Consider the following 230,686-nt stretch of genomic DNA (forward strand, 5'->3'; position numbering starts at 1 on the left):
AATAATCATCATAATTATAGTGCCAATTACGTTGAATAAAGCAATGATTACAATCAATGTAAAAATTAAATAAGAAACGAAATTCTCGGTATTAATTACTTTATAAAAAACCTCGTTTAATTGCTCTTTGGTTTGCACTCTAAAAGTTGTTCCTAATTCATTTTGAAGTTCTTCTGCAACAGCATCCGCATTTAAGGAATCTACTAATTTTAATTCTAAACCTGTAATTTGGTTTTCAGTAAACTTTAATAAATCTTTTGCTTGCTCTAAATTTACAAATACATATTTGCTTTCAAAATCTTCTGTACCAACATATAAGCCAATAATTTGAACATCTGTTTTGTAAAATGCGTTGTTAGGGTTGATAAAACCTGTGCCTGGCTTTGGCACTAAAATGGATAAGGGCTCTCCAAAACTTCTAATTCCTAAAGATAATTTTGCTGCAATAGTTCTGCCAATTACTGCTGTATTTGTGAACTCATTATCGAGCCAATTACCAATTTCTAAAGCTGAATCTATATTCGTTATTTCAGCATAATTATCTTCAACTCCTTTAATGTAAGCTATTTCATTCTTATCATTATGTTCTAAAAAAACACGTTCTTCAATAATTTTAGAACTTGCTTTTACCTCCTGATTTTTTGTTATAATTTGATAAACATCATCAGTAAGTATAAAAGATTTTCCTCTTACAGATGTAATTTTGATATCAGGATCTGAAGCATCTAATAAACTATAACTAAAGGTTCTTAAACCAGAAAAGCCAGATAAGATTATAAATAAGGCTAAAGAGCCTACAATAACTCCAAAAGAAGCAATAATGGTAATAATGTTGATAGCATTATTGCTTGTTTTAGTAAATAAATATCTTTTGGCTATGTAGAGTGAGAAATTCAATAAAGTAAATTGAATTTATATTTTTTTACGTTTTGGTAACACATCAGGATTTTTGATTGGGTTTTCATCCTGTCCGTTTAAAGATTTGTCAATTTCTTCTAAATAATCTAAGGTATCATCACCAAAAAACAATAATTCTGGCATTCTACGCAATTGATTTTTAGTTCTTCTTGCCATTTCATAACGAATTGTAGCTGTGTTAGATTGCACACCTTTTACAATTTCGGCTCTTTTATCTGAAGGAAAAATGCTTAAATATACTTTTGCAACTCCCAAATCTGAAGTAACATGTACTTTAGAAACAGAAATTAAAACTCCCTTCATACCATCTTGTGCCGCTTTTTGCAACACATCTACCAAGTCTTTTTGCAGAACTCCTGCAATTTTTCTTTGTCTGTTTGTTTCTTCCATGCCGCAAATTTACGATAATTTTAGAGAGTGTAAATTTTATTTTTTATGGCATACATCACCAAACCTACTCTATTTTTTACATTTAATTTTGTAAATAAAGTATCTCTGTAGCCATCTATAGTTTTTGGACTCAAATTCATTTCATTTGCAATTTCTTTGTATGTATACTCAGTGCAAGCAAGTTTCATAAACTGAATTTCTTTATCTCTAAAAATTATTTCTTCTTCAATATCACCTGTTACCGATTTTACAAGTAAGTTTGTAACATTTTTAGTATGATAAAAACCATTTTCTACAATTTCTATCAATGCTTTTTCTAAGATAGCTTTCTCTGTATCTTTTAACAAGTAGCCAATTGCGCCAGCTTTTAACATTTTTAGCACTGTTTTGTCATCATCTTCTACAGAAAGCGCCATAACGTTTACTGTTGGGTGTTTTTTTTGAATCCAAGCTGTGGTTTCGATGCCATTCATAATTGGCATATTAATATCCATTAAAACAACCTCTGGAATATTTGTTGAACTGGTAAATTTTTCAACCAATTCTTGACCATTTTTGCAAGTATATAACACCTCAAATTTATCAAAAATATTCACCATTGTTTGTATTGCTTGAGATAGCAATGTGTGATCATCAACAATAACTACTGAATGTTTTATCATAATTTATAATTAATTTCTAGTGTTGTTCCGTTATTTTTTGCTGATGTAAATAAAGCATCAGCACCAATTAATTTAGCTCTATGTTTAATATTTATCAACCCAATACCTTCTTTTTTATCATCGCATAAAAAACCGACACCATTGTCTTTGACTACAATTTTTAAGTGTGTTTCTGAATACTCTAAAACAACATTAAGCTCTGATGCCTTTGAGTGTTTAATTGTATTAGAGAAAAACTCTTGTAAAATTCGAAAAATAATAATGGTTGCTTTTTTGTCAATTTCTACTTCACTGCCTGTAATCGTTAAATTTGATTTTATAAATTCTAAACGATTAAAACGATCTACTTCTAGTTGTACAGCCTCTTTTAAATTGATGTTATTGATAGCTTCAGGATTAATTAATTTTGATAAAGCACGTACTTCATTTAATCCTTTTGAGATGGTTTCAGAAACTTCTTTAATATTTTCTTGGGTAGTATTTTGTAACTGGATTTTTGCTAAAGTTAAAAGTTGTCCAATATTATCATGCAATTCCCAACTTATGTTTCTAAGCGTTTCTTCTCTTATTTCAATTTGAGTTTCTGCGATTTCTTTCTCAAATTCTTCTTTAGCTAATTTTTGTTGTTTAAGTAATTCGTTTTTTCTTTTCTGGAAAATGGTAAATAATAATACAATTCCTATAGTTACAAATAATATTATTATTGTAAATATGATGATGATGATTTCTGTATTGGTTTTATCCATATTAAACTAATTATAAATATAAGGTGCATTATGATAACTACCGAAGCTAAAAGCGTAAAAAGTAACCTATCATATAAACCAAATAAATATTGTAATGAGAAAAAAGGAACACTGGCAAGATAATAAATTAAAAAACCAACTGTTAACCAAAAAGGTAACACCTTTTTATAATTCATTATTTTACTAGAATTTAATAATTTTTGTAAATATAAAAACATGAAAGGTACTACAAAAAAAGGTAAAATTATTACTGTATATTTTTGAAGTACAACATATTTAAAACTTATAAAGTAAATTATGTAATAAATTATAGAAAGAGCTATTATAATTTTTTTCGATTTTACATTAGTATTTAAAAAATAGTATATACCTATTAAAGATGAAAATTCAAAGAACGTATAAATGTTGTAAATCCAGTAATTATTACCACCACTTAAAAGCATTCCAAGTGCTTCAAATAAAACAGCAAATACTAAAAAAGCTATAAAAAAATAGTAATAAGTTTTTTTATATTTAGGTAAATATATAAGACTTAAAATAATGCTTAAAATTTCAACAACAAAAACGATATCTCCAAATTCTAAATCATTCATTTTTTTAATGGTATGGAGGTACTATTTGCATTCTATTCGCAGATGAGCTTTCTAAATCTTGCACAGTTGTTGAAAATGATAAGAAACCACTTTTTTGTACATTCTTTTCTCTAACTTGTTCTAAAAATTGAGCTATTTCTACAGGTTTTCCTTTTTCTGAATACAAAGGCTCAAATGCAACATCTACTTTACCATTAATATTAGTAGTGGGTGTAAATATTAATGTATTTTTATTTTGGTATTTTTCTATTTTATAATTTTTTGGATATTGTGTTGGGTATATTCTAAAACCTGTTACAGGAATATCCTTTTCTTTAGAGATTTTTTCTATGTAGGCTATATATTGTTTTAAATCATCAATATGATACCAATTATATTCTGTAGATATAGAATCCTTTCCACCAGATTCTTTGTTTATATATTTATTCAACTCTTTTCTTGAACCTTGGTCATAAGCATCCATCATATCAGCCATTTCTTTATAAGTAATTATTTGAGATGGTTTATCATTATTTGGATAACAAGATTCACCATTATCCTCTGTATGATTACATTTAGTAGTACAAGAATAAGATATTAAAAATAATGCTGATAAAAAGGATAGTTTGGTTAATCGTAGTTTCATTTTAAAAACTTTTAATTTTGTAAAGACTAAAGTACAATATAATTACCTAACCTATAAAACAACATAAAGAAAAGGGTGTTTTTCCCCTTTAATTTTAGGGTTTTATACTTGTAATTAATTAAACAAACAATTGCATCTTTGGGGTAAGAAAAAAGGAAAAATCTCGAAAGGGGAAATTGCTAAAAAACATCTTTATAAGTAAAGGTGTTTTTTTATTTTACATAAATAGTTAACGAACCACCAGTTAAAAAAAAATCTCAAAACAAATAATTGTTTTGAGATTTTTAAATTTTATAAGAATATTCAGATAATTTAATCCGCTAAAATAATCGCTTTGTTATCTTTTAATTCTAAAGTTCCTGAATTTATTGCTAATGTTAAAACGTTATTATCATCACTATGAGGTATAAATTTACCTTTCAACTTATCCAACTCTAAGTGTTGTTGAGAATGCACATGAACTTTAACAACGCCTTCTCTTAAAATAGAAACAATTGGTGCGTGATTATTTAACATCTGAAAATCCCCATCAATTCCTGGAACTGTAATAGAATCTACTTCAGATGAAAACAAAATAGCCTCTGGCGATACAATTTCTAAAAACATATTTTTTTAGTTTTTAGTTGTTAGTTATGAGTTGTTAGTAAAAACTACCAACTTTCTAACTGTCAACTTATATTAAGCTTCTGCTAACATTTTTTCTCCTGCATCAATTGCATCTTGAATTGATCCTCTCAAGTTAAATGCAGCTTCAGGATATTTATCTAACTCACCATCCATAATCATATTAAAGCCTTTAATTGTATCTTTAATATCTACTAAAACACCAGGTATACCCGTAAATTGCTCAGCAACATGGAAAGGTTGAGATAAGAAACGTTGTACACGTCTTGCTCTATGAACTACTAGTTTATCTTCTTCAGATAATTCTTCCATACCTAAAATTGCAATAATATCTTGTAATTCTTTATAACGTTGTAAAATTTCTTTTACAGCTGTTGCAGTATTATAATGCTCTGCTCCTAATATTTCAGCAGATAAAATTCTTGAAGTAGAATCTAAAGGATCTACTGCAGGATAAATACCTAACTCAGCAATTTTACGAGACAATACTGTTGTTGCATCTAAGTGCGCAAACGTAGTTGCTGGTGCTGGATCCGTTAAATCATCTGCAGGTACATAAACTGCTTGTACAGATGTAATAGAACCTTTTTTAGTAGATGTAATACGTTCTTGCATTGCACCCATTTCTGTTGCTAATGTTGGTTGATAACCTACTGCAGAAGGCATACGTCCTAAAAGTGCAGAAACTTCTGAACCTGCTTGTGTAAATCTAAAGATATTATCAACGAAGAAAAGTACATCTTTTCCTTGTGCTTCTCCTGCTCCATCCCTAAAATATTCAGCAATTGTTAAACCTGATAAGGCAACTCTTGCTCTTGCTCCAGGTGGCTCATTCATTTGTCCAAAAACAAATGTTGCTTTAGAAGCTCTCATTCCAGGTTTATCAACTTTAGATAAATCCCATCCTCCTTCTTCCATAGAATGCATAAAATCATCACCATATTTGATAATTCCAGATTCTAACATTTCACGAAGTAAATCATTTCCTTCACGAGTTCTTTCTCCAACACCTGCAAAAACAGATAATCCACCATGTCCTTTTGCGATGTTGTTAATCAACTCTTGAATAAGAACTGTTTTTCCAACTCCTGCTCCACCAAATAAACCAATTTTACCTCCTTTTGCATAAGGCTCAATTAAATCGATTACTTTAATTCCTGTAAATAATACTTCAGTAGATACTGATAAATCTTCAAACTTTGGTGCTAATCTATGAATTGGCAAACCATCTTTACCTTCTTTACTTAAATTTCCAAGACCATCAATGGCATCTCCAGTAACATTAAATAGACGCCCATAAATATCGTTTCCTATTGGCATTTGAATTGGACTTCCAGTAGCGTAAACTTTTGTTCCTCTACTCAATCCATCAGTTGCATCCATAGAAATAGTTCTAACAGTATCTTCACCAATGTGTTGTTGTACTTCTAAAACTAAGATTGAACCATCTGCTTTTTTTATCTCTAAAGAATCATAAATTTTAGGAAGTTCATTATTTTCAGTATTGAATTCAACATCAATAACTGGCCCAATTATTTGAGAAACTTTACCTGTGGTTGTAGACATTTTGTATCTAATTAAATTATTGTTAATAATAGGAAATAACACTCTTATTTTGAAGGTGCAAAGTTACTTTTTTAGATTGGATTTAAAAAACATTCTTTACAAAAAAAACTCTGCTCAAATTGAGCAGAGTTTTCTATAATTTAAGTGTTGTAAAACTATTCGTTTAATTTTATAACAACTCTTCTATTTTCAGCTCTTCCTTCAGCAGTAGCGTTTGTTGATGCAGGGTTACTTTCTCCATAACCAACTGCTTCTAATTTGCTAGCATCCATACCTTTGTTAACTAAATAAGTTTTTACAGATTCTGCTCTTCTTTCAGATAAATACTTGTTATATCCAGCATCACCAATACTATCTGTATATCCTTCGATTACATATATTATGTTTTCTGTAGAGTTAATTAACTCATAAACCTTATCTAACTTTTCAGCAGCAGCTTTTTTAACAACAGCTTTATCAAAATCAAATAAAACACCTTTTGTATATGCAGCTAACATTGCTAATTTATCAGCCATTGTGTCTTCAGGACATCCTGAATTAGATGCTGGACCAGCTTCGTTGATACATTTATCATCTTTATCTAATACTCCATCACCATCTGTATCTGGCCAAGGACATCCATTATTTGCAGCTGGACCTGAAGTAGAAGGACATTTATCGTCTTTATCTACAACTCCATCTCCATCTGTATCTGGACAACCTTTATTTGCTTTTGTTCCTTTTTCATTAGGACACATATCATCTTTATCAGCAATTCCATCTCCATCTGAGTCTGGACAACCATTCATAGCAGCTAAACCTGCAGTGTAAGGACAAGCATCGTCAGAATCTTTAATTCCATCATTATCTGCATCTGGACATCCATTAAACTCAACTAAACCAGCTTCGTTTGGACACTCATCATTTTTATCATAAACACCATCACCATCTGTATCTTTTCCTCCAAACTGTACAACTAAACCTAAAGAAGTTTGATAATGTGCTCTAACTTTGTCAGAAAAACCCTTTAAGGTACCCGTTTGAAAAGTTAAACCCAAATTATCATTAAACCAAGCGTTAAAACCTAAACCTCCGTTAATCATTCCTTCTCCACTAGAATCCATAGATGCATAAGCACCACCTAAATAAACAAAAGGATCAAACCAACCTGTTTCACCAACTAGTCTATTTACATCATACTTCACATTAGCTCCTACATTGTAATATAAAAAATCTGAATCACCATCAGTCACAACATGATCAATCTTACTAAAAGACCCTGCTAATTGCAAAGTGAACCCTTTATCTAAATATTTTTCTGCTGATATTCTAGATATCGTGGGTACAAAATTCCAATCACTATTCCCTAGTAAATCTTTAACCTGATCGCTAAAATCATTACCATTGTAGAAATCTATAATATTTACTCCAAAACTAGCAGCCCAAGGGTTGTTTTCATCCTGTGCGTTCACGCTGTTAACCGCTACAAACGCAAATAAAGCTATCACAGCTATTTTTAATCGTTTCATTATCAAATTTTTAAATTAAAAGTTCGTTATTGTAATACGCAAAAGTAAAGTCTTCTTTTGTATTAACAAAGACAAATCTACGAAATATTCACATAATAACAAGTTTTTATCAATTCTAAATTACTTTTAACTCCTTTCCTACTTCAATAAATGCAGAAATTGCCTTATCTAAATGCTCTTTTGTATGTGCTGCAGACAATTGTACTCTAATCCTTGCTTTTCCTTTTGGCACTACAGGAAAAAAGAAACCAATGACATAAATTCCTTTTTCTAATAATTTATTTGCCATTGTTTGCGATAATTTTGCATCATATAACATCACAGGAACTATAGCTGCATCTGCTCCAACCAAATCGAAACCTGCTTTTTCCATCTCTGCTCTAAAATAATTGGTATTCCATTCTAGCTGATCTCTTAAAGTGGTGTCATCAGCAATTAAATCAAAAACTTTTAAAGAAGCACCTACAATTGTTGGCGCTAATGAATTTGAAAACAAATAAGGTCTAGAACGTTGGCGTAAAATTTCAATAATTTCTTTTTTACCAGTTGTATATCCACCCATTGCTCCACCAAGAGCTTTCCCTAAAGTTCCTGTAACAATATCAACTCTATCCATTACATTCTTTAGCTCTACAGTTCCTCTTCCTGTTTTACCAATAAAACCTGTAGCATGGCATTCATCAACCATTACTAAAGCATCATATTTATCTGCTAAATCACAAATCTCATCTAATTTAGCGACAATTCCATCCATAGAAAAAACACCATCAGTAACAATTAATTTAAAACGATGGTTATTTTTATTAGCTTCAATTAATTGTTCTTCAAGAGAGGCCATATCATTATTATTATATCTGTAACGTCCTGCTTTGCACAAACGAACTCCATCAATAATAGAAGCATGATTTAGACTATCAGAAATTATAGCATCATCTTTTGTTAATAAAGGCTCAAAAATTCCTCCATTGGCATCAAAACAAGCAGCATATAAAATAGTATCGTCTGTTGTATAAAATTCTGCAATTTTTTGTTCTAATTGCTTATGAATATCTTGTGTTCCGCAAATAAAACGAACTGAAGACATTCCAAATCCATGAGAATCTAAGGTGTCTTTTGCAGCTTGAATTACTTCTGGATGATTAGACAATCCTAAATAATTATTGGCACAAAAGTTTATAACTTCTTCTCCTGTTGAGATTTTTATAACTGCATCTTGAGACGATGTTATAATTCTTTCAGATTTATATAAACCATCATCTTTAATTTCTTGAAGTTCTTTTGTTAAGGTATCTTTAATTTTTCCGTACATTTTTTATCGATTTAAGAAACACAAAGTTACAAAGTTTAATTTTTCTGATTATACTTCAACAACATCTATTTCTTGATTTATATAAATTAATATTTTTTTGATCACTTTAAAATCCATCGATTTTAAAACTTTTTCGTATCTTAAAAGTTGCTGATGATGCTCATTTGAAGGATTTCCTGTTTTGTAATCCATAATTACAACTTCATTATCATCATTAAAAACCAATCTATCAGGAATTAAAATCTGGTTATCTACATCTACAATTTCTCTTTCATTGTATATAATAACCTTTTCAGAGAAATACGTTTTTAATTTTTGATGATGTACAACTGCACCAATCTTGTCTTTTATTTCTTTAGATTGCTCTAAATTCATAAAACCTTGTTGATGAAATTGGTCAACAACTTTATTAATATTATTTTTTGTGATAATTTTTGATAAAATTTCATGAATTAAATTTCCGAAATTAATAGCTTCTCCTTGACTTGTATCCCATAATTTCGATGCACCAGCCAATAAAACCACATTGTGTTCTTGCCAAGGTGTAGATATAAATTTCTCATGAATTTCTGCGACTGATTTTAGTTCTTTTCTTTCACTTACTCTTTTATTATCGCCAAAAGAATATGCTAATTCATCATCATTCCAAAGATTTAATTGTTTTAAATAATTAATAAAAACACCCGAATAAAAATTGGTGTTTTCATCTCCTTTGGATGAGATTTTCTTTTCTGTAATAACATGTAACTGCTCTACAGCTCTTGTTAAGGAAACATATAATAAATTAAAATTATCTAATTCCATTTCTTCTCTTTGCTGATTATAAATCTGCAAACCCCTATTATTTATATGACTTAATTCCTTATTATAAGGCAACAAAAATTCTTTGAAATTATCATAATTTTCTGGCAATTCATTTACCCAAACTTTTGGATTTATTTGTCGATAAATATCAACATCACAAGGAAAAATTACCACAGGAAACTCTAAACCTTTCGATTTATGAATCGTCATAATTTGAACTGCATTTGCACTTTCTGGAGCAACAATACTTAAACTATTCTTTTTGAGTTCCCAAAAATCTAAAAAGTCGCTAACATCAATATTTTTTCTTTGTTTTTCTAAAACTACGTCTAAAAAAAACTGAACATAAGCGTCAGAAGAATTCACCAAATTGAAACCCCTCACAATTTCTTCAATTTTTTCATAAAAGGGAATTTGATGAAAAGTTTCAATCTCAAAAGAAATTCCGTAACTTTTTAAAGCTTCAAAAATTGATTTATTATCTGATTTGGCAAACTCATTCAAAAAAACATGTTTGGGTTTTTCAATTTGTAAATGTTGATGTAAAAAATATAACATTTCAAAACGAGTTTCCTCATCATTCGGATTTTGTAAAACTTTCAGAACATCAACAATAAAACAAACTTTTGGACTGTTTTGCAACAATAAAGTTTCTGATGAAATAATATCAATTCCGTTTTCTGATAGGTAATTGGCAATCGCAACTCCATCTGCTCTTTTTCTTGTTAAAATACATATTTCTCCTAAAGAAAATTCGTTTTTTAATTCGTGTATTTTCTCTAAAACTTTCATCGGATATTTTACTTTCTCATCTTCCTTTTCTTCTTCCTTATCTAAAAATGATAGCGAAACAAAGCCTCCTTTTTTAGCATTTTCTAATTGCGTATTTCCATCTAAAAATAAATTTTTATAAGACTCATTTTCAATGAAATTTGCAGTGTGTTTAAAAAACGAATTATTAAAGTTGATGACCTCAGAAAAACTCCTAAAGTTAGTTTCTAAATTTCTAATTTCTTTAGGAATTGCAAAAGGGTTTTCTTGGCTAGAACCTAACTCAATAAACTGTTCTGCTTTTCCTCCTCTCCATCTATAAATTGCCTGTTTTCCATCGCCAACCAACAACAAATTACTACTTTCTTGCGCTAAAGCATTATCAATTAAAGGAATTAAATTTTGCCATTGCAACATAGAAGTATCTTGCATTTCATCAATAAAATAATGCTGAAAACGTTGCCCAATTCTCTCGTAAATAAAAGGCGCTGGTTGCTCTTTGATGTTATCAGAAATAAGTTGATTAAACTCAGCATTTAATCTAATATTATTTTCTTCTTTTATGGTTTCTAATTCAATATTGATATTATTTAAAACCGCTAATGGAATAATGTTTTTCAAGGTTAATTTATTCATCAAAAACTGACTGTAAATCGTTTTAGATTTTTCAAATAAATTGATAATTTCTGGCACAATACTTTCGATACTTTGCGCAACTAAATCTGTCGTAGTTTTTGTGTAGTATTGATGATTATCAATCGCTTTTTGAATGGTTTCGCTTCTTGTTAAATACGAAAAATTGAATCCTTTTAAATGGACATCTGTAAAGAATTTAGGAATCGTTCCTCGCATAAAATCCTTATGCTCCAAATCGTGACTCGCAATTAAACCCAAACAATCTTCACCAACTTTTTTAAACTCGGTTTTTAGTTCCTTTTGATGTATAAAAAGTTTCGATTTTAAACTCGTAAAATCCTCTAAACTCTTTTTTGATAATTCTCTAAAATGCTTAATATCATCTTCATTTAAAAGAATTCTAGCAAAATCATTTAAATCTCTAGAAATATCCCAAGATTTGTCATCATCAGTTTTATCTAAGGAATAATCGATGAGTAATTTTGTTAGTTTTTTATCGGTTCCGATTTTAGATATTAAAACATCCACAGCTTCATTTAAAAGTGAAATTGCGTCCATTTCAACTTCAAAATTGAGTGACAATCCTAAATCGTGTGCAAAACTTTTAATGATTTTATGGGTAAAACTATCAATTGTAGTAATTGAAAAAGCTGAATAATTTTGTAAAATAGCATTTAAAATCTTCTTACTTCTTTGCTGAATTACCTCTTTATCAAGACCAGCTTCTTTAATAATTAAAGACAATAAATCATTTTCTTTTTCATCAGCAAAATCTTCTAAATTAGCAAGCACTCGCTCTTTCATTTCACCAGCAGCTTTGTTGGTAAACGTAATTGCTAAAACTTTCTGAAACGTAAAAACATCATTAGAACTTAGTAAAACTTTTAGGTATTCTTTTACTAATGTGAAGGTTTTTCCACTTCCTGCAGAAGCATTGTAAACTTGAAAAGTTGATTGTTGTTGCAAAGCGTTATTTTTAAGACACGAATTGCACGAATTTACACAAATAAAATAAAAGTTTTGACACAGATTTCACAGATTTTCACTGATAGAGATGAAAAAAATATTACGCAGAGTTGCACAGAGTTTTTTCGCAGAGATTCACAGAGAAAAAGAAAATCTACAGAATTTCTCTTGAATTTATACTGACAAGAATTTTATAGATTTTCACTGATAATAACCAAAAATTAAAATAACTGATAAGAAAAATAAACACAAACTAAGTAACACAAGAGTGTTTCTTCCCTTTGGGAAGATTAAGATGGGCCTTTACCCAAGTCCAACATCCAAAGACATCATTACAATAAAACCACCAATAAAACCAAGAGTGGCAATATCTGTATATTTATCTCTTTGTGTTTCTGGAATTACCTCCTCTACCACCACAAAAATCATTGCACCAGCAGCAAACGCCAAAGCATAAGGTAAAATTGGTGTAAAAAATGACACTGCAAGCGCTCCTAAAACTGCTGCAACCGGCTCTACAATAGCCGATAATTGTCCATACCAAAAACTTTTAAACCTGCTAATTCCTTGTCTTCTTAAAGGCATTGCAACAGCAAAACCTTCAGGAAAATTCTGAATTCCAATTCCAATTGCTAAAGAAATTGCAGCAATAATCATTTCTGTTTGCTCAACGCCCACCAATGTTGATGCTGCTCCAAAAAGCACACCAACTGCCAAACCTTCTGGAATGTTATGCAAAGTAATTGCCAAAACTAACAATGTAGATCTATGTAATTCTGTTTTTACACCTTCTGCTTCATTTTTTTCGAAATTGATGTGTAAATGAGGTAATATTTTATCCATTCCAAACAATGATAATGCTCCTAAAGCAAAACCAATTGCTGCAGGTATTACTTTTACAAAACCTTCTCCAGGACTGTTTTCAATTGCTGGCGATAACAAACTCCAAAAACTTGCAGCAACCATTACACCTCCAGTAAAACCAAGCATTCCATCTAAAACGGCTCTGTTTAATTTTTTGAAAAAGAATACTAATGCAGCTCCTAAAGCTGTCAATCCCCACGTAAAAAGTGAGGCATATAATGCAGCCCAAATAGGGTTTTCTTTAGCAAAATCTACTAATTGATCGAATGTACTCATAACTTTTTTATGTATAAATTATTGGCAATTTTATTTGAGATTGATAGTTTTTTTCCATCAATTTCTATGGATAACGAGTCATCAAAATCTTCTTTTTCTAATACTGTAATTTGTTTTCCTAAAGTGATGCCCTTTTTATCTAAGAATTGTAAGAATTCAGAGGAGGAATCATCAACACCCACACAAACTCCTGTTTCATTTTTTGATAAAGTTGATAAAAGCGTTTTATCAATTTTACTTAAATTTCCATCTTTATCTGGAATTGGATCTCCATGAGGATCGTGTGTTGGGAACCCTAAAAGTGCATCTAACTGATTGATTAACTTTTGCGATTTTATATGCTCTAATTGTTCTGCAACTTCATGCACTTCATCCCAAGAGAAATTTAATTTTTGCACTAAAAAAACCTCCCAAAGCCTATGTTTTCTAACAATATTTGCAGCAGTTTTTTTTCCTAAATCCGTTAACGTTACTCCTTGATATTTTTTATAAAGCACTACTTTTTTATCAGATAATTTTTTAACCATATCTGTAACCGATGATGCTTTTGTTGCTAAACTTTTTGCAATGGCATTGGTACTGATTCCTTTTTTAGAATCGGCTTCTAAATGATAAATTGCTTTTAAATAATTTTCTTCAGAAAGTGTAAACATTCAACTAAATTTTGACAAGACAAATATATACTTTTTATTTATATAAAATAATTTTTAGCCTTGTCTAAATATTTAATTATATTTGTCAAAATTTTAATTGAAGAAATGAAAGTTAAAAATCTATTATTCGTTTTATTTTTTGCTGTAATTTACAATACATCATCACAAAATGCTTCTATTTACGGAGTTGTAACCTCTAAAGGAGATAAGATTCCTTACGTTTTTGTGTATGTAAAAGATGGTACAGAAGGAACAAGTACTGATAAAAATGGGAGTTTCAAATTACAAGTTCCATCCAATAAAGAGTTAATTATAGAAGTAAGTTCTCAAGGATTTCGAAAAATATCGAAAAACATCAACCTAAAAGAAAACGAGAATAGAGAACTAAATTTCGATTTAGTTGAAGATATGTTGGGTTTAGAGGAAGTTGTCATTAGCGCAACAAGAAATAGAGTTGAAAAAAGAAATACGCCTGTTATTGTATCGTCCATAAAACCAAGATTGTTAAACGCAACTCAATCTATTTCTTTAGCAGATGGTTTAAATTTTGCGCCTGGAGTTCGTGTGGAAAATAACTGCCAAAATTGTGGTTTTACACAAGTACGATTAAATGGTTTAGAAGGTGGCTACACTCAGGTTTTACTGAATAGCAGACCTGTTTTTTCGTCGTTAATTGGTGTGTATGGTTTAGAGCAAATCCCAACAAATATTATTGATAGAATTGAGGTTGTTAGAAGTGGTGGTTCTGCTTTATTTGGCTCAAATGCGATTGCAGGAACTGTAAATATCATTACCAAAGATCCTATTTTAAACACTTGGGAAATTGGTTCAAACTTGGCAATTATCGATGGAAAAGCAACAGATAAAGTATTGACTTTTAACAGTTCTGTTGTTGCAAATGATTTAAACAGCGGTTTTACCTTATTTGGAAATTATAGAAATAGAGAAAGTTTAGATGTGGATGGAGATGGTTTTACAGAATTGGTGGAGTTAAAAAACAATACAGTTGGTGCAAAAGCATTTGTAAAACCAAATGAGTTAAGCAAAATCTCTATCAATTTAAACGCAATTCAAGAATATAGAAGAGGTGGAGATCAATTAAATTTAGCACCACAATTTACAAATATTACAGAAGAATTGAATCACGATACTTTTATTGGAGGAGCAGAATATGAATTAAATAGCAAAGATTATTCGAAGAAATATCAAATTTACACTTCAGTTTCTAGCACAGATAGGGATAGTTATTATGGAGGTTTGGGCGGTTCTTTTACAAAACAAGACAGTATTACAGCCAACAACGCCTTTGGAACTACTACAGATTTGGCTTGGGTAAATGGCTTTCAATTCACAAAAAATTTTAAAAACGATGTATTAACAGTTGGTGCAGAACACAATCATACAGCTACAGAAGATGTAATTCTTGGCTATAACAGATTGATAGATCAAACTGTAAATTCCATTGGAACCTATGCACAATATGAGTGGAAACCAAGTGAAAAATTTACGGCACTTTTGGGAGCAAGATTGGATAATGTTGATGTTGATGGCGATTATACTATTGGAAATATCAATAGAAATATTTCATTGAATCAAACTGCATTATCTCCAAGATTAACGGTTTCTTATTTGTTTACAGAAGCTTTAAAGTTTAGAGGTGGTTATGCAAGAGGTTTTAGAGCACCACAAGCTTTTAACGAAGATTTGCACATTTCTAGTGTTGGTGGAGAACCTCAATTTGTAATTCTTTCTGATGATTTAAATACAGAATATTCCAATGCGTTTACTGGATCTTTTAACTATTCTAAAACCAAAAATTTATTACAAATGGATTTTTTGGTAGAAGGTTTTTATACGCTTTTAGAAAATCCTTTTACCTTAATTAGTACAGGAAATGTGCTACCAAATGGTTCTATTTTAGAGGAAGTTAGAAATGGAGCTGGTGCAAAAGTGTATGGAACAAATTTTGAAGCTGGGATTTCTCCTAGTCCAAAATGGCAATTTCAATTGGGTGGAACCTATCAAAAAGCAAAGTATGATGAACCTCAAGTAATTTTTGAAACAGATGGAACTGTTGGAGAAACAGACATTGCTGTTGATGAATTTACAAGAACACCTAATTTTTACGGCTATTTTAATACAGCATTTATCCCTTCTAAAAAATTTAATATTGATGTTACAGGAACCTATACTGGAAGTATGATTGTACCTTTAGTTGTGAGCGATACCGGTTTTTTACAGTTAAACGAAACAGAATCTTTCTTTGATTTGAATCTAAAACTAGAATCTCATATCGATTTGTCTGATGATTTTATGATTACGTTTTCTGGTGGTGTAAAAAATATTTTTAATAGTTTTCAAGATGATTTTGATACGGGTCCAACAAGAGATTCTGATTATGTGTATGGACCAGCAACACCAAGAACTATTTTCTTTGGGATAAAATTTGGAAAGTTGCATTAATATGAAAACATCAATTTATATACTTTTTTTTATTAGTTTTTTTGTCTTTGCTGATGAAATAAAAGCCCAAAACCAAGAAATTAATTGGATTACTTTTGAGCAGTTAGAAGATTCTTTAGCTATAAAACCTAAAAAAGTTTTCATTAATTTTTATGCTGATTGGTGTGCATATTGTAAAAAAATGGAGGAAGCTGCTTTTAAAAATAACGAAGTAATTGCTGCACTAAACAACAATTTTTATGCTGTAAAAATGAATGCTGAGTCTAAAGATTCCATAAATTTTGGAGGCAAAGTTTTTACAAATAAAGAAATCAATAAGAAAAGAAATCCTACTCACGAAATTCCATTATTGTTAGGTAATAGAAAAAACAAAGAATTTACTTTGCCATTAACTTTAATTTTAAACGAAGATTTTACTGTAATCAGTAGACATTTTGAGTATATATCACCCAAAAAAATGATTGCAATTTTAGATACAGTTAAATAAAATAAGAATTCCTATCAATCCCAAAGACGGCTTCTACTTTGAGATCCAGAACCAAATCTGTAAGCAATTCCTATAGTAGTTTGAATGTGAGAAACCATCGCTGTTGCATCTTCAGAGACATATTTGTAAGTAAGTTGCCCAATAAAACCAAATTTTGGACTAACCCAAAGTGCACCACCTCCTAAAACATTTAAGCTTAAAGCATTATCACCTGATGAAACTGTAGAAGCTCCACCAATATAACTTGCTCCAACACCAATGTAAGGCACAATCATAGCATCGCTTCTAAAAGGGTTGAATCGAATAGCGCCATCTAAAGAAGTATACTCAAATTTATTATTTATAACTCCTTCTATATTACCAAGAACATTAAACGTAAGTGCTACATCAAAAGAAAAACTTTCCGATAATTTCCCAGAAAAATTAAATCTTGGAAATTGCGCATTATAACGTTGTCCTATTTTTGATGCACTTTCTTCATTAAATAAAGTGGAAGAAAGACTCACACCAAATGTAAATTTATCTACACTAGTTTGAGCATTCATAGTTTTAGCAAATAAAACAACTATCGCAAAAAGCAGTACTAAATTTTTCATGTTTATTATTTTATACTATGAATAACAAATTTTTAGTAAAAATATTACTTTATTAAATAATTAAGAAGATTAAATATTTTTTTTTGTCAAAGAAAACTACATTTGTAAAAATTTTTTACTTTGACTACACAGAATATTGTAAATCAATATCAAAAATCTGCGTTAGTTTCGCAGTTAAATCTATTCTTAAAAGAAGAAAAAAACCGTTTTCAAATATCGAATTTGGTGGGTTCTTCATTGTCTTTTGTAATTTCAGAAACATTTAAAAAAACAGATAAACCTTACCTTTTAATTTTTAATGATAAAGAAGAAGCTGCTTATTATCTAAATGATTTAGAGCAACTTTTGGGCGATAAAAATGTACTATTTTATCCTGCATCTTACAAAAGACCTTATCAAATAGAAGAAACTGATAATGCCAATGTTTTGTTACGATCTGAGGTTTTAAACAGAATAAATTCAAGAAAAAAACCAGCTATAATTGTTACGTATCCAACTGCCTTATTTGAGAAAGTTGTTACTAAAAAAGAACTTGAAAAAAATACGTTAAAAATTGCTGTTGGCGAGAGCTTATCGTTAGATTTTGTAAACGAAGTTTTATTCGAATATAAATTTAAACGTGTAGATTTTGTTACAGAACCTGGAGATTTTTCTGTAAGAGGTGGAATTATAGATGTTTTTTCTTTTTCGAATGATGAACCTTTTCGAATCGAATTTTTTGGTGATGAAATTGATAGTATCAGAACTTTTGATGTAGAAACACAATTATCAACAGAAAAGTTGAAAAAAGTTTCGATTATGCCCAATGTTGAAAACAAAACATTGCAGGAAAAGAGAGAAAGTTTTTTAAAATACATCTCTTCAAAAACAATCATCTTTAGTAAGAATATCGATTTAATGCTTGGAAATTTAGATAAATTTTTCCAAAAAGCAGAAATCGCATTTAATGATGTATCCAAAGAAATAAAACACGCACAACCTAGCGAATTATTTTGCGATGGTGAGTTTATAAAAAATCAGCTACAAGAATTTAGCTTAGTTGATTTTGGAAATAATAATACAAAGATGCTGAAACAAGTTCAGCATGAAAAAATAGAATTTAATACCATTCCTCAACCTTCTTTTAACAAACAATTTCCGCTGTTAATTGATAATTTAGAGGAATATACAAAAGCAGGTTTTACCAATTATATATTCTGCGCAAACGAACAACAAGCCAAACGTTTTCATGATATTTTTGATGATTCTGATAAAGAAGTTCACTATGAAACGATTGTTTTTCCTTTGTATCAAGGTTTTGTAGATGTTGATCAAAAAATAGTTTGTTATTCAGATCATCAAATTTTTGAACGTTATCATAAATTTAGATTGAAAAATGGTTATGCTAAAAAGCAAGCCATTACGCTTCAAGAATTAAACAAATTAGAAATTGGTGATTATGTAACACACATGGATCATGGAATTGGGAAATTTGGTGGTTTGCAAAAAATTGATGTTCAAGGTAAAAAGCAAGAAGCTATTAAATTGGTTTATGGAGAACGTGATATTTTATATGTAAGCATTCACTCGCTTCATAAAATTTCTAAGTTTAATGGAAAGGATGGAAAAGCACCAAAAATCTACAAATTAGGTTCTGGAGCTTGGAAAAAAATCAAACAAAAAACCAAAGCCAGAGTTAAACATATTGCGTTTAATTTAATTCAATTATATGCAAAAAGAAAGCTCGAAAAAGGGTTTGCTTTTGGACCAGATACACACATTCAGCATGAGTTGGAAGGTAGTTTTATGTATGAAGATACACCAGATCAATTTACAGCGACTCAAGATGTAAAAAATGATATGGAAAAAGAACAACCTATGGACAGATTGGTTTGTGGCGATGTTGGTTTTGGAAAAACAGAGGTTGCTGTAAGAGCTGCTTTTAAAGCTGTTGATAATGGAAAACAAGTCGCAATTTTAGTACCGACAACCATTTTGGCGTTTCAACATTATCAAACTTTTACAGAACGATTGAAAGATTTTCCTATTAAAATTGATTATTTAAACAGATTTAGAACTGCAAAACAAAAAACGGAAGCCATTAATGGCGTAAATGACGGTTCTGTAGATATTATTATTGGTACACATCAACTAACAAATAAAAAATTACAGTTTAAAGATTTAGGATTGTTGATTATTGATGAAGAACAAAAATTTGGTGTTGCTGTAAAAGATAAATTAAAAACGTTAAAAGAAAATGTTGATACGTTAACCTTAACTGCAACTCCAATTCCTAGAACTTTGCAATTTAGTTTAATGGCTGCCAGAGATTTATCTGTCATTAAAACACCTCCACCAAACAGACATCCTATAGAAAGTAACGTGATTCGTTTTTCTGAAGATGTAATTCGTGATGCAATTTCTTATGAAATATCAAGAAGAGGGCAAGTTTTCTTTATTCATAATAGAATTGAAAACATCAAAGAAGTTGCTGGTTTGTTGCAAAGATTGGTCCCATCAGCAAAAATAGCAGTTGGTCATGGACAAATGGAAGGCAAAAAACTGGAAAGTTTAATGCTAGGTTTTATGAATAATGATTTTGATGTTTTAGTATCTACAACTATCATTGAAAGTGGTTTAGATGTGCCAAATGCCAACACAATTTTTGTTAATAATGCCAATAATTTTGGTTTGAGTGATTTGCATCAAATGCGTGGAAGAGTTGGTAGAAGTAATAAAAAAGCGTTTTGTTATTTTATAACGCCTCCTTATCATATGATGACAGATGATGCCAGAAAACGTATTGAAGCTTTAGTGTTATTTTCTGATTTAGGAAGTGGAATAAATATTGCCATGAAAGATTTAGAAATTCGTGGAGCTGGAGATTTATTAGGTGGTGAACAAAGTGGTTTTATCAACGATATTGGCTTTGATACCTATCAAAAGATATTGCAAGAAGCCATTGAAGAATTGAAAGAAAATGAGTTTGCAGAACTATATCCTGAAGATACATCGAAACCTAAAGAATATGTAAAAGAAGTAACAATTGATACTGATTTTGAAATTCTTTTTCCTGACGATTATGTAAACTCTATCACAGAAAGATTGGCTTTATATACCAAATTAGGAAATTTAGAAAAGGAAACTGAATTACAAACTTTCGAAACTGAAATTATTGACAGATTTGGAGAAATACCAACTCAAGTTGAAGATTTATTAGATTCTGTAAGGATAAAATGGTTGGCAAAAGAATTAGGTTTAGAGAAAATCATTTTAAAACAAAAACGTATGATTGGCTATTTTGTATCCAATCAACAAAGTGATTTTTACCAAACTGAAGCTTTTTCTAGAATGCTAAAATATGTACAACAGAATTCTAAGAGTTGTGTAATGAAAGAGAAAGAAACTAAAAACGGTTTGCGTTTGCTAATCACTTTTATTAGGATTGATTCTGTAAAAACTGCTTTAGGAGTTTTACAGAAAGTATAAGTTTTTAATAACTATCAACACAACAAAACCCACAATATTGTCATTTCGTATTCTATGACTTTACCAAATATATTTTGATTTATTTACGCAGCATATTTTAATACATCTACATAAGGAGTTTGTCTTTTTATAGTAGCAAAAATTCGTGATAATAGTTTATTTCTTATGATGTTAATTGTGCTCATTTTATTTTTTCCTTGTTCGAGTCTTCTATGGTAAAATATTTTCATTTCTGGGTTATTTTGTATTGCTGATTTTGCACACATATCAAAGAGGCTTTTTATTTTTTTGTTAGCAAGATTACTCACTTTAGTTCTTCCTCTAATACTTGTTCCAGAGGTATTAGGGAAAGGTGCAATTCCACAATAAGAAGCAAACTTTCTCCAAGAAGCAAACTTTGTAAATCCGTTTGTTGTTACAATCATAAATAAAGCTGTCTGACTACCCACTCCTTTGATACTCACAATTAGTTTACATTGTTTTTTAAGTTGTTCATTAGCCTTAATTATTACGTTCATTTCAGCCTCAATATTCTTAATTTGTTTGGTAAAATATTTTATCATTTTCTCTTGGGTTTCTATAAGAAGTTGATTCTCTTTTCTAGTATAAATTCTTTTTTGTTCTTTAAGTGTTGCTTTATAACCAGCATTTTGTTTTACTAGCCTTTCTCTTAATGTTAATAAGCGTTTTAGTTGATGAATGTTTTTTGATGGAAGTTTATAAGGTTTAATTTCATCTCTTAATCGATACCCATAAAGTGCTATTTTTGTGGCATCTACTTTATCATCTTTTCCTCTAGAAATACCAAGGGATTTCTTTATTTCTAAACCTGGAATTAGTGCAAAATAAAAGTTATTTATATCAAAAAATAATGAGATTTCTTCAGAATAAATACCTGTATGTTCTAAAACAAATAAAGTTTGCTCTTTAGAAATTGGGTTGTTTTTTTCGACCCATTTTACAAGTGCTTTAAATCCTTTTGAGTTGTTTTCAAATGATTGATAACACTGGTTACTGTGAATACGGACATCAAAAGTTAATTTGCTAATGTCAATACCAATAGTTTGTTTAATTTTCATAATTTTGTTTTGTGTTAGTAAAAGATGATTACGTTGACTAAAACCTTTAAAAGGGCGAAGCTGAAATTCTATTTGGTCCTTTGTAATCGGTAATAAAAGAATGGAGACTAATACGAAGTATAGATCTTATTAATCTGGACTTTTGACAAGTTCACTCCATTCTTTTTCATTAAAAAAGTAACAATTCTTTAGTGTTCTAAATATATGAATTAAATGCAATAATTATACTTTGCTAATCTAAAGGACTTTAGGAGAAATCTCATAATAGTGATAACTCAAAACCGCTAAACTTTATGTGATTTCTCCTTTTAGTCGAAATGACAAAACTGTACTTTACTAATTACAATCGCATAAATATGATAATATCAAAAAATCTTTAATGCAAAACTCCCATTCAAAAAATATTGCTGTTTTACTTTTAGGAACACTTTTTATAAGTACTTCTGGAGTTTTAGGAAAATATATTGCGCTTGCTCCAGAACTTATTATTTTATGTAGAGCTTTTTTAGCAGGAATATTTATTTATATTTTCTGTAAAATCACAAAAGTAGATTTAAAGATAAAATCTAAAAAAGATGCCATTTCTTTTTTGATTAGTGGCTTTTTAATGGGTGCACATTGGGTTACGTATTTCTATGCCCTAAAACTGGCTAATGTTGCTTTGGGAATGTTATCCATTTTTACATATCCAATAATAACAGCTTTTTTAGAACCTCTTTTTACAAAACAAAAATTAAATAGTATTCATGTTTTGTTAGCAGTTTTAGTGTTTTTTGGTATTTTTATTTTGATTCCAGAATTTTCTTTTGAAAATGATGATTTTAAAGGAATTTTACTCGGAATTCTGTCTGCACTTTTTTTTGCCCTAAGAAATTTAGTTGTAAAAAAGCAAGTTAAAAATTACAATGGTAGCATGTTAATGTTCTATCAAATGATTGTAGTTACTGTTTTTTTGATTCCTATTTTGTTTTACAGTGATTTTACGAATGTGTATAGCCAAATTCCGTTTTTAATTTTAGTGGCGCTTTTAACCACTGCAATTGGGCATACAATGTTAGTAAACTCGCTAAAGCATTTTTCTGCTGCAACTGCAAGTATTATTAGTAGTGTGCAGCCAATTTTTGGAATTATAATTGCTTATATTTTTATCAACGAAATACCAAGTCCAAACACTTTTATTGGAGGAAGTTTAGTTTTATTAACTGTAGTTATTGAGAGTTTTAGAAGTAAAAAATAAGTTACTCCACTTGACTTTTCACCCAATTTGGTAAAGGAATAAAATTACTATTCTCCCAAAAATCATCACTAAAATTACTTGTTATTATTGTACTTTTTTGAACGTTTAAATTAGTAAATTCTAAATCAGAATCTTCAATATCAAGATAATTATATAACGTAATTCTATAATTAGTATTTGGTATAGATGCTCCATAACGTCCATGAAATTCTTCTGATTTCTTTAAATATCATTTGTCATTTTCTCTTTTAAAAGTAATGTCTTTATAAATTTTATTATTTCGTTTTCTTGTTACTTTCCTTACAATCGCAAAATCTTTCATATCAATATAGATTTCGCCTTTTTGATCAAAATTATCATTCTCAGTATTGAATGAAATAACATAGCAATTTCTATCTAAAATAGCTGATCTTCCAACAGATTTATATTCATAAATCCTTTTTCCTTTGTTCTTTAGATAATCTTCTCTGTATTTGTAAATATTATCAATATACATTTTTGTCATAGAAATTAAACGATGTTCTTTTGATTGTTTTTTAGCATCACTCCCAAAAAACTTTACACGTGCTTTGTCAATATTATACTTTGTTAAATGTGACTTACTTTGTTTTATTTTACCTGAATATTCTTCTAAAGAAATTAGTGTACTATCTTTATCTACAAAGTTTACAATTCTGTTGTAAAAACTATAGTATACAGGCTCTACAAAATGATTTTTCTTAAAATTATCAAATGTTTTGGTTAAAATTTCATCTACAGAAAGTGTTTTTGTGTTGATGATTACTTCATTTAAAAGCTCTGTTTTTGGCTTCATTTTGATGACTAAATTATGAATATCATTTATTGATATTTTTATAGTCTGTTTATCATAACCAATACATGAAATCTGTATTTCATCACTTTTAGTAACTATTAAATAAAAATTTCCATCGGTATTTGTAATAGTTCCTTCACCTAAATTGGTTGAATATATATGAACGTTGGCAATTCCTTTGCTTGAAATAGCATCAATTATTTTTCCAGAAATTACTTTTTTCTGCCCAAAACTATTGCTCAATGTAATCAGAAACAATAAAAAAACTAAAAAATAATTCTTTGTCATATTTTATTTTTTTTCAAAAATACCTTTTTAAAATTTCAAGAAAAAGTAAATTCCCTTTAACAAAAATTTAACTTTGGCATCTTCTTTGATTTTAGTTTGTAAAACTTTTAAGTATGAACTCAAAATTAAAAATTACCATTCCTAAACCTTGTCACGAAAATTGGAATGCAATGTTACCCAAAGAGAAAGGTAGATTTTGCGGTTCTTGCTCAAAAACAGTAGTTGACTTCACAAAAAAATCTCCATTAGAAATAAAACAATATTTAACAGAGAAAAAGCACGAAAGGATTTGTGGGCATTTTTATAAAAAGCAATTGGATAGTATTGTTATTGAAATTCCTCAAACTACCTTTCAGCAGCAATTATCTTTTCAAAAAATATTTTTGCTCGCTTTATTTTTTGTGATGGGAACTACACTTTTTAGTTGCCAGTATAATAATGGACAAAAACAGAAAATTGAAAATGTTGTTTTGATTGATACATTAAAAAAAGTTGAACATAAAATTGATTCCATCAAAAATCTAATCAGCAAAGATTCCTTACTTATTAAAAATGATAAAATTACTCATACAGTAATTAACGAAACTGGAGTTGTATTATGTGAACCTAAAAATGATACTGAAATAAAAATAACAGAAACTATAGGTGAAATTGCGTTGGAAAGTGAAAAAGACACACTTTATAAGAATAACGTGAATGAAATATTAACTATTGAAGGAGATATTGATTATGAAGAAATTGAGGAAGAATTAGTTTTTGGAATGATTATAGAACAACCTCCTAGATTTAAAGAAGCAAAAAAATTATCAAAAGAAGAAGTAAAAAAAGATTTTGATGAAAGAATGAAAAACTTTATAGAAAATAATTTTGACATTTCTTGGACAAAAAATCTTGGTTTATCAGAAGGAAAACATAGGTTATTTACTCAATTTTATATTGATGAAAATGGAAATGTTATTGATATAAAAGTAAGAGCTCCACATATAAAAATAAAAAAAGAGGTTACTAAAATGATTCAAAAATTGCCTCAATTTATTCCTGGTGAACAGCGAGGAAAAGCTATAAAGACAAAATATAATTTACCAATTACTTTTATTATTGATTAAAAAAACTTTGCAATTATGCATAAAAAAACTGCTTCAAAAACGAAGCAGTTTAAACTACATAATGATATACCCCCAACATCATTATTTAAGTCAAAAATATATTAATATCAACTAAAAAATGTGCTCTTTTAAGATTATGATGTGCCTTTTCAAGGGAAAAAAAATGTTATAAATTATTTTTAATTTCTTCCTTTTTCATTAGGATACAACTCTGGTAACGCATCACTTTGAAAATAAGCTTTTGTATCAATATTCATAGCAGTAATTTTACCTTTAAATGCTGCTCCTGTATCTACATTCCAAATATTAATGGCATTCATAGGTGTAATTTCGCCATAATTAGTTGTTGGTGTGTGCCCAATGTAAATTTCACTATAATGTTGTAATCTTTTTGGATAGCTTACACTGCTTTTTTCGATCTTATGATCCATAGCCAAAGCCATTTCCCATAAAGTTCTATCAGTACAAAATTTATGAGGATACGTTTCTCTTTCCACACCATGCATAGATGTAAAACCTGCGTGTAAAAACAACCTGTTTTCGGCATCTAAATGATACATTTTCATGTTTTCGAAAAACGTTAAATGCTCATTTTTTTCATCAACTGTAAAGCCTTCATAACTATCTATCGTTTCTTTACCTCCATGCATGTACCAAGTTGGATTTACATCAGATTGATCTTTTAGCCAATTTTCGCACCAAACATCATGATTTCCTTTGATAAAAATACAGTTTATTTTTTCTGAAAAATTGATTAAAAAATCGATTACTTGCGCAGATTCGCTCCAACCATCTACATAATCTCCCATAAAAATAAGGGTATCTTTTTCTGTAATTTCAAGTTGATTTAAAACCTGTAATAAGGCTTTTAAACCTCCATGAATATCACCAATAATAAAAGTTCTCATTTTTATTTATTTTTTACAAAGCTACTCATTTAGAGTTATAGAAATAATAGAGAATCTGCAAAAATGACCTTTAAAATAAAAGAGAATGATAATCGTAAGGATAATTACCTGGCTATAAAAGAAGTTTGTATTACTGAGCCTACCCAATTTTCATCACTTATACCAAATAATGCAAATTTATAAGTAGCATCTGTAATTAAATTTGCTGGAGTTACCGTATGAATTTTGCCTGTTATATTAGCTTCATTATAATATTGAAACGTTTTTTCAGTAGTAAACGTACCTGATAAAAATGTGTTACTATTGGTTGATACAGCTTGAAAATAATTTGTAGTATTCTCAAAAGCAATATTTGTCCAATTAAAAACGGGCATTAAGGGCGCTGTTTCTATAATTTCTATTTCTGTAGAATATTCTGTAGCTTTAAAGTTGTTTTGGGTTTTTATGGGTTCAGAAATATGCAATTTACCCTCGGTAAAATAAGTTACCAAACACCAAACTTCGTCTGAGGAATTATGTGTAAAACGCCTTAATTTAGAACCAAAAACTGTAGCCTCTGGTAAACTTCTTCTCTTATAATTACTAAAATTAGTTTGGTCTACACTTATATTATCAGTTTCGTAATAACGATAATCAAAAGCACCAGTAATAGAATTAAAATAAATATAGGTTTGTTCTCTATTTCCGTTTGCAGAACTTGCAAAAGCAATCAAAGTATCTAACGTTTTATCTGAATTTTCAGCAACATATTCTGCTAGATTTTTTGGTATAAATTGCTCTTCAATAATTAAATTTACCCAATTATCTTCGCTGATGCCCATCATTGTAAAATTATACACTTCATCTTCTACCAAAGATTCTGGAGTTGTTAAATTTATGGTTGATTCAAAACTACTTTCATCATAATATTGAAAAAATGTATCCGTTGTAAAAGTGCCTGATTTGAAATCATTTGCCTCATCAGATATTACTTGAAAATACTGAACGTTTTCATCAATTGCACCATCTTCCCAAGTAAAATTTGGCTCCACATTCGTTTTATATTTGATGCTAACATCATTTGAATATTCTGTAGTTTTTGAAACATTTTTTAAAAGAATTGGATCTGAAATATAAAGTTTACCTTCTTTAATATAAGTTACTAAACACCACGTTTCTGTTGCTCCAGATCTTGAAAAGCGTTGTAATTTTCCTCCAAAAACAGCTTCAGTTGCTAAACTTTGTCTTCTATAATTGTTATAATCGGTTTTATCTGCAGAGGTATCATTAGTTTGATAATATCGAATATCTGTAGCACCAATTTCTGGATAATAATAAATATACGTTAAGGCTGTATTGCCCTCTGCATTTGCTGCAAACGCAATTAAAGTATCTGTTTCTCTCCCTGAGTTTTCATCTAAATATCCTTGTAGATTCCTTGCTACAGTTGTATCTGAGTCTTCTGAGCAAGAAAAAAACAAAAGCGAAAAACAAACAAAAGTGAGGAGATATTTTAATTTCATAAAAAAAATTACATTTTAAAAGTCATAATGGGCAAGGAAGCATGATTTGAAATATCCTCTGAAATACTACCTGAAAAAACATGAGACAAGCCTTTTCTACCATGAGTAATTAGTGTAATTAAATCTGCACCAATAACATTAGAAAAATTTAAAACACCTTCTTCAATAGATCTTGCACACACAAAGTTAACGTTTATTAAACGATCTATATTACCTTCTGCTTTCATTAAAAACTTATTGGCTAAAGCATCCATTTCTGGGGTGGTTTTAAATTTATCGTTTGGTAAATTCACATATAAAAGATGTTTTCTAACATTTAAAAAATCTAAAGAGGTTAGCATTTTTTTAAACGCATCTACAGATTCTTCAGAGAAATCTGTAGCATATACAATATCTGCAAAATCTATATCTTTTAATTCATTTTTTAGCACCATTACTGGTATATCTGAATATCTAATTACCTTTTCTGTATTAGAACCTGTAAAAAATTCTTTTAAACCACTTGCTCCATGAGATCCCATAATTACTAAATCTGCATCTACTTCTTTAGCTATGTTATTTATTTCGCTAAACACTTTATAGTGTTTTACAATTGGTACAACTTTAATATCTTTTAAGTAGTCTTTTTGCAAAAATTCTTTGAATCTTTTTTCTGCTAATTTTAAAAAGAAAATTGCTTTTTCTTGAGTATATTCAGCACTTTGAGATAAACTTACTTCTTGCAAATCTAACATGTGCAAAGCATAAATAGTCACTTCTGTTTTTTTTGATAATAGTACTGCAGCTTTTAAAGCATATTCTGAAAATTCTGAGAAATCTATAGGTACAATTATTTTTTTCATGGTGTTCTATTTTTTTATAGTTAATACACAAATTTAAGCGACTTTTACCTTATATGACAAGACTTTTATCATATTTTAAATAAAACTTATTGTTTATATAATTGGTGTAGTAAAGTTTCTGCGGGTTTATTTTGAGGTGTAAATCTGTTGTCGTTTTTGCCACCAACTCTTTCATGAGCATGAAACCATTTCCAAATAAAACCTCCAGCAAACCAATCTTCGTTCCAAAATTGATTATATATGGCTTGCAAAGCATCTGCTTGTGCTTGTAAATTTAAATTTCCTTCTACTCTATTAGCATCCCAAGGTTTTTTACCTGTAAAATCGATGCTTCTATATCCAAATTCTGTAAACATAACAGGTTTGTTATATTTTTTCTGAATTCTTATAATTTCTTCTTTATGAGGTTTCCAACCCATTTCAAAATCTTGAACAGTTGGCGATTTTTTATCACTCAAAGGAAAATACGCATCAATACCAATAAAATCTAATTGTCCCCAAAAAGGAATACGTTTAAACTCGTCCCAATTTGCAGCGTATGTTAATTTACCGTTATAAACTTCTTTAATTTCTTTGATTAATTCTTGCCAATACATGGGTCTATTCATTACAAATTCTTCTAGTTCTGTACCAATGCAAAGTATCTCTGCATTTAATTCTGTTGCAGCTTTTGCATAGGTTAAAATATAATCTCTGTAAGAGTTTTCTAAAAGAATCCAATTTTCTTCAGTAGTTGGTTTTAAATCTCCAGTAAAACCACCTCTTCTTAGCCATAAGTGCGGTTTTACCATAATTTTTACATCAACTTTTTGAAATTCTTTAGCATATTGTAATAATCCGTTTTTGGTTTCGCCAAACCATTCTCTATTTGTATTGAATTCGATTTTAGGAATGTCAATATTTCTGATAAAACTGTAAGGCATCAAAGCAACATAATTGCTATTTGTTTTTAAAGCTGGGTTTATATGTTTAGCATCAATGGTATCTCTTGAAGCTACAAAGCTTAATCCGTTTATTTTTTTCACTTGACTATTGCAAGCGAATTGCAAGAATATCAATAGTAAAAAAGGGAGTTTATATGTTTTCATAAATCACCCGAAAAATAGTTCTTTTTATTAAAACAACGCTCTTAAACCCATGTTAAAAATTGGGTGTAAACTGGTATTATTTTCGCATTCAAATGTACCACGCAAAACCTTTAAGTTTAATACTGTTGTAGTTTGATGTTTTAATTAAAAATAAATCAGTTTATTTTAACAACCCTATTTATATCAATTCTAAACTATCAGTAACTTTTAAGTTCTTAACTTTCGCTTCGACTTAAAGTAAACAATCAATTCGCTAATTATGGAGCATATCGTTATTATTGGTAATGGAATTTCTGGTGTTACCCTTGCAAGACACATCAGAAAAAATTCTGATAAACAAATTACAATTGTCTCTGCAGAAACTAAATACTTCTTTTCCAGAACTGCACTCATGTATATTTATATGGGACATATGAAATTTGAACACACACAACCTTACGAAAATTGGTTTTGGGATAAGAATAATATCAACCTAAAAGAAGGCTATGTTTCTAGTATTAATGTTGATAAAAAAACACTAAATTTTAAAGATAATTCTTCACTTTCTTTTGATAAATTAATAATTGCCACTGGTTCTAAACCCAATAAGTTTGGTTGGCCAGGACAAGATTTAGAGGGAGTTATGGGCATGTATCATAAGCAAGATTTAGAGAATTTAGAGAAACACGCACCAAATAATGCCATTTGCAAAAGAGCTGTAATTGTTGGTGGTGGTTTAATAGGAATTGAATTGGCAGAAATGTTAAGAAGCAGAAAAATTCCTGTTACTTTTTTAGTGCGTGAAGATAGTTTTTGGAACGGCGTTTTGCCTGCTCAAGAATCTGAAATGATTAATAAACACATCAAAGAGCATCACATAGATTTGCGTTTATCAACCAATTTAAAAGAAATTAAAAGTGATGAAAATGGCCATGTAAAATCGATCATTATTGAAGAAACTGGAGAGGAAATCTTTTGTAACGTAGTTGGTTTAACAGCTGGAGTAACTCCAAATATCGACTTTTTAAAAGATTCTGGCATCGAAACTAAAAAAGGGGTTTTAGTCAATCGATTTTTAGAAACTAATATAAAAGATATTTATGCAATTGGCGATTGTGCAGAGCAACATGAAGCCATTGGACAACGTAGAAATATTGAAGCTGTTTGGTATACAGGAAGAATGATGGGCGAAGTTTTAGCACAAACTATTTGTGGTAATAAAATGGAGTACAATCCTGGACATTGGTTTAATTCTGCCAAATTTTTAGACATTGAATACCAAACCTATGGTTGGGTTTTTAGCGAAAGAAATAAACAAGAAAATGAAGCTTATTTTCAATGGAAACATCCTCAAGAAAATATTTGTATTACTATTTCTTATGATAGAAATTCGCATCAATTTTTAGGAATCAACACCTTTGGTATGAGAATGCGTCATGAAATTTTTGACAAATGGCTGACAGAAAATCAAAAAATAGAGCACGTTTTAGAATATTTAAAAGACGCCAATTTTGATCCTGAATTTTACAATTTGTATGAAAAAGATATTATAGCAAAATTCAATCAAGAAAATAACACAGATATTCAGGTTAAAAAGAAAAGTTGGAAACGAATTTTCTCTAAAGTTTAAATAAATCAACCTGCAAGGTTTTTAAAACCTTGTAGGTTTATAAAGTACAATAACAATTAAATACCTACAAGGTCTTTGAGACCTTGCAGGAAATAAAAAAACTCAATGAAATTTATAAAATATACAGGTTTAGTAGTCTTTTTAATAGGATTAACCATTTTTACAGCATCTGTTTTTACAGGTAATTTTAGTTTTACAGAAAAAGAATTAGACACTTTTATTCAAGAAAAAGGATATAAAAGTGAAATTATAAAAGAAGAATTATCAAAAGCAATTGTTACTGATGAAAATTTAAACATTTTTGAGTTTTCTGAACGAGTAAGAAGTGCTGTAGCAACAAACAACAAGCATTATAATGATTTAATTGCAAAATATAATAAAGAGAAAAAATGGGATAAAAAAGGGGCTCAATATCAATATAGAATTGATGGAAAACCGCACACCATCAGTTTTCAAATCGCCAAAAAAGCAGGAAGTGGTTTTGTAAAAGAAAATGCTGGTTTCATGTGGTTTTTAACTTTTGGGTTAGGCATATTTGGAGCATTAATGTTCATGCTACCAAACTTGGTATTGTTAGGAAAACCAGGCATAAAAAACGACGGTATTTACCATAAAGCATCTACCAACAGAGGCTGGATTGCTTGGTTGGTTTTAGTGTATTTAGTTGTATTTTACCTTGTGTTATATTTTATGGCAGATTATGTTGTAAACTGGACCTTTATTCTAGATCCTATTAGCAAAGCTTTAAATGGTGGTGAAGCATCTCAATGGTTTGTTTACGGATTTTTATATTGTACAATTATGGTAACAATGGCTGTAAGAATGTACATAAAATACAGGCATAATAAATATCAAATTATAAGAACTACCTCTGTTTTATTTTTCCAAATTGTATTTGCTTTTTTAATTCCAGAAATTATGACAAGCTTAAATCAGCCTGGTTATGATTTTAAAAATGCCTTTCCTTTAGATTATGATTTTTTCTTTGAATGGAATTTAAAAACTTTAACTGAAAGTGGTTCTATTGGACTTTTTATTTTGGTTTGGGGAATCGTTTTAACCTTGGTAATTGTGCCAGTAATGGTTTATTTCTTCGGAAAACGTTGGTATTGTTCTTGGGTGTGTGGTTGTGGAGGTTTGGCAGAAACTTTAGGAGATCCTTACAGACAACATTCAGATAAAAGCCTAAATGCGTGGAAGTTAGAAAGATGGTTAATACATTCTGTGTTGGTTTTTTCTCTAGTGATGACACTCGTTACTTTGTATTGTTACTTCTCTGGAGCACAATCTTTGCTCGGAATTAAAACCCAATGGGTAAAAGATACGTATAGTTTCTTGATAGGTGCTTGGTTCGCTGGAGTTATTGGAACAGGTTTCTACCCAATTTTTGGAAACAGAGTTTGGTGCAGATTTGGTTGTCCTTTAGCAGCGTATTTAGGAATGGTTCAACGTTTCAAATCAAGATTTAGAATTACCACAAATGGTGGCCAATGCATTTCTTGTGGAAATTGTTCTACGTATTGTGAAATGGGAATTGATGTAAGAGCCTACGCACAAAAAGGAGAAAACATTATACGTTCTAGTTGTGTGGGTTGTGGAGTTTGTTCTGCAGTTTGCCCAAGAGGTGTTTTAAAGTTAGAAAACGGCCCTGAAGATGGAAGAATAAATCCAACAGAAATCTTACTAGGAAATGATGTTGACTTAATGAATTTAATTAATAAGAAATAGTATTCTGCAAAACAGTTTTTAGTTTGCAGTCTCAATTTTCTGTAAACTATAATCTGTATGTATAAAATGAATAACTTAAAATCCGTTATTTCTCAAAACAAAAAAAACTTTGCGCCTTTGCGTATTTGTAAGAATATTATTTTAATAGGAATATTATTGCTTTCAATAAATTCTTTCGCTCAAAAAACGTATCAAAAAGAATATTATGATTCTGGGCAAATGAAAGAAGAAGGTTGGCTTTTAGATGATAAAAAAGTTGATTACTGGAAGTTTTATTTCAAAAATGGAAATTTAAAGCAAGAAGGTAGCTATAAAAAAGGTCAAAAAGTAAAATATTGGTACTTTTACACCGAAAATGCCATCAAAGAAAAAGAAGGTCATTTTAAAAAAGGTATTAAAGAAGATTGGTGGTTATTTTATAATGAAAATGGAATTATAAGTTATAAATGCCAACTAGAAAATAATCAGAAAAACGGATATTGTTTGGTTTATAAAGAAGAAGAAATAATAAAGGCCTCAAAATTTAAAGAAGGTAAAAAAATAAAAGAATGGACAAGTTTATCCTCTTTTAAAAAAGAAAACAACATATTTGATTTAAGATAGATGAAGCCAATTATAAAAGTTATTATTCCTGCTTATAATGAGCAAGATTCTATTGCTAATGTTGTTAAAGATATTCCCAATATTGTAGATGAAATAATTGTAATAAGCAACAACTCTACTGATTATACAGAGATTAATGCAAAAAAAGCTGGTGCAACTGTTTTATCTGAAACAAGAAAAGGCTATGGTTATGCTTGTTTAAAGGGAATGGATTACATATCTAAACTTAAAACCAAACCAGATATTATCGTTTTTTTAGATGGCGATTATTCTGATTATCCAGAACAATTAACTGAAATAGTTTCACCGATTATCAATCAAAATATCGATTTTGTAGTTGGTGCAAGAGTAAAAGAATTACGCGAAAATGGTGCTATGACTCCTCAACAAGTTTTTGGTAATTGGCTGGCAACTTTTTTAATGAAACTGTTTTTTGGAGCAAAATTCTCCGATTTAGGACCCTTTAGAGCTATTAAATATGATAAATTATTAGCTTTAAACATGGAGGACAAAACCTATGGTTGGACAGTAGAAATGCAGTTAAAGGTGTTAAAGCAAAAAATGACTTACAAAGAAATCCCTGTAAAATATAGAAACAGAATAGGGGTCTCAAAAGTTTCAGGTACAGTAAAAGGTACTATATTTGCAGGAGGAAAAATTTTAGGTTGGATTTTTAAATATAGTTTTAAATAATGATTTTAGAGTATATTGTAATATTTATTTATACGTTCTGTTTGGTGCTAATTTTTATCTATGCACTTGCACAGTTAAACTTGCTTATCAATTATTTGAAGTATAGAAATAAAGAAGATAATGCTCCTAAATTAGACTTTAACAACCCAAATGAAATTCCTTTTGTAACCATACAACTACCCGTTTTTAATGAGTTGTATGTAATGAAACGTTTGCTAAAAAACATTGCAAAAATAGAGTATCCTAAAGATAAAATAGAGTTTCAAGTTTTAGATGATTCTACTGATGAATCTGTAGAAATAACTGCAAAGCATGTTAAAAAACTTCAAGAAAAGGGAATTAACATTGAACATATTAGAAGAACAAACAGACAAGGTTTTAAAGCTGGTGCTTTAAAAGAAGGTTTAAAAACTGCTAAAGGTGAATTTATCGCCATTTTTGATGCTGATTTTTTACCAAAAACAGATTGGTTGTTGCAGACAGTTCCTTATTTTAAAGATGAAAAAATTGGCGTTGTTCAAACAAGATGGAGTCATATCAACAGAAATTATTCTACACTAACTAGAATTCAAGCTTTTATGTTAGATGCGCATTTTACGCTAGAACAAGTAGGTAGAAATAGCAAAGGCCATTTTATAAATTTTAATGGAACTGCTGGTATTTGGCGAAAAGAATGTATTTATGATGCTGGCAATTGGCAAGGAGATACACTTACAGAAGACATTGATTTAAGTTATAGAGCCCAATTAAAAAACTGGAAATTTAAGTATTTAGAAAAAGTTGAAACTCCTGCAGAACTTCCCGTAATTATTAGTGCAGCAAGATCGCAACAATTTAGATGGAATAAAGGTGGTGCAGAAAATTTCCAGAAAATGGTAAAACGTATTATTACCAATAAAAACGCCTCTATAAAAACTAAAATCCACGGACTTTTACACTTGCTAAACAGCTCTATGTTTATCTGTATTTTTTTAGTTGCTGTGTTGAGTATTCCAATGTTATACATCAAAAATGAATATGCGCATTTAAAAAATTATTTTTATGTAATGAGCTTTTTTGTAGCTAGTTCTTTGATCTTTTTTGTGTGTTATTGGCACATGTATAAAAATATTTATGGTGGTGGTTTTGTTAGATTCTTTAGATATATTGGTGCCTTTTTTACATTTTTCTCTGTTGCCATGGGCTTTTCGCTACACAATACAATTGCAGTTTTAGAAGGGCATATTGGTAAAAAAAGTGAATTTGTAAGAACTCCAAAATTTAATATTAAAACCATTAAAGATGGTTGGAAAAACAATAAATACATTAAAAAGAAACCCTCTGTTCATGTAATTTTAGAAGGGCTTTTAGCCATTTATTTCGTTTTTGGAATGTATAGCGCATTTATAGTGGGTGATCAAGGAGGAGATTTTGGATTGTTCCCTTTCCATTTTATGCTTTTTATTGGATTTGCTTATGTCTTTTTTAAGTCAATTTTCTCTAAAGCTTAATGCCTTTTTTTAGCAAATACAAAAACATACTACTAATTTTTAGTAGCATTATTTTGTATGTTTTCTTTGCTTATTTTTTAGAAAGAACAGAATTTAACATTCTTGTTTCTCTGTGGTTTCTGCTTTTTGCTTGTTTTTATCTATTGATGCAAAACAACGAAATATCATTTAAAACCCTCGTAATAATTGCAGTACTTTTTAGGTTGGTATTCTTCTTTGCAACCCCAAACTTATCCCAAGATTTTTATAGATTTATTTGGGATGGACGCCTACTTTTTGAAGGTTTAAATCCGTATGTAACCTTGCCAGAAAATATTGTACAACAAAACAGTTTCCCAATTGCAGATGCAGAAGAATTGTATGCAGGAATGGGCGAATTAAATGGAAGTCATTATACAAATTACCCACCTTTAAATCAGCTTTGTTTTTTTATTGCAGCGTTGTTTGCTAGCAAAAGTATTTTTGGTTCTGTAATTGTTTTAAGGTTGATCATTATTTTAGCCGATATTGGAATTCTGTATTTTGGAAAAAAACTTTTAGAAAAGCTCAATCTACCCAACAAAAACATTTTCTGGTATATTTTAAATCCTTTTATCATTATAGAAATGACAGGGAATTTGCATTTTGAACCTGTAATGCTATTCTTCTTTATGTTTGGAATGTATAAATTATACCAACAAAAATGGATATTAGCAGCAATTTTAATCGGCTGTTCTATTTCCGTAAAATTGATTCCTTTATTATTTTTACCCTTATTTTTTCAATGGTTTGTTTGTGAAAAAAATCCTCGAAAAGACCAACTTATGTCTGTTCAAGCGCAGTTGAAAACTCGTAATATATTACGATTAACATCATTTTATCTAATAACAATTCTAACTTTTATCATTTTATTTTTGCCATTTTTGTCATCAACATTAATAGCAAACTACTCAAAATCAGTTGGATTATGGTTTGGTAAATTTGAGTTTAATGCAAGTTTCTATTATATTTTTAGAGAAATTGGTTATTTGTTTAGAGGTTATAATGAAATTGCTATTATTGGTAAAATCACTCCAATTTTAACCATTTTAATATTGATGATATTAACGTTTTTCAGAAAAAACACATCACTAAAACAACTATTTACAGCAATGCTTTTCGCGCTTTGTTTTTATTATTTTACAGCAACTACTGTGCATCCATGGTATTTAGCAACTCCGATAATTTTATCGGTTTTTACAAAATATAAATTCCCAATTGTTTGGAGTTTGGTTATCATATTAAGCTATCAAGCATACGCAAATACTCCTTGGCAAGAAAATTTATGGTTTGTAGCTCTTGAATATATAGTTGTATTTTCTTACATTTTTTATGAAATACGAAGGTTTCGTAGAAAAAAATTGATAAATTAATACTTTCACAAATTTTAACGGTGTATAATTTTATATCTTCGTAATTAAATTTTTTTTAGATGAAGAAACTAACCATAAAAGATATTGCCAAACATTTTAATGTTTCTATTTCCACAGTTTCTAAAGCTTTAAATGATAGCTATGAAATTAGTGAAGCTACCAAGGACAAAATTCAGAAATACGCTAAAGAGAACAATTACAAACCTAACTTTAATGCGTTAAGTTTAAAAAATAGAAGCACAAAAACAATTGGTGTTATTATGCCAACAATGCTCAATTACTTTTTTGCACAAGTATTTAAAGGGATAGAAAAAACAGCATTAGAAAAAGGCTACAAAGTAATTACGTGCATTTCCAACCAATCTCATGATAAGGAAGTAGAAATTATTGAAATGCTTTCGAATGGAAGTATCGATGGCTTTTTATTATCGATGGCAAAAGAAACCGAACTAAATAACAAGCACGATCATTTTAAAGAATCTATCGAAAACGGAACGCCTATTGTAATGTTTGATAGGGTTGCAAAATCTATTGAATGTGATAAAGTTGTAACAGATGATTTAAACTCAGCTGCAACCACTGTGGAATTTTTATATAAAAAAGGACATAAAAAAATTGCATTTATCTCTACCATTAGCGATTTACATATTGGAGAACAACGCCTTTTAGGCTACAAAAAAGGTTTAGAAAAAGTAGGTTTACCTTTTGATGAAAGTTTGGTTTTAAATATTTTAGAAAGAGATTATAAAAAATATGTAAAACAAGTAAAACCTTTTGTAAAAGAAACAGAAATAGATGCTGTAATTACAACTGGCGAATCTGTGGCAGTTTCTACCATGAAAGCCATTAAAAAAAGTGGCAAAAAAATACCTAAAGATGTTGCTGTAATTGCGTTTTCTAATGGAATTTTATCAAGACATTCCAGTCCAAAAATGACAACTATTAGTCAACATGGAGAACAAATGGGAGCAACTGCTGCAGAAATTTTGATTGATAAATTAAAAAATAAAAATACTGATATCGTTACTAAAGTTATTAAAACAGATATTGTAATTAGAGATTCTACAAGAGCATAAAATGGATTTATCAAAAATAAAATTAGTAGTTTCTGATATGGATGGTACTTTGCTAAACTCCAATCACCAAGTTAGCAATCAATTCTTCGACATTTTTAAAAAACTACAGCAAAAAAACATTCTATTTTGTGCAGCAAGTGGCAGACAGCACAACAGCATTGTTGAACGATTAGATAAAATTAAAGACGAAATTTATGTAATTGCAGAAAATGGTGGTGTAGCAAAAAAAGGTGAAGAAATTTTACTTTCTAACTTTTTAAATGCTGATAAAATTTTAAAAATATTGCCAATTTTAAGAGAAATAAATGGTGCAAACATCGTTTTATGTTGTGATGATGCAGCATATATTGAAAGTAAAGATGCACGTTTTATCGATTTATTTCAAGAATATTATGCAAGCTTTGAAGTTGTTGATGACTTAATGGAAATTGCAGAAAAAATTCCTGTTTATAAAGTTGCCGTTTTTCATTATGAATCTTCAGAAGAGTTTATACATCCTAAAATAAAACACTTAGAAAACGAAATTCTATTAAAAGTTTCAGGGCAAAATTGGTTGGATATTTCCGATGAAAAATCTAACAAAGGTATTGCTTTGAATTATCTTCAAAACTTACTGAACATTACCAAAGAACAAACCATAGTTTTTGGCGATTATCATAATGATATAGAAATGATGCAACAAGCTGGATTTAGTTTTGCAATGAAAAATGCGCATAAAGACATTACAGCTTTGGCAGATTTTTCTACTGAAAGTAATGATAATTTTGGTGTTGAACGAGTTTTGGAAAAACTGATTGCTTCTTTGTAATTACATTTTCTTACACTGAGATTCACAGAGTTTCTCTTGATTTCTTTTAAAGAGATTCGCAGAGGGTTTTGTTAGTTAATTACTTCAATTTTAAGTTTTTAAACTTATCTCAAAACAATTCCCACATAGTTTGTCTTGCTGGAAGCATCTCACACAAGAATGTGAACTGTGTGTGAGATTTCTACGAAATTATAAAGTGTGAGGAAAAGTTATAATACCTTTTAATCATCATAAGAAACTGTACTTTGTCTTTCCCTGTTTACATGCAATTTGGTTACATCTGGTCTTGAATAATGGCCAACAACATCAAAGTTTTGTCTTTCTTCTAAAACTCGATTAAAATCTAACGTTTCTATAAGTAAACCTTCTTTGTTGATGACTGGTTCAATAAGCCATTCGCCATCTGGACCTGCAATGCAAGAACCTCCGTTTGCTAAAATTTCTGGAGCATCTTTTACAATTTTATCATAATGAGGAGCATCAAGTGGAAAATCTGATTTTTGCATCAAACTAGAAACAGAAATCACAAAAGAACGCGATTCTCTTGCAATAAAACGTGTAATGTCTTTGGTGTTATGATCTGATCCTGGCCAAACTGCAATATGTAAATCTTCACCCAAACCATACAAAGCTGTTCTTGGTAAAGGCATCCAATTTTCCCAACAATTTAAACCTCCAACTGTAAATTCTTTTAGCGGATGCACCTGCAAACCATTTCCATCTCCTGGAGCCCAAGTTAAACGTTCATCAAAAGTAGGTTGTAATTTTCGATGGACAGATTTTATATCTCCTTCTTCGTTAATATAAACCAAACTTGCGTAGATACTATGTCCTCCTCTATTTTGAGCACGTTCCATAATTCCTAAATAAATAGCAATTTTATGTTCTTTTGCTAGTTTACAAACGGAATCTAATTCACCTTTTTCAATGGTAATCGAATTTCTGATATAATGTGCATGAATTTCTTTCTGAGTTGATGAATTCCATTCAGCACCATTTGTTAAGGCAATCCAAAAAGGATAACCAGGTAATAATGCTTCTCCAAAAACAATGAGTTCACAGTTTTCTTTTGAAGCATCTAAAATTGATTTTTCAATTTTTTTTATGGTTTTTTCTTTGTTTAACCAAACTGGAGATATTTGTGCTAATGCTACTTTAAGTAGGTTATTTTTCATAAGTTTAAATATTTATTTTTTACTATTTGTGTAAAATTATTACACAAAGTCGCACAGAGTTTTTCACAGAGATTCGCGGAGTTTTTATATCAATCATCTATTTCCAAAAATTTTGGAGGTGGTGGAATATCTGAAAATTCTGTATCTAAAGGCAAACTCAACATAATAGATAAATCAATGCTTTCCTTATTTTCAATATTAGAATCTTCAAAATTTTTTATAATTTCTAATAACATTTTTTTTAATTTTTTACCTTCTTCATTTCTTCTCAAAACAATTTTAATAAATGCATAATTTGGTGAAGTTGAAAAATGTTCTATTCTACTATTATTCTCATAATGAAGTTTAAAATACTTCTGCATATCAGATTTAGGAAATCTTTTATCTAAAATATAAATACTATCATTATTAATTTCTAAACCATTTCTCTCTTTTATGAAACCTCCACTATAAGTAAAAGGACTTATTTTAATTTCTTTATTTTTATCTAAAAGCGTAATGTAAAGTCTTTCTTTTTTAAATATCTTATTAGAAACAGTATCAATTATTTCTTCAAAATTTAAATCATCAATACTAATTTCTTGAGGATTATTTTCATCAAAAAAACTTTTTGATGGATAATAATAAACCTCATTTTTACATGAAGAGAAAACCAATAATAAAATAAAAAGTTTTTTCATGTCAACTTAAATATTACTCTGTGCATCTCTGTGTTTTCTCTGTGAATCTTCGTGTAAAACTATTACACAGAGTCGCACAGAGTTTTTTCACAGAGGGAAAATTTATATTTCAATAGCAACCACCAAACCTTCGTTACTTCTTACGTTAAAAACAGTTTCATCATCAAAAATTAAATATTGACCTTTAATTCCAACCAACTTTCCAGTAAAATTTGGTGTTTTTATCAAATTTAAACTTTTTGGTTTTGCAGGATATTTATGCACAGGAAAATTCAAATTCGTTTCTGAATTGTTTTCTATGAAATACTGTCTGGCTTCATCAGGAATGTATTGTTTTAATTTCTCTCTCCATTCCACCAAATTTTCGTCCTCAATATCATTTTTTAGCATCTTTCGCCAATTGGTTTTATCACCAACGTGCTCTTTTAAGGCAACTTCTGTAATTCCTGCTAAATATCTATTAGGCACTTCCACAATTTCTATAGCTTCGTGTGCTCCTTGATCTATCCATCTTGTTGGTACTTGTCCTTTTCTGGTAACTCCAACTTTTACGTTGCTAGAATTTGCCAAATACACAATGTGTGGTTTTAATTGTACCGATTTTTCATAGTCTAAATCTCGATCTTCAATCCCTAAATGTGCTTGGCTTAATTCAGGTCTCATAATCCAATCTGCTGCATTTGGAATCTCAAAAAAACAAGATTTACAAAAACCTTGTCTGTAAATTTCTTTTTCTAAATGACAATTTAAACATTCGTATTTTATAAAACTGATGGATATTTCCTTGTTCAGTAACTGATTCAAGTTTAAAAAATCAGTTTTCATATCTAAATAATACTGAATTTCATCGGCATTTTCAGTTTTCATTTTTTTTAAAACTCCTTGATATTGCATAAATAAATTTTTGTTATTTTTAGCCTTCAACAAATTTACAAAAAAACCGAACTTAATTTATGGCTTTCCCCATAGTAAATTCTATCATTTCTTGGTTTCTTAAAAAACGAATTCATCAAATTGAGTTGTTTTTAAAATATCCAATAGATGTTCAAAATGAACTTTTATTAAAATTGGTTTCTTCTTCAAAAAGAACCGAATTTGGTATGGAGCATAATTTTTCGTCGATTAAAACCTATGAGGATTTTGCAAAATTAGTGCCAATTCAAAAATATGAAAGCATTGAGCCATTAATTGAACGTTGCAGAAAAGGTGAACAGAATTTATTTTGGCATACCAACATAAAATGGTTTGCAAAAAGTAGTGGCACTACCAATGCAAAAAGTAAATTTATTCCTGTAAGTGATGAAGCTTTAGAGTATTGCCACATGAAAGCTGGCAAAGATATGTTGTGTTTATACATTAATAATAATGAAGAAACACAGCTTTTTACGGGTAAAAGTTTGCGTTTAGGAGGCAGTTCAGATATTTATGAAGACAACAGTTCTTACTTTGGAGATTTGTCTGCAATTATAACAGAAAACCTACCTTTTTGGGCAGATTATAGTTCTGCTCCAAGCCAAGAAGTTGCTTTATTATCTGAATGGGAAACCAAAATGGAAGCCATTATTGATGAAACCATCAACGAAAATATTACAAGTTTAGTTGGTGTACCAAGTTGGATGTTGGTGCTGCTAAATAGAGTTTTAGAAAGAACAGGAAAAAACAATATTTTAGAAGTCTGGCCAAATCTGGAGGTATATTTTCATGGAGGAGTTAATTTTAATCCTTACAGAGAACAATACAAAAAACTAATTCCGAAAAAGAATTTTCAGTATTATGAAATTTACAATGCTTCTGAAGGTTTTTTTGCAATTCAAGATAACAACGGATCAAAAGAATTATTGTTGATGTTAGATTATGGAATTTTCTATGAATTTATTCCGATGTCTGATTATAATGGTGAAAACTCGAAAACAATTCCTTTATCCGAAGTTAAAAAAGAAATTGATTACGCTTTAATTATTACTACAAATGGAGGTTTATGGCGTTATTTAATTGGAGATACCATCAGATTTACAAGTTTAGAACCTTATAGAATTAAAATAACTGGCAGAACAAGACATTATATTAATGTTTTTGGTGAAGAATTAAATATCGAAAATGTAGAAGATGCCCTAAAAATGGCAACTGAAAAAACAAATTCTTTAATTATTGATTATACTGTTGGTCCTATTTTTATGGAAGATAAAAAAAGTGGTGGACATGAGTGGATTATCGAGTTTAGTAAAAAACCTGAAAATATGGATTATTTTACAGAACTTTTAGACAATGCTTTAAAGGCCATAAATTCAGATTATGAAGCAAAACGTTATAATTCTATGACCTTGGCAATGCCTAAAATTCATGTGGCTAAAGACGGTTTATTTTATGACTGGTTAAAGAAAAAAGACAAATTAGGTGGACAACATAAAGTACCAAGATTATCTAATTCTAGAGCTTTTGTTGAAGAATTGTTATCATTATAAACTACTCTTTTGCACAACTTTCACAATAGGTTTTTCTTAAATACTCGTTCTCTAATAATTGAAAAGTTACCCCATCATTTAAAGAAGCATTAAAAATTTTACAAAATCTTTCTTGATTCATATTAATAGCATTTAACATCATGGTTCTGTAATTGTTAGATGCCACATTGTATTGATTGGTAATTGTTAAGTTTAAATAGTAAAACAACAAATCTTCATCCACAGTAATTGTTCTAACTTTTTCATCTAACAAATCAATAGCATCATCTTTATTAGCATAATAATTTAAAAACTGTGCCAAACTTAAATAATCAAAGTTCGATAAATTAAAATTTTCATAAGTATCCACAATAAAATCTATTGATTCATCTTTAGCATCATAATTTTTTGCAATCATATTCTTTTTTGCTTTCACAATATGAAAGTTGACAAACATTCTGTCAATTAAATTAGCCTTAATACCTATTTTTTTAAGTTGATAAATATCTTTTTTAAAATCTGCAATGGTTATTTTTTCCCAATTATTCTCCCAAATAACGAACCGTAAAACCACCAAATTATACTTTATTTTTATGTTTTTTGGATCTAGTTGCTCTAATTTTTTAAGTTCGTCAAAAGCTATTTTAGCATAACTAATATTCAACAAATACTTAAACATGCTATTTTTATTTAAAACAGGAACAAACTTTAATTGCTTAGGTACATTTAGTTGTTGTAATTTTTCTGGCGAGTTTTCTTCTTTTAATTTCTCAAAAATTGAGTTTTGCACAATTAACGCTTCTTCAATATTTTCTTTCAGTATAAAATCATTAAAAACAGTAATTAATTTACTGGTTGTCATTTCTTTGTACTTATCCTTTTTCTCTAAATCTAAAGTGATGACTGCTTTTCTATGGTTTTTTAAATAGATTTCTAATTCATTAGAAACTGCACCTACTACTTTCTGTTTGATTTCTTTTTTAGAGAGTTCTTTTAAATTTTTATACTTGCTTTTGCTGATGTCATTCAAAAACTCTACCCAATTTTCGGCAGATGAAATTTCTGTTTCAATATCTGGTTTTTGAAAAGATTGCATCGATTTTGCAATACTTTCTGCACGTAATTTCTGTAGTTCTAAATTTCTTTCTAAACTCCCTTCAATAGATGAATACGCTTTGATATTTATTTTTTTGATATTAAAATCTGTCAACTTTAAAGAATCATAAACAGGTTTTATATCTTCAGGTAAATAAGCAGCTTTGTTTTTTTGAAACGGAATTACAAATTTTAGTTTTTTATATTTTGTAACAAATTTATCTTTTGTGGTTGTTATTTCTTTTGATTTATAGGTAAGCGAATCTAAATAAACACCCATATCTAACAAATCCCAAGGATAGGATTCTAAATTATAAATTCTTTGATATCTACAAAGTACTTTATTATTTAAAAACAGGATATTAAACTCTAATTCTTCGTTTTCTAAATTTGCAGGAACTGTACCAACAAAAGTTTTAAATCTATTTCCTAAAGTTGGTTTAAAACCTCTAACCAATTGTTTTGCATAAACAGGCTGTAAAATTGTACCTCTAATTTGAGAATCTTCTATAATAGAATCACATTTATATCTAGTTTTCGAAACTACATCTATAGCAATTCCATCTCCAGCTTTTTTGAATAAATTAATTCCCCAATTTTTATCAGTAATTTGAAAATACAGTTTATTACCTTCTCTTAAAATAGAGTAACCAATTTCTTTTGGAGTATTTTTAAAATATGCATTAAAATAACCGCAATTAGCATCTGTGTTCGAATTTTGACTAAAACGAATATCATAAAAATTTTGTGCGGTTAAATTTGATGTAACAATAAAAGTAAGTACAATAAGGAGGAATATTTTTTTCATAGCTTTGATTGGATTATCAGAAATCGATAATTTCAAAAATACTAAAAAATTCCAGTTATAAAAAACTAAACCTTTCGCTCAACAACATAATCAATCATTTGTAAAAGCGAGGTTTTATAAGGAGATTCTGGGTAATTATTTAAAATGGCTAATGCTTTACTTTTGTAGTCATTCATTTGCGAAATGGTGTATTCAATTCCCCCGTTATTTTTTACGAAAGCAATTACTTCTTTTACTCTAACCTTGTCTTTATTGTATTTTTTGATTGAGTTGATAATCCAAGCTTTATCTTTTTTTGAACAGTTATTTAACGTATAAATTAAAGGCAAGGTCATTTTTTGCTCTTTGATATCAATTCCTGTAGGTTTCCCTATTTTTTCATCAGAATAATCAAACAAATCATCCTTAATTTGAAAAGCGATCCCAATATATTCGCCAAACTTTCGCATTTGTTGCACAGTGTCTTGATTAGCGCCCACTGAAGCTGCACCAATGCCACAACAAGCTGCAATTAAAGTAGCTGTTTTTTGTCTGATAATATCAAAATAAACGTCTTCAGTAATGTCTAATTTTCTAGCTTTTTCAATTTGGAGTAATTCACCTTCGCTCATTTCACGAACTGCAATTGAAATTAGCTTTAGCAAATCAAAATCTTCATTATCTATGGATAAAAGCAATCCTTTAGAGAGTAAAAAATCGCCCACTAAAACAGCAATTTTATTTTTCCATAAAGCATTTAGAGAGAAAAAACCACGTCTTCTGTTAGAATCATCTACAACATCATCATGTACTAAAGTTGCTGTATGAATTAATTCTACAACAGAGGCTCCTCTGTAAGTTCGCTCATCAAAACCACCATTAGAAACCATTTTTGCAACCAAAAACACAAACATTGGGCGCATTTGTTTTCCTTTTCTACGAACAATATAATAGGTAATTCTATTTAAAAGTGGCACTTTAGACAACATAGAATCCTTGAACTTTTTCTCAAAGAGTTCCATTTCATTTTTAATGGGAAGTTTTATAAGTTCTACTGGTTTCATTTAAGTTGAAGTAGTTACAGTATTTCTCGTAAAAGTACAAAATTTAAGGTTTATTATGAGTTGAAGTGTAGGTTAATAAAAACAAAAAATATGGATAAAAATTATTCTATAATAACAACTCCAGGTTTTATATCAATATCTAAAAAAGATTCCGCTTTTGGTATAAGACTTACTAAAGAGTTATATCTGGCATCTATGCCATTCAAAACTATTAAAGTTATAGAATATTTTTCTATATTTTGCTGATAACTAAAATTTTTATCTAAAGTGAGCAAAACTTTTAATCCTTTAGAGTGCATTTGTTTTAATAAATCTCCATTTTTTATTCCAGACCAACCCATTTCTGGAACTGTTAAAACTTCAAAATTCTCACTAAATCTGTATTTTAATTTTTTTGGTAAGTTTTCGTCAAGCAGCAGTTTCATTCTTGTCTAAAATATAAGATGCAGATAATTCCAAAATTTTTTTTGCAGCAACTTTTTTGACTGTTGGATAGTTTTCTAAAAAATCTTGTAAGTTTTCTCCTCCTTGCAAATAATCAAATAAAATTTTAACTGGAACACGTGTACTTTTAAAAACAGGAGTTCCTCCTAAAATATCGTCAGAAGTCGTAACATATTTATGTAGAATGTTTTTTGTTTCCATTTTAGTACTTTTTATAAATATACAAAAATTTCTTTAAATTTAAAATTCAATAAACCTAACTTTTATTCGCTAATTGCCCACAAGCAGCATCAATGTCTTTACCTCTGCTTCTCCTAACATTTATAGTAATATCGTTCATTTCTAAATTAGAAATATAGCTATTAATTGCAGCTGAACTTGCTTGTTGAAACTCGCCATCATCAATAGGATTGTATTCAATTAAATTAACTTTACAAGGCACAGCTTTGCAAAAATCAACCAATGCTTTTATGTCTTCTTTTTTATCATTGATGCCTTCCCAAACAATATATTCGTACGTAATTGCACGTTTGGTTTTTTCGTACCAATACTCTAAAGATTCTTTTAAATCTGCTAAAGGAAATGTGCTATTAAAAGGCATAATTGAGGTTCTAACTTCATCAATTGCAGAGTGTAAAGAAACTGCTAAATTGAACTTCACCTCTTCATCTGCCATCATTTTTATCATTTTTGGCACACCAGAAGTAGAAACTGTTATTCTTTTAGACGACATTCCTAAACCTTCAGGAGATGTAATCATCTCAATAGATTTCAAAACATTTTTGTAGTTCATTAAAGGCTCACCCATTCCCATAAAAACAATGTTTGTTAAAGGGTGATTATGATACAATCTACTCTGTTTATCAATCACAACAACTTGATCGTAAATTTCATCAGGATTTAGATTACGCATTCTTTTTAAACGAGCAGTTGCACAAAACTTACAATCTAAACTACAACCAACTTGACTAGAAACACAAGCTGTTGTTCTTTTTTTTGTGGGAATTAAAACAGATTCTACAATTAAACCATCATGTAATTTGATGCCGTTTTTTATGGTACCATCTTCACTTCTTTGCATAGAATCAACTTTTATATGATTAATTACAAAGTTGTTCTCTAACATTTCTCTGGTTTGTTTAGAAATGTTGGTCATATCTTCAAAAGTATGTAAAGATTTGCTCCAAAGCCATTCATATACTTGATTTCCGCGAAATGCTTTATCGCCATTTTCTACAAAAAAATCTCGCAATTGCTCTTTAGTTAAGGCTCTTATGTCTTTCTTTTTAATCAAGTTTTCTAGTTTTTAAAATAGATATGCAAAAATACGTATATAATTTTAGCTTATAACTATTGTTATTAAATTGGCTTGCGTTAGCGATTGAAACCTTTCGACTTCGCTCAAAATAAATTCTAAACGCGACTTGGTCCTGAATTTCTTCAGGATAAAGAAACGCCCAAAAACAAAAAAACTGACAATTCTAAATCGCCAGTTTTTAATAGTATTTTAAACTTATAATCTTTTTAGATAATTAAAAGTGCATCTCCATATGTAGAGAATTTATAGCCTTCTTTAATCGCTAATTTGTATGCTTCCATTAAAAAATCGTATCCTGCAAATGCTGCTCCTTGCATCATTAAGGTAGATTTTGGTGGATGAAAATTCGTAATCATTGCATTTGCAATGCTAAAATCGTAAGGAGGAAAAATAAATTTATTCGTCCAACCTTCATAAGCATTTAACTCTTGTTTAGAAGAAACTGAAGATTCTACAGTTCTCATAACTGTGGTACCAACTGCACAAATTCTTCTTTTTTCTTTTTTTGCTTTGTTAATTTTATCTGCAGTTGCTGCAGGAATACTAACTTGCTCAGAATCCATTTTGTGTTTCGATAAATCTTCTACTTCCACAGAACTAAAAGTACCCAAACCAATATGCAGTGTCATTTCAGCAAAATCAATTCCTTTAATTTCTAAACGTTTTAATAAATGTTTAGAAAAGTGTAAACCAGCTGCAGGAGCTGCAACAGCACCTTCATTTTTTGCATAAATTGTTTGGTAACGCTCTTCATCTGAAGCCTCCACTTCTCTATTTATTGATCTTGGCAAAGGAGTTTCGCCCAATTCTAGTAATTTTTCTCTAAAAGCTTCGTAACTTCCATCAAACAAAAAACGTAATGTTCTTCCTCTTGATGTTGTATTATCGATAACTTCTGCAACTAAACTATCATCATCACCAAAAAATAATTTGTTTCCAATTCTAATTTTCCTTGCTGGGTCTACTAAAACATCCCATAATCTATTTTCTGCATTTAGTTCTCTTAATAAGAAAACCTCAATTCTTGCACCTGTTTTTTCTTTGTTACCATACATTCTTGCAGGAAAAACCTTGGTGTTGTTCAACATCATAACATCACCTTCATCAAAATAATCAATAAGGTCTTTAAACGTTTTATGCTCAATTGTTTGGTCTTTTCTATTCAATACCATTAAACGAGATTCATCTCTATGTTCTGGAGGATAAACTGCTAACAATTCTTCTGGTAATTCAAAATCAAATTGTGATAATTTCATATAAATAATTTGCTTTAAAAATGCAAAGATACGATATGCGAATAGGCGTTGTCAAGTGTTTGACTATTTATCTTTTAACTTCTTTTTGTTGGATGCCAATTTGCTGCATATCGTCCCAAAATTTTTGATACGATTTTGTAACAACTTCTGCATTTAATATTTTAACAGGAACCTTTAAAGCCAAAGGCGCAAAAGCCATTGCCATTCTATGATCATTGTAGGTTTTTATAGCAATATTTTGGTTAATCTTGGTTGATTTTTCCAAATGTAAACTTTCATTTGTCACAGATATTTTTGCTCCTAATTTTGTTAATTCGTCTTCTAAGGCAACTAATCTGTCTGTTTCTTTTATTTTTAAGGTATGCAAACCAGCTAAATTACAAGCAATACCCTCAGAAAAACAAGTAACTGCAATAGTTTGTGCAATATCTGGAGCGTTTTTTAAATCGATTTCTAAAACTTCCTTATTACTTTCTTTTTCTTTTTTCAGCGTGATAAAATTATCACCAAAAGTGGTTGTTACTCCAAAATGCTGGTAAATTTCTGACAAACAAGAATCGCCTTGTAAACTTTCTTTTTTGTACGCTGATAATTGAATTGTTGAACCAATTTCTGCGGATGCAACAATTGAATAAAAATAACTTGCAGAACTCCAATCAGATTCTACAACAACAGTTTGTTTTGCGATGTTTTTCTTCGGATGAACTTTGATGAAATTCCCTTCAAAAGTATTTTCAATTCCTAATTGCGTTAACAAACTCAATGTCATCTTAATATAAGGAACAGACGTTATTTTTCCAACCAATTCAATTTCTAGTCCGTTTTGTAATTTTGATGCAATTAATAATAAAGAAGAAATATATTGGCTACTAACATTTCCATTAATTTGAACTTTATCTTTTGTAATTTTTGCTCCCTTAATTCTTATTGGTGGATATCCTTCTTTATCTTCATAGGTAATTTCTGCACCTAAATCACTCAACGCATTTACCAAAATTTCAATAGGTCTGTTTTGCATTCTTTCAGAACCTGTCAACACAGTTTCTCTAACTTCGTTTACAGCAAAATAACTTGTTAAAAAACGCATTGCTGTTCCTGCATGCCCAATATCTACAAGTACTTCTTTGGTTGATAAAGCATGTTGCATGTGTACAGAATCATCAGAATCTGATAAATTATCAATGGTAATTTCTGGAAACAGTTTTTGCAAAATCAATAATCTATTAGATTCACTTTTAGAACCAGAAATTGTTATTTCTTGATTTATTTTTTTATCGGCTAAAACATTTAACAATATGTCCATTCTAAAAATTGATTTTTAATTCTTACTTTTAAACTCTAAAACTATAACTAATCCTTATGAAAAAATATCTTTTTCTGGCTTTTTGCTTTTTCTTATCTGCAAATGCCAAAGTTAATGCACAAAAAAAAGCTACCCAAGTTTCTGACGAATATTTTAGCGAAGTAAAATACAGAAATATTGGTCCTTTTAGAGGTGGAAGATCTGCAGCAGTTACAGGCGTAAACAACAAAGCAAACTTATTTTATATGGGTGCCACTGGTGGTGGAGTTTGGAAAACTACAGATGCTGGTAATACTTGGCAAAATATTTCTGACGGATTTTTTGGTGGTTCAGTAGGTGCAGTTGCAGTTGCAGAATCTGACAATAATGTAATTTATGTTGGAATGGGCGAAAAAACCGTTCGTGGAAATGTTTCTTCTGGTGATGGAATTTGGAAATCTGAAAACGCAGGAAAAACCTGGAAACATATGGGTTTAAAAAATTCAAGACACATTCCAAGAATGCGTATTCACCCAAAAAATGCAGATATTGTATTTGCAGGAGTTATGGGAGATTTATACAAACCAACCCAAGAAAGAGGTGTTTATAAAACGATTGATGGTGGAGAAACTTGGAGAAAAGTACTGTTTTCTGATGAAAACTCTGGAGTTGTCGATTTAATTATCGACCCAAATAATCCTAGAATTTTATATGCCACAACTTGGGATGTAAGAAGAACTCCTTACAGTTTATCTTCTGGAGGAAAAGGTTCTGCACTTTGGAAAAGTACTGACGAAGGTGAAACTTGGACGAATATTTCTACCAATAAAGGATTACCAAGTGGTATTTGGGGAATTGCTGGAGTTACAGTTTCGCCAGTAAATTCGGATATTGTGTATGCTTTAATCGAAAATGATAAAGGTGGCGTTTACAAATCTACAGATGCAGGAAAAACTTGGAGCTTAATAAATTCTGAACGTAAATTACGCCAAAGAGCTTGGTATTACACACGTTTGTATGCAGATACGCAAGATGAAGATATTTTATACGTATTAAATGTGCGTTACCACAAATCTACAGATGGTGGAAGAAGTTACAAGACTTACAATGCACCTCATGGAGATCATCATGATTTATGGATTGCTCCAGAAGACAATCAAAGAATGATTATTGGTGATGATGGAGGAGCGCAAGTTTCTTTTGATGCTGGTGAAAACTGGAGTACCTATATGAATCAACCAACTTCACAATTTTATAGAGTTACCACAGATAATCATTTTCCTTACCGAATTTTAGCAGCGCAACAAGATAATTCTACTGTAAGAATTTCGCACAGAAATGATGGTAGATTTATAACAGAATCTGATTGGAGCTCAACTGCTGGTGGAGAAAGTGCCCATATTGCAGTAGATCCTTTAAATGATGACATTGTTTACGGAGGAAGTTATGGTGGTTTACTAACAAGAGTAAATCATAAAACCAACGAAACTCGAGCTATAAATGTTTGGCCAGATGACCCAATGGGTCATGGAGCTGAAGATTTTAAATACAGATTTCAATGGAATTTCCCAATTTTCTTTTCACCAAATAACAAAAAACGCTTGTACGCTGCTTCTAATCATTTGCATATTACAGAAGATGAAGGACAATCTTGGAAATTAATCAGTCCAGATTTAACAAGAAACGATCCTGAAACATTAAAATCTTCTGGAGGGCCAATTACACAAGATAATACTGGTGTAGAATATTATGGAACTATTTTCGCGGCTACAGAATCTGCTTTAGAACCTGGTTTAATTTATACAGGTTCAGATGATGGTTTGGTACACGTTTCTAAAAATAATGGTGAAAATTGGGAAAACATCACTCCTAAAAAAATGCCAGAATGGATGATGATCAACTGTATTGAAGTGAGTCCTTTTGATAAAGGAAGCGCTTATATTGTAGGTACAAAATACAAATCTGGAGATTACAAACCTTACATCTATAAAACTGATAATTATGGAAAATCTTGGGATTTAATCGTTGAAGGAATTGAAGGTGAAAGTTTTACAAGAGCTTTAAGAGCAGATCCAAAACGTAAAGGTTTGTTATATGCAGGAACTGAAAAAGGAATGTATGTTTCTTTTGATGATGGAAAAAACTGGGAATCTTTTCAGCAAAATCTACCAATTGTGCCTATCACAGATTTAGCCATTAAAGACGATAATTTAATTGTGGCAACGCAAGGAAGATCGCTTTGGGTTATTGACGATTTAACACCTTTACATCAATTAAATTCATCAACATTAAAAAAAGAAGTTGTTTTATACAAACCAAAAGATGCATATAATTTATCTGGTGGAAATGGACGAACTTCTAGAACTGCAGGAACCAATCATGCAGGTGGTGTTGCTGTAAATTATTTCATCAAAAATGCCAATGAAAAAGACACAATTTCACTTTCTTTTTACGATTTGAATGATAATTTAATTAAGAAATTTTCAACAAAACCTAATAAAGAGAAAGAAGAAAGTACTTTAAAAGTTGAAGATGGAAATAATATTTTCAACTGGAACATGATGTATGATGGAGCAGAATCTGTTGATGGAATGATTTTGTGGTGGGCTTCTTTAAACGGACCAATGGCTTTGCCTGGAACTTATAAAGTGGAATTGGCTGTAAATGATGCAAAGCAAACTCAAAACTTTACAATCATTAACAACCCAAGTTCTGAAGTTACAGAAGCTGAAATGAAAGCACAGTTTGATTTCATCAACGACATCAACAAGAAAATGACGGAAATTCACAAAGGATTAAAAAATGTGAAGAAAGTTAGAAGTCAAGTTGGATTGTTAAAGAAGTCAATTACCAATAAAAAGAAACATAAAGAACTCATCGATTTTGCTGATAAATTAGTAAAAGATTTAACAAAAATCGAAGAAACTTTATATCAAACAAAGTCTAAAAGTGGGCAAGATCCTTTAAATTATCCAATTCGTTTAAATAACAAATTGGCGCATTTAAACTCTTTAACAAGAGTTGGAAACTACGCTCCTACTCAACAGGCAATCGATTTTAAAAATGAAATTACAAAAGAAATTGATGCAGAATTAGTAAAATTAAATGCACTTTTTACAAATGGCGTAAAAGAATTAAATCAAAAAGTAAAAGATAGTAATATCGATTTGATTCAGTTGGATTAAAAGAAAATAAACACATAAAAAAAAGATGTCACATTGAGCTTGTTGAAATATAACAAAAGGTCTTCAACAAGCTCAGACTGACATTTGTTTGATACATTGTTATTTGATAATGAGTAAATAACTTAGTGTTCCTAAAATACAATTGAAATTCACAAGGTCACATTGAGCTTGTCGAAATGCAAATAAATATCTTTGAAAAGGTCAGACTAAAATTCGTTAGGTTCATTATTATTTGAAAATTAGAAAATAATATAGTATTCCAAAACCCAAATAAAACTCAAAAGATCATAATAAGTTTGTCGAAATGCAACAAAAGGTCTTCGACAAGCTCAGACTGACATTCGTTTGATACATTGTTATTTGATAATCGGTAAATAACTTAGTGTTCCTAAAACTCAATTAAAACCTCAAAAGGTCACATTGAGCTTGTCGAAATGCATGCAAAAATCTTCGACAAGCTCAAACAGACATTCATTATATAAATTGTCTTTAGAATTAATTTAAAAAAAATAGTTGTAATTATAATTTATCAAACTAAAATATTCAAAATTTCATCAATTTAAAAATTAAAAAATGAGAGCTTATTATGTTTACATTTTGCTCTGTTCTGATAATTCATTTTACACAGGAATGACCAATGATTTAGAGCGAAGAATGATAGAACACAAATCTGGAAAAAGTAAAGATTCTTATACTGGCTCTAGATTACCATTAGAACTAAAATGGTATTTGGAATGTTCAGATCCCAGAGATGCAATTCAATACGAAAAGAAAATAAAAGGTTGGTCTAGAAGAAAAAAACAAGCTTTAATTGATGAAAATTGGGATGATTTAGTTAAGTTTTCTAAAAATTATACAGAAAATTTTGGATCAAGAATGTAGTAGAAAGATCTTCGACAAGCTCAGACTGACATTCGTTAAATATATTGTTATTTGATAATAAGTAAATAACTTAGTATTCCTAAAATCCGGTTGAAATTCACAAGGTTACATTGAGCTTGTCGAAATGCACTCAAATGTTTTTGACAAACTATAATTGACATTTCTAAATTCTTTGCTATTTGAAAATCAGAAAATAATATAGTTCTCCAAAATTCAAATAAAACTCAAAAGATCATAATAAGTTTGTCGAAATACAACAAAAGGTCTTCGTCAAGCTCAGACTGACATTCGTTTGATACATTGTTATTTGATAATCGGTAAATAACTTAGTGTTCCTAAAACTCAATTAAAAATTCAAAAGGTCACATTGAACTTGTCGAAATGGAATAACGTAATCCTTCTATAATTCAAGGTTTCATTAGTTTTTACGAATCCTACTTCATATTCTTATTTGTAATATAAACACCGTAAATAAAACTAATAACTACTTTAATTCCCCAAAAAGATTTCCATTTCCCATCATTAAAATTAGCTTCAGAAACTGTTGCAAATTCTCCTGCAAATATTTCTCGCCAACTATTCATAAATAATGAAATTAGAGTAACTATAATAAAAAAGGGAATGGCTACTTTAAAAAAGTTTCTCCAAAATTCTGGTTGTTTTATTTTTTCTGTAAACTTCATTTATTTTAGTTTTTGGTTATTATGATGACGATTATGATCACGTTTTGTTTTGATGTCTAATTTTTTCTCGAAAGCATCTTGTAAATTAATTCCTGTTTGATTTGCCAAACATAAAACCACAAAAACTACATCTGCTAATTCTTCACCTAAATCTTTATTCTTATCAGATTCTTTTTCACTTTGCTCTCCATAACGTCTTGCAATAATTCTGGCAACTTCGCCAACTTCCTCCGTTAATTGAGCCATATTTGTAAGCTCGTTAAAATAACGAACTCCGTGATTTTTTATCCAATCGTCTACTTGTTGTTGTGCGTTTTGTATGTTCATTTTTTATGATTAAAAATTCATAGAAATTCCAAAAGTTCTTGGAGTTACTTGCAAATCCCAAACTACTTTTTTCTGTTTTTTTACGGAGTTGTATTTTTCAGCGTATTTGGTGTCTAAAAATTTATCTATTGCTTCAACAATAAAAATACTAATTGCTGTAGAAAATAAAACATCTGAAACCCAATGAAAACGATCTATAATTCTACTTAAACCAGGAATAGAACCTACTGTATACAAACCCGCTTTTATCCAAGGATTATCAAATTGTTTTGCAATAGCGTACGCATTTGTAAAACCTAACATTACATGACCAGAAGGAAAAGAATCGTAGTTAAAAACCCTGTCTATATGAAAAGGATCAAATTTACCTTTTCCAACATCTATTCTTGGTCTTGCTCTACCAATAATTCTTTTTGAAACTTGTTGTAATAAACCAGCAGCAGATGCAGATGAAATTAACAAAACACCTGTTCTTCTTAATTTTGGATCATCTATAAACAAACCTGTTAAGTAAACAGCTCCAGTAATCATGTAATTGTTGTTTGGACTTCCAATATCATTTCCATAATCTACCAACCAACGAGGCACATCTCCACTCCAACCTTTTGCCCAATTATCTATATGATCATCGACTGTGTAAAGTGCTGCTGTACCTACAGCAACATATCCAAAATTTGCGAATTGTTTTTTTTGCCAATGCAAAGGTCTTGTATAAGCATAGCCCATTCCTCCAGCCATATTTCCTAAATCGTATGTAAATTTTTGCCAAAAATTTCTGTTGGAGTCTAAATTGAAAGCGATTTTTTCAGTTTGCGAAAAACTTGAGTGTACACAAAAAGTGAATAAAAAAACAACAAATACTTTTTTCATCGAATAAAATTGAAGCTTCAAAGATAAAGTTTCTAAAATAATTTGGTTTGATTCAAACTATTATTTCTTTTTAGGTAGAAAACTCGTTTTAATTGATTTCAACTTTTGAAAGCATATGAAATTAAAAGTTCTTTAAATACTGTATTAAATAAATTATATTTACAAGATAAAAAGTTACACAAAAAACATCTTATCCCTTTAAATTTAAGGAATAAACATAATAAAAGTTGTTATATAAGGAGTTAGCTACAATTTAAGAAAAATGAAAACCATTACAATTTTATTATTCACGTTATTTTCTAATTTATTGATTTCTCAAAATCTCATTAAAAAGGAAATCCTAAACGATGAAAACTCGAAACTAGTTGGAATGAAAGAGTTTAAAGAGAAAATAAAAAACAGAAATTATGTTTATAGCTTAATTGAAAATGATACTGCCTATATAGGAAAAATATCTTTTAGAGAATCAATTGGCAAAATAACTCCTGACTTAAGACTTTCGCTGATTAAGTATTTGGGAGAAATTACTAAATTAAAAGTAGATTCTACTAAAAATATTGTTATAAACTTTTTCTATAACCCAAAAGTTAAACCTAAAGGCTCATGTATTGATTATTATACTTCTGACAGAAAATATATAAGATATTTTAAAAAAAATGAAACCAGTATACAGTTTTTCATTACCGAAAAAAATTATGATTATGATAAAAAACATGTATTTGAAGACAAAGATGATTTTTTAAGACAATTACTTTTTAAATATGATTTTGGCTGTGGAAATTATATAATAATTAAAAATAATGGTGCAATTTTAAGAAGATTCGGAGAGTATCGACAAGATGAAATAAGAATAAAACTTAAAGAACTGTAGCTAACTTCAGAATATAACTAGGCACTTTCAGAATTAAATAAACACTTGTTTATCAGTTAAATAAGTTGTATTTTAGATAAACCAAACCCCGTAAATAGGCAAAAAGCCTAAAAAACGGGGTTTTTCTTTTTTACAAATATGAAAATACGAAGAATTTCTGACTTCCAGTACTCTTTTTCTTTTTTATCCTCTACAGAGGAATTAGAAAAATTCAAAGCACGTTTTTTAATGTCTGATTTAGGTAAAATTTACAGTGCAATTCCTTGGAAAAATTTAGTCAAATCATTTAAAATTACAGAAGCTATCAAAGGACCAGACTGTATTTTTAGCCCTCAAGGAAAATTAGGTTTAATGTTTTTAAAACATTATGCTTGTTGTTCTGATAAGCGTTTGATTGAGCAGTTGAATTCCAATTATAATTATCAGTTTTTTTGTGGTATTTATTTAGGATTTGATACCCTTGAAAACTATAAAATAGTGAGTCAAATACGTTGCGAATTAGCTGCTGATTTAAACATTAGTTCAACAGAAAAAATACTATTTAATTATTGGAGTAAATATATTGATGAACAAGAAAAAGCAACAACAGATGCCACTTGTTATGAGAGTGAAGTTCGCTATCCAACAGATCAAAAACTATTGAAAGAATCTGTTGACTGGTGCTATAAACAAATGAAGATAATTTGTAAATCTTTAGGTGTAAAACTTCCTAGAACCAAATACTTGAAATGGTCAAAAAGATATGTTGGTTATAGTAAAATGCGAAGAAAAACAACAAAGAAAAGAACCTCCATAACAAGAGCTTTTTTAAAACTATTACGCAAATTATTAGCGGAGATTAAAACTCTTGAAAAACAACATTATTTTACAATGCCAAATCGTTTTTATAAAACACTAAATACAGTAAAAAAAATATTCTCACAACAGTATTTACTGTTTGAGAAAGGAGAAAAACCAAAGAATAGAATCGTAAGCATAAGCAAAGATTACTTACGTCCAATAGTGAGAGGAAAAGAGATAAAAAAAGTAGAATTTGGGGCAAAAGTAAACAAACTTCAAATTGATGGAATTAACTTTATACAGAAAATAAGTTTTGATAACTTTAATGAAGGGACACAATTTAAAAATACAGTTTATAAGGCACAAGGATTAACCAATAGGAAAATTAAAATACTTGGTGCAGATGCTATTTATGCAACGAATAAGAACAGAGTTTTTGCAACTTCAAACCATATACAAACAGACTTCAAACCTAAAGGAAGACCTTCAAAGCATCATAAAGAGCAAAAAAAGCTCAAAAAAATGATTACCAAAGAAAGAGCTTCTAGATTAGAGGGGGGTTTTGGTAAAGAAAAGGAACATTATCATCTAAAAAAGATAAAAGCGAAAACCAAACCAACAGAAATACTTTGGATATTCTTTGGTATTCATACTGCAAATTGCCTTGAAATTGGCAGAAGAATGCAAAATCAAATTTTACAAAAAGTAGCCTAAATTTTTAAAATAAAAATTAAAAACACAGGATAACTATGCAATAAGGTTACTGCGAAACATAAAAAAGGTATATAAATTAAAAAAGTGATAGAAAATTATAATTTTCTATCACTTTTTTAAAATAATTTTCAAAAAATTAAACTACTTCTGAAAGTGCCTAACTAATAGAATTTAAAGGATTTCCAACAGTTAAGATACTAACTATTTAGTTAAAAATCAATCTAAAAAATCAACAACCTCCTTATAAAAATCTTTAGGGTTTTCTGCATGCAACCAATGACCCGCTTTTTTAATTTCTACAATTTTATTGTTGGGAAAATGAGTGTCGATTATAAAATGTTCTGAAGGAATTATATAATCAGATTTTTCTCCTTTTAAAAATAAAGTCTCTTTTGTAAAGGTTGTATTTTGTGGCAAAGGTTTGCCAACTTCTGGGTTATTTTCTGTGAGCGATTTTAAATTAAAACGATAATCTAAAACTCCCTTCTCTTTCCAATAGACATTTTTTAGTAAAAACTGACGCACACCAAGCTCAGGAATTAATTCAGCAACTTTATCGTCTACCAAACTTCTAGAATTTTGAACCGAAAAATCTACCGAATTTAAGCCTGCTAAAATTGCATTATGATGTGGTGCATATTCTTTAGGTGAAATATCTACAATAATTAATTTATCAACCAAATCAGGATATTTTACAGCAAATAACATCGCTGTTTTTCCTCCCATAGAATGCCCAATCAAATACATACTTTCTAATTGATGATGTTGAATATATGTATGTAAATCATCAACCAAAAGCTCATAATTAAATTCATCTGCATGAAAACTTCGCCCATGATTTCTTTGATCTATTAAATGAACTTGGTAATTTTCTGCAAACTGATTTCCTAGCGTTTTCCAATTATCACTCGAACCAAAATAACCATGTAAAATTAATAAGGGTTTACCTTTACCAGAAATTATAGAATGTAAGATGTTGTTTTCTTTCATGTTTTGTTTTTTACGCAGAGAATCACAGAGTTTTCTTTTGTACTCTTAATTTGAGTTTCACAGAGGAATTTTGAAAACTAACATCATTTTTTACTTAAAAACAAAACTTTAAACTATCTTTAAATTAAATGATGAAGTTGTATATTAAACACTGACTGCCAACTGCTACTGCAAACTGCAAACTATTTTAACCTATGCAAATACATTTTAACCACATTCTCTAATCCTAAATATAAGCTTTCAGCAATTAAAGCATGGCCAATTGAAACTTCTGCTAAATTAGGTATGTTTTCTTTAAAAAATTGGATATTTTCCAGACTTAAATCATGACCAGCATTAATTCCCAAACCTAATTTGTGTGCTAAAATTGCAGCTTCAGTATAAGGTTTTACGGCGCTTTTGTTTCCTTTACCAAACTCGCTTGCAAAATGTTCTGTGTATAATTCAATTCTGTCTGTTCCTGTTTTTGCAGCAGCTTCAATTAATTTTGAATCTGTATCAATAAAAATTGATGTTCTAATATTATTTCTTTGAAATTCTTGAATTACTTCTTGTAAAAAAGATTGATGTTCAATCGTATTCCAACCAGCATTTGACGTAATTGCATCTACAGCATCTGGCACTAAAGTTACTTGCGTTGGTTTAGTTTCTAACACCAAATCCATAAAAGATTTAATAGGATTTCCTTCAATATTAAACTCGGTTCTTACTGTGTTTTTTAAATCGCGAGCATCTTGATATCTAATATGTCTTTCATCTGGTCTTGGGTGAATGGTAATTCCTTGCCCTCCAAAATCTTCAATATCGTGAGCAACTTTTAATAAATTTGGCACATTTCCACCTCTAGAATTTCTTAAAGTTGCAATTTTATTAATATTTACGCTTAACTTTGTCATCATTTAAAATTAAATTAGGCTAAACTGATAAATTTCAGACATCAATTTTAAGAATAGAAAAATATAAATATCATTCAAAAATAAGTGTCTTCAGTTTTAATTTTTAACCTAAAATTAGGCATCAAAGATAACCCATTTAATCATTTTATCCTATATTCGTAAAGAATGAACATAAACGATTACATACTCGAAGAGATTAAAGCGCTAAAACTAAACGACACTGTAAAAGGTGCCCAAAGCTTGTTTAAAAATTACCCAATTACTCATTTTCCTGTTATAGAAGATGATAAATTGTTAGGTTCTTTTGCAGAAGACGACTTGCAAACCATTGACAATAAAGAAGATGAGTTAGTGAGTTATGCGCATTTATTAAATTCTTTTTTTGCTGATGAAAAAGCAACTGTTTTAGAATTGTTAAAGATTTTTGCAGATAATGATACGAATGTAATTCCTGTTTTAAACAAAGACCGAAATTATATTGGGTATTATGATTTGCGTGATGTTTTAGATGTTTTTTCTACAAGTCCTTTTTTAATTGAAGAAAGTGAAACTTTAATCATCGAAAAATTAGAGGAAGACTACTCTATGAGTGAAGTTACACAAATTGTAGAAAGCAATGGAGGCAAATTATTGGGCTTATATATTTCCGAAAGAAATGAAGGTGCTGCACAAATAACCTTAAAAATTGTATCCGAAGAAATAAACGAAATTATGCACACGTTTAGGCGTTATGATTACAAAGTAATTTCCACGCACGAAAATGATATTTATTTAGAGGATTTAAAAAACAGATCTGAATACTTGCAGAAATACTTAGAGATGTAACTGAGAAGTTAAAAGTTGGAAGTTTGAAGTTGGAAGTTTGAAGTTTGAAGTTTGAAGTTGGAAGTTGGAAGTTAAATAATAAAAGAATAGTTTGAAAAAAGTTGCAATTTACGGTCAGTCTTATTCAATTTCTGCAGAGAAAGAAATGCAGATTTTACTAGAAGTTTTGAATGAAAATAATATTGTGAGTTTTATTGAGCATAAATTTTACGATTTATTAGTAGAAGGCAATATACTAGATAAAAAATACCCAACATTTTCTCATTTTTCAGACTTAAACGATTCTTTTGATGCCATGTTTACCCTTGGTGGAGATGGAACAATTTTAAGAGCTGTAACCTATATTAGAGATCTAAACATTCCCATTTTAGGAATTAATACTGGTAGATTAGGTTTTTTAGCAACCATCAACAAAAAAACCATTACAGAGAGCATCAATTTAATATTAAATGGCGAATTTTCCATTCAAAAAAGAACGTTACTCTCTGTTAAAACATCACCTGAAACAGCTGCTTTTGAAGAATTAAATTTTGCTTTAAACGAAGTTACCATCGCAAGAAAAAACACCACTTCTATGATTGGTGTAAAAACCAGTTTAAATAATGAGTACTTAACCAACTATTGGGCAGATGGGTTAATTATTGCAACACCAACAGGCTCTACAGGCTATTCTTTAAGTTGTAATGGTCCAGTAATTTCGCCAAATTCTGAAAATTTTATAATTACACCTATTGCACCTCATAATTTGAATGCAAGACCCATGGTTATTTCTGATAAAACTTCCATTCAATTAACGGTAGACTCTAGAGAAAAAGATTTTTTAATTTCTTTAGACTCCAGAATTACAACCGTACCAAAAAACACACAAGTTTTTATAGAAAAAGCGGCATTTACCATTCAGAGTATTATACCTAAAAACCAATCTTTTTTGCAAACGTTACGCACCAAGTTATTATGGGGAGAAGATACAAGAAACGAAACCAACCTTTAACGTTTACATTACAATAAAACCCTTAATTAGTTGTTATTCAAAAAAGACTGAATATTAACTTTAAAAAGCAAATTGAAATACCTATATTTGCTCGCTATTTTTTAGGATGAAAAAAAGTATATTATTATTGATTTTTGTTTGCTTTTCTAATGTTTTATTAGGGCAAGTTTATGAAATAGGTGTTTTTGCTGGAGGCTCCAATTTTGTTGGAGATGTTGGCAGAACCAACTATATATATCCAAACGAAATTGCTGGTGCAGTATTTTTTAAATACAATCACAATCCTAGAATAGCATTTAGAGCAACATACAGTTATTTACCTTTTTCTGGTGATGATTTAGATGCAGATACAGATTTTAAAAACGATAGAGGAATCAAATTTACAAATACAATACACGAATTGGCAATAGGTTTAGAATATAATTTTTACGACTATGATTTATCTACACCAGGTAAAACATGGACACCTTATATAACTTTAGATCTGGCAGCTTATAATTACGAATATGTAGTTGCAGAACCACAACCTAACCAATTTTTGTATGATACTAAAAACTCATTTACAATACCTTTTGGTGTTGGTTTTAAATCGAAACTAATTGGGCCACTTGCGTTTGCTGTTGAAACTAAGTTTCGCTATTCTTTAAATGACGATTTAGATTACACTACAGAAACAATCCCTGAATTAAATTTTGGTGGTAATAATAACGACTGGTATGTGTTTACAGGTATATCTTTAATATACACTTTTGGTAGACCTGCTTGTTACACAACTGGATTTTAATCTATGGATAAAAAACTACAAATCGACTTGCTAAAAACGCCAAAACATGTTGCCATTATTATGGATGGTAATGGACGTTGGGCAAAAGGCAAAGGAATGAGTAGGATTTTTGGTCATAGAAATGCCTTAACTGCTGTAAGAGAATCTGTAAAAGCAGCCTCTCAAGTAAATGTAGAAGCAATTACTTTATACGCCTTTTCTACCGAAAATTGGAACAGACCCAAATTAGAAGTAGATGCTTTAATGAGCCTTTTAATAAACTCATTAAAGAAAGAATTACCAGAATTTATGAAAGAAGGAGTAAAAGTAAACTCCATTGGTTCTATAGAATCACTTCCTAAAAAAGCACAAAAAGTTTTAAATGATGTTATTCTTGAAACAAAAAACAATACAGAAATTGTATTAACTTTTGCTTTAAGCTATGGATCAAGAGAAGAAATTGTTAATGCAATCAAAAACATATCTAAAAAAGTTGTTAATAAAGAACTTGATTTAGAAAAAATAGATGAAAATACTATAAATAACCATTTATATACATTTAATTTGCCCGATGTTGATTTAATGATTAGAACTAGTGGAGAGCAACGCATTAGTAATTTTCTATTATGGCAAATGGCATATGCCGAATTATATTTTACAGATGTACTTTGGCCAGATTTTAGACAAGAACATTTCTATGATGCCATCATAGATTATCAGAATAGAGAAAGACGATTTGGAAAAACTAGCGAACAACTTACAGAGTAAACTATACATGAAATTATTTTCTGCAACATTAGTGCTTTTTGCACTATTTTTTACTTATAGTGCCCATGCACAAACTGAAAAAGATTCTCTTTCTACAGCTTCTTTTCAAAAAGATAAAGAATACATTTTAGGAGGAATTTCTGTAACTGGTTTAAAAAAATTTAGTGAAGAAACCGTAAAAGTATTTACAGGTTTAAGAAATGGACAAGTCATTAAACTACCAGGTGATAAACTAACAAGTGCCATTAAAAAATTATACGAAAGCAAGCAGTTTAGCAATGTAGATGTATATTTAGCAAGGTTAGATGGCAATACTGTATATCTTCAGTTTGATGTGCAAGAACTACCACAATTAAACACTATTGATATTGTTGGAATCAGAAAATCGAAAGCAAAAGATCTTTTAAAAGAGGCAGATTTAAAAGTTGGTGCCATGGTTACTGATAACTTAAAAGTAACTACTAAAAATTATTTTACTAAAAAATATACAGACAAAGGTTTCTTAAAAACAAAAGTTAATTTAGATATTCAAAAAGATACATCTGATATTAACACTGTGAATATGAAAGTTTTTATTGATAAAGGATCCAAGATAAAAATTAAATACATTTTTTTTAACGGTAACAAAGCCTTTACAAACAAAAGGCTTAGAAAAGCAATGAAAAACACCAAAGAGAAAATGCTTGGTCGTTTTTGGAAAGCATCAAAATATATAGAAGAAGACTATCAAGAAGATTTAGAAAATATTATCAAAGAATACAGTAGAGAGGGTTATAGAGATGCACGAATTTTAAGCGAAGGTATTTCTTGGAATGATGATAACACCATCAATATAAACATCGATTTAGAAGAAGGTAAACAATATAGGTTCTCTGAAATATTATTTGTTGGTAATAAAGAATATACTGATGAACAATTAAGCAGCATTTTAAGAATTGATAAAGGTGATGTTTATAATGGAGAAGTTTTAAAAGAACGTGTAAAAGGCGATGGTTCACCAACTTCAGAAGATTTATCAACTATGTATCAAGATAGTGGATTTTTATTCTCGCAAGTAAATGCTGTAGAAACAAAAGTAGAAAATGATTCAATTACAGTAGAAATTAGAATTAGAGAAGATGAAAAAGCTAGAATTAGAAAAGTAACTGTTTCTGGAAACGATAAAACAAATGACCATGTTATTTTTAGAGAATTACGTGTAAAACCAGGAGATTTATTTAGTAGAAGTAATATTATTAGATCTATTAGAGAAATTGGTCAATTAGGATTCTTTGACCCAAATGTATCTCCAGATGTTATTCCTGATTATCAAAACAAAACAGCAGACATCGATTTTACAGTAATCGAAAAAGGTGGTAGCCAAATAGAATTACAAGGTGGTTATGGTGGAGGTGCCTTTATTGGTACTTTAGGGTTGTCTTTTAACAACTTTTCTATAAGAAATCTTTTTAACAAAGAAGCATATGCTCCATTACCAATGGGAGATGGTCAAAACCTAGCACTTCGTTTGCAAACAAGTAGAACATTTAGTACCTATAGTTTTTCTTTTACAGAACCTTGGTTAGGAGGCAAAACACCACAATCGTTATCATTTTCTATCTATTCATCAAATCAATATCAACTTAACCCACAAACTTTTGATGTTGATAGAAGTAGAAGTTTAGGAATTGTTGGAGCATCTATTGGTTTAGGAAAACGTTTACAATGGCCAGACGATTTTTTCCAATTATCTCAAACAGTAAGTTACCAAAGTTTTAAACTAAATAATTATGGTTTTAATGTTGGTGGAAATATTTTAAGTAATGGTACTTTAAATAACCTATCATATAATGCAACTCTTTCAAGAAACTCTGCAGGACCAAGTTTAATTTTCCCAACATATGGATCGGAATTTTCTATCGGAGTTAAAGCAACGTTTCCTTATTCTTTAGTAAATAATAAAGATTATACTATTCCAGATGGATTATCAGAAGCCGAAACAAGTGCTGCAATTGCTGATAAATATAAATGGTTAGAATATTATAAATTAAGTGCTAAAGGAAAATGGTACACAGCATTTACAGATAAATTGGTATTAATGACAAATGCTGAAATGGGATATTTAGGTTTTTATAATGATGCTGTTGGTTTATCACCATTTGAAAGATACTTTGTTGGTGGAGATGGAATTGCCGTTTTTCAATTAGATGGTAGAGAAGTTATTGGTTTAAGAGGATATGAAAACAACAGATTATCGCCTTTAGAAGGTGGTTCTATCTATAATAAATTTCAATTAGAACTTAGATATTCTATTACAGATGCTCCTTCTGCATCGATTTATACATTAGGTTTTTTAGAAGCTGGTAATTCTTATGACAATTTTGAGACATTTAATCCGTTTGAATTAAAACGTTCAGCTGGAGTTGGTGTTAGAATATTTATGCCTGCTTTTGGTTTATTAGGGATTGATTTTGCTCACGGTTTTGATCCTTTACCTGGTTTTACAGAAAAGTCTGGCTGGCAAACACATTTTATTATCGGAAGACAATTCTAGAAAAACTGTACATTTGTAATGTCGAAAGTTTTTTTGGCACGGTTTTTTCTAAATACATTATACAAATGAAAAATTTATTTTTATTCATAGTTCTTTTATTTACGGTTTCAACTTCTTGGTCGCAAAGAGGTCAAATTATTGCTTATATAGATATGGAGTATATTCTAGAAAATGTTCCTGAATATATACAAGCACAAAATACCTTAGACGCTAAAGTTGCTAAATGGAGAAAAAATTTAGATGAACAAGCACGGTTTATTGAAGTATTAAAATCTGATTTAGCAAATGAAAAAGCAATTTTAACAAAAGATTTAATTGAAGAAAAAGAAGAAGAAATTACAATTAAACAAGAGGAATTAAGAAGATTAGAATCTTTGTATTTTGGACCTGATGGAGATTTATTTTTGGTTAGAAAACAATTGGTAAAACCAATACAAGACCAAGTTTATAATGCAATTCAAAGTATTGCCGCTAGAAAAAAATATGATTTTGTTTTTGAAAAATCAAGTGATTTAGTCATGCTTTATTCAAATAAAAAATACGATATTAGCGACCTTGTTTTATCGACCATAGACAGAACAAGGTTAATAGGAGAAAAGAAGGAAGCACAAGAAGAAAGAAGAAAACAAAATAATAGTGCATCAACAAAAGAACTATCTGAAGAACAAAAAGAATTAATAGCCAAAAAAACAGCTGATAAAGAAGCCCAGATAGAAGAAAGCAAAAACAGACAAATAGAAGCTGTTAAAAAGAAGGTTGCAGCGCAAGAAGCTAAAAAAAAGGAATTAGAAGATAAAAAGAAAGCTCGCTTAAAACAACGAGAAGAACAAAGAAAAATTCTAAGAGAAAAAAGAGCAGCTGCACAGAAAAAGAAAGAAGAAGAGCAAAAGAAGAAAGAAAAAAAACAAGAAGAAGATAATTAATATAAAAGTCAAGAATAATAATTAAATTAAAACAAGAATGAAAAATTTTAAAACGTTACTATTAATTGCTGTATTTACTTTAGGTTTAGGTGGTGTTGCAAATGCACAAAAGATGGGTCATATAGACTTTGAAAAGCTAGTAGCTGAAATGCCGCAAACAAAAAAATTAAAGCAAGATATTGAAAAGTTAGGTAAAACTTACCAAGAGGAAGTTGAAGGGATGGCAAAAAAATTAGATGCCAAAATGAAAAAATACCAAGCTGAACAAAATGCTCAAACAAAAGAAATTAACGAAATTAGAGCACAAGAAGTGCAACAAGAAAATGCAAGATATGAGCAGTTAAGACAAACTGCGTATCAAGACATGCAAAAGAAGCAAGCAGAAGGTTTAGAGCCTATTATAGAAACTGCTCAAAAAGCAATTGATGAAGTTGCTACTTCTAAAGGTATCTTATATGTATTAGATTCTTCTATGGGTAAAGGTTTATTAGTAAGCAAAGGAGAAAACCTTTTTGCAGCTGTAAAAGCTAAATTAGGATTCTAAAAAAAACATTTAAAATGTATTTTAAAACCTACTTTTTTAAGTAGGTTTTTTTATTTTTACAAGTATATGAAATCAACTAATTTTCCTATTGGTATTTTTGATTCTGGTATTGGTGGTACTTCTATTTGGAAAGAAATTACAACACTTTTACCAAATGAGCATACCATATATCTTTCTGATAGTAAAAATGCGCCTTATGGAGAAAAAAGCAAACAAGAAATTATTGATTTATCTGTAAAAAATACAGAATTTTTATTAGCCCAAAATTGCAAACTTATTGTTGTGGCTTGTAATACTGCAACCACAAATGCTATTCAATATTTAAGAGAAAAATATAACGTTCCTTTTATAGGCATTGAACCTGCTATAAAACCAGCTTCCTTAAAAACTAAAACCAATAAAATTGGTATTTTAGCCACTAAAGGAACTTTAAATAGTGCGTTATTTGAAAAGACTTCTAGTACAATCAACAAACAAATAATTGTCAAAGAAACTATTGGAACTGGCTTGGTTGAACTCATAGAAGAGGGTCAAATAAATTCTGACAAAATGAAAAGCTTGCTTTCCTTATATATCAATCCTTTGTTAAACGAAGGTGTAGATTGTTTGGTTTTAGGGTGCACACATTATCCCTATTTAATTCCACAAATAAGAGAACTTGTTGGTAATAAGATAGAAATTATAGATTCTGGTCAAGCAGTTGCTAAACAAACAAAAGTAGTTTTAGAAAAAAATTTACTCTTAAAAACTGATACTAAAAAGGGCAAACATCAATTTTACATCAATAAAAATAAAGATGTTTTAGCCATGATGATTTCAGAAAAAAGTGATTTTATAAGTATTGATGAAAAAGAGTTTTAAAAACCTCCAAAAGCAGCATTAATATTAGGACAAGCAGCAGCTCTAGGCTCTTTAGTAAATAAATTGATTCCAACAGTTACTTGATGAAAACCAGTTGTTGTTAAAACGGTTTCATTCATTTGATTTGTATACGTGTAAGAAAACAATAAGTTTTGGTAATTTAAACCAATAATTGGCGATATAAATTGTGCGTTTTCAATTGCATTTGCATCAAAACCTCTTCTGTAAGACAAAGCTGCCCATAGTTGAGATTTAGATAAATTTTTGTAAGCTTTTATGTTAAAATCTGCAATTCTTTGTCCTGTTCCTTCTCTAAATTGTAGCATTAAAGAGGGTTCAAATTGAATTGGTAAATCTTCCCCAAAATAGTAACCTGCAGAAAATATATAGTTTCTTAAATCTAAAGGTTCTTGAACATTTAAATTATTTTTTGCTGTAAGTAATAAATTTTTAACGGTAAAATACGATGAAAAACCACCTAAATGATAAGCCATACTAAAATCTGCATTATAATAGCTGGTACTTTCTACTATAGATGCAACAGCAGCATCTCCAGTAAAAGTTCTTTGATCCGATTGATTTTGAACAAACGTAAATGCCAAACCAAATGAAAGTTGGTTAAAAACTCTACCATCACTCATTTGTAAATGATACGCATAACTACCTTGAATTCCTTTTTGTGAATGAAATCCGTTTTTATCATTAAACAACACAAATCCAAAACCTGCATTAGAATATTCGTTAAATTTTGAATGAAAACTTAACGTTTGTAAAGCTGGTGCATTCGGAATTCCTGCCCATTGTTGTCTTGCTGTAAAACGCAGTTTACTAGAGTTACCAATACCTGCTGCAGAAGGATGTACTAAATAAACATTGTCAGAAAGATAATCTTGATAAATTGGTAATGTTTCTTGAGAAATACCTTTTAATGAAAAAAGAAATAGAAAAAGTAAAGAAATCCTAGAGTACAATAACTTCATTAAAAATAAATTAATTTTAGATTTCAAATATATTGATTTAAAAAGAATAATTTCTTTTTAACTGAAAGTTTTAACACAATAAAAAACGATTAATTTACTGTTTTGGTATGTAATATTTTAATTTTCAATTTTTAGAAAAATCACATAAAACGGAAAATCATTTATATATTAATCGATAAAGATTACTTTTACTTTATTTGATTATATTGCATAATCTTAAAAGAATAAAGTTTTTAAACAAAAATAAAATGATTGTAATTCATAAAAGCTTACTTTTTATCTGATGAAACTATTATAAATAGCAACATGAAACTTTTAACCTCCCCCACCAAAATGAAATTTAGAAATAAAATAGCTTTTATTAGTGTTTTTCTTGTTTTTAGTTTTCTTTTTAACCTTTATGCTACTAAAATTAATTTTTCTTTTTTAGATATTTTTTTAGCGCCAACTGCAACTATAAGTTCAACTACAAATAATGGTTGTGCAGATGTGGAAAAAGATATTATTTTCACAGCCTCTGGAGGTAGTGCTCCATATACTTTTACCTATCAAATAAATGATGGTTCAGCAACAACCATACAATCAACAAATGGAGATATAGCAACACTACAATATTCAAACCCAGCTGTTGGAAATTATACATTTAAATTAACTAAAGTTGTTGATGCAACTGGTGCTCAAACAAATTTAAATCAAGAAATAATAATTACAATAAATCCATTACCAACAGCAGATTTTACTTTTAATGATAGCGCTTGTGCTGGAGAAACTGTTCAATTTAATGCAACTGAAACTGGTGCTGCTCCTTTTACTTACAGTTGGGATTTTGCAGACGGAACTATATCAACATTAAAAAACCCAACACATGTTTTTGAGGGTATTTTAGGTTGTGATACCAATAATTATGATGTAAAATTAGTAGTTACTGATGCAAATGGTTGCTCTACTACAAGAATTCAAAGAGTTACTATAAAGCAAAAACCAGATATTGAATTTATAGATGCCAATTTTAATGGTTTTAGTAACTGTGGAAATGCATCTGCTTCAAATCCAGATTTTACAATTGATGTTGCTAATAATTCTAACTCTACTTGTATTGATTCGTTTTTTATTGATTGGGGAGATGGAAATGTAGAAAATAATGCAACTTTTCCTATTTCTTATAATTACACGAGTATTGGTGTTTTTAATATGAAAATTAAAGCTACTGGAACTAATGGATGTATCAATGAAGTTTCTTATCAAATTAAAAATGTTAGTAATCCTGCAGGTGGTATTGCAAGTCCAGGAAATACAAGTAATTTATGTTTAGGAGAATCTGAATTGACTTTTCCAATAACAAATTGGGAACAAAATTCACCTGACACCAATTATACTTTAAATTTTGGTGATGGTTCTCCTTTAGAAACGTATACACAAGCAGATATTCAAAATAACAATAGAATTACGCATAATTATTTAAAAGGAAGCTGTAATGAAATAAATGGAGAATTTATTGCTACTTTATCCATACAAAATGCGTGTTCTACTACAGTATCAACAATTAATAACATCACAGTTTTAGAACCATCAATAGCCTCTTTTCAAACAGAGGATATAAATTGTATTAATGAGAGTATCCTTTTTACAAACACATCTATTATTGGTGATAATGTAGATTGTACCAAAGCTGCAAATTTTAAATGGGATTTTGGTGATGGAACAATTATAGACGATATTAGTACAGATGAAGCAACTAGCCAATCTCATATTTATACTAGTCCAGGAAAATATACTGTTTCTTTATCAATAATAAGTAAATGTGGCACAGATGTTTTTACCAAAGAAATTTGTATCGATCCAGAAATTACACCAACATTTTCTGTAAATACAGATGAGGGCTGTATTCCTTTAAATATAACTACCACAAACACCACAGACGAAAGTCAGTTATGTAGCACACCAACTTATCTTTGGGCAGTTACGTATGCAGCAGATAATTGTGGAACAGCAGAAGGTTTTACGTTTACAAACGGAACTAATGAAAACTCAGAAAACCCAGAATTTATTTTTACAAATCCTGGAAAATACGAACTCTTAAAAACAACAACCACAAGTTGTGGAGAGCAAACAGTTTCTAAAATTATCGATGTTAAAAAACCACCAACTGTAACCATAAATCCTATTGATGATTTTTGTGGACCAACAACTATAAATCCTACTGCAAACGTAGAAAATTGCACTGCTGATACAAGTAATATTACTTACAATTGGACTTTTGTTGGGGGAACTCCTGCAAATTCAACTTCTTTAAATCCTGGAGATATTTTGTACACAAATCCTGGAACATATGAAGTTACTTTAGAGGTTACAAGCGAATGTGGCGTATCTAACACAGCAACACAAACCTTTGAAATTTTCGAAAAACCAATTCTTACGAATACTGAGGTAACACAAGAAATTTGTTCTAATCAAACTACATCAGAAATTATAATAACTTCTAATAACGCAACTGCAAGTTATGCTTGGGTTGCAAATGCTAGCGCAAATATTACTGGTTTTATAGCCAATGGAAATTCAAATATAATTCCTGCTCAAACATTAGTTAATAGCGGAAATACACCTGAACAAATAATTTATACTGCAACTGCAACATCTGGAGTTTGTGAAAGTGATCCACTTGAATTTGTAATAACTGTAAATCCTTCTCCAGAAATTTCTAAACAACCAATTTCTTCTGTTGTTTGCTTAGGTGGAAATGAAACTTTTTTAGAAGTGGAATATATTAAAGGAACAGGAACTCCAAGTTATCAATGGTATTCAAATACTGTTAATGCAAATTCTGGAGGAACAGAAATTACAGGAGAAACAACAGCTTCTTACGATGCTCCAACAACGAGTTTAGGAGAAACGTTTTATTATGTTGAGATTTCTTTTGCTACTGGTGGATGCTCATTTATAGTATCTAACACAGCAAGCGTAGACGTTCAACCTCAAATAACCGTAGATAATGTTGCTGCTCCACAAACTATTTGTGTAGATGGAACTGCCAATGAATTAGAAGTCTCTTTTTCTGGTGGAACAGGAAATGCTTCTTACCAATGGTTTTCGAATACTACCAATTCAAATACGGGTGGAACAGCAATTGCTGATGCTACAAATAATACATTTACTCCAAACGAATTTACAACTGCTGGAACTTTTTATTATTATGCAGAAATTTCTTTGGATGGAAATGGTTGTACCTCTGCTTTGAGTGATGTTTTTGAAATAATTGTACTTCCTGACCCTATTATTGATAGTCAACCAATTGTTTCTCAAGAATTGTGTCAAAGTGTAATTCCTACTGATTTATCTGTTTCAGCTTCTGGTGGTTCAGCTTCTGCTAAAACCTATCAATGGTTTATCAATAGTACAAATTCTACAAATGGTGGCACTGCAATTAACGGCGCAAATGCTAATACGTATACTCCAGTAACTACAAATGTTGGCACTTTTTATTATTATGTAGTGGTTTATCAACCTGAATCTGGTTGTGCAGTAACAAGTAATATTTCTGAGTTGATCATTAATGACGCTCCAAATATTACAACACAACCCATTTCTTCTGAAATTTGTTTAGATGGAACTGCAACACCTTTAATAGTTGAATATCAAAATGGAACAGGAACTCCAAATTACAAATGGTTTTCGAATACAACTAATGCAAATTCTGGTGGAACAGAAATTACAGGAGAAACAACAGCCTCTTACACTCCACCAACTTCTACTGTTGGGGAAACTTTTTATTATGTAGAAATTTCTTTTGCTACTGGTGGTTGTTCACTTATTATCTCTGAAACAGCAAGTGTAAACGTGCAACCTCAAATAACAGTAAATCCAATAACACCTGCACAAACTATTTGTATAGATGGAACAGCAAATGAATTAGAAGTTTCATTTTCTGGTGGAACAGGAAATGCTACTTACAAGTGGTTTTCGAATACTACAAATTCAAATACTGGAGGAACAGCAATTGCTAGTGCAACTAACAACACATTTACGCCAAATGCTTTTACAACAGCAGGTACTTTTTACTTTTATGCAGAAATTTCTTTGGATGGAAATGGATGTTCGTCTGCACTTAGTGATGTTTTTGAAATAAATGTAATTCCTGACCCCATTATTGACAGTCAACCAATTGTAGCACAAGAATTATGTAAAAATGCAACTCCTGATGATTTATCTGTTACAGTATCTGGAGGAACAACTTCTGCTAAAACGTATCAATGGTTTATCAATACTACAAATGCTACAACTGGTGGAACTTTAATAAATGCTGCAAATGCTGCTATGTATACTCCAGAAACATCAACTGTTGGTACTTTTTATTATTATGCAATTGTTTCTCAAACAGAATCTGGTTGTAGTGTTACAAGTGATATTTCATCATTAAAAATAAATGAAGCACCAAGTTTTACAACACAACCAACTTCCTACGAAATTTGTTTAAATGAACCTGCAACAACGCTACAAGTTGCTTATCAAAATGGAACAGGTACTCCAACTTATCAATGGTTTTCGAATAATGTTGATGCAAATTCTGGTGGAAATCCAATTGTGGGAGCAACAACAGCTTCTTACACTCCACCAACAAATGTTCTTGGAGAAACTTTTTATTATGCAGAAATTTCTTTTTCTTCTGGTGGATGTTCAAAAATTATATCAAACACAGCAAGTGTTTCTGTTAATGAAATTCCTGTAATTAGTGATGCAGCCATTACAATTTATAGTGAAGCTACTTTTGTTTTTGATCCAACTACTGTTGTAGGAAATGTAGTTCCTGCTGATACAAAATATTCGTGGTCAGCTCCTACTTTTAGTCCTTCAGGTTCAATACTTGGAGCATCAGCAGCAAATTTACAAGATGTAATAAGCCAAACTTTAACAAATACTGGCACAACTCCAATAGTTGTAACCTATGTAATTACGCCAGCAACGTCAAAATGTATTGGAGAAACTTTTGTGGTAGAGGTTACTGTAAACCCAAGCATCAACTCAAATGCTGTGGTTACAAATATTAGTTGTTTTGAAGCTAATGATGGAAGTATTGCTACCAATATTGATGGAGGAATTCCCTTTACAACTGGCAATCCGTATTTAATTTCTTGGAGTGGACCCAATGGATTTACATCCACAGAAACAACCATTACAAATTTAGTCATTGGCACCTATACTTTAAGAATTGAGGATTCCACAGGTTTTATTAAAATTGAAGAATTTGTTGTGACTCAGCCTAATCTTTTATCAATTGTAAAAAATACAGAAAGAAATATTTCTTGTTTTCAAGGAAATGATGGAACTTTAGAAGTAACCATTTCTGGCGGAACTGCTCCTTATATTTACAATTGGACAACTACTAATGGAAGTGGAATTGTACCAAACCAAAAGAATCAAAATACATTAACAGCAGGAAGTTATGCTTTGGAAGTAGTAGACCAAAATAACTGTAAAATTGCAACTAATTTTGTGCTTACCCAACCAGATGGATTGATGGTAAACGCAAATCCTACCCAAGAAATTTTATGTTTTGGTGATGCTGCTGGTGAAATTGAAATAAATGTTTCTGGAGGAACACCTGTTGAAATTTCTCCTGGCGTTTTCGATTATTTATACAGTTGGTCAGGACCAAATGGCTTTGTAAGTGCTTCAAAAAACATTAGTAATTTAATTTCAGGAACATACACAGTAAACGTTACAGATAATTTAGGATGTACAACAAGCACAGATGTTGTGGTTAATCAAGCAACAGAAATTAAAATTGATGTTGCCAAAATTGATGTTACGTGTTATGGAAAAGCAGATGGTTCAATCGACTTAACTGTAACAGGTGGTAAAGAACCTTATCAAATTTCTTGGAGCAATTTTGGAAACGGATTATCACAATCTAACTTAACAGCAGATACCTACACAGCAACCATTACAGATGCTAATAACTGTGTAAAACAAACAACTATTACAATTGAACAACCTATATTTTTTATAGATCCTGTTGTAAAACCAATTTCTTGTAATGGCGAAAGTGATGCTTCCATAGATTTAAATTTAATTGGTGGAGTTGCACCTATTTTAGTAACTTGGAGTGATGATGCAAATGCAGGAGTGCAAAGAAATAATTTGGCAGCTGGTACATATACAGTTACAATTTTAGATAGTGACACAAATCAATGTCCTATTGAGGAAACTTTTATCATTACAAATCCACCAGCAATTGCAGTTTCTACAACTGTTATAAATGCCGAAGATTGTGACATTGCCAATAGTGGCAGTATCAATTTAGAGGTTTCTGGAGGAACTGCTCCCTATACCTTTTTATGGAACACAAATGCAACAACCGAAGATTTAAATAACATTCCACAAGGAGATTATGCTGTAACGATTACTGATGCAAATGGCTGTAGTTTAGATAAACAATTTACTATATTTAGACAAGAACCTTTAAACATTACTTTTACAGAAACTACACTTACAGATTGCGATTTAAAAACCGTTAACAAACAAACCAAAGCTAATGTAACTGGTGGTTATTTGCCATATACCTACACTTGGTCTGCAGGAAATGTTTCTGCAACCGATAATAGTATTATGATTACTGACCAAATTGGTGCGTACTCTTTAACAATAACAGATGATAAAGGCTGTACAAGAACTGAATCTTTTTCAATTGATGTAACAACTCTTGGAGATACAGATTTTAATTATAGTGCTTTTGCTCTTTCAACCTACGATTTTTTATCCATAGAAGATCCTATACAATTTACCAATCTTACCACTGGAGATTACACCAATTTAAAATGGGATTTTGGTGATGGAAGCCCAACAAGCAACGAAGAAAACCCTGTGCATACGTATGATGAAGTTGGTACTTTTACAGTTGCTTTAACAGCCGTATTTACTGCTGGTTGTGTAGAAACTTTTACACGAATTGTAGAGATTACAGAAGGGTATAAATTGGTAAATCCAACTGCATTTACACCTAATGGAGATGGCTACAATGAAACCATAAGACCTTCTCACAGAGGTTTTACAGCTTTAAATATGGTTATTTACGATACTTGGGGAACCACAATTTATACTGAAGAAGGTTTAGATTTAAAAGGTTGGAATGGTTTTGCAGGCGAAAAACCTGCTGAAAATGGCAACTATGTAATGCTTGTAAAAGGCATCACCTTTTTTGGAAAAGAAGTTATAATAAGTTCACCTGTAACACTTTTAAAATAAGATGAAGAAAATCCTCCTTACATTTCTCGTTTTTTTGGGGTTGCAAACGCAAGCACAAGATGTCCTTTTTTCGCAAAACTTTTTAGTACCAGAAACTATAAACACTTCTTTTACAGGAGCAATAAGAGCAACAAAAATTGGTTCCATACACAGATCTCAATGGAGAAATGCAGCTTTTAAAACAAATTCTAGTTTTATGTATTTTGATACTTGGTTTGAAGGTTTTAAAACAGGCTTAGGTGTTTCTTTTTTAAACCAAACAGAAACTGCATCTAGTTACAGTTTTAATCAAATAAACTTAAATTATGCTATGGCTTTTCAGCTGAGTGATACTTGGTTTTTTAGACCTAGTATTTCTGCTGGTTTTGGAATGAAGAATTACGGATTCCAAAATATTTTATTAGAAGATCAAATAAACCTAAACAATAACATCATCAATACAAGTTCTTTAGATCCTCTTTTATTAGCTACTCAAAGAAATTTTTTCGATTTTAGTTCTTCTATTCTTTTTAATAATGATGATTCCTGGATTGGGTTAACCGTAAAACATTTAAACAAACCCAATATTTCTTTAACCGAAAATGGCAATATTCCTTTGGATATTTTCTGGTCTGTACACACTAAATATTACCTTCCTTTTTTAGAGGGAACAAGAACTTGGTTTGCTAGTAAAAGCAAGTTTTATGTACTGGGTAATTTTATGATGCAAGGAGATGTAAACAGATTTGATATTGGCTTTCAATACATTTTTGAAGATCAATTTTCCTTGGGAATTACTGCTGCTACATCACCCATAAAAACCGATGATAATAGTCCACTCATAAACTCTGTAAGCACATTTGCAGGAATTAGATGGCAAGGTTTTAGATTTGGGTATTCTTACGATTTTAACACAACAGAACTCATTAATACAGGAGGAATTCACGAATTCTCAGTAGCCTACGATTTTAGCCTAAATATTAGAGCTTTAAATAGATATAAATGTGTTTCTTATTTTTAGATTGATGATTTAATTTTATTAAATTATTTTTTTTTATTTTTCAATCAAATCTGCTGGTAGTTTATTTTCGAAAATGTATTCATTTTTTGCTTCAGGAATCTGATTATTATGAATAATCAAATTTAAATTATTCTCGAAATATAAATTAACTCCAAAACTAAAATCAATATTTTTAATCCAAACTAATTCTTTCCATTTTATTACTTTTTTTCCTATATACTTTTCAAATTCAGGAAAATAAAACGAAGTCTGTTTTAAGTGATAATTGAATTCTTTATCTTTATAAGAATTCTTTAATTCAGAATAGTTTTCTATTATTTGAATTGTTGTTATTTCATCATTTGAGATAATACTAATCCATTCTTCAAATTTAAGATAACTAACATTAATCATTTCAACCAACTCTCCATTTAGAATAAATGACTGTATCTTACCATTTTCTAATGTTTTACCAATTACAGAATCTAATACTTTCTTTCCATTCATAGTATTATTAAATTAAAATGAAAGCTTCAAAAATTAAATCTATAATTTAATCTTCTTTTACTAAAAAGATTCAAGTTTTTCAATTACCTCTAAATAAAAAAATCTACTCAATCTTCAAAGTTTTTGCAATAGCTTCTAACTCAAAAAGAAAAGCTCTTTTATTTACAGAAGGTGCATACGTAAAACCTTCTACGATTACCAATCTGTTATTTTTTTTGTCGATAACTGTGTAGTTTAAAAAAGGACCCGCCATAAAATCGTTTTTAACTTCCCATTTTCCTCTGGTTTCATAGGCTTTTTTACCATCAATAATGGCATCAAAAGTAAAAGGAGTATACGCTTCTTCAGTAATCATGTGCATGGTTTCTGGGTCAGAACCAGGAATATATTTTTTACCAATACTATTTCTAACAGCAACAATGCTGTCTGAAACTTGACTTTCATCTACCAAAGGAACAGAATATACTAAAATATTATTACTACCAGATTTAGCTATGCCACTCGTTAAATGATTACGTAACCATAAAAATTCTCCTGTATCATCAACTGTTTTAAATTTATCTGGAATTAAAAGTGAAAGTCCTAAATTTTCTAACGTTTTGTAGTTTGCGTTTTTATCTATTTGATCTTTAAAAATATTTTGAGTAAAAGTAATATCTGAATCTAAAAAGATTCTTCTAATTTCTTGTTTGCGTTCTTGAAGAATCTTTATAATACCTGCATCATCTTTGGCTTGCACATACACAACTGTTTGTGGTTTGGCATAAATATTTTTTCTAACCGAAAAGTTTTCTTGTTCTCCTTCAGTAATAATTAAAATATTTCTACTTCCTTTCATCATAGAACTAAAGCCATTTGGAGCCACTTGCGAAACCGATAAAATTGTTTCTGGCTGAGGCAATCCTACCATTAATTCCCCAAAAGAATTTCTAATTTCTTGGCCAATATCTCCTGTCCAATCGCTCATTTTTACAACGACCATTACTTTATTGATTTTACCAATAGACGTTCTTAAAATCTTTTTATCATTTCCTACACAAGAGGCTAATAAAAATGCAATCGTTAGTATTGAAAGTAATTTTTTCATGAGTTTAGTTTTCATTATTATAAGTTAGGTTATCTACTTTTAACACACCAAATATTATTCCATTTTTTTAAATTTCTACTTAAAAAACATCAAATCTTTAAAAATTTTTTATTTGAGTATATTTTGATGAAAAATAGAGATCTTCATCAACTTAAAAAGTTAGGATTTAAACAGATTTTATTAAAAATATAAACTCAAGATATCAATTTAAAAATCTAAATTTAATCAATATTGATTTAGAAAAACATTTATTGCAATCTTTTTGGGTAAATGTACAGTCTTTGCCCTATTTTCAAATTACTTGTTTTCAAGCCATTCCAACGTTTAATATCGCTAACTCTCACTCCAAATTTATCAGCAATTTTACCAAGATAATCACCACCTTTAACTTTGTAACGAATTCGTTTATCCATTTCAAAATATTTAGGTAGCGGTTTTTCTCTTTTGGCATCATCTGCATCAGCTAAAGCATATAATTCAGCTTCTTTGTCTAAAAATTCTGTAATTTTATTACTTGGCAATCTTAAAGCATAATTTCTTTCTTTTATAAAAGGAATAATATCTAATTTATAAGCTGGATTTAAATCCGTTAAAACCTCTTGATCTACGCCAATAGTTTCTGAAATTTGATCGAAGGTAATAGTTCTTTTTACACGAATTGTATCTGTTTGAAAATCGAACATTTTAGGGAGGTCTGAATAAATATTGTGCTCATTTGCATATTCAAAAATATACATTGTTGCATAAAAAGCAGGCACATAACCAGCTGTTTCTGTAGGTAAATAAGGTCTTATATTCCAATAATTGGTAAAACCTCCTGAACGTTTTATGGCTTTTGAAACGTTTCCTGGTCCAGAATTATAAGCTGCCAAAGCCAAATCCCAATCACCAAAAATGGTAAATAATTGGCTTAAATATTTACAAGCTGCAATGGTTGCTTTTACAGGATCATGTCTTTCATCTACATAAGAACTTACTTTTAAATCGAACTGTTTTCCTGTTCCATACATAAATTGCCACAAACCAGCTGCACCAACCCAAGATTTTGCTCTAGGTTTTAAAGCCGATTCCACAATGGCTAAATATTTCATTTCCAAAGGAATATCATATTGATCTAAATACTGCTCAAACATCGGAAAATAGTATTTTGCTTTTGCCATTAAAGCAGGATAATATTTTGATCGATACAATAAATAACTATTTATTACTTTCTCTAAAGCTGGGTTATAGGCTAAATTAAAAGGTGTTTTTTCATTTAAAGCTGCTAATCTTATTTTTAATAAATCAGATGTTACTGCTTGTTTAAAATTACCTGCAATATCTTTATCGTTAATTACATATTCTAACGTATCTAATAATGCCGAATTGAATTTTTGATCTACCAACAAACTATCAATCACTCTTAAATCATCATCCGAAAAAAATAAATCCTTTGGCGATTTTATAATAGAATCTGTTGCAATAACTTCAGCATCCTTTTTTTTAATTGGTACACTATCTTTTTGAGCATAACTAAATAATGAAATACTAACTACTAAAACACTTAAAATTTGTTTCATAAAAATGCTAAAAATCTAATTCTAATGCAATTGGACAATGATCTGAATGTTTTGCTTCTGATAAAATATAAGCTCTTGAAATTTTTTCTTTTAAAGGTGATGAAACCATCGCATAATCCAATCGCCAGCCTTTGTTATTGGCCCTTGCATTTGCTCTGTAACTCCACCAAGAAAATTGTTGCACCTCTTGATTTAGATATCGAAAACTGTCTATAAATCCGTTATTGATAAAATCGCCAATCCAGGTTCTTTCTTCTGGTAAAAACCCAGAAACACCTTTCATTTTTGGGTTATGAATATCAATTTCTTCATGACAAATATTGTAATCGCCACAAATAACCAAATTCGGAATTTCTTGTTTTAAAGTATTGATGTACTCTTGAAATTCATCCATATAATTGAATTTATACCCCAATCTTGCAGCATTTGTGCCAGAAGGAAGGTATAAACTCATTACAGAAACTTCATCAAAATCTACTCGTAAATTTCTACCTTCAAAATCCATCGATTCAATTCCTGTTCCATATTCTATATGATTTGGTTTTTCTTTACAAAAAATAGCTACTGAAGAATAGCCTTTTTTCTGTGCCGAAAACCAATAGTGATAAGGATAACCAGCGTTTTCGAATTCTGATAAATCTAATTGCTCTTTGTGTGCTTTGGTTTCTTGAATGCAAATTACATCTGGATTTGCAGCTTGCAACCAATCTAAAAAGCCCTTTTTTAAAGCAGCTCTAATTCCGTTTACATTGTATGATATTATTTTCATTGGCCCCTTTTAAATTCCCCAAAGGGAAAAATACTCTTGTGTTAATTATTTTTGTTTTTTACTTTCAAGAAATTACTCTAAAATTATTGGTTTCTTCAAAAACACCCAAGTAATTTGTGTTTTTTCTCCTGTTTCTGTTATTAATTTCTTTTTTCTTGGGGATAAAATAATTGCCAAAAAAGAAGAAATACTTGTTCTAAAAAGTATATGATCTACACTTAGAAAAAAATCAAAAATGAAAATAAAAAAAATAGTTAATATAAAAATAACCAGATAAGGTTTGTTTGCTAAGTATTGCATGCTTAAATTCTATACTTTTTTATCGATTACCTTTTTAAAAAATAACCATTTAATTTGTTCTTCTTCTCCATGTTGTTTTTCAACTATTTTAACTTTTGGTGATAAAACAAACGCTAAAGTAACAGCAATAGTTGTGCTAATTACCATATTCTCAACTTTAAAGCCTTTTTCAATTATCAGCAAAAAAACAACAACTAATAAAGGAGTAATTAACCAATATGTTTTTTTAAATAGTTTCATTTTTTTTTAAATTTTGAGTAAGAAAAGTCCTTTCCTTTGGAAAGGATTTAGGATAGGATCATTTCAGGAATTTCTCCATTTACGATCAAAGTTCCTTCAGTAGCATTTTGAATTTCCTCAACAGAAACTCCTGGTGCTCTTTCTAACAAATGAAACGCGTTATCTTTTACCTCTAAAACTGCTAAATTGGTAACTACTTTTGTAACACAACCTACTCCTGTTAAAGGCAAAGAACATTGTTTTAAAATTTTAGATTCGCCTCTTTTATTAGTGTGCATCATAGCCACAATTATATTTTCTGCAGATGCTACTAAATCCATTGCTCCACCCATTCCTTTTACCATTTTACCTGGAATTTTCCAGTTGGCAATATCGCCATTTTGAGAAACTTCCATAGCTCCTAAAATAGTTAAGTGAACGTGTTTACCACGAATCATGGCAAAACTCATAGAAGAATCAAAAAAGCTTGCTCCAGGCATTGTTGTAATAGTCTGTTTACCAGCATTTATAATATCTGCATCTTCTTCGCCATCAAAAGGAAAAGGGCCCATTCCTAAAACGCCATTTTCAGATTGAAACTCAACTTCTATGTCATCTCTTACATAATTTGCCACCAAAGTTGGAATACCTATTCCTAGATTTACATAAAATCCATTTTGAACTTCTTGTGCAATTCTTTTTGCGATTCCGTTTTTATCTAAAGCCATAATATTAATTTGATGATTTAGTAATTTTAAAATTTGATAATGCTAATATTGTAAAATTAATTGATTTGAAAATTGGTTAATTTGGTAATTCAAATAATTTCAAATTATTTTTTCGCTCTTACAGTTCTCTGTTCAATTCTCTTTTCATAATTCTTTCCTTGAAAAATTCTTTGCACAAAAATTCCTGGAATATGAATATGATTAGGATCTAACTCACCAACTTCTACCAATTCTTCTACTTCAACTACCGTAATTGTTGCAGCACCACACATATTTGGATTAAAGTTTCTTGAAGTCCCTTTAAAAATTAAATTTCCTGCAGCATCACCTTTCCAAGCTTTTACAAAGGCAAAATCAGCTTTAAAAGCAGGTTCTAAAACATACATTTTTCCATCAAAATCTCTTGTTTCTTTACCTTCTGCTACTTCAGTTCCAAAACCTGCAGGTGTATAAAAAGCAGGAAAACCAGCTTGTGCAGCTCTACATTTTTCTGCCAAAGTTCCTTGTGGCGTTAATTCTACTTCTAATTCTCCTGATAACATTTGGCGTTCAAACTCATCGTTTTCACCAACATAAGAAGAAATCATTTTTTTGATTTGCTTGTTTTGTAATAACAACCCTAAACCAAAATCATCTACACCAGCATTGTTAGATATACAAGTAACATCTCTAACATCTAATTTTACCAGTTCTGAAATTGCATTTTCAGGAATACCACACAAACCAAAACCACCTAGCATAAAAGTCATCCCATTTTGAACTCCTTTTAAAGCATCTTGAACGTTGTTTACTTTTTTATTTATCATTAGAATTATATTTTATTTGTAAATAGATTTAATCTGAAATAACCCATAAAATTAATTATAGGAAGTGATTAAACATTTATTTTATTAAAAATCGGTGTCTAAAGAGGTTCCAATATTTGTATCCTCTGGTTTTTCATCACAATTTATGTTGATTGATAAATTTTCTGGTTTTTCAAAATCTTCTTTACTAATATTTAAAGATTTATCTTCATAACATTTTTGCATAAATAATGCCCAAGTTGGTAAAGCCATAGTTGCTCCTTGTCCCTTTGCAATTCCTGCAAAATGTGTTGCTCTGTCTTCTCCACCAGTCCAAACTCCTGTTGCTAAATTGGGTACAATCCCCATAAACCAACCATCAGATTGGTTTTGTGTTGTTCCTGTTTTACCAGCAATGGCATTTTCAAACTTATAAGGGAAACCTGTTACAGCTCCTCCACCCGATGTCCAATTTGAACGCAAACGAATTCCTGAACCCGATTTTGTAACACCTTCTAATAAATTTAAAATCACATAGGCAGATTCTTCACTTAAAACTTCTTGTGTTTTTGGTACAAAATCTTTTAAAACAGTTCCGTTTTTATCTTCAATTCTTGTTATAATCATTGGTTTTACGCGCAAACCTTTATTAGCAAACGTACTGTAAGCACTTACCATTTCATACAAAGATAAATCTACTGCACCAAGTGCTATGGATGGGTTTGCTTGAATCTCGGTTTCAATTCCTGCTGCTTTTGCCAAACGAACCACATTTTCTGGACCAACTTCATCAATTAATCTAGCAGACATTGTATTTACAGAACCAGCTAAACCATCTTTTAAGGTTAACATTCCTCCATATTCTTGATTTGAATTTTCTGGAGTCCAAGGTTCTGGAATGCCATATTTGCCAACTGGAATTGTATACGGTGTGTTTGGTAACATATCACAAGGCGAACGTCTTAACTGATTAATGGCAGTTGCATACACAAAGGGTTTAAAAGTAGAACCTACTTGTCTTTTTTGTTGTGCAACAGCATCATATTTAAAATGTTTGTTATTAATACCACCTACCCAAGCTTTTATATGGCCTGTTTGTGGTTCTATGGATAACAATCCTGAACGTAAAAAATGTTTATAATATTTAATAGAATCGTTTGGAGACATAATAGTGTCTTTATCTCCTTTCCAAGAAAAGACTTTCATTTTAGTTTTCGTCTTAAAAATTTTATCTATTTCTTTGGAAGATTTACCTGCAATTTTTAAACGTTTATAGCGCTCTGAATTCTTTTTTGCTCTGTCTAAAATACCTTCTGTAAGTTCTTTATCAATATCATAAAAAGGAGCAGTTCTATTATTTTCTTGCTCTTTAAAAAAGTAAGATTGTAAGTTTGCCATGTGTTCTGAAACAGCTTCCTCTGCATATTTTTGCATTCTAGAATCTATTGTTACATATATTTTTAAACCATCACTAAATATATTGTACTCTTCACCATTTGGTTTTGGATTATTTTGCACCCATTTACGCATTACTTTTTGCAAGTGTGTTCTAAAATACGTAGCATACCCTTCATCATGACTTTCTGGTGTATAATTAAGATCTAAAGGTAATTGTTGTAAATTAATTTTTTCACTTTCAGTAATGTAGTTGTTTTTTGTCATTTGTAGTAAAACAACATTTCTTCTTTGTTTTACCAATTCTTCTCTTCTTAAAGGATTAAAATAAGAAGAGTTTTTTAACATCCCAACCAACATTGCAGATTCTTGAATTTCTAATTCTTTAGGTTCTTTCCCAAAATAAATTCTTGCTGCAGAACGAATACCCACTGCTTGATTCAAAAAATCGTATTTATTTAAATACATGGCAATAATTTCTTGCTTTGTATATTGCTTTTCTAATTTAGTGGCTACTACCCATTCTTTTACCTTTTGCAGAACTCTTTCCAGTTTATTAGTAGAACGTTCTCCTGTAAATAACATTTTAGCTAACTGTTGAGTTATTGTACTTGCACCTCCACTTCCAGGTTTAATAACAGCTCTAGCTGTTCCTCTATAATCGATGCCAGAATGTTCGTAAAAACGCTCGTCTTCTGTTGCTACCAATGCACTTACCAAATTGTCTGGCAACTCACTAAATTTAATTGGAGTTCTATTTTCTGTTGCATATTTACCAATAGTAACACCATCTGCAGAAATAACTTCGGTAGCTAAATTGGTCTGTGGATTTTCTAATTCTTCAAAAGTTGGTAAAGCTCCTAAACCACCTACTGAACCCGCAAAAAATAATCCTACAAAAAATAACAATCCTCCTAAAACGATTGCCCAGAACCAAATGATATATTTCTTAAAACTTGTTGTTGCTTTTGTTTCCATAATAAAATTTCTTCTCAACAGTATTGAGATTTTTTAATTTGATTTCCTTTATATATGTTGATAATGCATCAGTAAAAGGAAAATTACTCTACTTTTTCGATACTAAAACCAACATCTTGCACTCCTTCTAAAATTGGCATTGCTTTTACTTCGCCATTTTTACGCATTGCATGTTGTATGTTAAAAATATACTTTCCTGATTTTGGAAAAACCTTTTCTTCTTTATAAAATAACTTATTCTCTTTGATGTCTGTAAAACCTTTTCCTAGATAATTACCAGCATTATCTGCCATTTCATATTGCAGCGTATCTATAATTTTATCTCCATTAGGGAAATTTAAGGATGTAATTACATATAAATTACTGTATGCGTATTCTTTATTATTTCTAATATTGATAAACAGATTTTTTGGTGAAATAGTATCTTTTATATCAAACTCAAAAGAAACATTTTGATGCGCTTCCCAATTTCCATTTGGTATTGATTCGTATGCTGTAAAAGTGATTTTATCATTACAAGACACAAAAAACAGCACTGCAATTAAAAAAAATAAATGCTTATTTTTCTTGAGGGCTTTCTCCATTTTTAGGCTTGTTATTATTTCTGTTTTTATTATTTCTTCTGGGTTTATTTGGTTTTGAGCCTTCAGCTTTTGGCTGATTTGGTTCATTTGAATTTTTTGGTTTATTTGGTTTCCTATCAGTTTTTGGTCTCGGTTTTCTTTTTGGTTTATTATTTGCTTTTGGCTTATTTACATTACCTTCTGCTTTTGGTTTCTGATTCGGATTCCTTTTCGGTCTTCTTTTTTGTGGTTGGCTTTGTGTATTTTCTTTTGAAGAGTTAGCAGTAGCTACAGCCGTTTTTTTATTTCTTTTATTCCTATTATTTCTTCTTTTACTATTTTTGGGTGTATCAAAACGTGTTAAACTATCTTGCCCAACTGCATCTTCAAAATCTACCTTTTGGGGAATTTCTATTTCAGATTCATATTCTTCTAACGGAATAGATTTCTCGTTATTTTTATTTAATTCGATTATTTCTTGAACTTGATCTAACGTTAATTGAAACCACTTAAAACGCTCTTCTTTATACGTGTACCAAAGATGCTTTTTAAAAATATCCATCTTTACAAAAACGGCATCTCCTTTTTCTGTTTTTAAAACAACATCTTGTTTTGGAAACGCTTTTAAAGCATCTAAATAGGTATCTAATTCAAAATTTAAGCAGCATTTAAGCTTGCCACATTGTCCTGCTAACTTTAACGGATTTAAAGATAATTGTTGATAACGAGCAGCAGATGTGCTTACTTTCCTAAAATCTGTTAACCAAGTAGAACAGCACAATTCTCTTCCACAAGAACCAACTCCACCTAATCTTGCAGCTTCTTGCCTAGCACCTACTTGTTTCATTTCTACACGAATTGAAAAAGCACCTGCTAAATCTCTAATTAACTGTCTAAAATCTACTCTAGAATCTGCTGTGTAATAAAAAGTGGCTTTATTTCCATCTCCTTGATATTCCACATCAGAGAGTTTCATTTGCAAGCCTAATTTGCCTAAAATTTCTCTTCCTTTTCTCTGAGTTTCTTCTTCTTTGGCTCTGGCAGCTTGCCAAATATCGATATCTCTTTGGTTTGCTTTTCTGTAAATTTTCTTTACATCCTCATGATCTTCGGTAATTTTGCGTTTTTTCATTTGCACTTTTACCAATTCTCCTGCTAAAGAAATTGTACCAATATCATGCCCAGGAGAACCTTCTACAGCAATAATATCGCCCATTATTAAGGGTAAATTATCTACATTTTTAAAAAAATGTTTTCTTCCGTTTTTAAAACGTACTTCAAAAATATTGAATCTCTCTTGTCCACTTGGTAAACTCATATTAGAAAGCCAATCGAAAACAGCTAGTTTTTCGCTTCCACTTCCACAGGTTCCTGATCCACAGTTACCATTACTTTTACAACCTTTTGGTACGCCATTTTCTGTTGTACCACAACTTCCACATGCCATTTTAAGTATATATTTTTATCCGTTTTTAATTGATAACAATTTGTAATTATTGTAGATGCTACAAAAAAATTGCTAACTATTTTAAAAACGTATGATTTATAATTTGATTATCAAGCTGATACAAAATCACAACTTAATTTTCACTAATTCGTAAATATACGTATTCTTTAAGAATGAAAAAATAGGTAAAAGAAAGTAATCTGAAACTAGTTTTTCATTTTTTGATACTTCAAATCTAGTTTAAAAGCTTGTTTCATGATTCTTGTTTTTAGAATTTGATAGGATTGAATTAGAATTCGTAAAACATTTAAGTTTTTAGCAAAAAAAGAGGTCGTCTAAAAAGCATTTTTTAGGCGATTTTTATTTTGTTAATTTTTTCTTGCGATTTTTTAAGAATGATTTAAAAAATACTCAGATTTAAAAAAAGTATAGTTTTTCTAAATAGTTAAACTGTACTTTTTTAAGTTATGTGCCATTGCAATTAACCCTATTTCAACATTTACTTTACGGGTTCCTCTTAGCATAAATCGTTTAAAGTTCATGTTTTGTTTGATATTTCCAAAAACAGCTTCTACATCCCAACAGCGTTGTTTTCGCTTTGCAATGCCTTGTTCAGAGTTGAGTAATATTTTAGCTTTTGATTTTAATCGTATTAAATTATAATTCCTTTCTATAACTCGATTTGTTTTTGATTTATGACATAGTGTTCTTAAAGGGCAACCTTTACAGTTTTGTGCTTGGTATCTGTGTATTTCTTGGATAAATCCGTTCTTAGTATTTCTTTTATAAGTATCTATAAGTTTCATTTCTTGTCCTATAGGACAGTAATAAAGATCTTTCTCTCTATTATAATGTAATTCATTAGGATGGAAAGGATTTGTTTTTCCTCTTTTTTTATCTAATTGCTCTTTATGGAAGTAATTGTATTTTACAAAAGCGGTAATTTCTTTATCTTCTAAATCTGTATAATTTTCTTCACTTCCATAGCCTGCATCTGCTGTGAGCGTCTCTGGAGTTTGGTCATAATTTTCGATATGATTGTTAAGGTGTTCTTTTAAAGTAGTGGTGTCTGCTGTGGTTTGTGCTAAAGTGTAATTGGTAAGGTATTGATTGTTGGTAGAGGCTTGTATATTATAGGCAGGTTTGAGTTGTCCATTTTGCATATGATCATCTTTCATTCGCATAAAAGTAGCGTCATTATCAGTTTTACTATAACTATTTCTACCCTGTAAAATAGCTTCTTGTTTTTCATATTTCGCTAAATTAGCTGGCCAGTTTTTCTTGGCATAATTCAGCTTCTGCTTTACTTTTTTATCAATTACTTTGCCTTGTAAAACTTCATTTATTTTATCAATTGTAGCTTCAACTTGCTCCGCATTTATCTGCTCAAAATCTGGTGTATTGGGTATATGTTGTTCCTCTTTGTAAACCTTCTCTACATAAGACCAAAGCTCTTTCAACTGTTTTTCAATGCGAGTTTTACTGGTTTTAATAGATTTACCCCAAACAAAAGTATAGCGATTTGCATTGGCTTCTATTTTAGTACCATCTACAAAAATATCTTTTAAACTGATAACTCCTTGCTCAACAAGCAGTAAAACTACTTGATGGAATATGGGCTTGAAATGTTCTTGAAGTCTTTTACCTCTAAAATCATTAATTGTGTTATGATCAGGTTTGTTTTGTCCACTTAACCACATAAAATGGATGTTCTCTGATAAAGCTTGTTCTATTTTTCTTGAAGAATATAAATTACGTAAATAAGCATAAATTAATATTTTTAGCAACATTCTTGGGTGATAGCTTGAGGTGCCTCCACCTTTATAACTCTCTTCTAATTTACTAATATCTACATGGTCTATAATCGTATTAACAATACGAACTGGATGATTCTTTGGAACTAAATCATCATAACTGGGAGGTAAAAGACTCAACTGATCTTGAGTGTAAGTCTTAAAAACAACTTTTCTGCTCATTCTTAAAAATACGAAATTCTTTAAAAATTTGCAAAAAAAAAGACTGCCTTTTCAGACAGCCTCTTTTAAATTGAATTAAACTTTACGCTTTAATTCTTACTACTCCTTTTTCAATTATTTTTTAATTTTTAATGATTCTTTTATTAATTGCACCTTTATCTGTAGAAATTTTTATAAAATAAATTCCTGCTGATAAGTCTTCAACATTTAAAATTGTGTTTTTGGTAACCTTTAATTTTTTACCAATTGCGTTAAAAATTTCTACTTTATTTAACACTAAACCATTAGACAAATTAATTTCTACAAAAGTACTCACTGGATTAGGGTAAACTGCAATATTTACATTTAAGAAATCTTCTATAGAAAGTGCTTTACAAGATAAATTATAGGTCGCTGTTTCATCTTTTATCCATTTTGTATTTCCTATTGCATTTTCTACATTGTCAACTTCAATACAAGTTAAGTTTGGATTTCCAGAAACATCTAAATCAACTATTCTATCATTGTTTCCGTTCTTTAAAATTAATACCGTTAATCTATTATTACTAGCATCAATTTCTGTAATGTTAACAACTTCAGAAATATCAATTTCTTCAATTAAATTATTAGCAACAATTAGTTTTTTAACATTATTTTTACTTCTGTTAATTTCTCTTTTTTCGCCAGTTGCTTTCGACTGAACCAATACTGAATTTGCTTTTAATAAAGAACTAATATCGGTAATGATATTTCCAGAAATGTCTATTACTTCTGCATTTGTAAACGCCTCTAAACCTTTTACGTTAGAAATATTTTTTCCTTTTAAATCTAAAATACCTGTAAAAGCTTGAGCTTCTTCGTAAGTAACTTTTCCATCACCATCATTATCTAAACCAGAAGTAGTATTTAAGGCAGTATCTAACTCTTCGTCTTCAGTATACACAGTCCATTCAGCATTACAATCTGTATTGTAATTAGCAGTTGCGTCTTTTGCAATCCAAGTTGAGTTTGAAAAATCAACATCATCAACAGCAATACAAGCTAAATCAGGATTTTCTGTAATATCAAAAGTAGTTATCAAACTATTTGTACCATTTCTTAAAAACACTCTTTCCATTTTATTGTTATTTAAAAGTAATGTAGTAAGATTTACATTTTGATTGATATCAAAATTGATGATATTGTTAAAACTTGCATCTAAATATTCTAATTTGGTATTTTTAGTTACATCTAAACCTGTTAAACTGTTGTTTTTGAGATACAATTGCTTTAAGTTGATGTTTCTTGAAATATTTACCGAAGTAAAGTCATTATCCATTAAACCTAAATGTTCTAGATTTACAAGATTTGCAAGGTTTAGTGTTGTCAATTCATTAAAATCAACCGTTAAAACTTTTAGATTTGTAGTTTTTGATACATCAATTGTTATTAATTGATTTGCACCAACACCTAAAGTAGTTAAAGCAATGTTGTTTGTAACATTTACACTTGTAAGTTGGTTGTTATCCGCTTCAACATGTGTTAATTTTAGGTTTTTAGAAAAATCTAAAGTTTTAATTGTATTGGCTCTACAGTAGAGTTTTTCTAAATTTAAGAAATCTTCAATACCTGTTAAATCTGATATATTCTTATTTGAAACATCCAATTCAGTTATACCTAAAATATCAGCTGTTTTTACTTGACCGTTAATTATACCATCAGTATCATAACCTTGATCTATTAAAGATTGCTCAAAATTATTATTTGGAACAAGAGTTATAGCTGGATTTACCACTAAAGCATATACCAATTCTTGACTACAACCATTCGCATCTACAATAATGATATTATAAACTACAGTATTGCTATTAGTTAGAAAATCATTTAAAAACTGTTGATTGACATTGTTTTCATTTGCAGTAAATATTGGCCATGTGCTACTATCTGCAGGATCTACGCCTTCTGTTGTTGCACTTGAGAAAAAGTTTCCTATAAATGCACCTCTTGTTGTAAAAGTTACTGTGTAAGGAGCTGTACCTGAAACAATATCAAAATTGTTCATCGTAACTGCTTCTCCATTAAATGTCAATTCTGTTGGGTTTAAAGTGCCTACTTCTAAAGAACCTTCCACTAATGGACAACTATCATCAACATCTAAAACACCATCATTGTCATCATCCTCATCACAAACATCTCCTTGTCCATCTCCATCTGTATCTAACTGATCTGTATTGGCAGTCTCTATACAATTGTCAACATCATCATTGATCCCATCTCCATCTGTGTCTGGTGCATTTCCTGGATTTACCACTAAAGCATATACCAATTCTTGACTACAACCATTCGCATCTACAATAATGATATTATAAACTACAGTATTGCTATTAGTTAGAAAATCATTTAAAAACTGTTGATTGACATTGTTTTCATTTGCAGTAAATGTTGGCCATGTGCTACTATCTGCAGGATCTACGCCTTCTGTTGTTGCACTTGAGAAAAAGTTTCCTATAAATGCACCTCTTGTTGTAAAAGTTACTGTGTAAGGAGCTGTACCTGAAACAATATCAAAATTGTTCATCGTAACTGCTTCTCCATTAAATGTCAATTCTGTTGGGTTTAAAGTGCCTACTTCTAAAGAACCTTCCACTAATGGACAACTATCATCAACATCTAAAACACCATCATTGTCATCATCCTCATCACAAACATCTCCTTGTCCATCTCCATCTGTATCTAACTGATCTGTATTGGCAGTCTCTATACAATTGTCAACATCATCATTGATCCCATCTCCATCTGTGTCTGGTGCATTTCCTGGATTTACCACTAAAGCATATACCAATTCTTGACTACAACCATTCGCATCTACAATAATGATATTATAAACTACAGTATTGCTATTAGTTAGAAAATCATTTAAAAACTGTTGATTGACATTGTTTTCATTTGCAGTAAATATTGGCCATGTGCTACTATCTGCAGGATCTACGCCTTCTGTTGTTGCACTTGAGAAAAAGTTTCCTATAAATGCACCTCTTGTTGTAAAAGTTACTGTGTAAGGAGCTGTACCTGAAACAATATCAAAATTGTTCATCGTAACTGCTTCTCCATTAAATGTCAATTCTGTTGGGTTTAAAGTGCCTACTTCTAAAGAACCTTCCACTAATGGACAACTATCATCAACATCTAAAACACCATCATTGTCATCATCCTCATCACAAACATCTCCTTGTCCATCTCCATCTGTATCTAACTGATCTGTATTGGCAGTCTCTATACAATTGTCAACATCATCATTGATCCCATCTCCATCTGTGTCTACTGGTGTCGCTGAACAAGAACCCCAAACAGGCTTATTAGCTTCTTCTAAAACAGAATTTGTTGAAAAACTGTCTGGTTCAGTTGTAATATTAGTAACACACCAACCACTTAAATTTTGATTAAAAGCAGTTGCGTCACGAAATATTCCTGCCATGTCAGTAACACTAGACACATCCCAAGAACTGATATCTTGATTAAAAGTAGACGCAGAGAAAAACATAAACCTCATGTTAGTTACGCTAGAAACATCCCAAGAACTTATATCTTGATTAAAGCTAGTCGTTAATCCAAACATAACACTCATATCTGTAACGCTAGAAACATCCCAAGTGCCTATATTTTGATCAAAAGCGCTTGCTTTTTGAAACATATAACTCATGTTAGTAACATTGGATACATTCCAACCACCTATATTTTGATTAAAAGCGCTTGCTTCATTAAACATATAACTCATGTTAGTAACATTGGACACATTCCAAGAACTTATATCTTGGTTGAAAGCAGATGCATATTGAAACATTCCAAACATGTTAGTAACACCAGATACGTCCCAAGAATTTAAATTTTGATTGAAAGTAGAAGCACCAAAAAATATGTTTTGCATATTAGTAACACTAGATATATTCCAAGAACCTATATTTTGATTAAAAACAGGTGCAAATTGAAACATACCGCCCATATTGGTAACATTGGATACATTCCAAGAACCTATATCTTGGTTAAAAGCAGATGCTTCATAAAACATATTATTCATATTAGTAACATTAGAAACATCCCAAGAACCTATATCTTGGTTAAAAGCAGTTGCACGAAACATCCCATTCATAACACTTACACTAGAAACGTCCCAACCACTAATATCCCCATTAAATACAGTTGCACCTAAAAACATTCTGTACATATTAGTGACATTTGAAACGTTCCATTCATTTAGATCTTGGTTAAACGAAGTGGCATTTCGAAACATCCATTCCATAGTAGTAACATTGGAAACATCCCAAGCACTAATATCATCATTGAAATTGGTCTTATCTTCAAACAAATAAGACATATTTGTAACAGCACTCACATCCCAATTACTGATGTTACCATATGTTGTAGTTGCAACTGTTGGGTCTGCTACCCACTCATTTACTGCTGTTTGAATATTGGCTTGTGTTATTGTTGTTTGCGCTTTTAGTGTATGAACCGCAAGAAATAAGGTAAAAAAAACGAATAAAAAAGTAGTTTTAATCTTCATTTGTAAATTTTTTATAGTAAGTTTTAAAAATAACAAGGGTATTTAAGGTCTTTAAAAAAATGTTATGAAACCCTACTTTTTTGTTCTGAAGTAAAATGTTTAAATTAAAAAAACTCCTAAAGAAGTTTTTTTGAAGTAAGTATTATAAAATTATAGAACCTACATAAACTCTTTTAGGTTTTCGCTATAATTTTTTGACAATTTAAGTTTCTTATCAGCAATAATTACTTTTGAGGATTCTATTTTATTTATAAAAGCTGGGTTAATAGCAGTACCCCTACTAATTTGAATTAGTGATTTTTCTGGTAATAATTTTAAAAAAGAGGTTAAGGAACATCTAATTATAGTTTCGTATGTTTTAAACCTCAATTTTATATAGACGTGTTCCGCTTCTACATATAACAATTCTGACAAATGAATATTATAAGAACTATTACCAATATTTACGAGTATTTGTTTAGTTTCTTTCGTTTTTTCACTATTAAAAATAATATCTAAAGTAGTTAACAAAGTGGCTTCATTGATAGGTTTATTAATATAACCTGATGGTGATAAATTTTTAATTTTCTCTAGTGTAGTTTTGTCATTGTAAGAGGTTATAAATAAAAAAGGAATACGATAATTAATGTTTAAATATTCAGCCAAATCCAAGCCTGTTTTATTACCAGACAACGTAATATCTATTAAAACTAAATCTACAGCAGCTGTTTTTAAAATAGCCTCTGCACTACTATAATTTATAGCTATTCCTGCACACTCGAAACCATGTTTAATAAGTGCCATTTTTATTTGAGAAGCTATTAAAATTTCATCTTCTACGATTAAAATATGCTTTTTATTTTCTGACATAATTTTTATTGAAAATTCTATTTCTTTTTTAGTTTAATGATGTAAGATGACCCTTTTCTATCTAAACTACCTTCTAACTGTGTTACCATACTTTTAATGATAAATAGCCCCAAACTTGTTGTATTTTCTTTTACTTTAAAAGATTCTCCAGAGTCTGAAAATAAAATAGTAATCCATTCATTCTTTGAGCTAATTTGAACATCAATCTTTAATATTCCATTAATTTTTGCGTGCTCTAAGCTGTTACTTATTAGCTCATTCATTAAAATACCTATAGGCAATGCAGTATCGATACCTACATCAATCTTATCAACTTTTTGATGGTAACTAATTTTTTTGGGTGATAATTGAATTAAGGAATTAGATATTTTATTTAAATACTCTTTTAAGTTATAAAACTTACCCTCAATATTATCCTCAGAATAAATAAACTGCTCATGTGCAATAGCTATAGTAGAAATTCTGTTTTCTAAATTATGAAACTTTTCTAAATAAAATGTATCATTTATTTCTTGGACTTGAAATTTTATAAGACTTATAATTAAAGAAAGGTTATTTTTTACTCTATGGTTTAATTCTTTTAATAAAACTTTCTTCTCTTCTAAATTCTTTGTAAGCGTGTTATTTTTCGTAAAAATATCTTTATTCTTTCGTGTTATTTTTCTATTTTGAATGAAAATAATCGTCAGTAACATTAAAATACCAAATAAAATAGAAATTAGAAATAAATTATTATTTTTTGTTTCTTCAAGCTTTTCATTTGCCTCGAAAATTGCACTGTTTTTAGTTTCAATTTGGTTATTAAAGTTTATCTCAGCTACTCTTAAATTTTGTTTTTCCATGTTCATCTCTATCTCCACTTCATGAAATTTTTTAAAGTAAAACAACGCAGAATCATTTTGATTCAAGTTTTCAAAAAAACTAGATTTTTGCCTAAAAACAACCGTTTTTAAATATAAGTCATTAACATCGGAAACTAATGCTAGTGAAGAGTCTAAATATTTTTTAGCTACTTCAATATTTTTATTTTGCTGATAAGAGTTCACTAAACCATTATACATCAAAATCATAGAACGTTGATCATTTAAAAGCTTAAGGTCTTGTATAGAAGCTTTCATAAACTCCATTCTTTTTTCAAATTGATTACGAGGTACTAAAAAGCCTTGTAGCATTTTACCAATTGAACTTACATCATAATATTTGTTTTTATCACCAAATGTTGCTGCTTTAACCGCGTAAAATTTTGCCAGACTATCGCTTTTTTCTACAGGTTTAAAAATTCGATAATAGGAAGATTTTCTATACAGGTATTTACCATAATGCCTATCTTTTTTCCTTAATTTATAAATAGAATCTAGTATATCAAGTTCATTAAGTGTTTCTTTAGGCAAGTTAGAAACCTCAAAAACAAGTGCTCTTACTACACGTAATCTTACCTCTGCTCTTTGACTAAAACTAGTATTAGAAAAAAATACTTCATCAGAAATTTCTAACGCTTTTGGAAAAGCTGCTATTTGACAAAAAGCTTCTCCTTTTAATGATTTCAGCTCACTTATTTCATGTTCAGATAGTTTAGAGTTTAATAACAAGCTATCTACTTGTTTAATAATAGTAGAACTGTTAAATATTAAAATATCCTTATCTAATTTTTGATATAAATTCTCAAAATTTTGTGAGCATACCAAAAAACTAAAACCGAAAAGTATAGCAGTAAATAGTCTTTTTTTTACACACATCTTTCTTATCTAAAAAGGATTTTTAAATTATTTTTTTTGCTAGAATAGACAAAAAAAAAATAAAATAAAGAAATTTGTTGTGAAAACTTGATATTTGTTCTCAAAAGTTTATTTTCAAAGAACTAAATTACTTTTAAGATTTTAAAATAGCACTTATATCCTTTTTAAAAATTTGATGGCTAATTATTTCTCTTAATTCTTTTTATTCATCAAAAGACATTTGAAATATTTCTTGACAATCTGTAGAACAGGTATTTTTTCATTTTTTTATGAATATGTATTACATTTAAAAAAGAAGAAATAAACTACGTTTGCACAATGGATATGTTATTAAAAAAAATTACACATTAATACTAGTTGGAAAACCTAATGATCTGAAATTTTTTCTGCTTTTAAATAGTTGAAAACAAAGTTTTTACCTGTAATAATTTATTATAAGATTGAAAAATTAATTATAAAACAACCTTTTATCAGCTTTTTAAAAATAAACAAATCCTTCTTTATAAAAAACAAAAGAGGCTGTCTGAAAAGGCAGTCTTTTTTTTTGCAAATTTTTAAAGAATTTCGTATTTTTAAGAATGAGCAGAAAAGTTGTTTTTAAGACTTACACTCAAGATCAGTTGAGTCTTTTACCTCCCAGTTATGATGATTTAGTTCCAAAGAATCATCCAGTTCGTATTGTTAATACGATTATAGACCATGTAGATATTAGTAAATTAGAAGAGAGTTATAAAGGTGGAGGCACCTCAAGCTATCACCCAAGAATGTTGCTAAAAATATTAATTTATGCTTATTTACGTAATTTATATTCTTCAAGAAAAATAGAACAAGCTTTATCAGAGAACATCCATTTTATGTGGTTAAGTGGACAAAACAAACCTGATCATAACACAATTAATGATTTTAGAGGTAAAAGACTTCAAGAACATTTCAAGCCCATATTCCATCAAGTAGTTTTACTGCTTGTTGAGCAAGGAGTTATCAGTTTAAAAGATATTTTTGTAGATGGTACTAAAATAGAAGCCAATGCAAATCGCTATACTTTTGTTTGGGGTAAATCTATTAAAACCAGTAAAACTCGCATTGAAAAACAGTTGAAAGAGCTTTGGTCTTATGTAGAGAAGGTTTACAAAGAGGAACAACATATACCCAATACACCAGATTTTGAGCAGATAAATGCGGAGCAAGTTGAAGCTACAATTGATAAAATAAATGAAGTTTTACAAGGCAAAGTAATTGATAAAAAAGTAAAGCAGAAGCTGAATTATGCCAAGAAAAACTGGCCAGCTAATTTAGCGAAATATGAAAAACAAGAAGCTATTTTACAGGGTAGAAATAGTTATAGTAAAACTGATAATGACGCTACTTTTATGCGAATGAAAGATGATCATATGCAAAATGGACAACTCAAACCTGCCTATAATATACAAGCCTCTACCAACAATCAATACCTTACCAATTACACTTTAGCACAAACCACAGCAGACACCACTACTTTAAAAGAACACCTTAACAATCATATCGAAAATTATGACCAAACTCCAGAGACGCTCACAGCAGATGCAGGCTATGGAAGTGAAGAAAATTATACAGATTTAGAAGATAAAGAAATTACCGCTTTTGTAAAATACAATTACTTCCATAAAGAGCAATTAGATAAAAAAAGAGGAAAAACAAATCCTTTCCATCCTAATGAATTACATTATAATAGAGAGAAAGATCTTTATTACTGTCCTATAGGACAAGAAATGAAACTTATAGATACTTATAAAAGAAATACTAAGAACGGATTTATCCAAGAAATACACAGATACCAAGCACAAAACTGTAAAGGTTGCCCTTTAAGAACACTATGTCATAAATCAAAAACAAATCGAGTTATAGAAAGGAATTATAATTTAATACGATTAAAATCAAAAGCTAAAATATTACTCAACTCTGAACAAGGCATTGCAAAGCGAAAACAACGCTGTTGGGATGTAGAAGCTGTTTTTGGAAATATCAAACAAAACATGAACTTTAAACGATTTATGCTAAGAGGAACACGTAAAGTAAATGTTGAAATAGGGCTAATTGCAATGGCACATAACTTAAAAAAGTACAGTTTAACTATTTAGAAAAACTATACTTTTTTTAAATCTGAGTATTTTTTAAATCATTCTTAAAAAATCGCAAGAAAAAATTAACAAAATAAAAAATCGCCTAAAAAATGCTTTTTAGACGACCTCTTCATATATAAATAATTTATTTGACTAAAAATTATATCCTGTCCAAGAAAATACAGTTTTATCTGCACCTCCAGTGGTTCCTGCTGTTAAGCTAATAGTTGCACCACCAACAGTTGTGTTTTTCACATCAGTAATATCTAAACCGTTTGCTGTATTTGCAGTTGCAGTAATTGAAGTTCCTTCTGTAGAGTCTGATTTACTGTCTTGTAAATCGATAACATCACCAAATTTTGCTCCAGAACCTAATGCTAAATATGCGTTTGTAATGGTAGCTGTTGCATCTCTTCTAATTTTAATTCCATCAGACATTTCTACACCATCAGCATTGTTTATAATTGTTACACCATTTACTGTAAAGTTAGATTCGTTGATGTCTGAAGGCGAATTACCATCTAAATTCCCATCAGCTTCAATTCCTCTTGGGTCAGAAGTTACTGCTGTATAACCATTTTCTCTAATCCCATATAAATTTGTACACGTTCCTGTGTAACCCTGAGAAAAATCGAACATATCATCTTTAGCATTTACCACTAAAATATTTGATGCGTTTACAGTACCTCCAAAAAACTCAATTCCATCATCATCTCCATTTAAAATAGCAATGTTACTTATTGTTGTTCCTGTGCCAACTCCGTTTAAAGTTAAACCATTATGTTCTGCTTCATCATCAATTCTTGCTCCAGTAAACTCCATAATTACATAGTTTAAAATTCCTGAATTATCAGCAGTATCAGCACCACCAAATAAAATTGAATTTTTAACTTCTGTAGCTGCATTGCTTTCTGAACCAGCTTGTCTACTTAAAGGTGCTTTTCCGTTTAAAATAATACCTCCCCAATCTCCAGCTTTAGGAACTACTGCACTCGATGTAAATTTAATTGGATTTGCTGCAGTACCATCTGCAATAATTTTACCTCCTCTTTCTACCAAAATATAAACATCAGTTCCACCAGCTAAAGCATTAATAGTTGTACCAGCTTCTATAGTTAAAGTTGCACCTTCTTTTACTAAAAGTGCTCCTGTTAAATTGTGTGCAATTCCTGAATTTAGTGTCAAATCTGATGTTAAATTTCCTGCTAAATTTTGTGCAGTTACTTCACCACCAATTACAGTTGTATTATCATCATCACTTAAAGAACAACTTGTAAATACGAACGCAGCAATTGTTACGATTGATAAAATTGATTTTTTCATTTTTTCTTTTAATTTGTTTAAATTATTTTTAGTTTAATTTTGTTTTACAAAGTTGGGCAAACAAAGTGGATCGTGTTTTAACTAAATTTTAAAGAATTGTTACTAAAATTAATGAAATTTAGAAACTATAAGAAAACCCTAAACTTAAATTAACACCTCTTTTATAATTTCTTAACACTACATCTTCTCCCCCATTAAAACCAGCTCTTGTTAATTGAAAATCAGGATTTAATAAATTAGTTGCTTTTAGTTTTATACTATAATGATTGCTAAAATCGTAAGAAGAAACCAAATCTAGTGTTGGTATTCCTTTTTCTAACACGTTCTCAAAACCTCTTGTACCAATAGAATATACTCTTTCACTGAAATAGTTAAAAACCACAGAAGATATAAAAGTATTATCGTTATATTTTTTGTTGATAGAAATATCTGCATTTAATAAAAATGGAGTTGCGCCTTCCAAACTACTTGTTGTATTTGTAAATTGTGCAATAGAAGTTTGATCTAAATCTACATTCGATATTAAAATTGATGAGTTTAAACCACCCAAAATTTTCATGTCTTTATCTTCAATTTCATAGATGCTTTTTCTAGCTTCAATCTCTAAACCGTACACACTTGCATTCCCAACATTTAAGTAGGTTAAGGTATTTCCACCAGAAGGAATTTCTGTTCTTGCAATAGAGTTTTGTATATTTTTATAAAAACCTGTAAGCGTAATTAATTCTGATGATGATAAATAATATTCATATTTAGCATCAAAATTATAATTGTCTGATGGTTTTAAATCTGGATTACCTTGAGATGAAAAACTTATATCTTGATATTTAAAAGGTGCAGTTTCCTTAAATTGAGGAAATGTATAAGATTGACTTCCTGCAATTCTAAAAATGCTATTCTCGTTAAAATTATATTTGATATTAAAACTTGGCAAAACATACGTTCTATCTAAAGTAGAAGCGCCATCTACAGCAGATTGTGCAATGTTTGTGTTATAGGTAACTCTTTGCTGAATTTTTTCTAATCTTGCACCTACAGAAGCTATAATATTATCATTAAATTGATATACTAAATTACTAAAAGCTCCAAAAATTTGTCTTTTACCTCTATACGTAAAAGGTACAAAAGCTGCAGGATTACTTGCATTACCTCTACCTGTTTCTAATTCAAAAATATTGGTATCAATTGAGTTTTGATTAAAAATTGCATCAGGGTTTTCTATAACTATAGGAACTCTGCTCGAAAAATCGTGATTAAAAATAGTTGCAGAAAATAAACGTTCTGTATATCTATAATCACCACCAAATTCTAACACACTAATATCATCTTCGTTTTCTTTTAATTTGTATTCAAACTTCCCTTTTGCTGCATAATCATTTTCTTCTAACTTAGAGAAATAACGTTCGTTTTCTCCAGCAGAACTTGTTTGCGGACTGTAAAAATCGTCTCTTAAAAGGTATTTATTAGTTCGTCTGTCAGGTTCGTTTCCTCTAATAAAATTTAAAGAACCTTTAGCTTCAAAATTTAATCTTTCAGTAAATTCATAATTTGCAATCAATTGATTTACGTACAACTCATTATTATTGGTTTGTTGTCTTCTTTGAAACTCCAAATCTCCATCTTGTTCAGGATTATTAAATCCTAAATAATCTCCAATAGATTGTTTGTTATTATGAATAAACAAATGGTTGTAAGCTATAGAATGCCCTTCATCAAACTTATACTCTAAATTCGCCATTAAAATTTGCGAAACATTATACTCGTATTTGGTAAAATCTTGATCTTGAAAAATTTCTCCAGAACTTGTAGTTTGTTTGATATTACCATCTAAATAATTGAAACTACCATCAAAACCACCAACAATAAAGAAACTAAAAGTATCATCTTTAATGTTGTATTTTTTTCCACCAGCAAAAGAAAAACTATTGTTCAATTGAAAGTTTTGACTTTCTGGTTTCCAAGAATTACTGAATGTATATTGTGTTAAATCATTTACAGGAATCCCTAAACTTTGCGTTCCGAATTTGTTAGTACCATCAATGGTTAAAAAATCTTTAGAAACTGTTTGTGTGTTTGCACCTAAAGAAGCACTTATATCTAAAACACTACTTTTTACCAATTCTTTTGATACAATATCGATATTTGCTCCACCAACATCTCCATATAAATCGGATGTAAAAACTTTATTAATTCCTATATTTTTGATAATACTTGTATCAAAAAAATCTAAGGATATATTTTTGTATTCTGGGTCTTCAGAAGGTAAAGGCAAACCGTTTAAAGTAGTTGAATTATACCTGTCTCCTAAGCCTCTAACAATTACATTTTTTGAACCTTTAGAAACTCCAGCCGTTTTTGTAACAGCACCTTCTGCATCAGAGACTCCCTTAATAGAAAGTTCTTGAGCACCAATAGATGTTTTTATAGAAACAGCTTTCTTTTGCTCTAAAATTAATGCTGATGCTTTTTCTTTACTAGTAGTTGCAGTAATTATAATATCATCTAAAGCAACACCTTCTTCTGCAGACATTAATTGGTTTATGGTAACAGTTTGCCCAGCACTTATGGTAAAAGGTTTTTCTACAGCCTTGTATCCTAAAAAACTAAACACAACAATGTGGCTTCCTGCAGGAACTTTTAAAGAGTAATTACCATCAAAATCTGACGTAGTTCCGATTTTTGTACCTTTAATAATAATGTTTGCAAAAGGCAATGGTTCATTATTGGTTTCTTTATCCGTTAACAACCCTTTTAATGTTCCTTTATCTTGCGCTACTAAAAACTGACTTAAAACTAATAAAGTAATAAATAAAATTTTCTTCATTTTAAAACGTAATTTTTACTTTGCAAATGTATTTCCACCTCTGTAAAGTGAACGTTAGTTCTAAATTATGCTTGAGTTACAGAAACATTAACTAAAGGTTAAATCGGAAAATATTGTTAACCTTTTTTTAATTTTAAGCAAACATTAAATTCAACTTATAATCGCATTTTTGGAACATCTTTAAAGATAAACGTCATCATAACTTTTAGTTTTTGTCGACTTATTTATGTGACTATACTGCCTTTGGCCAAGGCAGTTTTTTTAATTAATATTAACTTAACATTAACATGCTATTTTTTTTAGTTCTTTGCAGCGACAAAAACTAAAAAAATGATTTCGAAAATACTGCGTAAGGCATTAATTATAATGTTCTTATGCGCACTTTCTAACACAAATGCCCAAGAGTATAAAGCAGGTAAATTTGGTAAAGGATTATTTTATTTAGAAGGAGAAGATAAATCTTGGACCATGAAAATTGGCCTTCGTTTTCAAACGCTACTTATAAATGATTGGGATGCAACCAATGGAATCTCCAACTCAGAATCTTCTATGCTTATTAGGCGATCTCGTTTAAAGTTTGATGGGTATGCATTCTCTCCAAAATTAGTTTATAAACTAGAATTAGGTTTATCTAATAGAGATCAATCTGGTGCTTCACAATACACAAGCGGCTCTCCAAGATATATTATGGATGCTGTTGTTAAATGGAACTTTTCTGGCGATTTTGTTTTATGGTTTGGGCAAACCAAATTGCCTGGAAATAGAGAACGTGTTATTTCTTCAGGAGATTTACAAATGGTAGATCGTTCTTTACTAAACAGTCGTTTTAATATTGATAGAGATATTGGTATTCAACTAAGACACAAAACAAAACTTTCCAGTAAATTTTTAATGAAAGAAATTTTTTCGATTTCTCAAGGAGAAGGAAGAAATGTTACTATTGGAAACGAAGGTGGTTATCAATTTACAGGAAGAGTTGAACTTTTTCCATTTGGTAATTTTTCTTCAAAAGGAGATTATAAAGGAAGTGATTTACAATTTGAAAAGAATCCTAAACTTTCATTTGCTTTTGGGTACGACTTAAATATGGATGCTGTTAGAACAAGAAGTAACCAAGGTTCTTATATGAATACTGACAAAGGTCTTTACTCAACAGATATTTCTACAGTTTTTATTGATGCCATGTATAAATACAAAGGTTTTTCTTTGATGGCAGAATACGCAAATAGAAATGCAGATGATGCTTTTGCAAAAAATTCTGATGGAAGTTTAACTGGTGATATTGTACAAGTAGGAAATGGCTTAAATTTGCAATCTGGTTATTTGCTTTCTAAAACGTTGGAAGTTTCTGCACGTTATACAAATATATCTTTGGATAAAGATATTACTGGAAAAGGAGCAGAAAATCAATATACTTTGGGTGTATCAAAATATATAGTTGGGCATAAATTAAAAGTTCAAACAGATGTAAGCTATACAGACATTGGTTTTAATGAAAATAATTTAATGTATAGATTACAATTAGACATACATTTTTAACGCAATTAATATAACGTAAACATAACATTGACAATTTATGGTCTTTGTAAATTTGCAAAACTAAATTTAAAATAAAAAATGGGAGATCCATATATCTTAATGCTAATAGCATTAACTGTTTTAGCAATTATTGACCTAGTTGTAGGTGTAAGTAATGATGCTGTAAACTTCTTAAATTCTGCAATTGGCTCTAAAGCAATACCAGTAAAAAAAATATTAATTATTGCTAGTATTGGTGTTTTTGTAGGTTCTGTTACATCTAGTGGAATGATGGAAGTTGCTCGTAAAGGAATCTTTGTACCTGGTGAATTCTACTTTAATGAAATCATGTATATTTTTATGGCTGTAATGATTACAGACATATTATTATTAGATGTTTTCAATTCTTTAGGAATGCCAACTTCTACAACAGTCTCTATTGTTTTTGAACTTTTAGGAGCTGCTGTTGCTATGGCTTTAATTAAAATTTACACGACAGATAATGGAGAAACCTTTGTAAATTTAGGAAAGTATATCAATACAGAAACAGCTACTTTTATTATTTTTGGTATACTACTCTCTGTAATTGTGGCCTTTTCGATTGGTGCAATTGTTCAATTTATTTCTAGATTAATTTATTCGTTTCATATTGAAAACAGACCTAGTTATATTAATGCGCTTTTTGGAGGTTTTGCTATAACAGCAATTACTTATTTTATTGTGATAAAAGGCTTAAAAGGAACACCTTTTAAAGATAATATAGATGGTTATATTAATGGAAATATTTGGTTAATTCTAATTGGTGGCTTTGTTATTTGGTCTATAATTTCGCAATTATTAATCTCTGTTTTCAAAGTAAATATTTTAAAATTAATTATTGGTATTGGTACTTTTTCTCTGGCATTAGCCTTTGCAGGAAATGATTTGGTAAACTTTATTGGTGTACCAATTGCTGCTTGGGATTCTTATACTGCTTGGCAAAACTCTGGGCAAGCTGCAACAGAATTTTCTATGGCAGTTTTAGATAAAAAAGTATCTGCTAACTTTATTTATTTATTAATTGCTGGTGCAGTTATGGTGGTTACAATTTGGACTTCTAAAAAAGCCAAAACTGTTATTGAAACCGGTATTAATTTATCTAGACAAGGAGAAGGACATGAAAGATTTCAACCAAACACATTATCTAGATTGGTGGTAAGAGCTGCAATGGGTATTAATGTAGGAATAAGTGCTATAGTTCCTAAAAAAACATTAGCCTTTGTAGATTCTAAATTTCAAAAACCTGTTATAGAATTGTCTAAAGACAAAACTTATGAAATGCCTGCTTTCGATTTAATTAGAGCATCTATCAACTTAATTGTTGCAGGAATTTTAATTTCTGTAGGTACATCTTTAAAATTACCTTTATCTACAACATACGTAACTTTTATGGTAGCAATGGGTACTTCTTTAGCAGATAGGGCTTGGGGAAGAGAAAGTGCTGTGTATAGAGTTGCTGGTGTTTTAAATGTAATTGGTGGTTGGTTTATGACTGCTTTAGTGGCTTTTGTTGCTGCAGCTATTGTAGCATACCTTATAAATTTAGGAGGTATTGTAATGGTTGGAATTCTTTTATTACTTGTTTTTGGTTTAATTGCAAGGAACTCAGTTAATCTTACCAAAAAAACAAAAGAAGTTAAAAAACAAGAATATATAGAAAGAGCTGAATTAATTACCATTAATGGTGTTATTGAAGAAAGTGCAGATCATATTTCTGGAGTTATTAATCGTGTAAATAAATTATATACTCATGTTGTAAATGATTTAGCGAATCACGATTTAAATAAATTACGTAAAACAGATAAACACGTTGGTAAACTAAATGACGAAATTGATGGTTTAAAAGATGGTGTTTTTTATTTTATTAAATCTTTAGATGAAACTTCTGTTCAAGGAAGTAGATTTTATATAATGGTTTTAGGATACTTACAAGATGTTGCTCAGTCTATTAGTTATATTTCTAGAGCAAGTTATAAACATGTAAACAACAACCATAAAAACCTAAAAAAAGGACAGATAAAAGATTTAAAAAGTATTGATATTGAATTATCAGAACTATTAACAAAGGAAGCTGAAATATTTGAAAACAGAGATTTAGATGATTTAAATGATCTTCTTATCCAAAAAAACGAGCTTCTTAAAAATGTTTCTGAATCTATAGAAAAACAAGTTGCAAGAATTAGAACTGATGAAACTAGTCCTAAAAACACAACACTATACTTTAGTATTTTACTGGAAACAAAAGACTTAATTTCTGCACTAATAAACTTATTGCAGACGTATGAAGAGTTTCATTTAACTACAAAACAATCAAAATAAGAAAAAGAGTATTTTCTTATAATTTTAAATATTAAAAGCCAGTAAATTCATTTTTACTGGCTTTTTTATTTAAAACCAAAAGCCTAAATTAAATAACCAGAAACCGTCTTTTGTATCTGGAGACCATGTGTATTTTATCTCTAAAGGACCTAATAAACTATTGTAGCTATAACCAACTGCATAACCAGATTTTATATTATCAAAAAACTCTAAATTTTTAAAAACATTGTCTTCTAAACGTGCATAATTTGCAATAAAACTTGCATAATGCTTATCGTAAAAACGATATCTTAGATTAAATTCTGATTTTATAAAAGAATTATCAGAAAGTTCAGCAAAATTATAGCCATATAAAGAAACAAAAGTGTTGATAAAGTTTTGATTATAACTCCCTAAATAAAAGTCAAAAACATTAGATGTAGGATTGTTTAAAGTAAAACCTGCTTCGTTGGTGTTTTGAAACGTTAATCTCTCAAAAAAAGTAGTTGCAAAACCCAAAGTACCTTTTGCTTGTGCAAACCTTTTAAAGTCGTTGTTAAAATTTGAAGAATTTAAATACCATTTCATATTTAAATCTGCAAAATATCCTGTAGTTGCAAAATATCTTTTATCATAAGTATCTAACTTTAAATAGCCAAAAACGCTATAATAATTACTATTGTCTATGATTGTTTCATTGCCATTATTGTTAAAAGTTTCGGTTTTTGCTTTTAAATATTTATGTTCTAAACCTAGCCCTAGTGCGAATTTTCTACTAAACGTAGTTTGAAAAAACAATTGATTTGTAATATCTGTATAATTTAAATTAATAGTGCTTACAATAGGAATGTTTGTATTTGCTAAATTAAACTTTGCATTGTCTCTAAAATGATTATACCTAGATCTAAAGCCATAACTCACATAAAAACCATTATCTACAAAATAGTTTAAATTATACCTTATATTATCTCCTAGAACAACATCTAAAGAGAGTAAATCATTGTTGGCTATTACATTCTTTCGGCTGTATTTTGCCAAAACTCCTGATTTATATAAAAGATCATAATGCGCTCCTAGTTTTAATGTAGCGTTTTCTTTAGATTCTTTTAATAAAAAATCTACTATATAACTACCATCTGCTTTTTCTATAAAGTTATACTCTATTCTATCATAATTTCTAGTTGCAGAAAGTAACCCTATTTTTTTTGTAATATCTTTTCTAGATAAACTATCCCCTTCTTTTATATTCAATTTTCCTAGTACATAAGCCCTAGTATAATTCTCTGAACCATAAATTTCTATATTAGAAATTAATAATTTTTCATCAATATAATCAATAACCTTTCTTTTCCTTTTTACAGTTTGTTTCTTTGCAATTTCTTTAAAAACCTCTTTAAACTTTAAAGCTTCAATAGTACCTTTTTCTAAAATATCAACCTTTTTATCAAAATCTACTACTGAATATTGAAATATATCTGGATGTATATACACATCTAACTTTTTTATTTCTTCATCTGATTTGCTATACATTTGATAGCTCATAATCTGATTTAAAAGCGCCACAGCAGAATTAATTTTGTCTTTTTCAAATAACTCTCCTTCAACATCTACTCCAATTACAATATCTATCCCTTTATCCTTCATTACGCTTACAGGAAAATTGTTTGCAATACCTCCATCCACTAAGAGTTTACCATCAATTTCAACAGGATTTAATAGCGATGGAAAAGATCCACTAGCTCTTAATGCTAATGGCAAAGAACCTGTCTCCAAAATTACAGGCGCTCCATTTTCTACATCTGTTGCAATACAAAAAAAAGGAACGGGTAATTTTGAAAAATCTAAATCGCCATCTGCTGCATCAAGTAATTGCAATAATAAATTTAGTACATTTTGCCCTCTAGAAATTGCTCTTGGCAAACCTATTGTACCTCCATCTGCAGGTAGTGTAATTACTGTATTTTCACCAAATTCTTTTTCAAAAAAAGTTTCTGAACTTCTTGGTAATTTATCTCTAATAAGCATTTGAAAATCGGTGTCGAGTATAATTTTTTCTATCTGTAAAGCAGAGTAACCTGCTGCATACATACCACCAATGATAGCGCCCATACTTGTGCCACCAATATAATCTAAATGAATACCAGCTTTGTCTATTTCTTTTAAAACAGCTATATGTGCAAAGCCTTTTGCACCACCTCCACTTAAAACCAAACCAACTTTGGGTTGCTTTTGTTGTGCAAACAAAAACAAAGGAATTACATAAATTAGAAGAAATAGTTTATTTTTCATTTTCTTTTTTTGGGTGATAAAACTGATGAATTTTCATAGCTCTTGCGTTGCCAACTTCTGCTTTAATTTCATCGAAAGAAGCTTCTTTAACACGTTTTGCCGATTTAAATTTACGCAATAAAGTTGTAATAGTCTGTTTCCCAACGTTTGGAATTTCTTCCAACTCACTTTGTATGGCACTTTTGCTACGTTTATTTCTGTGAAACGTAATTCCAAATCTGTGTGCTTCGTTTCTTAAAAACTGGGTAATTTTTAAAGTTTCAGATTTTTTATTTAAATACAAAGGAATAGGATCATCTGGATAATAAATTTCTTCCAAACGTTTAGCAATACCAATAATGGCAATTTTACCTCGCAAACCTAAATCTTCTAAAGCTTTTACACCAGATGATAATTGTCCTTTTCCACCATCCACAATAATTAATTGTGGCAAAGATTCGCCTTCTGCCAACAAACGCTTATATCTTCTAAACACTACTTCTTCCATCGATGCAAAATCATCTGGCCCAACAACAGTTTTAATATTATAATGCCTGTATTCTTTTTTACTTGGTTTCCCATCTCTAAAAACCACACAAGCAGCAACAGGATTTGTGCCTTGAATATTCGAGTTATCGAAACATTCTATGTGTCTTGGTTCTTCTTTTAAACGCAAATCTTTTTTCATTTGCGCCATAATTCTTTTTACATGTCTGTCTGGATCCACAATTTTCATTTGCTTAAATTGCTCCATTCTAGAGTATTTTGCATTTCTTTCAGACAATTCTACAATGCGTCTTTTATCACCCAAAACAGGAACTGTAACTTTTACATTTTCACCGATATTTACTTTAAAAGGAACGTAAATTTCTGGTGATTGCGAATTAAAACGTTGGCGAATTTCAACAATAAAAAGCTCTAAAAGTTCTTTATCAGATTCATCTAACTTTTTCTTAATTTCTGTGGTGTGAGATTGTATAATAGAACCGTTAGAAATTTTCAGAAAATTTGCATAACCATGCGTATCCTCAGAAATAATAGAAAAAACATCTACATTATTTATAGACGGATTTACAATGGTACTTTTTGCTTGATAATTTCCTAATCTGTCTAATTTTTCTTTAATTTTTTGGGCTTCTTCAAACTCCATATTTTCAGCAAACGTCATCATCATTTGTTTAAATTTATCAAGACTTTCTTTAAAATTACCTTTAATGATATTTCTAATTTCTTTGATAGATTCGTTATAATGAGCCTCAGTTTCTAAACCCTCGCAAGCGCCTTTACAATTTTTTAAATGATATTCTAAACACACTTTATATTTACCCTCATTCACATTTTGATGACTTAAATCGTAATTACAAGTTCTTAAAGAATAGAGTTCCTTAATTAAATCTAACAACACACGAACTGTTCTTACAGAAGTATAAGGTCCAAAATATTCTGAGCCATCTTTGATTACTCTTCTCGTTAAAAAAACTCTCGGAAAACGTTCTTTTTTAATGCAAAGCCAAGGATAACTTTTATCGTCTTTCAACAATACATTATATTTTGGCTTGTATTTTTTTATGAGATTATTTTCTAATAAAAGTGCATCAGTTTCTGTATTTACAACAATATGTTTTATGCGTACAATATTCTTAACCAATACTCTAGTTTTACCATTATCGTGTGTTTTGGTAAAATAAGACGTTACTCTTTTCTTTAAATTTTTAGCCTTACCTACATAGATTATTTTATCATCTTTATCAAAATATTGATAAACTCCTGGTTCTTTAGGTAAGGTTTGTAATTGAAGTTCTAAGGATGCAGACATACTCAAAAATAGGGAATTTAAAGTGATAAATTAATCTAATTGGTTCTCAAATTCTGTTAAAAAGTTCGAATTTGTTTTATTTACAACTTCCCAACCATAAATGGCTGATAATTGATAAATCTTTGAAATTTCTTCAAAAAAACGTGTTTTTGCCTCCGATTTTAGATTAGACAGTTCAACAGTTTGTTTAATTTTTTCGATGCTTTTTTCGTTTATTTTATTTAACTCATTTTTAGAAAATGTATTAAACTGACTTTGTTGCAAATCGAAATATTTTACATCGGGTGCAATTGTAATGTCTTCTTTTGGGAGTTTGTTTATATAAATTTTCCTAGCTAAAGAATCTACCTGAATTTCTAATTTTGATAAATCGTACCCAACCTCAACTTTTGCATTTACAGTAACAATGGCTTTTTTATCAAAGGAAACATAGTCGTAAAAATATTTTTTTGAATCTGTGTAATTGTATACTTCAGAGAAATTTCCGCTAGAAACCACCAATTTACTCATGTTTTCTATGGAATTTAAAACCACTCTAATTTCTTCTTTTTGTTGATGAGAATCGTCTTTTTTATACCAAAATTTGGCAATCAAAAAACCGACTAGAAAAACCAATATATATCTTGAAATGCGCATTTTTTTTATTTTTTTAACTTATGATGTTTGAATACAAACAGCCCAGTAGCTTTTTATCATACAAGTTAACCTATTTTTATGTATTCTAATAAAATTAAGATTTAAAAATTTTATGTTAGATATCTGTAACTTTTCTTATCATTTTGCTACTCATATAATAAAGACTTAAAAAATGCTTGGTGCTGGAATAGCTGTTCAATCGATGATTACAACCTTGAAAAATAATTCAAGGAAAAAACCACGTAAAAAGTTTTTTAATCGAGAAAACAGATTGGACATTAGAAAAAGAAAAAATTTAATTTATTCAAAAGAAAAGGAACTTTCTCAAAAAGCAAGATTAAATATTCAAAAGAAAATAAAAGGTCAGCGAAAAAAAGAAAAAATTGTTAATTTTATTATTATCATAATTGCTATTATCTTAGCAATAATACTATATCCCATTATAGCTGCACCTTTCTTAAACGTTTTATAAAACAAGAATCCTCATTAATTACAATGAGGATTCTTATTTGAAATATATTTGTCCACTATAAATTACATTCTCTGCAACCAAGTTTTTACAGACACTGCTGCATTTATAATATCTTTTAAATCTGCAATAGCAACACGTTCTTGCTCCATAGAATCTCTATGTCTTATAGTTACGCATTTATCTGTTAAAGAATCATGATCTACAGTAATACAAAATGGAGTTCCTGCTGCATCTTGTCTTCTATAACGTTTCCCAACTGCATCTTTTTCGTCATAAAAAACATTGAAATCCCATTGTAAGTCTTCCATAATTTCTTTGGCAACTTCTGGCAAACCATCCTTTTTTACCAAAGGAAAAATGGCTGCTTTGTAAGGTGCTAAAACTGCTGGTAATTTTAAAACGGTTCTTGTACTTCCATTTTCTAACTCTTCATCAACCAAAGAATTAGAGAAAACCGCCAAAAACATTCTGTCTAAACCAATAGAAGTTTCTACAACATAAGGTGTGTAACTTTTATTTTCTTCATGATCAAAATATTGTAATTTTTTTCCTGAATGTTCTTCGTGTGCTTTTAAATCGAAATCAGTTCTTGAGTGAATTCCTTCTAATTCTTTAAAACCAAAAGGGAAATTAAACTCAATATCTGCTGCTGCATCTGCATAATGTGCTAGTTTATCATGGTCATGAAAACGATAATTTTCTGCACCCATTCCTAAACTTAAATGCCATTTCATTCTGGTTTCTTTCCAGTTTTCATACCATTCTTTTTGCGTTCCTGGTTTTACAAAATATTGCATTTCCATTTGTTCAAACTCACGCATTCTAAAAATAAATTGTCTTGCAACAATTTCATTTCTAAAGGCTTTACCTGTTTGTGCAATTCCAAAAGGAATTTTCATTCGCCCAGTTTTTTGTACGTTTAAAAAGTTCACAAAAATACCTTGCGCAGTTTCTGGTCGTAAATAAACTTGCGTAGAATTTTCTGCTGATGCCCCAATTTTTGTTCCGAACATTAAGTTGAATTGCTTCACTTCTGTCCAGTTTCTTGAACCTGTTAAAGGATCTGCAATTTCTAATTCTTCAATCAATAATTTAACATCATCTAAATCTTCATTCGATAAAGATTTGCCCATTCTTGCTAAAATCGACTTTATTTTTTCTTGATACCCAACAACTCTTCCATTAGTTGCTAAAAATTCTTCTTTATCAAAAGCATCTCCAAAACGTTTTGCAGCTTTGTCTACTTCCTTATTTATTTTGCCTTCAATTTTTGCACAATAATCTTCTATTAAAACATCAGCTCTGTAACGTTTTTTAGAGTCTTTGTTATCAATTAAAGGATCGTTAAAAGCATCTACATGTCCAGAAGCTTTCCAAGTAGTTGGGTGCATTAAAATTGCAGCATCAATACCCACAATGTTTTCGTGCATTTGCACCATTGCTTTCCACCAATAATCTCTAATATTTTTCTTTAGCTCAACTCCATTTTGAGCATAATCGTAAACCGCACTTAAACCGTCATAAATTTCAGAAGACTGAAACACATAACCATATTCTTTTGCGTGCGATAAAACTTTTTTAAATTGATCTTCTTGTTTTGCCATAATGAGCGCAAATATACACGTTTACAGAAGTTTTTCAACAAAAAAATTACTCGACTTTTTTACAATGATAAATAAATGCTGGTGGAATATTTAAAGGCTCAAACTCTAATAAAATAGCTTCTTTAAATACTTTCTTCAATTTTTTATAGTACGTTAAACTGTATTGATATTGTATAAAGGTTCCGTTATTTTTTAGAATATTATATGATTTTTGCAGAATTTCATCCGAAACTTCATCAGGAATAATGGTAAGTGGCAAACTAGAGATAATATAAGGAACTTTAGTGATGTTAAGTTTTGCTAATTCTTCTTCAATTTTTTCTGCTGAAGCTTTTAAAACAATTAGTTGTGGATGTTTTATTTTTTTTAGTTGATGATAAAAATTATCATTAATCTCAAAGCAAATTAGTCTTGCATTTGGTGCTAAACTCTCTAAAATATAGTTGGTAATTGCGCCATTTCCTGGCCCTAATTCTAGGATAACCTCAGCTTTTTGAAAATCGATTTTACGTAACATTTTTTTCGACAAAAATCTTGAACTTGGTGCAACTGTGCCCAACGTTTTAATGTTTTTTACAGCTTCTTTAAAAAAATTTATTCTATTAGACAATCGATTTTTGTTGTTTATTACTTATATTTCTGAAAAATGTTCTGTAAAGATGCCACTTTTAAAAGACTTATTCCATCTTTTTTATCCTAAATTGTGTGTTGTTTGTGATGCAGCTTTAATTGAAAACGAAAATGTACTTTGCACACTTTGCAGACACGATTTACCACTCACTAACTTCCAAGACTTTACAAGCAATAAAGTAACACAAACTTTTTATGGAAAAGTTTTAATTGAAAAAGGTTTTGCCTTATTATTTTACAGAAAAAAAGGAAGCACTTTACAATTAATTCACGATTTAAAATACAAAGGCAATGAAGAAATTAGTGTTTTCTTTGGCAATTGGCTAGGAGAAATGCTTGCAGAAAATGAAGAATTTAAGAAGGTCGATTGTATAATTCCTGTGCCTTTGCATCCCAAAAAAATGCGAGAAAGAGGCTATAATCAAGTTACAAAATTTGGCAAACAACTAAGTTTTTACTTAAAAAAACCTTTTATTAGTAACGAACTTGTTAGGATTTCATCAACCAAAACGCAAACGTTTAAATCTCGTTTTGAACGTTTTAATCATTTGGACACTAAATTTCATTTAAAAAATCCAGCGAAATTTAACAACAAACATATTTTACTAATTGACGATGTAATTACAACAGGTGCAACTTTAGAGGCGTGTGCAAAAGAGTTCTTAAAAGCAGAAAATTGTAAGATAAGTATTTTAACAATGGCATATACTGAGTGAATTTTATGATTTTAAATTCGAAAAATAATCGTTAATTTGTGTAAAATTTACTTTGTGAAAATAGTTTTCAGATTTCTTTTTTTGTTGATATCATTCGTTTTTATAACCAATTGTGCTAGAACTGGCAGACCAGATGGTGGTCCAAAAGATGAAAGTGCACCTTTGTTTGTGGTTGCAAAACCAGCAAATGAAACCATCAACTTTAATAAAAAAGAAATTATCATAGAATTTGATGAATTTATTAAGCTAAAAGATGTTAATAAACAGTTGGTAGTTTCGCCACCAATGAAAAATCCTCCTATAATTACACCTCAAGGAACTGCAAGTAAAAACATTAAAATTGAAATTATAGATACTTTAAAATCAAATACAACCTATATTTTTAATTTTGGAAATGCTGTAGAAGATAATAACGAAAGTAATATTTTAGAGAACTTTAAATATGTTTTTTCAACAGGAACTTATATTGATTCTTTAAAAACTTCAGGAACTGTAAAAGATGCTATTTTACAAGAAAACCCTAAAGATGTAAGCGTTTTATTATACAGATTAGATAGTTCTTTTAACGATTCTATCATCTACAAACAAAAACCAAATTACGTTACTAATAATATAGATACTGTTGGTTTTCAATTTACAAATCTTAGAAAAGGAAAGTATTTATTGTTGGCTTTACAAGAAAGTATAAGAGATTATATTTTTGATTCTACAACCGATAAAATTGGTTTTTATACAGATACAATTCAACTACCAAGAGATAGTATTTTAACAAAACCTATTATATTATTTAAGGAAAACCAGCCTTATCAATTTGCAAGAGGTAAAGAAATTACCAAAGGTAAAATTGAATTTGGTTTTGAGGGGGATGGAAAAGATTTGCAGATAAATTTGTTATCTGATGTTCCAAAAGACTTTAAAAGTGTCTCGAAATTTATGGTTGATAAAGACACCTTAAATTATTGGTTTACGCCTTTTGAAGCAGATTCTTTAAATTTTACGGTTGCCAACAGAGAGTTTTTAGATACGTTAACCGTAAAATTAAGAAAAAACAAGTTAGATTCTCTAGTGTTAAATGCTTCTTCCAAAAATGTTTTACAATTAAGAGATACTTTTTACATAGAGAGTAACAACCCAATTGTAAAAATTGATACTACTAAAATTAATTTAATTGATAAAGATACAATCGCTGTAAATTACAGCACGTTGGTTTCTAGTAAAGAGAATAAAATAGGTTTTATTTTTGAAAAGCAACCCAAAGAAAAATATCGTTTTAAAGCCTATCCTGCTGCTTTTGAAGATATTTTTGGCATTCAAAACGATACACTTAGTTATAATTTTAGCACCAAACAAATTGATGATTATGCAAGAATTACATTAAATGTAAATAATGTAAATTCTAAAAATTTAATTATCGAATTATTATCTGGAAACAAACAAGATGAATTGATAGAACGTACATTTATTTCCACATCTACCAAAATTGTGTTTGATTTATTAGAACCTAAAAAATATACAGTAAGAGCTATTATTGATGAAAACAAAAACAATAAATGGGATACTGGAAATTATCTTAAAAAGCAATTGGCTGAAAGAATTATTTACAATCAAACCATTAACAAATTAGATATCAGAGCCAACTTTTTCTTGGAAGAAAATTTTACAGTTGAATAAAACTTCCGAAATAAAGACCTGACAGGTTTCAAAAACCTGTCAGGTCTGGAAAATTTTATTGATTATAAACTCAAAGCTTGCTCTAAATCTGCCAAGATATCTTCTATATCTTCAATCCCAACACTTAATCTTATTAAATTATCTGTAATTCCGATTTTTAAACGTTCTTGCTCTGGAATTGATGCATGGCTCATAGTTACAGGGTGATTCACCAAACTTTCAACACCTCCTAAAGATTCTGCCAACGTAAACAATTTTGTGTTCTCTAAGAATTTAAAAGTTGCTACTTTGTTGTCATCTTTTAGTTTAAAAGAAACCATTCCTCCAAAATCTTTCATCTGTTTTTTGGCAATTTTATGACTTGGATGCTTTTCTAAACCAGGAAAATAAACAGTACCAACTTTTGGATGATTTTCTAAAAACTCAGCAACTGCTTTGCCATTTTCACAGTGTCTTTGCATTCTAACATGTAAGGTTTTGATACCTCTTAAAGCTAAAAAAGAATCCATTGGACCAGCAATTGCACCAGCTGCAAATTGTATAAAATGGATTTCTTTTGCCAGCTTTTCTTCATTTACCATTAAAGCTCCCATAATTAAATCTGAATGACCTCCCAAATATTTTGTGGCAGAATGCATTACAATATCTGCTCCTAAATCTAAAGGTTTTTGTAAATATGGAGTGGCGAAAGTATTATCTACAGCTATTAAAATATTGCTGTTTTCATTTTTAACTGCTGATGAAATTTCTTGAATATCTGCAATTTTCATCAGTGGATTTGTTGGAGTTTCAATCCAGATTAATTTTGTTTTTTGAGTGATTGCTTTGGTTACATTTTCAACTGAATCCATGTCTACATAAGAAAATTCCAAACCATATTTTTGAAATAATTGCGTAAACATTCTGTAGGTTCCTCCATACAAATCGTCTCCAGCAATAATTTCGTCTCCAGGTTTCAGTAATCTTAACACACAATCTATGGCAGCCATTCCAGAGGCAAAAGCAAAACCATGTGTACCATTTTCTAAGGATGCCAAACTGTTTTCTAACGCTGTTCTTGTTGGGTTTGCTCCTCTTGCATAGCCATACCCTTTATGTTGACCAGGACTGAATTGTGCAAAAGTAGAGGTTTGAAAAATTGGTGGCATTACAGCTCCTGTTGCTTCTTCTGGTTGTTGACCTCCGTGAATTGTTTTAGTGTTGAATTTCATTTTTTAAAATTTTCTTGCTGTTCTAATTCTCCAAAAGTTAGCAAACAAGTTTAGCCCAGATTGAAGCATCTGTTTGAGCTCTTTTTTGCCTTTTTCAGGCAAAAAAAGCGAGTGCTGAAAGCTGGAAATAGCTTCAAACCTTTCGTCTGCGCTCAAGATGACAATTATAGAAACTTTTTGATAGATCTTACAATGCCATAATGAATGCCTTCATGGAAATTATTGAACGGAATTGCAACATCCATAGACGTTAAAATAACACCTGTACTTGTTGTATATTCTGTATAATTCTCGAAAATACCAGCTTCATAATCTTCTTGTAAAGTATCTGGAAAGCCCATTAACAAATCTTTTACTTCTTCAAATTCTTCTTCTGTAAAGTTTTTTGTTGGTTCAGTTCCTTTTTTATAATTGTCAATTAAATCGTCTGGACACAAACAATTTAAACCAGAAAATTTATAATGCAACAATTGTTGTGTAACTACTACATGTGCTACATTCCAAGCAATATTATTCTTGAATCCTGTCGGAATTTTGTGTATTTGCTCTAAAGTTAATCCTTCTAATTCGTTTAAAAGTAGTGCTCTAGATTTTCTTAAAATATCAAATTGTATGTTCATTTTTTTATCTGTAATTTTGATGTGTAAATATAATCGATAAAAATGAAGAAAGTATATTTTTTGCAAACTTGTGATACCTGCAAACGAATTTTAAAGGAAGTAAACACAGAGGGTTTTGAAAAACGTGAAATTAAGTCAAACCCAATTTCTGAAAAAGAATTGGCTGAAATGTATGCGCTTTCTGAAAGTTACGAAGCCTTGTTTAACAAACGTGCAAGATTGTATACTTCTTTGGGTTTAAAGGATAAAAACTTGTCTGAAAGTGATTATAAGAAATATCTTTTAGAAGAATATACGTTTTTAAAACGTCCCGTTTTTTTGGTTGATGGTGAAATATTTATTGGAAACAGTAAAAAAGTTATAGAAAAATTAAAAGAAATGCCCCTTTAATTCCCCAAAGGGGAAAACTCTTGTGAAAAATTAAAGTTGCTTTTATTGTTTTTAGTTCTTTTACTTTAATCTGAGGTAATATTTACTTTAGAGTTGCTCATTATTTTTGCGAGTTCGTCTTTAGTAATATTGGTTTTTAAACCAAATAAGACCAATTGATCTTCATCACTATTGGCTTGAAGTACAATTTCTTTGATCATATCGTTTTCTTCTAAAATATAAAAAGAAGCTCTACTTTTATCGCTTTTTACACGAGCCATTGTTTTTAAATTGTTTTTTCTGATGTACTTTTTAAAATCTTTTGATACTGATGAATCCTCGTTATTAAAGACCATTAATTTAAAATCGCCCGACTTTTTTAGTAGTTTTTTAAAATCGTCATTATCATCATCACTTAAAAAAGAACCAGCAAAAGATGCTGATAAATTCATTGAAAAAGCAGATTGTTCTTGATGATTATCGTAAAAGTTTTTGAAGGTAGTTTGTTGTGCAAAAGCACTTAAAGTTAAAAATAAAGATAAAATTGTTGTGAATAGTTTCATAATACTTGGTTTTCTTTTAAGACGAGAACCAAGTTGTTTTGTTACAATATGTTTCTTTTTCACTAAAAACTCATTGTTAATCCTAGATTGGCACCTTTTATTGTAAAATTAAAAGATGGATTAAAACGATATGCGTTTGAGGTAACTTCTGCATTGTATAATTCAACAGCATTTTTAGCTTTTTTATTAAAGCCTTCAATAATTGGAATTGTAATTGCTATTAGAGCCACACCAGCTCCAGCTAAAATCCATTCTGGATCTCCACCACCAATTGCAGTTCCTATAGGAAAACCAATTAATCCTCCTCCAGCAGTTCCTAAAACCATTGCCCAAGTTTGGTTCGTTTTTGCAGATGTTATTAAATCTAATGCTTCTTCATTGTCTTTCATAATTTCTTGCATTTGACTAACATTTACGGTTTTTCCACTTTGTGTAAATTGATAACCTCCCCAAACTTTTTTCATTTCAATTTTTTGTGCATTTATTGAAATTGAAGTGAACATAAATACTGTAATAATTGCTACAATTTTTCTCATTTTTAATTTATTTTAATTTGATTTATATACTTTAATTAAACTCTCAGCTTCTTTTTTTGCACTACAAAAATTCAAAAAATATCAGTTAATTTTTAAAGTTTCTAGCTAAATCTCTTCTTCCATGTAAAACTCTAACAATTCTAATATTGCTTTCAAAAATTCTGTAAAAAATTGTATGTTCTTGCTCTGTAATTGAAAATAAACCTTTTTTTATTTGATTTCTTTGTCGACCTATTTCTGGTTGTAATACTAAATTCTCGAATAAGTTTTCTAAATGAGTAAGATAAAATATAGCTTGTTCATATCCATAGGTAATTTCTGTATGTTCAAAAATTTCTTCTAAATCAAAATCTGCTTTTTTTGATAATTTATAAGAAAGTAATTTCATGAAGTTTAGTAAAATTAATGTTTCTTTTTACTTTTAATAATATCAGAAACAGACCTTTTACTTGGAGCTCCAGACCAACCTTTTTCAATTTCAATCCTTAAATCTTGTATTACTTTTTCTCTGTATATACTGTGTAATCTCAAAGCATCTCTAATAACTTCGCTATTATTCTGATACTCTCCAGTTTCTACTTGTTTGGAAATATAATCTTCTTGCTTTTTTGTAAAACTAACATTCATAAAAATAAATTTTAAGCTAAATTAACAAAAATATCTATATTTAGCAAATATGGATATTTTAACCCTTATAAATCTCCATCAAACTCTCAGCTTCTTTTTTTGCGCTCCAATTTTGTAGAATTTCTTGTCTTGCTTGTTGGCCTAAATGTGGTATTTCTCCTTGAATAGATTTCGATAAAAGTGTTTCTAATTCAGTAACATTACCAGCTTCAAATAAATAACCGTTTTTAGCATGTGTAATAATTTCCGAATGAACACCCACATTTTTTGTGGCAATTACAGAACATTCGCAACTCATAGCTTCTGCAGTAACCAAAGAAAAACCTTCGGAAAAACTTGGTGCCACCACAATTTTTGCTGCTTGGTAATAAGAAATAATATCTCTTGTTTCCTTCACAAAATAAACTTGATTTTCTAATTGATGTTTTTTAACAATCGCTTTTAATTCCTCCGAAAATTCTGGTTTGTCTATTTTACCAACCAAAACTAAAGCCCAGTTTTTATGTTCTTTTAGAACTTTGGCTGCCTCTAACAACACAAGTTGCCCTTTTTGTTTTCTTATTCTGCCAGCATTTAAAATGATATTCTTTTGGGAAATTTTTGGTAACTTTTTAGTGGGATTTGGTACAAATTCGTGCACCTTAACTCCATGCCCAACAATCGTGTTTTCAATGCCTAAATTATGGCTCATGCTTTTGATAAGCGTAATTACTTTGTCTGCTTTTTTTAGTAAAAACAGCGTTAATTTTGATGGTTTTGTTTCTGCATGTCTTGTGGCAACAAGCAAAAATTTTGCTCCTAAAAGTCGATAAACAAGCATCCTCAAAATCTCATTATTTCGATGACAATGCACCACTTTCTTTACATCCGAAGAAAATAATATTTTTTTTAATTTTGATTTGGTTATTTGATTTCCATCAATATTAGAGCCATAAACATAAGTTTCAAATTCCTCAACAAAAAAAGGAAGCACGTTTTCTATGCTTCTTGTAACGCCTGTTTTGCGTTTGTGAAAATGAGTATGGATTAAGATTGGTTTCAAATATTAGGTGTAATTGTTAAATTGTCTATTTGTGTAAATGCCTGAAACTGTTTAAGTATGTGTAATTGTGGAACTGTTGAACTGTGTAAAAGTCTGGACTTTTATAAAACTAATCTTTTTAATTTTAACGTTACTTCAATTACACGATTAAACGTTTCAACATTTACAAAATTTTTTTAAGCGAATTTACGCTCAATAATTTCCATAAAACGAGTTTCTAATTCTTCTTTTTCAGACCAATTATAATCTGGTTTTACCATAGAATTGATGAACTTTTTTGCTTCATCAGCAGATTTTAAAGTATTTAATTGAGAAATTACTCTGTTATAATCTTCTTGATTGCCATTAAAAAGGTTTTTTACAAATGCAATTCTATCATTCAAACCAATTTGAATATTACCTGAAAATCGATCATTTAATGATTTTGAGGGAGCTTTTTCAAACAAATCTGCCATAAAATCTACAGAAACGATGTCCTGTAATTCTTCCTCTAAAGACATTGTTTTTCTTACTTCAACATTTACAACATCACTTACTAAAGGAATATCTTCCTGAGTAGTAGGGATAATAATTTCAGTGGTTTCTTCTACTTTAATTTCAGGCACTTCCTCTAATTTTTCTTCTTCCACAGATTTTGGTGGAATTTCTTTGGAAAACATAATCTCCTCCAACTCATCAAAAGGTTGTTCTATAACTTCTTCTGGTTTCGCTTTTTCTTGATTTTTATTTTCTGGTTCAGGTTTATGAGTAGCTACAAGATCATTTTCTACATTAATTTCTTGCTCAACCTCCACTTTTTCAACTTCTTTTAATGCTTCTTCTAAATTATAAACAACTTTTTCCCTTGCTAATTTTTCTGCTTTAGCTTCTTTTTTTGCAGCGAATGCTTTTTCAACGGTTTCTAATAATTCGGTTTTTGTTTCCTTTAAGCCAGGTGTTGCGTTTACGTATTCTTCCACAAATGCTAAAACAGCTAATTTTTCATAAATTTCTTTAGATTTCTGCTTTAATAAAAACACATTGTCTTTATTTTTCATCTGTAAAATACTATGTGCTAAACTAATTAAGTCTGCTTCTAACTTTTTGTGCATAAGTTGTACCTTGAAATTAAATTATACTACTAATTATTTATAAATTTGTAAACGTTGAAAATTACAAAAATTTACAATATTATAACGCTTAAAATTACAAAATGTTTCTTGAAAATACAGTAAATCATACAGAACAATTTGGTTGGATAGAAGTAATTTGTGGTTCTATGTTTTCTGGAAAAACAGAGGAATTAATTAGGCGTTTAAAGCGTGCGCAATTTGCAAAACAAAGTGTAGAAATTTTTAAACCTGCTGTAGATACACGCTATGATGATGAGGAAGTTGTATCTCATAATGATAATAGAATTCGCTCAACTCCTGTTCCTGTTTCTTCAAATATTCGTTTGTTAGCAACCAACGTAGATGTTGTTGGTATTGATGAAGCACAGTTTTTTGATGATGAAATTGTGGCTGTTTGTAACGATTTAGCAAACAGAGGAATTCGTGTAATTGTGGCTGGTTTAGATATGGATTTTAAAGGAAATCCTTTTGGCCCAATGCCTGCTTTAATGGCAACTGCAGAATATGTTACCAAAGTGCATGCTGTTTGCACGCACACAGGTAATTTAGCGCATTATAGTTTTAGAAAAGCGCAAAATGATAAGTTGGTTATGTTAGGTGAAACCCAAGAATATGAGCCTTTAAGCAGAGCTGCTTATTATAAAGCGAATAAAAAAAAGCAAGAAGAAATTGCTTTGGCTAAAAAGAATAGTGAATCTAATTTAGATTCTAAACAAGGCTCAGCTGATGCGCAAATAAATTTAAAAATAGAGTAAAATAAATAAACTAAAAGATACTGAATCAAGTTCAGCTAATACTGAAATAAATTCAGCATAACATATGAATAACCACGTAACTGTTTTAGAAATTGATGGCAATGCTTTAGTCCATAACATAAATTATTTTAAGCAAAAATTAAATTCTGAAACCAAAATTTTAGCGGTGGTTAAAGCTTTTGGTTATGGTTCTGATGGTGTAAAAGTTGCTGAATTTTTGCAAGATAAAGTAGATTATTTTGCAGTTGCTTACACACATGAGGGCATTGCCATTCGTGAAGCAAATATTGATACACCAATTTTAGTTTTGCATCCTCATATTCAGAATTTACAAGATATTGTAAATTATAGATTAGAACCGAATTTATATAATTTTCAAATTTTCAATGCTTTTTTAGAATTAGCAGATAAAGCTCCTTTAATGAATTATCCGATTCATTTAAAATTTAATACTGGTTTAAACAGATTGGGTTTTTGGCATACAGATATTCCTAAAATAATTTCAGAATTAAAGAAAACTAGTCATATTAAAGTACAATCTATTTTTTCTCATTTAGCTGCCAGTGAAGATTTGGAAGAACAAGAATTCACTATAAATCAACTAAATAATTTTGCCTATGTTGCTCAACAATTTTACAAACATTTAAATTACGAGCCAATGTTGCATATTTTAAATACTTCTGGTGTTGTAAATTTTGCGCAAGCACAATTTGATATGGTTAGAATTGGTATAGGAATGTATGGGTTTGGAAATGAACCAAAAGAAACAGCTCAACTAAAAAACACACACAATTTAAAATCGATTATTTCTCAAATTCATCATATTCAACCAGGAGAAACAGTGGGTTACAATAGAGCTTTTGTGGCTAAAAAAGCAAGTAAATCCGCTACAATTCCTGTGGGTCATGCAGATGGGTTATCTAGAAAATTAGGAAATAAAAAAGGCTATGTGCTCATCAACAATCAAAAAGCAAAAATTATTGGTAATGTTTGTATGGATATGATTATGGTTGATATCACCAAAGTTGATTGTAAGGAAGGTGATGAAGTAATTGTCTTCAATAGCCAAGAAATGATACAACACATCACAGACGTTTCAGAAACTATTGTATATGAAACTTTAACAGGTATTTCTCCACGTGTTAAAAAAGTGTTAAAGACTTAAATAATTTTTACTATTTTAGCAATCTAACAATCAAATAAACAAACATATTATGGGAATGCTTAAAGAATTTAAAGCCTTTGCAATGAAGGGAAACCTTATAGACATAGCAGTAGGTTTTGTAATGGGTGCTGCTTTTAAACAAGTAGTTACGTCGTTTACTGGAGGAATCGTTTCTCCTTTAATTGGTTTAATATTTGAAGCCGATTTTAAAAAATTAAAATGGATAGTTAAAGAAGGTACGTTAAATGATGCTGGAGAAACTGTTGGGCAAGTTGCTGTTTTGTATGGTGATTTTTTAACAAACGTTATCGATTTTATAATTGTTGCTTTTGTGATGTTTATGATCGTAAAAGGTGTAAATGCAACTAAAAAGAAAGAAGAACCAAAACCAGCAGCTCCAAAAGGACCAACACAAGAAGAATTATTAGAACAAATTAGAGATTTATTAGCGAAACAAAAGTAATCGCTTAAATTTTAATATTACAATTCATAAAACTCAAGCTATTTGCTTGAGTTTTTTTATACCCAACATTCAACAATTACAAACTTCAAAAGTTCAAAAATTACACAATTTTCCCCTTTTCAGAAAAAATTTCAAAAACAATGTAACCTTTTTGTAAATTGATGGTTTTAACAATAGAAACCAACCAAACCATTCTTGAAACATTTAACTGACGAAGAAATAATGTTAGCTATTGCAACTGGAAAATTAGAATTGATGACGATTCTTTTTGAAAGATATCAAGTGCGTATTTATAATTTTTTTAGAAAAATGACCCAGAATAAAATGGTTAGTGAAGATTTAACCCAAGATGTTTTTATTAAAGTGATAAAATATAGAGCGTCTTATAATCAAGGGAATTTTGCAGCTTGGATTTACACAATTGCCAGAAATATTTTTTCTAGTCATTATCAAACAACAAAAAAAGAACGAACTATACTTATTGATGATAATAAATTAGAATCTAATGAGAATTCAATTTCTGAGAGCCAACAAGAAGAATTAGATCATTTACAAAAAGCATTGCAAAAATTATCAAATTCAGACAGAGAGTTGATTGTAATGCATCGCTTTCAAGAGATAAAATATCAGCAAATTGCACAAATAATTGGTAGTACAGAAAATGCTGTAAAAGTAAAAGTGCATAGAGCATTAAAGAAATTAAAAGAAATCTATTTTCAAAAAGAAATATGATGAAATGTAAAGAAATAGCAAATAAATTAACTGAATATTTAGATAATTGTTTATCAGAAGTTGAAAATTCTGAAATTGAACATCATCTAAAAAGTTGCATAAATTGTCAACAAGAATTAGTTGAATTAAAGTCTTTTTTATCAATTTTAGAAAATGATAAAATGGAAATACCTTCCAATAATTTAAAAGTAAATTTCGATAAAATATTAGCAGAAGAAATTGCTAAAAAAGGACCAAAAGTAATTCCATTAAAATCAAAAACAGATTGGAAAACTTTTATAAAAGTAGCTGCAAGTATTTTAATAGTATTTAGTGCTTTTTTGTTAGGAAAATATCAACCAGAAAAATTATCATCAAAAGAAAAAAATACAGCAGAAGTGTTAACTTTATTAGAGGATAGTTCCGCAAGCAAACGAATTTTAGCAGTTACAAATGCAGAGGAATTTACCAATAAAGACACTAAAATTATTGAAGCATTAATTAATCGATTATTTTTTGATAAAAACACAAACGTACGCTTAGCTGCAGCAGAAGCGTTGTCTAAATTTTCATCAGAAACCTTGGTAAGAGATGCTTTAATTAAAAGCTTGGAAACCGATAATAATACAACAGTTCAAATAGAATTGATTATTATTTTATCGAAAATTCAAGAAAAAAGAGCCATTAAACCCATGGAAAAAATGCTCGAAAACGAGGAAACTCCTCAATATGTAAAACAACAATTACAATTAAATTTATCAACATTATTATAAAAAGATGCTGCACTAAATACAGCACAAAGAAAATTATGAAAAATATATATATCTTATTACTATTTGCTAGTTCAGCTTTCGTTGCGCAAAAAAAGGACTTTAAATATTCTTTATCTGGTGTTCAAAAAGTAGTTTTACTATCAGATACAACTATAAAGTTAGAAGTTGGGAGTTCACAAGAATTAGTTATTTCAGACATTGATAAAAACTCCAAAAAAGACAATGTGCATTGGTTAATTCAAAATGAAAGAGATGCAAAAGTAAAATCAAAAGAAGATAAAAGAAAAGGATTAACAGCAATTTATCCTGGAGGAAAAGACGACACAGATGGTTTTGGATTTTCAATTTTAAAAGAAGGCACAACTTTATATGTTTCTGATTTAAAGTCTTATTTACAAAGAGGTGGATTGAGTTTTAAACTACCAAAAAACATCAATATTTCTGTTGATGCTGGCAATTTAGGCTCTATTTATATGGAAGGTTTTACAGGCGAAGTAGAAGCTGAAACAAATACAGGTAGCATAGAGATGAAAAACGTTACAGGTCCAATAACTGCAAATACAAGTGTAGGTAAAATTGACATCGATTTTGATAAAGTTAGCCAAAAATCGCCAATTACAATTAGCAGTTCTGTTTCTGAAATTGATATTGCAATTCCTGCAAATACAGATGCAGATTTAGAGTTAAAAACGCAAGGAACTGTCTACACAAATTTCGATTTTAAAATGCCAGAAAAAAAAGGAATGCCAAATGTTAGTGGTAGAAAAAGTATTATATCTAAACTAAATAATGGTGGTGTAAAAATTTACATAAAATCTTCTATGGGTAATATTTATTTGAGAAAAAAGTAATTTTTATTTAGGTAAAATAGCGTTTGTCATTTCGATTTTAGGAGAAATCTCAAAAGAACCTAACACAAAATTTGGTTTTCTAAAGCCAGAATTCAACAATAATTCACACAATTTAAATATTTTAAAAATGAAAAGTTTAATCTTATTCATAGGCTTGTTATTGTCTTTTAACAACCTAAATGCACAGAAAAAAGTTACCGAAAATACATCATCAAAAGGTATTGAAAATGTTTCTGTTCACTTAAAATTCGCCAATAACATCATTATTAAAAATTGGAACAAAGATGAGATTTCTTTAGAAGCCAGTGTAAATTTAGATGATAATGAACATAATGATTATTTTTATTTAAAAACTGATAAAATTGGCAGAACTTATAAAGTAACTTCAGAATATGGAGATTATTTTAAAAAATACAGAAGTTATTATACTACAAATTCTGATGATAAAAATGGGGAAAATATAAATATAAATTACCAAGAAAGTAATAGTCATATTGTAAATTATGTAATTTATGTTCCAGAAAATATGCAGTTGAAAATCAAAAGTATTTCTGGTAATGTTGTAGCTGAAACTTATAATGGAGTTTTAAAGTTAGATTTAATAAGTGGTAATATCACAGTAAAAAAACACTCAAAAGATATGCACTTAAAAACAATTAGTGGAGATATTGACATTTATGTTGCTGACGCAAAACTAGAGGCAAAAACCTTAATTGGAGCCGTTTATTCCGATTTAGAAATCGATTTTAAAAAAAATAGAAAAACAGGTTTTGGTTCTAAAATAGTGACAACAATTGATAAAGGAACAGCTTCTTTAAAATTAGATACCATTAGTGGTGATATTTATTTACGCAAAATTTAAAACACTATTTGAATTAGTCTTTTTAAACAGTCATTCTCTAAATAGAATGGCTGTTTTTAAATTAAATAAGTATTATTTAACTTCTATATAAATCAGAAAAAATCTAGTTATTGTATCTTTGAATCTTATTAAAAATTGAGAATTATGCAAGACAATAAGATGCTGAATTATATAGAAAATGTTTTAAAAAACATGCCAAAAGATTGGCTAAACTTAACAACTCATAGATTAGATATTTATAACGAAGAATTGGCTAAAACTGATTTTTTAAATCAGTTTGAAGAATTATTTAAAGACAATAATTCAGACATTACTGCACTAAAAAATTTACCAACTGCTTACGATTATATTCGTTTAGGACATCCTTTATCTTGTGTTTTAGAATGGGCTATTGCCAATTTAAATAATACAAAAGCTGAAAATGTAATTAGTTTTTCGGCTAAAACGACTCCTATTTTAGCTATTTTGAGAACAAATTTATTAAAAAATAAAAAAGCTCAAATTTTATATACTGATGAAATAACTAGTTTTTTTGATGCAAAAATCATCAGAGAAATTTATGGCTACAATTTTGAAATGAAGAAAATTGATAACGCAAATAGCGTTTCTGAATTTGATGGAACTACTGTTTTTATCTCATCAACAAAAAATATTTTTTCTTTTGATATCCATACAAATATTGATTTCTACATCAATTTAGATACAACTTTAGGAAGTATTTTATGCATCAATGGAAAAGAAAATGAAAATTATATTTCCGATATTCAACATGTAAGAAGAAGAGAAACCATTGCAATGACGCCTTCTAATTCTTTAGTTGCTTTGCAATCTTTGGTTAAAAATGATGCTTTTAAGACTCCAAAAATTGATGTTTTAAACAACAAAAAAATTGTTCTAGAATCGATCAAAGAAATTACAGGAACAAACATAAATCCTTTGGTTGCTTCCAGTGGTTTATCTATTCAGTATGCAATTATGATGGGTTTAATTCATGATGCTCAAGAAAACTATCCAGAAAAAGCAATCAAATTTATTGTGCCACCAAATTGTTATGGAGGTACAAATGATCAAGCAAGACGTGTTGCAGATTGTCTTAAAAATGTGGAAATTGTAGATTTACCTGTGGATGGAAATAACGAAATGGTTCAAAGTATTGAAACTGTTTTAACAAAATTGGCAACTGAAGATGCTGTGCCTTTTATTATTGCAGAAATCCCTACAAACCCAAGAGTTGAAGTGCCAAATTTAATCGATTTAAAAAATGCTTTAAGCAAAAAACGCTTTACAGAAAAAGGAGAAAAAGCGATAGAACCTGTTTTTATTTTAGATCAAACTTTTTGTCCTAATGTTCATTTTTTAGGTGAAGGAGAAATTTTATCAGAGGTTAAAACAATCTCTTACGCAAGTGGTTCTAAGTTTCCAAGTGGAGGAAAATGTACTGCTGGTTATTGTGTTGGGAATGATAAAACCACAAGTTTAATGGAAAAAATTGACATCCATTTACAACTTTGTGACAATGAAGCTACCCATCATCAAATGGAAATATTGGCTGAGCAATTACCATCTATGAACCAAAGAATTGCAGATGCTTATAAAAACACACGCGAATTTGTAAACTTTATTCAAGAAAAATTACCAGAAGCAAAAATTAATTTTGTTTCAGAAAAATTGGCTAATCAGAGTTTTACGCCTTCTGTTTTTTCTTTAGATTTACCAACAAAAGGTAATACTGATGCTGAAAGAGAAACGTATAAAAGAGCGTTGAACTTAAAGTTAATCAACTTAATGATTACCAAAATTCCTAACGAAAGTAAGTTTTGTGTAAGTTATGGTCAATTAAAAGGTTGTTATTGGACAATTCCTGCAACCTCAACACAAGGAACTACAAAAGAAGGTGATAAAGATTATATTGTAAGAACTTCGGTTTCTGGTGATTTGGATTTAGAAAAGCACAAACAAGTTTTCTTAGAGTTTGTAAACAGTATTTAAACTCTTAAAATACTTTGGAATAATTTGTTAAAGGATTTTAAAATCTACTTAACAAATTATTCCAAAATCTTCAAAAAATCTTCAAAAGCCACATAATAAGGTTGATTTTTGAATATAGGATTTTCCACACTTTCTGCATTGGCAATTCCTACGCCTGCAAACCAAACTTTAGCATTTTGTTTTTTTGCATGATTTTTAAAAGTTTCCATCCAAATTGTATCATATTCATTTGGATTTTGAATGTTATTAGAAACTTTTACCAATACAAAAATGGTTGGCTCGCCTTTTTTAAACAAAACAAATTGCGGATGTCTTTTTAACTGGCTATTTATAGCTTGGAATTCATACCCCATTTTTTCGAGCTTCTCTCCTACTATATTCATCCCTAAATTATGCAATTCTTGTGCTGTTAAAATCTGCATTACTACTTCTTATTTCGTTTGTTATAATTTTTATCTCCTCTTGTTTTAGGCTTCTTATATTTCTTAGCAATTTCTCTTCTATAAGAACCTCCTAAATTTACTTTACTATTTTTTTCACTCTTTTCATGAAAAGCAGCTCCAGGCACATATTCTACTTTGGTTCTGTTTCTAGATTGTTCATGATCTTCTTTTGGGCGCTCATCTTCAGTTAACAACTTTGAAACCTCTACATCTTCTGGTAATTCCAAAACTGGAATTTTATAATCCATTAAAGTTTCAATTTGTGCTTTAGAATCTTGCTCTTTTTCTGTAGATAATAAAATTGTTTTTCCAACTTTTTCTGCACGACCAGTTCTACCAATTCTATGCATATAATTTTCAGGAAAATCTGGCGTATCAAAATTAATAACATGACTTACATTATCAAAATCTAAACCTCGAGCCATGACATCTGTTGCTAATAAAATTCTGTTTTTACCTTCATCAAACTGTTTTATAGATCGTATTCTGTAATTCTGAGTTTTGTTAGAGTGTATTACACACATTTCATCGTTAAAAACTTCTTCTAATTGCTTAAATAAATAATCTGCAGTCCTTTTAAAACCAACAAAGATCAATACTTTATTATACGTTTCTTTATCACTTAAAAGATGATGCAACAAGTTTACTTTCGTAAAAAAGTTAGGAATATTATAAGAAACTTGCTCAATATTATCTAATGGAGTTCCACTAACAGCCACAGAAATTTTCTCTGGATTTTTAAAAAAATCATCAATTAAAAAAGCTACATCTTCAGTCATAGTTGCAGAAAACAAAACATTTTGTCTTCTTTCTGGTAAAATATCAAAAATGTTCATCAACTGAAAACGAAAACCTAAATCTAGCATCACATCTACTTCATCAATCACCAATTTTTGAATTGATTTTAACTTCAAAGCATTGCTTAAACCTAAATCGTATAAACGTCCAGGAGTTGCTACTATAATATCTTGCCCTTGTAAAATTGCTTGTTTTTGAGTGTTGATATTAGCTCCTCCATAAACTCCCAAAACACGAACATTTATGTATTTTGATAGTTTTTCTATCTCATCTACAACCTGTAAAACTAATTCACGAGTTGGTACTAAAACCAAAACTCTTGGATGTTTTTGTTTAGAAAACTTTAAATCGCGTAAAATTGGCAACATATACGCAAAAGTTTTTCCTGTTCCTGTTTGCGCAATTCCTACAACATCTTTACCAGATCTAACCACAGAAAAAGCTTGCTCTTGAATAGGTGTTGGGTTTTCGAATCCCAAATCGTCAATAGCATATTGCAGTTGATTTGATAAATCTAAATCTTTAAAAGTCATTCTCTAAATTTTATGCAAAGATACGTAAAGTTTCAAGTTCAAGGTTTAAAGTTCGCAGTTCAAAGTTTAGCGTTCAGAAACCTAATTTTATAAAGTATTTAGTAGTTTTGCAAGCAGAAAATAATCCTATTTAATGATTACAGATACTCACACTCATTTATATTCAGAACAATTTGATAATGATAGAAAAACGATGATTCAACGTGCAAAAGAAGCTGGTGTTTCTCGCTTTTTTATTCCTGCAATCGATTCTAGTTACACAGAAAGCATGCTTTCTTTAGAAAAAGAAAACCCTAATGATGTTTTTTTGATGATGGGTTTGCATCCAACATCCGTTAAAGAAAATTACAAAGAAGAATTGGCGCACGTAAAAGAATGGATAGACAAAAGAGATTTCTTTGCCATTGGCGAAATTGGTATCGACTTATATTGGGATAAAAGTTTTCTGCGGCAACAACAAGAATCTTTTAGAACACAAATTCAATGGGCAAAAGAAAAAAGGTTACCTATCGTTATTCATTGTAGAGATGCATTTGATGAGATTTTCGAAGTTTTAGAAACCGAAAAAAGCGACGATTTAAGAGGGATTTTCCATTGTTTTACTGGTACTTTAGCACAAGCAAAACAAGCTATTTCTTATAATATGAAATTAGGAATTGGTGGAGTTGCCACTTTTAAAAATGGTAAAATCGATCAGTTTTTGAATGAAATTGATATTAAAAACATTGTTTTAGAAACAGATGCACCTTATTTAGCGCCAACACCTTTTAGAGGAAAAAGAAACGAATCTTCTTACATTACCAAAGTAATTGATAAATTGGTAGATATTTACGAGCTGTCTTTTGATGAAATTGCCGATATTACTACTCAAAATTCTAAAGACGTTTTTAATATTTAATCTGATGAAAAAACATTTTTTATTGATAATTTTATTCGCCTGTTCTTTTTCAATAAATTCTCAAGAATATAGAAAATTTTGGGAAGATGGCAAATTAACTTGGGAGGATTTCCAAGGGAAGCCCAATCAAAATAACCCAACATATCTTGCGTATGTTTTAATGTATCAAACAGATAAAAAAGTAATTAATGATATTACTTACTTTGGAGTTTTTTCTGATGCCTATATTGATAAATCTTTATCTTATGTTCATAATAATTTGAAAGATGAACATCATTTAAATTATAATCAAGTAATTTTTAATATTGTTGAAATACACAAAAGAAAATTGCAAAAAAGAATTTATACTATAGATAATATTTTTAATATAAATTCCCTTTTTAGCGATACTAAAAATCAGTTAGAAGGTGAAATTCTTAATTTTCAAGAAGAAGGGAGTTATGGAATTCAGAAAGATGTAACAGAAAAATGGCTTTTAAAAACAACACAACTATTAGCAAGCACCAATATTTTTGAAATACCAGATTACAGAAAAAGTAATTGGACTTATGGTTTATATGGTGGTGTAGATTTTGGTGTTTATGGTAATGAATACAGTGAAATTTTCAACAATACAATTGCACTTTCTTTAGGTTTTGAATTCTCTTATAAAAAAGTCTTTATGGGATTAAATATGAACATTACCAACAGCAAATTAAATAAAGACTTAGTTGATGATACTTTAATAATTCCTAAAGGAGAAAAAAGTACAATAAGTGTATTGAATGGCTATTTTGGGTATCCTGTTTATGAATCAAAAAAGTTTAGAATTTTACCTTTTGTAGGTTATGGAGTTCAGCTTTTTGGAGAAGCAGGAGATCAAGATGATAAGCAAGAAATCTCAGCAGGTGCCTCAATATTTGGTTTAAATTTTGATTTTAAAAGTAAAAAAACCGTCAATTTTACACCAACTATTTTTGATTTAAGAGAAGAAGGTAACAGTTATTTTAGAGCTAGAATTTTTGTTAGTAACTCTAATTTCAATCCCAATTTAAAGGGATACAGCATAAATATTGGATTATTTTACGGAATTGAGGGTAGACTTTTATCAATAAAATAATTTGAAAACTCAAACCACATATCAAAAAACACCTATAGGAATCGCAAAAATTGTTGGCGATTTTAACGGAATTCAATCTGTTTCTGTTATAGATGATGGTACAATTTCTGAAAACGATTTAAAAGCATCAGTTCCTGAATGTTTGCAAGAATGTGTTGTACAATTAGATGAATATTTTAAAGGTAAAAGAGCTAGTTTTAATTTGACTGTAAATCCAAAAGGAACTCCATTTCAACTAAAAGTTTGGAAATCTTTATTAAAAATCAAATACGGAAAAACAACCAATTATTTAGCACAAAGCAAATCTTTAGGCGATGTAAAAGCCATAAGAGCTGTAGCAACTGCCAATGGTAAAAACCCACTTTGGATTGTAATTCCTTGTCATAGAGTAATTGGTTCTGATGGTTCTTTAACAGGTTATGCAGGTGGTATTTGGCGAAAACAATGGTTGCTAAATCATGAAAATCCTACAAAACAACAATCGCTGTTCTAAAAATAAAAGCCAGGAATTCACGAATTCTCTTTTTCAAATTCTATAATTTTATTTTACTAATGAAAAACCAACGGTTTTTTAAAATTTGTGAAATTATTTAAGAGTGATAATAAAATATTTAAAAAATTCGTGAATTCGTGGCGAAAAAATCAGTTTTTATAAAACAATATATAAGTTTGCTTTATTTAAAAAACGTTTCAAATATTAAAAAACATATTTTTACGTTCAGTACATATTGTATTATATGTTTAAAAAATATCTTTTTTTCGCATTGATTTTTGTTGGATTTTCTATCCAATCGCAAACAATATCTACAGATTTTAGAAAACGAACTATTGATGTAAAAAAAGATACGATTCAATTAGATTCTGTTGCCATAAATCCACAGAAATTTAAAATTTTAGATCGTTTAGAAAAAACAATTCCTGCTTTAGAGTATCAAATAGATTTTAGCAACGCTGTTTTAATTATAAACTCAAAAAAATATCCAAAAATTTTTATTGAATATTTTAGAATTCCAGATTTTTTAACCAAAGTTTACAGCCCTTTTGATGATAAATTAATTCTACAAAATAATACAAATCAAGGGCAATTATACAGTTTAACCACTAATAAAAAAGCAACCGATTTAAAGCTTTTTGATGGCTTACAAACCAGAGGTTTTATTACTAGAGGAATTACATCTGGTAACAATCAAAATGCAGTTACAAATTCGGCTTTAGATTTAGAAATTTCTGGTAAACTATCTCAAAACGTAACCTTAAGAGCCAATATTTTCGATACCAATATTCCCATTCAAGATAATGGAGTTTCGCAAAATTTAACAGATTTTGATCGAATTTTTATTGAAATGTTTACCGATAATTGGCGCGTAAAAGCAGGAGATTTATCACTTAAAAATACAGAAACGTTCTTTTTACCTTTTCAAAAACAAGTTTCTGGTTTAGAGGTTGAAGCAGATATAAACAACGATTTAAAAGTTGCTGCATCTGGAGCAATTGTAAGAGGTAAATTCAATAATTTTAAATTTGTGGGTGTAGAAGGCAATCAAGGTCCTTACAAACTTTTTGGCGCAAATAACGAAGCTGTAATTTTAATTATTGAAGGTAGTGAAAATGTCTATGTAAATGGTATTAAAATTAAAGCTGGCGAAAACGAAGATTATACTGTGGATTATAATTTGGGCGAAATAAGATTCAACACCACATTTCCTATTACAAACGATATGAGAATTACTGTGGAATTCCAATATGCAGAAAGAAATTACACACGTTTTGTTACGTATAATAAAACCGAATATGAAAACGATAAATTTAACATTGCAGGTTATTTTTACTCAGAAAATGATGCTAAAAATCAACCTTTACAACAAAGTTTATCAACAGAACAGCAACAAATCTTGGCAAATGCTGGCAACAATGTAGATGCTATGGTTTCTGAAAGTGCTTTTTTAGATGCGTTTAATGAAAACAAAATTTTATACAAAAAAGTAATAACTGGCAATGAAGAAGTTTTTGAATATTCCACCAATCCAGATGATGAATTATTTACAGTAACCTTTACAAATGTTGGCGCAAATAATGGTGACTATAGCATTAAAGAAACCATTGCAATTGGAACTATTTTTGAATTTGTTGGCGAAAATTTAGGAGAATACAACCCAATTGTACGTTTAATTGCACCCACAAAATCGCAATTTTTTGTGGTAAAATCTGGTTACAATCCTTCAGAAAAAACGAATATGAATACAGAAGTTGCCATTAGTAATATCGATACTAATTTATTTTCGGAAATTGATAATGAAGATAATAAAGCACTTGCTATAAAAGTTGGTTTAGAACAGGTTTTAATTGATAAAAAGTGGAAACTCTCAACAAACATTAACCACGAATATGCACACAAAAATTTTAGAAGTTTGCAACGTTGGGAATCTGTAGAATTTAATAGAGATTGGAATATTTTAACTAACAATGCCACCAAAAATTACTTTCAAACAGGCTTGAACTTAACCAATAAAAAAGGCGATTTTGTAACCTATCAATTTAATAATTTAACCTACGATAATAGTTTTAAAGGTATAAAACACGAACTAAAATCGAGAATAAACGCTCATAAAACTTCCTTTTTTTTAGATGGAAGTTTCCTTTCAAATTCGTCTAATTTAGAAAATAATTCTTTTTTTAGAGCCATAGCAAAAGCCGAACATTCCTTAAAAAAATCTTGGTTTGGTGCACGTATAAATTTTGAAACCAATTTAAGAGAAAATGTAAATACCAATGAATTTATCAATACAAGTCATCGATTTAAAGATTATGAAGCATATGTTGGTATTGGAGATTCTACAGAAATTTTTGCGAAAATTGGTTTTAATTACAGAAATAACGATAGTATAAAACAAAACCATTTTACGGAAATTAACAACCGAAAAACGTTTTATATCAATAGTAAACTCATTAAAAATAAAAACACGAATTTAAGTGTGTTTGCAAATTACAGAATCACAAAAAATAATTTTACAACCGATGAAAAAGCATTGAACTCAAGAGTGGTTTTTAATCAGAAATTGTTTGATAATTTTATCAATTTAGGAACCGTCTACGAAACATCATCAGGAAATGTTGCCAGACAAGATTTTGTATATGTACAAACAGAACCTGGTTTGGGTTTTTATACGTGGATTGATTATAATAACGATGGTGTAAAAGATTTTAACGAGTTTGAAATTGCACTTTTTCAAGATCAAGCAAATTATTTACGATTGCCAAGACCAAACTTGCGTTTTATTGCCACTCAACGTGCAAAATGGAGTCAATCCATAACTATAAATCCTAGAAAATTTAGCAAAGAAAAAGGGTTTAAAAAATTCATTTCTCACTTTTATAATCAAAGTTTTTTATCCGTAGAAAATGAGCAAGAAAGAACTGCGAATTCGTTTCAATTAAATCCTTTTGATTTTAATGAAAACTCTTTAATTGCTTTGAATTTAAACATCAGAAACAGCTTGTATTACAATAAAGATTTGCAAAAAAATAGTGTAACTTTCACGTATGGAAACTCACAATTAAAACAACAATATTTTATTGGTAATCAAGAAAATAACATCGAATTACATCAACTGGAATATGCGCATAAATTTGCTGATTTTTGGTTGATAGATGTATTAGCAAAAACCGCTACAAACAGTTTAGAAACAGAAAATTTTATCAATCGAAATTTTGAAATTGATGCCAATGAAATCAATCCAAAAATAAGTTTTTTATACAATGAAAATAATCGCTTTTCGGCTTTTTATCACTTTAAAAAGAAAGAAAACCAATTGGAAGATTTTGAGGTTTTGAATCAACAAAAATTTGGTGTTGAATATTTTTACATCAGCAAAGCTAAAAACCAAATTTCTGCAAATGTAAATGTGTTTTTAAATGATTTTACTGGCGATACAAACACACCAGTTGCCTACCAAATGTTAGAAGGTTTACAAGCAGGACAAAATTACACATGGAATTTGCTTTTTAACCGAAAAATAAACTCCTTTTTAAACTTAAATTTGAGTTATTTAGGTAGAAAAAGCGAAAACTCAAGAGCAATTCATACAGGAAGTGTACAGTTGAGAGCTAGTTTTTAATGGTTATAAATTAACTTTCGAACCTAAATTAATCAAAAAAAAGTACTTACTTTGTAAGAGAATGATGAAAATTATTGCAATTTTAATATCTAACCTGATTCTTATTCAGAGCTTAAACATTAATTTAGAGTCTTTTGCTAAATTAAAGGTGTTGTTAGAGCATGCGCAATTTCATCAAGAAAAATATGGAGATAATTTATTTGAATTTCTCTATGAACATTATGGAGATGAAGATTTGTTAACCGCAAATAATCATGATGAACATGAAGATTTACCTTTTAAAGAAAGCTCACAAAATTTTAATCATTTAATTTCTGTTTTTGATTTTAAAATAGATGTTTTTGAACTCAAAAAAAATATTATTTTAAACTTAAAACCAACTTTTTTCTACAAAGATTCCTATTCCTTTTTTGAAAAACCAACTGTTTTTCAACCACCAAAATATTCATAGTTTTTTTTAGATAGTTATTCTTGTTGCATCAACAAGGACTTTATTATGTATAAAATATTTATGAATTATGTTAGAAAACATTATAAAATTCAGCTTAAAAAATAAGCTGCTTATTTTTCTATTTACAGCATTTTTAAGTGGTTTTGGTGTATACTCAATTACCCATATTTCTGTTGGTGCTGTGCCAGATATTACCAACAATCAAGTACAAGTAATTACGACTTCTCGTAATTTATCTACACAAGATGTGGAACAATTTATAACGTATCCTGTTGAACTTGAAATGGCGAATTTACCAGGAGTTACAGAAATCAGATCAGTTTCCAAGTTCGGTTTATCTGTAGTTACTATTGTTTTTGAGGATGATTTAGGCACCTATTTACCAAGACAATTAATTGCCGAGAAAATTAAATCTGCTTCAGAAAAAATTCCAGAAGGTTTTGGCACTCCAGAAATGGGGCCAATCACAACAGGTTTAGGCGAAATTTATCAATATATTTTAGACGTAAAACCTAGTTTTAAAGATCAATATTCGGTTACTAAATTAAGAACCATTCAAGATTGGATTGTAAAAAGACAGCTTTCAGGCATTCCTGGAGTGGTTGAAGTAAATACTTGGGGAGGTTTTTTAAAGCAATATGAAGTTGCCATAAATCCAAGCAAATTAAATGCAATGAATATTTCTGTCTCCAAAATTTATGAGGCGTTAGAAAAAAATAATAGCATTGCAGGAGGTGGTTATATTGAGAAAACAAACCAAGCTTTTTTTATTAGAGGAGAAGGTTTGATAAAAAGTTTAGAAGATATTGGCAACATCATCGTCCAAAATAATGGCACACCAATTTATATAAAAGATATTGCAAAAGTTGGTTTTGGCAGTGCAACTCGTTTTGGAGCCATTACAGGAAATGGTGAAGGCGAAAAAGTACTTGGCCAGATTATGATGCTGAAAGATGGCGATTCCAAAACCATTATAAATGCTGTAAAAGAAAGAGTTGCTTCCATTCAAAAAACGTTGCCTGAAGGTGTTTTTATCAACGGATTTTTAGAAAGAAGCGAATTAATTGACAAAACAACTTACACAATTTCAGAAAACTTACTTATAGGATCACTTATTGTAATTTTTATTGTGGTTTTATTATTGGGTAATATTCGCTCTGGATTAGTAGTTGCTTCTGTAATTCCTTTAAGTTTATTATTTGCCATTTCTTTGATGAGCATTTTTAATATTGATGCCAATTTAATGAGTTTGGGAGCCATCGATTTTGGGATTATAATTGATGGAGCTGTTATTATTGTAGAATATATTACGTTTACCATTATTGCCAAAAGTGATGATTTACAGCTTTTAGAAAAATCTACAAAACAAGAACAAATTGATTCAATTACACTAAAAAGTGCATCAAAAATGATGAATTCTGCCATTTTTGGGCAATTAATTATCTTACTAATATTTATTCCGATTTTAACTTTAGAAGGTGTTGAAGGCAAAATGTTTAAACCAATGGCGCTTACCTTTAGCTTTGCTTTAATTGGTGCAATGTTACTTTGTTTAACCTATGTTCCTGTAGTTTCTTCGTTATTTTTAAAGCCAAAAAAACCGAGTAAAAACAATATTTCAATAAAAATAATGAATTTTTTGAATCGTTTTTATGCGCCAATTATCAACTGGTCTTTGCATCATAAAAAAATAGTTGTTGGTTTTGCAAGTTTGCTTTTAATTTCAAGTATTTGGATGTTTAGCAAAATGGGTGGTGAATTTGTGCCAACTTTAGATGAAGGAGATTTTGTAATTCAGCCAGTTTTAAAAACGGGAACATCCCTTGGAAAAACCATCAAAATTACTACTAAAATTGAACAGATTTTATTAGATAATTTTCCAGAAGTAGACCAAGTTGTTACTAGAATTGGTGCAGCAGAGGTTCCTACAGACCCAATGTCTATGGAAGAAAGTGATGTAATTATAAAATTGAAACCTAAAGATACGTGGACATCAGCAGAAAGCAAAGATGAATTAGCTGACAAATTTAAAGAAGCATTGGCTATAATTCCAGAAATGGAAGTGGAATTTACACAACCCATAGAAATGCGTTTTAACGAGTTAATTACTGGAGTTAGAGCAGATATTGCCATTAAAATATTTGGAGAAGATTTAGCTGTTTTAGCAGAAAAAGGAGACCAATTAAAAAATTTAATTCAGAATGTAGAAGGTGCTTCAGACATTGTTGTGGAAAAAGTAGAAGGTTTGCCACAGATGAGCATCAACTATAACAGAAATAAAATTGCACGTTATAATTTAAATATTGCCGATGTAAATGAACTGATTTCTATGGGGTTTGCTGGTAAAATTATCGGGAATGTTTTTGAAGGCGAAAAACGTTTTGATTTGGCAATTCGTTTAGATGAAAGTAGCAGAAAAGACATTGCTAGTTTGCAAAATCTATTTGTAGACACACCAAATGGAACTAAAATTCCTTTAAGTGAATTGGCTGAAATTAGCTACACAACTGGACCTGCACAAATTTCTAGAGATGATACAAAACGTAGAATTGTAGTCGGAATTAATGTAAGAAACAGAGATTTACAATCGGTTGTGAATGAAATTCAAACTATTGTTGATGTAAATTTAAAACTTCCAGTAGGTTATACTATAACGTATGGAGGTCAGTTTGAAAATTTACAAAGTGCAAAATCACGTTTATTAATTGTAGTTCCAATTGCATTAGCATTGATATTTTTATTGCTCTATTTTGCGTTTGGTTCTGTAAAAGAAGCGTTGTTGGTGTATGTTGTAATTCCACTTTCTGCAGTTGGTGGCGTTTATTTATTGTGGCTTAGAGATTTGCCTTTTAGCATTTCTGCTGGTGTTGGTTTTATTGCCCTTTTTGGGATTGCAGTTTTAAACGGAATCGTTTTAATTGAGCATTTTAAAGAACTCAAAAAAGAAGGTTTTAACAACATTGAAGAGCTTATAAAGAAAGGAACAAAAGAGCGTTTGCGTCCTGTAATTTTAACAGCAACTGCTGCTGCTTTAGGTTTTTTACCCATGGCAATTTCTACAAATGCTGGTGCAGAAGTCCAGCGTCCTTTAGCAACAGTTGTTATTGGTGGTTTAATTACTGCAACCTTATTAACCTTAATTGTTTTACCAGTTTTATATGCTTGGTTTGAAGAAAAAAAGAATCTTAAAATGAATAAAAAAGCTCTTTTAACAATTGTTGGTTTCTTGTTTGTGTTACAAAGTAATGCACAAACAAAACTAAATTTGGAACAAACTTTGGGATTGGCAATTAAAAATAATACCGATTTAAAAGCGGCTAATTTAAAGATTGATAAAAGCAATGCACTTGTTAAAAATGCTTTTACGTTTGATAAAACGAATATTTATTATAGTTATGATGAAAATAATTTAGCCTTAAACAACCAACCTTTGCGTGTTTTTGGAATTGCACAAGATTTTAAATTTCCGACAGTTTATTTTGCTGATAAAAATGTATATCAAACAAAAGTAACTTTAGAAGAAAGTACATACAATATTAAATATCAACAACTAAAAAAAGAAGTTTCAAGTAACTATTATCAATTAGTGTATGCTAAAAACAAGGCCAAAACCTATGGTTTTTTAGATGGTTTGTACCAAGATTTTTCTAAAAAAGCAGTGCGTAGATTTGAGCTGGGTGAAACTAATTATTTAGAAATGATTACAGCAAAATCGAAACAAAAACAATTAGAAACACTCTATAAACAAGCTTTGCAAGAAGTTATTTTATCCGAAGAAAAACTAAAGGCTGTTGTACAAGTAGAAAGTCTGGAGATTGTTGATGAAAATGTATCCGTTTTAGAAATTCAAACCATTGCAACAAATAATAATGATGGTTTGCAATATTTTGAAAACGCCAAAAATTACGAAGAAGCACTTTATAAATTAGAGAAACAAAGTTTGTTGCCAGATATTAGTCTGGAATATTTTCAAGGCACGAACGATTTGTTAAACAACAACTTAACTGGTTTTCAAATTGGTTTAAAAATTCCGTTATTATTTTCTGGAAATTCATCAAAAATAAAAGCCTCAAAAATTTCTAAAAGTATTGCAGAAGCTGAGGAACAAAACTATAAATTGGTTTTAGAAGCGAAATATAAATCGCTTTTGGCAACTTTAAATCAATATAAAGAAAGCATCAATTACTATAATAATGAAGGTGAAAACCTAAAAAATGAAATTATAAAAACTGCCAATAGAACGTTTAAAGAAGGCGAAATCGACTTTTTTCAATATCTACAAAGTATTGAAACTGCTAAAGAAATAGAACTTTCTTATTTGGAAGATTTAAACACCTATAACCAAACAATTATCAACATTAACTACTTAACTTTAAATCCTTTTTAAAGATGAAAAATATAGCACTACTTTTAATATCAGTTTTATTTTTTGCTTGCGGAAATCAAGAAAAAAAGATAGAAACTGTTTCAGAAACAACAGAAAACAGTAATTTAATTACCATTAGCAAACAACAATTTGAAAGCGAAAAAATGGCTTTTGGTGAGCTCGTAGAACATCAATTTTATAATACTATAAAAACAACAGGCATAATTGATGTTCCACCAGAAAACAGAGCAAGTGTAAGTACTTTTATGGGGGGTTATGTAACTAAAATTCCACTTTTAATTGGCGATAAAGTAAAAAAAGGACAAATAGTTGCAACTTTACAAAACCCAGAATTTGTAGAAATTCAGCAAGATTATTTAGAGATTTCAGCACAATTGAGCTATTTAAAAAATGAATTTGAAAGACAGAAAACACTATATAATGAACAAATAACTTCCGAAAAAAATTACTTAAAAGCCGAAAGTAGTTACAAAAGTAATTTAGCAACATATAATGGTTTGCGTAAAAAATTACAAATGATGCATCTAAATCCAAATACAATTGAAAAGGGTGAAATTTCATCAACTATAAACTTATATGCACCCATAAACGGATTTGTAACCAAAGTAAATGTGAGCAATGGTTCTTACATTTCTTCCGCAAATGAAGTACTAGAAATTATAAATACGGAGCATATTCATTTGGAATTAAATGTTTTTGAAAAAGATATTTTAAAGATTAAAAAAGAGCAAAAAATAGAATTCAAAATTCCAGAAGCATCTACAAAAAGCTTTGAAGCTGAAGTTTATTTAGTGGGTACTTTTGTAAATAATGACAGAACTATAAAAGTGCATGGACACATAAATCATAAAGAGCAAACAAATTTTATAACAGGAATGTTTATTGATGCATCAATAATTTATAGCGAAAATAAAGAAATTTCATTACCAAAAAGTGCTGTTTTAAAAAATGAAAATAATGCGTTTGTATTTGTTTTAAATGATGAAAATAAAGATGCTTATGTTTTTGAAAAGATAAAAATTACAACTCAATTAGAAGATGAAAATTTTGTTCAAATTGAAAATCATCAATCTTTACAGAATAAAAAAATACTTACAGAAGGACTTTCTATGTTTTAAATCATTTATTTAGATAGATAATTAACGCAACCTTTTCTATTTTTTATCATCTATAAAATGTACTATTGTAATCTTATAAAAAAGAAAACCTAAAAATATTGGTACGTTCTTTGATAAGTTAATTAACTTAAAATTAAAAAAAATCAACCATGAAAAAAATTACATTACTTATTTTATTATTTGCTTCAACATTTGCAATTGCTCAAGAAAAAGAAGAAGAAAAGGATCCACAGGATATCAATAAAAATCACGAGATTAAGATTAATGCGTTTAACTTAATTGCATTTTCTTCTATAGATCTGTCTTATGAAAGGTTACTAAATTCAGAATCTTCAGCTGGTGTTGCTGTATTTTACAATTTTTCAGAATATGGAAATGATGATGTTGGTTTTCCTAAAAAATTCTCTATAACTCCATATTATAGATGGTTTTTTTCTGAAAATTCTTATGCTAGAGGTTTTTTTATTGAAGGTTTTGGTATGTTGAATACGTATCAAGATATTGAATACTTTTTTAATGATACCGAAAATATAAAAACTGAAACTTCCTTTGCTTTGGGTATTTCTGCTGGTGGAAAATTTGCTACTAAATCAGGATTTACAACAGAAGTGTATTTAGGAATTGGAAGAAACCTTACCAATAGTAATAATGATGAAGACTTTTTTCAAAATGAAATTATTGGAAGATTTGGTATTTCTTTAGGTTATAGATTTTAAGTTGCTAACTTAAAAAGTTATATTTTTGAATAAAAAATCATGAAAAAACTACTGTTACTTTCCGCGCTTTTTATAAGCTCTTTTACTTTTTCTCAAAAAGAAATAAAGTTAGATATTGCTGATGCACTTGTGATTAGAAGTTTAGAGTTTTCTTACGAACAATATATAAATACCGAATCTTCTTTTGGTGTTTCTGCACTTTTTAATTTAGCAAAACAAGACGTAGATTTTAGATATAATGAGAATGTAATGATTACTCCTTATTATCGTCATTATTTTACAACAGATTATACTTGGAACTTTTTTGGAGAAGGTTTTTTGGGAATAAATTCTGGAAAAGATTTAAATGTAGACACCTCTTTAACTACTACTTACACAAATTACACAGATGCTGCTTTAGGTGTTGCTGCTGGTTTAAAATATGTTGCAAATGGTGGTTTAACTATTGATGCGTATGCAGGAATTGGAAGAAATTTATTTGGTTCTAATTCACCTACTTTAGTACCAAGAATTGGCGTAAATGTTGGCTGGAGATTGTAATATTCAACTATTTTTTGGAAGTATTCACATAAAATACTATCAAAAAAAATAACAAAAATGGACGTAGAAAACATCATAAAAGAATTAAACTTTAAAGCCATTAGGAGTTCTGGTGCTGGAGGACAACATGTAAATAAAACCTCGTCTAAAATAGAATTAACGTTCGATTTAGAAAACTCAAATTCTTTATCTGATGATGAAAAAACACTGCTAAAAACCAAACTTTCATCAAAATTAACCAATGAAAATGTGTTGATTTTGTTTTGTGAAGAAACACGCTCTCAACATAGAAACAAAGATTTGGCAATTAAACGTTTTTTAGGGTTGATAAAAACAAACTTAATTAGACCAAAAAAAAGAAAGAAAACAAAACCAAGCAAAGGTGTTATAAAAAAACGCCTTGAAACCAAACAAAGAACTTCGGTTAAAAAAGCGTTACGTAAAAGACCAAAATTAGACTAAAAAAAAGTCGAGTAATTTAACTTAAAAGTTATAGTTACTCGACTTTATATTTTTAGTATTTATAAAACTTCTAAAAAGCTTCAGCAATATTTACGTAGAAATTTCCATCAGATTCGTTTCCTGCTCCATAATCAAAACGAATATTTAATTTTTCCTTTTTATCTAGCATAAAACGCAATCCTACTCCATAATTTAATTTTAAATCATTTAAACTTAAATCTGTAGATTTATTAAAAGCATCTCCTGCTCCAACAAAAGCAACAAAACCAAATCTACTATCTTTAAAGGTTTTTCTGTATTCTACTTGCGCTGCTAATAAATTTTCTTCAATATATCTTCCTTCAATATAACCACGCATCATTTGTTCGTTTCCAAAAAGAGCTAATTCAGCTAAAGGCACATCTCCATTTGCAAAATGACCAATGGCTTGAAATGCCAAAACATCATCATTTTTTTGTGAAATTTTCATGTAATGACGTAAATCAAATCGTGTTAAATCAAAATCATGTGTTCCTCCTAAAGAAGTATTGTAAAAACCTTTTGTAAGTTCAAAATACCAACCTTTAGATGCATTTAAAATATTATCTCTACTATCATATAAAAGCGCTAACTCAACTCCAGTAGACGTTGAGCCATCAAAACCTGTTGGCATGTTTACATCTAATAAACCATCTTCTTCAATGGTGGTATCATAAACTGTATTGTATCTAAAACCTCCTCCTAAAAACAAATAACGCGTAAAGGCCTGTTTTAAAAGAATTGGTTCTATTAAAAATTGATAGGTATCGTAAATTTCTTCATTGGTATCTGGTGAGTTTTGTCCTATTCCATAATACAATCTTGGGTAATTTTGAAAAATGATATTACCTGAAATTACCCATTTTTCTTGATTGGTAAAAATCTCAAAACCTGAATAAATAAAAAACTGATTGTTTAACGTGTACAACATAGAAACTGGCATGTTTGATGTTCTTGTTTCATCTCCACTTCCTTTAAATTTAAACAAGTATTTTGCACCAACTCCAAAACCAAAATTTGTTTCTGGGGAATAACTAACAATGGGTGCTGTTATAATTTTAGCTAAATATAAACTTGAATCTTTTGCAACCTTTTTTTTATTCGGATAAAAAGTAAACGTTTCTACAAAATTATCTAAACCACTTCCTTTCTTTTCTTCTTTTTCTTGTGAATTGATTGAAAACACGAACAAGAATATAAAAATTGTAAGTACTAAATTTTGAATTTTATTTTTTGATTGATGGCTTTTCATGTTATGATTTATAATTTCTACAAAGTTATTACGCGATTTTGCTAAAAATGAACTCATATAGATTTTTGCTTAATTGATATGAATAGAAAAAATTGATAAAAAAAATCACTTTTCTATTTCACAGTAAAAAAATCCAACTTAATTTTGCAGCGTTCTCATAAAGGGGTGCTAATTTTTAGTGTTCAGTTTACAGTTTCAGTTCACAGTTGAAAAACTTTGAATTTTTAATTTTAAACTTTGAATTAAAGAAAGGCTGAGATCATACCCAATGAACCTAGAACAGGTAATGCTGTTTAGGGATATTATAACAAGTTGTTGCAAATATTATTAAAGATCAAAGTGCATTTTGATTGCAATAATAGTAGCATATTTGAAACTAGTTTTTGGTACCGAAAATTAGCTAATTTGTGTTTTACTTGTAATAACAACAATTAATTATTCAATAATAATCACAAGAATAATTACCTCTTTTTATTCGTTTTAAATTTTTTAAAATGAAAAAAATATCCATTTTTTTATTCTTGTTTGTAAGTACACTTGCAAACGCCCAATCGTTTAAACTTTCAGGAAAAGTTATCGATACAAACAAAGAACCTTTACCAGGAGCATCTATTTTGGTTAAAGAAATTAACAAAGGAACATCAGCAGATTTTGATGGTAATTTTAATTTTACTCTACAAAAAGGAACCTACACCTTAGAAGTTTCATTTATAGGTTACAAAACAATTTCAGAGAAAATTACGCTTTCTAAAGATTTAGAATATGTAGTTGAGTTAAATGCTGATGAAACTGTTTTAGACGAAGTTTTAGTGGCTGCAGTTCGTGCAAATGCAGACATTCCTGTAACGTTCTCTAACTTATCAAAAAAAGAAATTGCCAAACGTAATTTAGGACAAGACATTCCTATTTTGTTAAACTACTTACCTTCTGTAGTTTCTTCCACTGATGGAGGTGCAGGAATTGGGTATACCTACATGAGCGTTCGTGGTTCTAACAACGAAAGAATTAACGTAACTGTAAACGGAATTCCTTATAATGATGCAGAAAGTCATGGTACTTTTTGGGTGAATTTAGGAGATTTTGCTTCCTCCACAGAAAATTTACAATTACAAAGAGGAGTTGGTACATCTACCAATGGTTCTGGAGCTTTTGGTGCTAGTTTAAACATTTTAACAGATGCAGTTTCAGAAGAAGCTTTTGGAGAAATTTCCAATTCTTTTGGCTCTTTCAACACCAGAAAACATACCGTAAAATTTAGTACTGGAAAACTGAATAATAACATAGAAATTGCAGGGCGTTTGTCTAATATTTCTACTGATGGTTATGTAGATAGAGCTTCTGCAGACTTAAAATCGTACTTTTTACAAGGAAGTTACTCTGATGAAAATACGTTGATAAAAGCAATTACTTTTGGCGGAAAAGAATTAACATATCAAGCTTGGTTTGGTTTAACTGCTGATGAATTAGCCGAAGATAGAAGACAAAATCCTTATACGTATGATAATGAAGTTGATGATTACAGCCAGAACCATTATCAATTACATTGGAATGAAAAATTGAACAATAATTGGTCTACAAACTTAGCTTTAAACTATACAAAAGGAGCAGGATTTTTTGAGCAGTTTAAAGAAGATGAAACTGCTGCAGACTTTAATAATATAATTGTTGATGGAAGTGATGTTATTGTAAGACGTTGGTTAGATAATGATTTTTATGTGTTTAATTTCAACACAAATTATAAAACTGATAAAATCAATTTTATAACGGGTATTTCTTATTCTCATTACACAGGAGATCATTTTGGAGAGGTTATTTGGGGAGAAAACTTAGCGCCAAACGTAAACATAAGAGATCGTTATTACTTTTCTGACGCTAAAAAAACAGACTTTTCTATGTTTGCAAAAGCAACCTTTAGCATCAATGAAAAATTATCTGCCTATGCAGATTTACAAGGACGTTTTGTGGGATACCAAACTGAAGGAATTACCAATGATATTGTTCCTATTGATGTAGATAGAAATTTCAATTTCTTTAACCCCAAATTTGGTTTTACGTATAATATCAACCAAAATAATAATTTATACACCTCTTTTGCAGTTGCTAATAGAGAACCAAACAGAAACGATTTTGAAAACGGAGTTTCTACACCAGAATCTTTGAACGATTTTGAATTTGGATGGCGTTTAAACAATGGAAACATAAAACTAAACACCAATATTTATTATATGGATTATAAAGATCAGTTGGTTTTAACTGGTGCTTTAGATGATGTTGGGCAACCAATTAGAGCAACTTCTGGAAGTAGTTACAGATTAGGTTTAGAAATTGATGCAGATATAAGACTATCTGATAAATTCTCCATAAAACCAAATGCTGCTTTTAGCAACAATAAAAACAGAGGTTTTATAACAGAAATTGAAGGAAGTTTGCAAAATTTGGGGAATACAGATTTATCTTTTTCACCTGATGTAATTATTGGAAACATGTTTATTTATAATCCTTTAGATAATTTACAGTTTACCTTTTTATCAAAATATGTTGGCGAACAATTTATGAGCAATTTAAGCAGCGCTGTTTCCGAAGATGATGTTTTAGATTCGTTTTTTACAAGTGATATCAATATTGTATACCAAATTAAACCAAAGAAAATTTTTAAATCGATAACCTTTACAGCATTGATAAACAATGTTTTTAACGCAGAATATGTAGATAGAGGTTATTATGGAACTTTTAGTTTCCCTGATGGAAATGGAAATACTGTGACTGGAGATTTTGCAGGGTTTTATCCGCAAGCAACCAGAAATTTCTTGTTAGGAGCAACTTTAAACTTCTAAAAAAAGCACAAAAAAAGAGCGATTTAATTTGTTAAATCGCTCTTTTATATATGCTAATTTTGCAATATTATTTAATGTAATCTTCTACGGTTTCATTTAATTCTTCTCGTAAATCATCAAACTTTTCTACCAACTCTTCAATGTTTTGTTTCACATTTTTAAGTGGCGCATTTTTTTCGTTGATTAATTTTGTGTATTCTTCTTGTATGTCTCTAATATCTTCTAAAACTTCTTCTGTTTTTAATGAGGCAGGAACTGTATTTACCAAATTGGTAATTGAACCATTCAAATCTTCTAAACTTTGAATTGTACTATTATACTCTTTACCTTTTAAGTTTAGTAAACTTTTATTGATGGTATTAAATTCACTCCATCCATTTATAGAAATGGCACTTTCATCATTTGAAATATAGAAAACTTCTGTACCATCATTCAACGTTAAATTATATTCTTTTTCTTTTGTGTTGCAAGAAACAATTAAAAGTGATGTGATTGCTATGATCGCTGTAATTTTTTTTATAATTTTCATGAGTTTATCTAATTAATTGAACATCAAAATTACAGCTAATATTAAAAGTAAATTAATGCAATTCAATGGATTATTTGCTCATTCAAAATTTATATAAGTCCTACTATTTAGCATAGAAATAAAATATTATTCTTTAGTTTTCTGCATTTCTGCAGCCTTTCTTTCTAATTCTGCTTGGAAGCCTTCCATGACTAATTCTTAATATAAATTGAAAAAAGTTGTATTTTTGATTGATATGAAAAAACTCTGTGTAATTTCTGGTTGTAATGGTCCAGGAAAAACAACTGCTTCTTAAACAATTTTACCTGAAAATTTAAATTGTGATGAATTTGTAAATGCAGATGAAATTGCAAAAGGTTTATCTCCATTTAACCCTGAATCTACAAGTATTCAAGCTGGTAGATTAATGCTTAACAGAATAAATAGTCTCTTAAATAGTAATAAAAGTTTTGCTTTTGAAACTACTTTATCTACTAGAAGTTTTACCAACTTTATAAAAGAAGCCAAAATCAATGAATATTCAGTAACTTTACTTTTTCTTTGGTTAAACAAAGAAGACTTAGCTGTAAAAAGAGTGCAAGTTCGGGTTAAAGAAGGTGGACACAATATTCCTGAAAACGTTATTAGAAGAAGATATCAAAAAGGATTGTTTAATTTTTTCAATTTATACAAGCCAATTGTAAATAATTGGATGTTTATTAATAATTCTGGTGATTCTTATGAAATTATTGCGCAAGGCACAGAAATTGTAGATGATATATTAAATGAGGCTATTTGGCTTAACTTAAAAGAAAAATACTATGAGTAATAAAGAATTAACAGAGGAAAGAGAAAAAATAGTTAAAGGATTAGAATTGACTTATGAAAGATTGGTGGAGTTTAAAAAACACAAAAAAACTCCTATAATTATTTCTAAAGGCGATGAAATTATTGAGTTAGATCCAGAAAAAGTAAATCCAAAAACTATTTATAAATATCAATAAGATTACTTTTTCTGCATTTCTGCAGCTTTTCTTTCTAATTCTGCTTGAAACTCTTCCATAACAGGTTTTACTGTGCTATCAGGAATATCAGAAACTTTAATGTACATTAAACCATCCACAGCATTGTTAAATTTAGGATCTACATTAAAAGCTACTAAACGTGCATTTTGCTTTACATATTTTTTAATTAAAACAGGAATTCTTAAAGCTCCAGGTTCAATTTCATCGATAATTTTATCGAACTTTTGCATGTCTGCTTTTGTGGCATCAAACACAAAATCTTTATCACCATCTTTTAACTTTACTTTGTATTCTTTCTTCGGATAAATATATTGAGCCACATAAGGATCGTAATAATGAGATTTCATAAACTCAATCATTAACGATTTAGAAAAGTCTGAAAATTGGTTGCTTATAGAAACACCACCCATTAAATATTTGTATTCTGGATAACGTAAAGTAACATGTACAATTCCTTTCCAAAGTAAAAAAAGTGGCATTGGTTTTTGTTGATATTCGCTAATAATGAAAGCTCTACCCATTTCTATGGTATTTTCCATCATTTGATGCAATTCTGGCTCAATCCTGAACAACGTTTGAATATAAAAACCGTTAATTCCGTATTTTTTATAAATTTCTTTTCCAAGGCCCATTCTGTAAGCGCCAGCCAAACAATTTGCCTCTCTGTCCCACAATAATAAATGATGATAATATTTATCGAACTTATCTAAATCAATTTCTTTATTAGTTCCTTCGCCAACTTCTCTAAACGTAATTTCACGCAATCTCCCAATTTCATGCAACAAATTAGGAATGTCTTTAGCACTTGCAAAAAACACTTCGTAATTTTTAGTTTCTAATAATCTTGTTTCTTTTTTTCTTAAAACATCTATTTCTTTTACAAATAAATTCGGATTTCTTTGCGCTGTAATTTTCTTAGCAGGTTTTTTTATTTTTATTTTTTCAGTTGACAATATTTTCGTCTTTTTCTCAAAAGGATTTGCCAACATATAGGTCTTTTTCCTAATAAACTCAGAAAAAGCAGGAAGCTCTGTAAACGCATCTTGGTCTGCCACAGAAATCGGTTTCCCAATTCTCACTTTAATAGTTCTGCCTTCTTGGGATATTACTTCAGATGGTAGTTTTGCAGTTCTTAACGTGTCTGATATTTTTGATAAAAAGTAAAAAAGACGACTATTTTTAGCGTGAAAATAAATCGGAATTACAGGAACTTGTGCCTTTTTAATCAATCTAACAGCACCTTCTTCCCAAGGTTTATCAACTTTTAGTTTGCCATCTTTATAGGTAGATACTTCACCTGCTGGGAAAATTCCCAAAGGTTTTCCTTCTCTTAAATGTAATAAAGCACTTTTAATACCTGCAACACTGCTTTTTGCATCCTTTCTTGTTTCAAAAGGATTTACTGGCATCACATAGGGTTTTAAAGGCTCTATTCTGTGCAATAAAAAGTTGGCAATTATTTTATAATCAGCTCTTTTTTCTATCAATAATTTTAATAATAATACACCATCAATACCTCCTAAAGGATGATTTGAAACGGTTATAAAAGCGCCATTTGTTGGAATCCTTTTTAAATCTTCTTCAGGAATTTCGAATTTAATACTACAATCATCTAAGACACCATTTAAAAAATCTAAATCAGCTTTATGCTTATTTTTCTCGTAGATTTTATTGATAGTGGAAATACGCAACACACGTAATAAAGACCAACCTAAAAAAGTTCCTAAAAAACCAAACTTCTCTAAACCAATTACTTGCGATATTTCTTTTGAAGTTACTAATGCCATGTATTCTAATTAGAACGATTGGCTAAAATAGTAAAAAAAACGAAATTGAAATGTATTTAATTTGATTGTACCACAATTTGAGAAGTCTCCTTATTCACCTGCGTTAGCAAAGATTCTCCTCTTTCTTCAATCAATTCTATAGCTTTTTCATCAAAATGACGAACTGTATATAAATCAACTCCTGTTTGTACATCAATTTTAAATTGCTTTTTTAATTCGTTATAAAAAGCATCAAAATTGCCAAACTTATCATCAATACAAACCGAAAAACTAATAGCAGAATTCTGAATTAAATTCACTTTTAATTGATAATCATGTAGTTTTTGAAAAATGTAACTGATATTATTTTCTACCATAAAAGAAAAATCCAAAGCAGCAATAGATACTAAAATCTGATCTTTTTTAACAATAAAAGTAGGAATGTATGGCAATAATCTTGTGCCTTTAGAAACTTTTGTACCTGTTTCTTTTGGATTGATAAAAGAACGCACCAACAAAGGAATATCTTTACGTTCTAAGGGTTGTAACGTTTTTGGGTGAATTACAGAAGCTCCATAAAAAGCCATTTCAATTGCTTCTTCGTAAGAAATTTGTTCTAAAAGAGTTGTATCAGAAAAAACTCTTGGATCTGCGTTTAAAACACCAGGAACATCTTTCCAAATGGTTACACTTTCTGCATTTAAGCAATATGCGAAAATTCCTGCTGTATAATCTGAACCTTCTCTACCTAAAGTTGTAGTATTTTCAGTATCATTTGCAGCAATAAAACCTTGGGTAATATTTACTTTTGATGCATCAACTTTTTTGGTAATTAGTTCTTCTGTTAGCTCCCAATCTACTTTTGCATCTCTATAATTACTATCAGTTTTAATATAGTTTCTAACATCAAACCAAACATTTTCTTGCCCTATTTTTTCCAAATAAGCACTAACAATTTTGGTTGATAAAAGCTCGCCAAAACAAATAATTTGATCATACACATAGTTAAATCTTTGTGATGTATTTCTCGATAAAAACCAACCCAATTCTCCAAAAAGAATATCAATATCTTTATAAACTTCATCTCCTTTATCAAAAAGGGAATTCATAATATTTTTATGATACTCTTCAATAAAGTTTAGTTTATTTGGCAAATCTGCTTCTTTATTATAGTAAGCATCCACAACTTCTTCAAAAGCATTCGTCATTTTTCCCATCGCAGAAATAACCACTAAAGTATCTTTAGCACCTTCTGTTTTAATGATTGATGCTACCTTTTTTACACCTTCTGCATCTTTAACAGACGCTCCACCAAATTTAAAAATCTTCATTTTTCTCTTTTTATCCTGCAAGATCTCAAATACCTTGTAGGTATAATTTATTATTTAAATTCTATACTACTAATTGGAATATAAAATACCTACAAGGTTTTAAAAACCTTGCAGGAAACTTGTTAATCTTGAATAAATTTCGCTAAACTTTCTTTGTTCATTTGCACTACAGACCAATCATTTAAATATGTTGCACCTGTACTTTTGTAAAAATCGATGGCGTTTTTGTTCCAATCAATCACTTCCCACGCAACTCTATTAAAATCGTTGTCAAAAGCATATTTTAATACAGCTGTGTATAATGCTTTTCCTGCACCAATTTTTTGTCGGCTTTTTGTGACTATTAAATCTTCTAAATGAATGGTTTTACCTTTCCAAGTTGAATAACGTTCATAAAAAAGTGCAATTCCAATAATTGCATTTTCTTCTTCTGCCACAAAAATGTTGAATTTTGGATTATCAGAAAAACCATCTTTTATCAAATCGTTTACAGTAATTTCTACAGCATCTGGTTCTTTCTCAAAAACAGCCAATTCTGTAATTAAGTTATGTACAGATTGCATGTCTTCTGCAACTCCTTTTCTGATTGTAAAACTCATCTTTTATAATTTTAGTCAAAGATAGTTCATTTTAAAATCGATAAAAATTAATAGTATTTTTTGACAGATAATTTTATTTTGTTGAAATTTTTATCATTTTGAAACTGAATAAAGGATAGCAAAGGATGGCATACTAGCAAAATATTTAGCATATTTGTAGCAGAAACTACTATACACAAATAATATGGCAAAAAAGAATCAAACTTTAGGAGAATTTATCATCGAAAATCAAAATGATTTCAAGTATTCTTCTGGAGAATTATCTCGATTATTAAACTCAATAAGATTGGCTGGTAAGGTTGTAAACCACGAAGTAAACAAGGCTGGTTTAGTTGATATTACTGGTGCTGCAGGAGATACTAATATTCAAGGAGAAGACCAACAAAAGTTAGATGTGTATGCAAATGATGTGTTTATTGAAACCATAAGAAACAGAAATATTGTTTGCGGAATTGCCAGTGAAGAAGAAGACGATTTTATTATTATAAACAGTCAAGATAAAAATCACCAAAACAAATATGTGGTTTTAATTGACCCTTTAGATGGTTCCTCTAATATTGATGTAAATGTTTCTGTAGGAACAATCTTTTCTGTTTTTAGAAGAGTTACTGAAGTTGGAACACCTGTAGAAATGAAAGATTTTTTACAATCAGGAGACAAACAAGTTGCTGCTGGCTACATTGTTTATGGCACCTCTACAATGTTGGTGTATACCACAGGAAATGGTGTAAATGGTTTTACCTTAAACCCTGCTTTAGGGAGTTGGTATTTATCACACCCAAATATGAAATATCCTGAAGACGGAAATATTTATTCTGTGAATGAAGGAAATTACTTAGATTTCCCTGCTGGAATTAAAATGTACATAAAATACTGCCAAGCAGAAGAAGGTAATAGACCTTATACAAGCAGATATATTGGCTCTTTAGTTTCCGATTTTCATAGAAATATGATTAAAGGTGGTATTTACATGTATCCAAAAGGTTCTAAAAATCCGAAGGGAAAATTACGTTTATTGTATGAATGTAGCCCAATGGCTTTTTTGGCGGAACAAGCAGGTGGTTTAGCTACAGATGGCACTAAAAGAATTATGGAAATTGAACCAACAGAATTGCACGAACGTGTGCCTTTTGTTTGTGGAAGTAAAAATATGGTAAAAAAAGTATCTGAATTTATGAAAACATTTGGGGAGTAAAAAAACCAAAAAATAAAGAATTTATTTTAAATATTTAATAAAATTCCAATAATTAAGAAATCCTTTGGATTACTTGTTAATGGAATTTTGTGTTTCATGTATTGATGAAATAAATCCTCTCTATAACTGAATAAGTTAACATATTCTTAAAGACTTGTTTTAACATGCTTAAATTGTTAAATTTGTTGGACAAAAATTAATTTAATCAATAAAAATAAAAAATTATGGCTTTTGAATTACCAGAATTAGGATATGCTTACGATGCATTAGAACCAAATATTGATGCAAGAACTATGGAAATACACCATACAAAACATCATAATGGATATACAACAAAATTAAACGCAGCAATTGAAGGAACAGATTTAGAAGGAAAATCTATTGAAGACATTCTTACTAATTTAGATATGAGTAATAGTGCTGTTAGAAATAATGGTGGTGGTTTTTACAATCACTCATTATTTTGGTCTGTAATGAATCCTGAAGGAAAAGGATATTTATCTGGTGAATTAAAAGATGCTATCGAAGCTGCTTTTGGCTCTAAAGAATCTTTTATGGATGCTTTTTCTAAAGCTGCAGCAACACAATTTGGTTCAGGTTGGGCTTGGTTGTGTGTACACCCAGGAGGAAAAGTAGAAGTTTGTTCTACACCAAATCAAGACAATCCGTTAATGCCTGGCGTTTCTTGTGGAGGAACTCCTATTTTAGGATTAGACGTTTGGGAACATGCATATTACTTAAATTACCAAAACAGAAGACCAGATTATATTGATGCTTTCTTTAAAGTTATTAACTGGAATGAAGTTGAAAAAAGATACGCTGAAGCTAAATAAAGGCGCAATATTTTTTATTATCTCACTCTTGTAAATAATGTAGGGATTTAATAAATTCATAAAATAGAAAAGCATCCAATTTTTAAGTTGGATGTTTTTTTTATGATATTAATTTTGATTAATTACTCAATTCTACAAAACCTGTATTATCTGAAGCAAAATAACTTGTTGCCACAGAAACACTAAAACTAATTCTCTTTGTTGCAGTTATCGGACTTACAAAATTATCTGATAATTCAATTTCTGATGCATAAAAAGTAGCAACATCATTTTCGATAGTTATTACCAAATCTCCTGCTGGATCATCACCAACAAAAGGCGTGTACCATTTTTCTGTACCTAAAACTGCATTATTAAAGTAAAATTGAGTTGTATTTAAATCAAAATCGCCATAATGTGTTAAAGTTTTTGAGGCTGTAGGAATTTCTTTAAAATAAATTAAAACACCATTTCCAAAACTAGTAGTTGCTGTTGGCATATTTTCGAAAGCTTGAATAGAATATACTGTACCAGATTGTAAATCGCCTTTTACAAATGTAAAATACTTTAAAGCCACTTCTTTGTCTGCACTGGAAACAGTATTTTTAGCAATATTTACTATTGGATTATCCATCATTTCTTCTTCAGAATTATTTTCTGTACAAGAAAAAATGGTAATAAATAATAAAGACGCAATAATAATTTTTAGCTTTTTCATAATTTTAGTTTTTAATGATTTTTTAGTGAATGTATTTGAATTTGTTTTTATTTGAATCACATAGATACCTTTTAAGAGTTCAGCAATATCTATACTTTTAATTTCTTCTAATTTTGATGGTACTTTCACAACTTCTTTTCCCAATAAATTATATATTTTTACTTCATTTATTTCTTGATCATCCACCTTTATATTTAAAATTGATGAAGTTGGATTTGGATAGATTGTTACTTTAGATAGTAGATTTGATTGATTGTTAGTAACAGATAAAGCATTTTCTTGCAGCATAAAAAGTTCATTTCCTAAAGTTCCATCATCTGCAGAAAAAAGTAACGTATCATTAAAAACAAAAAAATTCTGTGGATTACTACCACTATTATATTGCTCTATTGATGGATTTATTTCTTGAAATAGTACTGTACCTTCTTCTGTGCCATCTGTAACCCAAAGTTCGTTAGCACTATTGAATTCTCCACCTCCAAAAAGTACTTTATCTCCAAAACTAACTAACTCTGTTAGAGATGCATTTCTACTACCAGTTCTTATATCTTTTACTAAAGTTGTTCCAGAATTTGTGCCATCAGATACCCAAAGTTCAGTTCCATTTATACCATCATCAGCAATAAAAAAAATATTGTTTTTGTGTGCTGTTAATTTAGATGGAAAACTTCCACTACTTCCATTTCTAATATCTTTTACTAGATTTGTAGTGTTACCATTTGTAACCCAAAGTTCTCCTCCATCAGAAAAACCTGCTGTAAAAAATAGTTTATCACCAGCAACCGTTAAATTAGATGGATCTATATTTGAAACTACAGTTGCAGTTGTGCCATCTGACTTTATAAGATCATCTTTAGCACTATAGTATAAAAAATCATTAAAAATTGTGTACAATCTTGGATTGCTACTACCAGAAAAATTGTAATGATGATGAATTTTTGTACCAGCTTCTGTGCCATCAGATTCCCAAACTTCAAAATCATTATCTCCTGTATGTGCTGTAAAATATACTTTGTTTTTGTAAGTAATTAGTTGTCCATCTCTGTAACTGTTTCCATCTCCAGGGTTCATATCTTTTATTAATACTGTTCCTGTCTCTGTACCATCAGATTTCCAAAGTTCAAAACCAGTAGTTCCATCACTTGCAAAAAAGAAAACTTCATTTTCTACTACTGTTAAATTACCAAAATTTAAACCAGCATTAAAACCAGCATTAATATCTTTAACCAAAACTGTACCTGATGCTGTGCCATCAGTCTTCCATAATTCTGTACCTGTATTTTGAGTAGTTGCTTTAAAATAAACAATACCATTTACCTCTACAAAATTTGATGGATTTGAATAATAAATACCTTCATTAATATCTTTTAAAAGAACAGTATTTGTGCCATCAAAAACCCAAAGCTCTGCTCCTTGAAAACCATTATCCGCAGAAAAAAGAACCTTATCGTTAAATTCAAATAGATTTTTTACAAAAGAACCTCTATTACCAGTTGTATTAATATCTTTTAACATAAAAGTACCTGTTTCTGTACCATCAGAAATGTATAATTCAGTTCCTAAATAGTTACCATCTTTACCTGTGAAAATTAATTTATCTCCAAAAGCAATCATATCTTCCAAATTATTATCATCATTTACAGGTAAAATATCTTTTACCAAAACTGTACCTGCAACTGTACCATCAGTTTTCCAAAGTTCGTAACCCAACTCATTATATCCTTGAAAATAAATAACATCTCCTACTTTTTGGTAGGTGTTGTTATGAAAAAATTCAAAAATATCAATTTCGTTTTTTATGGTATTATTAGTTGTTCCATCAGAAGTCCAAAATGAATTTTTTCTATTAAAAGCAATTATTTGATTATTGATTACTTGTATTGCAATTATTGATTCCTCCAAATCTTTTACTAAAAAAGTAGTTGCATCTGTACCCTCTGAAACCCATAGCTCTGTATTGTTTGTAAAGTAGATTTTTTGGTTAAAAACAGTTAGACCTATATTATTAAATGAAGTACTAGATGAACCAGAAGTTACATCTGAAACTAGTTGCGTTTCTTCTGGAGTACCATCTGTTTTCCAGAGTTCAAAACCGTTTGTACCATTACTAGCAATAAAATATATTTGATCATTTAATACTTTAAAAAAATTGGGGAATGAACTTTTGTTTGAACCTGCATAAATATCTTTAACCATTTTTGTGCCAGCTTGTGTGCCATCTGTAACCCACAATTCAGTTCCTTGAAACGAATTTGCTCTTGCACCATAAAAAATTTGATTATTTAAAATAGCAAAATTTTCACCAGATGGACTTATAGAACTAATTTGTGTTGTACCAGCTTCTGTTCCATCTGTTTTCCAAAGAGCATTTTGTGCAGATAAAATTATTTCATTATTTATTTCTGCATATATTGAACCAACAGTAGAAAAATCTTTAATTTTTTCTGTACCAGCATCTGTGCCATCCGTTCTAAATAAATATTGCTGACCATCTTCAATAGCAAAAAAGTACAAAAAATCTGTTGTTGCTAACGCTTTAAAGGATTTAATACCAGTTTCTAAACCTGTATAAATATCTTTTACTAAGATAGTACCTGTTTCTGTGCCATCTGTTTTCCAAAGTTCAGTTCCGTGAATTCCATCATCCGCAGAAAAATAAATTTCGTTTTTAAAAAAGATTTTTTCTCCTGGATTGCTAGAAGAATTTCCTAAATTAATATCTTGAACCAAGTTTGCTTGTGCAAAAGAGTTTACAATAAAAAAAAGAAAGAATAAGTGTATTAGTTTTTTCATAATATATAATTTTAACATGGTGAAAATTAATTTAGTTCAGGAGCTTTTTACAGCTCCAGAACCAAATTAAGAGCTTGTTTATATTTCTCCATTTTTTTGTGCTGCATCAATTAAAATCGCAATTTTCCCACCTTTTCCTTTGGCAATTGCGTGCACAATTTGTTTGCCTGTTTCATCATCAGTAAAAACTTTAAAACTTTTTATAGTGTAGGTTTTTCCTGAAAAATCGGTAGCTAAAGCGTTCTCTTCTATGTATTTTTCTGATACAACCTTATTTTGTAAATTAGATACTGATGTTTTTAACAAATCGTTACCGGCAACACTTTTAGTAGTATTTATGGCATTTTTTATGCCTTGAGTACTTTTTACATTTAGGTTTGCGACATCATTTACATTCTTAACAGTTTTCATTATATTACCTACAGAAAAACTATTTTTAAATTTATATACATAAGCAAAACTATTATCTTTAGAAGCAGATGCTAGTGTAATTTTATCTCCTTTTTTAAAGATTGTTCCGTTTTCTGATGTGTAAGGATCTTTTGAGTTTTTTCCTTTAATTTGCGCTAAAACTAACATTGGTGCTAATAATAGCAAGATGATTACATTTGTTTTCATAATTTGATTTGTTTAAATTAAAAACAGCATCCATTTCTCAATTGTTAATTCATTCTAAAAAAAGAATGCGAGATGGATACTGTTCCGTAAAATTTTTTAACTTTTTAGAATACAATGAATTAACACTCCAAAAGTAGTTTAGAAAAGAAAGGAAGTAAATAGAGGGTTTTACGTATTTGAGTAAGGTGTTTCCCTTATTTTTAGGTTGTTAAACCATTTTGAAACGCAAAACGGATTAAAGAAGCCACATTATGTACATCAATTTTACGCATAATATTAGTTCTATGCGTATCTACAGTTCTTGGACTTATAAACAGCTTTTCGCCAATTTGAGTATTTGTTAAACCAATAGAAATGTATTTTATAACTTCTAATTCTCTTGAAGTTAAATCATTTAAAAGAGGAGATTTTTCTTTATTTTTTTCAATAGATTTTGCTTTGCTTTTATTGAATAATAAGGCTTTAGTAACATCGGAATTAAAATATTCTTTACCTTCAAAAATTGTTTTTATACCTTGTATTAAATCCTCTTTAGGAATCGTTTTAATCATATACCCTTTTACACCAATTTCTACCAACTCTTTTATTATTGAAGCCTCTTGATGCATAGAAAGCATTGCAATTTTTGTGTTCGGATGTTTTGCAATAATCTGTTTTGCTGTTTCAATACCATTTAAAATTGGCATATCAATATCTAACAAAACAACGTCTACAGGGATGTTTTTAAGAAAGTTTAATGCTTCTTGTCCATTTTCTAAAACTGATAATACGCTTATTTCTTCATCGAAACTTATGGCATTTTTAATACCTGCAGCCATCATAGGATGGTCATCAACAATAAGAATTTGGATAGTCATTATTTTTTAATTTTTACTGTAATCAAAGTACCTTTTTCTGGACTTTTATCAAAACTAGCTTCTCCATTTATCATTTCTAAACGGCTTTTTATATTATCAAAACCAATTCCTTTTTTTGATTTTTGTAGATTGATCCCAATACCATCGTCTTCTACAATAAAAATAATATGATCTGCTGAATTTATCAATTGAACACTTACCGAAGTTGCTTTACTATGCTTAATAATATTATTTACCAATTCTTGGGTAATTCTGTATAACGTAATCTCAATTTTTTCAGGTAGACGCTCCTTGACATTAAAATGCTCAAAAGTATACTCGATATTTACATGCGCTAAACTTCCTTTAAGTAAATCATCAATGGCAGAAACTAAGCCTAATTCGCTTAATGCTCTTGGCATCATTTGGTGCGATATGTTTCTTAAATCTTCACTAGACTCTTCTAATGTACTTAAAACGGCTTTAGACGATTCATTATCCGATATTTTGAGTTTTGAAAATAAATCTCTTGATTTTAATATTGCACTGCCAATTTGCTGCACAACACCATCATGCAATTCTCTGGCAATTCTTGTTCTCTCTTTTTCTTCAGCAAATAAAATAGATTGTAAGTTTTTCTCTTTTTGGTTTGCAATTGCTAGCTGATGTTTCCGTTTATTTCGTTGAAAAATAGCAAGGCTTAAAAAGATTAAAATCGCTAAACTTCCAATTAAAACAAACGTCCAAGTTCTAGTTTTTGAAAGTTGTAATTCTGTTTCTGCTTTTTCTGTTCTGGTTTGTAAAAGTTCTTTTTCTTTCTTTTCTGTTTGATATTTGGTTTCTAACTCTTCCATTTTTTTTTGATTAGTATCTTCCATATACTTATCATTAATGCTATCGCTTTGAGACTTAAAAAAAAACATTTTTTCAAAATCTTTTTTACTAGCACTTATATATCCTAAATAATTATTAGCTATAAATAACTTCCTATTATCATTAACTTTTTCAAAATGTGCTTTTGCATCATAAAAAAGTTTTTCTGCCTTAGTAAAACTTAATTGTTTAAAATAGTTTTTAGCAAGGTTATATTTTAAATTAGCACTTTGTGTTTCAGAATTATATTTTTTTGAATAAATTAATGCTTCTTCTAGCGTTTCTATTCCTTTATTTGTTTTTCCATTATTAAGGTAGACTGAACCTAAATTGGTAAGAGAATTTGAAATTATTTCATTATTATTTGTTTTTTTTGCATACTCTACAGATTTTAAATTGCTTTCAATACATTTTTGAATATCATTTTTATAATTATATATTATTGCTAAATTCGAGTAAAGTGTAGTTGTAAAATTATCAAAATTTACACTTTTTGAATATTCTAATGCTTCTAAATAATATTCTAAAGCCTTATCATAGTTATATTTTAATTGGTATAAAGCTCCAATATTTGCTTTAAGCATATTAGCTTGCCTTTTATTACCCTTTTTATCTATAACATCAACTGCTTCTATAGCATATATCATTGCAGAATCTAATTTCTTATATTTCCCATAATAAGAAACTAAATTTGCTTTAGTTAATGCAATACCAAGTGTATCATTTAAATTTTGTCTTATTTTAAGAGCCTTAAAAAAATAATCTTTACTTTTTATTGCATCTCCTTTTCTAAAGTAAGCACCACCCGAGCTTACATACATTTCAGCTAAATTTTCAAAATCATTTATCTTTTTAGCTAAATTAAGACCCAAATCACTATATTTTAAAGCGGAATCTATTGAAATTCGAGAATAATTCTTAGTTAAAGTAAATAGTATTTCAATTTTTACATTTTCATCTTTTGTATTTTTTAGTTCAATTTTAAGGCTATCAATTTCATTTTGTAAACTTTGTGAAAAGACAAATGGAGTAAATGAAAACAAAAACACAATTACAATTACAATTTTTTTCATAGCTTGTTTGGTTGGTTAACTTCACAAATATGAAAAAAATAATTTAAAATTCAAACATAATCCACTAAAAACTAGAGAGTAACAAAAACAAAAAAGCATCCCAAATATTTTAGAATGCTTTTTTAATTTTTTGTGAATTTATTTTATCCTAATATGCCCTTTTATCATTCCCTTCATAAAAGTTAATAAAAGCTTGGTTCACTACTCTCATTCCTCCTGGAGTTGGGTAATTTCCTGTAAAGTACCAATCACCTAAATTATCTGGACATGCTTTGTGCAAACCCTCTATAGATTGATAAATAACCTCAACCTCTGCTTTTATATCTTCTGTTTTTAGCATTTCTGCAATTTTAACAGATATTTCTTCAGGTTTAAAAGCACTATAAATTTCTTTAACGTGATTTACAATTTCTTCGTCTTTTTTAGATTTTTGTGCAATACACTTCTTGTACACATCCTCTACAATATGGTATTTATCATGGTCTTTTAACAACTCTAAAGCAGCTTTAAACGCTATAAAAGCATCAATTCTTGCCATATCAATTCCATAACAATCTGGATAACGAATTTGTGGAGCTGAAGAAACTACCACAATTTTCTTCGGGCTTAAACGATCTAATATTTTGATGATACTCTTTTTAAGCGTTGTTCCACGCACAATACTATCATCAATAATTACCAAGTTATCTGTTGGTTTTACAACACCGTACGTAATATCGTAGACATGTTCTACCAAATCGTCTCTTGAACTATCATCCGCAATAAACGTTCTTAATTTTGCATCTTTTATGGCAATTTTCTCAAAACGAGGTCTTTCAGATAATATTTCTGTAACTTTTTTTGCAGATAATTTTGCTCCTCCAGCTAAAATTTTTGTAGTTTTTTGTTGATTTAATAAATCTTCTGCAGCTTCTGTCATTCCATAAAAAGACGTTTCTGCTGTATTTGGAATATAAGAAAAAACAGTGTTAGATATATCAGAATCAATCGATTTTAAGATTTTTGGAAATACGTATTTTCCTAAATTTTTACGTTCTTCGTAAATGCTTGCATCACTTCCTCTAGAAAAATAAATACGCTCGAAAGAGCAGGCTTTATTTTCTCTTGGTTCCATAACTTTTTTAATAGAAACATTTCCACTTTTTTTAATGATTAAAGCATGTCCTCTTTCTAATTCTTGGACTTTATCAATGGTAACGTTAAAAACAGTTTGTATAACTGGTCTTTCTGATGCAACTACTACAACCTCATCATCTTCATAAAAATATGTGGGTCTTATTCCATTAGGATCTCTTAACACAAAAGCATCTCCATGACCCACTAAACCAGCCATTGCATATCCTCCATCCCAATTTTTAGAAGATCTTTTTAAAACTTTTTTTAGACTTAAATTTTCTTCAATATATGGTGATGCGTCTTTTTTACTAAACCCTTTTTTCTTTGCTTTTTGATATAATTTAGCCACTTCATCTTCTAAAAAATGTCCAATTTTTTCCATGACAGTTACAGTATCTGTAGCTTCTTTTGGATGTTGCCCTAACTCAATTAACTCCTCTAACATTTGATTAGAATTGGTCATATTAAAATTACCTGCAACAATTAAATTTTGATGTTTCCAATTGCTTTGACGCAAAAATGGATGTACACTTTCTATTGAATTTTTACCAAAAGTTCCATAACGTACATGTCCTAAAAATAAATTACCCACATAAGGCATGTTTTCTTCTTGCCAATTTACGTCGTCTTTTTTATCAGGATTTTGTTCTAAAACACCATTTAAACGTCCGTTAATTTGTGCAAAAATATCTTGAATTGGTTGCGATTGATTAGATCTAATTCTACTAATATATCTAGTTCCAGGTGCAACATTAAATTTTACGCTTGCAAAACCTGCTCCATCTTGCCCACGATTGTGTTGCTTTTCCATTAATAAATACATTTTATTAATGCCGTAAAAAGCAGAACCATATTTGTCTTTATAAAACTGTAATGGCTTTTTTAATCTAACCAATGCTATGCCACATTCGTGTTTAATTGCGTCGCTCATTTTAAGTATACTTTTATTATATTTTTTAATAAAAAAAATCCGCGTTTTTAAGCGCGGATTTTCATTTATGAGATTTCTATATCAAATTGGGTTAGTTCTTTAAACGATTGTAGGCGTTTATCAACTTCCTCTTTTGTTAATTCTTGCATCCTTTCCGTTCCAAATTTCTCCACACAAAAAGACGCTAGATTAGAACCATAGATAATAGCATTTTTCATATTTTCAAAAGAAATATCTTCTGTTTTTGCTAAATAACCACAAAAACCACCTGCAAAGGTATCTCCTGCTCCTGTTGGATCAAAAACTTCTGCTAAAGGTAAAGCTGGTGCAAAAAACATATTACCATCATTAAATAATAAAGCTCCATGTTCTCCTTTTTTAATCACCACATATTTAGGACCCATTGTATGGATTTTCTTTGCAGCGTTTACCAAAGAATATTCCCCTGAAAGTTGGCGAGCTTCTTCATCATTAATCGTAATAACGTCTACACGTTTTAGAACAGTATGTAAATCATCTAAAGCAATGTCCATCCAAAAATTCATAGTATCTAAAACTACCAATTTTGGTCTTTCTGTCATTTGATCTAAAACTGATGCTTGTGTTAAAGGATGTAAATTACCCAACATTACAATGCTAGCATCTTTAAAACCATTTGGCACAACAGGTGTAAAAGTTTCTAATACATTTAATTCTGTAATTAAAGTATCTCTAGAATTCATATCATTATGATATTTTCCACTCCAAAAAAAAGTTTTTCCTTCTTTTACAATTTCAACTCCATCTGTATTAATCCCTTTTTGGTTCATCATCTTTAAATAAGAATCAGGAAAATCGCCACCAACAACAGAAACAACTCCTGTTTCTATACCAAACTGACTGGCTGCTAAACCAACAAAAGTTCCTGAACCTCCAAGAATTTTATCGGTTTTACCAAAAGGCGTCTCAATTGCATCAAATGCTACAGTACCTACTGCTAATAATTTACTCATAATGTTTCTATAATTTTCTAAAAAACAAAAAAATTAATATGTTAAATCCTCTTTAAAAACGAAATAATAACAATAATATTCTGTTTACTTTAATACTTTACAAGCACTTTTTAATGCTTTTTATCGTATTTTTGCCTTTTTAAAAAGGTGTTTTACAATACCGCAAAAATAAGTTTTAAAAATGACTATCAAAGAAATACAAGAAGAAATTATTGATGAGTTTTCTATGTTTGATGATTGGATGGATCGTTATGAATACATTATAGAACTTGGCAAATCTTTACCAATAATTAATGAGGAGTATAAGTTAGATGAAAATTTAATTAAAGGATGCCAATCTAAAGTTTGGTTATTTTCTGAATTAGAAAACGATACTGTAAAATATACAGCAGATAGTGATGCTATTTTAACAAAAGGCATTGCAGCTTTATTATTAAGAGTTTATTCTGGCCAAAAACCCAAAGATATCTTAACTGCTGAAACTAAATTTATTGATGAAATTGGTTTAAAAGAACATTTATCGCCAACAAGAGCAAATGGATTGGTTTCTATGGTAAAACAAATAAAAATGTACGCAATTGCGCAACAAACAAAATTAGCAAACTAACATGACAGATAAAGAATTAGAAGAAATTGGCGATAAAATTATAAGAGTTTTAAAAACTATTTATGATCCAGAAATTCCTGTAGATATTTACGAACTTGGGTTAATTTATGATGTTTTTGTGTCTGATGAAAACAATGCAAAAATATTAATGACGTTAACATCACCTAACTGTCCAGTTGCAGAAAGTTTGCCTGTAGATATTGAAGAGAAGGTAAAATCTTTAAAAGAAATTAATGCTTGCGAAGTAGAAATTACTTTCGACCCAACTTGGACTTCAGAGATGATGAGTGAAGAAGCAAAATTGGAGCTTGGTATGTTGTAGGCCCCTGTTTCCCCAAAGGGGAGCAAAATGTTATAAATATTATGGAAAATAATGCTAAAATAAACTCGCTAAACTCTCCTCCTTTGGAGGAGTTGGAAGAGGCTATCATAAACAGAGTTGCTAACAGCAAACTTAAGACCTTTGACCTAGAAGAAATTTATCCTGAAGGAGAAAGAATTTTATTTGATATTAAAGACTGGCTTTTTCAAGAATTAATTTTAAAAGAAAGAGATTTTAGGGTTTTTGTAAAAAACCATAATTGGTCTCAATATAAAAGGTGTTTTGTAGCCATTTCCTGTTCTGTAGATGCTATTATTCCTTCTTGGGCATTTATGTTAATTGCTTCTGAGTTAACTCCTTTTGCCAACAAAGTTGTTATTGGAGATTTAGAGTTGTTAGAAACCGTTATTTATCAAGAATTACTAAGTTTTGTAGATTTTAAAGAATTTGCAGATAAACCTGTAATTATAAAAGGTTGTGCAGATAAACCGATTCCAAATGCTGCTTACGCATTTTTAATTGCAAAATTACAACCTACAGCCAAATCTATAATGTTTGGCGAGGCTTGCTCTACAGTACCCTTATATAAATCGAAAAACTAATTTTATTTTTTTATCAAATATCATTATTTTTGTTAGCTTTAAATTACGCGTGAAACAGTTTATTTTCCTTTTTTTCATTACAATATCTATGAGTTCTTTTGCTCAAAAGAAGAAAGAAGAGGCTCCAGTGCCTAAATGGAAAATTGATGGAAAATTTGCTTTTATTTTTAATCAATCTTCTTTTTCTAATTGGGCTTCTGGTGGAGAAAATACAATTGCTGGTAATTTTAATGTGAACTACGATTTTAACTACAAAAAAAACAACATTAACTGGGATGCTAGAATAATATCTAGTTATGGTTTAAGTCATATCGCAGATAAAGGCAATAGAAAAACCGATGATCGTTTTGAGTTTAATTCTTTGGTAGGTTTTAAAACTTCACCAAGTTGGTTTTTATCTATTTTAACAAATTTTAGAACACAATATACAAAGGGATTTAATTACAAACCAGACCCTAAAGTACTAGTTTCAGACTTTTTATCACCTGCATATTTAACATTTGGACCAGGATTACTTTGGAAAAAATCTGATGAATCAACAGTAAATATTGCACCTGCAACAGCAAGATATACTTTTGTTGATGATTTTTTCTCAGGGAAATTTGGTGTAGAAGAAGGTAAAAATACTGCTTTCAGTTTAGGTTTTAACTTATCTGGCTATTATAAGTTTAGTTTAATGGAAAATATTGAGATGGAAAATATATTAAACTTATACACAGATTATTTGGCAAATGTGGGTAATGTAGATGTAGATTACCAAACTAACATTCGTTTTAAAGTAAATAAATCTATAAAAATGTTGATGACTTTTCATACAATTATGGATGATAATGCATCTAGCAAAGTTCAATTTAGACAATTATTTGGTTTAGGACTTAATTATAAATTTCACGAAAAAGTGACTTATTAATATTTTTATTGTCTAGTATAAGAGGCACCTTTGCATCTTTAAATTTTTAATGAAAAATCAAACTAAAAATGAAAAAAATATCAATTTTATTACTTTTAATAACAATTAATTTTGCTACAAACGCACAAACTGCAGAAGAATTAAAGAAAGAACAAGCTCCTAAAAAAGCAGAAATTGCTAAATTACAAGGAGAAGTAAAAGCTTTACAGGCAAAAATTGATGCTCTTCCTGGTTGGAGAACTGGTGCTTTTGGAACTATTGGAGCAAGTTTATCTGGTTTTAACAATTGGTATGCTAGAAAAGCACCAGATGCTTCTGCTGGTAATATTGGAATTACAATAAACGGTTTTGCAAATTTAATTGAAAAAGATTTTTTCTGGAGAAACTCTGGAAATATTAATCTTGGTTGGGTAAAATTAGACGACAAAACAGTTACTGGAGATGAGGATTTTGAAACTGCAACAGATGTTTTTACAATTACCTCATTGTATGGTAAACGCTTAAATAAAAAATGGGCTGTTTCTGGTTTAGCAGAATATAGAACCACTTTAATTGATAATTTTAACAATCCTGGTTATTTAGATTTAGGTGCTGGTTTAACGTGGACACCAACAAGCCATTTAGTAGTTGTGATGCATCCAGGAAACTATAACTTTGTTTTTAGTGATGGAGATACTGCTTTTGATTCTTCTTTAGGTGCAAAAGTTGTAGCAGACTACACAAATAAATACGGAGGTTTGAGTATAAAATCTAACTTATCATTGTTTCAAAGCTATGAAAATGGAGATTTATCTAACTGGACCCTAACAAACTCTTTTGGATATACAATTTGGAAAGGAATTGGATTAGGTTTTGAAGTTGGTTTAAGAAACAACAAACAAGAGGCTTTAAATAATGCCTTGAAAAATTTTGATGCTAGCACAGTTTTTCCTGCTCCACCAACTCCAACTTTCGATAATATTGATAACAAATTACAAACCTATTGGTTATTTGGTTTGAGTTATGCTCTTTAAGATTTAAAAAAATAATATTTATAAAACCTCAAGAAATTCTTGAGGTTTTACTTTTTAGTGGAAACTCTAATTTAAAGAATCTAAATAGTTAAACTAATCTTTTTTTTTTGTGGGATCTCAAATTTAATAGTTTATATTTAATTACTTTTGTAGCTTAAATTTTTGTTAATGACACTTTTAATTATATACGCAACTGTTTCTATATTTTTCTCTTTCTTATGCTCTATTTTAGAAGCTGTACTATTAAGCATTACTCCTACATTTATCAATTTAAAAAAGAGTGAAGGAGAAGCGTATGCTACTGAATTAGAAATCTTAAAAAAAGATGTTGATAAGCCACTTATTGCCATTTTAACCATTAACACAATTGCGCATACTGTGGGTGCAATTTTAGTTGGTGTACAAGCAAAAGTTGCGTATGCAGATATGTATGGAACTGTAGAGCAAACCATTTTAGGGTTCGTAATTACAGAAGATTTGATGGTTGGAATCGTTTCTACAGTTATGACGATTTTAATTTTGGTAGCTTCAGAAATAATACCGAAAACAATTGGCGCTACGTATTGGAAGCAACTTGCAAACTTTACATCAAAGGCATTAAACATCATGATTTTTCCATTAAAATGGACTGGTATCCTTTGGATTTTACAATTAACTACAAAATTAATTGGTGGTAAAGGTCATGGCAGTATTTTAAGTAGAGAAGGTTTTTTGGTGATGACAGAAATGGCCGAAAAAGATGGTGTTTTTCAAAAAAATGAAAGTAAAGTAATCAGAAATTTATTAGGCTTTAAAAATATTAAAGTAAATGATGTAATGACACCAAGAACAGTTTTAGAAACTGCTGATGAAAGCCAAACTATAGAATCTTTTTACAACGAACATAAAAACTTACCTTATTCTAGAATTCCTGTTTTTGCCGAAAATCCTGATGAAATTACTGGTTATTTTCTGAAAGATAATTTATTAGAAGCCTTAATTAATGGCAAAGGAAATCAAACGCTAGCCTCCATAAGAAGAGCCATAATTGTTACAGATAGGGAACTTTCTATACCAGATTTGTTTGATAGATTAATCAAAGAAAAAGAACACATTGCTTTGGTAGTTGATGAGTATGGTTCTGTTTCTGGTATTGTTTCTCAAGAAGATGTTATAGAAACACTTTTAGGTTTAGAAATTATGGACGAAAGTGATTCTGTAGCAGATTTACAAGAACACGCAAAAAAATCTTGGAAAAATCGTGCTAAAAAAATGGGAATTATTGGTGGTAAAAAAGAAGAGTAATTTTTATCTTTAAATCTATAAATAATTATAATATACCTACAAGATTTCAAAAACCTTGTAGGTATATTATAATCTAAAATCCTATTAATTTTATCAACTTAAAAACACTTACAAGGTCAAAAAAAGACCTTGCAGGAGATATTGTTATTTATAATCTTCCTCTTTATATTCATAATATAAAAAATCGTTGTAAGGAAAACGTTGAATATGGATTTTCTTAACTTCTTCGTAAGTTTTTTCTTTAAAATCCTCTAAATTTTCTTTGTTTAAAGCAGATATAAAAATCGATTCCACATCATAATCATTCATCCAAGTTTTTTTCCAATCTTGTAATGTGTAATGTTCTTTCCCTTTTTCAGTAACTAAATCATCTTCATCAATCGTTTCGTGCTCATAAGCATCAATCTTATTAAAAACCATTACTGTTGGTTTATCTCCACATTTAATATCATTTAAAACTGTGTTTACAGATGCTATATGATCTTCAAAATTTGGGTGAGAAATATCTACAACATGCAACAACAAATCTGCTTCTCGAACTTCATCTAAAGTAGATTTAAAAGATTCTACCAATTGTGTTGGTAATTTTCTAATAAACCCAACAGTATCCGTCATTAAAAAAGGAATGTTTTTAATCACTACTTTACGCACTGTAGTATCTAACGTTGCAAAAAGTTTGTCTTCAGCAAAAACATCACTTTTACTAATTACATTCATCAAGGTAGATTTCCCAACGTTTGTGTACCCAACCAAAGCAACTCTTACCATTTGCCCACGGTTTTTACGCTGTGTGGACATTTGTTTATCAATCTTAGCTAATTTGTTTTTAAGTAAAACAATTCTATCGTTGATAATTCGTCTATCCGTTTCTATTTCTGTTTCTCCAGGTCCACGCATTCCAATTCCCCCTTTTTGTTTATCAAGGTGCGTCCAAAGACGTGTTAAACGTGGTAATAAATATTGATGTTGAGCTAATTCTACTTGTGTTCTTGCAGAACTTGATTGCGCTCTTTGTGCAAAAATATCGAGTATTAAATTGGTTCTATCTAAAATTTTACAGTCTAAAATCTTTTCGATATTTCTTAATTGCGCAGGCGATAATTCGTCATCAAAAATTGCGGTTCCAATATTGTGCGAGTCTATATATGCTTTTACATCTTCTAGCTTTCCAGTTCCTAAGAATGTTTTAGGATTTGGTTTGTCCATTTTTTGCACAAAACGTTCTACAACAACTCCTCCAGCAGTTGCTGTTAAAAACTCTAATTCGTCTAAATATTCAGTAGATTTTGTTTCGTCTTGTTTTTGTGTAATTACACCAATTAAAACAGTTTTCTCTGATGTTGCTTCTTTTTGTTCTATCATAGAATACAAAGATAAAAAGAAAGTTGGCACCAAAAACAAATTTGATGCCAACTAAATTAATCAACCAAAACTAATTTAATGAAAACTCTTATATAAAATCTACTTTACCAGTTTCCATATTGTAAACTGCTGCCACGATTTTAATTTTTCCTTCTTTTTCTAAACTTGCCATTTTAGGTGATGCAATTCTAATATCCTCTACAGTTTTAGTAGCATTATTATAAATTACGTTATTCAGAAATTCTGTATTTTTTGATGAAACTTCGCCATTTTTTGCTGTCATTGTAACAGATGGTTGAATTTCATTTAAAAGATTTTGCAACGCATTCATATCCATAGAAGCAGCATCTGTTTTATCAATAGCATGTTTTACAGCTCCACAAGCTGAATGCCCCATCACAATTACCAATTTAGAGCCTGCAACTGCTGTTGCAAATTCCATTGAACCAACTATATCTGCATTTTCTATGTTGCCTGCAACTCTGGCTACAAAAATATCGCCAATTCCTAAATCAAAAACATCTTCTACTGGCACTCTACTATCTACGCAAGAAAGTACAATTGCTTTTGGATATTGCCCAATCATAGCTTCTCTTCTTTGTGATGAATGATCTCTTTGCGTTAAATTATTACTCACAAAGTTTTCGTTTCCTTTTTTAAGTCTTCCAATAATTTCATCTGGACTCATGTCTGCCTGTTCTTCTGCAGTTAAAATACTTTTTATGGCAGTTTGTTGCACCACTACTTCTTTAACTTCTGGTGTTGTTTCTTTTTTGTCTGTAATACAAGATGTTACTAACATTGTAATAACTAATACTGCTGCATATTTGCTGATATTTTTCATAAGAAAATAATTTAATTTATTAATTTTTTGTTTTTTGATATTTAAAAATTGTGGTGCATACTAAATTGTAATTGTCCTTTACTCCATGCGTTTGTGGTTTGGTTCATCCAACCTACTTGGAATCTTATTTTAGGATTTAAAACATAACCTAAACCTAAATAATTTCTGTTTCTATCAAATAATTCTACATTTCTGTTATCTCCTATATTTCTTTCGCCATTCATAAAAAGTTCGTTATAAAAAGCGCCGTACAAAGTTTTAGGTGTTGCTAAACTTTTACTATTAAAAGGCACATTTATAAACAAATTATATCTGTAACGTGTTCTAAAATCTTGTGCTTCCACAAAACGTTGTTCAAATCTAAAACGATGTGTTATAAAAAAACGACTCCCTACTTTTTGAGTCAGTAATGCTTCTTGATAAATTCTATTTTCGTTTGATGTTTCATTTGAATCGCCAAACTGACCTGTTGTAATATTTGCAACCCCTAGTGTAAACATAATGCCAGATTCTTTTGGTGTAAAAGTTAAACCCGATCTTAACAACAATTGCTCTGTGTCTCCTAAAAATTGCCAATCTCTGTATTGAAAATCTCCTTGAATACCAAATTGAGAATTCTTAAACTGATGATTATAAAAATACATATACCAAGCTCCAGTTTGGTTCTCATCTACTTGAGCATTTAAACTTGAAATAGATACAAAAGCAACAATACAAAACACTAAATATTTCATTCTATTTATATTTGCAACAAATATAAAAGTAATACTATTACAAAAGAAAGTAAAACTAATTATTTAACATAAAATTATCAATTTATAACTCTTTATGTAAAACAAAAAAATCCTCAACTTGCATTGAGAATTTTCTTAATTAATTCAAATTATTTAATCTTACTAGTTCTTTTTCATACAATGTTATTTAATTCATAAGTTATTTTTTCAAATTTATGCATATATGGTTTATAAGAAGTTACTTAAAGGTTATCGAAACAAAAAGTTTAAGTTATGTAATTACATTCCTATTTAACTACTTTTACAAAAAACACAACACATGTTCCCTTCTTTAAAATCATCAAAACAAAAAGATAGTATTACTACCATTGCTTTTTACAATGTTGAAAATCTATTTGATATTTTTGATAACCCAACAACTGCAGATGATGATTTTACACCAAAAGGAAAACTAAAATGGACTTTAAAACGCTACAAAGTAAAAATCAGAAAATTAGGTTCTGTAATTTCTCAATTAGGTTTACATAGATCTTCAAAGACACCTGCAATTGTTGGTTTGGTAGAAGTTGAAAACGCAAGTGTCGTTGCTGATTTGGCACATTCATCGTATTTAAAAAAACATCATTATGGGTATGTGCATCATGATTCTCCAGACGAACGTGGAATTGATGTTGCACTTTTATATAGCAAAGTAGCTTTTGAATTATTTGATTCCTCTACCTATCCTGTGTTTTTAGAAGATGAAAATGCCGAAAGAGATTTTACTAGAGATATTTTAAAAGTTAGTGGAAAATTACATGGAGAATTGGTGCATATTATAGTTAATCATTGGCCTTCTAGAAGAGAAGGAACTGAAATAAGCGAACCTAAAAGAATTACTACTGCAAACACTGTTAGAGCAATTATAGATTCAATAAATCAAAAAGAGATGAACCCAAAAATTATTTTAATGGGCGATTTTAATGATGATCCATCAAGTAAAAGTGTAAAAGATTTTTTGGTAAAAGACGACTTTTTTAATCCGATGGAAAGTTTACAAAATCCCAAAAAAATAGGAACATCAACCTATAATAAAAAATGGAATTTCTTTGACCAAATTATGCTTTCTAAAAACTTTTTAGATAAAAATAATCAGGAATTATATTTTAAACACGCAGAAGTTTTTAATAAAAAATGGTTGCGTGTTTTTAAAGGAAAATTAAAAGGAAGTCCTTTTAGAACCTATATTGGACCTTGGTATAAAGGAGGTTTTTCAGACCATTTTCCTGTGTATGTTTTTTTAAAGAAAGGTAATTAACTACTTCTTTTTGCCTTGTTGATTAAAAGCTTGTCTTAGCTTTTCATCATTTAAAATATATTTTTGGTATTTTCCATCTCTGTATCTGTAATAAATAAAGAAAGGCATAAATAAAAACGAAAAGTAAAACACGCCTAAACCCATTACAACCTTTGCTTTTTCATGATCTTGGTTTAATAAATAAATACCAACAATCATCCAAACTAAAAAAACAACAAACATTATTTTTAACGCTAATTTCATGCTACAAATTTACAAAAGTTATATCTTTAAAAAATATAAATGATTAATTATGTCTTCTCGAGCGCAGTCGAGAGGTTATGTATTTTACTAATAATAGGTTTCGACTGCGTTCCACCTGACAGATAAATTTAAAATGAAATCAATTTCTGTATTTTTGATATGTTTGCTCCTATTTTCTTGCAATCAACCCACAAAAAAAACAACTATGCATAAAAAAATAGTAATTGCTCATAGAGGAGCTTCTGCCTATTTGCCTGAACATACTATTGAAGCAAAAGCGATGGCACATGCCATGAATGTAGATTTTATTGAGCAAGATTTGGTGTTGAGTAAAGATGATGTGCCCATTGTCATTCATGATATTTATTTAGATGATGTTACTGATGTTGCCACAAAATTCCCAAACAAAAAAAGAGAAGACAATCGTTTTTATGTCATCGATTTTACGTTTGACGAATTAAAAACACTCCAAGTTTCAGAACGTTTTAATCCAGCAACTGGCAAACAATTTTATCCAAATCGATTTCCAAAAGGAAAAGGAAATTTTAAACTGCATTCGCTACAAGAAGAAATTGAATTGATTCAAGGTTTAAATGCATCAACCAAAAAAAACATCGGAATTTATCCTGAAATTAAAGCGCCAGAATTTCATCAACAAGAAGGAAAAAACCTCACAGAAATTGTTTTAAAAGTACTTGCAGATTATGGTTATAAAACAAAAAAAGACAATTGTATTTTACAGTGTTTTGATGCCAAAGAATTAGAGAGAATTAGAAAAGAGTTAAAATCGGATTTGTTTTTAGTGCAACTAATGGAGTTTCCAGAAGAGGCAAATCAACTAAAGCATTTTGCAAGTTATGCAGATGGAATTGGCCCTTGGTACAAACAAATTTTAAGTGATAAAGTTGATGGGAAGTTCACTTTTACTTCTTTAGTTGCTGATGCACATCAATTGGGTTTAAAAGTGCATCCTTATACATTTAGAGCAGATCAATTAGCTGAGTTTTCAACGTTCGAAGAAATGATGCAAACCCTTTTAATCGATGCCAATGTAGATGGTGCTTTTACGGATTTCCCTGATGTAATGGTTGATTTTATCAATAATAAACAACCTTAAATTAGAGCTTATTTTTATTTAAAATTAAAGCCCATTTGTGGTAGCTACAAATATTAGAAGAACAAAGAAAACTGTTATTAATAAAGAGATTACTAAAGGTTTGGTAATCGATTTTTTTTCATGTTGTAAATCTTTGCCCAAAGACTTACTCCAAAAATACTCTACTAAAATTCCATAGCCAATAAAATTAAAAATTAAGGTGATAAAATATATTTTAGGTAAAACTTCTAAAAGAGCATACGATAAAATCATATATAAAATCCCAAAAACAAGCACTTGAGTTCTTTCTTTTTGCTTGTTCATCACCTTTAAATTATACATTAATAAAACCACTCCAAAAATGGTGCTAAAAAAAAGCGAAAATCCTAAAATTGCTTTTTTAGAATATAAGGTTGGTTGTTCAAAATCCTCAAAAGGGTTTTCTTTATTTAACGTCGTTTTCTTTAGCGCATCATTTTGAATTGAAGTTTCTTTTGTAGGAATTACAGCAATTTCTGGAAGATCAATTTCACCCTGTTCAATTAAGCTTCTATCTTCCAATTCCCACACAACAGCTTGCAAAGCTTCTGGAGTATATTTATCTTTATTCTCTATAATATAATCTAACTCTTGGTTAGATTTATTGCGCATATTTTTGGTAAAACTATTTTCTCTCATTTTGTTTTTTTAACTCGTAACTTCTATCAATTTATTTCTATAAGCTGTTAATAGTTTAGATTTCGATATAAAACCAAGATACTTATCCTCTTTAATTACTGGTAAATTCCAAGCATTGCTGGTTTTAAATTTTCGCATAATTTCTTCAACAGAATCATTATAAAAGATAATTTCTGGAGCAGATTTCATAAAGGTTTCTACTGTGATGCTGTTGTACATTTCTGTATCAAACATAAAAGACCGAATATCATCTAACAAGACAATTCCTAAAAATTGTTTCTCTTTATTAATTACAGGAAAAATATTTCTGGTTGATTTTGCAACCGCTTTTGTAAGCATTTCTCCCAATAACATATCTGGATTTACAGCCTTAAAATTCTTCTCAATAAGCCTATCAATCTTCATCATCATTAACACATTTTTGTCTTTATTGTGAGTGATGAGCTCTCCTTTTGCTGCTAATTCTGTTGTGTAAATGGAGTTTGCAATAAAATATTTTGTAAATGCAAAACTAATTGCAGCCACCAACATCAATGGTACAAAAAGTTCATAACCACCAGTAATTTCTGCAATTAAAAAAATGGCAGTTAAAGGCGCATGTAAAACTCCAGCCATTAAACCTGTCATACCAATTAAGGTAAAATTAGACTCAGAAACACTGCCTCCTAAAGTATTAATTACTTTTGCAAAAACGTTTCCCAAAGCACTTCCCATAAACAAAGTCGGAATAAAAATACCTCCAACTCCACCAGCTGCAAACGTTGTTGTCATTGCAATAGCTTTAAAAATAGCGATTAAAAACAGGAACCCAATAACAATCCAAATATTGGTAAAATCTACTTTATAAGGAATATCTTTTAGAGCTTCAGCAGTATTTCCATTCAATAAATTGTTGATTAATCCATAACCTTCTCCATATAAAGGCGGAATTAAATACAGCATAATTCCGATGGCAAAACCGCCAATAATTAATTTATGAATAGGCTTTTTAATTCGTTTGAAAAAATTGGTAATTCTAAAATAAATTTTGGAAAAATAAACAGAAGCAACACCTGTTCCAAAGCCCAAAAGAACGTAATACAAAATATCTTTTATCTGAAAAGCATCTACCAACTCAAAGCCAAACAATGCATCTTTTTCAAAGAAAAAATAAGAAGTAATTACAGCAGAAACTGATGCCAATAAAAGTGGCACTAAAGAGGCAAAAGCCAAGTCTAAACTAAAAATTTCTACAGCAAAAATAATAGCTGCAACTGGCGCTTTAAACATCGATGACATGGCTCCTGCAGTTGCACAACCAATTAACAGCATTCTTGTTTTAGCATTCATGTGAAAGAGCTGTGCAACATAAGATCCTAAAGCTGCTCCTGTGCTTACAGCTGGCCCTTGCAAACCTGCAGAACCTCCAAAACCAACAGTAATTGGAGCTGTAATTAATGAAGCATACATTTTGTATTTTTCTATAATTCCGTTTTTTTTTGAAACTGCATGAAGTGTGGTAGAAATACCATGCCCAATTTCCTTCTTAATGATTTTTCTTTTGATATAATACACCAAAACCAACCCAATAATTGGGAAAATAAAATAGAGCGAATAATGAAAATCTTTGATGAATTTTCCTTCAATAACATGTTCTATAAAGAAGGTTAAGTTTTTTAAAACAGCAGTTCCTAAACCTGCTAACAACCCCACCAAAATACTTAGGGCATACACAAACTGACGCTCAGAGATAAATTGATATCTCCAAAGTAAAATTTGCTTTAGGTATTTGTTTTTTGTTGGCATTTTAAGATTGCATAAGTATTCGACAAGCTCTGACTGACGTTTTTATGTTAAATTGTTTTTGTTGCTGTATAAATATAGCTTTTTAGAAACATACACTTCATAAATATCTTACTTTTTGGTATTTTAAAAAACCTGCTGCCCTTATTTGTTTATGTATTGTAGAAATATCTTCTGGAATTTCTGCATTTAAAAGCCAGTTTACATCAAAACCATTTCTTATAGCTTCCTTCATTAAAAATTTATTATCTATAATTAACGCTCCCAACTTTTTAAGATTACTTTCAAATTCAATTAAAAAATCATCATCTAACTTTTGAACAATCATGACAATTTTAAAAGCTCTTGCAATAACTGCAATACAGAATTTCTTTGTTTTTGCTGGTGGTTTACTATTTAAAATAAAAGTTCTATTAATTTTTAAAACTTCATTTATCATTATTAAATTTAAATGAGCTTCCCCAAATTTATCCTTTGTAATTTTTACATGTTCAGTTATAAAGCCACTTAAATCTCTTACATCAAAATTTAAATAACCAATTGAGTAGTGCCCATTTTCTGCACTTCTTCGTATTTGATCAAGTAAGGTTTTTTCTACTTTATCTCTTTGTTCTTCTACAGTATTTGTATTTACTAATTCAAATAGCAAACGATTTGCCAAAACCAAATCTTTTTTTAACAAACGTAAAATTAATTTGTCCTTTTCAGTTGATGGTAAGTGACTTAATGCCTCTTTAAATTCTTTTGGAAAAGTCATTTCTACTTATTTTTTTGTTGATAAAATATCTGTTCCTAAATAATGATCATCTTTATTATAGTACCAAGCTCTAATTTTTGGCATTTTCACTTCATTAATCGTTTCTAATTCTGATAATAAAATATATTCTCCACTTTCTTTTTCCTCTTTAAAGAATTGATAAATTTCCATTGCAAACGTTTTTGGATCAAAATAAAAGAACCAAGTATCTTTACCAACTTCTTGATTATAGGTTGCTTTTAAAACCAAATATTCTTTTCCTTTAAACGTTTTTCTTTCTACATTTTGATGAATTACTGTGCCTTCATCTTTTAATTTCATTGGCAAACCATATAAATAAGTGTAGTAATTTTTATACATATTAGCACGATCATCAGTTAAACTATATTTCTTTTTAATTGCTTCTGATGGATTTTTATCACCATTAAAAGAAAAGCTAGCCACATCTTTATCAATAATATATGATGTTATAACAGTATCTCTTTTAGCAGAAACAGAAAAATATTGTTTTGGTAAATCAATATTAATTTTACTAACTCTATCTCCATTTTTAGGAGTTTCCATAGTTACAAAAAGTTCTCCTTTAAAGGTTTCCCAATTTCCATTTGGATCATGAAATTGAATTGCTTTTTTTAGTAATTCGTCTCCTGTAATTTCTTGGGAAAATGAAATTATAGAGGTGAAAAAGATTAGAAGTGTAATTATTTTTTTCATTTTTAAATATTAAAAAATCTCGTTTTCACGAGATTTTAGTTAAACTTTAATTGTGCACAAGTGCTTTTCATCTTTATTATAAACTTCAACTAAATATCCATCAAAAAAATTTCTGCTCCAAACTAATTCTGTAATTCTAATAAAATAATTATACCAGTTTCTTTCTCCTAAAATTTCAGGATTTAGTTTATTACTTTCAATTGCCTCCAAAACTTTAGCTTCTATTTTGTTCATAATATTTAGTTTGTGAAATTAAAAAATAGATGATTTAGACTTTTTTCTGAATGATTAGATTGATAATTAATATCTTTCTTTTGAAATATAATCTCTGACTCTCTTTCGTCTTTCTTTAAAAGTTTATTAATACCATCAACACATTCATTAGCCTTTCCTTCTAAAATATAACCTACTAAAATTCCTTCACATTCATGATATTTACCTCCAGGTAAAAAATTATCAATTCCAGTATCTATATATCTTCTTTTTAATCCTGAATTATTTGATTTTAAATTTTTTGCTTCAATGTAATAAGTATATTCATTTTTAAGCCAAGAAATATTTGTTAGTCGCATATCAATTCTCGAAAGTTTAGCCGCAAATCCTTTATAAGGGATAATATTTTTATCAAAATTGAAATTTTCAACATTGGATGAAATCCTCCAGTTTATTCTTTTCGGATTTTCATCAACATAATTATGAAGGATTGCAGTTATATCATTTTCATCAAAATCTAATGCAATAACTTGATTGTGAATTGATGTATAGTAAGCTTCTGTAAATAAAGTTACACATCTAATTTCAAATTTATTTTGAAACGGCAGAAAAATAGAAGAAGATAAAATTCCTGCCATTATTCTTTCATATTAAGAATTTCTGCTAACAGTGTTTGACTATCTTCCATAGCAGCAGTTTCGCTCCAAAATCTTCTTTGATTTGGTTTTATAATGTAAACATCATCTCCATCATAATAATTTACTTTTTTTCTAAAATATAGATTTTGCGCTTCTTCTTTCCAAAGTTTTTTATCTAGAATCTTTAATTCTTCATAAATATTTTCTTTTGAAAGTATTGTTTTTTTATATGCTGAACCAAATGAAATTTTAATTAAATATAAAGGACAATTAGATGGAATATTATAATAAGTAACAGAAGCTTTCAAAGAAACATCATCTAACCAATTGTTTAATTCTGTTGATAATCTGTTGTAATAATGATTGCTTTTTATTACGGGTTTTAGAGCATCAGAATTTTTCTGTCTTATAAATAAATCTAATCCAAAATCAAGTGTATCTTTTATTATAATCTTTTCTTTATCAGATAATTTTAAAACATCATTATAAATAATTTCATCAACTTCATTTTCCAATATAGTTACATCATTATCTACTTGAGATTGTTTGAATAAAATTTTATTTGAAAGAACTAACAACTCTTTTTTCATTTTATCATCCAAAAGATTGAAAATGTTTGGAAGAGAATATAACTCATTATCTAATATGTCATCATATTTTAAACCCCAAGCTGATGAAAAATTAAACTGAAAGTATCTAGAGAAAGTCGAATTAAAAAAAAGTAATAAAATTTTTAAAGAATCTAAATTATCTGCCTTAATTCCATAAACTCTATTTAAAAAATACGTGTCAAAATCAACAAGAGAAGCGAATATTTTTCCTTTAGTAATTCCTTTTTTTACTATCAAAAAAGGAGCTTTTGACAATTTTTCGTCTATTTTAAGATATTCTGTTAGATTTATTTGAATATTAGATTTTTGAACTAAATATCTAGATATTTTACTAGTATTAATAGTTTCTTTTGGGGTAATTAAGTTTAATTTATTGGTATAGCCTTTTGATGGAACGTGTAAACCTGTTCCTTTAAACCATTTATTTTTATTTTCTTTGAAGTGTTTTTTTAAAGTATTTGATTCAAATTTTTTAATTAATTCAAAATCGAAATAACTTCCCCACATTGCAACCTTCCAAATTTTAGAATCTTTCTTTTTACATTCTATCCTTGGTAAATGTATTTCATCAGAAGCGTCAATTATAATACCTTCTAAAACATCATTTTTTATATATGTTTTGGGTGAATAATAAATAATATTATCAGATTTGTCGGTTTTTTTTTCTTTTTGATAAAAAATAACACAAATAGGTTCAACAGCTGAAGCAAAAAGTTGTCCGCCAGAATTTTTAGGTGCTTTTCTTAAAATAGAAAAATTATAAATTTTTTCAACATAATTATCATTAAATAACCATTGCCTAAAATTTTGATAAGTACCTCCTGTGTTGGTTAAAACTTTAGTATTAAAAATTAAAGCAATTTTTCCTTTTGGAGCTAAAAGAGTTGCTTTATGCATAAATGGTAAAACCATTTCTTTTGCAAAATTATTACTATCACAATATTTTTTTATAGATGGTAATAAGTTTTTAGTTCCAAATGGCGGATTTCCGACAATCAATTGAAAATCTTGTAATTGCTCGATTTCAAAATTAGAAATTGTGTCTAATCTAAAAAGATTATTACCTTGTTTTTTAATTGTTTCATCTTTTGAATCATTTATTAGGTTTGGAAATCTTACATTTCCATTCCACCAACTTGTTTTGGGGTCTAAATTATCTAACAAAGCAAGATACAAACTAAAAGCTGCAACTTTTATAGATTTTTTATCTATTTCAATTCCAAAAATATTATTCTTTAGAATTTCAACTAAAATATTAAAATCAGTAAGTTTTGTACTATGCTGTTTTTCATAACGTTTTACTAATCTTTTAAAAGCTTGCACCAAAAAAATTCCAGAACCGCAACTTGGATCCAATGTTTTTACTTTATAGTCTAAATCATTGCTGTTAATTGGTAATTTTTCATTTAAAATCAGCTCTACTAAAGATGGTGGTGTATAATAGGTGCCAGAATCTTTTTTGTCTAATTCTGATAAAAAATTCTCGTAAATTTCACTTAATAATTCAATTCTAATAATTTTAAAATCAAATAATCTCCAATTTGGATATAATTCAGTTTGATTAGTATCCTCATAACCAGCAGTAAAGCATTTTTTTATTAATTCTAAATGACTCGATTTTACAACATTTTTTTCATTTTCATCTATTGTAAATAAACTACCATTAAAATCATCTGCTAATCTTTTATATAAATTATAAGTAACATCAATATTTTTTAAAATATCAAAATACGTTTTAGCATTTTCAGAAAATTGTTTATAAAATTCTTTTGTAGTGGCTTCTTTATCTTCTAAATAAAGTAAAAATAAAGAACGCATTACTAATTTATGAATTATGTCTTTGTCCTCTAAACCTTCTTTTTTTAACTTCTCTGAAACATTTTTTAAACTTGAAATAAGATATTTATCTACTCTATTTTGAAGCTTTAATTTATCTCTAATTTCTTTTGCTTCGTTTACAGTTGCTGACCAAATAAAACCTGTATCAATAGCAATTCTAGAAAATAGTGTATTTAGTGTTTTTAATTTAGATGTATCAGTTTCTTTGCAAGATAGTACTTCTAACTTTTTTAGTTCAGCTTTAAAACTATTATGATTTTCATTAAAAATAACTGGTTTTTCTGAACAGTTATAAATTCTAATTTCTGTTTTAGAATACACATATAAAAACAATACTTTTTGAAAATTCCAACAGATATGCTGAATTTCAGAAATAATTTTTAAAGTTTCTTTATCGAAAACTTCAACCTCTTTTAAGAATAAAGCTGGTTGATTTTCATTTCCATAAACTTTTATAAGTCCGTATTTTTTTTCGTCAAATAACTCAATATCAAATTCTTTGCTATTTTTAGCAAAGTTTATAATATCAAGATTATCAATTATTTGATTATTCATTTTTATAAAAATCCGTTTTCAGAAAAAATAATTTTTTATCCTCTAAATTACGAAAAAAGTAAATAAGTAAAGAAAGTTTTATTGGACTTTTTGATAATTGTATTAAAAAAAATCCCACAAAAAGCAGGATTTAAATTTATTCTTGAATATCCAACTTTAAACTCAGCTCTTTTAATTGCTCATTATCAATAAAAGCAGGAGCATCAATCATCACATCTCTACCAGAATTGTTTTTTGGGAACGCAATAAAATCACGAATGGTTTCTTGACCACCAAGAATGGCAACCAATCTATCTAAACCAAAAGCCAAACCTCCATGAGGTGGAGCACCATACTCAAAAGCATCCATTAAGAAACCAAATTGTGCTTTGGCATCTTCTTCAGAAAAACCTAAATGCTTTAACATAGTTGCTTGCATTTTTTTATCGTGAATTCTTATAGAACCTCCACCAATTTCGTTTCCATTCAACACTAAATCGTACGCATTTGCTTTTACAGCTCCAGGATCTGAATCTAACAATTCCATTTGTCCAGGTTTTGGCGATGTAAATGGATGGTGCATTGCATGATAATGACCAGTTTCTTCATCTAATTCTAAAAGAGGAAAATCAATTACCCAAAGAGGAGCAAATACTTTTGGATCTCTCAATCCTAAACGTGTTGCTAATTCCATTCTTAACGCAGACATTTGTGCTCTTACTTTATTGGTTTCACCAGATAAAACACACACTAAATCTCCAGGTTTTGCACCTGTAATTTCAGCCCATTTTGCTAAATCTTCTTGATCGTAAAATTTATCTACAGAAGATTTGAAAGTTCCATCTTCATTTACTCTTGCGTAAATCATGCCTAAAGCACCAACTTGTGGTCTTTTTACCCAATTTATCATCGCATCAATTTCTTTTCTTGTGTATGTATTTCCACCAGGAACTGCTATTCCGATTACTAATTCAGCCGAATTAAAAACACCAAAATCTTTGTGTTGAGTAACTGCATTTAAATCGCCAAACTCCATTCCGAAACGAATGTCTGGTTTGTCATTTCCATACAAACGCATGGCATCATCATACAACATTCTCGGGAATTTCTCTACCTCAACATTATTTACTTCTTTTAATAAATGTCTGGTTAATCCTTCAAAAATATTTAAGATATCTTCTTGCTCCACAAACGCCATTTCACAGTCAATTTGTGTAAATTCTGGCTGTCTGTCTGCACGTAAATCTTCATCTCTAAAACATTTTACAATCTGAAAATATTTATCCATTCCACCAACCATTAATAGCTGTTTGAATGTTTGAGGAGATTGAGGCAATGCATAAAATTGCCCTTCATTCATTCTACTTGGCACCACAAAATCACGTGCTCCTTCTGGGGTAGATTTAATTAAATACGGAGTTTCAACTTCTATAAATTCTTGGTCAGACAAGTATTTACGAACTTCCATGGCTACTTTATGACGAAACATTAAACTGTCTTTAACAGGGTTTCTTCTAATATCTAAGTATCTGTATTTCATTCTGATGTCTTCTCCACCATCAGTTTTATCTTCAATTGTAAAAGGAGGAATTTTTGAGGCGTTTAAAATCTCTAATTTAGAAACCAACACTTCAACTGCTCCTGTAGCAATATTATTATTTTTAGATTCACGCTCAATTACAGTTCCTGTAACTTGAATTACAAATTCTCTTCCCAAAGATTTTGCTTTTTCCATCATTGCTGTTGGTGTGCGCTCTTCATCAAAAATTAACTGCGTAATTCCATATCTGTCTCGCAAATCTACCCAAACCATAAACCCTTTATCTCTGCTTTTTTGCACCCAACCAGCCAAGGTAACCTCTGTATTTATATGCGCTGCTCTTAACTCTCCACAAGAATGACTTCTATACATTGTAAATTATAAATTTGCTTCCGTTTAAAACGGAAATCCATAAATTGTCATTCCGAATTTATTTCGGAATCTAGCTGCAAATTTAATCAATAATATATCTAAACATATAACAATTGATATATTTTTGGGCGTTCATTTCTGAAAAAGAAATGCCCAGCTTTCCACTATATCTTTTTGCGAAAAGCAAAAAGGATGTCGTTTCAATCTGTAACGCAAACTTAGTTTTTGTAAATTTGCTTTATGAGCGTAATCAATATTCAAGAAAAATTAAAACTATTTTCCGATTTATGGTCTCCAAAAAAGGTGGGCGAATTAAATGGACAACAAATTTTATTGGCAAAAGTAAAAGGCGAATTCGTTTTTCATAAACACGAATTTGAAGACGAACTTTTTATGGTCATCAAAGGAGTTCTAGAAATAGAATTACGAGACAAAACCATCACCCTAAAAGAAGGTGAATTTTATATTGTTCCAAAAGGTGTGGAACACAAACCAATTGCAAAAGAAGAAGTGTATATCTTATTATTTGAACCACTTTCCATAAAACATACTGGTGATGTTATTGCAGATATAACTGTAGAAACGTACGAAAGTATATAAAAACTAAGCCGTAATTTCTTTATTCTCTTTCTCTTCTTTAGGAAAAGCTTGCTTGCTAAAAACAAATAATAAAGCTACACCAACAGAAATATAAGCATCTGCAGGATTAAAAATATACTGAAAAAATGTGAACGAATCTCCACCAACAAAAGGAATCCATTCTGGTAAAATAGCGTCTTTTATAAAAGGAAAGTAAAACATATCTACAACTTTACCATGAAAAAGTGTTCCATAAGGTTCATCTGCAAAAAGAGTAGCAACATTATTATTTGAAGAATCGAAAATAACTCCGTAAAAAACAGAATCGATAATATTACCTACAGCACCTGCAAAAATAAGTGCGATTCCCACAATTACAGCATTGTGTACTTTTCGTTTTATATTGCCAATTAACCAATATACAATCGCAAAAACAGCAACAATTCTAAATAAGGTTAAAAAAAGTTTTCCTATTTCTCCACCAAATTCAAAGCCCATAGCCATTCCATTATTTTCTACAAAATGAATTTGAAACCAACTAAAAATTTCAAATCCACCATTTAAAGCGTAGGTAGTTTTTATATAAACCTTTAAAACTTGGTCTAAAATAATAGCTATTAAAATTGTAAGAATTGCGATATTCTTTTTTGACATTTTTTTTATTTTGAATTCACAAAAATAACAATATTATTGTGTTTATTTATCTGTTAAGAAAATATTAGCTTTTAAGCTTGTTACTGAAAAATCTTTGGTATTTTCTAACAATTTCTTTTGAAGTGTTTTTTCATACAAAACCTCATCAACCTCAATTTTACCATCTTTAGAATTGATGTCTAAATTTGTGTTTTTAACTGAAGCATACACATTCCCTGAATACAATTTTAAAGTAGTTTTTGCTTTTATTTCATTTAATTTCACAATGCCATTTTCTATGTAAATTGCCAATTCGTTTTGATGACTTTTAGATTCAATATCTACATTTTCGCCAAAAATAAATACTTTTTTACCTTTTGGAATTTTTACAACAGCATTGGCTCTTTGCAATCTTTTTGTAATAAATTTTCTAAAAACAACTTCTCTTGTTTGGGTGCCTTCAAAATCAAATTTTATAAATAATTCTTTATTTTTTTCTTCGATTTTTATCAATTGATCATCATAACTTTCTGCAAATAAAGTTACTTCTATAAACTCAGATGTTGAGTTTTCAAGTACTAAATTATCTAACCCAGCTGTATAAATTGTAATTTCATCTGCAAAAGTTTGCAGTTTTTTCACCACTTTTTTCTGTGAAAAACTCACAGAAAAAAACAACAATAAAAGTAGTTGTAAAATATGTTTCATAAAAAAAGCTTCTTAAAAAAGAAGCTTAAAAAAATTTAATGATTTGGTTATTGTGCTCTTTTAGCTTCGATACTCAAAGTTGCATGAGGCACTAATTTTAAACGTTCTTTTTGTATTAATTTACCAGTAACTCTGCAAACACCATACGTTTTATTTTCTATACGTAACAAAGCATTTTTAAGATCTCTAATAAACTTTTCTTGTCTTATTGCCAATTGCACATTTGCTTCTTTGTTCATTACTTCAGAACCTTCATCAAAAGATTTAAAAGATGATGATGTGTCATTGGTACCATTATCTGAATCATTTTTATAAGCAGCTTCTAATAAAGCCAAATCTTCGTTTGCTCTTGCTATTTTTTTCTGAATGATTTCTTTGAATTCTTTCAAATCCTCCTCTGAATATTTTACTTTAACGTCAGACATTTTTCTAAATTTTTTCGATTAATATTTTACTTTTAATGGTGTCGAATTCAATTTCTGAACCATTGCTTAATTCATCAACAAAAACCAATTCTTTTGTTAATGTTTCACTCATTATATACTCTTTATTCTCGTTGATAGAACTTTGTAAATTCTCAAAATTTAAAACCGTTAACTTAATTTTATCAGTAACTTCTAAACCTGTGTCTTTACGTGCATTTTGAATTCTATTTACCAATTCTCTAGCAACACCTTCTTTATGCAATTCTTCAGTAATTGTAACATCTAAAGCCACTGTTAAAGCGCCATCATTTGCAACCAACCAACCTTCTATATCTTTAGAGGTTATCTCTACATCTGAAAGGTCTAAAATAATATTTTTCCCATTAATTTCAATAGAAATGTTTTTATCTTTCTCTATTTTGTTAATATCTTCTTGCGTAAAGTTTTTAACTTCTGCTGCCACAAAACGCATGTCTTTTCCGAATTTTGGCCCTAAAGTCTTGAAATTCGGTTTAATATGTTTGATTAAAATATCTGAAGCATCTTCCATCAACTGGATTTCCTTGATATTAACCTCGTGTTTAATTAAATCTGCAACTGCTAAAATTTCCTCTTTTTGTTGTTGATTATCAACAGGAATCATAATTTTTTGCAATGGCTGACGCACTTTTATCTTTTCTTTTGCTCTTAAGGATAAAACCAAAGATGATATTTTTTGCGCGTTTTCCATTTTACGCTCTAAAGATTTATCAACATAAGCAGCATCAAAAACAGGGAAATCTGACAAGTGAATACTTTCTAATGTTTCTTTATTGGTTACAGAATTCAAATCTTGATACAATTTGTCCATGAAAAATGGTGCAATTGGGCTCGCCAATTTAGCAACAGTAACCATACATGTATATAAAGTTTGGTAGGCAGAAATTTTATCAGTTTCGTACGTTCCTTTCCAAAAACGTCTTCTACTTAAACGAACATACCAATTACTTAAATACTCTTGTGTAAAATCAGAAATTGCTCTTGCAGCTCTTGTTGGTTCGTAATCTGCGTAAAATTTATCAACATTTTCAATTAATGTATGCAATTCAGATAAAATCCATCTGTCTAATTCTGGTCTTTCATTTAAAGCGATGTCTGGTTCTTTGTAAGCAAAACCATCAATATTTGTGTATAAACTAAAGAAAGAATAGGTGTTATATAGCGTTCCAAAAAACTTACGTTTTACCTCTTCAATTCCTTCTAAATCAAACTTTAAATTGTCCCAAGGATTGGCGTTTGAAATCATATACCATCTTGTAGCATCTGCTCCATAAGTTCCTAAAGTTGTAAACGGATCTGCTGCATTTCCAAGACGTTTAGACATTTTATGTCCGTTTTTGTCTAAAACCAAACCGTTTGAAACTACATTTTTATAGGCAACATCATCAAAAATCATGGTTGCAATTGCGTGCAAAGTATAGAACCAACCACGTGTTTGATCTACTCCTTCTGCAATAAAATCTGCTTTTCGCCAAGTAGTATCTACCAATTCTTTATTTTGAAAAGGGTAATGCCACTGAGCATAAGGCATAGAACCAGAATCGAACCAAACATCAATTAAATCGCTTTCACGTTTCATTGGTTTTCCTGTTGATGAGACTAAGGTAATTTCATCAACAATATTTTTATGTAAATCTATTTTTGCATAGTTTTCATCAGACATATTTCCGATTTCGAAATCTTCAAAAATATCTTTTGATAAAACTCCAGCTTGTACAGCTTTGGCCATTTCTCCTTTTAATTCTTCAACAGAACCAATACAGATTTCTTCTTTACCATCTTCTGTTCGCCAAATTGGCAATGGAATTCCCCAATATCTAGATCTAGATAAATTCCAGTCGTTTGCATTTGCTAACCAGTTTCCAAAACGTCCAGTTCCTGTAGATTCAGGTTTCCAGTTAATGGTTTTGTTCAAGTCGTGCATTCTATCTTTTACATCCGTAACTTTTATAAACCAAGAATCTAATGGATAATATAAAATCGGCTTGTCTGTTCTCCAACAATTTGGGTAACTGTGCTTGTATTTTTCTACTTTAAACGCTTTGTTTTCGTTTTTAAGTTTTAAACCCAATCGTTCATCAACAGATAAATATTGTTTTTGATCTTTTAAAACGTCTTTTAATTTTTCTTGTTGAACTTTTAATTCAACTTCAAGATCTTGCTCAGTTAAATATTCAGATTTTACGTACTCGCTTGCAAAACCATAAACATCATCTTTTATTTCTTTTCTAAATTTTCCTTGTAAATCAACCAAAGGAACTAAATTATCATTCTCATCTTTAATCAGCAAAGCTGGAATTTCTGGACTCGCTTGTTTGGCAACCAAAGCATCATCTGCTCCAAAAGTTGGTGAAGTATGCACGATTCCTGTTCCATCTTCAGTCGTCACAAAATCTCCTAGAATTATTCTAAAAGCATCTTGTTTATTGGTAAAATCTAAATCATAATCTAATATTGGTTCGTATTTAATATTGACTAAATCTTTACCAATAAATTCTTTTACAACATAAAAAGGAATTTTCTTATCTCCAGATTTGTATGCTTTTAATTCCTCTGATGAATCAACTTGAAATGCATTTTTTCCTCCAAATTGTTTTCCAACTAAGTTTTTAGCTAAAATTACTTTTACAGGCTCAAATGTATATTGATTAAAAGTATCTACTAAAACATACTCGATTTTTGGACCAACAGTTAAAGCTGTGTTACTTGGTAAAGTCCAAGGAGTTGTAGTCCAAGCAATAAAATTGATATCACCTAAATTCTGTAAAAAATCTGGCAACGTTTCATTTACAGCTTTAAATTGTGCAACAACAGTAGTATCAGTAACATCTTGATACGTTCCTGGTTGATTCAATTCGTGAGAACTTAAACCTGTTCCTGCTTTTGGAGAATATGGCTGAATTGTGTAGCCTTTGTAGATTAATTTTTTGTTGTAAATCTGCTTTAGTAACCACCAAACAGATTCCATATATTTGGGTTCGTAGGTAATATATGGATCTTCCATATCTACCCAATAACCCATTTTTTGAGTTAAATCGTTCCAAATATCTGTATATCTCATCACAGCTTTTCTACAAGCTGCATTGTAATCTTCTACAGAAATTTTGGTTCCAATATCTTCTTTGGTAATTCCTAATTCTTTCTCAACACCTAATTCTATTGGCAAACCATGCGTATCCCAACCCGCTTTTCTTTTTACTTGAAAACCTTTCATGGTTTTGTAACGAGGAAAAATATCTTTAATAGCTCTCGCTAAAACATGATGCACTCCAGGCAATCCGTTTGCAGAAGGTGGTCCTTCAAAAAATATGTAAGGTTCTGCACCTTCTCTAGAAGTTACACTTTTTTCGAAGATGTTATTTTCTTGCCAATAATTAAGAATTTCTTCTGCAACATTTGGTAAGTCAAGTCCTTTATATTCAGGAAATTTCGCTTTCATTTGGTCTCTTTTCAAATCAGGATGCGAAATTAAGAAATTTCTTTAAAGAATTTACAAATAGACCAACTTAAATCAGCCTAAAATTAAATGGATAAGTTTAAGGTTTTTTGAGAATTTATAATTTTTAATTTCTTCTAATTTCAGATTTTCGCATAAAATACTATTTACTTTCTTTCGAACCAGTTTTCGATTTTAAGTTCATTTAGATATTTAAAATCTTTCACATTGTCAGTTACCAAAGTTAGATTGTTAAAAATTGCAGTTATTCCAATTATTAAATCAAATTCGTCATGCATTGGTGTACCATTTTTTCTTAATCTAACTTTTTCTTCAGCATATTTTTCTACAACTCCATAAATTGGAATTACTGATAAACCATTTATAAATTTAGTAACTGCTTGATGAGATTTTTTTTTATTCTCACTATTTTCAGCACCATATTTTAATTCAAACACAGTTAATTCAGAAATAAAGCAATTTTCAACTCCTTTGCTTCTTATTATTTCGTCAAGCTTCAATTTTCCACGAAGAAAAAACACACAAGTATTAGTGTCTAATAAATACTGCATAAACCATTAAAATTTTAAATCTTCTCGATTAAAATTTCTACTTTCTTTAATTTCTTTAGCTATATCTTCTGCTGATTTTTCAGAACCAAAAGCTCCAAAAGATTTAAAAAAATCTGTATTTCTGCTTTTTTTGTCTTTCTTTAATGATTTTGCAAGTTTTTCCAAAAGTTCAATTTTACTAATCGAAGTTAGTCCATCAAAAAGATTTGAATATGTGTTAACGATATATTTTTCAGCAACTGTCATTATTAAGATTTTATTCAAATATACGGAATTTTATTTTTTGAATTTATTCTATTAAATCATGCACAAGCAAAATCATACTCTTTTTTTGTGTCTATAATCTTAAAAATTAGCCACAAATGCACGAATTTTTGTGTAGAAATAAATAAATGATTTCACTAATTTTAAAAAAACTTTCAGTTTTATTCGTGCATTCGTAACTTAAAACTAAAGTAAAGCTCTGACCTAACTAAATCTGATGAAAAAATCCTGTCACAAACTTGTTTTCCTGTTTTTTTACTTTACCCGAATATATTTTTTAATTCTGATTCAAGTTAACCGTTTAAAACTTCTCCTTTTTAAATAAATAGGATAATTTTATAAAACTATACTGAAAAAGGCGTGTGAAAGGTTTGGTATATTTAAAATTGAATAGACTTGCAATCATTTCATCAATATTAAAATTGTCGTAGAAAAATTTAACTCTGTTTTCTACTTGTGCATCTGTATATCTACTGTACATTCTTCTGCCAGAAAATTCGCTTAAGCTCCATTTTAGCAACTTTTTTCTTCGCCAATATTTTCTATAATTTTCGAAGTTTTCTTCGCCAGTTTTTAAATATTTATCAATATAAGTTGATGCCAAATCTGCTGTTTGCATTGCATAACGAATTCCTTCTCCTCCTCTAGGATTTATTGCTGAAACTGCATCTCCAACTCCTACTACTTTATTGTGATAAAATTTATCTTTTAAGCCTCTGCTATATCTAATTATTCCACCATGTTTATCGATAATTTTATAGTCTGTTGCTTTTACATATTCTGATATAATTTTCTCAGTAATTTTCCTTGTAGTTTTATCGGTTTTCTCTTGATTTAATGAGGTAAGATGTGTTTTACCAGCACCAACTTTTAAGATCCTGTTTTCCATAGGAAAAATCCAAGAATACCCTTTTATAGACCATTTATGACCCAAGAAAAAAAGTAATTTATCTTTAAATTGATCGTAAATTTCTTGCGAAACTTCAATTTCATATTCAGTTCCACTTCCTAAAACCATTTCTGGCTGTTCTTCTTTAGCATCGTACATTACTTTTCTTAAAGGTCCAGTTGCATCTACTAAGAGTTTTGTTTTTATGGTAATATTTTCTGAAGTTGCTGTATTTAAAAGCTCTACAAGAACTACCTCTTTTTGAACATCTTTGGACAAATATTTGTGTCCCATCCAAACATTTCCACCAAACTTTATTGTTTCATCAGCTAAAAACTCACGTAATTTTTGAAAATTTAAAACAACACCTTTGTTCGTTTTTCCTTGCCAAGTGTAGGCTTTTTTTGTACACTGAATTACCAAATCTTTCCAATAAGCACCAATGACAGATTCTGGCAAATCAAATTCATTTAAAGGCTCTAAAGTCATTCCTGCACTAGAAAAATTATTTAGAGAAAAATTATCATAACGCTCTACTAATAAAACATTATGCCCTTTTTTGGCTAAACTTCTGGCTGTTTGTCCTCCTGCAGGTCCTCCACCAATTACAACTACATCAAACTCTTTCATTTTTTATTTTTGTTGATGAATGTAATTTACAAACCTCTTTCATTTTTTATTTGTTCATAAGCATCTTGTATGCTTTGAAATTTTTCTTTTGCTCCTTTTAAATGCTCTTCACCTAAATCTTGTAATTTATCTGGATGATATTTTTTGACCATTTTTCTGTACGAAGTTTTTACCTCATCATTTGTGGCAGTTTTATCAATCTCTAAAATTTTATAAGCGTTTTCTGACGAATCGTAAAACATGGCTTTTATCGATTCAAAATCGTAAGAATTGATGTATAAATAACCTGAAATTTTATGAATTTCGTCAACTTCCTTATCAGTTACAAATTCATCTGCTTTGGCAATTCCGAATAAAAAATGGATTAATTGCAAACGAGAAGCGTGAGACATGTGTTCTCTAATCTGAATACAAACTTGGCGAGCAGAAATGTCTTTTTTAACCATTCCCTTAAACAATTTAAAAGCGCTATTTGCACGTTCTTTTCCATACATTGATAAAAATTGAGAACGTACAAACTCCAATTCACGTTTGTCTACTTTTCCATCAGATTTTATAACTATGGATGCCAAAACAAGTAGGCTCATTTCAAAATCTCCAGATTGTGTATTTACATTTCTTCTTGTATATCTACTACCTCCTGTTGGCCTGTCTTTATTATAATCTATTTGTTCTTGTTTAAAATCATCAATTTCAAAACCATCAACAAAACTACCTATGGCAAAACCGATTGCAGCACCAATAGGACCTCCTAATGTAAAACCCAATCCTGCACCCAACCATTTAGAAAAACTACCCATAAATTTTATAAATTTGAGTTCAAATATAACAAATGATTGATATTTTAAATTTTTATCGATTAAAAGATTTTATTAAATTTTTAAATTGATACGCAACCAAATTGATAAAAAAGCATCTTATAAAAAAAACGCAACACTATGAAATCAATAAAAATAATTACCCTCTTTACTTTTATATTAATGTTTACTAACTGCGAAGAAAACAATGACAATCCTATTATATGTACTCAAATTTTTGTGCATGGTTTAGAAATAAACGTTACTGAAAAAGGTGCTACAAACCCAATTACTGGCGCTGTAAAAATAATTGCTAGAGATGAAGGTTATCAAGAAACTTTAGAAAATTCTGACCCAAATATGGCATTTTACGGAGCTGGAGAACGAAGAGGAACATACATTTTAACAGTAACTTCGGACAACTACAAAACATTTGAAAGTGAACCTATCGTTGTTACTGCTGATGAATGCCATGTGATTACCGAAAAAAGAACTTTTGAATTGGAATTAAAATAACTCCTTAAAATAATAAATTCTTATAGCACTATTTATATTGAATTTAGTTTATTTTTAGAATTACAGTTAATTTAATTAAATTTGCATTTTAAGAATGTAAATAATCTAAGAATTATGTATCCAGAAGAATTAGTAAAACCAATGCGTGACGAGTTAATAAACGCTGGTTTTGACGCATTATATACCAATGAAGATGTTGAAAACGCACTATCTAAAGAAGGAACAACATTAGTAGTTGTAAATTCTGTTTGTGGTTGTGCAGCAGGAACTGCAAGACCAGGAGCCATTGCTTCTTTAGGTGGCGAAAAAGTACCTGCTAATTTAACAACTGTTTTTGCAGGTGTAGAAAAAGAATCTACGCAAAAAGCAAGAGAGTTTATGATGCCTTTTCCTCCATCTTCACCAGCAATTGCTTTGTTTAAAGATGGTAATTTAGTACACATGTTAGAGCGTCATCACATTGAAGGAAGATCTGCACAAATGATTGCACAAAATTTAGCTGCTGCTTATAACGAGCATTGTTAATCCTATCCTAAATCCTTTCCAAAGAAAAGGACTTTAAAAATCCACGTTTAACTTCGTGGATTTTTTTATATTTAAATGAAAAAATATGGCTTCACAGTTTTCTACATACACAAAAGCAGAATTAGAGAAAAAATTAAAAAATCAAAAGAAGTTTGCCGTTATTAAAGGGTTTATAGTTCTGTTAATGGTTATTTTTGCTGTGGTTTCTACCATTGAAAACGGTGTATCCTTTCATACTTTTTTACCTTTATTTTTTGCACCAATGCTTTTTTTAATGATTTATGAAGCAAAAAAAATAAAACAAGAATTACTTTCCAGAAAATAACATGAACCAAGAACAAATTATCCAAAATACAATCGCTTTTGTAAAAGAAGAATTAAAAGACGCTGAAGGTGGACATGATTGGTTTCATATAGAACGTGTTTTTAGAAATGCTTTGCTGATATCAAGAGAAGAAAAAGTAGATGTTTTTGTGGTTTCTTTAGCAGCTTTGTTACATGATATTGCAGATCCAAAATTTCATAATGGTGATGAAAATTTAGGTCCTAAAATTGCAACCAAGTTTTTAATTGCACAAAAAGTTCCTAAAGAAATAGGAAAACATGTTGTAAAAATCATTAAAAATGTTTCTTTTAAAAACTCTTTAGAAGATAATTCTAATCAATTTACATCAAAAGAATTAGAAGTTGTGCAAGATGCAGATCGGTTAGATGCTATTGGCGCTATTGGTATTGCTCGTTGTTTTAATTATGGTGGTTTTAAAGATAGAGCTTTGTACGACCCAGAAATTATCCCCAATTTAACAATGACAAAAGCCGAATATAAGAAATCTACTGCACCAACTATCAATCATTTTTATGAAAAACTATTGTTGCTAAAAGATAAAATGAATACAGTTTCAGGTAAAAAAATTGCTGAAAGTAGGCATCAATTTATGGAAACCTATTTACAGCAATTTTATAATGAATGGAATGGGAAATTGTAAGGTTAGAAAACTCTAGAACTTTTTATTCTGTATGAGTTCTCGATACAATTTCGCAAAAAGGCGAAATCACTCGAACTGACATTTTTAAAGTATTCTAAAAGTTGTAAAGAAATCTTTAACTCTCGTTTGCTACTTCCAAAGCCGTAATTTTATATTCTAAAACTTCTAATTCTTGTCCAAATTCTATAATTTGTTCAACTGTTAAATCTTTACTTGAATTCACAAAATCTTTTAGCTGATTGCTCTTAAAATTGTAATATTCTAAAGCTTTATCTATTTTATTGTCTAATAATAATTCCATAATTTATTGTATTAAATCTTTTAATTCGCTTCTATATACAGAAGCACTTTTGCCTGTAAACTCTTTAAATAACTTGTTAAAGTGAGAAAAGTTATTAAAACCACATTCAAAACTGATGTCTGTAATACTCATTGTACTTTCTGCTAGCAATTTGGTAGCGTGTACAACTCTATATTCATTCACTAATTTTGTAAATGTTTTTCCTGTCGATTTTTTAAAGTATCTACAAAAAGCAGGAACAGTCATGCTTACTAATTCAGATACCTCATCTAAACTAATGTGATCTTTAAAATTATCGTTAATATGTTTGTAAACAACTTCAATCTTATTACTGTCTTGATGCGAACTTTCAAAAGCAAAACCATTTGCGTTTAATAATGTATAATCGTCTGTTGTAGCTAAATCATTTAAAATTTCTATAAAGGATGTAATTCTATTCGCCCCTTCTAATTCTATTAATTTTTCAATTTTAGCACCAATTCTTTGCTTAATTTCAATATTGAAACGAATTCCTTTTTTTGCACGCTCAAAAAGTGCATCAATGGCAGCCATTTCTGGAATTTTAAAAAATCCTTTACCTAAAAAATCTGGTAAAAACTGAATGAGCGTTTCAGAGCCATTGGTTGTTAATCGATCTAAATAACCAATATGTGGCAAATTAGAACCTATTAAAACTAATTGACTATTATTAAAGTAACTAATGTGATTGCCAATATGTCTTTTCCCTTTTCCTTTATTAACGTATACCAATTCTATTTCTGGGTGGAAATGCCAAAAAGGGGTATTTGTTTTTAAAAACTCTTCATGCTTTTTTAATAAAAAAGAACTTCCAAAATTTGGAGTAATTTTTTCAAGCGTTGGTTTTTTCTGTATCATGCTGCAAAAATACAACATTGTAAAATGACTATCTATATAAAATTATCACTTTTATATAGTATTTTAACTTAACATTGATTTAACACTAAAATAACTGTTAATTTAGCACATAAAATGACCAATTATGTTGTTTTCAGACCTTTATTTGTGTCCTAACTTTGCAGTGTAAAACAAAAGCAATGTCATCAACAAACAAAAGCATTGCTATTAATGAATAATAAAATTAGAAATAACTTAAAATTAAATAATATGAAAACAATTAAAAGAAAAGTATTTGTAGCAATCTTTATGTTAGTTACAATCGTGAATTTCGCAAACAACAATGATTTAAATACATTATTGAGTGCAGATAAAGTAAAAATAGTTTTTAATAATGCAAAAAAAGGAAATCAACTAGTTATTAAAGATGCTGATGGTACAATTCTTCATTCAGAAGAAATTAAAAAAGAAGGTACACTTGTAAAAACCTTTAATTTATCTGAATTGAAAAATGGAATTTACACCTTAGAATTAGAAAAAGATTTCCAAATTGTAGTAAAAACTATAAAAGTAGATAACAACAACGTAACTTTTTTAGAGGATGCTGAAAAATTAATTTTCAAACCACTTGTTAGAAACAAAGAAAACAAGTTAATGATTACTAAAATTGCTTTTGATGCTAAACCTCTACAAATTTCTATTTACTACAACAATGAAGTAATTTACTCTGAAACAATTGAAGGTGATGAAATTTTAAATAGAGTATATAGTTTAGATAAAAATTTAAAAGGAGATTACAAAGTAGTTTCTTACAACAATGGTAGAAGTTATGTAAACACTTTTAAACTATAAGAAATCCATTTCTATACAAATTCAAATCCAGTATGTGACGTCCTAAAAAAACCGTTACAAGATTAATAAATTAAAGGTAGTGATTTTTTATCACTGCCTTTTTTCTTTTTCTAAGATTTTCTTTTCTTTTTTTTTTGATCATGCATTTGTTTAGGAATCACTTACTCAAACTTATTCTAGTCTTATAAAATCTAATCTTTAATCTGGTTTTTATGTTTTCTAAATCTGTGGTGACAGTTTATTGTGATATGATATTTTCTTTTGGATTTGAATAGAAAATGATCTACTTTAAGTATTTTAAATAACATATCTCTTCCAACTTTAAGAAGTTTTAACTCATTTTCTAATAAACAATACAGTTTTCTAAAATCAATTTTTGAATTGTATATAAAATTTACCATATTTTTTAACCAAGTTCAAATCGTTGATTTTGCTTGAATTCCGCATTTATTTGTAACCTGTTGTGGAGTTAACAAACCCTGTTCAGTCTCTTGAACAATCAGTAATTTTAAACTTAAACTGCAATCTTTCTGAGTACGGTTTTTTCAATTTGAATCCATTTTTTTACAATGTTGACTGTAACACTATTTAGGACGAGACAATATAAAAATAAAAAAGCCTTATCAAAATTGATAAGGCTTTTTTGCTCCCCCTCTTGGACTCGAACCAAGGACCCTCTGATTAACAGTCAGATGCTCTAACCAACTGAGCTAAGGAGGAGTTTGCAACACAAAAATTGCTTTTTATGTTTAGCGAGTGCAAATATATATCTTTTTAAAATATACACAAAAGTTTTTTGAAAAAATTTAATAAAATTTTAAATGTTTATGTTAAAAATAAGCAATGCCATTGTTGCTAAAAATTGTATTTTTGTCTGATTATAACAATTATCAACAAAGTATAAGTTTTTATATGGATAAGTTTTCTTTTTTAAATGCAGCACACACAGGCTTTATAGCTGATTTATATGACCAATATTTAATTCACCCAGATTCAGTAGAGCCAAGTTGGCGAAGTTTTTTCCAAGGATATGATTTGGCAAACGAAAATTATTCTTTAAAAGACGAGGAAGTTTCTGTAGAAATTCCACAAGAAGTTAAAAAAGAGTTTTTAGTAGCAGATTTAATTAACGGCTATAGAACCCGAGGGCATTTATTCACAAAAACAAACCCTGTAAGAGATCGAAGACAATATCACCCAACTTTAGATTTAGAAACTTTTGGTTTATCAGATGATGATTTAGGGAGTTATTTTTCGGCAGGAGAAATTCTAGGACTAGGAAAAGTTACGTTATCTCAAATTATTAAGCACTTAAAAAACGTTTATTGTGATTCTATTGGTGTTGAGTATATGTACATGCGCAATCCTATAAAATTAAAATGGTGGCAAAATCGTTTAAACGAGAATGAAAACCATCCAAAATACTCTACAGATGCTAAGAAGTATATTCTTAAAAAATTAAATCAGGCTGTAACTTTTGAGAGTTTTTTACAAACCAAATACGTTGGTCAAAAAAGATTTTCTTTAGAAGGTGGAGAAACCCTAATTCCTGGAATTAGTGTTATGTTAAGAGATGCTGCAGAATTGTATGGTGTAAAAGAATGTGTTTTAGGAATGGCTCACAGAGGGCGTCTAAACACATTAGTAAACATCTTTAAAAAACCCGTTAGAGATTTATTTAGCGAGTTTGAAGGTAAAGATTTTGAAGATGAAGATATAGATGGTGATGTAAAATATCATTTGGGTTTAACGTTAAGTAAAACCTACAGAGATGGCAACGAAATTAAAATGAATTTAGTGCCAAATCCATCGCATTTAGAAACGGTTGCAGCTGTTGCAGAAGGAATTACAAGAGCTAAAATCGACAGAAAATATGATGGTGATGAAAGTAAAATTTTACCAATAGTTATTCATGGAGATGCAGCAATTGCTGGGCAAGGAATTGCCTATGAAATTGTTCAAATGGCAAAATTGAATGGTTATAAAACTGGAGGAACTATACATATTGTTGTAAATAATCAAATTGGTTTTACCACAAATTATTTAGATGCACGTTCAAGTACCTATTGTACAGACGTTGCAAAAGTAACCTTATCACCTGTTTTACATGTAAATGCAGATGATACAGAGGCTGTATGTCATGCAATGCAAATGGCGTTAGAATTTAGAATGAAGTTTAAAACCGATATTTTTATTGATTTATTAGGCTATAGAAAATATGGACATAATGAAGGTGATGAACCTCGTTTTACACAACCAAAATTATACAAAGCAATTTCTAAACATAAAAATCCAAAAGAAATTTATGCAGCAAAATTGTTAGAAGAGCAATCTATAAGTGCTTCTTTTGTTGATGAAATTACAGAAGAATTCAAAGGAATGTTGGAAACAGAATTCGACAATTCTAAAAAAGATAAAAACTCTAAAGTAGAAGAGTTTATGGAATCTACTTGGAAAGGTTTTGAACGCCAAGACCAAGTAGCTATGTTAAAATCTCTTGATACGACATATACTGTAGATGGTTTAAAAAACATCGCAAAAGTAGTTTCAACAGTTCCTGAAGGTGCCAATTTTGTAAGAAAAGCAGAACGTATTTTACAAGGAAGAGCTAAAATGGCATTCGAAACAAATCAACTTGATTGGGGAATGGCAGAGAATTTAGCTTATGGTTCTTTAATGGAAGAAGGTTTTCATGTACGTATTTCTGGGCAAGATGTAGAAAGAGGAACATTCTCTCACAGACATGCTATTTTGCGTGATGAAGTCACAGAAGAAAGAATCAATCTACTGAATTTAAATCCAAAATCGGAAGGACAAATGACGATTTACAACTCGTTATTATCTGAATATGCAGTTTTAGGATTTGATTATGGATATGCAATGGCAAATCCAAATACCTTAACAATTTGGGAAGCACAGTTTGGAGATTTTTCTAACGGAGCTCAAATTATGTTCGACCAATATATTTCTGCTGCAGAAGACAAATGGAAAGCACAAAACGGAATTGTAGTTCTTTTACCTCATGGTTATGAAGGCCAGGGTTCTGAGCATTCATCTGCAAGAATAGAACGTTATTTACAATTATGTGCAGAAGACAATATGTCTGTTGCCAATTGTACAACTCCTGCAAATTTCTTTCACTTGTTGCGTCGTCAAATGAAACGCGATTATAGAAAACCATTAATTGTATTTACACCAAAGAGTTTATTACGTCATCCTAAAGTAATTAATTCTATAGAAGAATTGGCAAATGGCGAATTCCAAGAAGTAATTGATGATACTTTAAACCCAAAAAACGTTAAGAAAATGGTTTTTTGTATGGGTAAATTCTATTATGATTTATTAGAAGAAAGAGAAAATTTAAACAGAGATGATATTGCTTTGATAAGAATTGAGCAATTATTCCCTTTACATAAAGAGAAAATTCAAGCAGTAATTGATAGATATCCAAATATCGAAGAATATATTTGGGCACAAGAAGAACCAAGAAATATGGGTGCTTGGAGTTATATGTTGCAACGTTTTGAATTGGTAAAATTAACGGTACGTTCAAGAAAATATTATGCAGTTCCTGCAGCAGGTTCTAGTACAAGGTTTAAAAAACGTCACAGAGCAGTTATTGACAGTGTTTTTAATGATGAAATAAATTAGCGTGAAAAAAAAGTTCTTTATTTTATTGCTATTAACTTCTATGTTTTCGTTTTCTCAAAAAGAAAAAGCGAATTATAAAAAGGTTTCAAATATATTTGCAAACAATTATAATAAAGGTGATTATGATGCAATTTTTGATATGTTTGATGCAAATATGCAAATGGCATTGCCAAAAGAAAGAACAATTACATTTTTTCAAAAAAATGTTGCACCTAATGGAAAAATAGAAAAACTAGCGTTTTCTGATTTAAAATTAGAAGCGCATATTTATAAAGCAACTTTTGAAAAAGGTGTTTTTGAATTATTAATTTCTTTAGGAACTGATCATAAGATAAACGGTTTTTATTTAAAACCATTTATTCCAAAAGATTTGCCAGTTTTAGAGAAAAATAGTACAAAAATGATTTTGCCATTTCATGAAGAATGGACTGTAAGTTGGGGAGGTGTTTCTGTAGAAGATAATTATCATGTAAATTATCATAATCAGAAATATGCGTACGATTTGTTAATGACAAAAGAAGGCAAAACGTATAATGGTGATGCAAAAAAGAATGAAAATTATTACGTTTTTGGCAAAGAAATAATTGCGCCTTGTGATGCAACTGTTGTTAACGTAATAAAAGGAGTAAAAGATAATGTGCCAGGTGAATTTAATCCTGAACAAGTAACAGGAAACACAGTTGTTTTAAAAACAGCAAATAACGAGTTTATTTTGTTTGCTCATTTTAAAGAAAATTCGATTGTAGTTGAAGAAAATCAACAAATAAAACAAGGAGATTTGTTAGGTTTGTGTGGCAATTCTGGGAATTCGTCTGAACCACATTTGCATTTGAGTCTTCAAAATGTTGCTGATATGAATATAGCAACTGGAGCAAAGTTGTTTTTTGAGAATATAAAAGTAAACGGAAGTGTAAAAGAAAATTACATTCCTGTTAAAAATGATAAAGTTCAAAATACAAATCTATAGTTTGTATTTTTAAAAGTAAGAGTGAGCGCGTTAAGGATTGAAACGACATCCTTTTTATTTTTATAGCTTAATAAGCAATAAGTTTGTTAAGTATGAGATTGCCACAGTTTACAAAAAAGTAAACTTCGCAAAGACAAAAAAATAAAAAGATACAGTGGAAAGCCTGTTAAAACGCCCAAAAAAAGATAAAATACCTACAAGGTTTTGGAAACCTTGCAGGATAAAACAGAAAATTAAACAATAGATGCTAAAATAAGTTTAGCATTAGCAAAACAAGAAACCATGAGTGTTTTAGAAATGAAAGTTCCTTCTCCAGGAGAATCGATTACAGAAGTAGAAATTGCAACTTGGCTAGTTGAAGATGGAGATTATGTAGAGAAAGATCAACCGATTGCAGAAGTAGATTCTGACAAAGCAACGTTAGAATTGCCTGCAGAAGAAAGTGGAATTATTACACTAAAAGCAGAAGAAGGTGATGCTGTTGCTGTTGGAGCTGTGGTTTGTTTAATAGACACAAGTGTTGCAAAACCAAGTGGAGATTCAAAATCTGATGCAAAAGAGGAAGAAAAACCAACCAAAGAAGCACCAACTAAAGAAGAAAAAGTTTCGCCTGCTGTAGAGAAAAAAGAATCGTATGCATCTGGAACTGCTTCACCTGCTGCAAAAAAGGTTTTAGCAGAAAAAGGAATTGATTCAAAATCTGTAAAAGGAACAGGAAAAGATGGTAGAATTACCAAAGATGATGCTGTAAACGCAGTACCATCTATGGGAACGCAACCTGCAAATGGTTCTAGAAATACAGAGCGCAAAAAAATGTCTATGTTACGTAGAAAAGTAGCAGAACGTTTAGTAGCTGTTAAAAATGAAACTGCCATGTTAACTACTTTTAACGAAGTAAACATGCAGCCAATTTTCGATTTACGTGCAGAATATAAAGAGGCTTTTAAATCGAAACACGGAGTTGGTTTAGGATTTATGTCTTTCTTTACATTGGCAGTTGTAAGAGCTTTAAAAATGTATCCTGATGTAAATTCTATGATTGATGGAGATTATCAAATAAAGCAAGATTTTCAAGATATTTCTATTGCAGTTTCTGGGCCAAAAGGTTTAATGGTTCCTGTAATTAGAAACGCAGAAAACTTATCTTTTAGAGGAGTTGAAAGCGAAGTAAAACGTTTGGCTTTAAGAGCTAGAGATGGGCAAATTACTGTTGACGAAATGACTGGTGGAACATTCACTATTACAAATGGTGGTGTGTTTGGTTCTATGTTGTCTACGCCAATTATCAATCCTCCACAAAGTGGAATTTTAGGAATGCACAACATTGTAAACAGACCCATGGCTGTAAATGGTGGTATTGTAATTCAACCAATTATGTATGTAGCACTTTCTTACGATCACAGAATTGTAGATGGTAGAGAATCTGTTGGGTTTTTAGTAGCTGTTAAAGAAGCTTTAGAAAATCCTGTAGAATTGTTAATGGATAATAATGCTGAAAGAGCTTTAGAAATGTAAATAATACTTCACATATACGAAATAGAAAAAATCCCAAGCAGAAGCTTGGGGTTTTTAGGTTAAATAAAAATATTTTTTTACAATTTAAAATTACAATTAAGTGAAAACAATTAATATAAGTCTGCTATTTTTTTCTTTATGCTTTTTAAATATAAACGCTCAAGAGAAATTAAATGAGAATAAAAATCCTTTAAAGATTAAATTTTTAGCTGGTGGAGCTTTAGAGTTTGGAGGAGATAGTGTAGCTGAAATTTATTTTGAAGATGATACAGATCAATCTGTAAATGCAGGGCAAGGTGCTAGTATTTTTGCTGGAGGAGAAATATTTTTTACAGAATCTGAAAAATTTTCTTTGAGAGCTACTATCGGCTTTAAATATGTAACAACAAAAGCCACCAATTATAATATTACGTTAACAAGATTTCCTATTGATATATCTGCAAATTATAGATTTGCAAAAGATTTTAGATTTGCATTGGGTACAGTAACGCATCAAAATATAAAGTTTAATTCAGATGGCTTAATAGGAAACGAAAAATTTTCAGGCAATTTAGGTGGTAAAGTTGAAATTGCTTACAAATGGATTGGATTGAGCTTTACAACTATGAATTATACAGATTCACAAAATCAAGTGTATAATGCAAATGCCTTTGGAGTTACTTTAAGTAGCAGTGATTTGTTTTAAAACGTTACAATTTAAAAAATGCAAAAACCTTTTTGAGAAATCAAGAAGGTTTTTTTATTTGAAGCTATTTCCAGCTTTCAGCACTCGCTTTTTTTGCTTGAAAAAAGCAAAAAAGAGCTCAAACAGATGCTTCAATCTGGGCTAGACTTGTTTGCTGGCTTTAGGCTTCTTTAAATTTTGTAAATTGCTATTACAAAATCTATATAAGATGAAAGTTACTGCCAAAAAAAACGAACAAGTTGCAAATATGATTTTTGCATCTATTTATCCACATTACTTAAATAGAATAGAAAAAAATGGTAGAACTAAAGAGGAGTTTCATCAAGTGATTGAATGGCTTACTGGTTTTAATGAAAACAAACTACAATCACTTATCGAAGAAAAAGTAACGTTTAGAACATTCTTTGAGAGAGCAAAATACCATCCGAATGCACATTTGATTAAAGGAGTCGTTTGCGGTTATCGAATTGAAGAAATAGAAGACGAATTTGAAACCTATAAACGATGCAGACAATTAGAAAAACTTATTGATGAATTGGCAAAAGGTAGAAAAATGGAAAAGATTTTACGTTCTTAAGATTTTCACTTGTAAATAAAACTTAAACCTTTAATTGGAAGTTTTGCTTTTAAAAAGTTTTATTTAAAGGATAATAGCAATATAAAATTTATTATTTAATAAGTTGGCTATAAAACAAGAATGAAAATATAAAAACTAAATAATAAATTTAAATTTTATATATTTAAAAATCTCAAAAACAGAAATATTTCACCTTAAAATCACTGATTTAAAAGATATTATGGAAAATACATTTAGCGGTTTAATTAGTTTCATGATTGTATTACTAATCCTATTTTTTCTTTGGTTTGTCCCAATTTGGTATGGTTTAAAATGGGCAAAAATTAAAAAAGTCTCTAAACTTTGGATGCTTTTTGGAATTCATCCAGTGACTGGTTGGATTGCATATTTAATCTTGAGATATGGAATTGAACCAAGAAAACATTGTGATAAATGTAAAGAATCTATAAAGATTGAAGCCGAAATCTGTCGTTATTGTGGTAATCAAATGAGCAAAGAAGAAATAAATTTTGCAATAAAAGAATTTGAAGAAAGAAAAAATAACAGAATCATGGAATAACTAATGACAGTAATTTACTAAATCAATTCATTCCTCAATTAATAAAACTTGGCTGAATTTATAACTAATATTAGACTGTAAATTTGGTATAAAAAAAATGAAAATTAAATAATAATTTTCAAACCGAAAAAAATACCATAATCAATATCCCTAAATAGAATTAAGCTCATTTTTTAAATTATACAAACTCCACTTTATTAAACCTTACTTTATGATCTATTCAAGAAAATAACGTTTTACCATAACTACTTTGTTAAAATAATTTTTAATTATTTACCTTGCATCAAAAAGAAAAATGCAAACAAATCCTGAATTAGAACTTGCCTTAAATTTTATCGAAAAAACCGATAGAAACCTTTTTATCACAGGAAAAGCAGGTACAGGAAAAACAACTTTTTTACATCAAATTAAAAATGAATCTTTAAAAAGAATGGTAATTGTTGCTCCAACAGGAGTTGCAGCCATTAATGCAAAAGGTGTAACCATTCACTCTTTTTTTCAAATGCCTTTTGGGCCAATTTTACCAAATCAGCCTCCAAATAGCCAACAAAGACGTTTCTCTAAAACGAAAATTGATATTATAAAATCGCTAGATTTAGTAATTATCGATGAAATTTCTATGGTTCGTGCAGATTTACTGGATGGAATTGACCAAGTAATGCGTCGTTATAAAAACCGAAATAAAGTTTTTGGTGGCGCACAAGTTTTAATGATTGGAGATTTGCAACAATTAGCGCCAGTTGTAAGACCAAATGAATGGAGTTTATTACAAGCTCATTATGAAACTGTCTATTTTTTTAGTTCAAAAGCATTTCAAGAAGCCAATGTAGTTTCTATTGAATTAAAACATATTTATCGTCAGAAAAATGAAGATTTTATCAAAATTTTAAATGAAGTAAGAAACGATACATTATCAACTGAATCTGCCGAAATTTTAAATAGAAATTACAATCCGTCTTTTTCACCAAGCAAAGAAGAAGGATTTATCACGTTAACAACACACAATAATAGAGCCAATTTAATTAACAATTCTGAGCTAAATAAATTAAAAGATAAGAGTGTTTTTTTTAAGGCAGAAATTTCTGGAAAGTTTAGCGAAAACTCGTTTCCTAATGATGAAAAATTAGAATTAAAATTAGGAGCGCAAGTCATGTTCATCAAAAATGATTCATCACAAGAAAAAAGATATTTTAACGGAAAAATAGGTATCATTACAAAAATTGCTAAAGATTCTGTGACTGTAAAATGTCCAAATGATGAAGATGAAATTGTTACAGAAAGAGAAACATGGTCTAACATTAATTACTCCATTAACGAGGAAACTAAAGCCATTAAAGAAGAATTAATTGGTGCTTTTACACAAATTCCCTTGCGTTTGGCTTGGGCAATTACTATTCATAAAAGTCAAGGTTTAACATTCGAAAAAGCCATTATAGATGCTGAGGCTTCTTTTGCTCATGGGCAAACGTATGTGGCTTTGAGTAGATGTACATCTTTAGAAGGTTTGGTGTTAAAAACTAAGATTACAAGCAATGCCATTATCAACGATAAAACAGTAAGTATTTTTAATGAAAGTGTGGAGGAAAATCATCCTGATGAATCGATTTTAAACGAATCCGAAAAACATTTTCAATTAAATTTAATCATAGAATTGTTAGATTATCAGCCATTTTTATATCCAATAACTCGCTTAATTGATATTTTTTATAAAAATCAAACCAGTATAAAAGGAGATGTAATTGATCATTTACAAACCATAAAAGATGATGGAATTGTAGCTTTAATGAAAGTTTCTAACGGATTTAAAAATCAACTTTTACAGCTTTCTGATGCCAATATTTTACCAGAAAATAGTTCTCAGATTCAAGAGCGTTTCACAAAAGCAGTTGATTATTTTTTGAATCAAACTAAGAATAATATCGAAAAACCTTTAGATGCAATTCAGTTTTCTACAGATAATAAAGCAGTAAAAGCAGATTTTTCAAAACAATTTGATTCCCTTCAAGAAAAATTAGAAGAAAAACTATTTGCCTTGCAAAAAATGACAAATGGTTTTAAAACGAAAGATTATTTAGAAGTAAGAGCAAAATCAGTTTTACAAAAAACAGCACCAAAAAAGAAGAAAAAATCGGTAGCTTCAAAACGTGATCCTATTTTGGCTTTAAAATTACGTGAATTAAGAGATGAAATTCGAATTGCAGAAAACATTGCTGCTTTTCAAATTTTTACACAAGAATCTTTGTACGCCATGTGTGACCAATTGCCAAGAACAGAAAAAGAATTACTGGCAATTGCAGGTATGGGAAAAACCAGAGTTGCTAAATATGGAGAAGAAATTTTGGAAGCCATTAACGATTATTGTGATAAAAACGGAATTAATAAACTTAATGAGCAAAAAAAGGAAGATAAAAAATCGACCAAACAAATTACGTTAGAGTTGTTTAAAGCTGGTTTATCTATCAAAGAAATTGCCAAAGAAAGAAGCTTAACTGCTGGAACTATCGAAAATCATTTAGCAAGTTTTATTCCTTCTGGGGACGTTGATGTTTTAGAATTGATGGATATAAAACGTTATAAAAAAATTAGAAACGAAATAGAAGAAGTTGGCGACACAAAAGGCTTAACAGCATTAAAAGAAAAAGTAGATGCAAGCTTTACTTATATGGAATTGAAAATGGTTTTAATGTCTATGGAGCTTTAAGTTGATGCAATCTTATCTTACAATTACACGTTTACACAATTCAACACTTACACAATTTATAAAATGATTTCAGTAGAAGAAGCATTAGCATTCGTTTTAAATTCAACTCAAAATTTTGGGATTGAAGAAATTCCGTTTATAAAATCGGTTGGTAGAATTTTAAAAGAAGAAATTGTGGCTGATAGAGATTTCCCTCCTTTTAACAGAGTTGCTATGGATGGAATTGCCATTGATTATAATGAATTTAGTTCTCGACTACGCTCGAACAGACATTTGAGTTTTGAGATAGAAGGAATTCAAGCTGCAGGAAGTGAACAAATTACGCTCAAAAACAAAGAAAATTGCATTGAAGTAATGACAGGTGCTGTGTTGCCAAACAACGCAAATACAGTTATTAGATACGAAGATGTAACTATTGAAAATGGATTTGCAACCATTACTATTGATGCAATTAATGAGCATCAAAATATACATCAAAAAGGGAAAGATGGGAAAGTTGATGATGTATTAATTACAGAAAACACAAAAATTTCAGCAGCAGAAATAGGTGTTTTGGCAACAGTTGGTAAATCGTTTGTAAAGGTTGCAAAACAACCAAAAGTGATGATTATTTCTACAGGTGATGAATTGGTTGGTGTTGATGAAATCCCTTTGGAACATCAAATAAGAAGAAGCAATGTTTTTACGCTGATTTCTTTGTTAGAAAGACTAAATATTCCTTCAGAAACCGATCATATTACAGATGATAAACCTGTTTTAAAATCAAAAATAAAAACTTATTTACAAGAATATGATGTGTTGCTTTTTAGTGGTGCAGTTAGCAAAGGGAAATTCGATTTTTTACCAGAAGTTTTTGAGGAATTAGGAATTGAAAAACTCTTTCATAAAGTTGCTCAAAGACCAGGAAAACCTTTTTGGTTTGGAAAAACAACTAATTGTAATGTGTTCGGATTTCCAGGGAATCCTATTTCGACTTTTGTAAATTGTTTGGCATATTTTTATCCTTGGTATTACAAATCAATAAATTTAAAAGTTGAAGAAGAAACTGCAACTTTAGCAGAAAACGTTACTTTTAAACCTGATTTGGTTTACTTTTTACAAGTAAAGTTAGCAAGTAAAAATGGTAATTTAATGGCAACTCCAATTCAAGGAAATGGTTCTGGAGATTTAGCCAGTTTGGTAAATGCAGATGCTTTTATTCAGTTGCCAAGTAGTAAAAGTGAGTTTCAAAGTGGAGAGGTTTTTAAGATAATAAGATATAGATAATTTTGAGAAAAATAACTATTATTTGCTTTGTCATATTCTTGAGTTGTGCAAAACAAGACAAAACATTGTTAATTAATGTTGATTGTAAGAATCATATTTTAATTAATAAAAAAAAGTTAAGTTTTGAACAAACAAAAAAAGCAATAAACCTACATAATTCAAAATTTGGTTCGAATGCCAAGTTTAAATTTGAAGTTTGCAAACAAACAAGTGTTAAAGTATTAGTGGAACTTAAAAATTTAATTAAAAAAGATGAGTGATTTTAGTCATATAAATTCCAAGAACAATCCTAAAATGGTAAACGTTTCTGATAAGAAAGTTACCAAAAGAATAGCTATTGCAAAAGCAACGATGTTTTTAGGAGAAGAAGTGATTTCTCAATTTACGAATAATGAATTAACCACTATAAAAGGGCCTGTTTTTCAAACAGCAATTATTGCTGGAATTCAAGCTGTAAAAAAGACCTCAGAATTAATTCCTATGTGTCATCCATTATTAATTAATGGTGTTGATATTGATATTAATATCATAGATTTAGAACATATAGAAGTGTTTTGTAAAGTTACTATTGAAGGAAAAACGGGTGTAGAAATGGAAGCTTTAACTGGCGCAAATATAACTTGTTTAACTATTTACGATATGTGCAAAAGTATCAGTCAACAAATGATGATTAAAGAAGTAAAATTAGTAGAAAAAACTGGAGGAAAATCTGATATAAAAAGCCCATCTTAATCTTCCCAAAGGGAAGAAATACTCATGATAAATTATGTTAAAAGAGTTAGATAGTTAATTAAAATAAAAAAGAATACTTAAAAGTAAAGGTAGTTAACAGTGAGAAAAGTCCTTCCCTTTGGGAAGGATTTAGGATGGGTATCCCATCTTAATCTTCCCAAAGGGAAGAAATACTCATGTGTTATCTTTGTTTTAAAATGATAACATTTAGTATTGTCTTTTCGATTAAAAGGAGAAATAAAATTGAATAGTTTTATAAGTACATTAAAATAAACAAATAGTATTTTGAAAACACACACAAAACATACAAATTTAGAAAGGAGAAATAATGATAATTTTGCACCTAATGAAATATCCATTTTAGGAACAAATTGCACTATTATTTCTGATTTAGTGCAACAAGTTTCTCAAAAATTATCAAACTATAAATTAGCGTATTTTGATGCTTCTCATGCAAAAAACGTTTCAGAAAATATGTTGTCTGAATATGTTTTTCATCATGAAGGAAATTTACAAATTACGACTTCTGGAAACGTAAATAAGTTTCAACAACGTTTAGATTTTGCGCAATTTGATTATGTTTTTATCAATGGAAATCATTATGAAGGAGCAAAACAAATTTTAGTTTTAGATGAAGCCAAACAAGCTTCAGTATTCAAAAGATTAGAGCAATTAAATCGCATTCAGTTTATCATAAAACTAAAAAAAGAAACTGAATTTTTTGATTTTTTGGTTGAGAAATATCCAACAATAAAAAATAAAATCTGTTATACCATTGATGAAGTTGATAAAATTGCAAATCACATTGATAATTTAATTCAAGAAAAGATTGCGCCTATAAAAGGGTTGGTTTTGGTTGGTGGAAAAAGTACAAGAATGGGAACAGACAAATCTGAACTCAATTATTTTGGTAAACCACAAAAAGAATATGCAAAAGAATTGTTGGAAGAAAACAATTTAGAAACGTTTTATTCAGTTCAAAACGCGTCAGAAATAGAAAATGAAATTTCAGATAAGTTTTTGAATTTAGGACCTTTTGGCGGAATTTGTTCTGCGTTTCAAAAAGACCCAAATTCAGCCTGGTTTGTTTTGGCAACAGATGTTCCTTTTGTGGATGATGAAGTTATTCAGTTGTTGTTAAAACATAGAAATCCAAGTAAATCAGCAACAGCAATTAAAGGAAAAAGCAAGGAATTTATAGAACCTTTAATTACTATTTACGAGCCAAAAGCGTATCCTATTTTATTGCAATATTTAGCTCAAGGGTATTCTTGTCCACGTAAAATGTTAATTAATTCGGATGTTAAAATTGTTGAGATTGATGATGATTTTATCAGAAATATAAATACTCCTGAAGAATTTGAAAGTGCTAAAAAGGAGATAAATGAGTAATCGAAAATAAGAATAACACACAGTTTTATCTTTTCGACTTTAGGAGAAATCACATAAAATAGCTAACATAAGATTGAGGTAATTATGAGATTTCTCAATCGCCAAAAAAGGCTCATTTAGAAATGACAAAATCAAGAAAATTCTGAAACGAATTCAGCATAATAATGAAACCAACAAAAAATCAACTTTTTAAACGTCAAATTACTTTATCAGAAATTGGTGAAGTTGGGCAACAAAAACTACAAAACGCTTCTGTTTTAGTAGTTGGTTGTGGAGGTTTAGGAAGTCCGATTGCTGTATATTTGGCTGCAAGTGGCATTGGCAAAATTCATTTGGTAGATTTTGATACAGTTGATATTACCAATTTACACAGACAGGTTTTTTTTAGTTTGGAGGATATTGGCAAATCTAAAGCAGAAGTTTTATCGACCTTTATAAAAAAAAGAGCACCTTTTACAGAAGTAAACTTTACCAACAAACCAATTACAAAAGACAATGTTTTTGAATTGATAGAATGTGTAGATATTGTTGTGGATGGAACAGATTCTTTACCCACAAAATATTTGTTAAACGATGCTTGTGTCATCAAAAATAAACCATTTGTTTACGGTTCTTTATATAAGTTTGATGGCTATGTTGCCACTTTTAATGTATTGCAAAAAGATGAAACTTATTCCACAAATTTAAGAGATGCGTTTCCAGAAATGGCTTCAGATATTCCTAATTGTGAAGAAGCTGGAACTTTAAACTCTATTGTAGGTATGATTGCCACACAACAAGTAAATGAAGTTTTAAAACTGGTTACAGGCGTTGGAAAACCATTAACAAATCAGCTACGTATATATAATGCATTGCAAAATCAAGAGTTAAAAATGAAGCTAAAACCCACAGTTTTAAAAGATAAAATTGCTAAAATATTTAAAGTTCAAACGTATGTTGATGCAGCTTGTGCAGGTCAAAATCCTGATTGGCAAATATCCGCTGCAACACTAAAGCAACAATTAGCAGATATAAAAACTTCTAAAAGCCTTGAAATTATTGCAGTTTTGAATAATTTAAAACTGCCTTTTGAGGTAAATCAGACCATTCATATCAATACATTTGATGCCGAAAAAATTGAAATTGATGAAAGCAAAACCTATGTTATGGTTTGCCAAAGAGGTTTGAATAGTTACAGAGCTACAGAAAGGTTAAAAAAGAAATACCCAAATTTAAAAGTCTTAAATTTGACGGGTGGAATTTCTAGCTACAAATAAATTACATGATAAATCCAAAGGATTTTTATATTTCAAATAAAGCGAATCTTGAAAAAGAAGCCTCAATTCTTAAAAGAAAACTAATTAATTTAGGAATTTTTAGATTTGCTGTTTTTTTTGTTACCTCTGTTTTAATTTACCTCAATTTTGGGGATTATCCAGATGTTTTTATCATCGCTTTTTTAGGCTTTTTGCTGTTTTCTATTTTTGTTGTGAAATTCATCAACCTAAAAAGAGAAAAGGCTATTATTGATGCAAAAATTAAAATCAATAAAACAGAAATCAAAGTTTTAAATCGTGATTTTCATCATTTAAAAGATGGGAAAGAGTTTATAAATCCTACTCATTTTTATAGCAATGATATTGATTTGTTTGGTGTTGGTTCGTTTTTTCAATATGTAAATAGAACCTCTACTATTGATGGAAAAGCTACTTTAGCAAATATTTTTACAGAAAATGAAATTGAAGGAATTTTAGAAAAACAAAACGCAATTAACGAACTTTCTGAAAAAATAAAATGGCGTCAACATTTTTCTGCTTTGGCTAATTTAGTGAGGGTAAAAAATAAAACAGGCTTAATATCAAATTGGATTATAAACTACAAATCCGTTTTCCCTAGCTTTTTATCTACACTTCAAATTATATTTTCAGCTATTTCCATAGCTTTGATTGGTTTGATTTCTTTTGGATTTATTTCCTTCAATTATATAGTAATTTGGTTTTTTGTTGGGTTATTTATTACAGGCCATTTTTTAAAAAAAACAAACAATTTATATACAGAAACAGATACTATCAGAGACACTTTTAAACAATATCATCAATTACTGAATGAAATTGAAAATGAAGAATTTACTGCTAAAAATTTAGTAAAACATCAAAAAATAATACAGTCAGCAAACAAAAAAGCGTCTAAAATTTTTAAAGAGTTTTCTAAAATTTTAGACGCCTTTGATCAACGAAGTAATATAATTATTTCGGTTGTTGGAAATGGGTTATTTCTATTAGAAATTTATAACGCACGTAAAGTAGAAAAATGGATTGAAAGCTATAAAAATACTGTAGAAAAGTGGTTTGATGTTGTTGCTTATTTTGATGCTCAAAACTCATTAGCAAACTTTAAATTTAATCATCCAAAATTTATTTTTCCAGAAATATTAAATGAAAAAGAGGTTATAAAATCGACCAATTTAGGACATCCTTTATTGAAGGTGGATAAAAGAGTTGATAATGATTTTATAATTGACGATGAGCAGTTTTTTATAGTTACTGGGGCAAATATGGCTGGGAAAAGTACGTTTTTAAGAACGGTTTCATTATCCATTGTAATAGCAAATTGTGGATTGCCTGTCTGTGCTGAAAGTTTTACATATTCGCCTATAAAATTAATTACCAGTATGCGAACTACAGATTCTTTAACGGAAGATGAATCGTATTTTTATTCGGAATTAAAACGTTTAAAATTTATTGTTGATGAAATAAAAGACAATCATTATTTTATAATTCTAGATGAAATTTTAAAGGGAACCAACAGCAAAGACAAAGCAATTGGCTCTAAAAAGTTTGTTGAAAAACTCACAAAATCAAAATCCACAGGAATTATAGCTACACATGATGTGAGTTTGTGCGAATTAGAAAACGAATTCCCAACCATTAAAAACTACTATTTTGATGCAGAAATTATCAACAACGAATTGCATTTTGATTATACATTAAAAAACGGAATTTGTAAAAATATGAACGCTTCTTTTTTATTACAAAAAATGGAGATTGTTTAGAGATATCTAAAAGAAAAAGTTCCTAACTAGGCACTTTCAGAATTAAATAAACACTTGTTTATCAGTTAAATAAGTTGTATTTTAGATAAACCAAACCCCGTAAATAGGCAAAAAGCCTAAAAAACGGGGTTTTTCTTTTTTACAAATATGAAAATACGAAGAATTTCTGACTTCCAGTACTCTTTTTCTTTTTTATCCTCTACAGAGGAATTAGAAAAATTCAAAGCACGTTTTTTAATGTCTGATTTAGGTAAAATTTACAGTGCAATTCCTTGGAAAAATTTAGTCAAATCATTTAAAATTACAGAAGCTATCAAAGGACCAGACTGTATTTTTAGCCCTCAAGGAAAATTAGGTTTAATGTTTTTAAAACATTATGCTTGTTGTTCTGATAAGCGTTTGATTGAGCAGTTGAATTCCAATTATAATTATCAGTTTTTTTGTGGTATTTATTTAGGATTTGATACCCTTGAAAACTATAAAATAGTGAGTCAAATACGTTGCGAATTAGCTGCTGATTTAAACATTAGTTCAACAGAAAAAATACTATTTAATTATTGGAGTAAATATATTGATGAACAAGAAAAAGCAACAACAGATGCCACTTGTTATGAGAGTGAAGTTCGCTATCCAACAGATCAAAAACTATTGAAAGAATCTGTTGACTGGTGCTATAAACAAATGAAGATAATTTGTAAATCTTTAGGTGTAAAACTTCCTAGAACCAAATACTTGAAATGGTCAAAAAGATATGTTGGTTATAGTAAAATGCGAAGAAAAACAACAAAGAAAAGAACCTCCATAACAAGAGCTTTTTTAAAACTATTACGCAAATTATTAGCGGAGATTAAAACTCTTGAAAAACAACATTATTTTACAATGCCAAATCGTTTTTATAAAACACTAAATACAGTAAAAAAAATATTCTCACAACAGTATTTACTGTTTGAGAAAGGAGAAAAACCAAAGAATAGAATCGTAAGCATAAGCAAAGATTACTTACGTCCAATAGTGAGAGGAAAAGAGATAAAAAAAGTAGAATTTGGGGCAAAAGTAAACAAACTTCAAATTGATGGAATTAACTTTATACAGAAAATAAGTTTTGATAACTTTAATGAAGGGACACAATTTAAAAATACAGTTTATAAGGCACAAGGATTAACCAATAGGAAAATTAAAATACTTGGTGCAGATGCTATTTATGCAACGAATAAGAACAGAGTTTTTGCAACTTCAAACCATATACAAACAGACTTCAAACCTAAAGGAAGACCTTCAAAGCATCATAAAGAGCAAAAAAAGCTCAAAAAAATGATTACCAAAGAAAGAGCTTCTAGATTAGAGGGGGGTTTTGGTAAAGAAAAGGAACATTATCATCTAAAAAAGATAAAAGCGAAAACCAAACCAACAGAAATACTTTGGATATTCTTTGGTATTCATACTGCAAATTGCCTTGAAATTGGCAGAAGAATGCAAAATCAAATTTTACAAAAAGTAGCCTAAATTTTTAAAATAAAAATTAAAAACACAGGATAACTATGCAATAAGGTTACTGCGAAACATAAAAAAGGTATATAAATTAAAAAAGTGATAGAAAATTATAATTTTCTATCACTTTTTTAAAATAATTTTCAAAAAATTAAACTACTTCTGAAAGTGCCTAACTATTCAACGATTTTAAATAGTTAGGAACTTTTTTAATATTATTATTTTAATGTGTAACTTTTAATTATGCAGGTAACATCCATTTGAACTGAAATTGTGTATCAGGCACTTTAATTCTTTCTGTAATTCGATACATTCTATCTGGCAATTTCATTAAATAATCTCTTGCTTTTTCTGCTTCTGGTGTGAGATTTGTAATTTTATCTATTTCCCAAGTTTCTGTTAGTTTCTTTAAAATATCAACATAATCAAAACCAGTATAAACACCTATTCTTTGTGCTACTGTAGAGAAATCATCAAACAAACTCCCTTTTTCTCCAAAAGATTCTCTTAAATGCATAGCTGGCATCACAATTTTATGTTTCATCATATGTTGAAAAGCCAACATCATTTCAGAAGCATCAATTTTAAAAATTTCTTTTACAAAATGTGCATATGCTTGGTGATGGCGCATTTCATCTCCTGCAATAATTTTAGACATTTTAGCCAATGCTTTGTGCCCTTTTTTTCTTGCGATTTTTGCTACATTATTGTGAGAGACATAAGTTGCCAATTCTTGGAAACTAGTGTATACAAAGTTTTTATATGGATCTGTAGATGTACCAATATCAAAACCGTCTGCAATTAAATGCTGGGTAGAAATTTCTACTTCACGCATATTTACACGTCCAGATAAATACAAATATTTGTTTAAAACATCTCCATGTCTGTTTTCTTCAGCTGTCCAAGTTCTTACCCATTTTGCCCAGCTATTATCTGGATCTTGACAAACTCCATCTAAATCTAACAACCAAGATTCGTAAGTTGGTAAAGCTTCTTCTGTGATTGTATCACCAACTAAAACTACCCAAAAATCATCATGTAATTCTTTAGACAGCTCTCTAATCTCCTCAACTTCTGTAATAAAAGAGTCTTTTTGAGAATTAGGCAAAAAATCTGTTGGTTGCCATATTTTTTCTGCTGGTATTAAATAAGTATCCATAAAGTGTTGCATCTTTTTTTCTAAAGTTAGCATCACTTCTTTTCGTACATTTTTTATAGACATAATTTTTTTATTTTATATGTTCTTTAATAATTGTTTCTGTTTTTTCTAAAAGCTCCGTAAATGGCAAAGAATCTATTTTAATAGGTTCATGAGTGGTAATTGTAATTGGGCTTCCTATACCAAGTGGATATTTACCATACTTAAAAACTTTCCAAGAGTTATTTATTGTTAACGGAACAACATAACCATCTTTGTTAAATTTCGTTATTATTTTTAATCCATTTACAGCAAATTTTTTTGGCTCTCCTGTTCTACTTCTTGTACCTTCAGGAAAAATTGCTGCTCCCCAGTTATTTTTATGTATTCTTTTAGAAAATTCTATTAATTCTCCTATCGCTTGTTTTGGATCTTTTCTATTGATAAGAGCTGCTCCACCTTTCTTTAAATTGTAAGAAATACTTGGTATTCCTTTGCCTAGTTCGATTTTTGATACAAATTTTGGATGGTGCTTTCTAAAATACCAACCTATTGGAGGAATATCAAAAGTTGCCTGATGATTCGACACAAAAATTAACGAGCAATTTTCTGGTAATTTATGTTTGTTTTTAAGTTTTACAGTTACACCTATTAATAACATAGATCTCATTAAACATAAATTTAAAGCTGCTACTACTTTTGCGTGCCCTTTATGACCAAATAAATTAAATGCCAACCACTGAAATGGATGAAAAATAACCAACAGTAATACGAATACAAATACAAATATTGGTGAAAGTAAATAGCTTATTATCTTCATATGTTATATCCAATTATTCCAGGGAATTCTTGACAAAATAACCACCAAACCTAATCCATAAAATATTGCAAACATTTTAAACTTTGCAGTATCAGTTGTTTTCTTTTTGTGTTTAGACCAACCAATAGTTATTAAAACAATGGCTATAATCATCATTAAAGGATGTTCTATTGCTAATAGTCTAACCTCTTTGGTTTTCATCACTGTTGCAGCATCTGTGGTTAATAACTCGAACCAAGGAGACATAAAGTACCAAACAATACCAATTAGTAATTGAATATGGGTTGCTATTAATGCAAACAAACCAATTCTTAAATCTTTATCTGTAAATTGTTTTTTTTGTGTGAAACCGATTATTGCATTCACTACTGCAAAAATTAAGATTAAAAGGACTAAATATGCCCAGTATGAGTGTACTTCTTTCATAATATAGATTGCGTTTTTGCTTTAAACAAAGTTACTAATTTTTATGCATAAAAAAACCACTGTTTCTGATGTTTCAGAAACAGTGGTTTTAAAAATTATAGTAAATTATCTTATTGAAGAACGTAATCTGATCCTTCTAAAATAACATTTAAAGTTAATTCTCCACGAGAACCATCAAAGAATGCATAGGTTACAGCATATTTTTGACCTTGTTCAGAATTAGGGAAATTGTTCTTTAAGATGGTATTGATCTTAGCAAGACGCTTTTCTACTGTGTCTTCATCTCTTCCTTCTCTTAAATCGAAGTTATTAAATCTACCATTACCAACCAATGCATAATCTGCATTTGTTAATGTATATTTAATTGTATTATCTGGCACCCAAGTTGTTCCATTATGACCAAATTTTAAAGATGTATTGATAACAGTTGGAATAGGATTCCATACAGTACCATCGTATACAAAATTGGTATTTCTTGTTGAAACACTTCCACTAAAGAAATCATACTGAACTGCAACAAAATCTTCTGCTCCTGCAAATGGATATAGTTGTTTTAAATAAATAGCTATTTTACGTTCTGTTTCAGCAACATCTCCACTAAAGTTTCTAAAACGACTACTACCTCCTAATAATTCATATTCTTCTGGAGTAAACGTTATTGGTGCATTCCACTCATCAGTAAGAGTAAATCTCATAGTATTCTCTACCAAAGCAAACGTGTATATTGCATAAACTTTAACATCAAAAATGTTATAGTTAGTCCCATCAAACTGAAGAATCATTGTTAAAATTGGTCTATTAACTCCATCAAAAGTATCATAGGTAATTACGTAAAATTCTCCTGCAACTGCATCTGGATAATTGTTTAATAAGATAGTCTCAATTTTTTCTCTTCTAACTTCTACATCAGCCTCAGGACTAGAATCTCTTATATCAAAATTATCATACTGACCATTACCTATTAATTCATAATCTTCATCTTGCAATGTATAGGTAGTAGTAAGTGCTGGGTCTGTAGGGTTTTCTTCTAATTGAACTAATAATTCTAAGTCTACAGTAGATCCATCAAAAGCTTCGTAAGTAACTCTATATTTTGTACCAAATTCTGCATCAGGAAAATTATTCAATAAAATTGTTTGAATTTTAGTTCTTCTTACTTCTAAATCTTCTTCAGCTCTACCTGCTCTGATATCAAAGTTGTCAAAACGTCCATTACCAACTAAATCATAATCTTCATCATTTAATGTATACTCAAGTATTGTTGGTTCTGTTTTATATGTTAAATCGATAACAGTTCCTTGTTCTTCACTTGGAAATTTTAAATCAAATAAAGCATTAAAATCACTACTATTATTTAAACTTGTTAAATCTAAAGCAGTGTAATCTGCATCTGTAACTGTATATGAATCAAATTTAATAGGACTAAATAACTTATAAGTTACTAATGCTGATGAAGATTGATTAATTTCTCCATTTGGTAAATAAGTTACACCTAATTGTGGATACGTATCAGATAAGAAACCTGGAATTAGGTTTCTTGCATCTTCATTAGAACTAAAGTTACCAAAACTTAAATCTAGAGTTTCATAATCTTCATCCGTTAAAGTAAGTACTAAATCGTCTACAAGTTTATCATTTTCTGTTAAAGCATCTACTTCTGATATAACATCCTCTAGAGGATTACATGAAGTAAATACAAAAGCTGTAATTGCTAATAAATAAAATATTTTTTTCATCTTTATGTATTTTTAAAATTTAATTTTTGCTCCAACACTAAATGTTCTTCCAAAGCCGTAATAAACTGCAGCTGTAGCAGCATTAGAACCTGTACCATCTTGCGCATCTGATATGTAAGTAGTATCGAAAACGTTGTTAACTCTTGCTATAATTGATGCGTCAAAACCTGCAAAATCAAATTTGTGTCTTAATGCAGTGTCAAATAAATGAAACGCTGGAACCTCCCAAGTGTTTGGTCCTACAGATCCTCTATCACTTGGATCATAATCTGCAAATAAATCTGCAGCATAATTATAATCTATCGTAAAAGTTGTTTCTGGTAAAACATCATAATTAACACCTAATGCAAATGTAGTTTGTGCAGCATCACCTACTTTAAGATCTTTGATAAATAAATTTACTGTTTCGATAACTTGATTATTTTCATCAAAAATTTGAACATTTTCCAAATTATTAGCCCATCTCCAGTCTCCTAAAGAAGCCATACCTGTAAACTTTAATTTATCTGATGCTCTAAATGTTGTTTCTAATTCTAAACCTTGGTGAATTGCATTTACACCTAATATGTTTGCAAATCCAAGTGTACCATCTTGTTGTTGGAAACCTAAGCTCTCAGATCTATCATTCCAAAGTGTTCTGTATGCATTAAAATTAGCAGTAAACTTTTCAGTTCTAAATTTATATCCTAATTCAAAACTTGTAATTTTTTGATTTGGTGCATCACCATTAACATCTACGTTATTTCTGTTAGAGAAAACAGCATTAAAAAACGGAGCTCTTTCAAAATAACCAATATTACCAAATACACTATGAGACTGGTCTATATTATAATTAAGACCTCCTTTAGCTCCATAACCAACAAAGTTATATTTATCTGAGGTTTGTAAAGGATCGCTATCTAAATACAAGAAACGATCTACTCTTTGATACATAGTATTTGAAACGTTAACAGAAACGAATGCAGAAATATCATTTACAGAATATTCTAATTGAGCAAATCCTCCTAACCAGTCTACTAAACCATCATTGTCATATAAAATTTTATCGCCAACTTGTGCTAAATTGGTTGGATTATTTACGTTGCTATCATCTGCAAAATACTGACCACCTAAAAGGTCTGTAACTTCTGTAAAGTGAATACCTGTATACCCTCTATAATCTAAACCTGTTAAAAAAGTTAGATTTTCATTTAAATCTGACTTTAAAGTTGATAAGATACCATACCAATTATGGTCATTTCTAGAAGCTCTTAAGATTGTTTCAGAACCACTTGTTCCGTTTGCAATGTTTTCATCAACAATTTTATCAAAATTAATAGTCCCAAATTGCCCATTTCTGTAATTTTGGTCGTTTATTCCGAACTTGTTAACTCCAGACCAACCACCTCCACCACCACTTCCGAAAGAAACGTATGCTGCAGTAGAAATAAATGTTCTATCACTTAAATTCCAATAATGATTTAAAGAAATTTGTGGTTTATGGTAAAAGTTGTCTTCAGAATTTGTTTCTTGACCATCTTTATAACCCCAGTCAGAATTGTATTTTCTTCCTCTTTCACTTTCTCTAAAAGTAGAAATTCTTTGTCTGTTTTGTCTTTGACCATGTTGTTGTTTTGCACCAAAAGCGGTTAAAGATAACTTGTGTTCATCGTTAAATTCTTTGGTAACATTTAAAAAATAGTTAAATCCTGTAAATGAAGTACCATCTACATAACCATCTCCACTAACTGTTGCAGCCATTGCAGTAACAGCAACTCCATTATCCATTAAACCTGTAGAATACATAAAGCCAAATTTATTGAAACCGTCGTTTGCTACATCATAAGTAACATTACCACCTTCATCAACATCAGAAGTTTTAGTCATAATATTAATAGTACCACCAATAGAAGGTACAGCAACTTTAGAAGCTCCTAAACCTCTTTGAACCTGCATTGCACTTGTAACGTCTCCTAAACCAGCCCAGTTAGACCAGAATACACGACCATTTTCCATATCATTAACAGGAACTCCGTTAATCATAACAGCAACGTTTTCTGAGTTAAAACCACGTAAGTTAATACGACCATCTCCATAACCACCACCTTGTTTTGTAGCGTAAACTCCTGGAGTTGACTTTAAAATTTCAGGAAACTCTTGCGTTCCTAATTTAAACTCAATCTCTTCTGCTCTAATTGTAGAAACTGCCACTGGCGTTTTTCTATCAATAGCAAAAGAATTTGAAACCAATACAATTTCATCTAAACTGTTGTCTTCGTCTAATTTAATAGAGCCCAAATTTGAATTTGCAGCAGAAAAAGTAACTTGTTTCGACTTGAAACCAATAAAAGAAATTACTAATGTTCCAGAAGGTGATTTTGCTGTTAAGCTAAATTTACCATCAAAGTCTGCAGAAACTCCATTTTGAGTTCCTTTTTCTAAAACACTTGCGCCAGGTAAAGGCTGATTTGTTCCATCAACAATAGTACCTGTAATTTTAGTTTGTCCTAAAACAGTAGCTGTTATAAAAAACATGGCTACAAATAATAAGTTTTTAAAATTTTTCATTATTAAATTTTATGTTATTAAATTTTCCACAAAAGTCCTTTTTTTGCAGGTTTGGTATGTTAACTTAATGTTAAGTTTTAACAAGAAATTAAGATGCGTAAATGTATTAAAATATACTTGTACACACTAAATATCAAACATTTAAATATTAACAATATTGTTAACAAAGAATTAGGTTTTTATTAACAAATAAATTTTAATAAGAATTTTTATTGAAATACTAAGCTTTTAGCAATTTCTTAGCAAGTTCTTTACCTAGTTCTACACCAAACTGATCATAACTATAAATGTTCCATAAAATACCCTGAGTATATATTTTATGTTCATAAAGGGCAACTAGCTTTCCTAGAGATTTTGGAGTAAGTTTATCAAAAAGAATAGCGTTACTTGGCCTATTGCCTTCAAAAACTTTAAAAGGTAACAATTGATTAATTTTTTCTTTATCACCAGAAAATTGAAGTTCTAAATGAACTTCTTCTTTTGTTTTACCAAAAGCTAAAGCTTCCATTTGGCCATAATAATTTGCCATTAATTTTTTATGATGATCTGTTAAACCATATAAAGACTCCTTATAACCAATAAAATCTGCAGGAATTAATTTTGTGCCTTGATGCACCAATTGCATAAATGCATGTTGCATATTTGTACCTGTACTTCCCCAAACAATGGTTCCTGTTTGGTAGTCTACTTTATCTCCATTTCTATCGACACCTTTTCCATTACTTTCCATAATAGCTTGCTGTAAATAACTTGGCAATTTCGATAAATATTGAGAATATGGTAAAACAGCTTCAGATTCTGCACCGTAAAAATTGTTATACCAAATGCTTAATAATGCTAAGATTACTGGAATATTTTTTGTAAAGTCTGTATTTCTGTAATGCAAATCCATTTCTTCTGCACCATCTAATAAAGCTCTATAATTAGTAAAACCTACAGATAAACTTATTGATAAACCAACTGCAGACCATAATGAAAAACGACCACCAACCCAGTTCCACATTGGGAAAACGTTATTTTTATCGATACCAAAATTATCAACAGCTTCTAAGTTTGTAGAAACTGCCACAAAGTGTTTTGGAATGTCAAAAATAGTAGCCGATTTTAAAAACCAATTTTTTATAGTTTCTGCATTTGTAATGGTTTCTTGTGTTGTAAAAGTTTTAGATACAATTACAAAAAGTGTTGTTTCTGGGTTTAATGTTTTTATGATTTCAGAAACATGATCTCCATCTATATTAGAAACAAAATGTGTATTTAGATGATTTTTGTAAAATTTTAAAGATTCTACAATCATATCTGGTCCAAGATCTGAACCTCCAATCCCTATATTTACAACATCTGTAATAGATTTACCTGTATAGCCTTTCCATTTTCCAGAAATAACTTTGTTCGAGAAACTTTTAATTTTTCTTAATGCAGTTTGTATTTGTGGTTTTATGTTTTTTCCGTTTACCAAAACTGGATCATCAGAAGTACTTCTTAAAGCAGTATGTAAAACCTCTCTACCTTCTGTTACATTAATAATTTCTCCAGAAAACTGCTTTTCGATTGCATCTTTTAAATAAACTTCGTTTGCTAAATCAACTAATAAATCTATGGTTTCTTTTGTGATTCTATTTTTAGAGAAATCAACCAATAAATCATCAAACTCTAAAGAAAAATCTTGTTTTCTATTATCATCTTTAAATAAATCTTTTATGTTGATGTTTTTATTCTCCTCAAAATGATTCGTTAATGCTGCCCAAGCATTTGTAGTGGTTGGATTGATATTTTTTAAAGCCATAGTTTAGTTTTGCGCTACAATTTCTGTAACTTTTTCTGGTTGTTTTACTGGAATTCTCTTATAATCAAGTTGATATTTTAATGGCTTTATAAAATCGAAAAAAATTGGTTTTACGTCTTTTGCCATTGGTTTTGCTGCTGGCAATTTTTCTTTAAAAGGATCTACTTCCCTTCCGTTTTTCCAAAAACGATAGCAAACATGTGGCCCACCAGTATTTCCTGTCATGCCAACCCAACCAATAATATCTCCTTGTTTTACAAAATCTCCTTTTTTTACATTCTGATTTTGCATATGTAAATATTGGGTAGAATAAGTATTATTATGTTTAATTTTTACAAATTTTCCATTTCCACCTCTTCTTGTAGATTCTACTACAGTTCCATTTGCTGTAGAAATAATTGGAGTTCCTAATCTTGCAGCAAAATCGGTTCCTCTATGAGGTCTTACTCTGTTTCCATAATAAGCAATTCTTCTTTTTAAATTATATCTTGATGAAACTCGATATTGAAATTTTATTGGTGCTTTCAAAAACTGACTTCGTAACATCTTCCCTTTATCATCATAATATTCATGAATGTTTAAAGTAGAATCTGCTAAAAAACGAAATGCATATAAGTCCTCTCCTTTATGCCTAAAAACTGCTGATTTTACTTTTCCATATCCTGCAAAAGTAGAATCTTCAATAAATTTCTCTTCGTACACGAATTTAAACGTATCACCTTTTTGAAGTTTATAAAAATCTAGAGTCCACGCATAAATATCTGCAATTGTCCAAGTTAAATTTGTACTTAACCCTAAACTATCCATAGTAGCAGAAAGACTAGAATTAATTACACCTGCTATTTCTTTTTCCACAACTTTAATTGGTTTTTTATATAATGTTGCAGTAATCGTAGAATCTTTAAAATCTAAAATTGTAGCATTGATTTTATCATGTTTATAAATAAAAATTTGTGCTTGTTGTGTGGAGTCTTTACTTGCTAAAATAGTATATGGCTTGCCTGCTCTAACTCGCCTAACATCAAAAACTTCTTTTACAGAAGTTGCGATTTCGTTTATCTTCGGATACATTACATGATGTTTGTCTAAAATAGCACCAAAACTATCGCCACTTTTTATAGTATCTTGAATAACATTAAAGTCATCAAGATTATAACCATACCTAATTTCAGGTATTGGCTCTACCTTTTCAGGAACAATAATGGGCTTAGCTTCTTCTTTTTTACAAGAAGTGAAAGACATAACAAATGCTAGAAGAATTAGTGCTTTTTTCAAGAAAATTGTACTATTTTAAGATCGGTTTCAAAAGTACAAATAAAATTGATTTATAAAGGATCTAATAAATAGAAGTTGCTAAAACAGTTTCGTTAAAATTTTCTAAATTTTTTCAAAGGAGTTTGCCAATCCTTTATACGCTTCTAATTCTGCTCTTAAAGAACCAACAGATAAAGAAGCTTGCATTTTAATTGGTATTTTATTGGCATCATCTGTAATCCATATAGTTACACTTTCTTCTTCTTTAAAAATTCTACCTGACTGAACTAAAGGTCTAAATATTAAAGTATTAACCTTACCAAATTTTGTTCTTAAAACCTCTCTTCCTAAAAATCGAAGTTTAAAAGGATATACTTGAGCATCCAAAAACATATCCAAAGCTACTTCATCTCCTTTTTTGAAGTCTTTGGTTTCTATATTTCTTAAATAATAGAAAGATGACATCATATCTTGCACTTTTGTAAAGGCTACTGAGGTATCTTTTTGATTTGTAAAATCTTGAATGTAAGCTTGCTGGGATTGATAATTAAAAGAAGTTATTCTATGTTTTTTATAACCACCTTCGTTAATTTTTCTTTTAAACAAATAAGGCTTTACGTTGTCTTTATCAAAATAGGATTCATAAACATCATCTACTTCAAAAAACCACTTAATCATTCCAGAAGTCCAACCTGTTCCTTTAGCATGCAATACCTTTCTTCCCTGATATTCTGTTTCATCAACCTCTAAAATTGCAGTTCCAGCTCTTAAAAAACCACTGTAACTCATTTTATAGCGAAGCCATTCCCCACTCTTAAAAGCTGATTTTTTTTCTTGTCCAGAAATAGAAAATGTACTTACAAAAAGTAAAAAAATTAGAATATTTTTTTTCATAGTTATCAAACTTATAAAAAACTATTGACAATTACCATTCCAAAAACAGAAAATGCTTTTCTCAAAACTTTATAATGAGTAATTTAACGTTTCTTTAATGTTTACATTTAGCTTAAAAAGAGCATTAAATTCTAAAAATGAAAAATTTTTCTTTCGATTAAAACTAAATTGAACGTACGATTTAATTTAAAATGTTCCCCAATTTTTTAATTCTTCTTCGCTCCATAAATACGGATAAAAAATTCTTCTTTGGTATTTTGGGTGCATATATTTTCGCCAATTACTACCTCCAGTTGCTTTGAGTTCAGAATCACTACCTCCAATATATTTTGCTGCTGCATTGTAGTGAGCCATTACCC

General features: G+C 29.6%; 194 protein-coding genes and 1 tRNA gene (2 of these 195 cut by a window edge). 85 read left to right on the top strand and 110 right to left on the bottom strand.

Annotated features, from left to right (window positions below; translation table 11 throughout):
* The 13 genes from P161_RS0104110 to P161_RS0104170 all read right to left on the bottom strand — a co-directional run.
* On the bottom strand, nucleotides 1-897 hold the 5' portion of the coding sequence (locus P161_RS0104110; RefSeq protein ID WP_026775789.1) for an ABC transporter permease. It extends 306 nt beyond the left edge of the window; only the first 897 of its 1,203 coding nucleotides appear in the window; it begins with the start codon at nucleotides 895-897; its stop codon lies beyond the left edge, outside the window.
* A 15-nt stretch (nucleotides 898-912) separates the two neighbouring features.
* Entirely contained in the window at nucleotides 913-1,308 is a 396-nt protein-coding gene (gene rbfA / locus P161_RS0104115; RefSeq protein WP_026775790.1) for a 30S ribosome-binding factor RbfA, read from the bottom strand.
* Between the two features lie 20 nt (nucleotides 1,309-1,328).
* Nucleotides 1,329-1,970, bottom strand: a complete 642-nt coding sequence (locus P161_RS0104120) for a response regulator transcription factor (protein ID WP_026775791.1) — start codon at nucleotides 1,968-1,970, stop codon at nucleotides 1,329-1,331.
* On the bottom strand, nucleotides 1,967-2,716 hold the full coding sequence (locus tag P161_RS0104125; RefSeq protein ID WP_026775792.1) for a sensor histidine kinase: 750 nt from the start codon (nucleotides 2,714-2,716) through the stop codon (nucleotides 1,967-1,969). The genes P161_RS0104120 and P161_RS0104125 overlap by 4 nt, the downstream gene beginning before the upstream one ends.
* Nucleotides 2,671-3,309: a hypothetical protein gene (locus P161_RS0104130; RefSeq protein ID WP_026775793.1), complete on the bottom strand. Its 639-nt coding sequence runs from the start codon at nucleotides 3,307-3,309 to the stop codon at nucleotides 2,671-2,673. The genes P161_RS0104125 and P161_RS0104130 overlap by 46 nt, the downstream gene beginning before the upstream one ends.
* Before the next feature lie 4 nt (nucleotides 3,310-3,313).
* On the bottom strand, nucleotides 3,314-3,934 hold the full coding sequence (locus tag P161_RS0104135) for a hypothetical protein (protein ID WP_026775794.1): 621 nt from the start codon (nucleotides 3,932-3,934) through the stop codon (nucleotides 3,314-3,316).
* A 312-nt stretch (nucleotides 3,935-4,246) separates the two neighbouring features.
* The gene (locus P161_RS0104140; protein WP_026775795.1) at nucleotides 4,247-4,540 is read right to left on the bottom strand and encodes a F0F1 ATP synthase subunit epsilon; all 294 of its coding nucleotides are present in this window, start codon (nucleotides 4,538-4,540) and stop codon (nucleotides 4,247-4,249) included.
* Between the two features lie 72 nt (nucleotides 4,541-4,612).
* Nucleotides 4,613-6,124 carry a F0F1 ATP synthase subunit beta gene (atpD, locus tag P161_RS0104145; protein ID WP_026775796.1) on the bottom strand — a complete coding sequence of 504 codons (1,512 nt, stop codon included), beginning with the start codon at nucleotides 6,122-6,124 and terminating at the stop codon, nucleotides 4,613-4,615.
* 155 nt (nucleotides 6,125-6,279) lie between these two features.
* Nucleotides 6,280-7,632 (bottom strand): OmpA family protein, encoded by a 1,353-nt coding sequence (locus P161_RS0104150; RefSeq protein ID WP_026775797.1) that lies wholly within the window; start codon nucleotides 7,630-7,632, stop codon nucleotides 6,280-6,282.
* Nucleotides 7,633-7,747: 115 nt separating this feature from the next.
* A complete protein-coding gene (gene kbl, locus P161_RS0104155) occupies nucleotides 7,748-8,941 on the bottom strand; it encodes a glycine C-acetyltransferase (protein WP_026775798.1) in 1,194 nt (397 codons plus the stop codon).
* Between the two features lie 48 nt (nucleotides 8,942-8,989).
* On the bottom strand, nucleotides 8,990-12,118 hold the full coding sequence (locus tag P161_RS0104160) for an exodeoxyribonuclease V subunit beta (protein WP_026775799.1): 3,129 nt from the start codon (nucleotides 12,116-12,118) through the stop codon (nucleotides 8,990-8,992).
* Nucleotides 12,119-12,421: 303 nt separating this feature from the next.
* Nucleotides 12,422-13,258, bottom strand: coding sequence for a ZIP family metal transporter (locus P161_RS0104165; protein ID WP_026775800.1), 837 nt, complete (start codon nucleotides 13,256-13,258; stop codon nucleotides 12,422-12,424).
* A complete protein-coding gene (locus P161_RS0104170) occupies nucleotides 13,255-13,911 on the bottom strand; it encodes a metal-dependent transcriptional regulator (RefSeq protein ID WP_026775801.1) in 657 nt (218 codons plus the stop codon). Before P161_RS0104170 ends, P161_RS0104165 begins: the two co-directional genes overlap by 4 nt.
* A 105-nt stretch (nucleotides 13,912-14,016) precedes the next feature.
* On the opposite strand from P161_RS0104170, the gene P161_RS0104175 reads away from it, so the two are divergent.
* Both P161_RS0104175 and P161_RS0104180 read left to right on the top strand, forming a co-directional pair.
* Nucleotides 14,017-16,374, top strand: a complete 2,358-nt coding sequence (locus P161_RS0104175; protein ID WP_026775802.1) for a TonB-dependent receptor — start codon at nucleotides 14,017-14,019, stop codon at nucleotides 16,372-16,374.
* Between the two features lies 1 nt (nucleotide 16,375).
* A complete protein-coding gene (locus tag P161_RS0104180; RefSeq protein ID WP_036841232.1) occupies nucleotides 16,376-16,861 on the top strand; it encodes a thioredoxin family protein in 486 nt (161 codons plus the stop codon).
* A gap of 14 nt (nucleotides 16,862-16,875) precedes the next feature.
* Here the strand turns inward: P161_RS0104180 and P161_RS0104185 are convergent, their stop codons facing one another.
* On the bottom strand, nucleotides 16,876-17,457 hold the full coding sequence (locus P161_RS0104185; RefSeq protein ID WP_026775804.1) for a hypothetical protein: 582 nt from the start codon (nucleotides 17,455-17,457) through the stop codon (nucleotides 16,876-16,878).
* Between the two features lie 120 nt (nucleotides 17,458-17,577).
* Here P161_RS0104185 and mfd point away from each other — a divergent pair, with 120 nt between their 5' ends.
* A complete protein-coding gene (gene mfd, locus P161_RS0104190; RefSeq protein WP_026775805.1) occupies nucleotides 17,578-20,925 on the top strand; it encodes a transcription-repair coupling factor in 3,348 nt (1,115 codons plus the stop codon).
* Nucleotides 20,926-21,008: 83 nt separating this feature from the next.
* Here mfd and P161_RS0104195 read toward each other — a convergent pair whose 3' ends face one another.
* Entirely contained in the window at nucleotides 21,009-22,004 is a 996-nt protein-coding gene (locus P161_RS0104195) for an IS110 family transposase (protein WP_026775806.1), read from the bottom strand.
* 379 nt (nucleotides 22,005-22,383) lie between these two features.
* Here P161_RS0104195 and P161_RS0104200 point away from each other — a divergent pair, with 379 nt between their 5' ends.
* Nucleotides 22,384-23,241: a DMT family transporter gene (locus tag P161_RS0104200; protein WP_026775807.1), complete on the top strand. Its 858-nt coding sequence runs from the start codon at nucleotides 22,384-22,386 to the stop codon at nucleotides 23,239-23,241.
* 229 nt (nucleotides 23,242-23,470) lie between these two features.
* Here the strand turns inward: P161_RS0104200 and P161_RS18960 are convergent, their stop codons facing one another.
* Nucleotides 23,471-24,343 carry a carboxypeptidase-like regulatory domain-containing protein gene (locus tag P161_RS18960; RefSeq protein WP_026775808.1) on the bottom strand — a complete coding sequence of 291 codons (873 nt, stop codon included), beginning with the start codon at nucleotides 24,341-24,343 and terminating at the stop codon, nucleotides 23,471-23,473.
* A gap of 113 nt (nucleotides 24,344-24,456) precedes the next feature.
* Between P161_RS18960 and P161_RS18965 the strand changes: the two genes are divergently transcribed.
* Complete coding sequence (locus tag P161_RS18965; RefSeq protein WP_051605658.1) at nucleotides 24,457-25,449, top strand: energy transducer TonB; 993 nt, start codon at nucleotides 24,457-24,459, stop codon at nucleotides 25,447-25,449.
* Between the two features lie 179 nt (nucleotides 25,450-25,628).
* Here P161_RS18965 and P161_RS0104215 read toward each other — a convergent pair whose 3' ends face one another.
* The 4 genes from P161_RS0104215 to P161_RS0104230 form a co-directional block, all read right to left on the bottom strand.
* The gene (locus P161_RS0104215; protein WP_026775809.1) at nucleotides 25,629-26,357 is read right to left on the bottom strand and encodes a metallophosphoesterase family protein; all 729 of its coding nucleotides are present in this window, start codon (nucleotides 26,355-26,357) and stop codon (nucleotides 25,629-25,631) included.
* Between the two features lie 104 nt (nucleotides 26,358-26,461).
* Nucleotides 26,462-27,859 carry a hypothetical protein gene (locus tag P161_RS0104220; protein ID WP_026775810.1) on the bottom strand — a complete coding sequence of 466 codons (1,398 nt, stop codon included), beginning with the start codon at nucleotides 27,857-27,859 and terminating at the stop codon, nucleotides 26,462-26,464.
* 8 nt (nucleotides 27,860-27,867) lie between these two features.
* Nucleotides 27,868-28,701, bottom strand: coding sequence for a universal stress protein (locus tag P161_RS0104225; protein WP_026775811.1), 834 nt, complete (start codon nucleotides 28,699-28,701; stop codon nucleotides 27,868-27,870).
* 86 nt (nucleotides 28,702-28,787) lie between these two features.
* Nucleotides 28,788-29,789 (bottom strand): glycoside hydrolase, encoded by a 1,002-nt coding sequence (locus tag P161_RS0104230; RefSeq protein ID WP_026775812.1) that lies wholly within the window; start codon nucleotides 29,787-29,789, stop codon nucleotides 28,788-28,790.
* Between the two features lie 259 nt (nucleotides 29,790-30,048).
* Between P161_RS0104230 and P161_RS0104235 the strand changes: the two genes are divergently transcribed.
* From P161_RS0104235 to P161_RS0104270, 8 genes are all read left to right on the top strand, one after another.
* Nucleotides 30,049-31,398 (top strand): NAD(P)/FAD-dependent oxidoreductase, encoded by a 1,350-nt coding sequence (locus P161_RS0104235; protein ID WP_026775813.1) that lies wholly within the window; start codon nucleotides 30,049-30,051, stop codon nucleotides 31,396-31,398.
* A 105-nt stretch (nucleotides 31,399-31,503) separates the two neighbouring features.
* Complete coding sequence (locus P161_RS0104240; protein ID WP_026775814.1) at nucleotides 31,504-33,126, top strand: 4Fe-4S binding protein; 1,623 nt, start codon at nucleotides 31,504-31,506, stop codon at nucleotides 33,124-33,126.
* Between the two features lie 66 nt (nucleotides 33,127-33,192).
* A complete protein-coding gene (locus tag P161_RS0104245) occupies nucleotides 33,193-33,729 on the top strand; it encodes a toxin-antitoxin system YwqK family antitoxin (protein ID WP_231494698.1) in 537 nt (178 codons plus the stop codon).
* Entirely contained in the window at nucleotides 33,730-34,422 is a 693-nt protein-coding gene (locus P161_RS0104250; RefSeq protein WP_026775816.1) for a glycosyltransferase family 2 protein, read from the top strand. It abuts the gene before it with no gap.
* Nucleotides 34,422-35,912 (top strand): cellulose synthase family protein, encoded by a 1,491-nt coding sequence (locus P161_RS0104255; protein ID WP_026775817.1) that lies wholly within the window; start codon nucleotides 34,422-34,424, stop codon nucleotides 35,910-35,912. The genes P161_RS0104250 and P161_RS0104255 overlap by 1 nt, the downstream gene beginning before the upstream one ends.
* A complete protein-coding gene (locus P161_RS0104260) occupies nucleotides 35,912-37,303 on the top strand; it encodes a hypothetical protein (RefSeq protein ID WP_026775818.1) in 1,392 nt (463 codons plus the stop codon). The genes P161_RS0104255 and P161_RS0104260 overlap by 1 nt, the downstream gene beginning before the upstream one ends.
* A 59-nt stretch (nucleotides 37,304-37,362) precedes the next feature.
* On the top strand, nucleotides 37,363-38,379 hold the full coding sequence (locus P161_RS0104265) for a LacI family DNA-binding transcriptional regulator (protein ID WP_026775819.1): 1,017 nt from the start codon (nucleotides 37,363-37,365) through the stop codon (nucleotides 38,377-38,379).
* Between the two features lies 1 nt (nucleotide 38,380).
* Nucleotides 38,381-39,187, top strand: coding sequence for a Cof-type HAD-IIB family hydrolase (locus P161_RS0104270; protein ID WP_026775820.1), 807 nt, complete (start codon nucleotides 38,381-38,383; stop codon nucleotides 39,185-39,187).
* Between the two features lie 221 nt (nucleotides 39,188-39,408).
* On the opposite strand, the gene P161_RS0104275 is transcribed toward P161_RS0104270, so the two are convergent.
* The 3 genes from P161_RS0104275 to P161_RS0104285 form a co-directional block, all read right to left on the bottom strand.
* Nucleotides 39,409-40,362, bottom strand: a complete 954-nt coding sequence (locus P161_RS0104275) for a carbon-nitrogen hydrolase family protein (protein WP_026775821.1) — start codon at nucleotides 40,360-40,362, stop codon at nucleotides 39,409-39,411.
* 89 nt (nucleotides 40,363-40,451) lie between these two features.
* Nucleotides 40,452-41,042 (bottom strand): hypothetical protein, encoded by a 591-nt coding sequence (locus P161_RS0104280; RefSeq protein WP_026775822.1) that lies wholly within the window; start codon nucleotides 41,040-41,042, stop codon nucleotides 40,452-40,454.
* 102 nt (nucleotides 41,043-41,144) lie between these two features.
* Nucleotides 41,145-41,936 (bottom strand): DUF2797 domain-containing protein, encoded by a 792-nt coding sequence (locus tag P161_RS0104285; protein ID WP_026775823.1) that lies wholly within the window; start codon nucleotides 41,934-41,936, stop codon nucleotides 41,145-41,147.
* Nucleotides 41,937-41,995: 59 nt separating this feature from the next.
* Between P161_RS0104285 and P161_RS0104290 the strand changes: the two genes are divergently transcribed.
* Nucleotides 41,996-43,504 (top strand): GH3 auxin-responsive promoter family protein, encoded by a 1,509-nt coding sequence (locus P161_RS0104290; protein WP_026775824.1) that lies wholly within the window; start codon nucleotides 41,996-41,998, stop codon nucleotides 43,502-43,504.
* Between the two features lies 1 nt (nucleotide 43,505).
* Here the strand turns inward: P161_RS0104290 and P161_RS0104295 are convergent, their stop codons facing one another.
* The 7 genes from P161_RS0104295 to P161_RS0104325 form a co-directional block, all read right to left on the bottom strand.
* On the bottom strand, nucleotides 43,506-45,386 hold the full coding sequence (locus P161_RS0104295; protein ID WP_026775825.1) for a hypothetical protein: 1,881 nt from the start codon (nucleotides 45,384-45,386) through the stop codon (nucleotides 43,506-43,508).
* A 65-nt stretch (nucleotides 45,387-45,451) separates the two neighbouring features.
* Entirely contained in the window at nucleotides 45,452-46,429 is a 978-nt protein-coding gene (locus P161_RS0104300) for a polyprenyl synthetase family protein (RefSeq protein WP_026775826.1), read from the bottom strand.
* Nucleotides 46,430-46,530: 101 nt separating this feature from the next.
* Complete coding sequence (locus P161_RS0104305; protein WP_026775827.1) at nucleotides 46,531-46,854, bottom strand: DUF5615 family PIN-like protein; 324 nt, start codon at nucleotides 46,852-46,854, stop codon at nucleotides 46,531-46,533.
* Nucleotides 46,838-47,074 carry a DUF433 domain-containing protein gene (locus P161_RS0104310; RefSeq protein WP_026775828.1) on the bottom strand — a complete coding sequence of 79 codons (237 nt, stop codon included), beginning with the start codon at nucleotides 47,072-47,074 and terminating at the stop codon, nucleotides 46,838-46,840. Before P161_RS0104310 ends, P161_RS0104305 begins: the two co-directional genes overlap by 17 nt.
* A gap of 55 nt (nucleotides 47,075-47,129) precedes the next feature.
* A complete protein-coding gene (rlmN, locus tag P161_RS0104315) occupies nucleotides 47,130-48,167 on the bottom strand; it encodes a 23S rRNA (adenine(2503)-C(2))-methyltransferase RlmN (RefSeq protein WP_026775829.1) in 1,038 nt (345 codons plus the stop codon).
* 230 nt (nucleotides 48,168-48,397) lie between these two features.
* Nucleotides 48,398-49,447, bottom strand: coding sequence for a tRNA preQ1(34) S-adenosylmethionine ribosyltransferase-isomerase QueA (gene queA / locus P161_RS0104320; RefSeq protein ID WP_026775830.1), 1,050 nt, complete (start codon nucleotides 49,445-49,447; stop codon nucleotides 48,398-48,400).
* A 67-nt stretch (nucleotides 49,448-49,514) separates the two neighbouring features.
* Nucleotides 49,515-50,750, bottom strand: a complete 1,236-nt coding sequence (locus P161_RS0104325) for a 3-phosphoshikimate 1-carboxyvinyltransferase (protein WP_026775831.1) — start codon at nucleotides 50,748-50,750, stop codon at nucleotides 49,515-49,517.
* A gap of 56 nt (nucleotides 50,751-50,806) precedes the next feature.
* Between P161_RS0104325 and P161_RS0104330 the strand changes: the two genes are divergently transcribed.
* Both P161_RS0104330 and P161_RS0104335 read left to right on the top strand, forming a co-directional pair.
* Entirely contained in the window at nucleotides 50,807-53,914 is a 3,108-nt protein-coding gene (locus P161_RS0104330) for a glycosyl hydrolase (protein WP_026775832.1), read from the top strand.
* Between the two features lie 573 nt (nucleotides 53,915-54,487).
* The gene (locus P161_RS0104335; protein ID WP_026775833.1) at nucleotides 54,488-54,796 is read left to right on the top strand and encodes a GIY-YIG nuclease family protein; all 309 of its coding nucleotides are present in this window, start codon (nucleotides 54,488-54,490) and stop codon (nucleotides 54,794-54,796) included.
* Nucleotides 54,797-55,230: 434 nt separating this feature from the next.
* Here the strand turns inward: P161_RS0104335 and P161_RS0104340 are convergent, their stop codons facing one another.
* Genes P161_RS0104340 through P161_RS0104350 form a run of 3 tightly spaced genes read right to left on the bottom strand, consistent with a single transcriptional unit; the run spans nucleotide 55,231 to nucleotide 56,676 of the window.
* Complete coding sequence (locus P161_RS0104340; RefSeq protein WP_026775834.1) at nucleotides 55,231-55,479, bottom strand: hypothetical protein; 249 nt, start codon at nucleotides 55,477-55,479, stop codon at nucleotides 55,231-55,233.
* On the bottom strand, nucleotides 55,480-55,806 hold the full coding sequence (locus tag P161_RS0104345) for a nucleotide pyrophosphohydrolase (RefSeq protein WP_026775835.1): 327 nt from the start codon (nucleotides 55,804-55,806) through the stop codon (nucleotides 55,480-55,482).
* Nucleotides 55,807-55,815: 9 nt separating this feature from the next.
* On the bottom strand, nucleotides 55,816-56,676 hold the full coding sequence (locus tag P161_RS0104350; protein WP_026775836.1) for a phosphatase PAP2 family protein: 861 nt from the start codon (nucleotides 56,674-56,676) through the stop codon (nucleotides 55,816-55,818).
* 370 nt (nucleotides 56,677-57,046) lie between these two features.
* On the opposite strand from P161_RS0104350, the gene P161_RS0104355 reads away from it, so the two are divergent.
* Both P161_RS0104355 and P161_RS19870 read left to right on the top strand, forming a co-directional pair.
* Nucleotides 57,047-57,547 carry a hypothetical protein gene (locus tag P161_RS0104355; RefSeq protein ID WP_155810418.1) on the top strand — a complete coding sequence of 167 codons (501 nt, stop codon included), beginning with the start codon at nucleotides 57,047-57,049 and terminating at the stop codon, nucleotides 57,545-57,547.
* A gap of 138 nt (nucleotides 57,548-57,685) precedes the next feature.
* The gene (locus tag P161_RS19870) at nucleotides 57,686-59,041 is read left to right on the top strand and encodes a transposase (RefSeq protein ID WP_026775079.1); all 1,356 of its coding nucleotides are present in this window, start codon (nucleotides 57,686-57,688) and stop codon (nucleotides 59,039-59,041) included.
* 216 nt (nucleotides 59,042-59,257) lie between these two features.
* On the opposite strand, the gene P161_RS0104365 is transcribed toward P161_RS19870, so the two are convergent.
* Nucleotides 59,258-60,031, bottom strand: a complete 774-nt coding sequence (locus tag P161_RS0104365; protein WP_026775838.1) for an alpha/beta fold hydrolase — start codon at nucleotides 60,029-60,031, stop codon at nucleotides 59,258-59,260.
* A gap of 182 nt (nucleotides 60,032-60,213) precedes the next feature.
* Entirely contained in the window at nucleotides 60,214-60,927 is a 714-nt protein-coding gene (locus tag P161_RS0104370) for a pyridoxine 5'-phosphate synthase (RefSeq protein WP_026775839.1), read from the bottom strand.
* 165 nt (nucleotides 60,928-61,092) lie between these two features.
* Here P161_RS0104370 and P161_RS0104375 point away from each other — a divergent pair, with 165 nt between their 5' ends.
* The 8 genes from P161_RS0104375 to murI all read left to right on the top strand — a co-directional run bounded on the left by P161_RS0104375 (nucleotide 61,093) and on the right by murI (nucleotide 69,135).
* A complete protein-coding gene (locus P161_RS0104375) occupies nucleotides 61,093-61,752 on the top strand; it encodes a CBS domain-containing protein (protein WP_026775840.1) in 660 nt (219 codons plus the stop codon).
* A 91-nt stretch (nucleotides 61,753-61,843) separates the two neighbouring features.
* Complete coding sequence (locus P161_RS0104380) at nucleotides 61,844-62,743, top strand: NAD kinase (RefSeq protein ID WP_026775841.1); 900 nt, start codon at nucleotides 61,844-61,846, stop codon at nucleotides 62,741-62,743.
* Nucleotides 62,744-62,849: 106 nt separating this feature from the next.
* Complete coding sequence (locus P161_RS0104385; RefSeq protein WP_026775842.1) at nucleotides 62,850-63,527, top strand: DUF6089 family protein; 678 nt, start codon at nucleotides 62,850-62,852, stop codon at nucleotides 63,525-63,527.
* Nucleotides 63,528-63,530: 3 nt separating this feature from the next.
* Nucleotides 63,531-64,274: an isoprenyl transferase gene (locus P161_RS0104390; protein ID WP_026775843.1), complete on the top strand. Its 744-nt coding sequence runs from the start codon at nucleotides 63,531-63,533 to the stop codon at nucleotides 64,272-64,274.
* Between the two features lie 7 nt (nucleotides 64,275-64,281).
* The gene (bamA, locus tag P161_RS0104395; RefSeq protein ID WP_051605659.1) at nucleotides 64,282-66,807 is read left to right on the top strand and encodes an outer membrane protein assembly factor BamA; all 2,526 of its coding nucleotides are present in this window, start codon (nucleotides 64,282-64,284) and stop codon (nucleotides 66,805-66,807) included.
* Nucleotides 66,808-66,872: 65 nt separating this feature from the next.
* Nucleotides 66,873-67,730, top strand: coding sequence for an OmpH family outer membrane protein (locus tag P161_RS0104400; protein WP_026775845.1), 858 nt, complete (start codon nucleotides 66,873-66,875; stop codon nucleotides 67,728-67,730).
* 37 nt (nucleotides 67,731-67,767) lie between these two features.
* A complete protein-coding gene (locus P161_RS0104405; protein WP_026775846.1) occupies nucleotides 67,768-68,274 on the top strand; it encodes an OmpH family outer membrane protein in 507 nt (168 codons plus the stop codon).
* A 66-nt stretch (nucleotides 68,275-68,340) separates the two neighbouring features.
* Nucleotides 68,341-69,135, top strand: a complete 795-nt coding sequence (gene murI / locus P161_RS0104410; protein ID WP_026775847.1) for a glutamate racemase — start codon at nucleotides 68,341-68,343, stop codon at nucleotides 69,133-69,135.
* Here the strand turns inward: murI and P161_RS0104415 are convergent.
* A complete protein-coding gene (locus P161_RS0104415; RefSeq protein ID WP_026775848.1) occupies nucleotides 69,132-70,115 on the bottom strand; it encodes a type IX secretion system membrane protein PorP/SprF in 984 nt (327 codons plus the stop codon). The genes murI and P161_RS0104415 overlap by 4 nt on opposite strands.
* Before the next feature lie 333 nt (nucleotides 70,116-70,448).
* Between P161_RS0104415 and P161_RS0104420 the strand changes: the two genes are divergently transcribed.
* Together P161_RS0104420 and P161_RS18035 are read left to right on the top strand one after the other, a co-directional pair.
* Entirely contained in the window at nucleotides 70,449-77,354 is a 6,906-nt protein-coding gene (locus P161_RS0104420; protein WP_197026325.1) for a PKD domain-containing protein, read from the top strand.
* Between the two features lies 1 nt (nucleotide 77,355).
* Nucleotides 77,356-78,354 carry a PorP/SprF family type IX secretion system membrane protein gene (locus P161_RS18035; protein WP_081816979.1) on the top strand — a complete coding sequence of 333 codons (999 nt, stop codon included), beginning with the start codon at nucleotides 77,356-77,358 and terminating at the stop codon, nucleotides 78,352-78,354.
* 33 nt (nucleotides 78,355-78,387) lie between these two features.
* Here P161_RS18035 and P161_RS0104430 read toward each other — a convergent pair whose 3' ends face one another.
* From P161_RS0104430 to P161_RS0104500, 14 genes are all read right to left on the bottom strand, one after another.
* A complete protein-coding gene (locus P161_RS0104430; RefSeq protein ID WP_026775850.1) occupies nucleotides 78,388-78,840 on the bottom strand; it encodes a hypothetical protein in 453 nt (150 codons plus the stop codon).
* 103 nt (nucleotides 78,841-78,943) lie between these two features.
* A complete protein-coding gene (locus P161_RS0104435) occupies nucleotides 78,944-79,927 on the bottom strand; it encodes a DUF4837 family protein (protein ID WP_081816980.1) in 984 nt (327 codons plus the stop codon).
* A gap of 248 nt (nucleotides 79,928-80,175) precedes the next feature.
* Nucleotides 80,176-81,486: a lytic transglycosylase domain-containing protein gene (locus P161_RS0104440; protein ID WP_026775852.1), complete on the bottom strand. Its 1,311-nt coding sequence runs from the start codon at nucleotides 81,484-81,486 to the stop codon at nucleotides 80,176-80,178.
* 7 nt (nucleotides 81,487-81,493) lie between these two features.
* Nucleotides 81,494-82,255 (bottom strand): exodeoxyribonuclease III, encoded by a 762-nt coding sequence (locus P161_RS0104445; protein ID WP_026775853.1) that lies wholly within the window; start codon nucleotides 82,253-82,255, stop codon nucleotides 81,494-81,496.
* A gap of 309 nt (nucleotides 82,256-82,564) precedes the next feature.
* Nucleotides 82,565-82,795, bottom strand: a complete 231-nt coding sequence (locus P161_RS0104455) for a hypothetical protein (protein ID WP_026775855.1) — start codon at nucleotides 82,793-82,795, stop codon at nucleotides 82,565-82,567.
* 47 nt (nucleotides 82,796-82,842) lie between these two features.
* Nucleotides 82,843-83,502 carry a 3-oxoacid CoA-transferase subunit B gene (locus tag P161_RS0104460; protein WP_026775856.1) on the bottom strand — a complete coding sequence of 220 codons (660 nt, stop codon included), beginning with the start codon at nucleotides 83,500-83,502 and terminating at the stop codon, nucleotides 82,843-82,845.
* 104 nt (nucleotides 83,503-83,606) lie between these two features.
* Nucleotides 83,607-84,308, bottom strand: a complete 702-nt coding sequence (locus P161_RS0104465; protein ID WP_026775857.1) for a CoA transferase subunit A — start codon at nucleotides 84,306-84,308, stop codon at nucleotides 83,607-83,609.
* Nucleotides 84,309-84,392: 84 nt separating this feature from the next.
* A complete protein-coding gene (locus P161_RS0104470; protein ID WP_026775858.1) occupies nucleotides 84,393-86,660 on the bottom strand; it encodes a penicillin-binding protein 1A in 2,268 nt (755 codons plus the stop codon).
* A gap of 83 nt (nucleotides 86,661-86,743) precedes the next feature.
* The gene (locus P161_RS0104475) at nucleotides 86,744-87,244 is read right to left on the bottom strand and encodes a gliding motility lipoprotein GldH (protein WP_026775859.1); all 501 of its coding nucleotides are present in this window, start codon (nucleotides 87,242-87,244) and stop codon (nucleotides 86,744-86,746) included.
* Complete coding sequence (ricT, locus tag P161_RS0104480) at nucleotides 87,219-88,670, bottom strand: regulatory iron-sulfur-containing complex subunit RicT (protein WP_026775860.1); 1,452 nt, start codon at nucleotides 88,668-88,670, stop codon at nucleotides 87,219-87,221. Before ricT ends, P161_RS0104475 begins: the two co-directional genes overlap by 26 nt.
* Nucleotides 88,671-89,107: 437 nt before the next feature.
* The gene (locus P161_RS0104485) at nucleotides 89,108-90,646 is read right to left on the bottom strand and encodes an IS1182 family transposase (RefSeq protein ID WP_026775472.1); all 1,539 of its coding nucleotides are present in this window, start codon (nucleotides 90,644-90,646) and stop codon (nucleotides 89,108-89,110) included.
* Nucleotides 90,647-90,767: 121 nt separating this feature from the next.
* Entirely contained in the window at nucleotides 90,768-95,165 is a 4,398-nt protein-coding gene (locus P161_RS19875) for a BspA family leucine-rich repeat surface protein (protein ID WP_051605661.1), read from the bottom strand.
* Between the two features lie 159 nt (nucleotides 95,166-95,324).
* Nucleotides 95,325-96,014 (bottom strand): response regulator transcription factor, encoded by a 690-nt coding sequence (locus tag P161_RS18980; protein ID WP_051605662.1) that lies wholly within the window; start codon nucleotides 96,012-96,014, stop codon nucleotides 95,325-95,327.
* Between the two features lie 17 nt (nucleotides 96,015-96,031).
* Nucleotides 96,032-97,750 carry a sensor histidine kinase gene (locus tag P161_RS0104500; RefSeq protein WP_026775861.1) on the bottom strand — a complete coding sequence of 573 codons (1,719 nt, stop codon included), beginning with the start codon at nucleotides 97,748-97,750 and terminating at the stop codon, nucleotides 96,032-96,034.
* A 578-nt stretch (nucleotides 97,751-98,328) separates the two neighbouring features.
* On the opposite strand from P161_RS0104500, the gene P161_RS0104505 reads away from it, so the two are divergent.
* Complete coding sequence (locus P161_RS0104505) at nucleotides 98,329-99,867, top strand: IS1182 family transposase (RefSeq protein ID WP_026775472.1); 1,539 nt, start codon at nucleotides 98,329-98,331, stop codon at nucleotides 99,865-99,867.
* 135 nt (nucleotides 99,868-100,002) lie between these two features.
* Here the strand turns inward: P161_RS0104505 and P161_RS0104510 are convergent, their stop codons facing one another.
* Nucleotides 100,003-101,172 (bottom strand): hypothetical protein, encoded by a 1,170-nt coding sequence (locus tag P161_RS0104510; protein ID WP_026775862.1) that lies wholly within the window; start codon nucleotides 101,170-101,172, stop codon nucleotides 100,003-100,005.
* Between the two features lie 118 nt (nucleotides 101,173-101,290).
* Nucleotides 101,291-103,996, bottom strand: coding sequence for a TonB-dependent receptor (locus P161_RS0104515; protein WP_026775863.1), 2,706 nt, complete (start codon nucleotides 103,994-103,996; stop codon nucleotides 101,291-101,293).
* A gap of 330 nt (nucleotides 103,997-104,326) precedes the next feature.
* Between P161_RS0104515 and P161_RS0104520 the strand changes: the two genes are divergently transcribed.
* Together P161_RS0104520 and P161_RS0104525 are read left to right on the top strand one after the other, a co-directional pair.
* Nucleotides 104,327-105,535 carry a porin gene (locus tag P161_RS0104520; RefSeq protein WP_026775864.1) on the top strand — a complete coding sequence of 403 codons (1,209 nt, stop codon included), beginning with the start codon at nucleotides 104,327-104,329 and terminating at the stop codon, nucleotides 105,533-105,535.
* A gap of 78 nt (nucleotides 105,536-105,613) precedes the next feature.
* A complete protein-coding gene (locus tag P161_RS0104525) occupies nucleotides 105,614-107,872 on the top strand; it encodes an inorganic phosphate transporter (RefSeq protein ID WP_026775865.1) in 2,259 nt (752 codons plus the stop codon).
* 69 nt (nucleotides 107,873-107,941) lie between these two features.
* Here P161_RS0104525 and P161_RS0104530 read toward each other — a convergent pair whose 3' ends face one another.
* The 3 genes from P161_RS0104530 to P161_RS0104540 are packed head-to-tail and all read right to left on the bottom strand — an operon-like array spanning nucleotide 107,942 to nucleotide 112,571.
* Nucleotides 107,942-110,140 (bottom strand): patatin-like phospholipase family protein, encoded by a 2,199-nt coding sequence (locus P161_RS0104530; RefSeq protein ID WP_026775866.1) that lies wholly within the window; start codon nucleotides 110,138-110,140, stop codon nucleotides 107,942-107,944.
* Nucleotides 110,130-111,935 (bottom strand): excinuclease ABC subunit UvrC, encoded by a 1,806-nt coding sequence (uvrC, locus tag P161_RS0104535; protein ID WP_026775867.1) that lies wholly within the window; start codon nucleotides 111,933-111,935, stop codon nucleotides 110,130-110,132. The genes P161_RS0104530 and uvrC overlap by 11 nt, the downstream gene beginning before the upstream one ends.
* A gap of 30 nt (nucleotides 111,936-111,965) precedes the next feature.
* Nucleotides 111,966-112,571, bottom strand: a complete 606-nt coding sequence (locus P161_RS0104540) for a DUF4230 domain-containing protein (protein ID WP_036841242.1) — start codon at nucleotides 112,569-112,571, stop codon at nucleotides 111,966-111,968.
* 214 nt (nucleotides 112,572-112,785) lie between these two features.
* Here P161_RS0104540 and P161_RS0104545 point away from each other — a divergent pair, with 214 nt between their 5' ends.
* A complete protein-coding gene (locus P161_RS0104545; protein ID WP_155810419.1) occupies nucleotides 112,786-113,043 on the top strand; it encodes a hypothetical protein in 258 nt (85 codons plus the stop codon).
* Nucleotides 113,044-113,105: 62 nt separating this feature from the next.
* Here P161_RS0104545 and P161_RS0104550 read toward each other — a convergent pair whose 3' ends face one another.
* Together P161_RS0104550 and P161_RS0104555 are read right to left on the bottom strand one after the other, a co-directional pair.
* Entirely contained in the window at nucleotides 113,106-114,647 is a 1,542-nt protein-coding gene (locus P161_RS0104550) for a glycine--tRNA ligase (RefSeq protein WP_026775870.1), read from the bottom strand.
* A gap of 46 nt (nucleotides 114,648-114,693) precedes the next feature.
* On the bottom strand, nucleotides 114,694-115,257 hold the full coding sequence (locus tag P161_RS0104555; protein WP_051605663.1) for a class I SAM-dependent methyltransferase: 564 nt from the start codon (nucleotides 115,255-115,257) through the stop codon (nucleotides 114,694-114,696).
* 49 nt (nucleotides 115,258-115,306) lie between these two features.
* On the opposite strand from P161_RS0104555, the gene P161_RS0104560 reads away from it, so the two are divergent.
* Both P161_RS0104560 and P161_RS0104565 read left to right on the top strand, forming a co-directional pair.
* On the top strand, nucleotides 115,307-115,993 hold the full coding sequence (locus tag P161_RS0104560) for a ComF family protein (protein WP_026775872.1): 687 nt from the start codon (nucleotides 115,307-115,309) through the stop codon (nucleotides 115,991-115,993).
* 81 nt (nucleotides 115,994-116,074) lie between these two features.
* Nucleotides 116,075-117,664 carry an Ig-like domain-containing protein gene (locus P161_RS0104565; protein ID WP_231494699.1) on the top strand — a complete coding sequence of 530 codons (1,590 nt, stop codon included), beginning with the start codon at nucleotides 116,075-116,077 and terminating at the stop codon, nucleotides 117,662-117,664.
* Nucleotides 117,665-117,726: 62 nt separating this feature from the next.
* Here P161_RS0104565 and P161_RS0104570 read toward each other — a convergent pair whose 3' ends face one another.
* Nucleotides 117,727-118,875, bottom strand: coding sequence for a cystathionine gamma-synthase (locus P161_RS0104570; protein ID WP_026775874.1), 1,149 nt, complete (start codon nucleotides 118,873-118,875; stop codon nucleotides 117,727-117,729).
* A 164-nt stretch (nucleotides 118,876-119,039) separates the two neighbouring features.
* Complete coding sequence (locus P161_RS0104580) at nucleotides 119,040-119,495, bottom strand: DinB family protein (protein WP_026775875.1); 456 nt, start codon at nucleotides 119,493-119,495, stop codon at nucleotides 119,040-119,042.
* A gap of 42 nt (nucleotides 119,496-119,537) precedes the next feature.
* Between P161_RS0104580 and P161_RS0104585 the strand changes: the two genes are divergently transcribed.
* Nucleotides 119,538-119,885 (top strand): arsenate reductase family protein, encoded by a 348-nt coding sequence (locus P161_RS0104585; RefSeq protein ID WP_026775876.1) that lies wholly within the window; start codon nucleotides 119,538-119,540, stop codon nucleotides 119,883-119,885.
* 65 nt (nucleotides 119,886-119,950) lie between these two features.
* On the opposite strand, the gene P161_RS0104590 is transcribed toward P161_RS0104585, so the two are convergent.
* From P161_RS0104590 to P161_RS0104615, 6 genes are all read right to left on the bottom strand, one after another.
* The gene (locus tag P161_RS0104590) at nucleotides 119,951-120,427 is read right to left on the bottom strand and encodes a DUF4252 domain-containing protein (protein WP_036841782.1); all 477 of its coding nucleotides are present in this window, start codon (nucleotides 120,425-120,427) and stop codon (nucleotides 119,951-119,953) included.
* 62 nt (nucleotides 120,428-120,489) lie between these two features.
* Nucleotides 120,490-120,963 (bottom strand): hypothetical protein, encoded by a 474-nt coding sequence (locus P161_RS0104595; protein WP_026775878.1) that lies wholly within the window; start codon nucleotides 120,961-120,963, stop codon nucleotides 120,490-120,492.
* A gap of 85 nt (nucleotides 120,964-121,048) precedes the next feature.
* Entirely contained in the window at nucleotides 121,049-121,351 is a 303-nt protein-coding gene (locus P161_RS0104600; RefSeq protein ID WP_026775879.1) for a type II toxin-antitoxin system RelE/ParE family toxin, read from the bottom strand.
* A 14-nt stretch (nucleotides 121,352-121,365) separates the two neighbouring features.
* Nucleotides 121,366-121,590 (bottom strand): type II toxin-antitoxin system ParD family antitoxin, encoded by a 225-nt coding sequence (locus P161_RS0104605; RefSeq protein ID WP_026775880.1) that lies wholly within the window; start codon nucleotides 121,588-121,590, stop codon nucleotides 121,366-121,368.
* 58 nt (nucleotides 121,591-121,648) lie between these two features.
* Entirely contained in the window at nucleotides 121,649-122,632 is a 984-nt protein-coding gene (locus P161_RS0104610; protein ID WP_026775881.1) for a glycosyltransferase family 4 protein, read from the bottom strand.
* A gap of 176 nt (nucleotides 122,633-122,808) precedes the next feature.
* Nucleotides 122,809-123,723 carry a hypothetical protein gene (locus P161_RS0104615; RefSeq protein ID WP_026775882.1) on the bottom strand — a complete coding sequence of 305 codons (915 nt, stop codon included), beginning with the start codon at nucleotides 123,721-123,723 and terminating at the stop codon, nucleotides 122,809-122,811.
* A gap of 101 nt (nucleotides 123,724-123,824) precedes the next feature.
* Here P161_RS0104615 and P161_RS18050 point away from each other — a divergent pair, with 101 nt between their 5' ends.
* From P161_RS18050 to P161_RS0104665, 8 genes are all read left to right on the top strand, one after another.
* A complete protein-coding gene (locus P161_RS18050) occupies nucleotides 123,825-124,499 on the top strand; it encodes a thymidine kinase (protein WP_036841245.1) in 675 nt (224 codons plus the stop codon).
* Between the two features lie 64 nt (nucleotides 124,500-124,563).
* Nucleotides 124,564-125,664: an alanine racemase gene (gene alr, locus P161_RS0104625; RefSeq protein ID WP_026775883.1), complete on the top strand. Its 1,101-nt coding sequence runs from the start codon at nucleotides 124,564-124,566 to the stop codon at nucleotides 125,662-125,664.
* Nucleotides 125,665-125,719: 55 nt separating this feature from the next.
* Entirely contained in the window at nucleotides 125,720-126,127 is a 408-nt protein-coding gene (gene mscL, locus P161_RS0104630; protein WP_051605809.1) for a large-conductance mechanosensitive channel protein MscL, read from the top strand.
* A gap of 195 nt (nucleotides 126,128-126,322) precedes the next feature.
* Nucleotides 126,323-126,859 (top strand): RNA polymerase sigma factor, encoded by a 537-nt coding sequence (locus P161_RS0104640; protein WP_026775885.1) that lies wholly within the window; start codon nucleotides 126,323-126,325, stop codon nucleotides 126,857-126,859.
* Nucleotides 126,859-127,611 (top strand): HEAT repeat domain-containing protein, encoded by a 753-nt coding sequence (locus P161_RS18985; RefSeq protein WP_051605664.1) that lies wholly within the window; start codon nucleotides 126,859-126,861, stop codon nucleotides 127,609-127,611. Before P161_RS0104640 ends, P161_RS18985 begins: the two co-directional genes overlap by 1 nt.
* A gap of 35 nt (nucleotides 127,612-127,646) precedes the next feature.
* Nucleotides 127,647-128,462, top strand: a complete 816-nt coding sequence (locus P161_RS0104650) for a hypothetical protein (RefSeq protein ID WP_026775886.1) — start codon at nucleotides 127,647-127,649, stop codon at nucleotides 128,460-128,462.
* Nucleotides 128,463-128,589: 127 nt separating this feature from the next.
* Nucleotides 128,590-129,324: a DUF4097 family beta strand repeat-containing protein gene (locus tag P161_RS0104660; protein WP_036841247.1), complete on the top strand. Its 735-nt coding sequence runs from the start codon at nucleotides 128,590-128,592 to the stop codon at nucleotides 129,322-129,324.
* 144 nt (nucleotides 129,325-129,468) lie between these two features.
* Nucleotides 129,469-131,313 carry a cystathionine beta-synthase gene (locus P161_RS0104665; protein WP_026775888.1) on the top strand — a complete coding sequence of 615 codons (1,845 nt, stop codon included), beginning with the start codon at nucleotides 129,469-129,471 and terminating at the stop codon, nucleotides 131,311-131,313.
* 56 nt (nucleotides 131,314-131,369) lie between these two features.
* Here P161_RS0104665 and P161_RS0104670 read toward each other — a convergent pair whose 3' ends face one another.
* Both P161_RS0104670 and P161_RS0104675 read right to left on the bottom strand, forming a co-directional pair.
* On the bottom strand, nucleotides 131,370-131,735 hold the full coding sequence (locus P161_RS0104670; RefSeq protein ID WP_026775889.1) for a hypothetical protein: 366 nt from the start codon (nucleotides 131,733-131,735) through the stop codon (nucleotides 131,370-131,372).
* 2 nt (nucleotides 131,736-131,737) lie between these two features.
* Entirely contained in the window at nucleotides 131,738-133,087 is a 1,350-nt protein-coding gene (locus P161_RS0104675) for a DEAD/DEAH box helicase (RefSeq protein ID WP_026775890.1), read from the bottom strand.
* Between the two features lie 133 nt (nucleotides 133,088-133,220).
* On the opposite strand from P161_RS0104675, the gene P161_RS0104680 reads away from it, so the two are divergent.
* The 10 genes from P161_RS0104680 (at nucleotide 133,221) to arfB (ending at nucleotide 146,873) form a co-directional block, all read left to right on the top strand.
* Nucleotides 133,221-133,985 carry a TatD family hydrolase gene (locus P161_RS0104680; protein WP_026775891.1) on the top strand — a complete coding sequence of 255 codons (765 nt, stop codon included), beginning with the start codon at nucleotides 133,221-133,223 and terminating at the stop codon, nucleotides 133,983-133,985.
* 4 nt (nucleotides 133,986-133,989) lie between these two features.
* Nucleotides 133,990-135,084, top strand: coding sequence for a hypothetical protein (locus tag P161_RS0104685; RefSeq protein WP_026775892.1), 1,095 nt, complete (start codon nucleotides 133,990-133,992; stop codon nucleotides 135,082-135,084).
* Between the two features lies 1 nt (nucleotide 135,085).
* Nucleotides 135,086-135,577 (top strand): methylated-DNA--[protein]-cysteine S-methyltransferase, encoded by a 492-nt coding sequence (locus P161_RS0104690; RefSeq protein ID WP_026775893.1) that lies wholly within the window; start codon nucleotides 135,086-135,088, stop codon nucleotides 135,575-135,577.
* A 244-nt stretch (nucleotides 135,578-135,821) separates the two neighbouring features.
* Nucleotides 135,822-139,199, top strand: a complete 3,378-nt coding sequence (locus tag P161_RS0104695) for a hypothetical protein (RefSeq protein WP_026775894.1) — start codon at nucleotides 135,822-135,824, stop codon at nucleotides 139,197-139,199.
* A gap of 61 nt (nucleotides 139,200-139,260) precedes the next feature.
* Nucleotides 139,261-139,650 (top strand): hypothetical protein, encoded by a 390-nt coding sequence (locus tag P161_RS0104700; protein WP_026775895.1) that lies wholly within the window; start codon nucleotides 139,261-139,263, stop codon nucleotides 139,648-139,650.
* A 67-nt stretch (nucleotides 139,651-139,717) separates the two neighbouring features.
* Nucleotides 139,718-144,037: a CusA/CzcA family heavy metal efflux RND transporter gene (locus tag P161_RS0104705; RefSeq protein ID WP_026775896.1), complete on the top strand. Its 4,320-nt coding sequence runs from the start codon at nucleotides 139,718-139,720 to the stop codon at nucleotides 144,035-144,037.
* A gap of 2 nt (nucleotides 144,038-144,039) precedes the next feature.
* A complete protein-coding gene (locus P161_RS0104710; RefSeq protein ID WP_026775897.1) occupies nucleotides 144,040-145,155 on the top strand; it encodes an efflux RND transporter periplasmic adaptor subunit in 1,116 nt (371 codons plus the stop codon).
* Between the two features lie 149 nt (nucleotides 145,156-145,304).
* Nucleotides 145,305-145,871 carry a DUF3575 domain-containing protein gene (locus P161_RS0104715; RefSeq protein WP_026775898.1) on the top strand — a complete coding sequence of 189 codons (567 nt, stop codon included), beginning with the start codon at nucleotides 145,305-145,307 and terminating at the stop codon, nucleotides 145,869-145,871.
* 39 nt (nucleotides 145,872-145,910) lie between these two features.
* Nucleotides 145,911-146,411, top strand: a complete 501-nt coding sequence (locus P161_RS0104720; RefSeq protein ID WP_026775899.1) for a DUF3575 domain-containing protein — start codon at nucleotides 145,911-145,913, stop codon at nucleotides 146,409-146,411.
* A 57-nt stretch (nucleotides 146,412-146,468) separates the two neighbouring features.
* The gene (arfB, locus tag P161_RS0104725; protein ID WP_026775900.1) at nucleotides 146,469-146,873 is read left to right on the top strand and encodes an alternative ribosome rescue aminoacyl-tRNA hydrolase ArfB; all 405 of its coding nucleotides are present in this window, start codon (nucleotides 146,469-146,471) and stop codon (nucleotides 146,871-146,873) included.
* Nucleotides 146,874-146,943: 70 nt separating this feature from the next.
* Here the strand turns inward: arfB and P161_RS0104730 are convergent, their stop codons facing one another.
* Nucleotides 146,944-148,200: a BamA/TamA family outer membrane protein gene (locus P161_RS0104730; RefSeq protein ID WP_231494700.1), complete on the bottom strand. Its 1,257-nt coding sequence runs from the start codon at nucleotides 148,198-148,200 to the stop codon at nucleotides 146,944-146,946.
* A gap of 437 nt (nucleotides 148,201-148,637) precedes the next feature.
* Between P161_RS0104730 and P161_RS0104735 the strand changes: the two genes are divergently transcribed.
* Complete coding sequence (locus P161_RS0104735; RefSeq protein ID WP_026775902.1) at nucleotides 148,638-150,977, top strand: TonB-dependent receptor; 2,340 nt, start codon at nucleotides 148,638-148,640, stop codon at nucleotides 150,975-150,977.
* A gap of 67 nt (nucleotides 150,978-151,044) precedes the next feature.
* On the opposite strand, the gene P161_RS0104740 is transcribed toward P161_RS0104735, so the two are convergent.
* Nucleotides 151,045-151,506, bottom strand: coding sequence for a hypothetical protein (locus P161_RS0104740; RefSeq protein WP_026775903.1), 462 nt, complete (start codon nucleotides 151,504-151,506; stop codon nucleotides 151,045-151,047).
* A gap of 346 nt (nucleotides 151,507-151,852) precedes the next feature.
* Between P161_RS0104740 and P161_RS0104745 the strand changes: the two genes are divergently transcribed.
* Nucleotides 151,853-152,314 carry a zeta toxin family protein gene (locus P161_RS0104745; protein ID WP_302846541.1) on the top strand — a complete coding sequence of 154 codons (462 nt, stop codon included), beginning with the start codon at nucleotides 151,853-151,855 and terminating at the stop codon, nucleotides 152,312-152,314.
* The gene (locus P161_RS0104750) at nucleotides 152,307-152,489 is read left to right on the top strand and encodes a hypothetical protein (protein ID WP_026775905.1); all 183 of its coding nucleotides are present in this window, start codon (nucleotides 152,307-152,309) and stop codon (nucleotides 152,487-152,489) included. Before P161_RS0104745 ends, P161_RS0104750 begins: the two co-directional genes overlap by 8 nt.
* 2 nt (nucleotides 152,490-152,491) lie before the next feature.
* Here P161_RS0104750 and P161_RS0104755 read toward each other — a convergent pair whose 3' ends face one another.
* The 3 genes from P161_RS0104755 to P161_RS0104765 all read right to left on the bottom strand — a co-directional run bounded on the left by P161_RS0104755 (nucleotide 152,492) and on the right by P161_RS0104765 (nucleotide 156,206).
* Nucleotides 152,492-154,297 carry a lysophospholipid acyltransferase family protein gene (locus P161_RS0104755; RefSeq protein ID WP_026775906.1) on the bottom strand — a complete coding sequence of 602 codons (1,806 nt, stop codon included), beginning with the start codon at nucleotides 154,295-154,297 and terminating at the stop codon, nucleotides 152,492-152,494.
* A gap of 56 nt (nucleotides 154,298-154,353) precedes the next feature.
* On the bottom strand, nucleotides 154,354-155,607 hold the full coding sequence (locus P161_RS0104760; protein WP_026775907.1) for an aspartate kinase: 1,254 nt from the start codon (nucleotides 155,605-155,607) through the stop codon (nucleotides 154,354-154,356).
* Between the two features lie 122 nt (nucleotides 155,608-155,729).
* Nucleotides 155,730-156,206: a GNAT family N-acetyltransferase gene (locus P161_RS0104765; protein ID WP_026775908.1), complete on the bottom strand. Its 477-nt coding sequence runs from the start codon at nucleotides 156,204-156,206 to the stop codon at nucleotides 155,730-155,732.
* A 184-nt stretch (nucleotides 156,207-156,390) separates the two neighbouring features.
* Between P161_RS0104765 and fbp the strand changes: the two genes are divergently transcribed.
* Entirely contained in the window at nucleotides 156,391-157,401 is a 1,011-nt protein-coding gene (fbp, locus tag P161_RS0104770) for a class 1 fructose-bisphosphatase (RefSeq protein WP_026775909.1), read from the top strand.
* 224 nt (nucleotides 157,402-157,625) lie between these two features.
* Nucleotides 157,626-158,234, top strand: coding sequence for a superoxide dismutase (locus P161_RS0104775; RefSeq protein WP_026775910.1), 609 nt, complete (start codon nucleotides 157,626-157,628; stop codon nucleotides 158,232-158,234).
* 118 nt (nucleotides 158,235-158,352) lie between these two features.
* On the opposite strand, the gene P161_RS18990 is transcribed toward P161_RS0104775, so the two are convergent.
* The 6 genes from P161_RS18990 to P161_RS0104805 form a co-directional block, all read right to left on the bottom strand.
* On the bottom strand, nucleotides 158,353-161,724 hold the full coding sequence (locus tag P161_RS18990; protein WP_051605666.1) for a T9SS type A sorting domain-containing protein: 3,372 nt from the start codon (nucleotides 161,722-161,724) through the stop codon (nucleotides 158,353-158,355).
* Between the two features lie 78 nt (nucleotides 161,725-161,802).
* The gene (locus P161_RS0104785) at nucleotides 161,803-162,342 is read right to left on the bottom strand and encodes a hypothetical protein (RefSeq protein WP_026775911.1); all 540 of its coding nucleotides are present in this window, start codon (nucleotides 162,340-162,342) and stop codon (nucleotides 161,803-161,805) included.
* A 200-nt stretch (nucleotides 162,343-162,542) separates the two neighbouring features.
* Nucleotides 162,543-163,199, bottom strand: coding sequence for a response regulator transcription factor (locus P161_RS0104790; protein ID WP_026775912.1), 657 nt, complete (start codon nucleotides 163,197-163,199; stop codon nucleotides 162,543-162,545).
* Complete coding sequence (locus P161_RS0104795) at nucleotides 163,199-165,124, bottom strand: ATP-binding protein (protein WP_026775913.1); 1,926 nt, start codon at nucleotides 165,122-165,124, stop codon at nucleotides 163,199-163,201. The genes P161_RS0104790 and P161_RS0104795 overlap by 1 nt, the downstream gene beginning before the upstream one ends.
* 148 nt (nucleotides 165,125-165,272) lie before the next feature.
* Nucleotides 165,273-167,171 carry a hypothetical protein gene (locus tag P161_RS0104800; protein WP_026775914.1) on the bottom strand — a complete coding sequence of 633 codons (1,899 nt, stop codon included), beginning with the start codon at nucleotides 167,169-167,171 and terminating at the stop codon, nucleotides 165,273-165,275.
* Nucleotides 167,172-167,236: 65 nt separating this feature from the next.
* Nucleotides 167,237-168,163, bottom strand: coding sequence for a PfkB family carbohydrate kinase (locus tag P161_RS0104805; protein WP_026775915.1), 927 nt, complete (start codon nucleotides 168,161-168,163; stop codon nucleotides 167,237-167,239).
* A 181-nt stretch (nucleotides 168,164-168,344) separates the two neighbouring features.
* On the opposite strand from P161_RS0104805, the gene P161_RS0104810 reads away from it, so the two are divergent.
* From P161_RS0104810 to P161_RS0104835, 6 genes are all read left to right on the top strand, one after another.
* Nucleotides 168,345-168,770 carry a SufE family protein gene (locus tag P161_RS0104810; RefSeq protein WP_026775916.1) on the top strand — a complete coding sequence of 142 codons (426 nt, stop codon included), beginning with the start codon at nucleotides 168,345-168,347 and terminating at the stop codon, nucleotides 168,768-168,770.
* Nucleotide 168,771: 1 nt separating this feature from the next.
* Nucleotides 168,772-169,092 (top strand): DUF59 domain-containing protein, encoded by a 321-nt coding sequence (locus P161_RS0104815; RefSeq protein ID WP_026775917.1) that lies wholly within the window; start codon nucleotides 168,772-168,774, stop codon nucleotides 169,090-169,092.
* Nucleotides 169,093-169,184: 92 nt separating this feature from the next.
* Nucleotides 169,185-169,694: a DUF2480 family protein gene (locus P161_RS0104820; protein WP_026775918.1), complete on the top strand. Its 510-nt coding sequence runs from the start codon at nucleotides 169,185-169,187 to the stop codon at nucleotides 169,692-169,694.
* An 88-nt stretch (nucleotides 169,695-169,782) separates the two neighbouring features.
* Nucleotides 169,783-170,604, top strand: a complete 822-nt coding sequence (locus P161_RS0104825; protein ID WP_155810420.1) for a DUF3078 domain-containing protein — start codon at nucleotides 169,783-169,785, stop codon at nucleotides 170,602-170,604.
* 68 nt (nucleotides 170,605-170,672) lie between these two features.
* Complete coding sequence (locus tag P161_RS0104830) at nucleotides 170,673-171,617, top strand: DUF3078 domain-containing protein (RefSeq protein WP_026775920.1); 945 nt, start codon at nucleotides 170,673-170,675, stop codon at nucleotides 171,615-171,617.
* A 168-nt stretch (nucleotides 171,618-171,785) separates the two neighbouring features.
* On the top strand, nucleotides 171,786-172,901 hold the full coding sequence (locus P161_RS0104835) for a CNNM domain-containing protein (protein ID WP_026775921.1): 1,116 nt from the start codon (nucleotides 171,786-171,788) through the stop codon (nucleotides 172,899-172,901).
* Nucleotides 172,902-173,045: 144 nt separating this feature from the next.
* Here P161_RS0104835 and hflX read toward each other — a convergent pair whose 3' ends face one another.
* The 3 genes from hflX to P161_RS0104850 all read right to left on the bottom strand — a co-directional run bounded on the left by hflX (nucleotide 173,046) and on the right by P161_RS0104850 (nucleotide 175,841).
* Complete coding sequence (gene hflX, locus P161_RS0104840) at nucleotides 173,046-174,263, bottom strand: GTPase HflX (protein WP_026775922.1); 1,218 nt, start codon at nucleotides 174,261-174,263, stop codon at nucleotides 173,046-173,048.
* 88 nt (nucleotides 174,264-174,351) lie between these two features.
* A complete protein-coding gene (locus tag P161_RS0104845) occupies nucleotides 174,352-175,107 on the bottom strand; it encodes a carbonic anhydrase family protein (protein ID WP_026775923.1) in 756 nt (251 codons plus the stop codon).
* A 41-nt stretch (nucleotides 175,108-175,148) separates the two neighbouring features.
* Nucleotides 175,149-175,841, bottom strand: a complete 693-nt coding sequence (locus P161_RS0104850; protein WP_026775924.1) for a DUF2490 domain-containing protein — start codon at nucleotides 175,839-175,841, stop codon at nucleotides 175,149-175,151.
* A gap of 319 nt (nucleotides 175,842-176,160) precedes the next feature.
* Between P161_RS0104850 and P161_RS0104855 the strand changes: the two genes are divergently transcribed.
* Complete coding sequence (locus P161_RS0104855; protein WP_026775925.1) at nucleotides 176,161-177,138, top strand: endonuclease; 978 nt, start codon at nucleotides 176,161-176,163, stop codon at nucleotides 177,136-177,138.
* Here the strand turns inward: P161_RS0104855 and P161_RS0104860 are convergent, their stop codons facing one another.
* On the bottom strand, nucleotides 177,139-177,381 hold the full coding sequence (locus P161_RS0104860; protein WP_026775926.1) for a hypothetical protein: 243 nt from the start codon (nucleotides 177,379-177,381) through the stop codon (nucleotides 177,139-177,141).
* Nucleotides 177,382-177,514: 133 nt separating this feature from the next.
* On the opposite strand from P161_RS0104860, the gene glpQ reads away from it, so the two are divergent.
* Nucleotides 177,515-178,498, top strand: coding sequence for a glycerophosphodiester phosphodiesterase (gene glpQ, locus P161_RS0104865; protein ID WP_026775927.1), 984 nt, complete (start codon nucleotides 177,515-177,517; stop codon nucleotides 178,496-178,498).
* Nucleotides 178,499-178,522: 24 nt separating this feature from the next.
* Here glpQ and P161_RS0104870 read toward each other — a convergent pair whose 3' ends face one another.
* The 8 genes from P161_RS0104870 to aspS form a co-directional block, all read right to left on the bottom strand.
* The gene (locus P161_RS0104870; protein ID WP_026775928.1) at nucleotides 178,523-179,155 is read right to left on the bottom strand and encodes a hypothetical protein; all 633 of its coding nucleotides are present in this window, start codon (nucleotides 179,153-179,155) and stop codon (nucleotides 178,523-178,525) included.
* Between the two features lie 9 nt (nucleotides 179,156-179,164).
* On the bottom strand, nucleotides 179,165-180,940 hold the full coding sequence (locus P161_RS0104875; RefSeq protein WP_026775929.1) for a chloride channel protein: 1,776 nt from the start codon (nucleotides 180,938-180,940) through the stop codon (nucleotides 179,165-179,167).
* Nucleotides 180,941-181,037: 97 nt separating this feature from the next.
* Nucleotides 181,038-181,694, bottom strand: a complete 657-nt coding sequence (locus P161_RS0104880) for a hypothetical protein (RefSeq protein WP_026775930.1) — start codon at nucleotides 181,692-181,694, stop codon at nucleotides 181,038-181,040.
* 6 nt (nucleotides 181,695-181,700) lie between these two features.
* The gene (locus P161_RS0104885) at nucleotides 181,701-182,408 is read right to left on the bottom strand and encodes a DUF6503 family protein (RefSeq protein WP_026775931.1); all 708 of its coding nucleotides are present in this window, start codon (nucleotides 182,406-182,408) and stop codon (nucleotides 181,701-181,703) included.
* Between the two features lie 39 nt (nucleotides 182,409-182,447).
* Nucleotides 182,448-182,642, bottom strand: a complete 195-nt coding sequence (locus P161_RS0104890; protein ID WP_026775932.1) for a hypothetical protein — start codon at nucleotides 182,640-182,642, stop codon at nucleotides 182,448-182,450.
* A gap of 5 nt (nucleotides 182,643-182,647) precedes the next feature.
* The gene (locus P161_RS0104895) at nucleotides 182,648-183,259 is read right to left on the bottom strand and encodes a hypothetical protein (protein WP_026775933.1); all 612 of its coding nucleotides are present in this window, start codon (nucleotides 183,257-183,259) and stop codon (nucleotides 182,648-182,650) included.
* Nucleotides 183,259-186,264 carry a class I SAM-dependent DNA methyltransferase gene (locus tag P161_RS0104900; RefSeq protein WP_026775934.1) on the bottom strand — a complete coding sequence of 1,002 codons (3,006 nt, stop codon included), beginning with the start codon at nucleotides 186,262-186,264 and terminating at the stop codon, nucleotides 183,259-183,261. Before P161_RS0104900 ends, P161_RS0104895 begins: the two co-directional genes overlap by 1 nt.
* Nucleotides 186,265-186,400: 136 nt before the next feature.
* Nucleotides 186,401-188,155, bottom strand: coding sequence for an aspartate--tRNA ligase (gene aspS, locus P161_RS0104905; protein ID WP_026775935.1), 1,755 nt, complete (start codon nucleotides 188,153-188,155; stop codon nucleotides 186,401-186,403).
* Between the two features lie 240 nt (nucleotides 188,156-188,395).
* Between aspS and P161_RS0104910 the strand changes: the two genes are divergently transcribed.
* Complete coding sequence (locus tag P161_RS0104910; RefSeq protein WP_026775936.1) at nucleotides 188,396-188,755, top strand: cupin domain-containing protein; 360 nt, start codon at nucleotides 188,396-188,398, stop codon at nucleotides 188,753-188,755.
* 3 nt (nucleotides 188,756-188,758) lie between these two features.
* Here P161_RS0104910 and P161_RS0104915 read toward each other — a convergent pair whose 3' ends face one another.
* From P161_RS0104915 to P161_RS0104950, 8 genes are all read right to left on the bottom strand, one after another.
* Entirely contained in the window at nucleotides 188,759-189,388 is a 630-nt protein-coding gene (locus P161_RS0104915; RefSeq protein ID WP_026775937.1) for a lipoprotein signal peptidase, read from the bottom strand.
* Between the two features lie 42 nt (nucleotides 189,389-189,430).
* Nucleotides 189,431-190,075, bottom strand: a complete 645-nt coding sequence (locus P161_RS0104920) for a hypothetical protein (RefSeq protein WP_026775938.1) — start codon at nucleotides 190,073-190,075, stop codon at nucleotides 189,431-189,433.
* Between the two features lie 47 nt (nucleotides 190,076-190,122).
* Nucleotides 190,123-190,500, bottom strand: coding sequence for a TraR/DksA C4-type zinc finger protein (locus P161_RS0104925; protein ID WP_026775939.1), 378 nt, complete (start codon nucleotides 190,498-190,500; stop codon nucleotides 190,123-190,125).
* A 4-nt stretch (nucleotides 190,501-190,504) separates the two neighbouring features.
* Nucleotides 190,505-193,978 carry an isoleucine--tRNA ligase gene (ileS, locus tag P161_RS0104930; RefSeq protein WP_026775940.1) on the bottom strand — a complete coding sequence of 1,158 codons (3,474 nt, stop codon included), beginning with the start codon at nucleotides 193,976-193,978 and terminating at the stop codon, nucleotides 190,505-190,507.
* Nucleotides 193,979-194,142: 164 nt separating this feature from the next.
* Complete coding sequence (locus P161_RS0104935; protein WP_026775941.1) at nucleotides 194,143-194,547, bottom strand: PIN domain-containing protein; 405 nt, start codon at nucleotides 194,545-194,547, stop codon at nucleotides 194,143-194,145.
* Between the two features lie 6 nt (nucleotides 194,548-194,553).
* Nucleotides 194,554-194,811, bottom strand: coding sequence for a hypothetical protein (locus tag P161_RS0104940; protein WP_231494701.1), 258 nt, complete (start codon nucleotides 194,809-194,811; stop codon nucleotides 194,554-194,556).
* Between the two features lie 301 nt (nucleotides 194,812-195,112).
* Nucleotides 195,113-196,330, bottom strand: a complete 1,218-nt coding sequence (locus P161_RS18065; RefSeq protein ID WP_051605667.1) for an NAD(P)/FAD-dependent oxidoreductase — start codon at nucleotides 196,328-196,330, stop codon at nucleotides 195,113-195,115.
* Nucleotides 196,331-196,356: 26 nt separating this feature from the next.
* The gene (locus P161_RS0104950) at nucleotides 196,357-197,130 is read right to left on the bottom strand and encodes a TerB family tellurite resistance protein (protein ID WP_026775943.1); all 774 of its coding nucleotides are present in this window, start codon (nucleotides 197,128-197,130) and stop codon (nucleotides 196,357-196,359) included.
* A gap of 138 nt (nucleotides 197,131-197,268) precedes the next feature.
* On the opposite strand from P161_RS0104950, the gene P161_RS0104955 reads away from it, so the two are divergent.
* The 4 genes from P161_RS0104955 to P161_RS0104970 all read left to right on the top strand — a co-directional run bounded on the left by P161_RS0104955 (nucleotide 197,269) and on the right by P161_RS0104970 (nucleotide 199,154).
* Entirely contained in the window at nucleotides 197,269-197,643 is a 375-nt protein-coding gene (locus P161_RS0104955; protein WP_155810421.1) for a hypothetical protein, read from the top strand.
* Nucleotides 197,644-197,757: 114 nt separating this feature from the next.
* A complete protein-coding gene (locus P161_RS0104960; protein WP_026775945.1) occupies nucleotides 197,758-198,168 on the top strand; it encodes a BrxA/BrxB family bacilliredoxin in 411 nt (136 codons plus the stop codon).
* Nucleotides 198,169-198,253: 85 nt separating this feature from the next.
* Nucleotides 198,254-198,493, top strand: coding sequence for a hypothetical protein (locus P161_RS0104965; protein ID WP_026775946.1), 240 nt, complete (start codon nucleotides 198,254-198,256; stop codon nucleotides 198,491-198,493).
* A gap of 1 nt (nucleotide 198,494) precedes the next feature.
* Nucleotides 198,495-199,154 (top strand): HD domain-containing protein, encoded by a 660-nt coding sequence (locus tag P161_RS0104970; RefSeq protein WP_026775947.1) that lies wholly within the window; start codon nucleotides 198,495-198,497, stop codon nucleotides 199,152-199,154.
* Between the two features lie 115 nt (nucleotides 199,155-199,269).
* Here the strand turns inward: P161_RS0104970 and P161_RS0104975 are convergent, their stop codons facing one another.
* Both P161_RS0104975 and P161_RS0104980 read right to left on the bottom strand, forming a co-directional pair.
* Nucleotides 199,270-199,455 (bottom strand): hypothetical protein, encoded by a 186-nt coding sequence (locus tag P161_RS0104975; RefSeq protein ID WP_026775948.1) that lies wholly within the window; start codon nucleotides 199,453-199,455, stop codon nucleotides 199,270-199,272.
* A 3-nt stretch (nucleotides 199,456-199,458) separates the two neighbouring features.
* Nucleotides 199,459-200,331 carry an AraC family transcriptional regulator gene (locus tag P161_RS0104980; RefSeq protein WP_026775949.1) on the bottom strand — a complete coding sequence of 291 codons (873 nt, stop codon included), beginning with the start codon at nucleotides 200,329-200,331 and terminating at the stop codon, nucleotides 199,459-199,461.
* A gap of 249 nt (nucleotides 200,332-200,580) precedes the next feature.
* On the opposite strand from P161_RS0104980, the gene P161_RS0104985 reads away from it, so the two are divergent.
* Complete coding sequence (locus P161_RS0104985; RefSeq protein ID WP_026775950.1) at nucleotides 200,581-201,162, top strand: hypothetical protein; 582 nt, start codon at nucleotides 200,581-200,583, stop codon at nucleotides 201,160-201,162.
* A 646-nt stretch (nucleotides 201,163-201,808) separates the two neighbouring features.
* On the opposite strand, the gene P161_RS0104995 is transcribed toward P161_RS0104985, so the two are convergent.
* Nucleotides 201,809-201,882: transfer RNA gene (locus tag P161_RS0104995), tRNA-Asn, on the bottom strand.
* Nucleotides 201,883-202,074: 192 nt separating this feature from the next.
* On the opposite strand from P161_RS0104995, the gene P161_RS0105000 reads away from it, so the two are divergent.
* From P161_RS0105000 to P161_RS19880, 13 genes are all read left to right on the top strand, one after another.
* Nucleotides 202,075-204,813: a 2-oxoglutarate dehydrogenase E1 component gene (locus P161_RS0105000; protein WP_026775952.1), complete on the top strand. Its 2,739-nt coding sequence runs from the start codon at nucleotides 202,075-202,077 to the stop codon at nucleotides 204,811-204,813.
* A 1-nt stretch (nucleotide 204,814) separates the two neighbouring features.
* Nucleotides 204,815-205,780, top strand: a complete 966-nt coding sequence (locus P161_RS0105005; RefSeq protein ID WP_026775953.1) for a peptidoglycan DD-metalloendopeptidase family protein — start codon at nucleotides 204,815-204,817, stop codon at nucleotides 205,778-205,780.
* 282 nt (nucleotides 205,781-206,062) lie between these two features.
* The gene (gene odhB / locus P161_RS0105010) at nucleotides 206,063-207,295 is read left to right on the top strand and encodes a 2-oxoglutarate dehydrogenase complex dihydrolipoyllysine-residue succinyltransferase (RefSeq protein ID WP_026775954.1); all 1,233 of its coding nucleotides are present in this window, start codon (nucleotides 206,063-206,065) and stop codon (nucleotides 207,293-207,295) included.
* Between the two features lie 100 nt (nucleotides 207,296-207,395).
* Nucleotides 207,396-207,980, top strand: coding sequence for a hypothetical protein (locus P161_RS0105015; RefSeq protein WP_051605668.1), 585 nt, complete (start codon nucleotides 207,396-207,398; stop codon nucleotides 207,978-207,980).
* 208 nt (nucleotides 207,981-208,188) lie between these two features.
* Entirely contained in the window at nucleotides 208,189-208,557 is a 369-nt protein-coding gene (locus P161_RS0105020; protein WP_036841254.1) for a DUF2200 domain-containing protein, read from the top strand.
* A 220-nt stretch (nucleotides 208,558-208,777) separates the two neighbouring features.
* The gene (locus P161_RS0105025) at nucleotides 208,778-209,116 is read left to right on the top strand and encodes a zinc ribbon domain-containing protein (protein ID WP_026775957.1); all 339 of its coding nucleotides are present in this window, start codon (nucleotides 208,778-208,780) and stop codon (nucleotides 209,114-209,116) included.
* Nucleotides 209,117-209,411: 295 nt separating this feature from the next.
* Nucleotides 209,412-211,817, top strand: a complete 2,406-nt coding sequence (locus P161_RS0105030) for a helix-turn-helix domain-containing protein (protein ID WP_026775958.1) — start codon at nucleotides 209,412-209,414, stop codon at nucleotides 211,815-211,817.
* Nucleotides 211,818-211,880: 63 nt separating this feature from the next.
* Nucleotides 211,881-213,083: a molybdopterin molybdotransferase MoeA gene (locus P161_RS0105035; protein ID WP_026775959.1), complete on the top strand. Its 1,203-nt coding sequence runs from the start codon at nucleotides 211,881-211,883 to the stop codon at nucleotides 213,081-213,083.
* Nucleotides 213,084-213,335: 252 nt separating this feature from the next.
* Entirely contained in the window at nucleotides 213,336-213,815 is a 480-nt protein-coding gene (moaC, locus tag P161_RS0105045) for a cyclic pyranopterin monophosphate synthase MoaC (protein ID WP_026775961.1), read from the top strand.
* A gap of 285 nt (nucleotides 213,816-214,100) precedes the next feature.
* The gene (locus tag P161_RS0105050) at nucleotides 214,101-215,207 is read left to right on the top strand and encodes a molybdenum cofactor guanylyltransferase (protein WP_026775962.1); all 1,107 of its coding nucleotides are present in this window, start codon (nucleotides 214,101-214,103) and stop codon (nucleotides 215,205-215,207) included.
* A 164-nt stretch (nucleotides 215,208-215,371) separates the two neighbouring features.
* Nucleotides 215,372-216,463, top strand: coding sequence for a HesA/MoeB/ThiF family protein (locus P161_RS0105055; protein WP_026775963.1), 1,092 nt, complete (start codon nucleotides 215,372-215,374; stop codon nucleotides 216,461-216,463).
* Nucleotides 216,464-216,468: 5 nt separating this feature from the next.
* Entirely contained in the window at nucleotides 216,469-218,238 is a 1,770-nt protein-coding gene (locus P161_RS0105060) for a hypothetical protein (RefSeq protein WP_026775964.1), read from the top strand.
* Between the two features lie 147 nt (nucleotides 218,239-218,385).
* Complete coding sequence (locus tag P161_RS19880; RefSeq protein WP_026775079.1) at nucleotides 218,386-219,741, top strand: transposase; 1,356 nt, start codon at nucleotides 218,386-218,388, stop codon at nucleotides 219,739-219,741.
* Between the two features lie 226 nt (nucleotides 219,742-219,967).
* Here the strand turns inward: P161_RS19880 and P161_RS0105070 are convergent, their stop codons facing one another.
* The 9 genes from P161_RS0105070 to P161_RS0105110 form a co-directional block, all read right to left on the bottom strand.
* Nucleotides 219,968-220,948, bottom strand: coding sequence for an acyl-ACP desaturase (locus P161_RS0105070; RefSeq protein ID WP_026775965.1), 981 nt, complete (start codon nucleotides 220,946-220,948; stop codon nucleotides 219,968-219,970).
* Nucleotides 220,949-220,955: 7 nt separating this feature from the next.
* Nucleotides 220,956-221,684 (bottom strand): 1-acyl-sn-glycerol-3-phosphate acyltransferase, encoded by a 729-nt coding sequence (locus P161_RS0105075; RefSeq protein WP_026775966.1) that lies wholly within the window; start codon nucleotides 221,682-221,684, stop codon nucleotides 220,956-220,958.
* A gap of 3 nt (nucleotides 221,685-221,687) precedes the next feature.
* The gene (locus P161_RS0105080) at nucleotides 221,688-222,110 is read right to left on the bottom strand and encodes a hypothetical protein (protein WP_026775967.1); all 423 of its coding nucleotides are present in this window, start codon (nucleotides 222,108-222,110) and stop codon (nucleotides 221,688-221,690) included.
* A gap of 110 nt (nucleotides 222,111-222,220) precedes the next feature.
* Complete coding sequence (locus P161_RS0105085; RefSeq protein WP_026775968.1) at nucleotides 222,221-223,846, bottom strand: hypothetical protein; 1,626 nt, start codon at nucleotides 223,844-223,846, stop codon at nucleotides 222,221-222,223.
* A 12-nt stretch (nucleotides 223,847-223,858) separates the two neighbouring features.
* Entirely contained in the window at nucleotides 223,859-226,393 is a 2,535-nt protein-coding gene (locus P161_RS0105090; protein ID WP_026775969.1) for a TonB-dependent receptor, read from the bottom strand.
* Between the two features lie 220 nt (nucleotides 226,394-226,613).
* Complete coding sequence (pgi, locus tag P161_RS0105095) at nucleotides 226,614-228,179, bottom strand: glucose-6-phosphate isomerase (RefSeq protein ID WP_026775970.1); 1,566 nt, start codon at nucleotides 228,177-228,179, stop codon at nucleotides 226,614-226,616.
* A 3-nt stretch (nucleotides 228,180-228,182) separates the two neighbouring features.
* Nucleotides 228,183-229,454: a peptidoglycan DD-metalloendopeptidase family protein gene (locus P161_RS0105100; RefSeq protein WP_231494702.1), complete on the bottom strand. Its 1,272-nt coding sequence runs from the start codon at nucleotides 229,452-229,454 to the stop codon at nucleotides 228,183-228,185.
* A 102-nt stretch (nucleotides 229,455-229,556) separates the two neighbouring features.
* Nucleotides 229,557-230,327, bottom strand: coding sequence for a DUF3108 domain-containing protein (locus P161_RS0105105; RefSeq protein ID WP_026775972.1), 771 nt, complete (start codon nucleotides 230,325-230,327; stop codon nucleotides 229,557-229,559).
* 186 nt (nucleotides 230,328-230,513) lie between these two features.
* Nucleotides 230,514-230,686, bottom strand: the 3' end of a protein-coding gene (locus P161_RS0105110) for a tryptophan 2,3-dioxygenase family protein (RefSeq protein WP_026775973.1). 745 nt of this gene lie beyond the right edge of the window; 173 of the gene's 918 nt are visible here — the last part of the coding sequence; its start codon lies off the right edge, out of view; the stop codon is at nucleotides 230,514-230,516.

This window comes from Polaribacter sp. Hel_I_88, assembly GCF_000687935.1.
Taxonomy (GTDB): Bacteria; Bacteroidota; Bacteroidia; order Flavobacteriales; family Flavobacteriaceae; genus Polaribacter.

Bases quoted from the DNA above. Each gene is read 5' to 3' on its own strand.
- P161_RS0104365 (WP_026775838.1), bottom strand. From the start codon at position 60,031: ATGAAAGAAAACAACATCTTACATTCTATAATTTCTGGTAAAGGTAAA.
- P161_RS0104470 (WP_026775858.1), bottom strand. From the start codon at position 86,660: ATGGAAACAAAAGCAACAACAAGTTTTAAGAAATATATCATTTGGTTC.
- P161_RS18035 (WP_081816979.1), top strand. From the start codon at position 77,356: ATGAAGAAAATCCTCCTTACATTTCTCGTTTTTTTGGGGTTGCAAACG.
- P161_RS0104910 (WP_026775936.1), top strand. From the start codon at position 188,396: ATGAGCGTAATCAATATTCAAGAAAAATTAAAACTATTTTCCGATTTA.
- P161_RS0104520 (WP_026775864.1), top strand. From the start codon at position 104,327: ATGATTTCGAAAATACTGCGTAAGGCATTAATTATAATGTTCTTATGC.
- P161_RS0104240 (WP_026775814.1), top strand. From the start codon at position 31,504: ATGAAATTTATAAAATATACAGGTTTAGTAGTCTTTTTAATAGGATTA.
- P161_RS0104980 (WP_026775949.1), bottom strand. From the start codon at position 200,331: ATGATACAGAAAAAACCAACGCTTGAAAAAATTACTCCAAATTTTGGA.
- P161_RS0104855 (WP_026775925.1), top strand. From the start codon at position 176,161: ATGTTCCCTTCTTTAAAATCATCAAAACAAAAAGATAGTATTACTACC.
- P161_RS0104305 (WP_026775827.1), bottom strand. From the start codon at position 46,854: ATGAAACTGCTGCTTGACGAAAACTTACCAAAAAAATTAAAATACAGA.
- P161_RS0104750 (WP_026775905.1), top strand. From the start codon at position 152,307: ATGAGTAATAAAGAATTAACAGAGGAAAGAGAAAAAATAGTTAAAGGA.
- P161_RS0104370 (WP_026775839.1), bottom strand. From the start codon at position 60,927: ATGACAAAGTTAAGCGTAAATATTAATAAAATTGCAACTTTAAGAAAT.
- P161_RS0104720 (WP_026775899.1), top strand. From the start codon at position 145,911: ATGAAAAAACTACTGTTACTTTCCGCGCTTTTTATAAGCTCTTTTACT.
- P161_RS0104275 (WP_026775821.1), bottom strand. From the start codon at position 40,362: ATGAAAAATAACCTACTTAAAGTAGCATTAGCACAAATATCTCCAGTT.
- P161_RS0104125 (WP_026775792.1), bottom strand. From the start codon at position 2,716: ATGGATAAAACCAATACAGAAATCATCATCATCATATTTACAATAATA.
- P161_RS0104915 (WP_026775937.1), bottom strand. From the start codon at position 189,388: ATGTCAAAAAAGAATATCGCAATTCTTACAATTTTAATAGCTATTATT.
- P161_RS0104960 (WP_026775945.1), top strand. From the start codon at position 197,758: ATGTATCCAGAAGAATTAGTAAAACCAATGCGTGACGAGTTAATAAAC.
- P161_RS0104700 (WP_026775895.1), top strand. From the start codon at position 139,261: ATGATGAAAATTATTGCAATTTTAATATCTAACCTGATTCTTATTCAG.
- P161_RS0104880 (WP_026775930.1), bottom strand. From the start codon at position 181,694: ATGACTTTTCCAAAAGAATTTAAAGAGGCATTAAGTCACTTACCATCA.
- P161_RS0104715 (WP_026775898.1), top strand. From the start codon at position 145,305: ATGAAAAAAATTACATTACTTATTTTATTATTTGCTTCAACATTTGCA.
- P161_RS0104245 (WP_231494698.1), top strand. From the start codon at position 33,193: ATGAATAACTTAAAATCCGTTATTTCTCAAAACAAAAAAAACTTTGCG.
- moaC (WP_026775961.1), top strand. From the start codon at position 213,336: ATGAGTGATTTTAGTCATATAAATTCCAAGAACAATCCTAAAATGGTA.
- P161_RS0104985 (WP_026775950.1), top strand. From the start codon at position 200,581: ATGAAAACAATTAAAAGAAAAGTATTTGTAGCAATCTTTATGTTAGTT.
- P161_RS0104185 (WP_026775804.1), bottom strand. From the start codon at position 17,457: ATGAAAAATTTAGTACTGCTTTTTGCGATAGTTGTTTTATTTGCTAAA.
- P161_RS0104175 (WP_026775802.1), top strand. From the start codon at position 14,017: ATGAAAGTTAAAAATCTATTATTCGTTTTATTTTTTGCTGTAATTTAC.
- atpD (WP_026775796.1), bottom strand. From the start codon at position 6,124: ATGTCTACAACCACAGGTAAAGTTTCTCAAATAATTGGGCCAGTTATT.
- P161_RS0104445 (WP_026775853.1), bottom strand. From the start codon at position 82,255: ATGAAAATAATATCATACAATGTAAACGGAATTAGAGCTGCTTTAAAA.
- P161_RS0104580 (WP_026775875.1), bottom strand. From the start codon at position 119,495: ATGAACATACAATTTGATATTTTAAGAAAATCTAGAGCACTACTTTTA.
- P161_RS0104955 (WP_155810421.1), top strand. From the start codon at position 197,269: ATGAAATCAATAAAAATAATTACCCTCTTTACTTTTATATTAATGTTT.
- P161_RS0104310 (WP_026775828.1), bottom strand. From the start codon at position 47,074: ATGGAAACAAAAAACATTCTACATAAATATGTTACGACTTCTGACGAT.
- P161_RS0104430 (WP_026775850.1), bottom strand. From the start codon at position 78,840: ATGAATGGAAAGAAAGTATTAGATTCTGTAATTGGTAAAACATTAGAA.
- P161_RS0104260 (WP_026775818.1), top strand. From the start codon at position 35,912: ATGCCTTTTTTTAGCAAATACAAAAACATACTACTAATTTTTAGTAGC.
- P161_RS0105055 (WP_026775963.1), top strand. From the start codon at position 215,372: ATGAAACCAACAAAAAATCAACTTTTTAAACGTCAAATTACTTTATCA.
- P161_RS0104485 (WP_026775472.1), bottom strand. From the start codon at position 90,646: ATGAGCAGAAAAGTTGTTTTTAAGACTTACACTCAAGATCAGTTGAGT.
- P161_RS0104165 (WP_026775800.1), bottom strand. From the start codon at position 13,258: ATGAGTACATTCGATCAATTAGTAGATTTTGCTAAAGAAAACCCTATT.
- P161_RS0105090 (WP_026775969.1), bottom strand. From the start codon at position 226,393: ATGAAAAATTTTAAAAACTTATTATTTGTAGCCATGTTTTTTATAACA.
- P161_RS0104900 (WP_026775934.1), bottom strand. From the start codon at position 186,264: ATGAATAATCAAATAATTGATAATCTTGATATTATAAACTTTGCTAAA.
- P161_RS0104585 (WP_026775876.1), top strand. From the start codon at position 119,538: ATGAAGAAAGTATATTTTTTGCAAACTTGTGATACCTGCAAACGAATT.
- P161_RS0104340 (WP_026775834.1), bottom strand. From the start codon at position 55,479: ATGAAGTTTACAGAAAAAATAAAACAACCAGAATTTTGGAGAAACTTT.
- P161_RS0104255 (WP_026775817.1), top strand. From the start codon at position 34,422: ATGATTTTAGAGTATATTGTAATATTTATTTATACGTTCTGTTTGGTG.
- P161_RS0104935 (WP_026775941.1), bottom strand. From the start codon at position 194,547: ATGCAGTATTTATTAGACACTAATACTTGTGTGTTTTTTCTTCGTGGA.
- bamA (WP_051605659.1), top strand. From the start codon at position 64,282: ATGAAATTATTTTCTGCAACATTAGTGCTTTTTGCACTATTTTTTACT.
- P161_RS0104180 (WP_036841232.1), top strand. From the start codon at position 16,376: ATGAAAACATCAATTTATATACTTTTTTTTATTAGTTTTTTTGTCTTT.
- alr (WP_026775883.1), top strand. From the start codon at position 124,564: ATGAATAACCACGTAACTGTTTTAGAAATTGATGGCAATGCTTTAGTC.
- P161_RS0104135 (WP_026775794.1), bottom strand. From the start codon at position 3,934: ATGAAACTACGATTAACCAAACTATCCTTTTTATCAGCATTATTTTTA.
- P161_RS0104440 (WP_026775852.1), bottom strand. From the start codon at position 81,486: ATGAAACAAATTTTAAGTGTTTTAGTAGTTAGTATTTCATTATTTAGT.
- P161_RS0104895 (WP_026775933.1), bottom strand. From the start codon at position 183,259: ATGGCAGGAATTTTATCTTCTTCTATTTTTCTGCCGTTTCAAAATAAA.
- P161_RS0104615 (WP_026775882.1), bottom strand. From the start codon at position 123,723: ATGCACAAAAAGTTAGAAGCAGACTTAATTAGTTTAGCACATAGTATT.
- P161_RS0104760 (WP_026775907.1), bottom strand. From the start codon at position 155,607: ATGAAGATTTTTAAATTTGGTGGAGCGTCTGTTAAAGATGCAGAAGGT.
- P161_RS0104510 (WP_026775862.1), bottom strand. From the start codon at position 101,172: ATGAAAAAATCAATTTTATCAATCGTAACAATTGCTGCGTTCGTATTT.
- P161_RS0104845 (WP_026775923.1), bottom strand. From the start codon at position 175,107: ATGAAAAATATCAGCAAATATGCAGCAGTATTAGTTATTACAATGTTA.
- P161_RS0104500 (WP_026775861.1), bottom strand. From the start codon at position 97,750: ATGTGTGTAAAAAAAAGACTATTTACTGCTATACTTTTCGGTTTTAGT.
- P161_RS0105030 (WP_026775958.1), top strand. From the start codon at position 209,412: ATGCAAACAAATCCTGAATTAGAACTTGCCTTAAATTTTATCGAAAAA.
- rbfA (WP_026775790.1), bottom strand. From the start codon at position 1,308: ATGGAAGAAACAAACAGACAAAGAAAAATTGCAGGAGTTCTGCAAAAA.
- P161_RS0104670 (WP_026775889.1), bottom strand. From the start codon at position 131,735: ATGCAGATTTTAACAGCACAAGAATTGCATAATTTAGGGATGAATATA.
- P161_RS0104675 (WP_026775890.1), bottom strand. From the start codon at position 133,087: ATGACTTTTAAAGATTTAGATTTATCAAATCAACTGCAATATGCTATT.
- P161_RS18965 (WP_051605658.1), top strand. From the start codon at position 24,457: ATGAACTCAAAATTAAAAATTACCATTCCTAAACCTTGTCACGAAAAT.
- P161_RS19875 (WP_051605661.1), bottom strand. From the start codon at position 95,165: ATGAAGATTAAAACTACTTTTTTATTCGTTTTTTTTACCTTATTTCTT.
- P161_RS18990 (WP_051605666.1), bottom strand. From the start codon at position 161,724: ATGAAAAAACTAATACACTTATTCTTTCTTTTTTTTATTGTAAACTCT.
- P161_RS0104235 (WP_026775813.1), top strand. From the start codon at position 30,049: ATGGAGCATATCGTTATTATTGGTAATGGAATTTCTGGTGTTACCCTT.
- P161_RS0104970 (WP_026775947.1), top strand. From the start codon at position 198,495: ATGAACCAAGAACAAATTATCCAAAATACAATCGCTTTTGTAAAAGAA.
- P161_RS0104215 (WP_026775809.1), bottom strand. From the start codon at position 26,357: ATGAGAACTTTTATTATTGGTGATATTCATGGAGGTTTAAAAGCCTTA.
- P161_RS0104785 (WP_026775911.1), bottom strand. From the start codon at position 162,342: ATGAAAACAAATGTAATCATCTTGCTATTATTAGCACCAATGTTAGTT.
- P161_RS0104390 (WP_026775843.1), top strand. From the start codon at position 63,531: ATGGATAAAAAACTACAAATCGACTTGCTAAAAACGCCAAAACATGTT.
- P161_RS0104950 (WP_026775943.1), bottom strand. From the start codon at position 197,130: ATGGGTAGTTTTTCTAAATGGTTGGGTGCAGGATTGGGTTTTACATTA.
- P161_RS0104805 (WP_026775915.1), bottom strand. From the start codon at position 168,163: ATGAGTAAATTATTAGCAGTAGGTACTGTAGCATTTGATGCAATTGAG.
- P161_RS0105075 (WP_026775966.1), bottom strand. From the start codon at position 221,684: ATGAAGATAATAAGCTATTTACTTTCACCAATATTTGTATTTGTATTC.
- queA (WP_026775830.1), bottom strand. From the start codon at position 49,447: ATGAAATTATCACAATTTGATTTTGAATTACCAGAAGAATTGTTAGCA.
- P161_RS0104685 (WP_026775892.1), top strand. From the start codon at position 133,990: ATGAAAAAACATTTTTTATTGATAATTTTATTCGCCTGTTCTTTTTCA.
- P161_RS0104505 (WP_026775472.1), top strand. From the start codon at position 98,329: ATGAGCAGAAAAGTTGTTTTTAAGACTTACACTCAAGATCAGTTGAGT.
- P161_RS0104705 (WP_026775896.1), top strand. From the start codon at position 139,718: ATGTTAGAAAACATTATAAAATTCAGCTTAAAAAATAAGCTGCTTATT.
- P161_RS0104420 (WP_197026325.1), top strand. From the start codon at position 70,449: ATGAAATTTAGAAATAAAATAGCTTTTATTAGTGTTTTTCTTGTTTTT.
- P161_RS0104415 (WP_026775848.1), bottom strand. From the start codon at position 70,115: ATGAAGTTATTGTACTCTAGGATTTCTTTACTTTTTCTATTTCTTTTT.
- murI (WP_026775847.1), top strand. From the start codon at position 68,341: ATGAAATCAACTAATTTTCCTATTGGTATTTTTGATTCTGGTATTGGT.
- P161_RS0104225 (WP_026775811.1), bottom strand. From the start codon at position 28,701: ATGAAAAAAATAATTGTACCTATAGATTTCTCAGAATTTTCAGAATAT.
- P161_RS0105000 (WP_026775952.1), top strand. From the start codon at position 202,075: ATGGATAAGTTTTCTTTTTTAAATGCAGCACACACAGGCTTTATAGCT.
- P161_RS0104170 (WP_026775801.1), bottom strand. From the start codon at position 13,911: ATGTTTACACTTTCTGAAGAAAATTATTTAAAAGCAATTTATCATTTA.
- P161_RS0104860 (WP_026775926.1), bottom strand. From the start codon at position 177,381: ATGAAATTAGCGTTAAAAATAATGTTTGTTGTTTTTTTAGTTTGGATG.
- P161_RS0104830 (WP_026775920.1), top strand. From the start codon at position 170,673: ATGAAAAAAATATCAATTTTATTACTTTTAATAACAATTAATTTTGCT.
- P161_RS0104265 (WP_026775819.1), top strand. From the start codon at position 37,363: ATGAAGAAACTAACCATAAAAGATATTGCCAAACATTTTAATGTTTCT.
- P161_RS0104280 (WP_026775822.1), bottom strand. From the start codon at position 41,042: ATGAAAAAACTTTTTATTTTATTATTGGTTTTCTCTTCATGTAAAAAT.
- ileS (WP_026775940.1), bottom strand. From the start codon at position 193,978: ATGAAAGCGAAATTTCCTGAATATAAAGGACTTGACTTACCAAATGTT.
- P161_RS0104455 (WP_026775855.1), bottom strand. From the start codon at position 82,795: ATGAAACTATTTAAAAAAACATATTGGTTAATTACTCCTTTATTAGTT.
- P161_RS0104355 (WP_155810418.1), top strand. From the start codon at position 57,047: ATGAAAGAGTTTAAAGAGAAAATAAAAAACAGAAATTATGTTTATAGC.
- P161_RS0104130 (WP_026775793.1), bottom strand. From the start codon at position 3,309: ATGAATGATTTAGAATTTGGAGATATCGTTTTTGTTGTTGAAATTTTA.
- P161_RS0104815 (WP_026775917.1), top strand. From the start codon at position 168,772: ATGACAGATAAAGAATTAGAAGAAATTGGCGATAAAATTATAAGAGTT.
- P161_RS0104795 (WP_026775913.1), bottom strand. From the start codon at position 165,124: ATGAAAAAAATTGTAATTGTAATTGTGTTTTTGTTTTCATTTACTCCA.
- P161_RS0104680 (WP_026775891.1), top strand. From the start codon at position 133,221: ATGATTACAGATACTCACACTCATTTATATTCAGAACAATTTGATAAT.
- P161_RS0104605 (WP_026775880.1), bottom strand. From the start codon at position 121,590: ATGAATGTTAGTTTTACAAAAAAGCAAGAAGATTATATTTCCAAACAA.
- arfB (WP_026775900.1), top strand. From the start codon at position 146,469: ATGGACGTAGAAAACATCATAAAAGAATTAAACTTTAAAGCCATTAGG.
- P161_RS0104465 (WP_026775857.1), bottom strand. From the start codon at position 84,308: ATGATAAATAAAAAAGTAAACAACGTTCAAGATGCTTTAAAAGGAGTT.
- P161_RS0104775 (WP_026775910.1), top strand. From the start codon at position 157,626: ATGGCTTTTGAATTACCAGAATTAGGATATGCTTACGATGCATTAGAA.
- P161_RS0104870 (WP_026775928.1), bottom strand. From the start codon at position 179,155: ATGAGAGAAAATAGTTTTACCAAAAATATGCGCAATAAATCTAACCAA.
- P161_RS0104475 (WP_026775859.1), bottom strand. From the start codon at position 87,244: ATGGAGAAAGCCCTCAAGAAAAATAAGCATTTATTTTTTTTAATTGCA.
- P161_RS0104300 (WP_026775826.1), bottom strand. From the start codon at position 46,429: ATGAAACCAGTAGAACTTATAAAACTTCCCATTAAAAATGAAATGGAA.
- odhB (WP_026775954.1), top strand. From the start codon at position 206,063: ATGAGTGTTTTAGAAATGAAAGTTCCTTCTCCAGGAGAATCGATTACA.
- P161_RS18065 (WP_051605667.1), bottom strand. From the start codon at position 196,330: ATGAAAGAGTTTGATGTAGTTGTAATTGGTGGAGGACCTGCAGGAGGA.
- P161_RS0105085 (WP_026775968.1), bottom strand. From the start codon at position 223,846: ATGAAAAAAATATTTTATTTATTAGCAATTACAGCTTTTGTATTTACT.
- P161_RS0104325 (WP_026775831.1), bottom strand. From the start codon at position 50,750: ATGGACATATTGTTAAATGTTTTAGCCGATAAAAAAATAAATCAAGAA.
- P161_RS18985 (WP_051605664.1), top strand. From the start codon at position 126,859: ATGAAATGTAAAGAAATAGCAAATAAATTAACTGAATATTTAGATAAT.
- P161_RS0104560 (WP_026775872.1), top strand. From the start codon at position 115,307: ATGCCACTTTTAAAAGACTTATTCCATCTTTTTTATCCTAAATTGTGT.
- P161_RS0104920 (WP_026775938.1), bottom strand. From the start codon at position 190,075: ATGAAACATATTTTACAACTACTTTTATTGTTGTTTTTTTCTGTGAGT.
- P161_RS0104890 (WP_026775932.1), bottom strand. From the start codon at position 182,642: ATGAACAAAATAGAAGCTAAAGTTTTGGAGGCAATTGAAAGTAATAAA.
- P161_RS0104730 (WP_231494700.1), bottom strand. From the start codon at position 148,200: ATGAGTTCATTTTTAGCAAAATCGCGTAATAACTTTGTAGAAATTATA.
- P161_RS0104650 (WP_026775886.1), top strand. From the start codon at position 127,647: ATGAAAAATATATATATCTTATTACTATTTGCTAGTTCAGCTTTCGTT.
- P161_RS0104710 (WP_026775897.1), top strand. From the start codon at position 144,040: ATGAAAAATATAGCACTACTTTTAATATCAGTTTTATTTTTTGCTTGC.
- P161_RS0104590 (WP_036841782.1), bottom strand. From the start codon at position 120,427: ATGAAACTATTCACAACAATTTTATCTTTATTTTTAACTTTAAGTGCT.
- P161_RS0104140 (WP_026775795.1), bottom strand. From the start codon at position 4,540: ATGTTTTTAGAAATTGTATCGCCAGAGGCTATTTTGTTTTCATCTGAA.
- P161_RS0104665 (WP_026775888.1), top strand. From the start codon at position 129,469: ATGCAAGACAATAAGATGCTGAATTATATAGAAAATGTTTTAAAAAAC.
- P161_RS0104925 (WP_026775939.1), bottom strand. From the start codon at position 190,500: ATGTCTGACGTTAAAGTAAAATATTCAGAGGAGGATTTGAAAGAATTC.
- P161_RS0104740 (WP_026775903.1), bottom strand. From the start codon at position 151,506: ATGAAAATTATAAAAAAAATTACAGCGATCATAGCAATCACATCACTT.
- P161_RS0104295 (WP_026775825.1), bottom strand. From the start codon at position 45,386: ATGAAAAAAATATTCCTCCTTATTGTACTTACTTTTATTGTTACATCA.
- P161_RS0104230 (WP_026775812.1), bottom strand. From the start codon at position 29,789: ATGAAAACATATAAACTCCCTTTTTTACTATTGATATTCTTGCAATTC.
- ricT (WP_026775860.1), bottom strand. From the start codon at position 88,670: ATGGCATGTGGAAGTTGTGGTACAACAGAAAATGGCGTACCAAAAGGT.
- P161_RS0104345 (WP_026775835.1), bottom strand. From the start codon at position 55,806: ATGAACATACAAAACGCACAACAACAAGTAGACGATTGGATAAAAAAT.
- P161_RS0104290 (WP_026775824.1), top strand. From the start codon at position 41,996: ATGGCTTTCCCCATAGTAAATTCTATCATTTCTTGGTTTCTTAAAAAA.
- fbp (WP_026775909.1), top strand. From the start codon at position 156,391: ATGGCAAAAAAGAATCAAACTTTAGGAGAATTTATCATCGAAAATCAA.
- P161_RS0104550 (WP_026775870.1), bottom strand. From the start codon at position 114,647: ATGGCAAAACAAGAAGATCAATTTAAAAAAGTTTTATCGCACGCAAAA.
- P161_RS0104965 (WP_026775946.1), top strand. From the start codon at position 198,254: ATGGCTTCACAGTTTTCTACATACACAAAAGCAGAATTAGAGAAAAAA.
- P161_RS0104400 (WP_026775845.1), top strand. From the start codon at position 66,873: ATGAAAAATTTATTTTTATTCATAGTTCTTTTATTTACGGTTTCAACT.
- P161_RS0104570 (WP_026775874.1), bottom strand. From the start codon at position 118,875: ATGAAATTCAACACTAAAACAATTCACGGAGGTCAACAACCAGAAGAA.
- P161_RS19870 (WP_026775079.1), top strand. From the start codon at position 57,686: ATGAAAATACGAAGAATTTCTGACTTCCAGTACTCTTTTTCTTTTTTA.
- P161_RS0104250 (WP_026775816.1), top strand. From the start codon at position 33,730: ATGAAGCCAATTATAAAAGTTATTATTCCTGCTTATAATGAGCAAGAT.
- P161_RS0104150 (WP_026775797.1), bottom strand. From the start codon at position 7,632: ATGAAACGATTAAAAATAGCTGTGATAGCTTTATTTGCGTTTGTAGCG.
- P161_RS0104330 (WP_026775832.1), top strand. From the start codon at position 50,807: ATGAAAAAATATCTTTTTCTGGCTTTTTGCTTTTTCTTATCTGCAAAT.
- P161_RS0104270 (WP_026775820.1), top strand. From the start codon at position 38,381: ATGGATTTATCAAAAATAAAATTAGTAGTTTCTGATATGGATGGTACT.
- P161_RS0105105 (WP_026775972.1), bottom strand. From the start codon at position 230,327: ATGAAAAAAAATATTCTAATTTTTTTACTTTTTGTAAGTACATTTTCT.
- P161_RS0104755 (WP_026775906.1), bottom strand. From the start codon at position 154,297: ATGGCATTAGTAACTTCAAAAGAAATATCGCAAGTAATTGGTTTAGAG.
- P161_RS0104595 (WP_026775878.1), bottom strand. From the start codon at position 120,963: ATGAGAAAAATTGTAGCAATTATTACAGTATTTATGTTCACTTCAATT.
- P161_RS0105060 (WP_026775964.1), top strand. From the start codon at position 216,469: ATGATAAATCCAAAGGATTTTTATATTTCAAATAAAGCGAATCTTGAA.
- uvrC (WP_026775867.1), bottom strand. From the start codon at position 111,935: ATGTCTGCATCCTTAGAACTTCAATTACAAACCTTACCTAAAGAACCA.
- P161_RS18980 (WP_051605662.1), bottom strand. From the start codon at position 96,014: ATGTCAGAAAATAAAAAGCATATTTTAATCGTAGAAGATGAAATTTTA.
- aspS (WP_026775935.1), bottom strand. From the start codon at position 188,155: ATGTATAGAAGTCATTCTTGTGGAGAGTTAAGAGCAGCGCATATAAAT.
- P161_RS0104195 (WP_026775806.1), bottom strand. From the start codon at position 22,004: ATGAAAATTAAACAAACTATTGGTATTGACATTAGCAAATTAACTTTT.
- P161_RS0105020 (WP_036841254.1), top strand. From the start codon at position 208,189: ATGAAAGTTACTGCCAAAAAAAACGAACAAGTTGCAAATATGATTTTT.
- P161_RS18960 (WP_026775808.1), bottom strand. From the start codon at position 24,343: ATGACAAAGAATTATTTTTTAGTTTTTTTATTGTTTCTGATTACATTG.
- P161_RS0104540 (WP_036841242.1), bottom strand. From the start codon at position 112,571: ATGCGCATTTCAAGATATATATTGGTTTTTCTAGTCGGTTTTTTGATT.
- P161_RS0104875 (WP_026775929.1), bottom strand. From the start codon at position 180,940: ATGCCAACAAAAAACAAATACCTAAAGCAAATTTTACTTTGGAGATAT.
- P161_RS0104530 (WP_026775866.1), bottom strand. From the start codon at position 110,140: ATGAAAAATAAACTATTTCTTCTAATTTATGTAATTCCTTTGTTTTTG.
- P161_RS0105070 (WP_026775965.1), bottom strand. From the start codon at position 220,948: ATGTCTATAAAAAATGTACGAAAAGAAGTGATGCTAACTTTAGAAAAA.
- P161_RS0105025 (WP_026775957.1), top strand. From the start codon at position 208,778: ATGGAAAATACATTTAGCGGTTTAATTAGTTTCATGATTGTATTACTA.
- P161_RS0104735 (WP_026775902.1), top strand. From the start codon at position 148,638: ATGAAAAAAATATCCATTTTTTTATTCTTGTTTGTAAGTACACTTGCA.
- P161_RS18050 (WP_036841245.1), top strand. From the start codon at position 123,825: ATGTTTCTTGAAAATACAGTAAATCATACAGAACAATTTGGTTGGATA.
- kbl (WP_026775798.1), bottom strand. From the start codon at position 8,941: ATGTACGGAAAAATTAAAGATACCTTAACAAAAGAACTTCAAGAAATT.
- P161_RS0105035 (WP_026775959.1), top strand. From the start codon at position 211,881: ATGATTTCAGTAGAAGAAGCATTAGCATTCGTTTTAAATTCAACTCAA.
- P161_RS0104335 (WP_026775833.1), top strand. From the start codon at position 54,488: ATGAGAGCTTATTATGTTTACATTTTGCTCTGTTCTGATAATTCATTT.
- P161_RS0104285 (WP_026775823.1), bottom strand. From the start codon at position 41,936: ATGCAATATCAAGGAGTTTTAAAAAAAATGAAAACTGAAAATGCCGAT.
- pgi (WP_026775970.1), bottom strand. From the start codon at position 228,179: ATGGCTTTAAAAAATATCAATCCAACCACTACAAATGCTTGGGCAGCA.
- P161_RS0104515 (WP_026775863.1), bottom strand. From the start codon at position 103,996: ATGAAGAAAATTTTATTTATTACTTTATTAGTTTTAAGTCAGTTTTTA.
- P161_RS0104200 (WP_026775807.1), top strand. From the start codon at position 22,384: ATGCAAAACTCCCATTCAAAAAATATTGCTGTTTTACTTTTAGGAACA.
- hflX (WP_026775922.1), bottom strand. From the start codon at position 174,263: ATGATAGAACAAAAAGAAGCAACATCAGAGAAAACTGTTTTAATTGGT.
- P161_RS0104695 (WP_026775894.1), top strand. From the start codon at position 135,822: ATGTTTAAAAAATATCTTTTTTTCGCATTGATTTTTGTTGGATTTTCT.
- P161_RS0104660 (WP_036841247.1), top strand. From the start codon at position 128,590: ATGAAAAGTTTAATCTTATTCATAGGCTTGTTATTGTCTTTTAACAAC.
- P161_RS0104600 (WP_026775879.1), bottom strand. From the start codon at position 121,351: ATGAAATTACTTTCTTATAAATTATCAAAAAAAGCAGATTTTGATTTA.
- P161_RS0104810 (WP_026775916.1), top strand. From the start codon at position 168,345: ATGACTATCAAAGAAATACAAGAAGAAATTATTGATGAGTTTTCTATG.
- P161_RS0104975 (WP_026775948.1), bottom strand. From the start codon at position 199,455: ATGGAATTATTATTAGACAATAAAATAGATAAAGCTTTAGAATATTAC.
- mscL (WP_051605809.1), top strand. From the start codon at position 125,720: ATGCTTAAAGAATTTAAAGCCTTTGCAATGAAGGGAAACCTTATAGAC.
- P161_RS0104825 (WP_155810420.1), top strand. From the start codon at position 169,783: ATGAGTTCTTTTGCTCAAAAGAAGAAAGAAGAGGCTCCAGTGCCTAAA.
- P161_RS0104435 (WP_081816980.1), bottom strand. From the start codon at position 79,927: ATGAAAAAATTACTTTCAATACTAACGATTGCATTTTTATTAGCCTCT.
- glpQ (WP_026775927.1), top strand. From the start codon at position 177,515: ATGAAATCAATTTCTGTATTTTTGATATGTTTGCTCCTATTTTCTTGC.
- P161_RS0104835 (WP_026775921.1), top strand. From the start codon at position 171,786: ATGACACTTTTAATTATATACGCAACTGTTTCTATATTTTTCTCTTTC.
- P161_RS0104765 (WP_026775908.1), bottom strand. From the start codon at position 156,206: ATGAGTTTTACAATCAGAAAAGGAGTTGCAGAAGACATGCAATCTGTA.
- P161_RS0104790 (WP_026775912.1), bottom strand. From the start codon at position 163,199: ATGACTATCCAAATTCTTATTGTTGATGACCATCCTATGATGGCTGCA.
- P161_RS0104375 (WP_026775840.1), top strand. From the start codon at position 61,093: ATGAACATAAACGATTACATACTCGAAGAGATTAAAGCGCTAAAACTA.
- P161_RS0104885 (WP_026775931.1), bottom strand. From the start codon at position 182,408: ATGAAAAAAATAATTACACTTCTAATCTTTTTCACCTCTATAATTTCA.
- P161_RS0104460 (WP_026775856.1), bottom strand. From the start codon at position 83,502: ATGGCTTTAGATAAAAACGGAATCGCAAAAAGAATTGCACAAGAAGTT.
- P161_RS0104385 (WP_026775842.1), top strand. From the start codon at position 62,850: ATGAAAAAAAGTATATTATTATTGATTTTTGTTTGCTTTTCTAATGTT.
- P161_RS19880 (WP_026775079.1), top strand. From the start codon at position 218,386: ATGAAAATACGAAGAATTTCTGACTTCCAGTACTCTTTTTCTTTTTTA.
- P161_RS0104800 (WP_026775914.1), bottom strand. From the start codon at position 167,171: ATGAGCGACGCAATTAAACACGAATGTGGCATAGCATTGGTTAGATTA.
- P161_RS0104850 (WP_026775924.1), bottom strand. From the start codon at position 175,841: ATGAAATATTTAGTGTTTTGTATTGTTGCTTTTGTATCTATTTCAAGT.
- P161_RS0105080 (WP_026775967.1), bottom strand. From the start codon at position 222,110: ATGAAAGAAGTACACTCATACTGGGCATATTTAGTCCTTTTAATCTTA.
- P161_RS0104525 (WP_026775865.1), top strand. From the start codon at position 105,614: ATGGGAGATCCATATATCTTAATGCTAATAGCATTAACTGTTTTAGCA.
- P161_RS0104405 (WP_026775846.1), top strand. From the start codon at position 67,768: ATGAAAAATTTTAAAACGTTACTATTAATTGCTGTATTTACTTTAGGT.
- P161_RS0104220 (WP_026775810.1), bottom strand. From the start codon at position 27,859: ATGAAATTAAAATATCTCCTCACTTTTGTTTGTTTTTCGCTTTTGTTT.
- P161_RS0104120 (WP_026775791.1), bottom strand. From the start codon at position 1,970: ATGATAAAACATTCAGTAGTTATTGTTGATGATCACACATTGCTATCT.
- P161_RS0104350 (WP_026775836.1), bottom strand. From the start codon at position 56,676: ATGAAAAAAGTATTTGTTGTTTTTTTATTCACTTTTTGTGTACACTCA.